At 71.9% G+C, this 213251-nt stretch carries 184 protein-coding genes, 5 tRNA genes and 3 pseudogenes (1 of these 192 running past the window's edge); 62 read left to right on the top strand and 130 right to left on the bottom strand.

The features are described from left to right. From AQJ64_RS48330 to AQJ64_RS28730, 4 genes are all read right to left on the bottom strand, one after another. The coding region (locus AQJ64_RS48330) for a flavodoxin-dependent (E)-4-hydroxy-3-methylbut-2-enyl-diphosphate synthase (protein ID WP_483316192.1) at positions 1-148 on the bottom strand (148 nt) is incomplete at its 3' end. Between the two features lie 170 nt (positions 149-318). Next, positions 319-1623 (bottom strand): M50 family metallopeptidase, encoded by a 1305-nt coding sequence (locus tag AQJ64_RS28740; protein ID WP_055634789.1) that lies wholly within the window; start codon positions 1621-1623, stop codon positions 319-321. Beyond that, positions 1620-2873 (bottom strand): 1-deoxy-D-xylulose-5-phosphate reductoisomerase, encoded by a 1254-nt coding sequence (gene dxr, locus AQJ64_RS28735; protein WP_055634788.1) that lies wholly within the window; start codon positions 2871-2873, stop codon positions 1620-1622. The genes AQJ64_RS28740 and dxr overlap by 4 nt, the downstream gene beginning before the upstream one ends. Positions 2874-3278: 405 nt before the next feature. After that, positions 3279-5216: an acyl-CoA dehydrogenase family protein gene (locus AQJ64_RS28730; RefSeq protein WP_055634791.1), complete on the bottom strand. Its 1938-nt coding sequence runs from the start codon at positions 5214-5216 to the stop codon at positions 3279-3281. A 498-nt stretch (positions 5217-5714) separates the two neighbouring features. On the opposite strand from AQJ64_RS28730, the gene AQJ64_RS28725 reads away from it, so the two are divergent. From AQJ64_RS28725 to AQJ64_RS28715, 3 genes are all read left to right on the top strand, one after another. Continuing rightward, positions 5715-6722 carry a LacI family DNA-binding transcriptional regulator gene (locus AQJ64_RS28725; RefSeq protein ID WP_055634787.1) on the top strand — a complete coding sequence of 336 codons (1008 nt, stop codon included), beginning with the start codon at positions 5715-5717 and terminating at the stop codon, positions 6720-6722. An 86-nt stretch (positions 6723-6808) separates the two neighbouring features. Beyond that, a complete protein-coding gene (locus tag AQJ64_RS28720; RefSeq protein ID WP_055634786.1) occupies positions 6809-8866 on the top strand; it encodes a glycoside hydrolase family 31 protein in 2058 nt (685 codons plus the stop codon). A gap of 101 nt (positions 8867-8967) precedes the next feature. Then, the gene (locus tag AQJ64_RS28715; protein ID WP_055634785.1) at positions 8968-10149 is read left to right on the top strand and encodes a sulfotransferase family protein; all 1182 of its coding nucleotides are present in this window, start codon (positions 8968-8970) and stop codon (positions 10147-10149) included. 33 nt (positions 10150-10182) lie between these two features. Here the strand turns inward: AQJ64_RS28715 and AQJ64_RS28710 are convergent, their stop codons facing one another. The 7 genes from AQJ64_RS28710 to AQJ64_RS28680 all read right to left on the bottom strand — a co-directional run bounded on the left by AQJ64_RS28710 (position 10183) and on the right by AQJ64_RS28680 (position 21149). Continuing rightward, a complete protein-coding gene (locus AQJ64_RS28710; RefSeq protein ID WP_055634784.1) occupies positions 10183-10896 on the bottom strand; it encodes a glycoside hydrolase family 12 protein in 714 nt (237 codons plus the stop codon). A gap of 36 nt (positions 10897-10932) precedes the next feature. Beyond that, positions 10933-13122 carry a glycosyl hydrolase family 95 catalytic domain-containing protein gene (locus AQJ64_RS28705; RefSeq protein ID WP_055634783.1) on the bottom strand — a complete coding sequence of 730 codons (2190 nt, stop codon included), beginning with the start codon at positions 13120-13122 and terminating at the stop codon, positions 10933-10935. Then, entirely contained in the window at positions 13119-15098 is a 1980-nt protein-coding gene (locus AQJ64_RS28700) for a beta-galactosidase (protein WP_055634782.1), read from the bottom strand. Before AQJ64_RS28700 ends, AQJ64_RS28705 begins: the two co-directional genes overlap by 4 nt. Continuing rightward, positions 15095-17281, bottom strand: a complete 2187-nt coding sequence (locus AQJ64_RS28695; protein WP_055634781.1) for a WD40/YVTN/BNR-like repeat-containing protein — start codon at positions 17279-17281, stop codon at positions 15095-15097. Before AQJ64_RS28695 ends, AQJ64_RS28700 begins: the two co-directional genes overlap by 4 nt. A gap of 170 nt (positions 17282-17451) precedes the next feature. Continuing rightward, positions 17452-18375 (bottom strand): carbohydrate ABC transporter permease, encoded by a 924-nt coding sequence (locus AQJ64_RS28690; protein ID WP_055634780.1) that lies wholly within the window; start codon positions 18373-18375, stop codon positions 17452-17454. After that, the gene (locus AQJ64_RS28685) at positions 18372-19418 is read right to left on the bottom strand and encodes an ABC transporter permease (protein WP_055634779.1); all 1047 of its coding nucleotides are present in this window, start codon (positions 19416-19418) and stop codon (positions 18372-18374) included. Before AQJ64_RS28685 ends, AQJ64_RS28690 begins: the two co-directional genes overlap by 4 nt. Before the next feature lie 27 nt (positions 19419-19445). Then, entirely contained in the window at positions 19446-21149 is a 1704-nt protein-coding gene (locus AQJ64_RS28680; RefSeq protein WP_055634778.1) for an extracellular solute-binding protein, read from the bottom strand. Between the two features lie 327 nt (positions 21150-21476). On the opposite strand from AQJ64_RS28680, the gene AQJ64_RS28675 reads away from it, so the two are divergent. After that, complete coding sequence (locus AQJ64_RS28675; protein ID WP_055634777.1) at positions 21477-24335, top strand: glycoside hydrolase family 3 C-terminal domain-containing protein; 2859 nt, start codon at positions 21477-21479, stop codon at positions 24333-24335. A 108-nt stretch (positions 24336-24443) separates the two neighbouring features. Here AQJ64_RS28675 and AQJ64_RS28670 read toward each other — a convergent pair whose 3' ends face one another. The 3 genes from AQJ64_RS28670 to gabT form a co-directional block, all read right to left on the bottom strand. Then, positions 24444-25889 carry an aldehyde dehydrogenase family protein gene (locus AQJ64_RS28670; RefSeq protein WP_055634776.1) on the bottom strand — a complete coding sequence of 482 codons (1446 nt, stop codon included), beginning with the start codon at positions 25887-25889 and terminating at the stop codon, positions 24444-24446. 114 nt (positions 25890-26003) lie between these two features. Then, positions 26004-26702 (bottom strand): phosphatase PAP2 family protein, encoded by a 699-nt coding sequence (locus tag AQJ64_RS28665; protein WP_059203111.1) that lies wholly within the window; start codon positions 26700-26702, stop codon positions 26004-26006. Positions 26703-27098: 396 nt separating this feature from the next. Next, complete coding sequence (gene gabT / locus AQJ64_RS28660; protein ID WP_055635017.1) at positions 27099-28433, bottom strand: 4-aminobutyrate--2-oxoglutarate transaminase; 1335 nt, start codon at positions 28431-28433, stop codon at positions 27099-27101. Positions 28434-28673: 240 nt separating this feature from the next. Between gabT and AQJ64_RS28655 the strand changes: the two genes are divergently transcribed. Both AQJ64_RS28655 and AQJ64_RS28650 read left to right on the top strand, forming a co-directional pair. Next, positions 28674-31016 (top strand): type IV secretory system conjugative DNA transfer family protein, encoded by a 2343-nt coding sequence (locus AQJ64_RS28655; RefSeq protein WP_055635016.1) that lies wholly within the window; start codon positions 28674-28676, stop codon positions 31014-31016. A 93-nt stretch (positions 31017-31109) separates the two neighbouring features. Further along, the gene (locus tag AQJ64_RS28650) at positions 31110-32717 is read left to right on the top strand and encodes a PucR family transcriptional regulator (RefSeq protein ID WP_055635015.1); all 1608 of its coding nucleotides are present in this window, start codon (positions 31110-31112) and stop codon (positions 32715-32717) included. 108 nt (positions 32718-32825) lie between these two features. Here AQJ64_RS28650 and AQJ64_RS28645 read toward each other — a convergent pair whose 3' ends face one another. The 7 genes from AQJ64_RS28645 to AQJ64_RS28615 form a co-directional block, all read right to left on the bottom strand. Continuing rightward, positions 32826-33263 carry a hypothetical protein gene (locus AQJ64_RS28645; protein WP_055635014.1) on the bottom strand — a complete coding sequence of 146 codons (438 nt, stop codon included), beginning with the start codon at positions 33261-33263 and terminating at the stop codon, positions 32826-32828. A gap of 132 nt (positions 33264-33395) precedes the next feature. Beyond that, on the bottom strand, positions 33396-34814 hold the full coding sequence (locus tag AQJ64_RS28640; protein ID WP_055635013.1) for an NAD(P)/FAD-dependent oxidoreductase: 1419 nt from the start codon (positions 34812-34814) through the stop codon (positions 33396-33398). 12 nt (positions 34815-34826) lie between these two features. Beyond that, a complete protein-coding gene (locus tag AQJ64_RS28635) occupies positions 34827-35627 on the bottom strand; it encodes an ABC transporter permease (protein ID WP_055635012.1) in 801 nt (266 codons plus the stop codon). Then, the gene (locus AQJ64_RS28630) at positions 35627-36574 is read right to left on the bottom strand and encodes an ABC transporter permease (protein ID WP_055635011.1); all 948 of its coding nucleotides are present in this window, start codon (positions 36572-36574) and stop codon (positions 35627-35629) included. The genes AQJ64_RS28635 and AQJ64_RS28630 overlap by 1 nt, the downstream gene beginning before the upstream one ends. Before the next feature lies 1 nt (position 36575). Next, positions 36576-37721 (bottom strand): ABC transporter ATP-binding protein, encoded by a 1146-nt coding sequence (locus AQJ64_RS28625; protein WP_206189744.1) that lies wholly within the window; start codon positions 37719-37721, stop codon positions 36576-36578. A gap of 5 nt (positions 37722-37726) precedes the next feature. Further along, the gene (locus AQJ64_RS28620; protein WP_055635009.1) at positions 37727-38962 is read right to left on the bottom strand and encodes an ABC transporter substrate-binding protein; all 1236 of its coding nucleotides are present in this window, start codon (positions 38960-38962) and stop codon (positions 37727-37729) included. Positions 38963-39014: 52 nt separating this feature from the next. Beyond that, a complete protein-coding gene (locus AQJ64_RS28615; RefSeq protein WP_055635008.1) occupies positions 39015-40568 on the bottom strand; it encodes a gamma-aminobutyraldehyde dehydrogenase in 1554 nt (517 codons plus the stop codon). Between the two features lie 211 nt (positions 40569-40779). Here AQJ64_RS28615 and AQJ64_RS28610 point away from each other — a divergent pair, with 211 nt between their 5' ends. Then, a complete protein-coding gene (locus AQJ64_RS28610) occupies positions 40780-41337 on the top strand; it encodes a riboflavin biosynthesis intermediates N-glycosidase (RefSeq protein WP_059203128.1) in 558 nt (185 codons plus the stop codon). 43 nt (positions 41338-41380) lie between these two features. On the opposite strand, the gene AQJ64_RS51150 is transcribed toward AQJ64_RS28610, so the two are convergent. After that, positions 41381-42286: a DUF4190 domain-containing protein gene (locus AQJ64_RS51150; protein WP_244902695.1), complete on the bottom strand. Its 906-nt coding sequence runs from the start codon at positions 42284-42286 to the stop codon at positions 41381-41383. A 265-nt stretch (positions 42287-42551) separates the two neighbouring features. Here AQJ64_RS51150 and AQJ64_RS28600 point away from each other — a divergent pair, with 265 nt between their 5' ends. Both AQJ64_RS28600 and AQJ64_RS28595 read left to right on the top strand, forming a co-directional pair. Continuing rightward, a complete protein-coding gene (locus tag AQJ64_RS28600; protein WP_398687555.1) occupies positions 42552-43658 on the top strand; it encodes an adenosine deaminase in 1107 nt (368 codons plus the stop codon). Positions 43659-43691: 33 nt separating this feature from the next. After that, positions 43692-44390, top strand: coding sequence for a glycerophosphodiester phosphodiesterase (locus AQJ64_RS28595; RefSeq protein ID WP_055638181.1), 699 nt, complete (start codon positions 43692-43694; stop codon positions 44388-44390). Here AQJ64_RS28595 and AQJ64_RS28590 read toward each other — a convergent pair. Beyond that, positions 44375-44968, bottom strand: coding sequence for an NADPH-dependent F420 reductase (locus tag AQJ64_RS28590; protein ID WP_055638180.1), 594 nt, complete (start codon positions 44966-44968; stop codon positions 44375-44377). The genes AQJ64_RS28595 and AQJ64_RS28590 overlap by 16 nt on opposite strands. A gap of 80 nt (positions 44969-45048) precedes the next feature. Here AQJ64_RS28590 and AQJ64_RS28585 point away from each other — a divergent pair, with 80 nt between their 5' ends. Beyond that, entirely contained in the window at positions 45049-45414 is a 366-nt protein-coding gene (locus AQJ64_RS28585) for a winged helix-turn-helix transcriptional regulator (RefSeq protein ID WP_055638179.1), read from the top strand. Here AQJ64_RS28585 and AQJ64_RS28580 read toward each other — a convergent pair. After that, on the bottom strand, positions 45390-47099 hold the full coding sequence (locus tag AQJ64_RS28580) for an RNA polymerase sigma factor (protein ID WP_059203110.1): 1710 nt from the start codon (positions 47097-47099) through the stop codon (positions 45390-45392). The genes AQJ64_RS28585 and AQJ64_RS28580 overlap by 25 nt on opposite strands. Positions 47100-47373: 274 nt before the next feature. On the opposite strand from AQJ64_RS28580, the gene AQJ64_RS28575 reads away from it, so the two are divergent. After that, entirely contained in the window at positions 47374-48522 is a 1149-nt protein-coding gene (locus AQJ64_RS28575) for a serine hydrolase domain-containing protein (protein ID WP_055638585.1), read from the top strand. A 248-nt stretch (positions 48523-48770) separates the two neighbouring features. Here the strand turns inward: AQJ64_RS28575 and AQJ64_RS28570 are convergent, their stop codons facing one another. Further along, positions 48771-54569, bottom strand: a complete 5799-nt coding sequence (locus AQJ64_RS28570) for a WD40 domain-containing protein (protein ID WP_059203109.1) — start codon at positions 54567-54569, stop codon at positions 48771-48773. Between the two features lie 92 nt (positions 54570-54661). On the opposite strand from AQJ64_RS28570, the gene AQJ64_RS28565 reads away from it, so the two are divergent. Continuing rightward, positions 54662-55960 (top strand): ArsB/NhaD family transporter, encoded by a 1299-nt coding sequence (locus tag AQJ64_RS28565; protein WP_240513021.1) that lies wholly within the window; start codon positions 54662-54664, stop codon positions 55958-55960. On the opposite strand, the gene AQJ64_RS28560 is transcribed toward AQJ64_RS28565, so the two are convergent. The 7 genes from AQJ64_RS28560 to AQJ64_RS28530 form a co-directional block, all read right to left on the bottom strand. Beyond that, positions 55914-56798 (bottom strand): inositol monophosphatase family protein, encoded by an 885-nt coding sequence (locus tag AQJ64_RS28560; RefSeq protein WP_059203108.1) that lies wholly within the window; start codon positions 56796-56798, stop codon positions 55914-55916. The genes AQJ64_RS28565 and AQJ64_RS28560 overlap by 47 nt on opposite strands. Further along, positions 56770-57432 (bottom strand): hypothetical protein, encoded by a 663-nt coding sequence (locus tag AQJ64_RS28555; RefSeq protein ID WP_055637827.1) that lies wholly within the window; start codon positions 57430-57432, stop codon positions 56770-56772. The genes AQJ64_RS28560 and AQJ64_RS28555 overlap by 29 nt, the downstream gene beginning before the upstream one ends. A 31-nt stretch (positions 57433-57463) precedes the next feature. Next, on the bottom strand, positions 57464-58423 hold the full coding sequence (locus AQJ64_RS28550; RefSeq protein ID WP_240512908.1) for a hypothetical protein: 960 nt from the start codon (positions 58421-58423) through the stop codon (positions 57464-57466). 77 nt (positions 58424-58500) lie between these two features. Then, positions 58501-59028, bottom strand: a complete 528-nt coding sequence (locus AQJ64_RS28545) for an RAD23 family protein (RefSeq protein ID WP_244902694.1) — start codon at positions 59026-59028, stop codon at positions 58501-58503. Next, positions 59012-59518: an RNA polymerase sigma factor gene (locus AQJ64_RS28540; RefSeq protein ID WP_059203107.1), complete on the bottom strand. Its 507-nt coding sequence runs from the start codon at positions 59516-59518 to the stop codon at positions 59012-59014. Before AQJ64_RS28540 ends, AQJ64_RS28545 begins: the two co-directional genes overlap by 17 nt. Beyond that, on the bottom strand, positions 59515-60156 hold the full coding sequence (locus tag AQJ64_RS28535; protein ID WP_059203106.1) for a class F sortase: 642 nt from the start codon (positions 60154-60156) through the stop codon (positions 59515-59517). Before AQJ64_RS28535 ends, AQJ64_RS28540 begins: the two co-directional genes overlap by 4 nt. Further along, the gene (locus tag AQJ64_RS28530; RefSeq protein WP_059203124.1) at positions 60153-60515 is read right to left on the bottom strand and encodes a hypothetical protein; all 363 of its coding nucleotides are present in this window, start codon (positions 60513-60515) and stop codon (positions 60153-60155) included. Before AQJ64_RS28530 ends, AQJ64_RS28535 begins: the two co-directional genes overlap by 4 nt. A 134-nt stretch (positions 60516-60649) precedes the next feature. Between AQJ64_RS28530 and AQJ64_RS28525 the strand changes: the two genes are divergently transcribed. Together AQJ64_RS28525 and AQJ64_RS28520 are read left to right on the top strand one after the other, a co-directional pair. Further along, positions 60650-61780, top strand: a complete 1131-nt coding sequence (locus tag AQJ64_RS28525; protein ID WP_059203105.1) for a substrate-binding domain-containing protein — start codon at positions 60650-60652, stop codon at positions 61778-61780. Positions 61781-61834: 54 nt separating this feature from the next. Next, entirely contained in the window at positions 61835-62500 is a 666-nt protein-coding gene (locus tag AQJ64_RS28520) for a YceI family protein (protein ID WP_059203104.1), read from the top strand. 33 nt (positions 62501-62533) lie between these two features. Here the strand turns inward: AQJ64_RS28520 and AQJ64_RS28515 are convergent, their stop codons facing one another. Then, positions 62534-63331: an IclR family transcriptional regulator domain-containing protein gene (locus tag AQJ64_RS28515; protein ID WP_055637453.1), complete on the bottom strand. Its 798-nt coding sequence runs from the start codon at positions 63329-63331 to the stop codon at positions 62534-62536. A gap of 199 nt (positions 63332-63530) precedes the next feature. On the opposite strand from AQJ64_RS28515, the gene AQJ64_RS28510 reads away from it, so the two are divergent. The 3 genes and pseudogenes from AQJ64_RS28510 to AQJ64_RS52475 all read left to right on the top strand — a co-directional run bounded on the left by AQJ64_RS28510 (position 63531) and on the right by AQJ64_RS52475 (position 66714). After that, a complete protein-coding gene (locus tag AQJ64_RS28510) occupies positions 63531-64610 on the top strand; it encodes a homoserine dehydrogenase (RefSeq protein WP_055637454.1) in 1080 nt (359 codons plus the stop codon). Continuing rightward, the gene (locus AQJ64_RS28505; RefSeq protein ID WP_240512884.1) at positions 64603-66027 is read left to right on the top strand and encodes an aldehyde dehydrogenase family protein; all 1425 of its coding nucleotides are present in this window, start codon (positions 64603-64605) and stop codon (positions 66025-66027) included. The genes AQJ64_RS28510 and AQJ64_RS28505 overlap by 8 nt, the downstream gene beginning before the upstream one ends. Before the next feature lie 35 nt (positions 66028-66062). Then, positions 66063-66714: pseudogene (locus AQJ64_RS52475) on the top strand (lyase family protein). Here AQJ64_RS52475 and AQJ64_RS28495 read toward each other — a convergent pair. The 5 genes from AQJ64_RS28495 to AQJ64_RS28470 form a co-directional block, all read right to left on the bottom strand. After that, positions 66695-67135: an Lrp/AsnC family transcriptional regulator gene (locus AQJ64_RS28495; protein WP_055637456.1), complete on the bottom strand. Its 441-nt coding sequence runs from the start codon at positions 67133-67135 to the stop codon at positions 66695-66697. The pseudogene AQJ64_RS52475 and the gene AQJ64_RS28495 overlap by 20 nt on opposite strands. 78 nt (positions 67136-67213) lie before the next feature. After that, positions 67214-67978, bottom strand: coding sequence for a cyclase family protein (locus tag AQJ64_RS28490; protein ID WP_055637457.1), 765 nt, complete (start codon positions 67976-67978; stop codon positions 67214-67216). Between the two features lie 15 nt (positions 67979-67993). Further along, complete coding sequence (locus AQJ64_RS28485) at positions 67994-68698, bottom strand: HAD hydrolase-like protein (RefSeq protein WP_063788839.1); 705 nt, start codon at positions 68696-68698, stop codon at positions 67994-67996. Then, on the bottom strand, positions 68695-70149 hold the full coding sequence (locus tag AQJ64_RS28480; RefSeq protein WP_059203103.1) for an amino acid permease: 1455 nt from the start codon (positions 70147-70149) through the stop codon (positions 68695-68697). The genes AQJ64_RS28485 and AQJ64_RS28480 overlap by 4 nt, the downstream gene beginning before the upstream one ends. Positions 70150-70544: 395 nt before the next feature. Then, a complete protein-coding gene (locus AQJ64_RS28470) occupies positions 70545-71030 on the bottom strand; it encodes a hypothetical protein (RefSeq protein ID WP_055636765.1) in 486 nt (161 codons plus the stop codon). 126 nt (positions 71031-71156) lie between these two features. Between AQJ64_RS28470 and AQJ64_RS28465 the strand changes: the two genes are divergently transcribed. Beyond that, positions 71157-71921, top strand: coding sequence for an IclR family transcriptional regulator (locus tag AQJ64_RS28465; protein WP_055636766.1), 765 nt, complete (start codon positions 71157-71159; stop codon positions 71919-71921). 119 nt (positions 71922-72040) lie between these two features. Here AQJ64_RS28465 and AQJ64_RS49215 read toward each other — a convergent pair whose 3' ends face one another. From AQJ64_RS49215 to AQJ64_RS28455, 3 genes are all read right to left on the bottom strand, one after another. Further along, the gene (locus tag AQJ64_RS49215) at positions 72041-72211 is read right to left on the bottom strand and encodes an NAD(P)H-binding protein (RefSeq protein WP_157881079.1); all 171 of its coding nucleotides are present in this window, start codon (positions 72209-72211) and stop codon (positions 72041-72043) included. Between the two features lie 358 nt (positions 72212-72569). Further along, positions 72570-73751 carry an ABC transporter substrate-binding protein gene (locus tag AQJ64_RS28460; RefSeq protein WP_055636767.1) on the bottom strand — a complete coding sequence of 394 codons (1182 nt, stop codon included), beginning with the start codon at positions 73749-73751 and terminating at the stop codon, positions 72570-72572. Between the two features lie 109 nt (positions 73752-73860). Further along, a complete protein-coding gene (locus AQJ64_RS28455; RefSeq protein ID WP_055636768.1) occupies positions 73861-75309 on the bottom strand; it encodes a gamma-aminobutyraldehyde dehydrogenase in 1449 nt (482 codons plus the stop codon). A gap of 166 nt (positions 75310-75475) precedes the next feature. Between AQJ64_RS28455 and AQJ64_RS28450 the strand changes: the two genes are divergently transcribed. From AQJ64_RS28450 to AQJ64_RS28420, 7 genes and pseudogenes are all read left to right on the top strand, one after another. Next, positions 75476-75991: an Lrp/AsnC family transcriptional regulator gene (locus AQJ64_RS28450; protein WP_055636769.1), complete on the top strand. Its 516-nt coding sequence runs from the start codon at positions 75476-75478 to the stop codon at positions 75989-75991. A 2-nt stretch (positions 75992-75993) separates the two neighbouring features. Further along, positions 75994-77358: an aspartate aminotransferase family protein gene (locus AQJ64_RS28445; RefSeq protein WP_055636770.1), complete on the top strand. Its 1365-nt coding sequence runs from the start codon at positions 75994-75996 to the stop codon at positions 77356-77358. Positions 77359-77553: 195 nt separating this feature from the next. Further along, positions 77554-78261, top strand: a pseudogene (locus AQJ64_RS28440) (ABC transporter ATP-binding protein); the annotation flags it as partial. A 332-nt stretch (positions 78262-78593) separates the two neighbouring features. After that, entirely contained in the window at positions 78594-79859 is a 1266-nt protein-coding gene (locus AQJ64_RS28435) for a hypothetical protein (RefSeq protein ID WP_059203101.1), read from the top strand. 142 nt (positions 79860-80001) lie between these two features. Continuing rightward, positions 80002-80421, top strand: a complete 420-nt coding sequence (locus AQJ64_RS28430; RefSeq protein WP_055633738.1) for a VOC family protein — start codon at positions 80002-80004, stop codon at positions 80419-80421. Positions 80422-80456: 35 nt separating this feature from the next. Continuing rightward, positions 80457-81584 carry an LOG family protein gene (locus AQJ64_RS28425; protein WP_055633739.1) on the top strand — a complete coding sequence of 376 codons (1128 nt, stop codon included), beginning with the start codon at positions 80457-80459 and terminating at the stop codon, positions 81582-81584. A gap of 162 nt (positions 81585-81746) precedes the next feature. Then, positions 81747-82454: an LAETG motif-containing sortase-dependent surface protein gene (locus AQJ64_RS28420; protein ID WP_055633740.1), complete on the top strand. Its 708-nt coding sequence runs from the start codon at positions 81747-81749 to the stop codon at positions 82452-82454. 131 nt (positions 82455-82585) lie between these two features. Here the strand turns inward: AQJ64_RS28420 and AQJ64_RS28415 are convergent, their stop codons facing one another. The 11 genes from AQJ64_RS28415 to rpsB form a co-directional block, all read right to left on the bottom strand. Next, positions 82586-83605 (bottom strand): ABC transporter ATP-binding protein, encoded by a 1020-nt coding sequence (locus tag AQJ64_RS28415; protein ID WP_055633741.1) that lies wholly within the window; start codon positions 83603-83605, stop codon positions 82586-82588. After that, positions 83605-85206, bottom strand: a complete 1602-nt coding sequence (locus tag AQJ64_RS28410; RefSeq protein ID WP_055633742.1) for an ABC transporter permease — start codon at positions 85204-85206, stop codon at positions 83605-83607. Before AQJ64_RS28410 ends, AQJ64_RS28415 begins: the two co-directional genes overlap by 1 nt. A gap of 47 nt (positions 85207-85253) precedes the next feature. Beyond that, entirely contained in the window at positions 85254-86327 is a 1074-nt protein-coding gene (locus tag AQJ64_RS28405) for a thiamine ABC transporter substrate-binding protein (protein ID WP_055633743.1), read from the bottom strand. 199 nt (positions 86328-86526) lie between these two features. Next, positions 86527-87633: a dual-specificity RNA methyltransferase RlmN gene (gene rlmN, locus AQJ64_RS28400; RefSeq protein ID WP_055633752.1), complete on the bottom strand. Its 1107-nt coding sequence runs from the start codon at positions 87631-87633 to the stop codon at positions 86527-86529. An 81-nt stretch (positions 87634-87714) separates the two neighbouring features. Continuing rightward, on the bottom strand, positions 87715-87876 hold the full coding sequence (locus tag AQJ64_RS28395) for a hypothetical protein (protein WP_157880913.1): 162 nt from the start codon (positions 87874-87876) through the stop codon (positions 87715-87717). Positions 87877-88043: 167 nt separating this feature from the next. Further along, positions 88044-88493, bottom strand: coding sequence for an SRPBCC family protein (locus tag AQJ64_RS28390; protein ID WP_055633753.1), 450 nt, complete (start codon positions 88491-88493; stop codon positions 88044-88046). A 160-nt stretch (positions 88494-88653) separates the two neighbouring features. Further along, complete coding sequence (locus AQJ64_RS28385) at positions 88654-89862, bottom strand: phosphatidate cytidylyltransferase (protein WP_079061994.1); 1209 nt, start codon at positions 89860-89862, stop codon at positions 88654-88656. Then, entirely contained in the window at positions 89862-90419 is a 558-nt protein-coding gene (frr, locus tag AQJ64_RS28380) for a ribosome recycling factor (protein ID WP_055633754.1), read from the bottom strand. Before frr ends, AQJ64_RS28385 begins: the two co-directional genes overlap by 1 nt. 176 nt (positions 90420-90595) lie before the next feature. After that, positions 90596-91354 carry a UMP kinase gene (gene pyrH, locus AQJ64_RS28375; RefSeq protein WP_055633746.1) on the bottom strand — a complete coding sequence of 253 codons (759 nt, stop codon included), beginning with the start codon at positions 91352-91354 and terminating at the stop codon, positions 90596-90598. A gap of 192 nt (positions 91355-91546) precedes the next feature. Next, the gene (tsf, locus tag AQJ64_RS28370; RefSeq protein WP_055633747.1) at positions 91547-92383 is read right to left on the bottom strand and encodes a translation elongation factor Ts; all 837 of its coding nucleotides are present in this window, start codon (positions 92381-92383) and stop codon (positions 91547-91549) included. 158 nt (positions 92384-92541) lie between these two features. Further along, positions 92542-93453: a 30S ribosomal protein S2 gene (gene rpsB, locus AQJ64_RS28365; RefSeq protein WP_055633748.1), complete on the bottom strand. Its 912-nt coding sequence runs from the start codon at positions 93451-93453 to the stop codon at positions 92542-92544. Between the two features lie 281 nt (positions 93454-93734). On the opposite strand from rpsB, the gene AQJ64_RS28360 reads away from it, so the two are divergent. Further along, entirely contained in the window at positions 93735-94277 is a 543-nt protein-coding gene (locus tag AQJ64_RS28360) for a M23 family metallopeptidase (protein WP_055633749.1), read from the top strand. A 54-nt stretch (positions 94278-94331) separates the two neighbouring features. Here AQJ64_RS28360 and AQJ64_RS28355 read toward each other — a convergent pair whose 3' ends face one another. From AQJ64_RS28355 to proS, 18 genes are all read right to left on the bottom strand, one after another. After that, positions 94332-94889 (bottom strand): TetR/AcrR family transcriptional regulator, encoded by a 558-nt coding sequence (locus AQJ64_RS28355; protein ID WP_055633750.1) that lies wholly within the window; start codon positions 94887-94889, stop codon positions 94332-94334. 94 nt (positions 94890-94983) lie between these two features. Next, positions 94984-95826, bottom strand: coding sequence for an RNA polymerase sigma factor WhiG (whiG, locus tag AQJ64_RS28350; protein WP_055633751.1), 843 nt, complete (start codon positions 95824-95826; stop codon positions 94984-94986). Between the two features lie 284 nt (positions 95827-96110). Continuing rightward, positions 96111-97271 carry a DNA-processing protein DprA gene (gene dprA, locus AQJ64_RS28345; protein WP_059203100.1) on the bottom strand — a complete coding sequence of 387 codons (1161 nt, stop codon included), beginning with the start codon at positions 97269-97271 and terminating at the stop codon, positions 96111-96113. Beyond that, entirely contained in the window at positions 97268-98893 is a 1626-nt protein-coding gene (locus AQJ64_RS28340) for a YifB family Mg chelatase-like AAA ATPase (RefSeq protein WP_059203099.1), read from the bottom strand. Before AQJ64_RS28340 ends, dprA begins: the two co-directional genes overlap by 4 nt. Before the next feature lies 1 nt (position 98894). Next, complete coding sequence (locus AQJ64_RS28335) at positions 98895-99257, bottom strand: YraN family protein (RefSeq protein ID WP_079061993.1); 363 nt, start codon at positions 99255-99257, stop codon at positions 98895-98897. Positions 99258-99364: 107 nt separating this feature from the next. Beyond that, positions 99365-99673: a DUF2469 domain-containing protein gene (locus AQJ64_RS28330; RefSeq protein WP_005311352.1), complete on the bottom strand. Its 309-nt coding sequence runs from the start codon at positions 99671-99673 to the stop codon at positions 99365-99367. A 56-nt stretch (positions 99674-99729) separates the two neighbouring features. Beyond that, on the bottom strand, positions 99730-100254 hold the full coding sequence (locus AQJ64_RS28325) for an NUDIX hydrolase (protein ID WP_055636748.1): 525 nt from the start codon (positions 100252-100254) through the stop codon (positions 99730-99732). Beyond that, positions 100244-101029, bottom strand: a complete 786-nt coding sequence (gene lepB, locus AQJ64_RS28320; protein WP_055636749.1) for a signal peptidase I — start codon at positions 101027-101029, stop codon at positions 100244-100246. Before lepB (AQJ64_RS28320) ends, AQJ64_RS28325 begins: the two co-directional genes overlap by 11 nt. 111 nt (positions 101030-101140) lie before the next feature. Continuing rightward, entirely contained in the window at positions 101141-102124 is a 984-nt protein-coding gene (gene lepB / locus AQJ64_RS28315; protein WP_079061992.1) for a signal peptidase I, read from the bottom strand. Next, entirely contained in the window at positions 102012-103109 is a 1098-nt protein-coding gene (lepB, locus tag AQJ64_RS28310; RefSeq protein ID WP_055636751.1) for a signal peptidase I, read from the bottom strand. Before lepB (AQJ64_RS28310) ends, lepB (AQJ64_RS28315) begins: the two co-directional genes overlap by 113 nt. Then, positions 103102-103833, bottom strand: a complete 732-nt coding sequence (gene lepB / locus AQJ64_RS28305) for a signal peptidase I (protein WP_055636752.1) — start codon at positions 103831-103833, stop codon at positions 103102-103104. Before lepB (AQJ64_RS28305) ends, lepB (AQJ64_RS28310) begins: the two co-directional genes overlap by 8 nt. Positions 103834-103912: 79 nt before the next feature. Beyond that, complete coding sequence (rplS, locus tag AQJ64_RS28300) at positions 103913-104263, bottom strand: 50S ribosomal protein L19 (protein ID WP_020128707.1); 351 nt, start codon at positions 104261-104263, stop codon at positions 103913-103915. Positions 104264-104396: 133 nt separating this feature from the next. After that, positions 104397-105230: a tRNA (guanosine(37)-N1)-methyltransferase TrmD gene (gene trmD, locus AQJ64_RS28295; protein ID WP_055636753.1), complete on the bottom strand. Its 834-nt coding sequence runs from the start codon at positions 105228-105230 to the stop codon at positions 104397-104399. Beyond that, entirely contained in the window at positions 105230-105808 is a 579-nt protein-coding gene (gene rimM / locus AQJ64_RS28290; protein ID WP_055636754.1) for a ribosome maturation factor RimM, read from the bottom strand. Before rimM ends, trmD begins: the two co-directional genes overlap by 1 nt. A gap of 95 nt (positions 105809-105903) precedes the next feature. Beyond that, entirely contained in the window at positions 105904-106143 is a 240-nt protein-coding gene (locus AQJ64_RS28285) for an RNA-binding protein (RefSeq protein ID WP_003973401.1), read from the bottom strand. Between the two features lie 2 nt (positions 106144-106145). Further along, positions 106146-106565, bottom strand: a complete 420-nt coding sequence (rpsP, locus tag AQJ64_RS28280; RefSeq protein ID WP_055636755.1) for a 30S ribosomal protein S16 — start codon at positions 106563-106565, stop codon at positions 106146-106148. A gap of 290 nt (positions 106566-106855) precedes the next feature. Then, the gene (locus tag AQJ64_RS28275; RefSeq protein WP_055636756.1) at positions 106856-107455 is read right to left on the bottom strand and encodes a hypothetical protein; all 600 of its coding nucleotides are present in this window, start codon (positions 107453-107455) and stop codon (positions 106856-106858) included. 260 nt (positions 107456-107715) lie between these two features. Next, positions 107716-109131 carry a proline--tRNA ligase gene (proS, locus tag AQJ64_RS28270; RefSeq protein WP_055636757.1) on the bottom strand — a complete coding sequence of 472 codons (1416 nt, stop codon included), beginning with the start codon at positions 109129-109131 and terminating at the stop codon, positions 107716-107718. 199 nt (positions 109132-109330) lie between these two features. On the opposite strand from proS, the gene AQJ64_RS28265 reads away from it, so the two are divergent. Beyond that, positions 109331-110185: a methyltransferase type 11 gene (locus AQJ64_RS28265; RefSeq protein ID WP_055636758.1), complete on the top strand. Its 855-nt coding sequence runs from the start codon at positions 109331-109333 to the stop codon at positions 110183-110185. 16 nt (positions 110186-110201) lie between these two features. On the opposite strand, the gene ftsH is transcribed toward AQJ64_RS28265, so the two are convergent. From ftsH to nsdA, 6 genes are all read right to left on the bottom strand, one after another. Beyond that, positions 110202-112145, bottom strand: a complete 1944-nt coding sequence (gene ftsH, locus AQJ64_RS28260) for an ATP-dependent zinc metalloprotease FtsH (protein ID WP_079061991.1) — start codon at positions 112143-112145, stop codon at positions 110202-110204. Positions 112146-112258: 113 nt separating this feature from the next. Beyond that, complete coding sequence (ffh, locus tag AQJ64_RS28255) at positions 112259-113812, bottom strand: signal recognition particle protein (RefSeq protein WP_055636760.1); 1554 nt, start codon at positions 113810-113812, stop codon at positions 112259-112261. A gap of 111 nt (positions 113813-113923) precedes the next feature. Next, positions 113924-116377 (bottom strand): [protein-PII] uridylyltransferase, encoded by a 2454-nt coding sequence (locus AQJ64_RS28250; protein ID WP_055636761.1) that lies wholly within the window; start codon positions 116375-116377, stop codon positions 113924-113926. Between the two features lie 26 nt (positions 116378-116403). Continuing rightward, positions 116404-116742 (bottom strand): P-II family nitrogen regulator, encoded by a 339-nt coding sequence (locus AQJ64_RS28245; protein ID WP_003997576.1) that lies wholly within the window; start codon positions 116740-116742, stop codon positions 116404-116406. Then, positions 116739-118073 carry an ammonium transporter gene (locus tag AQJ64_RS28240; protein WP_055636762.1) on the bottom strand — a complete coding sequence of 445 codons (1335 nt, stop codon included), beginning with the start codon at positions 118071-118073 and terminating at the stop codon, positions 116739-116741. The genes AQJ64_RS28245 and AQJ64_RS28240 overlap by 4 nt, the downstream gene beginning before the upstream one ends. Positions 118074-118408: 335 nt before the next feature. Beyond that, on the bottom strand, positions 118409-119893 hold the full coding sequence (nsdA, locus tag AQJ64_RS28235) for a transcriptional repressor NsdA (RefSeq protein ID WP_059203098.1): 1485 nt from the start codon (positions 119891-119893) through the stop codon (positions 118409-118411). 447 nt (positions 119894-120340) lie between these two features. Here nsdA and AQJ64_RS28230 point away from each other — a divergent pair, with 447 nt between their 5' ends. Then, a complete protein-coding gene (locus tag AQJ64_RS28230; RefSeq protein WP_055634538.1) occupies positions 120341-120997 on the top strand; it encodes a bifunctional DNA primase/polymerase in 657 nt (218 codons plus the stop codon). Positions 120998-121267: 270 nt separating this feature from the next. On the opposite strand, the gene ftsY is transcribed toward AQJ64_RS28230, so the two are convergent. Beyond that, the gene (ftsY, locus tag AQJ64_RS28225; protein ID WP_055637073.1) at positions 121268-122482 is read right to left on the bottom strand and encodes a signal recognition particle-docking protein FtsY; all 1215 of its coding nucleotides are present in this window, start codon (positions 122480-122482) and stop codon (positions 121268-121270) included. Between the two features lie 124 nt (positions 122483-122606). On the opposite strand from ftsY, the gene AQJ64_RS28220 reads away from it, so the two are divergent. Beyond that, positions 122607-123578 carry an LLM class flavin-dependent oxidoreductase gene (locus AQJ64_RS28220; RefSeq protein ID WP_059203097.1) on the top strand — a complete coding sequence of 324 codons (972 nt, stop codon included), beginning with the start codon at positions 122607-122609 and terminating at the stop codon, positions 123576-123578. 158 nt (positions 123579-123736) lie between these two features. On the opposite strand, the gene AQJ64_RS28215 is transcribed toward AQJ64_RS28220, so the two are convergent. From AQJ64_RS28215 to AQJ64_RS28200, 4 genes are all read right to left on the bottom strand, one after another. Beyond that, on the bottom strand, positions 123737-125152 hold the full coding sequence (locus AQJ64_RS28215; protein ID WP_059203096.1) for a sugar porter family MFS transporter: 1416 nt from the start codon (positions 125150-125152) through the stop codon (positions 123737-123739). A 155-nt stretch (positions 125153-125307) separates the two neighbouring features. Next, entirely contained in the window at positions 125308-128892 is a 3585-nt protein-coding gene (gene smc, locus AQJ64_RS28210) for a chromosome segregation protein SMC (protein ID WP_055632107.1), read from the bottom strand. A 267-nt stretch (positions 128893-129159) separates the two neighbouring features. Then, the gene (locus tag AQJ64_RS28205) at positions 129160-129363 is read right to left on the bottom strand and encodes a hypothetical protein (RefSeq protein ID WP_030793895.1); all 204 of its coding nucleotides are present in this window, start codon (positions 129361-129363) and stop codon (positions 129160-129162) included. Between the two features lie 378 nt (positions 129364-129741). Next, positions 129742-130023, bottom strand: coding sequence for an acylphosphatase (locus tag AQJ64_RS28200; RefSeq protein WP_055632106.1), 282 nt, complete (start codon positions 130021-130023; stop codon positions 129742-129744). Between the two features lie 166 nt (positions 130024-130189). On the opposite strand from AQJ64_RS28200, the gene AQJ64_RS28195 reads away from it, so the two are divergent. Next, complete coding sequence (locus AQJ64_RS28195) at positions 130190-131380, top strand: CAP domain-containing protein (RefSeq protein ID WP_055632108.1); 1191 nt, start codon at positions 130190-130192, stop codon at positions 131378-131380. Between the two features lie 31 nt (positions 131381-131411). Here AQJ64_RS28195 and AQJ64_RS28190 read toward each other — a convergent pair whose 3' ends face one another. Beyond that, a complete protein-coding gene (locus AQJ64_RS28190; RefSeq protein ID WP_055632105.1) occupies positions 131412-131999 on the bottom strand; it encodes a flavodoxin family protein in 588 nt (195 codons plus the stop codon). 105 nt (positions 132000-132104) lie between these two features. Here AQJ64_RS28190 and AQJ64_RS28185 point away from each other — a divergent pair, with 105 nt between their 5' ends. After that, the gene (locus tag AQJ64_RS28185) at positions 132105-132506 is read left to right on the top strand and encodes a winged helix-turn-helix transcriptional regulator (protein ID WP_055632104.1); all 402 of its coding nucleotides are present in this window, start codon (positions 132105-132107) and stop codon (positions 132504-132506) included. Here the strand turns inward: AQJ64_RS28185 and mutM are convergent. The 8 genes from mutM to AQJ64_RS28145 all read right to left on the bottom strand — a co-directional run bounded on the left by mutM (position 132479) and on the right by AQJ64_RS28145 (position 140708). Continuing rightward, on the bottom strand, positions 132479-133339 hold the full coding sequence (mutM, locus tag AQJ64_RS28180) for a bifunctional DNA-formamidopyrimidine glycosylase/DNA-(apurinic or apyrimidinic site) lyase (protein WP_055632103.1): 861 nt from the start codon (positions 133337-133339) through the stop codon (positions 132479-132481). The genes AQJ64_RS28185 and mutM overlap by 28 nt on opposite strands. A 71-nt stretch (positions 133340-133410) precedes the next feature. After that, positions 133411-134262: a ribonuclease III gene (gene rnc, locus AQJ64_RS28175; RefSeq protein ID WP_079061990.1), complete on the bottom strand. Its 852-nt coding sequence runs from the start codon at positions 134260-134262 to the stop codon at positions 133411-133413. 7 nt (positions 134263-134269) lie between these two features. Continuing rightward, the gene (rpmF, locus tag AQJ64_RS28170; RefSeq protein WP_003951102.1) at positions 134270-134443 is read right to left on the bottom strand and encodes a 50S ribosomal protein L32; all 174 of its coding nucleotides are present in this window, start codon (positions 134441-134443) and stop codon (positions 134270-134272) included. Between the two features lie 2 nt (positions 134444-134445). Continuing rightward, on the bottom strand, positions 134446-135096 hold the full coding sequence (locus AQJ64_RS28165; protein ID WP_055632101.1) for a YceD family protein: 651 nt from the start codon (positions 135094-135096) through the stop codon (positions 134446-134448). Positions 135097-135227: 131 nt separating this feature from the next. Then, positions 135228-136301, bottom strand: a complete 1074-nt coding sequence (locus AQJ64_RS28160; protein WP_055632100.1) for a F0F1 ATP synthase subunit B — start codon at positions 136299-136301, stop codon at positions 135228-135230. 58 nt (positions 136302-136359) lie between these two features. Further along, positions 136360-136839: a pantetheine-phosphate adenylyltransferase gene (gene coaD, locus AQJ64_RS28155; RefSeq protein ID WP_055632099.1), complete on the bottom strand. Its 480-nt coding sequence runs from the start codon at positions 136837-136839 to the stop codon at positions 136360-136362. 26 nt (positions 136840-136865) lie between these two features. After that, positions 136866-137450, bottom strand: a complete 585-nt coding sequence (rsmD, locus tag AQJ64_RS28150) for a 16S rRNA (guanine(966)-N(2))-methyltransferase RsmD (protein ID WP_055632098.1) — start codon at positions 137448-137450, stop codon at positions 136866-136868. A gap of 108 nt (positions 137451-137558) precedes the next feature. After that, the gene (locus AQJ64_RS28145) at positions 137559-140708 is read right to left on the bottom strand and encodes a helicase-related protein (protein ID WP_059203095.1); all 3150 of its coding nucleotides are present in this window, start codon (positions 140706-140708) and stop codon (positions 137559-137561) included. 167 nt (positions 140709-140875) lie between these two features. On the opposite strand from AQJ64_RS28145, the gene AQJ64_RS28140 reads away from it, so the two are divergent. Together AQJ64_RS28140 and AQJ64_RS28135 are read left to right on the top strand one after the other, a co-directional pair. After that, positions 140876-142720, top strand: coding sequence for an HSP90 family protein (locus AQJ64_RS28140; protein WP_079061988.1), 1845 nt, complete (start codon positions 140876-140878; stop codon positions 142718-142720). Next, the gene (locus AQJ64_RS28135) at positions 142717-145707 is read left to right on the top strand and encodes a hypothetical protein (RefSeq protein ID WP_055634319.1); all 2991 of its coding nucleotides are present in this window, start codon (positions 142717-142719) and stop codon (positions 145705-145707) included. Before AQJ64_RS28140 ends, AQJ64_RS28135 begins: the two co-directional genes overlap by 4 nt. A gap of 3 nt (positions 145708-145710) precedes the next feature. Here AQJ64_RS28135 and AQJ64_RS28130 read toward each other — a convergent pair whose 3' ends face one another. Next, complete coding sequence (locus AQJ64_RS28130; protein ID WP_055634320.1) at positions 145711-147390, bottom strand: DAK2 domain-containing protein; 1680 nt, start codon at positions 147388-147390, stop codon at positions 145711-145713. Positions 147391-147599: 209 nt separating this feature from the next. On the opposite strand from AQJ64_RS28130, the gene rpmB reads away from it, so the two are divergent. Further along, positions 147600-147785, top strand: coding sequence for a 50S ribosomal protein L28 (rpmB, locus tag AQJ64_RS28125; RefSeq protein ID WP_003993230.1), 186 nt, complete (start codon positions 147600-147602; stop codon positions 147783-147785). 396 nt (positions 147786-148181) lie between these two features. Continuing rightward, positions 148182-148781: pseudogene (locus tag AQJ64_RS52470) on the top strand (hypothetical protein); the annotation flags it as partial. On the opposite strand, the gene thiD reads toward AQJ64_RS52470, so the two are convergent. Together thiD and AQJ64_RS28115 are read right to left on the bottom strand one after the other, a co-directional pair. Then, positions 148738-149556 carry a bifunctional hydroxymethylpyrimidine kinase/phosphomethylpyrimidine kinase gene (thiD, locus tag AQJ64_RS28120; protein ID WP_099053970.1) on the bottom strand — a complete coding sequence of 273 codons (819 nt, stop codon included), beginning with the start codon at positions 149554-149556 and terminating at the stop codon, positions 148738-148740. The pseudogene AQJ64_RS52470 and the gene thiD sit on opposite strands and share 44 nt — an antisense overlap. Positions 149557-149558: 2 nt before the next feature. Next, entirely contained in the window at positions 149559-150527 is a 969-nt protein-coding gene (locus AQJ64_RS28115; protein WP_055634321.1) for a thiamine-phosphate kinase, read from the bottom strand. Positions 150528-150769: 242 nt separating this feature from the next. On the opposite strand from AQJ64_RS28115, the gene AQJ64_RS28110 reads away from it, so the two are divergent. Both AQJ64_RS28110 and AQJ64_RS28105 read left to right on the top strand, forming a co-directional pair. Continuing rightward, positions 150770-151003: an Lrp/AsnC family transcriptional regulator gene (locus AQJ64_RS28110; protein ID WP_030793842.1), complete on the top strand. Its 234-nt coding sequence runs from the start codon at positions 150770-150772 to the stop codon at positions 151001-151003. Positions 151004-151023: 20 nt separating this feature from the next. After that, positions 151024-151536, top strand: coding sequence for a DUF3515 domain-containing protein (locus AQJ64_RS28105; protein ID WP_055634322.1), 513 nt, complete (start codon positions 151024-151026; stop codon positions 151534-151536). Between the two features lie 2 nt (positions 151537-151538). Here AQJ64_RS28105 and AQJ64_RS28100 read toward each other — a convergent pair whose 3' ends face one another. The 3 genes from AQJ64_RS28100 to AQJ64_RS28090 are packed head-to-tail and all read right to left on the bottom strand — an operon-like array spanning position 151539 to position 154563. Beyond that, entirely contained in the window at positions 151539-152696 is a 1158-nt protein-coding gene (locus tag AQJ64_RS28100; protein WP_055634323.1) for a D-alanine--D-alanine ligase family protein, read from the bottom strand. Between the two features lie 59 nt (positions 152697-152755). Continuing rightward, positions 152756-153766 (bottom strand): NAD(P)H-dependent glycerol-3-phosphate dehydrogenase, encoded by a 1011-nt coding sequence (locus AQJ64_RS28095; protein WP_055634324.1) that lies wholly within the window; start codon positions 153764-153766, stop codon positions 152756-152758. Then, on the bottom strand, positions 153763-154563 hold the full coding sequence (locus tag AQJ64_RS28090; protein ID WP_055634325.1) for a lysophospholipid acyltransferase family protein: 801 nt from the start codon (positions 154561-154563) through the stop codon (positions 153763-153765). The genes AQJ64_RS28095 and AQJ64_RS28090 overlap by 4 nt, the downstream gene beginning before the upstream one ends. Before the next feature lie 194 nt (positions 154564-154757). Here AQJ64_RS28090 and cofC point away from each other — a divergent pair, with 194 nt between their 5' ends. Together cofC and AQJ64_RS28080 are read left to right on the top strand one after the other, a co-directional pair. Next, positions 154758-155396 (top strand): 2-phospho-L-lactate guanylyltransferase, encoded by a 639-nt coding sequence (gene cofC / locus AQJ64_RS28085; RefSeq protein ID WP_055634326.1) that lies wholly within the window; start codon positions 154758-154760, stop codon positions 155394-155396. Positions 155397-155405: 9 nt separating this feature from the next. Beyond that, entirely contained in the window at positions 155406-155609 is a 204-nt protein-coding gene (locus AQJ64_RS28080) for a hypothetical protein (protein ID WP_055634327.1), read from the top strand. Between the two features lie 87 nt (positions 155610-155696). Here the strand turns inward: AQJ64_RS28080 and AQJ64_RS28075 are convergent, their stop codons facing one another. The 4 genes from AQJ64_RS28075 to leuC all read right to left on the bottom strand — a co-directional run bounded on the left by AQJ64_RS28075 (position 155697) and on the right by leuC (position 159018). Then, a complete protein-coding gene (locus AQJ64_RS28075; protein WP_055634328.1) occupies positions 155697-156356 on the bottom strand; it encodes an HU family DNA-binding protein in 660 nt (219 codons plus the stop codon). 137 nt (positions 156357-156493) lie between these two features. Beyond that, positions 156494-156724 carry an SCO5555 family protein gene (locus AQJ64_RS28070; RefSeq protein ID WP_055634329.1) on the bottom strand — a complete coding sequence of 77 codons (231 nt, stop codon included), beginning with the start codon at positions 156722-156724 and terminating at the stop codon, positions 156494-156496. Positions 156725-156990: 266 nt separating this feature from the next. Next, entirely contained in the window at positions 156991-157584 is a 594-nt protein-coding gene (leuD, locus tag AQJ64_RS28065; RefSeq protein ID WP_055634330.1) for a 3-isopropylmalate dehydratase small subunit, read from the bottom strand. Between the two features lie 6 nt (positions 157585-157590). After that, a complete protein-coding gene (gene leuC / locus AQJ64_RS28060) occupies positions 157591-159018 on the bottom strand; it encodes a 3-isopropylmalate dehydratase large subunit (protein ID WP_055634331.1) in 1428 nt (475 codons plus the stop codon). A 189-nt stretch (positions 159019-159207) separates the two neighbouring features. On the opposite strand from leuC, the gene ndgR reads away from it, so the two are divergent. Then, on the top strand, positions 159208-159924 hold the full coding sequence (gene ndgR / locus AQJ64_RS28055) for an IclR family transcriptional regulator NdgR (RefSeq protein ID WP_055634332.1): 717 nt from the start codon (positions 159208-159210) through the stop codon (positions 159922-159924). A gap of 139 nt (positions 159925-160063) precedes the next feature. Here ndgR and AQJ64_RS28050 read toward each other — a convergent pair whose 3' ends face one another. Beyond that, positions 160064-160549, bottom strand: a complete 486-nt coding sequence (locus AQJ64_RS28050; protein ID WP_055634333.1) for a DUF4188 domain-containing protein — start codon at positions 160547-160549, stop codon at positions 160064-160066. 38 nt (positions 160550-160587) lie between these two features. On the opposite strand from AQJ64_RS28050, the gene AQJ64_RS28045 reads away from it, so the two are divergent. Continuing rightward, entirely contained in the window at positions 160588-161232 is a 645-nt protein-coding gene (locus AQJ64_RS28045) for a MerR family transcriptional regulator (protein WP_055634334.1), read from the top strand. A 51-nt stretch (positions 161233-161283) separates the two neighbouring features. On the opposite strand, the gene AQJ64_RS28040 is transcribed toward AQJ64_RS28045, so the two are convergent. From AQJ64_RS28040 to AQJ64_RS28015, 6 genes are all read right to left on the bottom strand, one after another. Next, a tRNA-Glu gene (locus AQJ64_RS28040) sits at positions 161284-161356 on the bottom strand. Between the two features lie 28 nt (positions 161357-161384). Next, positions 161385-161456, bottom strand: a tRNA-Gln gene (locus AQJ64_RS28035). 19 nt (positions 161457-161475) lie between these two features. Next, positions 161476-161548 (bottom strand) — tRNA-Glu (locus AQJ64_RS28030). A gap of 39 nt (positions 161549-161587) precedes the next feature. After that, a tRNA-Glu gene (locus tag AQJ64_RS28025) sits at positions 161588-161660 on the bottom strand. Between the two features lie 21 nt (positions 161661-161681). Next, positions 161682-161753 (bottom strand) — tRNA-Gln (locus AQJ64_RS28020). Positions 161754-161843: 90 nt separating this feature from the next. Beyond that, positions 161844-162578, bottom strand: a complete 735-nt coding sequence (locus AQJ64_RS28015) for an HAD family hydrolase (RefSeq protein WP_055634335.1) — start codon at positions 162576-162578, stop codon at positions 161844-161846. A gap of 37 nt (positions 162579-162615) precedes the next feature. Here AQJ64_RS28015 and AQJ64_RS28010 point away from each other — a divergent pair, with 37 nt between their 5' ends. After that, positions 162616-162900: a hypothetical protein gene (locus AQJ64_RS28010; protein WP_055634336.1), complete on the top strand. Its 285-nt coding sequence runs from the start codon at positions 162616-162618 to the stop codon at positions 162898-162900. Positions 162901-162963: 63 nt separating this feature from the next. On the opposite strand, the gene gltX is transcribed toward AQJ64_RS28010, so the two are convergent. From gltX to AQJ64_RS48315, 3 genes are all read right to left on the bottom strand, one after another. Continuing rightward, positions 162964-164448: a glutamate--tRNA ligase gene (gene gltX, locus AQJ64_RS28005; RefSeq protein ID WP_079061987.1), complete on the bottom strand. Its 1485-nt coding sequence runs from the start codon at positions 164446-164448 to the stop codon at positions 162964-162966. Further along, entirely contained in the window at positions 164441-165226 is a 786-nt protein-coding gene (locus tag AQJ64_RS28000; protein WP_055634338.1) for a fumarylacetoacetate hydrolase family protein, read from the bottom strand. Before AQJ64_RS28000 ends, gltX begins: the two co-directional genes overlap by 8 nt. A gap of 190 nt (positions 165227-165416) precedes the next feature. Next, a complete protein-coding gene (locus AQJ64_RS48315) occupies positions 165417-165605 on the bottom strand; it encodes a hypothetical protein (RefSeq protein WP_162252503.1) in 189 nt (62 codons plus the stop codon). A 569-nt stretch (positions 165606-166174) separates the two neighbouring features. Between AQJ64_RS48315 and AQJ64_RS27995 the strand changes: the two genes are divergently transcribed. The 8 genes from AQJ64_RS27995 to AQJ64_RS27960 all read left to right on the top strand — a co-directional run bounded on the left by AQJ64_RS27995 (position 166175) and on the right by AQJ64_RS27960 (position 176729). Then, complete coding sequence (locus AQJ64_RS27995; RefSeq protein WP_059203094.1) at positions 166175-169870, top strand: sensor histidine kinase; 3696 nt, start codon at positions 166175-166177, stop codon at positions 169868-169870. Between the two features lie 9 nt (positions 169871-169879). Continuing rightward, positions 169880-170293 (top strand): roadblock/LC7 domain-containing protein, encoded by a 414-nt coding sequence (locus AQJ64_RS27990; protein ID WP_003973453.1) that lies wholly within the window; start codon positions 169880-169882, stop codon positions 170291-170293. A gap of 112 nt (positions 170294-170405) precedes the next feature. Further along, the gene (locus AQJ64_RS27985; protein ID WP_055633953.1) at positions 170406-170804 is read left to right on the top strand and encodes a DUF742 domain-containing protein; all 399 of its coding nucleotides are present in this window, start codon (positions 170406-170408) and stop codon (positions 170802-170804) included. Next, a complete protein-coding gene (locus AQJ64_RS27980) occupies positions 170785-171360 on the top strand; it encodes a GTP-binding protein (RefSeq protein WP_030793795.1) in 576 nt (191 codons plus the stop codon). Before AQJ64_RS27985 ends, AQJ64_RS27980 begins: the two co-directional genes overlap by 20 nt. A 375-nt stretch (positions 171361-171735) precedes the next feature. Further along, positions 171736-175059 carry a sensor histidine kinase gene (locus AQJ64_RS27975; RefSeq protein ID WP_079061986.1) on the top strand — a complete coding sequence of 1108 codons (3324 nt, stop codon included), beginning with the start codon at positions 171736-171738 and terminating at the stop codon, positions 175057-175059. Between the two features lie 10 nt (positions 175060-175069). Continuing rightward, on the top strand, positions 175070-175483 hold the full coding sequence (locus AQJ64_RS27970; RefSeq protein WP_003993185.1) for a roadblock/LC7 domain-containing protein: 414 nt from the start codon (positions 175070-175072) through the stop codon (positions 175481-175483). 96 nt (positions 175484-175579) lie between these two features. Further along, on the top strand, positions 175580-176167 hold the full coding sequence (locus AQJ64_RS27965; RefSeq protein WP_055633954.1) for a DUF742 domain-containing protein: 588 nt from the start codon (positions 175580-175582) through the stop codon (positions 176165-176167). Next, positions 176148-176729, top strand: coding sequence for a GTP-binding protein (locus AQJ64_RS27960; RefSeq protein ID WP_055633955.1), 582 nt, complete (start codon positions 176148-176150; stop codon positions 176727-176729). The genes AQJ64_RS27965 and AQJ64_RS27960 overlap by 20 nt, the downstream gene beginning before the upstream one ends. Before the next feature lie 78 nt (positions 176730-176807). On the opposite strand, the gene AQJ64_RS27955 is transcribed toward AQJ64_RS27960, so the two are convergent. From AQJ64_RS27955 to AQJ64_RS27945, 3 genes are all read right to left on the bottom strand, one after another. Next, a complete protein-coding gene (locus AQJ64_RS27955) occupies positions 176808-177311 on the bottom strand; it encodes a hypothetical protein (RefSeq protein ID WP_055633956.1) in 504 nt (167 codons plus the stop codon). An 88-nt stretch (positions 177312-177399) separates the two neighbouring features. Beyond that, entirely contained in the window at positions 177400-177594 is a 195-nt protein-coding gene (locus AQJ64_RS27950) for an acyl-CoA carboxylase subunit epsilon (RefSeq protein WP_055633957.1), read from the bottom strand. 57 nt (positions 177595-177651) lie between these two features. Continuing rightward, on the bottom strand, positions 177652-179256 hold the full coding sequence (locus AQJ64_RS27945) for an acyl-CoA carboxylase subunit beta (RefSeq protein ID WP_055633958.1): 1605 nt from the start codon (positions 179254-179256) through the stop codon (positions 177652-177654). Positions 179257-179584: 328 nt separating this feature from the next. Between AQJ64_RS27945 and AQJ64_RS27940 the strand changes: the two genes are divergently transcribed. The 3 genes from AQJ64_RS27940 to AQJ64_RS27930 all read left to right on the top strand — a co-directional run bounded on the left by AQJ64_RS27940 (position 179585) and on the right by AQJ64_RS27930 (position 181932). Beyond that, the gene (locus AQJ64_RS27940; RefSeq protein ID WP_055633959.1) at positions 179585-180187 is read left to right on the top strand and encodes a YceI family protein; all 603 of its coding nucleotides are present in this window, start codon (positions 179585-179587) and stop codon (positions 180185-180187) included. Between the two features lie 103 nt (positions 180188-180290). After that, positions 180291-180929 (top strand): hypothetical protein, encoded by a 639-nt coding sequence (locus AQJ64_RS27935; RefSeq protein WP_055633960.1) that lies wholly within the window; start codon positions 180291-180293, stop codon positions 180927-180929. A 217-nt stretch (positions 180930-181146) separates the two neighbouring features. Continuing rightward, complete coding sequence (locus tag AQJ64_RS27930; RefSeq protein ID WP_055633961.1) at positions 181147-181932, top strand: S1 family peptidase; 786 nt, start codon at positions 181147-181149, stop codon at positions 181930-181932. 113 nt (positions 181933-182045) lie between these two features. Here AQJ64_RS27930 and AQJ64_RS27925 read toward each other — a convergent pair whose 3' ends face one another. Together AQJ64_RS27925 and AQJ64_RS27920 are read right to left on the bottom strand one after the other, a co-directional pair. Beyond that, positions 182046-183392 (bottom strand): hypothetical protein, encoded by a 1347-nt coding sequence (locus tag AQJ64_RS27925; RefSeq protein ID WP_055633962.1) that lies wholly within the window; start codon positions 183390-183392, stop codon positions 182046-182048. 32 nt (positions 183393-183424) lie between these two features. Beyond that, complete coding sequence (locus tag AQJ64_RS27920) at positions 183425-186427, bottom strand: glycoside hydrolase family 3 protein (protein ID WP_055633963.1); 3003 nt, start codon at positions 186425-186427, stop codon at positions 183425-183427. Positions 186428-186568: 141 nt separating this feature from the next. On the opposite strand from AQJ64_RS27920, the gene AQJ64_RS27915 reads away from it, so the two are divergent. Continuing rightward, a complete protein-coding gene (locus tag AQJ64_RS27915; protein ID WP_055633964.1) occupies positions 186569-187174 on the top strand; it encodes a GOLPH3/VPS74 family protein in 606 nt (201 codons plus the stop codon). A gap of 6 nt (positions 187175-187180) precedes the next feature. On the opposite strand, the gene cimA is transcribed toward AQJ64_RS27915, so the two are convergent. From cimA to AQJ64_RS27875, 8 genes are all read right to left on the bottom strand, one after another. Then, positions 187181-188794: a citramalate synthase gene (cimA, locus tag AQJ64_RS27910; protein WP_055633965.1), complete on the bottom strand. Its 1614-nt coding sequence runs from the start codon at positions 188792-188794 to the stop codon at positions 187181-187183. A gap of 283 nt (positions 188795-189077) precedes the next feature. Beyond that, on the bottom strand, positions 189078-189677 hold the full coding sequence (locus AQJ64_RS27905) for a TetR/AcrR family transcriptional regulator (protein ID WP_055633966.1): 600 nt from the start codon (positions 189675-189677) through the stop codon (positions 189078-189080). Next, complete coding sequence (locus tag AQJ64_RS27900; protein WP_055633967.1) at positions 189674-190171, bottom strand: hypothetical protein; 498 nt, start codon at positions 190169-190171, stop codon at positions 189674-189676. Before AQJ64_RS27900 ends, AQJ64_RS27905 begins: the two co-directional genes overlap by 4 nt. 9 nt (positions 190172-190180) lie before the next feature. Then, entirely contained in the window at positions 190181-191230 is a 1050-nt protein-coding gene (locus tag AQJ64_RS27895; RefSeq protein WP_055633968.1) for an agmatine deiminase family protein, read from the bottom strand. A 52-nt stretch (positions 191231-191282) separates the two neighbouring features. Then, entirely contained in the window at positions 191283-192995 is a 1713-nt protein-coding gene (locus AQJ64_RS27890) for an urease subunit alpha (RefSeq protein WP_059203093.1), read from the bottom strand. After that, positions 192992-193696: an urease subunit gamma gene (gene ureA, locus AQJ64_RS27885; protein WP_055633977.1), complete on the bottom strand. Its 705-nt coding sequence runs from the start codon at positions 193694-193696 to the stop codon at positions 192992-192994. Before ureA ends, AQJ64_RS27890 begins: the two co-directional genes overlap by 4 nt. A 164-nt stretch (positions 193697-193860) precedes the next feature. Next, positions 193861-194949, bottom strand: a complete 1089-nt coding sequence (locus AQJ64_RS27880; RefSeq protein WP_055633970.1) for a branched-chain amino acid aminotransferase — start codon at positions 194947-194949, stop codon at positions 193861-193863. A 247-nt stretch (positions 194950-195196) separates the two neighbouring features. Further along, the gene (locus AQJ64_RS27875; RefSeq protein WP_055633978.1) at positions 195197-196249 is read right to left on the bottom strand and encodes a 3-isopropylmalate dehydrogenase; all 1053 of its coding nucleotides are present in this window, start codon (positions 196247-196249) and stop codon (positions 195197-195199) included. A 143-nt stretch (positions 196250-196392) separates the two neighbouring features. On the opposite strand from AQJ64_RS27875, the gene AQJ64_RS27870 reads away from it, so the two are divergent. Beyond that, positions 196393-197961 carry a purple acid phosphatase family protein gene (locus tag AQJ64_RS27870; protein WP_055633971.1) on the top strand — a complete coding sequence of 523 codons (1569 nt, stop codon included), beginning with the start codon at positions 196393-196395 and terminating at the stop codon, positions 197959-197961. A 74-nt stretch (positions 197962-198035) separates the two neighbouring features. Here AQJ64_RS27870 and AQJ64_RS51810 read toward each other — a convergent pair whose 3' ends face one another. Further along, a complete protein-coding gene (locus AQJ64_RS51810) occupies positions 198036-198170 on the bottom strand; it encodes a hypothetical protein (protein WP_099053954.1) in 135 nt (44 codons plus the stop codon). A 309-nt stretch (positions 198171-198479) separates the two neighbouring features. Between AQJ64_RS51810 and AQJ64_RS27865 the strand changes: the two genes are divergently transcribed. Continuing rightward, a complete protein-coding gene (locus tag AQJ64_RS27865) occupies positions 198480-198686 on the top strand; it encodes a DUF5988 family protein (protein ID WP_055633972.1) in 207 nt (68 codons plus the stop codon). Here the strand turns inward: AQJ64_RS27865 and AQJ64_RS27860 are convergent. From AQJ64_RS27860 to AQJ64_RS27850, 3 genes are read right to left on the bottom strand one after another with little or no spacing between them, the layout of a single operon-like run. Continuing rightward, positions 198683-199528 (bottom strand): alpha/beta fold hydrolase, encoded by an 846-nt coding sequence (locus tag AQJ64_RS27860; RefSeq protein ID WP_055633973.1) that lies wholly within the window; start codon positions 199526-199528, stop codon positions 198683-198685. The genes AQJ64_RS27865 and AQJ64_RS27860 overlap by 4 nt on opposite strands. A gap of 17 nt (positions 199529-199545) precedes the next feature. Then, positions 199546-201177 carry an L-glutamate gamma-semialdehyde dehydrogenase gene (gene pruA / locus AQJ64_RS27855; RefSeq protein WP_055633974.1) on the bottom strand — a complete coding sequence of 544 codons (1632 nt, stop codon included), beginning with the start codon at positions 201175-201177 and terminating at the stop codon, positions 199546-199548. Between the two features lie 39 nt (positions 201178-201216). Then, a complete protein-coding gene (locus tag AQJ64_RS27850) occupies positions 201217-202143 on the bottom strand; it encodes a proline dehydrogenase family protein (RefSeq protein WP_055633975.1) in 927 nt (308 codons plus the stop codon). Between the two features lie 181 nt (positions 202144-202324). On the opposite strand from AQJ64_RS27850, the gene AQJ64_RS27845 reads away from it, so the two are divergent. The 5 genes from AQJ64_RS27845 to AQJ64_RS27825 all read left to right on the top strand — a co-directional run bounded on the left by AQJ64_RS27845 (position 202325) and on the right by AQJ64_RS27825 (position 208618). Continuing rightward, complete coding sequence (locus AQJ64_RS27845) at positions 202325-203674, top strand: PucR family transcriptional regulator (protein ID WP_059203092.1); 1350 nt, start codon at positions 202325-202327, stop codon at positions 203672-203674. A gap of 109 nt (positions 203675-203783) precedes the next feature. Continuing rightward, positions 203784-205277, top strand: a complete 1494-nt coding sequence (locus tag AQJ64_RS27840; RefSeq protein WP_055638970.1) for an ABC transporter substrate-binding protein — start codon at positions 203784-203786, stop codon at positions 205275-205277. Next, complete coding sequence (locus AQJ64_RS27835) at positions 205274-207004, top strand: ABC transporter permease subunit (RefSeq protein WP_059203091.1); 1731 nt, start codon at positions 205274-205276, stop codon at positions 207002-207004. Before AQJ64_RS27840 ends, AQJ64_RS27835 begins: the two co-directional genes overlap by 4 nt. Beyond that, the gene (locus AQJ64_RS27830; RefSeq protein WP_055635619.1) at positions 206994-207917 is read left to right on the top strand and encodes an ABC transporter ATP-binding protein; all 924 of its coding nucleotides are present in this window, start codon (positions 206994-206996) and stop codon (positions 207915-207917) included. The genes AQJ64_RS27835 and AQJ64_RS27830 overlap by 11 nt, the downstream gene beginning before the upstream one ends. Further along, positions 207914-208618, top strand: coding sequence for an ATP-binding cassette domain-containing protein (locus AQJ64_RS27825; RefSeq protein ID WP_055635620.1), 705 nt, complete (start codon positions 207914-207916; stop codon positions 208616-208618). The genes AQJ64_RS27830 and AQJ64_RS27825 overlap by 4 nt, the downstream gene beginning before the upstream one ends. On the opposite strand, the gene AQJ64_RS27820 is transcribed toward AQJ64_RS27825, so the two are convergent. Continuing rightward, on the bottom strand, positions 208572-209144 hold the full coding sequence (locus AQJ64_RS27820; protein ID WP_055635621.1) for a TetR/AcrR family transcriptional regulator: 573 nt from the start codon (positions 209142-209144) through the stop codon (positions 208572-208574). The two genes, AQJ64_RS27825 and AQJ64_RS27820, sit on opposite strands and share 47 nt — an antisense overlap. Positions 209145-209241: 97 nt before the next feature. On the opposite strand from AQJ64_RS27820, the gene AQJ64_RS27815 reads away from it, so the two are divergent. Further along, positions 209242-210750 carry an MFS transporter gene (locus tag AQJ64_RS27815; RefSeq protein WP_055635622.1) on the top strand — a complete coding sequence of 503 codons (1509 nt, stop codon included), beginning with the start codon at positions 209242-209244 and terminating at the stop codon, positions 210748-210750. A gap of 69 nt (positions 210751-210819) precedes the next feature. Here the strand turns inward: AQJ64_RS27815 and serA are convergent, their stop codons facing one another. Continuing rightward, a complete protein-coding gene (gene serA, locus AQJ64_RS27810) occupies positions 210820-212409 on the bottom strand; it encodes a phosphoglycerate dehydrogenase (protein ID WP_055635623.1) in 1590 nt (529 codons plus the stop codon). A gap of 275 nt (positions 212410-212684) precedes the next feature. Beyond that, positions 212685-213251: the 3' portion of a ketol-acid reductoisomerase gene (ilvC, locus tag AQJ64_RS27805; protein WP_055635624.1), read on the bottom strand. The gene runs 432 nt beyond the window's last position; only the last 567 of its 999 coding nucleotides appear in the window; its start codon lies off the right edge, out of view; the stop codon is at positions 212685-212687.

Below are 213251 nucleotides of genomic sequence, written 5' to 3'. Positions count from 1 at the left end.
TGTCCGACGTACGGGTCGTCGTCATCGACTGCACCGAGACCGGCGCGTCACCGCCCACGGCCACCGAGCCCACCTGGATCTGCCGGCTCTTCCGGCGCTCGGCAACCCTGGTCGGAACGGACGGCATGCCGAGAGAAATCGCAGTCATCTGCTGTGCAACCCCAAGTCGTGGATCAAGGTCCAGGTCCCGTCGATGGCGGGTTCCAGGCTTCGAGATTACGGCACGGGACCGGGCGGGAGCACATCGCTGCCGTCAAACCCACCCGATGGAAGACGGCCCGGGACCAAGTGTCCCGGGCCGTCACGAACTGCGGATGACTACGAGATGCGCACCGGGTTAACCACGTCCGCGATCAGTACCAGGATGGTGAAGCAGACGAAGATCCCGGCCACCACGTACGCCACCGGCATCAGCTTCGCCACGTCGAACGGGCCCGGGTCCGGGCGGCGCAGCACGCGCGCGAGGTTGCGGCGCAGCGACTCCCACAGGGCGCCCGCGATGTGCCCGCCGTCGAGCGGGAGCAGCGGGAGCATGTTGAACAGGAACAGGGAGAGGTTGAAGCCGGCGACCACGAACACGGCCATCGCCAGCTGCTGCGAGGCGGGGATGTCCAGGGTGGCGATCTCACCGGTGACGCGGGCCGCGCCGACGATGCCCATCGGGGAGTCGGGCTCGCGCGGGGCGTCGCCGAAGGTCGCGTTCCACAGGGCGGGGATCTTGCCGGGCAGGGCGACGAGGGAGTCGACCGCGTCGCCGACGTGGTCGGTCATCCAGGTCACGGAGTCGCCGAAGTCCTGCTTGACGACGCCGGTGGCCGCGCTGAAGCCGAGGAAGCCGGCCTTGACGTACTCGCCCTGGACGTAGGCGCCGCTGGAGTCCTTCTTGGCGACCTGGTTGGTGGCGATGGTGGCGTGGAGGGTGACGTCCTTGCCGCCGCGTTCGACGACGATCGCCACGGTCTTGCCCGCGCTGTCCCGGATGAGGTCGGAGAGCGTGTCCCACTTGGCGGTGGAGACGCCGTCGAAGGAGACGATCCTGTCGCCCTTCTTCAGCCCCGCCGCCTCGGCCGGGGAGGGCTTGTCGGTGCTCTTGCAGGTGTCGCGGTTCTCGCTCTGCGCGATGACACAGGGCGAGACGGAGGCGACGTTGGTGGTCTCCTGCTGGATGCCGAAGCCCATCAGCACGGTCAGGAACAGGCCGACCGCGAGGATCAGGTTCATGAACGGGCCGGCGAACATGACGATGACGCGCTTCCACGGCTTGCGCGTGTAGAACATGCGCTTCTCGTCGCCGGGCTGGAGTTCCTCGAAGGCGGCCGAGCGGGCGTCCTCGATCATGCCGCGCCAGGGCGAGGTGGAGCGGGCGGTGACCCGGCCGTCCTCACCGGGCGGGAACATGCCGATCATGCGGATGTAGCCGCCGAGCGGGATGGCCTTGATGCCGTACTCGGTGTCGCCCTTCCGGCGCGACCAGATGGTCGGGCCGAAGCCGACCATGTACTGGGGCACGCGGATGCCGAACAGCTTCGCCGTGGACAGGTGGCCCAGCTCGTGCCAGGCGATCGAGAAGAGCAGGCCCACGAAGAAGACCAGAATCCCGAGGATGAACATCAGGGTCGTCATGCACGGGCCTCCGCCGTCTGCGCCGTCAGTTCCTGTGCCCGGGCGCGCGCCCAGGTCTCCGCTTCGAGGACGTCCGACACGGTGAGTGAGGTTCCCGTGGCCGGGGTGCCGTGTTCCTCGACGACCCTCGTCACGGTCTCCATGATCCCGTTGAACGGCAGCGCGCCGGCGCGGAAGGCCTCCACGCACTCCTCGTTGGCGGCATTGAACACCGCCGGGGCCGTCCCGGCGAGCTCGCCCACGTGCCGGGCGAGGTTCACCGAGGGGAAGGCCTCGTTGTCGAGCGGGAAGAACTCCCAGGTCGACGCCGTGCTCCAGTCGAAGGCGGGCGCGGCGTCGGGGACGCGCTGCGGCCAGCCGAGGCCGATGGCGATGGGCCCGCGCATGTCGGGGGGCGTCGCCTGGGCCAGTGTCGATCCGTCCGTGAACTCAACCATCGAGTGGACATACGACTGCGGGTGCACGACCACCTCAATCCGCGAGAAGGGAATGTCGTAGAGGAGGTGGGCCTCGATGACTTCCAGCCCCTTGTTGACGAGGGTCGCGGAGTTGATCGTGATGACCGGTCCCATGGACCAGGTGGGGTGGGCGAGGGCGTCCTGGACGGTGACGTGCGCCAGCTCGGCCCTGGTGCGGCCGCGGAAGGGGCCGCCGGAGGCGGTGACGACCAGTTTGCGCACGTCGGCGCGGGTGCCGGCGGTGAGGGACTGGAAGAGGGCGGCGTGCTCGGAGTCCACCGGGATGATCTGCCCGGGCTTGGCGAGGGCCTTGACCAGCGGGCCGCCGACGATGAGCGACTCCTTGTTGGCGAGCGCGAGGGTCCGGCCCGCCTCCAGGGCGGCGAGGGTGGGTGCGAGGCCGATGGAGCCCGTGATGCCGTTGAGGACGGTGTGGCAGTCGGAGGCGGCGAGCCGCGTGGCCGCGTCCGGGCCGGCGAGGATCTCGGGGAGCGGCTCCGAGGTGCCGTACTCGGCGGCGAGCGCCTCGCGCAGGGCCGGGACGACGTCCTCGCGGGCGACCGCGACGGTCCGCACCCGCAGCCGGCGGGCCTGCTCGGCCAGGAGGGCGACCCGGCCGCCGTTGGCGGACAGGCCGGTGACCCGGAACCGGTCGGGGTTGCGCAGCACGAGGTCGACGGCCTGGGTGCCGATCGATCCGGTGGCACCGAGGATCACCACGTCCTTGGGGCCGTCGCCCGCGACGGGGTCGTAGACGAGGTGCGGGTCGGCGAGGGGGGCTGGAACGCTCATCCCCCCATTGTTGCCTGGCCCGCGATCCGTCACGCCCATGGGTCACCGGGACCGAGGGGTGTCCTGGCGGTGCCGGGCCGCTGCGGTCCGGGCGGGCGGGTGTTCCCCTCCCCGGGCGCGGGAGCCGGTCGCCGTGCTGTCGGTGTCCGCGCGGGGGCGGCCGGAGTCGGGCAGCCGTTACCGGGACGTCCTGAAGCCCGCGGGGTACGGGGACGGGATACGGGTGCTGCCGCGCACCGGGCAGCGGGCCTGGGCGGTGCCGGTGCTGTGCCGGGGCCTGGACACCGGCGGTTCCTCGGCCGCCGACGCGGCGCCGGCCGGTGCGGTGTGCGAGCACCGGATCCGGCGCCGCGGGGCACGGACGGCCGGCTGCGTGAGCAGTCGGCCGTCCGTGCCCCGCGTCCGTCACTCGATGCGGCGGTGGACGTTCTCCCGCTCGCTGGGCCCGGGGGTGGTGTCGGCGATCCACGGGCCGTCGCCGGAGGGGTCGATGACGCCCTGTTCCAGCCAGGTGTGGGCGCCCGCGAGGACGTCCTTGACGACCTTGCGGTCCGTGTCGTCGGTGTTGCTCCACAGGCGGGTGAAGAGTTCGTCGACGCGCAGCCGGGACTGGCGGCAGAAGGCGTCGGCGAGCCGGTAGGCCTCGCGGCCGTGTTCGCCGCGGGTGCGCAGCAGTTCGGCCCGGACGCAGGCCGCGCTCATCGCGAAGAGTTCCGCGCCGATGTCGACGATCCGGCCGAGGAAGCCCTGCTTGGTCTCCATCCGGCCCTGCCAGCGGGACATGGCGTAGAAGGTGGAGCGGGCGAGCTTGCGGGCATGCCGTTCGACGAACCGCAGATGCGCGGAGAGGTCGACGCCGCCGTACCTGAAGCCGGTGTACGACGACGGGAGCTGGCCCGGTCCCGCGACCAGCTTCGGGAGCCACTTGGCGTAGAAGACACCGGCGTTGGCGCCCGCCCTGGCCTTGTCCTGGAGGGACTTCTCGGGGTCGATGAGGTCGCCGGCGACGGAGAGGTGGGCGTCGACGGCCTCGCGGGCGATGAGGAGATGCATGATCTCCGTGGAGCCCTCGAAGATGCGGTTGATGCGCAGGTCGCGCAGGAGTTGTTCGGCGGGGACCGCGCGCTCGCCGCGGGCCCTGAGCGAGTCGGCCGTCTCGAAGCCGCGGCCGCCGCGGATCTGGATGAGTTCGTCGGCCATCCGCCAGCCCATCTCGGAGGCGAAGAGCTTGGCCAGGGCGCCCTCGATGCGGATGTCGTTGCGGTCCTCGTCGGCCATCTGGGAGGACAGGTCGAGCACGGCCTCCAGGGCGAAGGTGGTGGCCGCGATGAAGCTGATCTTCGCGCCGACCGCCTCGTGGCTCGCGATCGGCTTGCCCCACTGCTCGCGGGCCGTCGACCACTCGCGGGCGATCTTCAGCGACCACTTGCCGGCCGCGACGCAGGACGCGGGCAGGGAGAGCCGGCCGGTGTTGAGGGTGGTGAGGGCGATCTTCAGGCCGGCGCCCTCGGGGCCGATGCGGTTGGCGGCGGGGACCCGGACCTGGTGGAAACGGGTGACGCCGTTCTCGATGCCGCGCAGGCCCATGAACGCGTTGCGGTTCTCCACGGTGATGCCGGGCGAGTCGCTCTCCACGACGAAGGCGGAGATGCCGCCGGGATGGCCTTCGCTCTTCGGGACGCGCGCCATGACCACCAGCAGGTCGGCGACCACGCCGTTCGTCGTCCACAGTTTGACGCCGTCGAGGACGTAGTCGTCCCCGTCGGGTACCGCGCCGGTGGCGAGGCGGGCCGGGTCGGAGCCGACGTCCGGCTCGGTGAGCAGGAAGGCGCTGACGGCGGTGGTGGCGCAGCGCGGCAGGAAGGCCTGCTTCTGCTCGGGGGTGCCGAACATCTTCAGCGGCTGCGGGACGCCGATCGACTGGTGGGCCGACAGCAGGACGCCGACGGCGGGGCTGGCCGAGCCGACCAGGGCCAGCGCCTTGTTGTAGTACACCTGGGTGAGGCCGAGGCCGCCGTACTTGGGGTCGATCTTCATGCCGAGGGCGCCGAGTTCCTTGAGGCCGTTGATCACCTCGTCGGGGATCCGGGCCTCGCGCTCGATCAGCGCCCCGTCGATCTTCGTCTCGCAGAACGCGCGGAGCTTGGTGAGGAACTGCTCGCCGCGCCGGACGGCCTCGTCGGTGGGGAGCGGATGAGGATGGATCAGATCGAGGCGGAACCGGCCCAGGAACAGTTCCTTGGCGAAGCTGGGCTTGCGCCAGTCCTGTTCCCGGGCGGCCTCCGCCACCTGGCGTGCCTCACGTTCGGTGACGGTGGGTTTCTTCAGGGGTGGTGCGGACATGAGGCTCACCTCGCCGCGAATCGGGATCATGGACCACATCGGTTACCGATGGGTGCTACTCGATCGTTGGTACCCGATCCGGGACGACCCCGCCACCCTTCGCGTGCCCGTCGGGGTCCGGATCGGCCGATGGTGACCGCGGAGGACGTGGTGTCCGGACGGCCGGTCGGCTTGCGCCGGACGAGTGCCCGGGTGAAGTCGTCGGGGTCGAGCGCGGCCGGCCGCAGCCGGTGCCCGGCGGGCCCGCGCCGGCGGCCAGTGCCTCCGGGGCGACTCCGTCAACGAGCGCGACGGTGCCGAAGGCCGTGCACTCCCTGGTGAGCGCTTGCACGTGGTAGGCAGAGCGCATCTTCTCCATGATTCCGACACCACTCGCTGTCGAAGCGCTTCGACATCCTATGGACACCCACCTCCGCTGGGGCTACTGTCGAACCACCCTCACCCACTCTTGTTCACACTGCGCACTGTCGAAGCGCTTCACAAAGCTTGGAGAGCTGGATGGTCACCCTCGCCGAGGTCGCCCAGCACGCCGGAGTCTCGGCGAGCACGGTGAGCTATGTCCTCAGTGGCAAGCGGTCCATCTCCACGACCACCCGGCAGCGGGTCGAGCAGAGCATCCGCGAGCTGGGCTACCACCCGAACGCGGGCGCCCGGGCGCTGGCCAGCAGCAGGTCGAACATCATCGCGCTGATGATCCCGCTGCGCACCGACATGTACGTGCCGGTGATGATGGAGATCGCCATCGCGGTGGCCACCACGGCCCGCACCCACGGCTACGACGTGCTGCTGCTCACCGGCGAGGAGGGCCCCGACGCGGTGCGCCGGGTCACCGGCAGCGGGCTCGCCGACGCCATGATCCTGATGGACGTCCAGCTCGACGACGAACGGCTGCCGCTGCTGCGGCACACGGACCAGCCCTCGGTGCTGATCGGACTGCCGGCCGACACCTCCGGCCTGACCTGCGTCGACCTCGACTTCACGGCGACCGGCGCGCTGTGCGTGGAGCATCTCGCCTCCCTCGGCCACCGCGACATCGCTGTCATCGGCGAGGCGCCCGCGGTGTACGAGCGGCACACCGGCTTCGCCGAGCGCACGCTCGACGGACTGCGCTCCCGCGCCCGGGAGACGGGTGTACGGCTGCTGCACCGCCCCTGTGAGGGCGGGTACGACGCGATGGCCGTGACCCTCGCCCGGATCCTCGACGAACGCCCGGGCACGACCGGGTTCGTCGTGCAGAACGAGTCGGCGGTCGAACCCCTGCTCGCGCTGCTGCGCCAGCAGGGCCGGGCCGTCCCCGAGGACGTCTCCGTGGTCGCGATCTGCCCCGAGCAGGTCGCCGTCCAGGCCTCGGTGCGGCTGACCTCGGTCGCCATCCCCGCCCAGGAGATGGGCCGGCACGCCGTGGAACGTCTCATGGCCAAGCTCGACAGCCGGGGGACGGACGAAGTCGTGCTGATCGAACCCGAGTTGACGGTCCGGGCGAGCACCGGCCCGGCCGCTCACTGAGGTTTTCCCCGCTCTTCCCTCTCGCTGGTGTGCCACGCCAGGGCACCCCCATGTCCGCACTCCTCCAGGAGCACAGGAGCCCCCACGTGAATCAGCCTGCCGAAAACCAGACCAGTCACGGCGCGGTCAGCCTCGCGCAGTCCTCCCCCACCGTCGGCACCTTCCGCGAGCGGGACGGCGCGCTGGAGTGGAGCGGCCGTCAGGAGACCCTCCGGATCGAGCCGTGGGGGCCGGACGCGGTCCGGGTCCGCGCCCGGCTCGGCGGTCCCGTGCTCGACGGACTGCCGGGCGCGCTGCTGGACACGGCGCCGCCGACGCCGTACACGATCAAGACCGAGGACGGACGGGGGGTGCTGACCGTCGGCGGGCTCACCGTCGAGGTGGACGCCGAGGGTCTGATCCGCTTTCTGCGCACCGACGACGGCGGTGAGGTGCTGGCGGAGGAGCGCGCGCACTTCTGGTGGCCCGGCTCGCGGCACTACACGGCCGTCGGCAACGGTCACCACCGGCTGGAGCAGCGGTTCGCCGCGTACGAGGACGAGAAGCTGTACGGGCTCGGCCAGCACCAGCACGGGCGGTTCGACCAGAAGGGCCTGGTCCTGGACCTGGTCCAGCGCAACGCCGAGGTCGGCATCCCGGTGCTGTCGTCCAGCCGCGGCTACACCCTGCTGTGGAACAACCCGGCGATCGGCCGGGTGGAGCTGGCCGGGAACGGCACCCGCTGGGTGGCCGACTCCGCCCGGCAGATCGACTACTGGATCACGGCGGGCACCCCGGCCGACGGGCAGCGCCGCTACAGCGCGGTGACGGGCCGCACGCCGATGCTCCCGGAGTGGGCGGCGGGCTTCTGGCAGTGCAAGCTGCGCTACCGCACCCAGGACGAACTCCTCGCCGTGGCCCGCGAGTACAGGCGCCGGGGCCTGCCGATCTCGGCGATCGTCTGCGACTTCTTCCACTGGACGCACCTCGGCGACTGGAAGTTCGACCTGCGGGAGTGGCCCGACCCTGCCGCCATGGTCCGGGAGTTGGCGGAGCTCGGCATCAAGCTGGTGGTCAGCGTGTGGCCTTCGGTGTCGCCGCTGAGCGAGAACCACCCGGTGATGGAGCAGCGCGGTCACTTCATCGGCACCCAGTACGGACCGCTGGCGCACGCCGACTGGCCGGACAAGGAGGTCGCCTCCACGGTCCAGGTGGCCTTCTACGACGCGACGAACCCCGAGGCCCGGGAGTTCGTGTGGTCACGCGTCCGGGACAACTACCTCGCCCCGTACGGGATCACGGCCTTCTGGCTGGACGCCTGCGAGCCGGAGCTGAAGCCGGGCTTCCAGGAGAACCTGCGCTACTGGGCGGGCCCGGGCCTGGAGGTCGGCAACCTCTACCCGGCGGAGAACGCCCGCACCTTCTACGAGGGCCTGCGCGCCGAGGGCGAGGAGGTCGTCACCCTCAACCGCTCGGCGTGGGCCGGCAGTCAGCGCTGGGGCGCGGCCCTGTGGTCGGGTGACATCGGCACCGACTTCCCGACCCTGCGCCGGCAGATCGCGGCCGGCCTCAACACCGCGCTGTCGGGCATCCCGTGGTGGAACACGGACATCGGCGGCTTCCACGGCGGCGACCCGGACGACCCGGCGTACCGGGAGGTGATGGTCCGCTGGTTCCAGTTCGGCACGCTGTCCCCGCTGATGCGGCTGCACGGCTTCCGCGACCCGGGCATGCCGCTCGGCCCGGACATGACCGGCGGCCCGAACGAGGTGTGGTCGTACGGCGAGGAGGCGGGCGCGGTCCTGGGGAAGTACCTGCGGCTGCGCGAGCGGCTGAAGCCGTACGTCCTCGACGTCATGCGGGAGGCCCACGAGGAGGGGCTGCCGCCGATGCGTCCGCTGTTCCTGGAGTTCCCCGACGACCCGGCGGCCTGGTCGGTCGACGACTCCTACCTGTTCGGCCGGGACCTGCTGGTCGCACCGGTGCTGGAGGCGGGAGCCAGGGAGCGGACTGCGTACCTTCCGGCGGGGGCGCGCTGGACGGACGCGTGGACGGGTGAGGCGTACGAGGGCGGCAGGTCGGTGACGGTCGACGCGCCGCTGGACCGGATCCCGCTGTTCCTGCGGGACGGGGCCCGGCTGCCGGTGGCCGAATCATCGTCGTAACGCCCGAACACCCTTGTGGCAAAAGGGAGTTGGTGGGGTAGAGGGCTGGCATCCAGCTGGCTTTCCGCTGCCCCACCAGCGCCACGAAAGGGTGTTGCCCCATGTCCGCGCCTCCCCTCGCCCTCTCCCTCGCCAACCAGCTCCTGCGGCCGGGGTTCGCCTCCCGCCGCAGCCCCGACCGGGTCTTCGACCGGCTGGCCGCCTCGGCCGGGCCGGTGGACGCGGTGTTCTCCGCCGAGTTCCGGTTCCTGCTGCGCAGCTGGGCCCGGGACGAGCACCTCACCCCGGTCGGCTGGTGGTCGGCCCAGGGCCATGTGCGCCGGCACCTCGCCAACCGCGCCCGGGTCCGGCGGCTGATCGCCGACCATCCGCGGATCGTCCGGGAGCCGGTCGAGCGGCCCGTGTTCGTGGTCGGCCTGCCGCGCACCGCGACCACCCTCACCCACGGCGTGCTGTCCCTCTCCGAACAGCACCGATGTCCCCGCCTCTGGGAGCTGCTCACCCCGGATCTGGAGGGGACCGAGCGGCAGCGGAAGCGGGCGGTGGCGGCGGCGCGCGGGCTGGTCGGGGCGATCAACCTGCTCTCCCCGCGCTACCGCGACATCCACCCGATGGCCGCCGAGAGCCCCGAGGAGTGCACCTTCGCCCTCCCGCACACGATCATGCCGCTGTCCCAGGCCCGTATCCCCGCGTACCGGGAACGGCACTACGAGCGGGACTTCCGGCCCGACTACGCCTACCTCAAGCAGATCTACCAGGTCCTCCAGTACGGCCGTCCGCGCCGCCGCTGGGTGCTGAAGTCGCCGCTGCACACCGAGAACCTCGACGCGCTGCTGTCGGTGTTCCCCGACGCGACGATCGTGTGGACCCACCGTGATCCGGCCGCCGTGGTGCCCTCGTTCTGCAGTCTGATCGAGCACGGCATGGCGATCACCCTGCGCCCGCTGGACCTGCACGACCTCGGCAGGACCTGGCTGGAGCTGCTGAGCCGCTCGATGACCCGGGGTCTCGCCGCCCGCGCCGTGATCCCCCGCGAGGCGCTGATCGACGTGCCCTACTCCTGGCTGGGCTCCGACCCGGCGGCGGGCGCACCCAAGCTCTACGACGCGATCGGCGCGCGCTGGACCGACGCCGACGCGGCCCGGCTGCCCCAGGTCGCGGCCCGTCCGAAGGGCACCCGGCCGCACCGCTACGACCTGGCCCGCTACGGACTGACCCGGGCCGACGTCGACACCGCGTTCGCCGGCTACAACGCGCTGCGGGCCGAGGTCGACCGGGCGTGAGAGCCCCGGCGCCGGCCCCGGCCCGCCGGTCCGTCAGCTGCTGCTGACGGTCAGGTTGTTGGTGGCGAAGTCGAGGCCGCCCGAGGACGAGGTGATCTCGTACCCGAACTGCACGTCACCGATGGTCTCGTTGCCGAACCAGCCCTTGGTGTCCTTGATCCACTTCAGGATCGGCAGGATGTTCACGGTGCCGGACGACGAGTCCGAGGTGCGCAGGAACGAGAACACCTCGTTCGCGCCGTTGGTGCCCTTGTAGACGGTCCAGGTGTGGCCGCCGAGGGTGACGTTGCCCTGGGAGGTGCCGAGGGGGCCGACGGCGCCGTTGTAGTTGACCCAGAGCATGATCTCGTAGTCGTAGTCCGTGTCCCAGATGTCGTACGACGTGTTGTACGCGCCGGACGAGGGGACCGTGACGTTGTAGCTGCTGGAGAGCGAGCCGAGGGAGGTGATCGACTTGTTGATCACCTTCTTGGAGTTGGGGTAGGACTTGATGCCGCCGGTGTTGGGGTGGTTGGCCCAGACTCCCCAGTTGGTGCCGGAGTTGGCCCAGACGCACTGGCTGCCGGCGCCGGAGCCCCAGATGTTGTTGTAGAGCGTGTAGCCGTTCAGGCTGGTGTTGCCCCACTGGTCGCAGGAGCTCCAGACGGCGGCCGAGGCCGGGGCGGAGGCGAGACCGACGGTCGCGCCGAGGGCCAGGGTGGGGGCGATCAGGGCCTTGACGACCCTGCCGAGCGTGCGTGTTGCCATGGTGTCCCTTCCATGGGTGGGGGGAGGTGCGGGGAGTTACCACGTCCCCGTGGTGAGGACGTGTTCTTCGCCGGCGACGAGGTCGAGCGGCTTGGTGTCGTCGGCGGAGGTCCGGACGTCGATGCGGAGGGTGCGGGTGGGCCTGAGGACCGCCGTGGCGCCCTCGGGCCCCCAGGCGAGGTCGAGTTCGGCGCCGAACCGGGTGCGCAGGCCCCGCACCTCGCCCGCCGGGAGCGCGGCCGGCCGGGCGGGGAACAGCACCAGCCGGTCGGGGGTGGAGTGCACGAGGGCCTCGATCAGCACGGCGGGCAGGGTGTGCGCGGCGTCCGCGTTGTAGACGTCGCGGTGGGGGTAGTGGGCGCTCATCAGCGAGGCGTGGAAGAAGTCGCCGTCCAGGACCCGGTCGAGGGCGTGGCCGACGCGGTGGCCGTCGCGCAGCCGGGCCGCGATCAGGGCGTGGTGGAGGTGGCCGTGCGCGGAGTCGTTCTCGGCGCCGCGCAGTGCGAGCGCGCGGTGGGCGGCGGCCGCGAGCTCCGGGGTGTCGTACGGGGTGATCTCGTCGAGCGGCCAGACGCCGTAGAGATGGCTGAGGTGGCGGTGGTCGTAGGAGTCGTCGAGGCCGGGTCTCGCCCATTCGGCGAGAGCGCCGTCGGCGTTGACCCGGTGCGGGGGGAGGCGGTCGGCCAGGGCGCGCCACCGGTCGGCGTCCGCCGGGTGGTGGTCGGCCGCGGTGAGCAGCGCGTGCCGGGCGGCCGAGAGGTCCATGGCCGCGTCGACGGCGCCCCAGCTCGCGTTGGCGGGCCGGTTCTCCGGGGAGTAGGAGGGGACGACGACGAGATGCCCGTCGGGGTCGTCCGGGTCGGTGCGGGTGAGGAAGTCCTCGTAGAAACGGGCGACCTCGGCGAGGGCGGCGGCGGTGCGCGGGTCGCGGACACCCCGGGTCTCGTCGTGGTCGACGAGGGGCTTGAGCAGCCAGTCGGCACCGGCCGTCCACAGGTGCAGCGGGTACTCACGGCTGAAGTGGTACGTCAGCCCGGACTCGCCGTCGGTGTGGGCGGGCGCGACCGCGCCCCGGGCGCCGAAGACCGCGCGGGCGTTCTCCCGCCAGTCGTCGAGCTGGCGATGGATCAGGGAGGCCAGGGCGGCGGTGACTTCGGGAAGGGCGGCGGTCGCGGCGGAGGCGGTCTGGAGGTTGAGGTTGGCGTCGTTGGTGAACGCGCCGGACCAGGCGGTGTCCCAGTCGCCGGTCCACAGCCCCGTCAGGCGCGGCGGGTTGAGGCCGGAGGAGGACAGCAGGTGATAGCGGCCGGCCGCGAAGAGGCGCTCCAGGAGGGCCGTACTGCGGGGGCGTTTGAGCAGCTCGGAGCCGGGGAGGGCGCGTTCGTCGGGGTCGGCGCGCAGATCGAGGGCGACCCGTTCGTAGGCGGTGCGGTGCAGGGCGAGATGGCGGTCGAGGAGATCCTCGTAGGAGTCCGGGAGGGCGGCCAGGGCGCGCTGCTCCGCGGTGACGTCGAGGTCGCCGGTGTGGCGGCGCACCCGGGTGAGCAGGAGGACGGACGCGGCGCCGGTGATCCGCACCCCGGGGAGGGTGAGGGAGGCGCTGCCGCCGGTGACGGCGACGAGGGTCACCCCGGTGTACGCGCGGTCGCTGCCGGGGTAGCGGGCGCGCAGGGTGAGCAGGGCGCCGTCCGGGGTGAGGGCCTCGCCGTGGCCGACGGCGAGGTCGGCGGGGGCGCCGGGGAGGCGGTGGTCGAGGGAGATGTCCAGGTCGGGGGTGGTGATGTGCTGGACGATCACGTCGTCGGCGCGGGAGACGAAGACCCTGCTGGTCCACTCCCCGCAGGTGGCGGTGGTCTCGCCGGTCGTGAAGTCGACGGTGCGGCGGTAGCGGTGCGGTTCGGCCGGGGTGGCCCGGCGCAGTCGGATCTGGAAGGCGGGGTGGAAGGGCTGGACCCACTGCAGGGGGCGGTGGTCGGTGAACGATTCCGCCGCCGTGAGATCACCGGCGAGCAACCGGTCCTGGAGGGCCGGGAGTCCGGCGGCCAGCTCGGGCGGGCGGGCGTGTTCGGCGCCGTTGGGGCGGACCAGGGTGTGATGGGTGACGATGACCCGGTCGTCGTTCGGGTCGCCGAACGCGAGGGTGCCGTGGTGACCGTTGCCGCTGAGGAAGGCGTCCTCCCAGCGGGCGGCGGGGGTCGGCTCCCAGGAGCCGTGCGTGACCGTCATGACCGCAACACCATCACGCCGTACCGGTCCAGGAAAACCCGATCGGTGATCTTGTCCCCGGTGAGCAGGTCGGTGTGGGTGCCCGGGACGTCGACGGTGACCGGCTCGCGGCGGTGGTTGAGGAGGAACAGCAGCTCACCGCGGCGTACGGCCTCGACCCGGTCCGGGAGCCCGGCGAGGACCGGGCGGACCCCGGCCCCGGCGGCGATGCGGGCCGTCAGCGCGCGCAGGGCGTCGGGCTCGGGGAGGGTGGAGACGTACCAGGCGCGGTCGCGGCGCAGGACGGCGGGGAAGCCGTCGAGTTCACCGCCGCCGTAGCGGGCCTCGACCGCGTCGGGCTCGGCCTCCAGCTCCTCCGACCACAGGGTCCCGAGGAAGCCGTCGCACACGACGGTCTCCCCCGGTTCCAGCGGCCACCACTCGTGCAGGACGCGGATGCCGAACAGCTCGCGCAGCCGGGGGTCCATGCCGCCGGGGCGGATCCGGTCGTCCTCGTCGGCGACACCGGTGAGGAAGCCGCAGACCAGGGTGCCGCCGGCCCGGACGAAGGCGAGGAGGTTGCCGACGGCCGCGTCCGTCAGCGCGTACAGCTGGGGCACGACCACGAGCCGGTAGCGGCCGAGGTCGTGCGCGGGGTGCGCGAAGTCGGTGGCGAACCCGGCCTCCCACAGGGCGCGGTGCCAGGCGTGCAGGACGGCGGGATGGTCGACGTGGGCGGAGGGGCGGCCCTCCTGGGCGGAGGCCCACCAGGCGTGCCAGTCGTGGAGGATGGCGATGTCGGCGTGGAGGGGGCTGCCGGTCACCGCGGGGCCGATCGCGGCGAGTTCGGCGCCGAGCCGCTTGACCTCCTGGAAGGTGCGGCCCCGCTCCCCCGCGTGACCGAGCATGCCGGAGTGGAACTTCTCGGCGCCCTGGCGGGACTGGCGCCACTGGAAGTAGCAGACGGCGTCGGCGCCCCGGGCGACGGCCTGGAAGGACCACAGACGGTTGAGGCCGCGCGGTTTGGGATGGTTCACCCCGCGCCAGTTGACGGGGCCGGCCGCCTGTTCCATCAGCATCCAGGGGCCGCGCGCCTGGGAGCGGGTGAGGTCCTGGACGAGGGCGCCGTGCTGCGGGCCGAGCGGGTCCCTCGGGTCGGGGTAGAGGTCGACGGAGACGACGTCCTCCTCCTCGGCCCAGCGCCAGGCGTCCTGGCCGGGGAACAGCGGCATGAAGTTGGTGGTGACCGGGATGTGCGGGGTGTGCCGGGCGACGATGTCCCGCTCGGCGGTGTAACACTCCAGGAGCATGTCGGAGGTGAAGCGCCGGAAGTCCAGCACCTGGGCGGGGTTCTTCAGATAGTGCGGGGTGCGCGGCGGCAGGATGCCGTCCCAGCTGTCGTAGCCCTGGCTCCAGAAGGCGGTGCCCCAGGCGGTGTTGAGGGCGTCGAGGGCGCCGTACTTCGCGCGCAGCCAGCGGCGGAAACGGGCGGCGGCCTCGTCGCCGAAGTCGGCCGTGCAGTACTCGTTGTTGATGTGCCACATGGTCAGGGCGGGATGGCCGGCGTAGCGGGCGGCGAGGGCCTCGGTGATGGCCGCGGCGTGGCCTCGGTAGGCGGCGCTGGAGTGGGAGAAGTGCTGCCGGCCGCCCCACCACTCGGTCCGGCCGTCCTCGGTGACGGGCAGCGAGTCCGGGTGGAGCCGGCCGAGCCAGGGCGGCGGGGAGGAGGTGGGGGTGGCGAGGACGACCCCGACGCCGTGCTCGTGCAGAAGGTCCATGAGCCGGTCCAGCCAGCCGAACTCCCGTGCCCCCGGCTCTGGTTCGAGCTTCGCCCAGGAGAAGACGCCGACGGTGACGGCGGTGACGCCGGCCTCGCGCATCAGCCGGGCGTCCTCGGGCCAGGTCTCCTCGGGCCACTGCTCGGGGTTGTAGTCGCCGCCGAAGAGGATGCGGCCCCGGGTGGCGTCGGCGAGGGTCGGCCTGCGGCCCGTGCTCATCGGACGGGCTCCCCGTACTGGATGCCGCGCCCGTTGGTGGCGAGGTAGACGCGGCCGTACACCCGCGGATCGCCGACGATGATCTCGCCGGTCCAGCCCCACTGGTGCCGGTCGTCGTTGATGCGCACCCAGCTCTTCGCGCCGTCGTCGGAGCGGTAGACGGCGGTGATCGCCTCCGTCGAGCCGACCTGGTAGATCGCCGGGTAGTCGGCACCGGGGGCGGCCTTGCCGAAGCCGAGGGTGTACGAGGCCCAGCAGCTGGCCACCTTGGCGAACGTGGCGCCGCCGTCGGTGGACCGGTAGAGCCCGTTCCACTTGGTGCAGAGCCAGAGGTCGCCGGACCGGCCCGGGGCCGCGACCAGCTTGAACTGGCTGTCACCGGCCGGCAGCCCGGTCGCACGGACCGTGAACGAGCGGCCACTGTCAGTGCTGGCGCGTACGTTTCCCTTGTCGGAGTCGTACGCGTAGAACAGCGTCGGGTCGGCCGGGTCGGCGACCGGCGTGGCGCCGTTCGGGAAGGAGGAGACCTCGGACCAGGTCGTGCCGTGGTCCGTGGAGCGGTGAGCCGGGTACTTCGTGCCGTCCCAGTGCACGAAGGACCACAGCAGCACACTGCCGTCGGCGTTGGCGGCGATCGGCCCCGGAGCGTCCTTGGCGATGGCGGGCTGTCCCTCGAAGGGCGCCCAGGTCCGCCCGCCGTCGGTCGAGTACGCGCCGTTGCCGTGGTCGCCCCACCCGCTGCGGACCACGTACGACGGCCTGGCCGCGGCCTGCGCGAGTCCCGTCGCCGACCCGGACACGGGGTTCGTCGCCATGCCGCGCGACGGAGACGCGGTGAGCCGCTCGTGGTACATCACGCCGATGTCCCGGGAGCCGCTCAGCAGGTGTGCCTCCCCGGCCGGGGGCGACACCAGCTGGACCACGGACGTCTCCTCCAGGCCGCGGATCTGCGGCGCCCAGTGCCTGAGGTCGCGGGTGCCGTAGAGGGTGGCGCCGGTGCCGTAGACGACGTGCTTCGAGTCGTACGGGTCGACGGCGACGGCCTGGATCCACCAGCCGAACTTCGGCCGGTCCTCGCCCCACTTCAGGAAGGGAGTCTCGGACACGTCGAACACGGCGGCGTCCTTGAGGGACGTCCAGCTGCGACCGCCGTCGGTCGTGCGGTACAGGGTGTCGACCGCGGCCCAGCGGTTGTTGGTGGAGACGACGAGGGTGCCGGGGCGGCGGGCGTCCACGGCGACGCCCCCGTAGCCGAAGGTGTCGCCGCCGCCCGGCCGGACCGGCGTGACCTCGGTCCAGGTGCCGGTCGTCGTCGCCAGCTTGTGCACGCTGCCGTCGGACTGGCCGTTGGGGCCGGGCGCGTCGGCGTACGTCACGTACAGCTCGCGGGTGTGGCAGTCGTACGCGGCGCGGATCGGGACCTTGGCGGACGTGCCGGCCGGCTGCCCGGGGACGGCTTCCCAGGTGCTGCCGTCGGTGGTGCGGTAGAGGTTCACGGACCCGGCGGTGCCGTCGGAGTCGCCCCAGCCCACGTAGAGGGTGCGGCCGGCCGCGACCAGGAGGGTCACGCCCTGGCCGGCGGCGGTCGGGGTGCCGGGGAAGCCGGTGACGGCTGCCCAGCTCGCGCCCCGGTCACCGGACCTGAGCAGCCCGTCGTGCCGGGTGCCCAGCCACAGGGTGTCGCTGTCCCTCGGGTCCACCAGCAGCCGCTCCCCCGCGCCCCGGCCGTCCTCGTTGGCGCCGAGCTTCACGGTGAGGTCGGTGCGGGTCCAGGTGGCGCCGCGGTCGTCGGAGCGCAGGAGCGCGCCGTTGCCGGCCCAGGACTGGGCGTAGGTGCCGAGGGCCAGGTAGAGGCGCTCCGGGTGGACGGGGTCCACGGCGAGGGCCTCCACCCCGAGGAGGTTCCAGTCGTCCCAGCCGAGGTGGTCGGTCAGGGGGGTCCAGCGGGCGGCGCGGTCGTCCCATCTGTACGCCCCGCCGATGTCGGTGCGGGCGTAGGCGAGGCCGCGGACGGCGGGGTGGAAGAGGACGCCGGTGACGAAGCCGGTGCCGCCCATGACGGCGTTGCGCCAGCGGTAGGGGGGCGTGCCTTCGGTGACCGCATGGGCCTGCACCGCGGGGAGGGCGGTGAGCGCGGCGGCGGCTGCGGTGCCGGCGAGGACGGTGCGGCGGGTGACGTGCATGGGGGTACCTCGCAGGGGGTGGGAGAGATGGACCTGGGTTGCCGGGAACCGAAGGTGGGTCACGCAGCCCGGCGCTGACGGGGTGCCGCCGCGATGCAGCGGGCGTGACTGCGCCCACCGAGGGGCGCGGGGAACGGCGCGATCAGCCCCCACGCACCCGCACCCGGGGCTCAGCCCTTGACCGCCCCCGTCAGCATCCCCTTCTTGAAGTGCTTCTGGACGAACGGGGACAGGACAGCCACCGGCAGCAACGCCATCACCATCACCGCCATCTGCACGGCCAGCCCCGACAGCTCACCGGTCTTGATGGCCTGCCCCGGCCCCACCGGCGCCTCCTGCTTCTGCACGAGCTGGATCATGACGTTCTGGAGCGGCATCATGTCCTGGTCGTTGAGGTACAGCGAGGCGTTGAACCAGGCGCTCCAGTACCCGACCGCGTAGAACAGGGTGATGACCGCCAGCACCGCCCGCGACAGCGGCATGACGATCTGCCAGAGGATCCGGAATTCCCCGGCCCCGTCGATCCGCGCGCTGTCGATCAGTTCCTGCGAGATGCCCATGAAGAAGCCCCGCAGGACGAGGATGTTGAAGACGCTGACCGCGCCGGGCAGGATCAGCGCGAGGTAGGTGTCGGTCAGGCCGAGCGACTGCACCAGGAGATACGTCGGGATCAGACCGGCGCTGAAGAACATCGTGGCCAGCAGGACCAGCAGCAGCCAGCGGTGTCCCAGTGAGCCCGACCGGGAGAGGCCGTAGGCGCACAGGACGGACACCGTCATCGAGAACAGCGTGCCGACCAGGGTGATGAGGACGCTGATCACCGCGGCCCGTGTCACCTGCCCGCCGCTCAGCAGCTCCCGGTAGGCGACGAAGGTGACGCCCTTGGGGATCATCACCAGTCCGCCCGCCTGATCGATGGTCCGGCGGGAGGAGAGGCTGGTGACGACGACGATCCAGATCGGGAAGAGGATCCCGAGGCAGGCCAGCGCGAGGACCAGCCCCTTGCCCGCCACCCCGGCCCTGCTGGGCTCCTCCTCCCAGGCCGGCCGGGGCGGAGCGGACCAGGGACGGGACTTCTCGAGCACCGTGCTCATTTCTTGTACACCCCCTGCTCGCCCATGAGATGGGCCACCTTGTTCGCGGCGAGGACCAGCCCGAGGCTGACGACGCCCTTGACGAGCCCGGCGGCGGCCGCGTAGCCGAAGTCCTGGTTGCGCACGCCGTTCCACCAGACGAAGGTGTCGAGGACCTCCGAGGCACCTGGTCCCACGGAGTCGCGCTGGAGCAGGATCTGTTCGAAGCCCACGGTCAGCGCGTCACCGACGCGCAGCACCAGCAGCAGTGCGATCACCGGGCGCAGGGCCGGGAGCGTCACGTGCCACATACGGCGCCAGCGCCCGGCGCCGTCCATCGCGGCGGCCTCGTACAGGTCGGTCGGGACGGAGGACAGCGCGGCGAGGAACACGATGATCCCCCAGCCGGCGTCCTTCCACACGCTCTGCGCGGTGATCAGGTACTTGAAGGTCTCGGGGTCGGTCATGATGTCGAGGCCGTCGTAGCCGTGCTGGCGCAGCAGCTGGGAGAGGATGCCCGCGCCGCCGAACAGCTGCTGGAACACCGCGATGACCAGCACCCACGAGAAGAAGTGCGGCAGGTACAGGATCGCCTGCGAGACCGCCCGTACCCGCGGCCTGACCACGCTGTTGATGAGCAGCGCGAGCAGGATGGGGATCGGGAAGTACAGCACCAGTTGCAGGAAGAACAGCACGAGGGTGTTGGTGACCGCGTCCCAGAACGCCGAGTCCTCGAAGATGCGCTGGAAGTTCTCCAGGCCCACCCAGGGGCTGTGCAGCATGGAGACGATGCCGTTGTCGCTGATGTACGGGTCGTAGTCCTGGAACGCGACGATGTTGCCCAGGATCGGCACGTAGTTGAAGAGCAGGACCAGCGCGAGGGCCGGCAGGGTCATCAGGAGCAGGACACGGTCGCGTCTGAACCTGAGGCGCAGGCCCAGCTTCCCCGAGGGCCCGCTCGGCGCGCCGTCATCGGGGCCGGTGGCGCCGCCGGACGCCACCGGGGGCTTGTCCTTCTCGTCTGCTGCCCCGGCCCCGCTCCGAGGCACCGTGCTGTGGGACACGGCCGTTCTCCTTGCCTCGATGCCGGGTCAGCTCGCCGCCGAACCGTTCTCGTCGAGAATCTTCTGGTACCAGTCGCGGAGCTGGTCGCCGCCCTTGCTCTTCCAGTCGGAGACGGCCTGCTGCATGTCGCCGATCTTCTTGCGGCCGCGGATGATGTCGTCCTCGAGCTGCTCGAAGTCGCTGGAGAGGTTGGCCCAGCGGGAGGGCTCGGTGATCTGCATGCCGTAGAAGGAGGACTTCTTGGTGTGGGCGCCGACCTTCTGCTGCCACTCGACCTGCCCCCTCGCGACCTCGGGGAAGTCGGGGTGGGCGAGGGTGGAGGCGGGGCTGGCGATCATCACGTAGGCGTTGAGGACGTCGAGGTTGCCCTGGTCGGTCTTGACCGGGACGCCGTCCTTGAGGGTGTAGTGGGTGCCCTCCACGCCGTAGTTGGTCATCATGTACTCCTTGGTGCCGTACGGCGCCGCGGTGACGTTCGCGACGGCGAGCACGTCCTGGATGACCGACTTGGACGCCTTCTTGTTGACGAAGGCGAAGATGCCCGCCGGGTTCTTGGCCCAGAAGGTGGGGGTGCCGCCGTCGTGGGCGAAGAGGTCCATGCCCCAGACCTCGAAGTCGGGGTTCTGGGCGGCCTGTTCGGCGGTGCGGCTGTACCACTGGGAGATGTCGTTGTTGTAGATGAGGAACTCGCCGGCCGCGAACTTGGGGCCCGGGTCGGTGGCGCTGCTCTTGCCGAGCTTGGCGTCGGGGTGCACGAGTTCGTCGGCGAACAGCTTGCGCGTCCACTCGATCGCTTCCAGGTACTCCTGGGTCTCCATGCGGTTGATCAGCTTGCCGTCGACGAGGTTCCACATGAGGCCCTTCTCGTCGCCGGGCAGCACGCCGAAGATGTTCCAGGCGGTCCACTTCATGTCGAGACAGGCCCACCGCTTGGCCTTGGCGTTGGTGATCTCCTTGGCCAGGGCGTGGAACTCGTCGGCGGTGGTGGGGACTTCGTACCCCTCCTTGTCGAAGATGTCCTTACGGTAGAGCGGGACGATGTTGGAGACGTACGCCGACGGCATCGGCAGTCCGCGCAGCTTGCCGCCGAAGATGGAGCGCTGCCAGGCGTCCGTGGGGATCGCGGCGAGGTTCGGGTACTCCTTGACGGCGTCGCCGGAGAGGTGGGGCCCGAGGTCGGCGAACTTGCTGATGATCGCGCTGGGTATCCGGCCGTTCATGTTCCAGCCGGGGACGACGACCACGTCCGGTACGTCGCTGGAGGCGAGGACCGCGCCGAGCTTCTGCTCGTAGGTGTTGCCGTCCTGGTTCTGCCAGACGACGTCGACGCCGATGAGGTCGTTCATCCCCGTGTAGTAGGCGTTGTCGGCCTTCGGCGGGGAGCCCCAGAACGGCGACATGACGGTGACCTTGCCGCCCTTGCCGAGCTTCTTCGGCACCGAGGTCTTCAGGCCGGCCATGTCGAGCTCGCTCGTGAAGCCGATCGAGGAGCCGTTCCTGGCCGGGATGTCCGGCGTCACCACGTTGGACGCCACGTACGTGGGCAGGATCTTCTTGGCGTCCTTGCCGGAGGTGGTGCCGTCGCGCGAGCCGCTGTCCGAGCCGCCGCAGGCGGAGAGCAGCGGCATCCCTCCCGCCACCGCTGCGGTGGCGACCGCCGTGGAGGCGAGGAAGCTTCGCCGGCTCGGGCCGGAGGAGCCGGTGGAAGCGGAAGCGGCGTTCGGCGTCATTGCGTCAACCCTTCATGGCGCACCAGGACACCCGGCGGTGGCCGTCGGCTGCGGTGTCTCGAGTGGAACTGGCTGAGCTGAAGCGGGTCCCCCGACCACTGTCACGTAGATTTTCAGTCGAAGCGCTTCGATGTTGCTGCGAGGTTAAGTGAACACCGGGGGGTGCACAAGGGTCGCTCCCAACATTCCTCCGAGGTATCAGAGGTGACCTGTTCTTATGCCCTGCTTGAAATAAGCGTGAGGTCCCCTTGACACCCAGCGGTGCGTCGAATGAGCATCGAAGCGCTTCGAAAGCGACTCCCCGCTCCAGCGCAAAGGGATCCCCACGTGACCGCACCCACGCCGCCCACGCCGCCTTTCCGCGATCCGCATCTGCCGTTCGCGAAGCGCATCGACGATCTGCTGGCGCGCCTCACCCTGGACGAGAAGGTCGCCTTCCTGCACCAGTTCGGGCCCGCCGTGGAGCGGCTCGGCGTCGCCGCGTTCCGCACCGGCCAGGAGGCCCTGCACGGCGTGGCGTGGATGGGACCGGCCACGGTGTTCCCGCAGGCCGTCGGACTGGGCGCGACCTGGAACACGGATCTCGTACGACGGGTCGGCGAGGCGGTGTCCAAGGAGGCGCGGGCGATGCGCGCCCGGGACGACCGCGTGGGCCTGAACGTCTGGTCCCCCACGGTCAACCTGCTGCGCCACCCGCTGTGGGGCCGTAACGAGGAGGGCTACTCCGAGGACCCCAGGCTGACCTCGGCGATCGCCACCGCGTACACCCGCGGGCTGCGCGGCGACCATCCGACGTACTGGCGCACGGCCCCGGTCCTCAAGCACTGGCTGGCCCACAACAACGAGACGGGCCGGGACGTCACCTCCTCCTCGGTCCGCCCGCGCGTGCTGCACGAATACGATCTGCGGGCCTTCAAGGAGACCGTCGAGGCGGGCGCGGTGGCCGGGGTGATGCCGGCGTACAACCTGGTCAACGGCCGCCCCAACCATGTCTCCCCGTATCTGCGCGAGGAGCTGCGCACCTGGACGGACGAGGAGCTGCTGGTCTGCTCGGACGCGGGCGCGCCCTCCAACCTGGTCGACTCCGAGCACTACTTCGACACCCACGAGGAGGCGACGGCGGCCGCGCTCCAGGCCGGCGTGGACAGCTTCACCGACCACGGCACCGACAGCTCGACGATCGTCGCCCGGATCCGGGGGGCGCTGGAGCGGGGCCTGCTGTCGGAGGCGGACCTCGACACCGCGATCCGCCGGCAGCTCTCGGTGCGTTTGCGGCTGGGCGAGTTCGACCCGCACCACGACCCGCACGCGGGCACCGGGGAGTTCGACACGCCGGCCCATCGCGAGCTCGCCCGGGAGGCCGCCGAACAGGCGATCGTCCTGCTGCGCAACGACGGGGTGCTGCCGCTGGCGGCCGACACCCGGATCGCGGTCGTGGGTCTGCTCGCCGACGAGTGCAAGCTCGACTGGTACAGCGGCACCCTGATCCACCGCTCCACCCCGCTGGAGGGGCTGTACGAGCGGTTCGGAGCGGAGCGCGTGGAGTTCGCGGAGGGCGTGGACCGCGTCCTGCTGAAGACCTCCGCGGGAACGTTGCTGAAGGTCCCCGCCTCGCCCGAGGCCGCCGACGGGGTGCGCGGCGCCGAGGGCGCCCTGGACCCGGCGCTGCTCGCGGGCCGCACCGACCTGCCGCCGCTGACCGCGGACGGCACCGGCACGGAACTCGCGCTCGTCGACTGGGGCGAGGGGGTGCTGACCCTGCGCGCTCCCGACGGCCGGTATCTCTCGGTCGCCGAGGACGGCCTTCTGCGCGCCTCCGCCGACCAGCCGGGCGGCTGGATCGTGCAGGAGACGTTCCGGCTGGAGCCCCACGCGAACGGTCACCTCCTGCGGCACCTGGGAACGGATCGCCCTGTGTGTGTCGCCGCCGACGGCGTCCGGGTTGCCGGGGACGGCACCGAGGCCGAGGTCTTCGAGGTGGTCGTCGTCGAGCGCGGCGAGGACGCGGTGGCCCGGGTCGCGGACCGGGCGGACGTCGTCGTGGTCGTGGCGGGCAACGACCCGCACATCAACGGCCGCGAGACCGAGGACCGCACGACCCTGGCCCTCCCCGCCCACCAGGAGCGCATCCTGGCGGCCGCCCGGGCCTCCGGCGTCCGTACGGTGCTGGCGCTGGTGTCGGCGTACCCGTACGCCGTGGAGCCGGGCCGGCTGGGCGCGGTGCTGTGGACGGCCCACGGCGGACAGGCCGGCGGCACCGCCCTCGCCCGCGTCCTGGCCGGTGATGTCTCCCCCGCCGGCCGCCTCCCCCAGACCTGGTACGCCGACGACGCCGATCTCCCCGATCTGCTGGACTACGACGTGATCGGCTCCCGCCAGACCTATCTGTACTTCGAGGGCAGGCCGCTCTTCCCCTTCGGGCACGGGCTGTCGTACGCCTCCTTCTCCTACGCCGACCTGACGGTGGAGTTGGACGACAGCGCCGAAGGCGACGGCCGGGCGCGGATCGCCTTCACGGTCACCAACACCGGCGACATGACGGCCGACGAGGTCGCCCAGCTCTACACCCGGGCCGTGGACCCGTCGGTCACCCGGCCGCGCCGGGAGCTGCTCGACCACCGCCGGATCACGCTCGCGCCCGGTGCCACGGCGGCCGTGTCCTTCGACGTCCCGCTGTCCGCGTTCGCGTTCTGGGACGTGGCACGGCGTGGCCGGCGGGTGGAGCCGGGGCCGTACGACCTGCTGATCGGCGGCTCCAGCGAGGACGTCCGGCTGCGCGGGACGATCGTGCTCGGCGGCGAGGCGGCCGTCGCCCGCCCGGCCCGCCGGCACGGGGTCCCGGCCGCCGACTTCGACGAGCAGAGCGGTACCGAGATCGTCGATCTGACCAGGGTGGCGGGTGACGCGGTGACGCCCGTCGGCGGGGGCGCGGGCGAACTGGTCTACCGGGCCTGCGACTTCGGGACCGGGACGACGGGGGTGACAGTGACGGTGGCCGGGGAGGGCACGGTCGAGCTGTCGCTGGGCGGCGCGGGGTCCACCGCCACGCTGGCGCTGGGGACACCCACTCCGGGGCCGTACGACTACGTCACCGTCGAGGCGCCCTTCGCCGCCGACGGCGTGCACGACCTGCACCTCAGACTGCGCGGCCCGCTGCGGCTCGCGCACGTCGGCTTCTCCGGTTGAGGGTCCGGACCAGGCCGACGGCAGGAAGGGGTCCGGCACCGGAAGGCATCGGCGCCGGACCCCTTCGGGGAGCCTATATGAAAATGGTTCTCATTAGCTAGGGGACTGCTACAGCGCGAGGCCCGTCAGGACCAGGACGCGCTCGTAGGTGTAGTCGTCCATCGCGAACTTCACGCCCTCGCGGCCGACGCCGGACTGCTTGGCGCCGCCGTACGGCATCTGGTCGGCGCGGTAGGAGGGGACGTCGCCGATGACCACGCCGCCGACCTCCAGCGCACGGTGGGCGCGGAAGGCGGCCTGGAGGTCGTGGGTGAACACGCCCGCCTGGAGGCCGTACTTGGAGGAGTTGACCGCCGCGAAGGCCTCGGCCTCGCCGTCCACCTTCTGCACGGTGAGGACCGGCCCGAAGACCTCCTCGCGGGCGATCCTGGTGTCGGCCGGTACGTCGGTGAGGACGGTCGGCGCGTAGGAGGCGCCGTCGCGCTTGCCGCCGGCGAGGAGGGAGGCGCCCGCGGCGACGGCCTCGTCCACCCAGGTCTCCACGCGCTTGGCCGCGTCCTCGCTCACCAGCGGGCCGACGTCGGTGGTGGCGTCGGAGGGGTCGCCGGTGACCTGGGCCTCCACGGCCGCGACGATCCGCGGGAGGAGACGGTCGTGGACGGAGGCGTCGGCGATGACCCGCTGCACCGAGATGCAGGACTGGCCGCCCTGGTAGTTGGAGAAGGTGGCGATCCGGGTCGCGGCCCAGTCGAGGTCGGCGTCGGAGGCGTAGTCGCCGAGGACGACCGCGGCGCCGTTGCCGCCCAGCTCCAGGGTGCAGTGCTTGCGCGGCACCGAGTCCATGATCGCGTAGCCGACCTTCTCCGAGCCGGTGAAGGAGATGACCGGCAGCCGCTCGTCCTGCACGAGGGCGGGCATGCGGTCGTTGGAGACCGGCAGGATCGACCAGGACCCGGCGGGCAGGTCCGTCTCGGCGAGCAGATCACCGATGATCAGGCCGGACAGCGGGGTCGCGGGGGCCGGCTTGAGAATGATCGGCGCACCGGCCGCGATCGCCGGGGCGACCTTGTGGGCGCACAGGTTCAGCGGGAAGTTGAACGGCGCGATGCCGAGCACGACGCCCTTCGGGAAGCGGCGGGTGAGCGCGAGCCGGCCCTGGCCGCCGAGGTCGGTGTCGAGGCGCTGGGCCTCACCGCTGTTGAAGCGCCGGGCCTCCTCCGCCGCGAACCGGAACACGGAGACGGCACGGCCGACCTCGCCCCGGGCCCACTTGATCGGCTTGCCGTTCTCGGCGGAGATCAGCTGCGCGATCTCCTCGGTGCGCTCGGCGAGCCGCTTGCTGACGTGGTCGAGGGCGGCGGCGCGCACATGGGCGGGGGTGGCGGCGTACTCCTCGCGCACGGCGTACGCGGCGGCCACGGCCTCCTCGATCTGGGCGTCCGTCGGCACGCTGACCTTGGCGACGAGCCGTCCGTCCCACGGGGAGGTGACGTCGAAGCTGTCCTCACCGGTGGCCTGGCGTCCGGCGAGCCAGAAGGCGTGGGTGGAAGTCATAGTGGCGTTCCCGGCCCTTCCGCATGGGGGTGTGCTGTGGTGTGCGTGGTCCACGGTAGGCGGGACGGGACACGGGAGCGCTTGTCCGAGTCGTACGGGTCGACGGTCGGCGCACTACGGTTTGGCGCGGTCGGGGCGGGTCGTCGCGCGCAGGCAGAGTCCGAGGGCGCCGAGCAGCACCGTGCACAGGCACCAGCTCGCCATCACGTCCAGCGGCCAGTGGTAGCCGTGCCGGACCAGCCCGTAGGAGACGGCGAGGACGAGCAGGCCGGCCGTGGCGACCGCCAGCCGCCGGGCCAGGGCCGTCAGCAGCCACGGCAGCAGGATCATCGCCGCGGAACCGTAGGCGACGGCCGCTGTGGCCGTGTGCCCGGACGGGTAGTAGCCGGTGGCGGGCGGCACGGCGGGCGTGCCGGGGCGCGCGGTCCAGTCCTTCAGGGGTACGACGATCAGCGGCACCAGGGTCAGCAGGACCAGGGCGGCGACGGGCGGCAGCCACCAGCGCCGGCGGCCCACCCACTGCCCGTGCAGGGCCACGTACACCGCCACGAGCACCAGGACGGGCACCGCCACCTGCACGTTCCCCAGGTCGGACAGCAGCTCGGAGAAGCGGTCCGGATGGATCAGGGCGCGGCTGAGACGGGCGTCGAGGGTGAGGAGGGGGCCCTCGGCCATCACCTGCCAGGTGATCAGGGTGAAGAGGAGGGCGGGGAGGGCGAGGAGGGAGACCTGCCTGCCGGGGGCCCGTTTCGGGGTGGAGGCGGGTGCCGCGGGACTGCGGTCCTCGGTCTGCTGGTGGGGGCTGGTGGGCATGGGGTACAGCCTCTCAGCACGAACCGCTGCGGGCTGCGAAGCGCTGCGTCGACCAGCGAAAAGGAGGTCGGCCACCTCGGAACAGGGGGGATGGTTCCGAGGTGGCCGTCCGGATCGGGGTGCCGGCCGCCCCGGGGGGTTTGGGGCGGGCGACCGTCCGATCGGTGAGGAGATTCGGAGCCGGAGGCTCCTGTTGTGTGCGCGAGGGCACGACCAGGTCGAAGCTGGGGAGGCCCCGGCCTGGGGTTCGCCCGCAGTCACCTGCGGGCGGGTGTATCTCTCATCTGAGGAGAACGTACGGCAGTGACGGGCGGTACGACAGCCGGATGCGCGTTACGCCATGCTCCCCGCACACCTTCTTCACACGGCCTGCCGTCCCTGGGGAACGGCTGTGCGTCAGAGGCCGGCCAGGCCCTGCTCGATGATGTCGAGGCCCTCGTTCAGCAGGTCCTCGCCGATGACCAGCGGGGGCAGGAAGCGCAGCACGTTGCCGTAGGTGCCACAGGTCAGGACCAGCAGGCCCTCCTGGTGGCAGGCCTTGGCGAGCGCGGCCGTGGCCTGCGGGTCGGGCTCCTTCGTCGTCCGGTCCTTGACGAGCTCGATGGCGATCATCGCGCCGCGACCGCGGATGTCACCGATGACCTCGTACTTCTCGGCCATGGCCGACAGCCGGGCCTTCATCGTCGACTCGATCGCCTTCGCCCTGGCGTTGAGGTCGAGCTCCTTCATCGTCTCGATGGAGCCGAGCGCGCCCGCGCAGGCGACCGGGTTGCCGCCGTAGGTGCCGCCCAGGCCGCCCGCGTGCGCGGCGTCCATGATCTCGGCGCGGCCGGTCACGGCGGCGAGCGGCAGACCGCCCGCGATGCCCTTGGCCGTGGTGATCAGGTCCGGGACGATGCCCTCGTCCTCGCAGGCGAACCACTGGCCGGTGCGGCAGAAGCCGGACTGGATCTCGTCGGCGACGAAGACGATGCCGTTGTCGGCGGCGAACTGGCGGATCGCCGGCAGGAAGCCCTTCGCCGGCTCGATGAAACCGCCCTCGCCGAGGACCGGCTCGATGATGATCGCGGCCACGTTGTCGGGGCCGACCTGCTTGGTGATCTGGTCGATGGCCTGCGCGGCGGCCTCGGGGCCGGCGTTCTCCGGGCCGGTCGGCCAGCGGTAGCCGTAGGCGACGGGGACGCGGTAGACCTCGGGCGCGAAGGGGCCGAAGCCGTGCTTGTACGGCATGTTCTTCGCCGTCAGCGCCATGGTGAGGTTGGTGCGGCCGTGGTAGCCGTGGTCGAAGACGACGACCGCCTGGCGCTTGGTGTACACACGGGCGATCTTGACGGCGTTCTCGACGGCCTCGGCACCGCTGTTGAAGAGGGCCGACTTCTTGGCGTGGTCACCGGGGGTCAGCTCGGCCAGCGCCTCGGCGACCTCCACATAGCCCTCGTACGGGGTCACCATGAAACAGGTGTGGGTGAAGTCGGCGAGCTGCGCGGACGCGCGGCGTACGACGGCCTCGGCGGAGGCGCCGACGCTGGTCACGGCGATGCCGGAGCCGAAGTCGATCAGCCGGTTGCCGTCGACGTCCTCGATGATGCCGCCGCCCGCGCGCGCGGTGAAGACCGGCAGCACGGAGCCGACGCCCTGAGCGACCGCGGCGAGGCGGCGGGACTGCAACTCCTGCGACTTCGGGCCGGGGATGGCGGTGACGATCCGGCGCTCCTGCGGAAGGGCGGTCATGACGGGCTCCTGGGGGTCTTCTTCTGTTTCCTTTGTTTCCTTTCTCGCAGGCTAGGACGGGGAACGGGGGGTCGGCATGCTCCATGTGGGCGTTGTCGGCGGGGCCGGTTGTCCGCCGTGGACAGTGACGGGTGGGCGGCGATCCGTGCGGCCCGGCCCCGTATGCGGTGAACTCCCCTTGCGGGGGCGTTAGATTGACCGCTGACGGTGGACGGACCGGCTGGTCAGGGGGCAAGGGCGATGGACAGCGACGGGATGCGGGACGCGCGCGGTACGCATGCGAATCCTGTGCCGCGCCCGGCGGGGCCTCCGGCGGTGCCGCCGCGACCCGCGGCCCCGCCGCCCGCATCGGCCGTGGGGAGCTGGCTGGACGAGCCCCGCCCGGCCGCGAAGCCCGGCATCTGGCGGTTCGGGTACCGGCCGCCGAAGGGTGACCGGGCGGTGGAGCGGCTGGCGCCGGTGACGGTGATCGGGATGCTGGTGCCGCTGGTGGTGGCGCTGGTGCTGTGGTCGCTGTGGCGGCGCGGCAGCCTGCCGTACCAGTTCACGCTGCTGCGGCTGTTCACGCCGGGCGACTGGTGGTGGGGCGGCACGATCGCCTCGCCGAAGACCAACGAGGGCGCCGAGGCCCGGGTGGTCTACGACGGCGTCTTCCTCGCGGTCCTCCTGTTCTCCATGGGCCGGCTGGGCGGCTGGCCGGAGGCGCTGCGGCACTTCGTGGGCCGCCGTCCGCAGCCCGTCCGCGCCCTGCTCGCCCTGCTCTGCGCGCTGGCCGCCCTCAGCTTCGTGTTCCCCGGTGCCTTCGGGGTCGGCTGGGACGCGCTGCCGGTCGTCGACCCGCTGTTCTCACTGATCGTCCTGATCAGCGGGAGCTACGAACTGTTCGCCTCCGTCCTGTTCACGGACACCCTGTACGCGGTCATCACCCTGCTCGTGGTGTGGCCGTTCGCCCGGGCCGGCGGCTGGTGGCCGTATCTGAAGGAACGACTCGCCACCCGGGGGAACCCGAAGACCGCCGCGCCCGCCGCCCGGCGGCCCCCCGCCCAGTGGCCCGAGCTGCGGGACGCCGGGCAGACCGAGGCCGCCGAGCTGCTGACCGGCGAGGTGGCCGCCGGGCGGATGAACGACGTGGACTGCGCGCGGGTGCGGCGGGCGTGGACGGTGGGGGTGCCGGAGTTCCGGGAGACCGTGCTGCGGCAGGGCGGGGCCGCCTGGGCCCACCCCTCCGGCGCCCGTGACCTGCCCCGCCGCGCCGCCCGTCACGATCTGCTCGCCGGTCAGGTGCGCATCGGCCGCTGGGTGGCCGCCGAGCGTGCCCCGGCCGCCTACCACGACGCGGGCGCCGCGCTCGGCCCGGACGTGCTGGGCACCTCGCTGCTGGCGGTCGGCCCGTCCGGCTCGGGCAAGACCCGCACGCTGGTCGAGCCGCTGACGGAGGCCCTGGCGCTCCAGGCGCTGACCGGCGGCTGCGCGGTCGTCGCGGTCTCCTCCCCCGGCGGCGGCCCGCTCGGCGCCGACTCCTCCTACGACGTGATCGTCCGGATCGGCGACCCGTCCTCGGTGCACGACCTGGACCCGTACGCCGAGTCCGACGACCCCGACGAGGCGGCCGGGATCCTCGCCGAGGCGCTGGTCGGCGACCTGGACACGGTGGGCGGGCAGAGCGCGGCGACCGCGCTCGCCCAGCTGCTGGGCCCCTACCGGGCCGCGCACGGCCGTTTCCCGGCCCTGGCCGACCTGCGCGAACTCCTCGAGGGCGAGCCGGGTGCGCTGGGCGCGCTGCGGGCGGCGGTGGCCGGGGACGAGGTGATGCGCCGGGAGCTGGAGGCGCGGATCCGTCAGACGGGGACACCGGGTGACCCGGGCCGCGCCCTGGCCGACCGGCTCGCGCTGCTGAACCGGCCCGTCTTCGCCGGGTTCTTCGGCGGCGGGGGCGACGACGGCCACCGCGCGTTCTCGCTGCGCGCCGTCGCCCACCATCCGCTGCGGGTCCGCGTCGACCTGCCCGAGCGGGGCCACGAGGAGGCGGGCCGGCTGATCACCCGGCTGCTCCTCGCCCAGTTCCAGGCCGTCGTACGGGAGGGGCGGCGGGCGCACTTCGCCTGTCTGGTCCTCGACGACGCGACGGGCACGGTGACCGCCGGCTCGGTGCGCCGGATCCAGCGGCTGCGCTCGCAGAACGCGGGCGTGGTCCTCGCCCTGCGCTCGGTGGCGGACGTGCCGGAGGCCCTGCACGGGCCGCTGTACGGGGCGGTGGGCTGCCGGATGGCGTTCTCCGGGATCACCACCTGGGACGGCGGCCGGTTCGCGCAGACCTGGGGAACCGAGTGGGTGGAGACCACGGAGGTCGCCAAGCACACCGTCTTCGCCGACCAGCCGATGACCCGGGCCATCCACGCGCTGCGCAAGCTGGTGACCGGCAGGGCGGTGACCACCGACGCGGTGACCGTGCGCCAGGTCGAGCGGGAGCGCTGGTCGGCGTCCCAGCTGGCGCACGAGGTGCCGCCGGGCCACGCGGTGCTGTCCCTGACGAGCGTCGCGGGCGAGCACACGCCTCCGCTGCTGGTGGATCTGAGGGGCTGAAGGGGCGTACGGGGACCTCGCCGGTGAGGCAGAATCGGCACAGGCCGTTCCTACGCGGCGGCCAAAGGATCATCCTCCCCGACTGAAGGCCCCATGCCTCCCACGCTCGCCTCGCTCGTCCACCACTCCGCGCTGAAGCTGACCGTGCGGGCGGGCGGGGACCGGCTGGACGTGCCGGTGCGCTGGGCGCATGTCAGCGAGCTCGCGGACCCCGTGCCGTACATGGAGGGCGGGGAGCTGCTGCTGATCACCGCGCTGAAGCTGGACGCGGAGGACCCCGAGGCCATGCGGCGCTATGTGAAGCGCCTGGCCGGCGCCGGGGTGGTCGGGCTCGGCTTCGCGGTCGGCGTCACCTACGACGAGGTCCCGGAAGCGCTCGTCGACGCGGCCGAGCAGGAGGGCCTGCCGCTGCTGGAGGTGCCGCGCCGGACCCCGTTCCTCGCGATCAGCAAGGCGGTGTCGGCGGCCATCGCGGCCGATCAGTACCGGGCGGTGACGGCCGGGTTCGCCGCGCAGCGGGAGCTGACGAAACAGGCGCTGACGGACGGCCCGGAGGGGCTGCTGACCGCGCTCGCCGCGCAGGTCGACGGCTGGGCGGCGCTCTACGACGCCTCGGGCGCCGTCGTCGCCGCCGCACCGGAGTGGGCGGGCCGGCGGGCCGCGCGGCTCACGGCGGACGTGGAGCGGCTGCGCGAGCGCCCGGCGCCCGCCTCGGCGGTGGTCGGCGGGGCGGGTCCGGCCGAGGACGGCGGGAGCGCCGAGAACACCGACCGGGTCGAGCTGCACACCCTGGGCACCGGCCGCCGCCCGCGATCGGCGCTCGCCGTCGGCACGGCGGCCGCCCTCGGCACGGCGGAGCGGTACGCCGTCCACTCGGCGATCGCCCTGCTCACCCTCACGACGGAACGCTCCCGCCCCCTCCAGGCGGCCGAGCAGCGGATCGGCACGGCGGTGCTGCGGATGCTCCTGGCGGGCGAGCCGGACCACGCCCGGGCGGTCGCCGGGGAACTGTACGGCGCGCTGCTGGACGCCCCGTTCCGGGTGGTCGTGGCGGAACCCGCGCCCGCCGGGGCCGAGGCGGACGGGGACCCCCTCGGCGGCCTCACCGAGGTGGTCGAGTCCGCCGCCGCCCGGTCCGGCGAGGCCGTGCTGGTGGTGCCCGAGGGCGAGCGGCTGGTGGTGCTGGCGGCGGACGGGGGCGGCGCGGTCGCGGCGGTCGCCCGGTGCGCGGCGGCGCTGGAGGCGGCCCGCGCGAACGGCGAGGAACGCGCGGACGAGGAACTGGTCGTCGGCCTGTCGGCGCCCGCCGGTCCGATCGCGGCGGCAGCGGCGTACCGGCAGGCCGAGCAGGCGCTGTCGGTGGCCCGGCGCCGGGGCCGGATCCTCGTCGAGCACGAGCAGCTGGCGGCGGGGTCGGTGCTGCCGCTGCTCGCGGACGACGCGGTGAAGGCGTTCGCGGACGGTCTGCTGCGGGCGCTGCACGAGCACGACGCGACCGGCCGCGGCGACCTCGTGGCCTCCCTGCGGGCCTGGCTGTCCCGGCACGGGCAGTGGGACGCGGCGGCGGCCGACCTGGGTGTCCACCGGCATACGCTGCGCTACCGGATGCGTCGGGTCGAGGAGATCCTCGGTCGCTCTCTCGACGATCCGGATGTGCGGATGGAGTTGTGGCTGGCGTTGAAGGCCACGTCCGGGGAGTGAGGGGCTGCCCATGCCGGTTTTTCGGCTGCGGCGCCGTCGTGGCTGGTCGCGCCCACGCGGCGGAGCCGCATATCGATACAGCCCCGCGCCCCTGAAAAACTCAACAGCCTAAAAGCCACCTGCCGCCGCCTCGTGCATGGCCAGTTCCAGCAGCGCCGGGTCCGTCAGGGTGCCGGTGCCGTCCGGGGGGATCAGCCAGCGGACGGTGCCGGAGGAGTGGCCCGGGTGGGGGACGACGATCCAGGTGCCGGCGCCGGCCGTGCGGATGCCGGTGCCGAGCCAGTTGGCGGCCGTGCCGGGCGGTACGAAGAAGCCCATGCGGTCGTCCCCGAAGTCGACCAGCACCGGTCCGGGCCGGTCGAGGATGCGGGTGAGCACATCGAGCGTGGGGTAGCCGAGTCCGCCCGGCAGGATGAGTACGTCCCAGGCCCTGCCCGCCGGCAGCAGCGCGACCCCCAGGGGGCCTCGCTCCCACTCCCAGCGGCAGGCCTCGGGATCCGGTGCGACGGATGCCAGCCACTCGGCCGCCGACTTCGCCCCAGTCATGAGAAGACCTCCCTCTCTCGCCTCTCTCGTCGACGCGGTCGCGTCACGGGGGAGAGGGAGGTCCTGGCCTGGCATTACGCGGGTTCTTGCCACCCGTTGGAGTGAACCAGGTCACAGCCGCGGAGGACGGGGTCAGCTGTCGAAGCCGAGGCCCAGCCGGTCCATGGTCCGCAGCCACAGGTTGCGCCGCCCGCCGTGCGCGTCGGCCCGGGCCAGCGACCACTTGGTGAGGGCGATGCCGGTCCAGGCGAACGGTTCGGGCGGGAAGGGCAGCGGCTTCTTGCGGACCATCTCCAGCCGGGTCCGCTCGGTGTCCTCCCCCGCGAGCAGGTCCAGCATCACCTCGGCGCCGAAGCGGGTGGCCCCGACGCCCAGGCCCGTGTACCCGGCGGCGTAGGCGACCTTCCCGTGGTGGGCCGTGCCGAAGAACGCGGAGAAACGGGAACAGGTGTCGATCGCGCCGCCCCAGGCGTGGGTGAAGCGGACGCCCTCCAGCTGCGGGAAGCAGGTGAAGAAGTGTCCGGCGAGCTTGGCGTACGTCTCCGGCCGGTCGTCGTACTCGGCGCGCACCCGGCCGCCGTACGGGTAGATCGCGTCGTACCCGCCCCACAGGATCCGGTTGTCGGCGGACAGCCGGAAGTAGTGGAACTGGTTGGCGGAGTCGCCGAGGCCCTGCCGGTTCTTCCAGCCGATCCCGCCGAGCTGCCCGGCGGTGAGCGGTTCGGTCATCAGGGCGTAGTCGTAGACCGGGACGGTGTACGCCCGGACCCGCTTGACCAGGCTGGGGAAGATGTTGGTGCCGAGGGCGACCTGCCGGGCGCGGACCCGGCCGTACGGTGTGCGGACGGTCATCCCGGCCCCGTAGGCCTTCAGGTCCAGGGCGGGCGTGTGCTCGTACACGCGGACGCCGAGGCGGACGCACGCCTGCTTCAGGCCCCAGGCCAGTTTGGCGGGGTGGAGCATGGCCACGCCCCGCCGGTCGTACAGGCCCGCCTCGAAGGTGGGTGAGGCGACCTGTTCGCGGACCTGGTCGGCGTCGAGGAACTCCAGGCCGTCGGCGAGGCCCTTGCGTTCGAGTTCCTCGTACCAGTCGCGCAGTTCCCACGCCTGGTACGTCTCGGTGGCGACGTCGATCTCGCCGGTGCGTTCGAAGTCGCAGTCGATGCCGTGCCGGGCGATCGCCGCCTCGATCTCGTCGAGGTTGCGCGCGCCCAGCTCCTGAAGGGTCCGGATCTCGTCGGGCCAGCGGGCGAGCCCGTTGGGCAGCCCGTGGGTGAGGGAGGCCGCGCAGAAGCCTCCGTTGCGGCCCGAGGCGGCCCAGCCCACCTCGCGTCCCTCCAGCAGCACCACGTCCCGCCGGGGATCGCGCTCCTTGGCGACGAGCGCGGTCCACAGCCCGCTGTAGCCGCCGCCGACGACCAGCAGGTCGCAGCTGTCGGCGCCGGTGAGCGCGGGCTCGGGGTGGGGCTTGCCGGGGTCTTCCAGCCAGTACGGCGACGGCTGGGCGTCGGAAAGAGAAGTGATCCACCGGTTCATGGCGCTCGGGGCCATGATGTCAACTCCCTACGCTTTTTGTCGGTTGCGGCGGTTGCCGATGACCATCGAGGTCAGGACGAGCAGGACGGCGATGAGGAACATGGCCGTACCGATGACGTTGATCTGGACGGGCGTGCCGCGCTGGGCCGAACCCCAGACGAACATGGGGAAGGTGACCGTCGAGCCCGCGTTGAAGTTGGTGATGATGAAATCGTCGAAGGAGAGCGCGAAGGCGAGCATCGCGCCGGCGGCGATCCCGGGGGCCGCGATGGGCAGCGTGACGCGCAGGAAGGTCTGCGCCGGTCCGGCGTAGAGGTCCTGGGCGGCCTGTTCGAGGCGCGGGTCCATGGACAGGACGCGTGCCTTGACGGCGACCACCACGAAGCTGAGGCAGAACATGATGTGCGCGATCAGGATCGTCCAGAAACCGAGCTGTGCGCCCAGGTTCAGGAACAGGGTGAGCAGCGAGGCGGCCATGACGACCTCGGGCATCGCCATCGGCAGGAAGATCAGCGAGTTGACGGAGCCCCGCGCGCGGAAGCGGTAGCGGACCAGCGCGAAGGCGATCATCGTGCCGAGCAGGGTGGCGCCGATGGTCGCCCAGATCGCGATCTGGAGGCTGATCGACAGCGAGTCGCACATGCCGGCGACGCCGCAGGGGTCCTTCCAGGCGTCGGTGGAGAACTGCTGCCATTCGTAGTTGAAGCGTCCCTTCGGTTTGTTGAAGGAGAACACCGTGACGACGACGTTGGGCAGCAGGAGATAGCCGAGGGTCAGCAGTCCCGCGATGACGACGAGATGGCGCTTGAGCCAGTTGACGACAGGCATTAGACGAGATCCTCCGTCCCCGCTCGGCGGATGTAGAGGGTGACCATGAGGAGGATCGCGGCCATCAGGATGAAGGAGAGGGCCGCCGCGGTCGGATAGTCCAGCACGCGCAGGAACTGTGTCTGGATGACGTTTCCGATCATGCGGGTGTCGGTGGAGCCGAGGAGTTCGGCGTTGACGTAGTCGCCGGCCGCCGGGATGAAGGTGAGCAGCGTGCCGGAGACGACTCCGGGCATCGACAGCGGGAAGGTCACCTTGCGGAAGGTGGTGAGCGGGGTGGCGTACAGGTCGCCGGCCGCCTCGTGCAGCCGTACGTCGATGCGTTCCAGCGAGGTGTAGAGCGGCAGGATCATGAACGGCAGGAAGTTGTACGTCAGTCCGCAGACCACCGCGAGCGGGGTGGCGAGGACTCTGTCGCCGGAGGTCCAGCCGAGCCAGTCGGTGACGTCGAGGACGTGCACGGTGTTGAGGAACGACACGACCGGGCCGCTGTCCGCGAGGATCGTCTTCCAGGCGAGGGTGCGGATCAGGAAGCTGGTGAAGAACGGCGCGATCACCAGGACCATGATCAGGTTCCGCCAGCGTCCCGCGCGGAAGGCGATGAGGTAGGCGAGCGGGTAGCCGAGGACCAGGCACAGGACGGTCGCGGCGGTCGCGTAGAGGACCGAGCGGAGGAACTGCGGCCAGTACTCGCTCAGCGCGTCCCAGTAGGTCGCCAGGTGCCAGGTGACCTTGTAGCCCTCCTCCAGGGAGCCCGTCTGCACGGACGTGGAGGCCTGGTAGATCATCGGCAGCGCGAAGAACACGACCAGCCAGAGCAGGCCGGGCAGGAGCAGCCAGTACGGCGTCAGCCGGCCCCGCTTGCGCGGCGGCTTCTTCTCGGGTGCCGACGGGGCCGGCGGCGAGGCGGGCGGGGGCGGCGGGGGTGCCTCGGTGAGCGTGGCCATCTCAGACCGCCGCCTGTTCGTCGATGCCGGCGTCGATGTCCTGGGCGGCGTCCAGACCGAAGGTGTGGACGGGGCTCCAGTGCAGGACGACGTCGGCGCCGGGGGTCAGACGGGGGTCCCGCTCGATGTTCTGGGCGTAGACCTCGAACTCGGGGCAGACCTGGCTGTCGATGACGTACTGGGTGGAGACGCCGATGAACGAGGAGTGGGCGATCCTCCCGGTGATGCGGTTGCGGCCCTCGGGGATCTCGCCCGCGTCGTCGGCGTGGGTGAGGGAGATCTTCTCCGGGCGGACGCCGACCAGGACCTTGCCGCCCGCCGTCGTGGGCGCCGAACATCGCGCCTCGGGCAGGACGAGCTTGCCGCCGCCCGCCCGCAGCACGATGTCGTCGCCGTTCTTGGTGTCGACCTCGGCCTCGATGAGGTTGGAGGTGCCGAGGAAGTTGGCGACGAACGTGGTCTGCGGGTTCTCGTAGAGGTCGGTGGGCGAGCCGAGCTGCTCGACGCGGCCCGCGTTCATCACGGCGACCGTGTCGGCCATCGTCATGGCCTCCTCCTGGTCGTGCGTGACGTGCACGAAGGTGATGCCGACCTCGGTCTGGATGCGCTTGAGCTCCAGCTGCATCTGGCGGCGCAGCTTGAGGTCGAGCGCGCCGAGGGGCTCGTCGAGGAGGAGCACCTTGGGGTGGTTGATGAGGGCGCGGGCGACGGCGACGCGCTGCTGCTGGCCGCCGGAGAGCTGGTGGGGCTTCTTGCGGGCCTGCTCGCCGAGCTGGACCAGTTCCAGCATGTCCTCGACCTGCTTCTTCACGGACTTGATGCCGCGTCGGCGCAGTCCGAAGGCGACGTTCTCGAAGATGTCGAGGTGCGGGAAGAGGGCGTAGGACTGGAAGACGGTGTTCACCGGGCGCTTGTACGGCGGCAGGGCGGTGACGTCCTGGTCGCCGAGGTGGACGGTGCCGGAGGAGGGTTCCTCCAGCCCGGCGATCATGCGCAGGGTGGTGGTCTTGCCGCAGCCGGAGGCGCCGAGCAGGGCGAAGAACGAGCCCTGCGGGACGGTCAGGTCGAGCGGGTGCACGGCGGTGAAGGCGCCGTAGGTCTTGCCGATGCCGGAGAGGCGGACGTCGCCGCTGCTGTCCGTTGTCATGATCGTCACGCCCCTGTGAGCTTCGCGAACTTCTGCTGATAGGCCGTCTCTTCCTTCGAGCTCAGGGAGCGGAAGGCGTGGGACTTGGCCTGCGTGGCCTTGTCGGGAAGGATCAGCGGGTTGTCCGCCGCCGACTTGTCGATCTTGGCGAGGTACGGCCCCACGTCCGCGACCGGACTGACGTAGTTGATGTACGCGGCGAGTTCGGCGGCCGGCCCGGGCTCGTAGTAGTAGTCGATGAGCCGCTCGGCGTTCGTCTTGTGGCGCGCCTTGTTGGGGATCAGCATGTTGTCGGTCGACGTCATGTAGCCGCTGTCCGGGATGATGTAGGCGACGTCCGGGTTGTCGGCCTGGAGCTGCACGATGTCGCCGCCCCAGGCGACACAGGCCGCCAGGTCGCCCTTGCTGAGGTCGGACGTGTAGTCGTTGCCGGTGAAGCGGCGGATCTGGCCCTTGTCGACGGCCTTCTGGAGCCGGGCGATGACCGCGTCGTAGTCGTCGTCGGTGAACTTCGCCGGGTCCAGGCCCATGTCGAGCATGGTCATGCCGACGGTGTCGCGCATCTCGGTCAGCAGGCCGACCCGGCCCTTGAGCGCCGGGTTGTCGAGCAGGTCGGAGACCGACTTCACCTCGACGCCGTCGAGGGCCTTCTTGTTGAAGGCGACGACCGTCGAGATGCCCTGCCAGGGGTAGGAGTAGGCGCGGCCGGGGTCCCAGTCGGGCCTGCGGAACTGCTCCGAGAGGTTGGCGAAGGCGTGTGGCAGGTTGGACGCGTCCAGTTTCTGGACGTATCCGAGCCGGATCATGCGGGCGGCCAGCCAGTCGGTGAGGACGATGAGGTCGCGTCCGGTGTCCTGGCCGGCGGCGAGCTGCGGCTGGATCTTGCCGAAGAACTCGTCGTTGTCGTTGATGTCCTCGGTGTACTTGACCGAGATGCCGGTCCGTTTGCGGAACGCGTCCAGCGTCGGACGGTGTTTCCCGCTGTCGTCGACGTCGATGTACTCGGGCCAGTTGGAGAAGTTGACGACCTTCTCCTGCTCGGAGTAGTCGTCGGCGGAGACGCCGCCCTGGCTCTTGCCGGCCGCGGGGATGCCGCAGGCGCTCAGCGCCCCGACGCCGCCCACCGCGAGCGCGCCGCCCATCAGTGACCGGCGGGTCATGGCCGCCCGGCCACTGCGGAGACTGCGCCGCACGGCGGCCAGTTCGACCGGGGTCGGACGGTCGGGCTCGTACTGCCTCATGCGCTTGATGCCCTTTCGGGAAGCCGGCCGCGGCGGGCGGCCGGGGCTGTGACTATCGGTCCCCGAAGATCGTGCGGTGCCAGGGCTTCCGGGCCACCGCCGTGTTATCGAACATAACGTGCTTGATCTGTGTGTACTCGTCGAACGAATACGCTGACATGTCCTTGCCGAAGCCGGAGGCCTTGTAGCCGCCGTGCGGCATCTCGCTGATGATCGGGATGTGGTCGTTGATCCACACGCATCCGGCCTTGATCTCGCGTGTCGCGCGGTTGGCCCGGAACACGTCCCGGGTCCACGCGGAGGCGGCGAGCCCGTACGGGGTGTCGTTGGCGAGCCGGATGCCCTCGTCGTCGGTGTCGAACGGCAGGACGACCAGCACCGGGCCGAAGATCTCGGACTGGACGACCTCGCTGTCCTGGGCGGCGTCCGCGACGAGCGTGGGACGGTAGTACGCGCCGTCCTTCAGCTCCCCCTGGTCGCCCTGCGGGGCCTCGCCGCCGGTCACCACACGCGCGTAGGCACGCGCCCGCTCCACGATCGCGGCGACGCGGTCGCGCTGGACGCGGGAGACGAGCGGGCCGATGTCCGTGCCGGGCGCGAACGGGTCGCCGACCCGGACGTCCGCCATGAGGGCGGCGGTCGCCTCGACGAACGCCTCGTAGAGGGGCCGCTGCACGTACGCGCGCGTGGCGGCCGTGCAGTCCTGGCCGGTGTTGATGAGCGCGCCCGCGACGGCGCCGTGGACGGCGGCCTCCGGGTCGGCGTCGTCGAAGACCACGAAGGGCGCCTTGCCGCCGAGCTCCAGATGGAGGCGCTTGACGGTGGCGGTGGCGATCTCGGCGACGCGCTTGCCGACGGCGGTGGAGCCGGTGAAGGAGGTCATGGCCACGTCGGGGTGGCCCACGAGGTGCTCGCCGGCCTCCTTCCCCGTCCCCGTGACGATGTTGATCACACCGTCGGGGAGGCCCGCGTCGGTCGCCGCCTGCGCGAAGAGCAGTGAGGTCAGCGGGGTCAGCTCGGCGGGCTTCAGGACGATCGTGTTGCCCGCGGCGATCGCCGGGAGGATCTTCCAGGCGGCCATCTGGAGGGGGTAGTTCCAGGGGGCGATGGAGCCGACGACACCGATGGGCTCACGGCGGACGTACGAGGTGTGGTCGCCGGAGTACTCCCCGGCGGCCTGCCCCTGGAGGTGGCGGGCGGCGCCCGCGAAGAAGGCCGTGTTGTCGATCGTCCCCGGCACGTCGAACTCGCGCGTCAGCTTCAGCGGCTTGCCGCACTGGAGCGACTCGGCACGGGCGAATTCCTCGGCCCGGTCGGCGAGGACGGCGGCGAGGCGGTGCAGGGCGTCCGAGCGCTCGCCGGGCGTGGCGCCCGACCAGCCGGGGAAGGCCGCGCGGGCGGCGGCGACGGCCGCGTCCACGTCGGCGGCGGAGGCCAGCTCGTACGTGTACACCTCCTCGCCGGTGGCCGGGTCGATCACGGCGTGGGTGCGGCCCGAGGTGCCCCGGGTGAAGCGGCCCGCGATGTATTGAGCGCCGTCCGCGAAACGTTCCCGCGCGGGGAACCTGTCGGTGGTGTCCGGGGTGGCGGTGCCCGGGTTCTGCATGTCGCTCTCCTCCGCCTTCGCCCCGCCTTGCGCGGGGGCCGGTGGCGTAGCTCCAGCCTGATTTGAGTGCCGATCCTGACAGAGCTATGCCACTCCAACAAGTGATTCCGTTGTTGCCTTTTGGTTACGCGACGGAATCTGTCGACCAGGTGTCGAGTCGGGACGGAAAAGGCGGGACGCACTGTCAGTGGTGCCTGCCATGCTGGCGTGCATGGAGACGATCGATGGCCTGGACACCCTGGTCAGGGAGGTCCGGGCGGGGGCGAGGATCAAGTACCTGCACTTCTGGGGACACCGGCCGCGGCCGGACGGGCGGCTGGGTTCGAGCTGTCTGAGCCAGTGGTGGCCGTCACCCTTCGTGAGGGACGGGGTGACCTATGCGACGGCCGAGCACTGGATGATGGCGGAGAAGGCCCGTCTGTTCGGTGACGCGGAGGCGGAGCGGCGGGCACTGGCCGCCTCGCACCCGTCCCAGGCGAAGAAGGCGGGCCGGCTGGTGCGCGGCTTCGACGAGGCGACCTGGCAGCGCGAGCGGTTCCGGATCGTCGTCGAGGGCAGCGTCAACAAGTTCCGCTCCGCACCTGAGCTGACCGGCTTCCTGCTCGGCACCGGCGACCGCGTCCTCGTGGAGGCGAGCCCCGTGGACCGCGTCTGGGGCATCGGCCTGACGGCCGACGACGAGGCGGCGGCCGACCCGGAACGCTGGCGGGGACCGAACCTGCTCGGCTTCGCGCTGATGGCGGCGCGGAGGCGGTTGCGGGAGGAGTGAGCGGTGAGGGGTGACGGGCCGGTGGGCCTCCGGCGGGCGCGCCCTAGACCGGGATCATGAAGGCCAGGGTGCCCAGGCCCGCTCCGAGGATGATGCCGGCGATGCCCAGGATGATGCCGGCCAGGGCCTGGCCCGGGTTGGTGGCCTCGCCCCGGCTCGCCTTGCGGCGGCCGATCGCGCCGAAGATCACGCCGAGGATGCCGACGACGATCGCCACCGGCCACAGGCAGAAGATCACGGCCGAGGTGATGCCCAGCACCATCCCGGTGACGCCGATGCCGTTGCTCTCGACGGGGGGCACGCCCGGCCAGTGGTAGCCGACCTGGGCCGGGGAGGGGTGGCCGTAGGCCCCGGGGTAGCCGTACGGCACCTGGCCGGGGCCGTCCGGGGAGATCGGCGGCGGGGGCACCGCACCGGTGGGGGCGAGGGGCGGCGGGACGGGCCCCGGCGGCGGACCGGCCGCCGGCGTGGCCGGATCCGGCGGCGGGAAGGAGGCGAAGGCACCGTCAGGCTGCGGGGAAACGGGGGCGGCCCAGAGCTGCGGGGCGGCGCCGTTCACCGAGGTGAAGGCGCTCCCCGAGGTCCGGGCCATCACCTCGGCCGCCGAGGGCCCGGACGGCGGCGGGGGCTCGTGCGACACCACCGTGTGGCCGGGGCCCGCCTCGGCGTCGTCAGCGGGGAGAGGGGGCAGGGGCGAGGGGTCGGGGGCGGAGCCCTCCGCCAGCGGCACCTCGACCGACCGCACCTCGACCGACCGCACCTCCTCCGACCGCACCTCCTCCGACCGCACCTCCTCCGACGGCATCCCGTCCGCCCGGGTCCGCTCCGGTCCCTTGTCCAGCGGCACCCCGAAAGTCGCGCCCCCGTGACCGGCCCGCTCGGCGGAGGCAGGTGCCGGCCATGTGTCGCGACCGGCGTCACCGGCCGAAGTCGGCGCGTCGTCGGACATGCACGGGATCCCCTCTGTCGAACGTTCCGTCATGCTACGGCCCGAGCCACCGCCCCGAGGGCCCGGCCGGAAAGCCGGCAGGCCACCGCCCACGCACCCCATGCCCGTCGCCCCGGCCCGGTCGCCCTTCCCCCGCCCTCCCCCGCCCTCCCCCGCACTCGGCCGCACTCCCCGCCTACGATGATCCTGACTCACCGATCAGCCGATCACCCGCGTCCCGTCCGGCCCCTCTCACGGCCGGGGACGCCGTCCCGGGGAGGACCCCTTGACCGACCGCCTCGACGCCTCCGCCGCAGCCGCCGCGTCCGGCACCCCCACCGGCCCCACCGCGCACGCCGGGGCCCGCGATCTGCACGCGTTCATCGCCGGGCTGCCCAAGGCCGAACTGCACGTCCACCACGTCGGCTCCGCCTCCCCCCGGATCGTCGCCGAACTGGCCGCCCGGCACCCCGACTCCACGGTGCCCACCGACCCCGAGGCCCTGGCCGACTACTTCACCTTCACGGACTTCGCCCACTTCATCGACGTGTACCTGTCCGTCGTGGACCTCATCCGCACCCCGGAGGACGTCCGGCTGCTGACGTACGAGGTGGCCCGGGACCTGGCCCGCCAGCAGGTGCGGTACGCCGAGCTGACCATCACGCCGTACTCCTCGACCCGGCGCGGCATCGACGAGCGGGCCTTCATGGACGCGATCGAGGACGCCCGCAAGGCGGCCGAGGCGGAGTTCGGGACGGTGCTGCGGTGGTGCTTCGACATTCCCGGTGAGGCGGGGCTGGAGTCCGCCGAGGTGACCGCGCGGCTGGCCACCGACGACCGGGTGCGGCCGGAGGGGCTGATCTCCTTCGGTCTCGGCGGGCCCGAGATCGGCGTACCGCGCCCGCAGTTCAAGCCCTACTTCGACCGGGCGATCGCCGCGGGCCTCCGGTCCGTGCCGCACGCCGGTGAGACGACCGGCCCGGAGACCGTGTGGGACGCGCTCACCCACCTGCGCGCCGAGCGCATCGGGCACGGCACCAGCTCGGCCCGGGACGAGAAGCTCCTCGCGCACCTCGCCGAGCACCGCATCGCGCTGGAGGTGTGCCCCACCTCCAACATCGCCACGCGCGCGGTGCGCACCCTCGACGATCACCCGGTCAAGGAGTTCGTGCGGGCCGGTGTCCTGGTCACGATCAACTCCGACGACCCGCCGATGTTCGGCACCGACCTGAACAACGAGTACGCCGTCGCCGCCCGGCTGCTGGGCCTCGACGAGCGGGGCGTGGCGGACCTCGCGAAGAACGCGGTCGAGGCGTCCTTCCTGGACGCGCCCGGCAAGGCGCGCATCGACGCCGAGATCGACACGTACACCGCCGCGTGGCTGTCCGCCTGAACCGCGGACATCCGCCCCGGACACAATGGGCCCATGCAGACGCTGACTGCCGTGGCCCATCGCGGCGCCCCCTACCGCTTCCGTGAGAACACGCTCGGCTCACTGCGTGCCGCGCTCGCCCTGGGCGCGGACGCCGTCGAGTTCGACGTACGCCTCACCCGGGACGGTGTGCCCGTGCTGCTGCACGACGAGACGCTGAAGCGGCTGTGGGCGCTGGACCGGCCGCTGCGGTCGCTGTCGGCGGCCGAGGTGCGCGGGCTGACGGACGGCGGGGTGCCCACCCTCGCGGAGGCGCTCGCGGCGACCGGGGACGGCCGGGTGATGATCGATCTGCCGGGGACCCGGGACGTACGGCAGGCGCGGCGGGTCGTGGACGCCGTGCGCGAGGCGGGGGCGGCCGACCGCGCCTACTACTGTGCGGGCGCCGAGGAGATGCTCGCCGTCCGCGCGGCCGACCCGGCCGCCGAGATCGCCCTGACCCGCACCAGTCTGGCGCCCACGCGCCCGGTCCTGCTCGACGCGGTCAAGCCGCGCTGGCTGAACTACCGTTTCTCCCTCGTCGACCGGGCCCTGGCCGACCGCGTCCACCGCGGCGGCCACCTGCTCTCCGTGTGGACCCCGGACACCCGCCGCTCGATGCGCCGGCTGATCGCCCTGGGCGTCGACTCGATCACCACCAATCGCATCGACGTCCTGACCGCCCTCAGGGACGCCCGTCAGCCCATGGCGTAGGCCGGCGGCGGCGAGATCGCCTGGGCGTCCGCGCCCTCGCCCAGCCAGAGCCGGATCAGCAGCGCCGCCGTCGCCTCCAGCAGTCCGGCCCGGTCGAGGCCGCCCGCGTCCAGCGGTACGCAGCCCAGGTCGCGCACGAGGCGCCGTACGACGGACAGGGCCGCCTCCTCGTCCCCGCACAGCGGGACCGCGAGGGGGCGGCCGTCGAAGACGGGCGGGGTCAGGCGCCAGACGCCGACGTGGCAGAGGTTGAAGCCCTTCACCACGTGGGCGTCCGGCGCGGCGGCCGCGATGCGTTCGGCGGCCGCCGGGCCGCCGGCGGTGAGCAGGCCGAAGTCGGGGCCCACCGGGTTGGTGCAGTCGATCAGCACCCGGCCGCGCAGCACGTCGGCGAGCCCGCCGGCCACGTCCACCGCGGCCTCGTAGGGCACGGCGAGCAGCACGGCGTCCGCGCCGTGCTCCGCCGCCCGGCGCAGTCCTCCCGGGCGGCCGCCGGTCACCACCTCGTGCCCGGCCCGCCGCCACTGTGTGCCGAGCGCGTCCGCCATGCCGCCCGTGCCGAGAATTCCCACGCGCATGAAGCCTCCTCCGGTGCGAGCCCCTGCTGTCGCAGGGATCCGGTACGACAGTAGGAAGCCGCTGGGGCACCATTCGGTACGTGACCGCCGACCAGGACTTCCTCGCCGACTGCCGGACCCGGCTCGCCTTCGACCTCGTCGCCCACACCTGGGACCCGGTGGTGGTCTGGGCCCTGAAGGACGGCCCGAGGCGCCCCACCGAACTGCTCGCGCACATCGGCGGCATCAGCCAGAAGGTGCTGACCGGGACGCTGCGCCGGCTGGAGTTCAACGGGCTGGTGGCGCGGCGGTCCTACGGCGGGTCGCCGCCCCGGGTCGAGTACGCGCTCACCGGCCTGGGGCGGACGCTGCTCGCCCCGATCGAGGCGTTCGGCGCCTGGGCGCACGACCACGGCGACGAGGTGCTGGACGCGCAGGACCGCTACGCCGGGACGCGCGAGGCCTGAGGGACCGTCGCCGGGTCGGCCGGGGTGTCCCGGGTGACGTACTGCGGGACCGGGGTGTCGTCGCCGCCGGTGTCGCGGACCAGTCCGTAGCGCCCCGCGCCCGCGGGCGGGCCGGTGAGGATGTCCTTCTCCACGGCGTCCCAGGTGCTGGGGAAGACGCTCACGCCGTAGTCGGCGCCGCGTTCGTTCACGGTGAGGGTGACGCTGCCGTCGACGTAGAAGTACTCGTTCTGCCACATCTGCTGGGTGCCGGCGGGCAGGACGGCGTAGCCGGTGGCGGCGCTGCCCATGCCGGTGGCGGTGGTGTCGGTGGCGCTCGTCGGGTCGTCCATGCGGCGGCCGCCGCCCGAGGCCACGTGGAACAGCCTGCCCTCGAGGCCGGTCCAGGCGGGCGGGACCAGGCTGCCGGCCCGGTACTGCGGCGAGATCTGCCAGCGCACCAGGACATAGCCCTGTCCGCTGAGGGTGACCGCGTCCCCGCGGTGGTTCATGACGGCGTGCGCGCCGCCGGTGCTGGTGATGCCGGACTCGGGCCGGTGCGGCAGGGCGCCGGGCGGGGTGTCGGGGTCCGGCGCGGTGTCCACGGCGTCGACGACACTGCCGTACACCGCCTTCTTCTTCGTCGCGGACGGGGACGGGGACGGCGAGGGGGACGCCGACGGCGAGGCGGCCGGGGCGGGCGGGCGCGGCGGCTCGGCGGTGGTGCTCGCCGCCGTGGGGACGGCGGCGGTGCGCGGGGGCGGGTCGTCGGGCGTCTGTACGGCGACGTAGACGCCGCCCGCCGCGAGGGTGGCGCCGGCCGTCATCGCGACGGCGGGCTTGGTGAGCGCGCCCAGCACCTTCGCGGACCAGCCGACGGAGGCGGAGCCCGCCGCGGCCACCGCGCTCTTGCCGCCGAGGCCGAGGGAGAGCGTGAAGCCGACCGGGACGGGGACCAGCGCGATGCCGACGAGCAGCCGTTCCGCCGGTACGACGTTCTCGCGGGTGTCCCCGCAGTAGCCGCAGCCCCTGATGTGCCGGGCGAGGCGTTTGCGCCAGACCGAGTCGGGGCGGCCGCTGAAGCGGGCGGTCACCTCGCGCAGGTCGGGGCAGGCTCCGTCGAGGGCGCGCACGATGCCCCGGGAGACCTCCAGGCGTTCCTTCACCCGCTGGACGCGTACGGCGGCGTGCTGCCGGCTGATGCCGACGGCGGCGGCGAGTTCACGGCGGGTGAGTTCACCGGCGACCTCCAGCCACCACAGGGACAGCAGCTGCCGGTCCTCGTCGTCGAGCCACCGCACCGCCTCCGCGACCTCACGCCGCTGGCCCTCCAGCTGGAGCCTGAGCACGGTGAGTTCGGCGAAGTCGGCGGCTCCCTCGGGGGCCGTGCTCTCGTCGAGGCGGGTGGCGGTCCTGCGGCGCGCCCGGTCGCGGATCTGGCGCATGGCGATGGCCACCAGCCAGGAGCGGAAGCTGTCGGGGTCGCGCAGGGAGCCGAGGTTGCCGACGGCGCGCAGCATGGTCTCCTGGACGACGTCGTCGACGTCGGCGTGGCCGTTCAGGGCCCGGCCGACGATGTTGTAGACCAGCGGCAGCCAGCCCGCGACCAGTTCGTCCAGCGCCTGCCGGTCACCGGCCTGCGCGGCGGTGATGGTGGCCCGCCAGTGCCGACCGGCCTCGGCACCGGCGTCGGCGTACGTCCTCATGCCCGCACCCTCTCAGCCGGGACCCCGCTGTTGGCAAGGTCGGAGATCACACCGAGGGGACGGCCGAACCGGCGACGGGATAACACTTTTTTCGGCACCCCTAGGGGTCGACCCCCCACGCCACCCCCACAACTCCCCTATTCCTAAAGGCAGTTGCTCCGGGTGCGGTCAGGGGCGGGTGCCCTCCCCGGTGAGGATCCGGTTCCGTGCGCCCCGCCGGAGGATCATCACGAACCCTCCGGTCACCAGCCCCTTTCCTCCTTGGAGTCCCCGCATGCGCGCTCGTCGCCGCACGACCGTCCTCGCCGCCTCCCTCGCGCTGGCCCTCGCGGCGGCCGGACCGCTGGCCGCCGCCCCCGTCTTCGCCGCACCCTCGGCCCGGCCGGCGAGCACGCTCGACGAACAGGCCCTCGCCGCCGCGGTCTCCGGCCTCCCCGACGCCGACGCGACCGCCGCCCTCGTCCGGGTCGGCGGCACGGACGGCACCTGGCGCGGCAGCGCGGGCGTGCACGACCTGGAGAGCGGCACGGCGGCGGACCCGGACGGCCGGTTCCGGGCCGGGTCGACGACGAAGGTGGTGACGGCGGCGGCGGTGCTGCGGCTGGCGGCCGAGGGGAAGGTCGATCTGGACCGGTCGATCCAGCGCTATCTGCCGGGCCTGCTCGGCAGGCAGTTCCGGCCGGTCACGGTACGGCAGCTGCTCAACCACACCAGCGGCATCCCGGCCGGGGACGGCCTCGGCGAGACCTTCGAGGAGGTGTACGCGCACCGTTTCGACACCCTCACCCCGCAGCAGGTGGCGGCGTCGGCGGGGGCGAAGCAGCCCGAGTTCTGCCCGGGGAGGAAGCAGCACTACCTCAACATCAACTACACGTTCCTCGGGCTGCTGATCGAGAAGGTGACCGGGCGGTCGTACGCCTCCGAGGCGACGCGGCTGGTGCTGGCGCCGGCCGGGATGCGGGACACCTACTTCCCCGGTACCGATCCGCGTATCCTCGGCCCGCACAACCTCGGCTACCAGGCGGTGGAGAAGGCCGACGGGACGACGGAGTTCCTGGACGTCACCGAGTGGAACCAGGCGGACCGGTTCGCGGCCGGGGACATGATCTCCACGACCGCCGACCTGGAGCGGCTGCTCACCGCCCTCTTCAAGGGCCGGATCGTGCCCGAGCCGCAGCTCCGGGAGATGTTCACGGTCCCGGCGGACATCCCCGGCGCCGCCTACAGCGCGGGGCTCACACGGTACGAACTCGGCGGGCGGGTCTACTGGTTCAAGTCGGGCGGCCGCTACGGCTCCAGCGCGGCGATCGCCGCCACCCGTGACCTCGGCCGCACCCTCGTCTACTCGGTCAACTCGACGGACGCGAAGAGCGAGGACGCCAACCCGGTCGTCGGCCGGATCATCATGGCCGCGCTCTCCTAGTGCCGCGGCAGGCAACGTCTGCCCGTCAAGGAGCGGCGTCCGGTGCGTGCTCTCGGCGTGCCGGCCGGAAGTCCTCGTACTGGACGTACTTGGGCTTTCGGTCGGTGCGGCGAGAGTGCGTGCCGGGCGTCGCGACGGGGCGAACGTTGCCTGCCGCGGCACTAGCCCCCACCGCCTCTTCCTGGGCTTCCGGGCGGACGGGACCGTGCACACGGCGGCCTTCACCGTGCGCACCACGCACCAGGGCTCTACCTCAGCGGATCCTCCGGCGCCACGTTCCGCACCCCCGGCAGATGCCCGTCCAGCTCCCCCGGCTCGAAGCGGCACATGCCGACCGCGTGCCAGAACTCGCCGGTGACGTCCCCCTCGTACTTGTAGCCGCCGGAGGGCGCCAGCGCGGCCCAGCCGCCGGGCAGACCGACCAGGGTGGCGCGCAGGGCCGCCGGGCCGTCGGCCGGGACCTCCCACAGCCGGACCGTGCCGTCCTCGCCGCCGCTGGCCAGCAGGGAGCCGTCGGGGCTGAAGGCGACCGCCAGGACACGTCCGGTGTGGCCGCTCAGCGCGGCCTTCGCGCGCCCGGTGTGGGCGTCCCACAGGCGGACCGTGCGGTCGTCGCCGGCCGTCGCGAGGAGCGGGCGCAACGGGTGCGCGGCGGCCGTCCACAGCTTGCCGGTGTGGGCCGACAGCCGGTGCACGGCCACCCCGTCCCGCCAGATCACGGCGTCCCCGTCCCAGGAGGCACTGGCGAGCCAGGAGCCGTCGGTGGCGAAGGCCACCGCGTACACCCGGTCGGTGTGGCCGTCGAGGACGGCGGTGACCCGCTGCTCGTCCAGATGCCAGACGCGCACCCGGCGGTCGTCGCAGCCGGTGGCGAGGACCTGCCCGTCGGGCCGGAAGGCGATGGAGCGGACCCGGCCGAAGTGCTCCCCGATGGTGACGACATGGGCGCCGGTGGCCCGGTACCAGAGGCGGACGGTGTCGTCGTCGTTGGCGGTGGCGAGGAGGTCGCCGTCGGGGCTGAACGCCTCGGCCCAGACGTGGTCGGTCTCCACGTCCATCTCGCGCTGGTACTCGCCCGTCGAGGCGTTCCACAGATACATGTCGCCGTCGCTGCTCGCGGTGGCGAGGAGGCTGCCGCCCGGGCTGAACACGGCCGAGACCAGGCGGTCGCTCTGGCCGGTCAGCTCCCGCAGCCGCTGCCCGGTGCCGGAGTCCCACAGCCGGATCACGCCGTCGTTGCCGCCCGCCGCCAGTATCGAGCCGTCGGAGCTGAAGGAGAGCGTGCCGATCCGCCGCCCGTGGCCGCGCAGGATGCGCCGGCCCTGGCTGGTGGCGGGGTCGTGGAGCCGGACGACCCCGTCGTTGCCGCCGGTCACGAGAAGGGCGCCGGTGTCCGGGGCGGGGGCGTCGCCGTGCGGGCGGAACTTGCAGACCCAGACCGAGCCGCGGTGCTCGGCGGGCTGCCGGGTGAGCGGCACCGCCACCGGGTCGGCGTCGGGCTCGACCCGCCAGAGCCGGACCACGCCCTGGCTGTCCCCGGCGGCGAGCAGGGTGCCGTCCGGGGAGAAGAGCACCTGGTAGACGGCGCCCCGGCAGCCGCCGAGCAGTCCGGCGCCCCTCCCCTCGACCAGGTCCCACAGCCGTACCTCCCCCTCGGTGTCGCCGCTCACCAGGTAGCGGCCGCCGGGGTGGAAGTCGAGGGTGTAGACGCGGCCGGTGTGCCCGCTGAACTCGTGCCGCAGGCCGCGGTCGGCGGCGTTCCAGATCCGGACCGTGCCGTTGTGCCGCTCGTCGCCGCGGTCGCCGGTGGCCAGCAGGGTGCCGTCCGGGCTGTACCGCGCCCGGTACACCGCGCTCTGGTGGCCCGGGAGTTCCCCGATCCACCGCCCGGTCGCGAGGTCCCACAGCCGTACGGAGGTGGAGGCGTCCCCGGTGACCAGGGTGGCGCCGCCCGGGTCGAAGGCCACGGTGTAGACGGGTGCGGAGTGGCCGGGCAGCCGGTGCAGCGGGGTGCCCGAGGCGGTGTCCCAGACGGTGACCACGCCCTCGGCGTCCCCGGTGGCCAGCAGGGAGCCGCCGGCGTCCAGGGCGACGGGCCACACCCCGCGCGGATGGATGTCCAGCAGATGCAGACAGCGCCCGGAGACCGGGTCCCACAGGCGCACGGTCCCGTCGGCGCTGCCGGTGGCGAGGACCCGCTCACGGAACTTGACGGCGTAGACGCGGTCGGTGTGGCCCTCCAGGGTGCGCAGGGCGGTGCCGGTGGCGGCGTCGCAGACCAGCACCCCGCCGTCCTCGGCGCCCACGGCGAGGAGTTCGCCGTCGGGGCTGTAGGAGATCGGTTCGGGCAGCCGGCTGGTGCGCATGTCGAAGCCGTAGGGCACGCCCACCGCGGAGGGCCGGAAGCCGGAGTCGACGGCCATGCCGGGGGCCAGGGCGGCGGCGGCCAGTTCGGGCGCGCGCAGCAGCCGCGGGTCGGTGGTGGCGGCGACCAGGGCGGCGCGCTGCCAGCGGCCGCGCTCGACCCGGGCGCCGGTGAGGTCGGTGCGGATCAGCCGGGCCCGGCGCAGGTCGGCGCCGCGCAGATCGGCGTCGGAGAGATCGGCGCCGTCGAGCCGGGCGCCGGTCAGCCGGGCGTCGCGCAGGACCGCGCCGGCCAGGTTGGCGCCGACCAGCCGGGCGTCGGTGAGGTCGGCGCGGGTGAGGTCGACGCCGGAGAAGTCGCGGTAGGAGAGGTCCTCCCCGGCGAGCGCGGCCCCGCGCAGATCGGTGTGGGCGGGCACCCGCAGCCGGGAGAGGATCTTCACCGCGTTGGCGCGGGCCACCTCGTCCTCGTCGCCGTCGAGGGTGCGCTCGGCCCACTCCTGGCAGGCGCGGTGGTCGGCGAGGTCGCACAGGAACTCCACGGCGAGCTGGCTGAGCCGGCGCCGGGCGAGCAGGGCACTGTCCCCGCCGACGAGGCGGTTCGCGCACTCCCGGGCGATGAGCCACTCCACGACCGAGCCGTGGATGAACCGGAACACCCCGTCCTCGCTGCGCACCAGCAGACTGCCGGAGCCGACGGCGTGCGCGGCCTGTCCCGGGGAGAGCCGGCTGGCGGCGAGTCCGGTGAGGGTCTCGGCCACATCGGTCAGCTCGTCGAGCCGCAGCGACTCCTGTCCGGTCTGCCACAGTCTCAGGGCGAGTGCGGTGACCGCGGCCCAGAGCTGGTCGATGCCGAGTCCGGGGGCGCGGCCGGGACCGCCCGTGGCGCGCTGCTCCTCGAAGGTCAGCCAGGCGGTGAGGACCTCCTGGTAGAGCCCGGCGGGGCTGAGGGCGCGGCCGGCTCCGGCGACCGCGCGCAGTTGGTCGTCGTCGAGGTCGGCGACGAAGCCGAGGAGGCGGGGGTTGCGGCACAGGGCGAGCAGATCGGGGATGGCGTCGAGCAGCCGGACCCGGCGGTCGGCGGCGCGCTCGTCGCCGTCGTAGCGGTTGACCAGGTAGGCGCGGATCTGCTGCGGGGTGAACTCCTGGACGGCGAGGACACGGCGGTGCGGGAGCATGCCGACCCGCTCGCCGAGGGCGGTGAGGACCTGGCCCTGGGAGCGGAAGTGCTGGGTGCGGCTGCTGACGACGATCTTGGCGCTGTCCACGGCCGAGTCCAGCAGCACCTGGAGGCGTTCGGCGGCCCGGTCGTAGGTGACGCGGGTGACGAGTTCGTCGAAGCCGTCGAAGAGCAGCACGATCCGGCCCTGCTGGAGCATGTAGCGGAAGGCCCGCAGGTCGATGTTGTCGACGCCGTGCGCGGCGAGGTGGGCGGCGACCAGCCCCTCGAAGGAGTAGGCGCGGTCGAGGGCGTTCAGCTCCACCAGGAGCGGGACGAGGTGCGGCAGTTCGGCGGGGACACGGCGGGCCAGCTCGCGCAGCGCGAACGTCTTGCCGTGGCCGAAGTCGCCGAGCAGCAACAGGAAGCGGCCCTGGTCGGAGTCGAGGAGGCGGAGCATGGCGTCGACCAGTCCGTCCCGGTCCTCGGCGTCGAGCCGCTCGATCTCGCGGTACCGCTGCGGGAGGTACATGCCCGGGGGGTAGCGGGGGTCGGTGCGCAGGCGTTCGCTCTGGGCGCCGACGTAGGCGCGCAGGTCGAGCAGACCCTGGAACTCGGTGAAGCTGCGCACCCGGACGCCTCTGCGGCGGGCCAGGTCTCTGAGCTCACGGGCGGGCGGGGGTCCGTCGTGGACGAGTTCGGCCTCGGTCTCGGAGTCGGCGGCGTGCACCAGGGCGACGACCCGGTCGACGTCCTGGGCGGTGGGGGTGCCGGTGTGGACGGCGACGCGCTGCTGGCGGACGAAGCCCGACTGGGTCCAGGTGACGAGGAGCTGGGGCACGGGTCCGTCGACCGGGCGGATCTGGGCGCCCTCGTGCCGGGTGCGGCAGACCTCGGCGACCCGGGCGAGCAGCACCTCGGCCGGGGACTGCACGGCGCGGGGCTCGGGGTCGGGGGCGCGGGCCGCCTCCGGATCGGGGGCGGTGGGGTCGGCGGGGCCGAAGGCGCGGTGGGCGCGGCGCCATTCGACCCGGTCCTGCCGGGGTTCGCCGGGGCCGGGCCAGGTCGCGAGTCCGTCGCGGCCGATGCGCAGCAGCTGGTGCCGGGCGGGTCCGGCGTTGCCCAGCAGGGGCAGTTCGCCGGTGGTGGTGGTCAGCAGCGGGCGGGCGCCGGGTCCGGCCGGGCCGTGCAGCAGCAGATGGAGGCGGGGTGCGGTGAGGCGGGCGAGGACGTCGGTGTCGCGCAGCGGGCCGGAGCCGTTGCGGGCGGCGGTGCGCAGGACGCCCTGCGGGGTGGTGCCGGGGGCGTGGCGCAGGGCGCCGATCCGCAGCCAGCCGGCCTGTTCGTACGGCCGGAGGGCCTGGGCGAACCAGGCGGCCTGCTCGCGGCCGACCATGCCGTACTGGTCGTCCAGCCGGTGGCTGTACGCCATGGAGGAGTTGAGGCCGGCGACGACGGTGTGCAGTTCGGGTACCGGGAACAGGGTCCAGGGCTGGTCGCTGTCGAAGACGACGTCGAGCCCTTGGTAGAGCTCCCGGAAGACGCGGGCGAAGTGCCTCCACTTGGGCCAGTAGGGCGGCCGGGGCGGCATCTCGTCGGCCTCGCAGGTGCTGAAGTAGGCGCGGCAGGCGGCCTGGTTGACGTCGTGGCCGCCGGGGACGAGGGCGACGCGGTGCGGTTCGAGGCCGAGCAGGGCGCGCAGTCCGGTGAGGAAGGCGAGCGCCTGGTCGAACTCGCGGGGGCTGCCGGAGGCGGTGAGGTCGCCGGTGACGACCAGCAGGTCCGGGGAGGGTGCCCCGGTGTCGGTGAGCTCGACGAGGTCGCCCCAGATCGCCGCCTGGAGTTCGGCCGGGTCCTGGCCGCGCCCGAAGACCGGTCCGGCCAGGTGCAGCACGGTGACCGCCTCGCGGACCGCCGGGTCGGCACCGGTGCGGGGGTAGGCGGGCGGGGCCGGGGGCCGGCGCCGGCCGGCCCAGCCGAGGCCGCCGAGCGGCCGGCCCGGCGGGGGTGCGACCGGCACGGCCGGCGCGGGCGGCACGGGCTGTCCCTCGCCGGGGTAGCCGGGCCGCAGACTGGGGCGGGCCCGTCCGTCGAGGGCCTGCCGGACCCGGGTGAGCAGCAGTTCGCGGGCGGTGGCCGGATCCGTCACCGGGACGAGGTCGACGTAGGTGATGGTGGCGAGCAGCCCCTCGACGGGGATGTCCTCGACGCGGACGGTGATCAGCCGCCGCTCGGGCATGTCCGGGTCGGCGCGCAGGGCGGCCTGCCACTCCATCCGGCCGTACCTCGACCGCTCGTAGTTCCGGGAGAGGACGGCGATGACGGCCGCGGACTCGCTCACCCCCCGGTCCATGAAGTCCACGAAGTTCGTGCCCGGCACGAAGTCCCAGGCCTGGAGGACGGTGCGGTAGCCGGCCTCCTCCAGGGTCCAGGCGATCCAGGACGCCCAGCGCTCGTCGGCGGGCGAGTAACTGACGAAGAAGTCCAACGGCCCGGTGTTCCCGCTCATCTGACGGTCCCCCATATATTCATGATGCAATGGACGAGCGTCGTTTTGGACTGATTTCGCGCCAACCACCTGGTCACGTGGGAGCACATCTGTGCGACCCTTCCCCCGTGTCTGTCTTACGGCGTCTGCATGTACTGGACCGGGTGGCGATCGGTCTGCTCGCGGCCGGCCTGCTCTGCGTGGCCTCGGGGTTGCTGCCGGCGGCCGACGCGGGGGACGCGATGCGCCGGATCGCCCCGCTGCTGGCGTTCCTCGGCACGGTGATCGTGCTGGCCGAACTGACCAGCAGGGCCGAGGTGTTCGACGTGGTGGCGGCGAGGGTGGCCCGGGCGGGCCGGGGCAGTTACCCCCTCCTCTTCCTCCTCTGCGTGGCCTTCGCCTCGGTCACGACGATCTCGCTCAACCTGGACACCACGGCGGTGCTCCTGACGCCCGTGATGCTGGCGCTGGCCGGCCGGGTCGGCATCGCGGCGGTGCCGCTGGCGATGACGACGGTGTGGCTGGCCAACACGGCGAGCCTGCTGCTGCCCGTCTCCAATCTGACGAACCTGCTGGCCGCGGACCGGGTGGCGCTGTCCCCGCTGGGCCTCGCCGGCCGGATGTGGGCCCCGCAGCTGGCGGCGATCGCCGTGACGATGGCCTGCCTGTGGGGCTTCTTCTGGCGCCGGGACAGGCGTGCACCGGCGGCGAAGGGCCGCCCGGGCGACGGCCCCGGGGCGGCCCGCGCGGAGGAACTGCGCACCGGCGCGGGGCGGGCTCAGGCGTCGCGGGCATCCGGGCCGGGGCGCGTCGACCGGTATGTGCCGCCCGGGGTGCACCGGCCCGCCGACCCCGTCGTGTTCCGGGCCTGTGCGCTGGCCTGCGGGGGTTTTCTGCTGGCCATCCTGGTCGCGGACGTGGAGCTGTGGGTGGCGTCGGCGACGGCCGCCGCAGTGGCCGTGGTGGCGTTCTCGGCGCGGGAGCGGAAGGCGCTGCGCTGGTCGCTGGTGCCGTGGCGGCTGCTGGTGATGGTGCCCGGGATGTTCCTGGTGGTGGAGACGGTCAACGCCCACGGTCTGCACGCGCTGCTGTCGTCGGCGGTCGGCCACGACGGTGGCGTCCTGGGTCTGTTCCGCGCGGCGGCGGTCGGCGCCGGGCTGTCGAACGTCCTCAACAACCTGCCCGTCTATCTGGCCGGCGAGGGCGCGGTCCCGGTGGGCAACCACGACCAGCTCCTCGCCCTGCTGATCGGCACCAACGCGGGTCCGGTGATCACCCCGTGGGCCTCCCTGGCGACCCTGCTCTGGTACGAGCGGTGCGTCGCGTACGGCGTACGGGTGCCGGTGGCCCGGCTGATGGGCACGGGCGCGGTGCTGGCGGTCAGCGCGGTCGCGGCGTCGGTGACAGCGCTGGCGCTGACGCGGTAGCCGCGCCGGTGGTGGCCACCAGGTCCAGCAGCCGGGGCAGCAGTTCGGGGCGGGCGGCGACGAAGGAGCGGTCGGTGTCGGGTCCGGTGAAGGACGCCGGGAAGTCGCGGCCGTCCAGGTGGCGCAGGGTCACCCCGGCCTCGCGGGCGAGCAGGGCACCGGCCGGGAGGTCGATCGCCTCGGCGCGGTAGCCGACGAAGCCGTCGATGTCGCCGCGGGCGAGCATGGCCCAGGCGGCCAGGGGCGCCCAGAGCTGGAGCAGCCGTCGGGAGCGCAGTTCCAGGGTGTGGCGCAGGGTGCGGGCGGTGGGGTCGTCGCGGCGGACCGCGTGCCCCTGGGTCCAGGCGAGGAGGGGTCCGGCGGGGCCGGCCGGGCGGGGGGCGGGGGTGAGCCGGCCGGCCGGGCCGTGGGTGCCGGCGCCGTGCACGGCCGACCAGGTCCGGCCGGTGAGCGGCTCGTGCACCACCCCGACCACCGGCAGCGCGTCGACGCACAGCGCGATCCCGACGACGTAGACGGGCAGCCCGATCACCACGTTGTTGCTGCCGTCGAGGGGGTCCACGAGCCAGGTCCGGCTGCCTCCGTCCCCGGCCGCCGCGGCTCCCGTCTCCTCCGCGAGGATCCGGTCATGGGGGAAGTCCTCGCGGATCCGGTCCACCACCAGGCGTTCGGCCAGCAGGTCGAGATCGGTGACGACATCGCCGCTCCCGCCCTTGGGGCGGGCCGCGAAGCCGTCCGGGAAGCGGGAGCGCAGCAGGGCGCCCGCGGCCTCGGCGGCCGCCACCGCCGTACGGCACTCCGGGTCGAGGTCAGCCGACGGACGGGGGTTCGGGCTCATGGATCCTCCTGAGCACGGCCTGGGCGATCCGGGCGGTCTGGGCCGCGTCGCACATCCTGCGGACCACCCGGTGCCCCGGGGCCCGCAGCGGGCCCAGGGAGAGGTCCGCCCGGCCGGGCAGTGTCCGTCCCAGCACCAGGGTGGCGGTCGGACGGCCGTCCGGTACCACGGTGGTGTGGAACTCACCCGCCGGAAGGGCGTAGGTCTGGCCCCGGGAGCTGGTCTGGCCGGGGCCCGGCACACAGCGCACCAGCCGTCTGGTGGGCCGCAGTTCGTCCACGCCGGTGGGGCGGCTGAGCACCTCGAAGACCCGGTGGGTGGGGTCCGCGGCCTCCTCGGCCACCCCCATCCGCCGGTTGTCCAGCCGGCCGTACAGCACGGTGCTGATCAGGTCCCAGCTGTGCGAGTGCACCTGGTGGTCGGTCAGGATCGGGTCCGTCGGTCCGAAGACATGGACGCAGACGCCGTCGGCTCCGTCCCGCAGGACGGGCAGACAGACGAACCCCAGTGGATGGCGCACCGCGCGCAGCACGCGGTGGCCGGTCACGACCTGTCGCAGTTCCGATGCGGCGTGCCGCACCAGCTCGGCGGACTCACCCCGCCGGGCGGCCCGTTCCAGGGCCGGGTAGTCCATGGTCTCCCCCCAGGGCCGGAGTCGGACGCGCTCAGCTGCGGTAGGGGTCCTCGGCGTGCAGTGCCTTGTCGACGACCTCGCCGACGTCACGGTCGGTGAAGTGGGTCGGCAGGGGCACCCCGAGCCGGTCCATCAGGCGTCTGACCTCGTCGACGGTGGGCTCGTCGCTCAGCTCGGTCGCCTCCCGCAGATCGAGCTTGACGCCCTGCTCGCGGCTCTGGTGCAACTCGGTGACGTAGTAGTCGTACAGGGGCCGGTCCCGGTCCACGCAGAGGCTGACGCGGCGCGGGTCGTCCTGGGTGATGATCAGACAGGTGTCGGAGAGGTCGAAGCGCAGTGCCGGGGCCACGGAGCTCAGGTGCACGTCGATCTCCAGGGTGTCCAGCCGCTGCCGGTGCCAGACGGCGGCCAGGACGGTGGCGTACGACTCCTTGCGGGTGCGTTCGGTGGTCCAGCCGCCGGCGGTGTCGTGGCCGAAGGTGCGCCGGAAGCGGGCGTAGGCCTCGCAGACCCGGTCGTCGGCCGGGTTGACGATGTCGATCTTCATGCTGAGGGCGCGGCGCTGCCGCTGGGCCTCCAGGACGCACTGGGGCAGGGTGACGGCCCGCAGATAGGTGCCGGTGCCGCCCTTGAACACCCAGCGGGCGGTGGAGCGGCGGGCCTGTTCGTGGGCGAGGGTCACCTCGGGTCCGGCCAGGGAGCGCACCATGGCCAGGTCCTCGATCGCCCGGCCGGTCGCGGCGGTGGCGGCCCGGATGTCGGCCATCCGCCGTCGGCGCTCGGTCAGCGAGCCGAACACGAGGGCGGCCAGCACGAGCAGGATGGATCCGGTGACGACGTTGTTGTCCCGGTCGAAGGCCTGGCCGGTGATGTCCAGCAGCCCGACGGTCAGGGCGACCCCGATGGCGACGACCCCGTCCGCGTTGCGGACGGCCCAGGCGATCGAGTCCTCCAGCCGGCGTCCCGGCGGCTGCGGTTGGCTGCGCGACACGTCCCCCACCCTCCCCCGACGGCGACTTCCAGGGTAGGAGCAGTGAGGGGGTCACGGCTACGGCGTGTGAATCGGCCTCAACGGCGCGTACTCGACGCCGAGGGCGTGCTGGAGGGCGCCTCCGCGGCGGTGGAGCGGGCGGTGCCGGGGGCAGTGGTGGGGGCGTCGCGGACCCCGCCGGTGTCGGAGGTGCGGGACGCCTTGGAGGCGGTGGGGGTGCCCGGCCGCTCGGTCGGCGAGGTGTCCGGGGCGACGGAGGGGACCGGGCTGGCCGAAGGGTCCGGTCCGGTGGAGGGGTCCGGTCCGGTGGAGGGGCTGCTCGCCGGGGCCGGGGCGAGCGGGACGGTGGGGCGGGCGGGCGCGTCGTGCGGGGTCAGCCGCAGCGGCAGCAGTACGGCGAGCGCGGCGACGGCGCAGGTGGCGGCGACCCCGGCGGTGGTACGCAGCAGCCGGCGGCGGGAGGCGCCCCGGCGGATCTCCTCGTAGCGGCCGGGCGGTGGGACGAGATGGCCGGCGGCGGGGCGCAGGATGACGGTGAGCGGGTCGTCGGGGTCGGGGCGGTCGAGGTCCGGGCCGTCGTCGAAGTCGTCAGCGGGTGTGATCAAGGCTTCTCCTCAAGTGGGCGCGGAGCAGTTCGCGGGCCGCGTGCAGGTCGGCCTTGACGGTTCCTTCCTTGCGCCCGGTCAGCACGGACACCTCCCGGATCGGCATGTCAGCGTAGTAGTGCAGCATGATCGGCACGCGCAGCCGGTCCGGCAGCGACTGCACGAGCAGCCGGACCGAGGGGTCGTCCGGTTCGGCGGGCGGGCGCACGGCGGCCTCGGCGGTGGCCCGGCGCACGGCCCGGCGTTCGCGTTCCAGCTTGCGCCAGTGGTCGCGGACCAGGTTGGCGGCGGTGACGTAGAGGAAGCCCTGGGGTTCCGCGACGGACGTCCAGCGGGCCCAGAGCCGGGTGAAGGCCTCCGAGGCGATCTCGTGGGCGGTCCCGTCGTCGTCGACGAGCCGGCGGCACCAGCCGGCGAGGCGGGGGTAGAGGGCGGCGAACAGGTCGGACGCCGCCCTCTCGCGCTCCCGGGAGCGGGCGGGCCGTTTCAACGTTCTCCCGCGGAGATGGTGGTGGAGTCGGAGGTCAGCGCGGCGAAGACGATCACGTTGTCGCGGTAGCCGTCCCCGCTGCGGGGACCGCCGCACGTGATGAGACGCAACTCCGGCCGGTCCACGTTCCCGTAGACGTCCTCGGTCGGGAAGTCCGCCTTGTCGACGGTCCGTACCTCGGTGACGGCGAACGCGGCCGTCGTGCCGTTCCCCAGGCGCGCCGCGATCCGGTCGCCCCGGCGCAGCCGGTCGAGGTGCCGGAAGACACCGTCGCCGTACTCGCCGACGGTGACATGGCCGAGGATCACCGACGGCCCGGTCTGTCCCGGTGTCGGCGAGTGCCCGTACCAGCCCGCCCGGTCGTGCGCCTCGACCGGCGGCACCTCCACCGTGCCGTCGGCCCGCAGTCCCAGCCGCAGCAGCGGGGTGTCGACCCCGATGGCCGGGATCCGCAGCGCGACCGGCACCGAGCGCGCGAGGGGGCGCGCGGCCTGTGCGGTGCGGGTCGGGGCGGGGGCCGAGGGCGTGCCGGGGGCGGCGGAGGCCCCGTCGGTGGTGCGGTCGGCCGGACCGCCGCAGCCCGTCAGCAGGACGGTGAGGGCCGCGGCGGCCAGGGCGCGCCTGGAGAGCGGGCTCATGCGCCGTTCGCCCTCCGGCGCCGTACGACGAGGAAGCCCGCGCCGGCCGCGGCGAACGCGGCGGCGGCCGCACCGCCGCCGATCAGCGTGCCGTGGCCCTCGGAGTCCTCCCCGACACCGGTGTCGGCGGCGCCCCTCGGCACGACGCCGACCTGACTGGGCACGGCGGAGGGGGCCTTGGTAGCTTCCCGGGCGTCACCGGCGTCACCGGCGTCCTCGGTCGCCGAGGGGACGGGGCTGGCCTCGGTCACCGCGGGGCTGCTGGGGACGGCGGACGGCGCCGTGTCGGCGAAGGCCGGGGCCGCGCCCGCCAGGAGGGCGGTGCCGACGGCCAGGGCGGCGAGGCCCGTTCGGGACATGAGTCGCATCTGTCGCTCTCTTTCGTCAGTGCGTGGACGGAACATGCGCAGAGACGAGGCGGCCCGGACCCAGGTTGTAAAGAACTGGCAAAGCGAGAAATGCTGTCTCCTTCCGACGGATGAGAGGGACGTTGATGAACGCACGTTCGGTACGCGGTGCGGTGGCGGTCGCCGCCTCCCTGTGCGCGCTGGTCGCGCTCTCCGCGTGCACCGTCCGGCCCGACGCCGGTGCCGAGGACGTGAGCGGCGCGCCCGCGCAGGCGAGGAACCTGAAGGTCGGCTGGTCCACGACCTCGCTGACCACCGCGTGGATGAGCCAGACGCTGACGACGCTCCAGGGGGACGTCGACCGGCTGAGATCGGCGGGCAAGGTGGGCTCGTTCCAGGCCTTCGACGCGGGCGACGACACCACGCTCCAGATCGCGCAGATCCGCGCCATGATCCGGCAGACGTACGACGTGATCCTGGTCGACGCCGGTTCGCCGACCGCGCTCGACCCGGTGCTGGAGGAGGCCGTCGCCGCCGGGATCACCGTGGTCGCCTTCGACTCGCTGCCGACCAGCCCCGTGGTCCTCAAGGTCGGCACCGACCAGTGGGCCTGGGGATCGATGCTGGCCGACTGGCTGGTGGACGCACTCGACGGCCGGGGCGACATCATCGCCATGACCGGCCCCGCCGGGACCACGGGCCGCGACGACCGGTGGGCGGGGGCCGCCGCCGTCTTCGCCCGCCACCCCGGGATCAGGGTCGTCGAGACCGTGCACAGCGCGAACTCCGTGGACCCCGCCGCCAGGGCCTTCGCCTCGGCGTACGCGAGGCACCCGGACGTCCGGGGTGTCTTCTCGCCGGGCGGGACGCTGTCGGCGGCCGTGCTGCGGACCCTCGTCGAGGAGGACGACAGGCTCGTCCCGGTCACCGGCGAGAACTACAACGGCTTTCTGAAGCTGTGGCGGAGCAAGCAGGCGGAAGGATTCTCCGCCCTGGCCACGGCCCAGCCCGCCTATCTCTCGGTGATCGCCCTGGAGGCGGCCGTCGCCCAGCGCGAGGGGGTCAAGGTGCCCGCGGCCATCGACGTCCCGCTCCTCGAGATCACCGACGACAACCTCGCCCGGTACGCCGAGCCCGGCGCGCCCGACGACACCTATCCGGTCGACGCCCTCCCGCAGGCCCGGATCGACCAGCTGATCGGCAGACCGGCGGGGCCGGGCCAGGGGCGAGCCGGGGTGGGTTGGGGGTGGGCCGAGGGGGTCGTGGCGAACGTGTAAGCGTTTTCTGAAGCATCTTGCGACGGTCTCCACCGTGCCGTAAGCACGTGCATCATGAACCTGTTCAACCGTGCTGCGTCCCGGCGCCGCCCGGAACCCCCCACATTCCCCCGACTCCCTTACCAGCCAACGCCGTTCACTCCGGACGGCGGGCCGGCGCCCGACCCCCGGCTGGCCGCGCTGACCGGCGAGTGGATGATCGACCCGGCGCACAGCCGGATCGGTTTCTCCGTACGCCACGCCCTGGTGACGACCGTGCGCGGCGCCTTCACCGAGTACCGCAGCCGCCTCTGGTTCGACGGGCGCGACCCGGCCCGCTCCCGCGCGGAGATCGTGCTGTCCACGGCGTCCGTCGAGACCGGTGTGCAGCAGCGCGACGCCCATCTGACCGGGCGTGACTTCCTGGACGCCACGGCCCATCCGCGGATGCGCTTCGTCAGTACGGCGGTACGGCTGACGGACGCCGACGTCTACCGCATGACCGGCGACCTCACCATCAAGGGCACCACCGGCCCCGTCGAGCTGGAGCTGACCTATCTCGGTCATGTCGTCGACGCCTTCGGGGACGAGCGGGTCGGCTTCGACGGCACGACCACCATCAACCGGTCCGAGTGGGGTCTGACGTACAACCAGCGGCTGGCCGAGGGCGGCGCGATGGTGAGCGAGAAGGTGCGGCTCCAGTTCGACATCGCCGCCCTCCGCACGATCCCCGGCGACTGAGGGACGTAAAAGGACCTAGTGCCGCGGCAGGCACTAGAGGAAGTCGGACCGGGCCAGCGTGTCGGCCGCCGCCGTGAGTTCCGCGTGGATCGCGCGCTCGCGCGGCAGCAGGTCCTGCTGTCGGCCGACCACGGACACCGCGGCCCGGATGTGTCCGCCGGCGTCCCGCACGGGCACGGCGTACTCGGTGACGCCGTGCTCGAACTCGCCGTGGGCCGCGACGACCCCCCGCACCCGGTCGCGGTCGCCCGCGGCGACGAGTTCGGCGACCGAGCGGGCGGCGTTGGGGCCGCCGACGCCGATCAGCTCGTAGTCGTCGAGGAGCGCGGTGAGTTCCTCGACGCTGTGGTCGAGGAGGAGCGCGCGGCCGGCGCCGGTGCACCAGCACGGGGTGACGAGACTCGCGCGGCCGAGCCAGTCCGGGGCGGTGCCCGCGGCGGACTCGGACCGCAGCAGCCGTACCTGCACCCCGTCGCGGACCGAGAGCCGCGCGCCGGCCCCGTGCGCGACCGCGATCCGGCGCAGGACGGGACGGCTGCGGCGCAGCAGCCCCGGGTGCAGGGACGCGGCCACCGCGAAGAACGACTCGCCGGCCCGCAGCGTCGCGTCCTCGCGGCGCTCGAGGAAGCCCTTGTCGCAGAGGTCCTGGGTGGTGCGGGAGGCCCTGCTGCGCTCGACGCCGACCTCGTCGGCGAGCCGGCTGACGTTGAAGCCGCTCCGGCCGGACGTCTCCCGGTCCAGCACCGTGCTCACCATCCGCAGGGCCATGCGCAGGGAGGAGGCCGTGGTCGGGCCCGGGGGCCGACCGGGCGCGGGGCCGTTCGTCGTCACCTCGGCACTATAGCCAGCCGCCCCAGCCCCGCGACCGGCATCGGGCCGCAGGACGAACGCCCTGCGCCCCGAGCACATCGACAGCCTTGCGCGGCGGATCGGCAGGGCCGCACTGACGCGCCGCGGCCCGAGGCTGAGCGTGTTCCCGCCGGCGGCCCGACGCCGGCGGACACGAGAGGGAGAGGAAGGTGAGGTCCCGATGGCCCGTTACGACATCGCGCTCATCGGATTCGGCGGGGTGAACCGTGCGCTCGCCGAGCTGATCGCCGCACGTGGAGACGGACTGGAGGCCGAACTCGGCTTCGCCCTGCGGGTGGTGGCCATCACCGATCTGCGGGCCGGATCGCTGGTCCGGACCGACGGCGACGGCATCGCGCTGGCCCCGCTGCTCGCGGTCGCCCCGGACGGGCTGGACTTCTCCGGCATGCCCGGAGGCAGCCCGGAGCCGCGCAACGAGTGGGTGATCCGCGAGGTGCCCGCCGACATCGTGGCGGAGGCCACCTTCACCAACCCCACGGACGGCGAGCCCGCCCTGTCCCATGTGCGCTGGGCGATCGAGGCCGGCAAACACGTGTGCACCACCAACAAGGGGCCCGTCGCGCTGCACGGCCCGGCCCTGAAGGAGCTGGCGCGGCAGGCCGGGGTGTCCTTCGAGTTCGAGGGGACGGTGATGTCGGGGACGCCGGTCCTGCGCACCGCGCGCCGGATGTTCGGCGGCCTGGCCGTGAACGGCTTCGAGGGCATCATGAACGGCACCTCCAACTACGTCCTCGGCCGTCTGGAGTCCGGTCTGTCCTTCGCGGACGCCGTCGCCGAGGCCCAGACCCTGGGGTACGCCGAGGCCGACCCGACGGCCGACGTCGAGGGCTACGACGTCCAGCTCAAGGTCATGATCCTCGCGAACGAGGTGCTCGGCGCCGAGCTCACCCGCGCCGACGTGCCCTGCACCGGTATCTCCGCCCTGACCGCCGAGGACGTCCGGCGGGCCGCCTCCGAGGGGCTGCGCTGGAAGCTGGTCGGTTCCGCCGAGCGGCACGCCGACGGCACGGTCGTCGCCCGGGTCGCGCCGGTCGCGCTGCCCGCCGAGCACCCGCTGGCCGGGGTCTCGGGCCCCACCAACGCCCTCGCCTTCCACACCGACCTGCTGGGCACCGTCACGGTCGGCGGCCCCGGCGCCGGCCGCACCGAGACGGCGTACGCCCTGCTCTCGGACGTCATCGGCATCCACCACCGGGCCGTCTCCGGCACCGGGATCCTTCAGGAGGCCCGCCGTGGCTGAGACCACCATGTACTCCGTGCCGCTGCCGGTCGGCGAGGGCATGTCCCCCGTGCGCAGCCCCTACGACGGCGAGACCATCGGCTCGGTCTGCCTCACCGCGGCCGACGCCGTGGACGAGGTCCTGCGGCGGGCCCGGACGGGCCGCACGACGGCCCGGTCGCTGTCCCGCGCCGCCCGGGCCTCCGTGCTCGACGGCGCGGCCCGGCTGATCGAGGAGCGTGCCGAGTCGTTCGCGCGGCTGATCGTCTCCGAGGCCGGCAAGACGATCACCCAGGCCCGCAAGGAGACGGGGCGCGCGGTGAACACCCTGCGGCTGTCGGCGGCCGAGGCGCGGCGCAACGCCGGTGAGGTCGTGCCGTTCGACGCGTACGCGGGGTCGGAGGGCCGCACGGGCTGGTTCACCCGGGAGCCGCTCGGGATCATCGCGGCCGTCACGCCGTACAACGACCCGCTGAACCTGGTCGCGCACAAGCTCGGGCCGGCGATCGCGGGCGGCAACGCGGTGGTGCTGAAACCGTCCCTGCTCACCCCGCTGTCCGCGCTGCGGCTGGTCGACACGCTGGTGGAGGCCGGGCTGCCGGAGGAGGTGGTGACCGTCGTCAACGGCGGCGCCGAGCTGGGGGCGGCCCTGGTCGCCGCGCCGGATGTGCGCATGGTGTCGTTCACCGGCGGTTTCCGCACCGGCGAGGCCATCGCGCGCTCGGCCGGGCTGAAGAAGCTCGCCATGGACCTGGGCGGCAACGCGCCGGTCGTCGTGCTGGCCGACGCCGACCTGGACGCGGCCGTGGAGGCCTGTGTGTCCGGGGCGTTCTGGGCGGCCGGGCAGAACTGCATCGGCACCCAGCGGATCCTGGTCGAGCGGGGCGTCTACGAGGCCTTCCGGGACGCCTTCGTCGCCCGGACCCGGCTGCTGCGCACCGGTGACCCGGCGGACGAGCGCACCGATGTCGGCCCCCTGATCAGCGAGCGGGCGGCGGCCGCCGCCGAGGCCACGGTCGCCGCGGCGCTGGCCGGCGGGGCGCGGCTGCTGTGCGGGCACGAGCGGGACGGTGCCCTGTACCCGCCGACCGTGCTGGAGGACGTGCCGGGCACGGCGGCCGTCTGGCGGGACGAGGCGTTCGCGCCCGTCGTCGTGCTCCAGGCCGTCGACTCCCTCGAGGAGGCGATCGAGCGGGCGAACGAGATCGACTTCAGCCTGCACGCGGGGATCTTCACCTCGTCCCTGGACCGGGCCATGGCGGCCGCCCGCCGGCTGGAGGCGGGCGGCGTGATGGTCAACGACTCCTCCGACTACCGCTTCGACGCGATGCCGTTCGGCGGCTTCAAGTACGGCAGCATGGGCCGCGAGGGCGTGCGCTTCGCCTACGAGGAGATGACCCAGCCGAAGGTCGTCTGCCTCAACGGGGCCGGCACGTAAGCGGTTTCCGTGTCGAGCATGACGCGCTCGGGGAGGTGCGCGTGCCGGCCGAGGCGTACTGGGGCGCGCACACCGCCCGCGCCCTGGAGAACTTCCGGGTCAGCGGGGTGCCCGTCGCCGCGCACCCCCACCTCGTCCGCGCCCTGGCCCTGGTGAAGCACGCGGCGGCCCTGGCCAACGGCGAGCTGGGCGTCCTCACGCCGCCCAAGGTGGAGGCCGTCTCCGCGGCCTGCCGGGCGATCGCGGAGGGCCGGCACCACGAGCAGTTCCCGGTGGACGTCGTCCAGGGCGGCGCGGGCACCAGCACCAAAAGTCCACCAACGACACCTACCCCACGGCCCTGAGGATCGCGGTCGCCGCCTCGCTGGGCGAACTGCGCACCGAACTCACCCTGCTCTCGGGGGCGTTCGCCGCGAAGGGCGAGGAGTTCGCGACCGTCGTCAAGGTCGGGCGCACCCAGTTGCAGGACGCGGTGCCGATGACCCCGGGCGGGAGTTCGCCGCGTTCGGCGTGCCCCTCGCCGAGGACGTCGAGCGGATCGGCGAGACGCTGCCGCTGCCGGCCGAGACCAGCCTCGGCGCGACCGCGATCGGCACCGGCATCGCCGCCGAACCGGGCTACGCGGAAGCCGTCGTACGGCATCTGCGGGCACTGACCGGCATGCCGCTCACACCTGCCGCCGGCTGACCACCCGGGACAGCGCCAGCGCTGTCACCGTGTCCCGTACACCGGGCATCTGGGCGATCTGTTCCCAGATGCCCTGTACGCGTTCCAGGGAGGCGGCCTCCACGCTGACCAGCAGGTCGAACTGGCCGCTGAGGACGTCGCAGGAGACCACCTCGGGGATGCGCCGGAGCGCGGCGAGGACGTCTCCGCCGCGCATCCGGTCCTGGCGGTAGACCAGGACGTGCGCGGTCACCGTCCCGCGGTCCGGGCCGTCCGACCGGCGGACGATCGTGTAGCCGCAGATGTGCCCCTGCCGTTCCAGCCGCTCGACGCGCTGGCGCACGGCGTTGCGGGAGAGACTCACCCGCTGGCCCAGTTCGGCGTGGGAGATACGGGCGTTGCGGGTGAGTTCGCTGATGATCTGCTCGTCGATGGTGTCCATGGTGATGTCGTCTCCTGACGGGCGAAAGCTCCGGCGGCCGGATCACCACGGCCGCCGGAGCTGGTGTGTGGAGGAGCCTCAGTCCGCTTGGTGCAGGGCGAAGACGCGGGCCGGGAAGCCCGAACCGCCCTGCGGCTTGGGCCAGGTGGCGACGATCAGCGCGCCGGCCTCGGGCACCCGGTCGAGGTGGGCCATCAGCTCGATCTGCCAGCGGTCCCGCTCCAGGACATAACTCTCCAGGCTGAAGTCACCGGCCGAGGTGGCGAGGCCCGGGTCGGTGTCGGTCTGCTCATGGCCGATCGCGGTGACCCCGGCCTCCTCGAAGAGGTACCGCAGGACCTCGGCCGACCAGCCGGGGTAGTGGCTGACGCCCTGCTCGTCCTTGTTGGCCATCGCGGCCGGGTCGGGCCAGCGCCGGCCCCAGCCGGTGCGCAGCGCCACGAACGCCCCTTCCGGGATGCGTCCGTTGCGCGCCTCCCAGGCCGCCACGTCCTCCAGGGCCGGTACGGCGTCCGGGTCGGCGGCGACGCGCTCGGTGATGTCGAGGACGACCAGGGGCAGGATCATCTCGTCGACGGGTATCTCGTCGAGCGGGCGGGCCCCGGCCACGAAGTGCACGGGCGGGTCGACATGGGTGCCCCACTGGCCGACGATCGTGTACAGGTGCACGTTGAAGCCGTCACCGCGGGACATGTCGAAGGGCATCTCGCGCTTCTCGTCCGGGAACGCGGGGAAGTGCGGCTGGCCCGGGTGGAAGGCGTGGGTGAGGTCCGTCCTGACCGTCTTCGCGATCAGGTCCCGGTGCAGGGCCCACAGCGGGGGCTCGGTGGTGGTGAAGGTCATGGCTGCTCGTCCTCTTTACTCGGCGGGGTCGTTGGCGACGGGGTCGTTGGCGACGGGGTCGTTCGTGGCGCTGTCCAGCAGGTCGATCAGGTGGGCCGGCACGGTGACGGAGGCGACCGCGCCGGCCGACTCCGCGGGGCCGCCGTACCCCCACCGCACATGCACGGCGGGGATCCCCTCGGCGGCGGCGCTCTCGATGTCGTAGGCGCGGTCGCCGACCATGAGCGGCCGGCGGACGTCCGCGCCGCGCGCCCGCAGCCGGGCCAGGCACTCGCGGATGACCCGCCGCTTCGTCGTACGGCCGGCCGCCTCGGAGACCCCGCAGACGGCCTGGAGCCGGGGCGCGAGGCCGAACCGGCGGGTCATCAGCTCGGCCTGGTCCTCCACCTTGGAGGTCGCGACGCCCATCGGGAGCCCGCGCCGGGCGAGCGCGTCGAGCAGGTCGGGGATCCCGGCGTACGGCGTGGCGGCCGACGCCCCGTTGCGGGCGTACTCGGCGCGGTAGGCCGTGAGGGCCGCGCGTGCGGTGGGCTCGTCGAGGCCGACCACGTTCCGGAAGCTGTCGTACATCGGCGGGCCGACCAGGGCGCGCAGGGCGCTCGCGTCGGGGACCGGGGCCCCGACGGACCGCAGCGCGTGGGCCGCGCTCGCGATCACGCCGGGGGCGGAGTCCAGGAGGGTGCCGTCGAGGTCGAGGAGCAGACAGGTGGGCGGCTTCACGCGGTGGCCCCCGAGGTGCGGTGCCGGCCGAACCGCAGCCAGTGGTAGAGGTAGCAGCCCGCCACGAACGGGACGCCGAAGTACAGCGCCGTGGCCTGGGCCGGGTCCAGCGCGATGCCGATCAGCGAGGCCAGGCACAGGGTGAGGGCGAGGAGCGGGACGACCGGGTGGAACGGGGTGCGGTAGGCGAGGGTCCGCAGGTCGCCGCCGCCGCGCAGGAACGCCCGGCGGTGCATGAGCTGGGAGGCGGCGATGGACATCCACACGCCGACCGCGGCGAACCCGGCGATCGACACCAGGACGAGGTAGACCGTCTCCGGCGCGGTCACACTGCTCACCAGGGAGGCCAGGCCGCCGAGCATGCTGAGCGAGAGGGCGATCAGCGGGATGCCGCGGCGGCTGAGCCTGCGCAGCGCCTGCGGGGCCTGCTTCTCTTCCGCGAGGGAGAACAGCATGCGGGCGCAGGAGTACAGACCGCTGTTGCCGGCCGAGAGCAGCGCCGTGATGATCACGAAGTTCATGACGTCGGCGGCGTAGGGGATGCCGACGGAGGAGAAGACGGTGACGAAGGGGCTCTCGTCCAGTCCGACCGTGTCGTACGGGATGGTGGCGGCGATCACCGTGATCGCGCCGACGAAGAAGACCAGCAGCCGGACGACGGTGACCCGCAGCGCCTTGGGGACGGCGGTGGCCGGGTCCTCGGTCTCGCCGGCGGCGACGCCGATCAGTTCGGAGCCGGAGAAGGCGTAGAAGGCGGCCAGCACGGTGACGAGGACGCCCGAGAAGCCGTTCGGGAACAGGCCGTCCGGGGTGTGGAAGTTCTCCAGGAGGAAGGGGTGGGAGCCGTCCGAGGCCATCGGGTGGAAGCCGAGCAGGGCCGCGCCGCCGAGCACGATGAGGGCGACCACGGCGACCACCTTCACCAGGGAGAACCAGTACTCGGTCTCGCCGAAGACCCGGGCCGAGAAGGCGTTCACCGCGAAGACGACGGCGGCGAAGACCACGCACCACACCCAGACGCCGACGGAGGGGAACCAGCGCTGCATCAGCAGCCCGCACGCGGTGAACTCGGAGCCGAGGGCGACGGCCCAGGTCAGCCAGTAGAGCCAGGCGGTGGTGAAGCCGGTGGCGGGGCCGATCGAGCGGGAGGCGTAGATGTGGAAGGCGCCCGAGACGGGGTAGACGACGGCGAGTTCACCGAGGCAGGCCATCACCAGCCAGACGACGAAGGCACCCACCAGATAGGCGAGGACGGCACCGAGCGGGCCGGCCTGGGAGACGGTGAACCCGGAGCTGAGGAAGAGCCCGGAGCCGATGACACCGCCCATCGCGATCATCACGAGATGCCGGGAGCGCATCGTGCGGCGCAGACCGTCGGAGGGCGGCTGGGCAGCGGAGTCGGAGTCGGCGGCGGCGGCCGGAGGGTTCTCCGGTACGGCTGAGACGGACATGGAGGTCTCCTCTGGGGAGCGGGGACGGGGATGCGGGTGGGTGTGGGGGGTGATCGGCAGGTCATGGCTGGGGGGTGGGGCCACTTTCGACGGGGGTGGGGCCGCGGTTGGCGGGGGGGAGAGAGAGGAGGCCGTGGTCGGCGGGAGGGGGGAGGAGGCCGTGGTCGGCGGGGTGAGGCCCGGGATCGCGGGGCGGGCGGCCGGGTGGGCGCGGTGGGTGGGCCCGTGGTGAGGGCGGTTCCGGCCGCTCCGGTGCGACTGTCGGACCTGCGGAGCCTGCGGGGTCTGCGGAGCCTGCGGGGTCTGCGGAGCCTGCGGGGTCTGCGGAGCCTGCGGGGTCTGCGGGGTCTGCGGGGTCTGCGGGGTTGCAGGGCTTGCGGAGCCTGCGGGGTCGGTCAGGCCGGGGTGACGAGGTCCAGGGGGGCGGACAGTTCGATGACCGGGATCTCCCAGGGGTGGGCGTCGATGAGGCGGGCGAGGATCCGGGACAGCGCGTCCTCGTCCGTCGCGGCGTCGACGTACGTGGTCACGGCGAGGGTCGAGGAGAGGAAACGTCCGCCGACCGAGCCGAGGGCGGGCCGGGCGCCGGGCCGGACGGTGAAGCCCTCCGCGCCCAGGGCGACCTCGAAGACATCGCCGTAGACCCCGAAGTCCCCCAGCTCGGGCGAGGTCTCCAGGACCCGCAGCAACGAGGCGAAGGACTCGTCCGAGCGCAGGACGTCGAGGTCGCCCCGCGCACACGCGGCCAGCGTCGCCGTTCCAACCGGCCAGTAGACCTTGACCGTCCGGACCGTCCGGCGCCGGACGCCCCCGCGGGCCTCGCCCCGGGCGGACCCCCGGGCCGGTCCGGCGGATTCCGGAGTGATCGTCGTCGTAGCCATGCGTATGCGTCCCTCGGTGTTCGGCGGCGGCTGATGCAAGGATGCTAAGCGTGCATTAAATGCACGGCAAGATGCAGATGCTGCACGATTCATGATCTCGAGGGACGGTGACGGTACAGTGCGCACGTGGACTCGACCGTGGTGAAGGGCCTGGAGGCGCTGTCGGCACTCGCCCGGGGAACGGCCGAGGGTCTACGGCACGGCTCCGCCGCGTCCGTCGCGGAACTGGCCCGCCGGATGGGCCGCGACCGCAGCCAGCTCTCCCGTACCGTCACCGCGATGACCGCGGAGGAGTTCGTCACCCGGGACGACGTCTCGGGGGGCGTCACCCCGCACTGGCGGCTCTACGCGGCGGCCCGCGACCTCACCGCACACCGGTTGCGCACCGACGGGCTCACCGCGCTGGAGGGCATGGCCACCGAGACCGGCGAGAGCTGCTACCTGGGTGTCCTGGTCGGCGACACCACCGTGACCGTCGCCGAACGGGTGCCCCCGGGCAGCCGGCAGCTCGGCTCGTGGATCGGCCGCCCCTACCCGGCCTACTGCAGCGACTGCGGACAGGCACTGCTGAGCGACGCCGACGACGACGAGGTCGCCGCGGTCTTCGCCCGCACCGAGTTCACACCCCACGGCCCGAGGACCCCCACCGGCCTGGACGACTTCCTGCGCCGGCTGGCCGTGACCCGGGAGCGCGGCTACTCGATCGTCGACGAGGAGGCCGAACCGGGCCTGTACTCGGTCGCCGTGCCGGTCCGCGACTTCACCGACGAGATCGTCGCCGCCGTGCAGGTCGTCGGACCGCGCCACCGTCTGGAACCCAGGACGCAGGAGTGCGTGGCGGCCGCCCTGCGCTGGGGCCGCCGGCTGGAGACGGCGCTGCGCGGCGCCTGAGCGCGGCCGGCTTCCGGAAATCTCCCAGCCCGTGCACCACCCCGCCACCGGCGCCGATCGGGCCCGCGTCGCCCTGGGCGGCTCCGCCGAGGTCGACGCCGCCGTTCAACTGGGCCGGATCATCTCCGCCTGCCCGTCGGCAGGCCGTCGCCCACGCTGTGCGTGCCCTTGACGGGGTCGTTGGTCAGCCGGGCCGGGAGGACGATGGTCCAGTCCAGCCCGCTGGAGCGGATGCTCTCGTCGACGGGGCCGCGGTGAACAGCTCCTGCCGGCTTCCCGGCGCTGGGCACTGGATCGACCACAACAGGCCGCCCGTTCCCGACACCGGCACGCCGCGGGGAGACCTCCCGGCTCACCTGGTGAGCCAGTCCGACACGCGGGTTCCGGAGATCAGGGCCGTGTTCGGATCGCGATGCGGCGGGCCGGCCGAGGAGCCTGCCGCTCGATCCCGTCGGCCTCGCACTCACGCAGACCCATGAGGTGGTGCCCCCGGCGTGATCGAGGAGATCCTGGACACCCTCGTCCTGCCTCTCGTCGCCCCGCGCGACTGAGTCGACGTTGGCGTACCGGAAGTCGATCGGCGTGTGGTCGCGAAGAAGCTGCCCCCTCGAACCGACGCCCACGGCGTCACGGTGACCCGCCGCGCGGTCACAGCCCCACGATCGCGTTCCAGCTCCGGGTGAACTCCAGCCGTTCCGTGGAGGTGATGTCGCGGGCGACGGCGAGGCGGGCGCGCATCTCCTTGTCGGGGAAGATCAGGGGGTTGCCGGCGAGGGCGGCCGTCTCCTCGTCGTCGGAGTCGGCGAGGACCGCCTGGGCGGCGGGGACGGGGCAGACGTAGTTGACCCAGGCCGCGAGTTCGGCGGCGGCCTCGGGCTCGTAGTAGTAGTCGACGAGCCGCTCGGCGTTGCTCTTGTGGCGGGCGAGGTCGGGGATCATCAGGGAGTCCGACCACAGCTCGCCGCCCTCCTCGGGGACGACGAAACGGATGTCGGGGTTGTCCGCCTGGAGCTGGATGACATCGCCGGAGTACGCCTGGCAGGCCAGGACGTCACCGCTGACCAGGTCCTTGGTGTAGTCGTTGCCGGTGAAGCGGCGGATCTGGCCGTTCCCGACCTGCTTCTCCACCTGCTCGCACACGGTGCGGAAGTCGTCGGCCGTCCACCGGGTGATGTCGACGCCGTTGCCCTGCATCAGCAGCGCGAAGGCCTCGTCCAGCCCGGAGAGCAGGGTGACCCGGCCCTTGAGGTCGCTCGCCCACAGGTCGGAGACGGCGCGTATGTCGCGGCCGAGCCTGCGCCGGTCGTAGGCGATGCCGGTGATGCCCGACTGGTAGGGCACGGTGTACGTGCGGCCCGGGTCGAAGGCGGGGGAACGCAGCAGCGGGTCCAGGTACTCGGCCACGTTCGGCTGGCGGTCGCGGTCCATCTCCTGGACCCAGCCCAGCCGTACGAACCGCGCGCACATCCAGTCGCTGATGACGATCAGGTCCCGGCCGGTCTGCTGATGGTTCATCAGCGAGGGGCTGATCTTGCCGAAGAACTCGTCGTTGTCGTTGATCTCCTCGACGTAGTCGACGGATATCCCGGTGCGCTCGGTGAAGGCGTCCAGGGTCGGCCGGTCCGTCGGGTCGTCGTCGTCCGTGTCGATGTACAACGGCCAGTTCGCCCAGGTCAGTTGCCTGTCACTGGCGGACACATCGACCCCGGCCCGCTCACCGGGCCGCACATAGGCGGCCCGCACCCCACAGCCGGCGAGGGCACCGAGCCCGGTGGTCCCGGCTACGGCACGGAGAAGGGAACGGCGGGGCAGCGAGAAGGTGTCGGGCAAGAAGGGCTCCAAAGAAGCATGCGGTACGGTCCCCGCGCCCAGGGGCGCGGGGACCTGCGCGACCGGCCACAACGGGCCCGCGGACGACAGACGGCCATCCCCCGGAGCGCTACGCCTCCAGCGACGTCATCACGTGCTTGATGCGCGTGTAGTCGTCGAAGCCGTACGCCGAAAGGTCCTTGCCGTAGCCGGACTTCTTGAAGCCGCCGTGCGGCATCTCCGCGACCAGCGGGATGTGGGTGTTGATCCACACGCAGCCGAAGTCGAGCTTCTTGGACATGCGCATCGCCCGGCCGTGGTCCTTGGTCCACACCGAGGAGGCGAGGGCGTACTCGACGCCGTTGGCCCACTCGACCGCCTGCTCCTCGTCCGAGAAGGACTGGACGGTGATGACCGGGCCGAAGACCTCCTTCTGGATGATCTCGTCGTCCTGCTTGAGCCCGGAGACCACGGTCGGGGCGTAGAAGTAGCCCTTGTCGCCGACCTGGTGGCCGCCGGCCTCGACCTTGGCGTGGGCGGGGAGACGCTCGATGAAGCCGGTGACCTGCTTCAGCTGGTTCGGGTTGTTCAGCGGGCCGTACAGGACGTCCTCGTCGTCCGGCTGCCCGGTCTTCGTCTCGGCCGCGGCCTTGGCGAGCGCGGCGACGAACTCGTCGTGGATCGACTCCTGGACGAGGACGCGGGTGGCCGCCGTACAGTCCTGGCCGGCGTTGAAGAAGCCCGCCACGGAGATGTCCTCGACGGCCTTCGGGATGTCGGTGTCCTCGAAGACGACGACCGGCGCCTTGCCGCCCAGCTCCAGGTGGACGCGCTTGACGTCCTTGGCCGCCGACTCGGCGACCGACATGCCGGCGCGCACCGAGCCGGTGATGGAGGCCATCGCCGGGATGGGGTGCTCGACCATCAGCCGGCCGGTGTCACGGTCGCCCGTGACGACGTTGAAGACGCCCTTGGGCAGGATCGAGCCGAGGATCTCGGCGATCAGGACCGTGGAGGCGGGAGTGGTGTCCGAGGGCTTCAGGACGACCGTGTTGCCGGCCGCGATCGCCGGGGCGAACTTCCACACGGCCATCATCATCGGGTAGTTCCACGGCGCGACCTGGGCACAGACGCCGACCGGCTCACGGCGGACGATCGAGGTCATCCCGTCCATGTACTCGCCCGCGCTGCGGCCCTCCAGCATCCGGGCCGCGCCCGCGAAGAAGCGGATCTGGTCGACCATCGGCGGGATCTCCTCGGAGCGGGTCAGCCCGACCGGCTTGCCCGTGTTCTCCACCTCGGCCGCGATCAGTTCCTCGGCGCGCTCCTCGAAGGCGTCCGCGATCTTCAGCAGGGCCTTCTGCCGCTCGGACGGGGTGGTGTCCCGCCAGCCCGGGAAGGCCGCGGCGGCGGCCGCCATCGCGGCGTCCACGTCCGCGGCACCGGACAGCGGCGCGGTCGCGTACGCCTCGCCCGTCGCCGGGTTGACCACCTCGGTGGTCCGTCCGTCGGCGGCGTCCCGGAACTCACCGGCGATGTAGTTCCGTAGGGTGCGCAGCTGACGCAGCTCGGTGCTCACTGACCGGCCCTCCAGTTTCGGGTGTCCATTGGCTGAGACACCCACAGTAATCCGCGCGCCCACGTTTTCAACACCCCCGATCGCGCGATGACTGCGGAATCCGCAGATCTCAGTAGCGTAAACAACGAATTTCATCGCCATGGCCTTGCGGAACTGTCGAGACGTCGTGCACAGTGAGGCCGTGGCCAGTCGAAGCGCAGAGCACAGGGACTCCCGCGAGTCCAGGAACGGCACCCCTCACCTGGATGCCGTCAGCCTCGCCATCATCGAACAGCTCCAGGAGGACGGCCGCCGGCCGTACGCCGCGATCGGCAAGGCCGTCGGCCTGTCCGAGGCGGCCGTGCGCCAGCGCGTGCAGAAGCTGCTCGACCAGGGCGTGATGCAGATCGTCGCCGTCACGGACCCGCTCACCGTGGGCTTCCGCCGGCAGGCGATGGTCGGGATCAACGTCGAGGGCGACGTGGAGTCCATAGCCGAGGCGCTCACCGACATGCCCGAGGTCGAGTACGTGGTGATGACCGCGGGCTCGTTCGACATCCTCGCCGAGATCGTCTGCGAGGACGACGACCACCTGCTGGACGTCATCAACAAACGCATCCGTGCCCTGCCCGGCGTGCGCTCCACCGAGAGCTTCGTCTACCTGAAGCTGAAGAAGCAGACCTACATGTGGGGAACCCGATAACCGTGACCGAGAAGGACCTCAGCCGCACCGCGTACGACCACCTGTGGATGCACTTCACCCGCATGTCCTCGTACGAGCACTCGCCCGTCCCGACGATCGTCCGGGGCGAGGGCACCCACATCTACGACGACAAGGGCAAGCGCTACCTGGACGGTCTCGCCGGCCTGTTCGTGGTCCAGGCCGGCCACGGCCGCACGGAGCTGGCGGAGACCGCCTTCAAGCAGGCGCAGGAGCTCGCGTTCTTCCCGGTGTGGTCCTACGCCCACCCCAAGGCCGTCGAGCTGGCGGAGCGCCTCGCCGACCACGCGCCGGGCGACCTGAACAAGGTCTTCTTCACCACGGGCGGCGGCGAGGCCGTCGAGACCGCGTGGAAGCTGGCCAAGCAGTACTTCAAGCTCACGGGCAAGCCGACCAAGCACAAGGTCATCTCCCGCGCGGTCGCCTATCACGGCACCCCGCAGGGCGCCCTGTCCATCACCGGCCTGCCGGCCCTCAAGGCGCCCTTCGAGCCGCTCGTGCCCGGCGCCCACAAGGTTCCTAACACCAACATCTACCGCGCCCCGATCTTCGGTGACGACCCCGAGGCCTTCGGCCGCTGGGCCGCCGACCAGATCGAGCAGCAGATCCTCTTCGAGGGCCCGGACACCGTCGCCGCGGTCTTCCTGGAGCCGGTCCAGAACGCGGGCGGCTGCTTCCCGCCCCCGCCGGGCTACTTCCAGCGGGTCCGCGAGATCTGCGACCGCCACGACGTCCTGCTCGTCTCCGACGAGGTCATCTGCGCCTTCGGCCGACTGGGCACGATGTTCGCCTGCGACAAGTTCGGCTACGTACCGGACATGATCACCTGCGCCAAGGGCATGACCTCCGGGTACTCCCCCATCGGCGCGTGCATCATCTCCGACCGGCTCGCCGAGCCGTTCTACAAGGGTGACAACACGTTCCTGCACGGCTACACCTTCGGCGGCCACCCGGTGTCGGCGGCGGTCGGCCTCGCCAACCTCGACCTGTTCGAGCGCGAGGGGCTGAACCAGCACGTCCTCGACAACGAGTCCGCGTTCCGCGCCACCCTGGAGAAGCTGCACGACCTGCCGATCGTCGGCGACGTCCGCGGCAACGGCTTCTTCTACGGCATCGAGCTGGTCAAGGACAAGGCGACCAAGGAGTCCTTCGACGAGGCCGAGACCGAGCGCGTCCTGTACGGCTTCCTCTCCAAGGCCCTCTTCGAGAACGGTCTGTACTGCCGTGCCGACGACCGCGGCGACCCGGTCGTCCAGCTCGCCCCGCCGCTGATCTCCAACCAGGAGACCTTCGACGAGATCGAGCAGATCCTGCGCGCCACGCTGACGGAGGCCTGGACGAAGCTGTGATCAACTGACCCTGTGATCAACACCGGCCCCGGTGTCCGCCGTGCGAGTGAGAAACGGCGCACCGGGGCCGTGTGCTGTCCCCAAGCCCGCCGCGACCTCCTTAGCGTGCTCGTGACCGATCGGCCCTGCCTTCGTTCCCCCGGACGGGGGATGCGCAGGGAACTCAGGGATCTGAACGAACCGAGGTGTACGCCCATGGAGGCCCCGCCGGACAACGACGTGCTCTGGGCACGCTCGCTGCACTTCACGCACCGCGACGGATCACCGGCACTCGGCGGAGTCTCGCTGGGCGTCCGGGAGGGCGAGATCCTCGCCGTCAGCGGGCCGCGCGGCAGCGGCAAGACGACCCTGCTGCACTGCCTGTCCGGCCTGGTGCCCGCCCAGCGGGGCGAGGTCTGGTTCAACAGCGTCCCCGTGCACACCATGGGCCCGATGGCCCGCGAACGACTGCGCCGCGACCGCTTCGGCTGGATCGACCCGGCCCCGGTGCTCGTCCCCGAACTGAACGTCTGGGAGAACGCGGCCCTCCCCCTGATGCTGCGCGGCACCAGCCGCCGCCGCGCCAAGGCCGCCGCGCTGGAGTGGCTGGAGCGCCTCGACGTCGGCGACAAGTCCCGCAGCCGGCCGCACGAGCTGACCCAGGCGGAACGCCAGCGCGTCTGCATCACCCGCGCGCTCGCCCCCGCCCCCTCCATCCTCTTCGCGGACGAACCGACGGCCCCGCTCCACCGCTCCGACCGCGCCCACGTCCTGCGCACCCTCACCACCGCGGCCCGCTCCCACGGCATCACGGTCGTCCTCGCCACCCACGACCCGGAGACCGCCGCCCTGGCCGACCGCCGCGTAACCCTCCTGGACGGCCGCCAGGTCACCACCCTCCACCTCCCCCCGCCCCCGGACACCCCCGCACACGCAGGCCCCGAGCCCCGGCGAACGACGGGGGGCCGGAGGATTCGGGACGACCGGGCAGCCCGGACGGACCAGGCGGAGGGGGCGGGCCGGGCAGAGCGGGAAGGCCGGGGCGAGCCCGTGAGCCGGGGCGAGGCAGCGGGTGCCGGTGAGCCGGAACCCGGGACGGAGCCGGACGGCCGCAGGTCGACACCGACCGGCCCGGATGAACCGCAACGTCCGGCACATGGGCGCGGCGAACAGAACGGCCCGGATGAACCGGAACGTCCGGCGGATGGGCCTGGGGCGTCGGACGGCCGGGGTGAGGCGGAAGGACGGGGGGCCGCGTGCTCGCTCTCCGTCTGACCCGCAGCGCGCATCCCGCCGTACAGGCGCGCCGCCTCCTGGTCGCGGCGGCCTCGGCGGCCACCGGCTTCCTCCTGCTGTCCACCCTCGGCCACGCCCTGGCCCACCCCGAGGCCTCCGCGGGCTCCCTGCTCCGCCTCGCCTGGTGCACGGTCCCCCTGGCCACCACCGTCCACCTCGCCCTCGCGGTCGCCCGCACCGACCCCGGCACCCGCCCCCGCCCCGGTCTGGCGGCCATCGGCCTGGGCCCGGCCCGTCTGATGGCCGTCTCGGCGACCACGACGGCCCTGTCGACCCTGCTCGGCTCGATGCTGGCCCTCCTTCTCTTCCTCCACCTGCGCGGCGACCTCACCGGCATGCCCTTCGACGGAGCGGCGACCGACTTCCTGGCCGCGGACCACCCCCTGCCGCTGCCGGCGGCGCTCACCCTGCTCTCCCTGGTCCCGGCCACGGCCTCCGTCGCGGTGGCCGTGAGCCTCTGCCCCAGAGACACCCTCGTGGCAGCCCGCTCGGCCGCCGGATTCCTCGCCGCTCGCCCCTCCCGTCAGCCTGCGGGCAGCCGTACCCCCGGGGCGGCGCAGGACAGCGCGCCCCACCCCCCGGCCCCCACCGACGGCACCGAAGAACCCCCCGACCACCTGCCCGACCCCACCGCCCTCCCCTGGGGCGCCGCCCTCCTGGCCACCGGCCTCGCCGTGGAGGGCTACGCCAGCCGTACCTCCACCGCCGCCGCCCTCCCCCTCCCCACCGGCCTCCCCACCGCCCCCACCGCGGTCCTCCTCGGCTGGACCCTCACGGCGATCGGCCTGGCCCTCGCCGGCCCCGGCCTCACCCACCTCTGCGGCCGCCTCCTCCAGACCGCCCGCCCCGGCGCCCTCCGCCTCCTCGCGGGCCGTGGCCTGATGCAGGAGGCCGCCCGCATCGGCCGCCCCCTGGGCGTGGTCTGCGCGGTGGCCTCGGGCGCGTACGCGGTGGCCGCCCTGTACGACCCCGCCGACCCCTCCTCCGGCCCCCTCACCACCCTCGGCGCCGCGGTCGTGGCGTGCTGCACGGTCGCCACGCTCCTGACGACCGCCGTCGAGGCGAGGCAGGCCCGCGCCGACACCACGGCCGCCCTGCTCCGTCTCGGCGCCCCCAGCAAGACCCTGCGCATCGCCGCCGCCCTGCGCACCGGCGCGCTCCTGAGCCTCTTCGTCCCCCTGACCCTGATGGTGGCGGAGCTGGCCTCCCTCCCCCTGGCCCACTGAGCACGCCGTACCTCCCTCGTACGAAAAAACATCGCGCCACGGCGATGAGTTCCGCGCGACCCCCCGGTCTACCCCACCGAACAGCACGCAACGGGACGCGCACACCGCGCACACCGCACCCACCCCTCGATGGGAGAGACCGATGACCGCCCCCGCCCACCAGCAGATGATCTTCGTCAACCTGCCCGTGACCGACCTCGACGCCTCGAAGAAGTTCTTCACCGAGCTGGGCTACTCGCTCAACCCCCAGTTCAGCGACGACAACGCGGCCTCGGTGGTCATCAGCGACACGATCGTCGCGATGCTGCTCACCAAGCCGTTCTACGCGACCTTCACCAAGAAGGAGATCGCGGACGCCACGAAGACCAGCGAAGTCCTCGTCGCGCTGAGCTCCGAGAGCCGCGAGAAGGTCGACGAGCTGGTCGACCGCGCGCTCGCCCTCGGCGCCACCCCCAGCGGCCAGACGCAGGACATGGGCTTCATGTACGGCCGTTCCTTCGACGACCTCGACGGGCACACCTGGGAGATCGTCTGGATGGACCCGGCGGCCGTCGAGGGCTGAGCCCGCGGCCGCACGGCAGTGCCTAGCATGGGCGGGTGCATCCGACGACACCCGCCCAGCCGTTCGACGGTTCCCACGATCGTGAGATCGAGTCCCTCGCCGAATTCGACGAGGTGGTCCGCGACTTCGGCACCCTCTCCCACTTCCGTTTCCAGTCCGTCGACCTGACGGACCGTACGGACGTCCTGCTCGCGCTCGACACCTCGGCCGCCCTGTTCCTGGGCTGCCCGATGACCCCGGACGCGGCGGCCAAGGCCCGTGCCTCGGGCGCCCTGGTCTTCCCTCCTGTGCCGGGCCTGTCCTTCGACCCGTACCGCGGCTTCGTCTACACCCCCGACGAGCTGTTCGCCTCCCTCGACGAGGGGTACGAGGCGACCCCCGACGCCCGTACCTACGCCTGGTTCCAGCAGACCAAGTCCGACGGCGACATCTTCGGCTCGATGCTCCGCTCGCTCCACGACGACGCGGTCTCCGACGCCCTCGACGAACTCCTCGTCGGCGCCCGGGTGGTGGGCGTGATGGGCGGACACGCGATGGCGCGCGGCACGGAGGCGTACGCCGGTGCGGCCCGCCTCGGCCGTGAACTCGCCCGCGAAGGGCTCATGGTGGCCACCGGCGGCGGCCCCGGCGCGATGGAGGCGGCGAACCTCGGCGCCTACGCCGCCCCGTTCGACGGCGCGATGCTCACCGACGCCCTGCGGCTGCTCGCCAAGGCGCCGAGGTTCACGCCCTCGGTCACCGACTGGGCCCGGGCCGCCTTCGAGGTGCGCGCCACCTGGCCCGGCGGCGGCCCCTCGGTGGGCATACCGACCTGGTTCTACGGCCATGAGCCGCCGAACCCGTTCGCCGCGCACCTCGCCAAGTACTTCTCCAACGCCACCCGCGAGGACGGCCTGCTGGCCCGCTGCAACGCCGGTGTGGTCTTCCTGCCGGGCGCCGCCGGGACCGTACAGGAGATCTTCGACAACGCGACGCCCAACTACTACGAGTCGCGCGGCGAGCCGACGCCGATGGTGCTGGTGGACCGGGAGCACTGGACCGAACGGCTGCCGGCCTGGCCGTTGTTGTGTTCACTCGCCCGGGAGCGGTCGATGGAGTCCCGTATCGCCCTCGTTGACCGGATCGAGGAGGCTCCGGCGGCCTTGAAACGTCTCGCAGGTTAATAAGCGGGCAAAGCCAACCGCTGGGAGCCCTCCCCGCATTGACACTTCTTATGGAACGCTTATAGATCTGTGTGTCTGCTGGGGATGGTGACGCACTCGGCATCACCGGGGGCGCCATCTCCCCCTCCACCCCCCGCAGCTGCGCTTCCCCTAAGGACAAACGTGTCCCTTTCTCACCGTAACGCCGCCCGTTCGGTGCGTTTCCTCGGTGTCACCGCCGCCTCCGCCGCCCTCGCGCTCAGCGCCGCCGGCAGTGCCCTGGCCTGCGAGATAGGTGACTTCTCCGCCGCTGCCGGCTGTGACGGCACGAAGGGCGTCATCACCGTCACCGACAAGGACGCCTCGGGCGTGCCCGCCCTCGTCACCGTCTTCCTGGAGAACAACGGCGCCGACCTCCGCCAGGTCGGCGAGCAGACGGTCGAGGGCTCCAAGAAGGGCGCCGTCATCACCTTCGCCGAGGACTGGGCGCCCAACGCGGTGTACCGGATCCACATCAAGGCCACCAAGAAGGAGAAGGTCCTCGTCGACGAGGACATCGCGGGCAACCTGACCACCCCGGCCGAGGCCTGCAAGACGGACGACGACACCACCTCGCCGTCCCCGAGCGCCTCCGAGTCGGAGTCCCAGGCGCCGTCGAGCACCCCGTCCACCCCGGCCGACACGGCCGCCCCGAGCCCCTCGGACTCGTCGGACGACAGCACCGTGCCCTCCGCGAACAACGCCCCCTCGCCCGCGGCCCAGGAGTCCAACCTCGCCGAGACCGGTGCCTCCAACACCGGCCTGATCGCCGGCATCGCCGCCCTGTTCGTCGTCATCGGCGGCGGCGCGGTCTTCTTCGGCATGCGCCGCCGCGGCTCCAGCAACCGCTGACGCCCCGACACCACCCCTGTGGCCCGCCCTTCCACCCGGAAGGCGGGCCGCCGCCTTCTCATCCGGTGGACACCTCATCCGGTGGACACCCGGCGGGTGGCCGATGGGCACCCGGCCAACGGCCCGGCCTCTCAGGCCAGCACCGCCGTCTCCGCCACGTCGAAGGTCGCTCCGACCGTGTCCCCGGCCTCCGGCGCGTCCCGCAGCGCGCACGCCGCCTCCAGACGGGGCGCGCCCTCCGGCTGGAGGTGTACGGCGACATGGGTGCCCTTGAAGGTACGGGCGGCGACCGTGCAGCGCAGGCCCTCGTCGGCGGGGACGAGACGGACTCCGGCGGGGCGGACGAGGAGCGTGCGCGGGCCCTGCGGGGAGCCCTCCGGCACCGGCACCTTGCCCCAGGGCGTGACCGCGACCTCGCCCGTGACGTTCGCCTCCACGACGTTCTCGAAACCGAGGAACCGCGCGACGAACGCGTCCGCCGGCCGCTGCCACACCTCAAGAGGCGTACCGGACTGGGCGATCCGCCCGTCCCGCATCACCACCACCCGGTCGGCGAGCCCGAACGCCTCGCCCTGGTCGTGGGTGACCGCGAGGACGGTGGTGCCCAAACGGCCGAAGAGTTCCCGGAGTTCCACCACCAGCCGCTCCCGCAGCGAGCGGTCCAGCTGGCCCAGCGGCTCGTCCAGCATCAGCAGCCGGGGGCGGGGCGCGAGGGCCCGGGCGAGCGCGACGCGCTGCTGTTCGCCGCCGGAGAGCGCGGCGACCGCCCGGCGGGCGGCCCCCGGGAGACCGACCAGGTCGAGCAACTCCCGTACGCGTTCCTGCTGTTCCTTCCGTGACGCGCCATGCATGCGCAGCCCGAACGCCACATTGCCGCCGACGTCCCGCTGCGGGAACAGCTGATGGTCCTGGAACATCAGCCCCAGCTCCCGCTTGTGCGCGGGCCTCCCCGTCTGGTCGCGCCCGTCGAGCAGCACCCGGCCCGAGTCGAGCGGCTGGAGCCCGGCGACCGCCCGCAGCAGCGTCGACTTGCCGCTCCCGCTCGGCCCCAGCACACACACCACCTCGTGCTCGCCGACCTCCAGGTCCACGCCGTCGAGCACCGCCCGCCCGCCGAACCGCACGGTGGCCGCCTCAAGTCCCAGCAGCATCAGAACTCCCCCGTCCGGTCGGTCCGCAGCCGCTCCAGCACCAGCAGGGCCACCGCGCACACCAGCATCAGAATCGTCGACAGGGCCATCGCCTGCCCGTAGTTGAGCTCACCGGCCCGCCCCAGCAGCCGCGCCACCGCCACCGGCAGCGTCGGACGGTCCGGCCGCGCGACGAACACGGTCGCCCCGAACTCCCCCAGCGACACCGCGAACGCGAACCCGGCCGCGACCAGCAGCGCCCGCCGTACCATCGGCAGGTCCACCTCCCGCCACACCCGCCACGGCGAGGCCCCCAGCACCGCCGCCGCCTCCCGCAGCCGCTGGTCCACCGCCCGCAGCACGGGCAGCATGGTCCGTACGACGAAGGGGACCCCGACCAGTGCCTGGGCGAGCGGTACGAGGATCCAGCTCGCGCGCAGATCCAGCGGGGGTTCGTCCAGCGTGATCAGGAACCCGAAGCCGACGGTCACCGCCGACACGCCCAGCGGCAGCATCAGCAGCGCGTCGAAGCCCCGTACCAGCCGGCCCGCGTCGGGCCGGGTGAGCGCCGCCGCGGCCAGCCCGCCGATCACCACCGCGATCGCGGTCGCGACGACGGCGTACTCCAGCGAGTTGCCGATCGCCTCGATCGGCGGCACCAGGAAGACATGGCCGTCGTCGCCGGTCAGCGCCCGGTAGTAGGCGAAGTCCGGTGCGTCCAGGGACCGCTGCACCAGCACGGCCAGCGGCAGCACGAGCAGCAGCGCGATGCTCGCGAGCACCCCGGCCAGCAGTGCCCACTGCCCGGCCCCGCGCGGCCGCCGGGCGGTCAGCCCCGCGTCCACCAGCCGCAGGGCGGTCTCCCGCCGCCGTACCGTCCAGGCGTGGACGACGAGAATCGCGCCGACCGCCAGGAACTGCACGATCGTCAGGACGGCCGCCGTGGACAGGTCGAAGATCTCGGAGGTCTGCCGGTAGATCTCCACCTCCAGGGTGGAGAAGGTGGGCCCGCCGAGGATCTGGACCACACCGAACGAGGTGAAGGTGAACAGGAAGACCATCAGCGCGGCGGCGGCCACGGCCGGTCCGAGCGCGGGCAGGGTCACCGTGCGCCAGGCCCGCAGCCGGGACGCGCCCAGCATCCGCGCGGCCTCCTCCTGCCGGGGGTCGAGCTGCGCCCACAGCCCGCCGACGGTCCGTACGACGACGGCGTAGTTGAAGAACACGTGCGCCAGCAGGATCGCCCACACGGTCGTGTCCAGCCGTACGCCCCACAGCTCGTCCAGCAGACCGCCGCGCCCGACGAGTGCGAGGAACGCGCTGCCGACGACCACCGTCGGCAGCACGAACGGCACCGTCACCACGGCCCGCAGCACCTGCTTGCCCGGGAAGTCCAGACGCGCGAAGACATACGCGCCCGGCAGCGCCACCACCAGGGTGAGCACGGTGGAGACGACCGCCTGCCAGGTGGTGAACCACAGGACGTGCCGGATGTCGGACTGGCCGAGGACGTCGGCCACCCGCCCGAACTGCCACCTCCCGTCGACCTTCAGCCCGCGGGTGACGATCGCGGCGACGGGATAGGCGAAGAAGAGCCCGAGGAACGCGACGGGCAGGGCCATCAGCCCGAGCCGCGCCGCGCTCCCGGAAGGCCTTCGGGCCGCCTCGGTCACTTCAGTACGAGCGAGGTCCACGTCTTGACCCACTGGTCGCGGTTCTGGGCGATCTTCGCCGGGTCCATGGTCTCGGGGGCCTTGGCGGCGGGCCCGTACTCGGTGAACTCGGCGGGCACGCTCGCGCCGTCGATCACCGGGTAGACGAACATGTTGAGCGGCATGTCCTCCTGGAACTCCTTGGAGATCAGGAAGTCGATGAGCGCCTTGCCGCCCGCGCCGTTCTTCGCGTTGCTCAGCAGCCCCGCGAACTCGATCTGCCGGAAGCAGGTCCCGGTGGCGACCCCGGTCGGGGCGGTGCTGGGCTTGGGGTCGCCGTAGATCACCTCGGCGGGCGGGGAGGAGGCGTACGACACGACGAGCGGGCGGTCGGCCCCGGCCTTCTTGCCGCCGGCGGACCCCGAGAACTCCTCGTTGTACGCCTGCTCCCAGCCGTCGACCACCTTCACGCCGTTGGCCCGGAGCTTCTTCCAGTAGCCCGCCCAGCCGTCGTCCCCGTACTTCGCCGCGGTACCGAGCAGGAACCCGAGACCGGGCGAGGAGGTGGAGGCGTTCTCGGTGACGAGGAGGTTCTTGTACGCCGGCTTGATCAGGTCGTCGTACGAGGTGGGCGGGGTCAGCTTGTGGTCGGCGAAGTACTTCTTGTCGTAGTTGACGCAGATGTCGCCGTAGTCGATGGGCGTGACCCGGTGCTTGCCGGAGTCCAGCTGGTACGCGCTGCCGACCCGGTCGAGCCCCTTCGCCCGGTACGACTGGAAGAGACCGTTGTCGAGGGCGCGCGACAGCAGGGTGTTGTCGACGCCGAAGAAGACGTCCCCCTGCGGGTTGTCCTTGGTCAGGACGGCCTTGTTGACGGCCTGGCCCGCGTCGCCGTCCGTCAGGACCTTGACCTTGTACCCGGACTGCTTCTCGAAGTCGGCGAGCACGCTCTTGGAGACGGCCCACGAGTCGTGGCTGACGAGGGTGACGGTCTTGGTGTCCGACGCGCTCCCGGCGTCGGAAGACCCGCACGCGGACAGCGTGACGAGCCCGAGGCCGACCGTCGCCGCCACGAAGGTCTTGATGTGCACTGGATGTCCTCCTGGGGTTGGCCAGGAAGAACGCGGCCCTGCCCGGGGACGCCGGGCAGGGCACAACAGCTTGAGCGATGACCGAACTTCCTACCCAGAATGACCTGGGCGAGGTTCAGAGGGTCTGCGGCCCGATTGCCGCACTCTCAGCGCTGTGGCGCTCCCCTGTCGGAATATGAAGATATGACGTGGCCAGATTTTACCGCTCGGTGGCCGCCAGCTGACCACAGGCTCCGTCAATCTCCTGGCCACGGGTGTCCCGTACGGTGACCGGCACCCCGTGCGCCGCGATGGCCTCGACGAACGCCTTCTCGTCCTCGGGCCGGGAGGCCGTCCACTTCGAGCCCGGGGTCGGGTTCAGCGGGATGAGATTGACGTGCACGGGCTTGCCGCGGAGCAGCCGCCCGAGCCGGTCCCCACGCCAGGCCTGATCGTTGATGTCCCTGATCAGCGCGTACTCGATGGACAGCCGCCGCCCGGACTTCTCGACGTAGTCGAAGCCCGCGTCGAGCACCTCCCGCACCTTCCACCGCGTGTTCACGGGGACGAGGGTGTCGCGCAGCTCGTCGTCCGGTGCGTGCAGCGAGATCGCCAGCCGGCACTTGAAGCCCTCGTCGGCGAACCGGTGGATGGCGGGCACGAGCCCGACCGTCGAGACGGTGATCCCCCGCTGCGACAGCCCGAGCCCGTCCGGAGCGGGATCGGTGAGCGCCCGAATGGCGGTCACGACCCGCTTGTAGTTGGCGAGCGGCTCGCCCATCCCCATGAAGACGATGTTGGACAGCCGCGCCGGCCCGCCCGGGACGTCCCCGTCCCTGAGCGCCCGCATCCCGTCCACGATCTGGTGCACGATCTCGGCGCTGGACAGGTTCCGGTCGAGCCCGGCCTGCCCGGTGGCGCAGAACGGGCAGTTCATGCCACACCCCGCCTGCGAGCTGATGCACATGGTCACCCGGTCCGGGTACCGCATCAGCACCGACTCGACGAGCGTGCCGTCGAACAGCCGCCACAGCGTCTTGCGGGTGGTGCCCTCGTCGGTCGACAGATGCCGTACGACGGTCATCAGCTCGGGCAGCAGCGCCTCCCGCAGCTTCTCCCGCGCACCGGCGGGGATGTCGGTCCACTCCACGGGGTCGTGCGCGTACCGCGCGAAGTAGTGCTGCGAGAGCTGCTTGGCGCGGAACGGCTTCTCACCGATCTCCGCGACGGCGTCCTTCCGCTCCGCAGGCGAAAGATCGGCAAGATGCCGCGGCGGCTTCTTGGCTCCGCGCGGCGCGACAAAAGTAAGTTCTCCGGGCTTAGGCATGGCCATACCAGTGTCGCAGATCGAATCCGGTGCCTCGGGCGCCGGACGGGGCGCCGGGCGCCGGGCAGCCCGTCCACCGTGCTACGACCGCTCCCGGCGATCCCGGCCGCGCCGCCAGGCGCCGCACAGGGCCAGCAGGACCCGGACGCACAGGATCATGCCGACGGTGCCCGCGAACACGCGGGGCCACCAGGACCAGCCCATCACTCCGAACGCCCCGGCCAGCAGAAGCGGGGGGATCAAGGCGAAGAACAGAACGGTCTTGACGGGATCCGGCCCCCAGGACCACCTCGCCCCCGGCCACCCGGGACGTCCTTCGTCGCGCACGCGACAAACGTAGCGCCCGGGCGGTCATGGCCGGGGAATGCCCTGGTCAAGAGGCGTCCCTGGACGGGCCGCCCGCGGCCGGTCTACGCGGTCTCGTGCTCCAGCCGGTCCTTCAAAAGCCGTTCGTTGAGCGGCAGCTCCTTGCGGACCTGGGGGCGGACGAGCAGGGGGAGGAGGACCTTTCCCATGCCCTTGCCCTCGAAGTCGAGTTCCATGGTCACGCGGGAGCGGCGGCCCTCGTCGAGAGGGGTGATCTCGCCGTGGACGTGGCCGCGGACGGGACCGTCGACGCCTTGCAGACCCCAGGCGTGCGGGGGGTCGTACTCGGTGTACTCCATGGTCATCGGGATCTCCCGACGGCCCACGTGCCGGGTGATGCGCAGCCGGGAGCCGACCTGGATCGGCCCGGGGTCGAGTTGCTCGGCCGACACCGCGCTCGCCTGCCATTCGGGCAGATGCGACGGGTCGATGAGATACGCCCACACATCGTCGGGGGTGCGGTCCACGTCGATCGATTCACGGAAGCCGGACATGACGCCCATCCCCTTTCGTGACGATTCCAAGGAAGAGGAATCTTTAGGGACTTCCAGGATGAATCGTCCCACTGTGCCACCGGTCGGGTAAAGGCGGCGGGCCCCCGTTCTGGTCGTTCGGAACGGGGGCCCGTCGGCAGGGTGGAGATGCCGCCGCAGGTCAGCCGGAGCCCACGAACAGCACGAGCAGCAGCCAGACGACCGGAGCGGTCGGCAGCAGCGAGTCCAGACGGTCCATGATGCCGCCGTGGCCCGGCAGCAGCGTGCCCATGTCCTTGATGCCCAGGTCCCGCTTGATCATGGACTCGCCGAGGTCGCCGAGCGTGGCGCTGGCCGCGACCGCGAGACCCAGCAGCAGACCCTGCCACCAGCTGCCGCCGTCGATCAGGAACTGCATGCACAGCGCGCCCACGACCATCGCGAACGACACCGCGCCCAGCAGTCCCTCGCGGGTCTTGCCGGGGCTGATGCGCGGGGCGAGCTTGTGCTTGCCGAAGCGCCAGCCGACGGCGTACGCACCGGTGTCGCTGACGACCGTGAGCAGCAGGAACGTCAGCACCCGCCGCGGTCCGTCGTCGGCGGTGAGCATCAGGGCGACGAAGGTGGCCAGGAAGGGGACGTAGAACGCCGCGAAGACGCCGGCCGTGACGTCCTTGAGGTAGCCCTCGGGCGGTTCCGTCATCCGCCAGACCAGGACCGCGAGCGCGGTCAGGGCCATGGCGACCCAGGCGCCCTCGGTCCCCCGGACGTACCCGGCGACGACCATCGCGGCGCCGCCGAGCGCCAGTGGCACCAGCGGCGCCTTGATCTCCTTGCGCTCCTGCAGCCTGCTGGTCAGCTCCCACAGACCCACGACGACCGCGACCGCTATCACGCCCACGAACACGGCCTTGACGATGAACAGCGAGACGACGATCAGCGCACCGAGCCCGACCCCGACTCCTATGGCCGCACCCAGGTCTCGGCCCGCGCTCTTCTTCTGCGGTGCGGGCGCGGGCTGCGGGGCTGCGGGCATGGGCTCCGGATTCTGCGGCACCGCCGCATAGGGCGGTGCCGACGGGGTCTCTTGGCGGAACGTCTCCGCACCGAAGGACGCCTGGTCGGGCGCCATGGGGCGGTACGCCTCGTCGCGGAACGAGGGGCCGCCCCGCCGGGCGGCCCCCGGGTCGTCATCCTGGTTTCCGCCGTGCGCGGGTACGTCGGGGACGATGGGCATGGGGCGAGTCTGCTGCGCCTCAGGCGCATCGTACGTGGGACCCGCCGGGGCGGCCCCCTGGACAGGCCCCTGGTAGGCACCCTGGTCGGTGGGCCCCCAGTACCCGGCCTGTGTCCCGGCTGGTGGCGGAGAGCCCCAGGAAGAGTCGTTCATCAGACCTCGAGCAGCTCCGCTTCCTTGTGCTTGAGGAGCTCGTCCACCTGAGCGACGTACTTCGCGGTGGTGTCGTCGAGCTCCTTCTCCGCACGGCGGCCCTCGTCCTCGCCGACCTCGCCGTCCTTGACGAGCTTGTCGATCGCGTCCTTGGCCTTGCGGCGCACGGAACGGATGGACACCCGGGAGTCCTCGGCCTTGCCCTTGGCGACCTTGATGTAGTCCCGGCGGCGCTCCTCGGTGAGCTCGGGGAACACCACCCGGATGATGTTGCCGTCGTTGCTGGGGTTGACGCCCAGGTCGGAGTCGCGGATGGCCTGCTCGATGTTGCGCAGCGCCGTCTTGTCGAACGGGGTCACGACCGCCATGCGCGGCTCCGGCACGGAGAACGAAGCCAACTGGTTGATCGGCGTCAGCGCGCCGTAGTAGTCGGCCACGATCTTGTTGAACATCGCCGGGTGCGCACGGCCGGTGCGGATCGCGGCGAAGTCCTCCTTGGCGACCACGACGGCCTTCTCCATCTTCTCCTCGGCCTCGAGGAGGGTCTCTTCGATCACCACTTGCTCCTGCGTGTCTTGAGTAAGGCCCGGCTGCGGTTCACTGTCGGTGGCGGCGGCCGGCTGCGTCGCGTCTTCTTCCCGCACGGTTCCCGTCCGGCAGGACATTGTCCATCCTCCGACCAGGGTCCGTCCCCCGGTCAGGTGTTGTCGTACGAACCCGGGGATTTTCCCGGTCAGCCCCGGCTGTTCTGCTCACCCACCAGCGTGCCGATCTTCTCACCCTTGACGGCTCGGGCGATATTGCCCTCCGCCAGAAGCTCGAAGACGAGGATGGGGAGCTTGTTGTCGCGGCACAGCGTGATGGCGGTGGCGTCGGCGACCTTGAGCTCGCGCGTGATGACCTCGCCGTAGCCGAGGGCGTCGAACTTGACGGCCGCGGGGTTGGTCTTGGGGTCGGAGTCGTAGACGCCGTCCACCCCGTTCTTGCCCATGAGCAGCGCCTGGGCGTCGATCTCCAGGGCGCGCTGGGCGGCGGTGGTGTCGGTGGAGAAGTACGGCATGCCCATGCCGGCGCCGAAGATGACCACGCGGCCCTTCTCCAGGTGGCGCACGGCCCGCAGCGGGATGTACGGCTCGGCGACCTGCCCCATGGTGATGGCGGTCTGCACGCGGCTGTCGATGCCCTCCTTCTCCAGGAAGTCCTGGAGGGCGAGGCAGTTCATGACCGTGCCGAGCATGCCCATGTAGTCCGAGCGGGCCCGGTCCATGCCGCGCTGCTGGAGCTCGGCGCCGCGGAAGAAGTTGCCGCCGCCGATGACGACGGCGATCTCGGCGCCGTCCCGCACCACGGCCGCGATCTCACGGGCGATCTTGTGCACCACGTCGGGGTCCACGCCCAGGCCCCCACCGCCGGAGAATGCCTCACCGGACAGCTTCAGCAGAAACCGGCCGTGTACTTTGCCGTCGTCGCTCTTCTGGGCCTTGGTGGTCATGGGAGATCCCGCCTCTTTCACGTGGTGCACATACAAAGAAGGCCATTGCCGGTGGGGTGTCGTTGGCAACCCGTGCGCGGCAATGGCCTCCTCGTCAGATCTGCTGTCGTCCGTCACGCACGCGCGCGTGACGGCGTACCGGGACGACTGCCTACGACCCTATAGGGACCGGGCGTCCGTCGCGGTACGGACTCAGATGCCGACCTTGATGCGCGAGAAGCGCTTCAGGGTGACACCGGCCTCGTCCAGGACCTTCTGGACGGACTTCTTGTTGTCGAGCGCGTACGGCTGACCGAGCAGCGTCGCGTCCTTGAAGAAGCCGTTGAGGCGACCCTCGACGATCTTGGCGATCGCGGCCTCGGGCTTGCCCTCGGCGCGGGTGGTCTCCTCGGCGATACGGCGCTCGGACTCGACGACCTCGGCCGGCACGTCCTCCTTGGCCAGGTACTTCGGCGCGAAGGCGGCGATGTGCTGGGCGACGCCGCGGGCGACCTCGGCGTTCGGCTTGTCCAGCTCGACGAGGACACCGATCTGCGGCGGCAGGTCGGGCATCGTGCGGTGCAGGTACGCGGTGACGAAGCCGTCGTTGAACTGCGCGAAGCGGTCCAGGACGATCTTCTCGCCGAGGTTGGCGTTGGCCTCGTCCACGTACGCCTGGACGGTCTTGCCGGCCTCGATCTCGGAGGCGAGGAGCGCCTGGAGGTCGGCCGGGGAGGTCGCGGCGACGTGCTCGGCGATGGCCTTGGCGACGCTCTGGAACTTCTCGCCCTTGGCGACGAAGTCCGTCTCGCACTTCAGCTCGACCAGGACACCGGAGGCGTTGTCGTCGGCGATGATCGCGACCACGGCGCCGTTCTCGGCGGAGCGGCCCTCGCGCTTGGCGACGCCCTTCTGGCCCTTGATACGGAGCGCCTCGACGGCCTTCTCGACGTTGCCCTCGGCCTCGTCCAGCGCCTTCTTGCAGTCCATCATGCCGGCGCCGGTGAGCTCACGGAGCTTCTTGACGTCAGCGGCGGTGTAGTTCGCCATGAGTCTGTGAATCTTTCTCGAAGTCTGGAAGATCGAAGATCTGCACGGTCTGGGAACTCCAGTGGGCGGTAGCTCTCCGACTCCGTGCCGACCTACGGGTGAACGGCGGGGGCGGACTTGATGTCGCCGCCCCCGCCGTCAACCGTGACGCTGGACGGTCAGGCCTGCTCGGCGTCCGCGGCCGGAGCCTCGGCGGGAGCCTCAGCAGCCTCGGCGGCCGGAGCCTCGGCAGCGGGGGCCTCGGCAGCGGGGGCCTCGGCGGCCGGGGCCTCAGCGGCCGGAGCCTCGTCGGCCTTCTTCTCGCCCTCGAGCAGGTCGCGCTCCCACTCGGCGAGCGGCTCGCCCGCGGCCTTCTCGCCCTTGTCGCCGGTGGCGACGCCGGAGCGGGCGATGAGGCCCTCGGCGACGGCGTCGGCGATCACACGGGTGAGCAGGGTGACGGAGCGGATCGCGTCGTCGTTGCCCGGGATCTTGTAGTCGACCTCGTCGGGGTCGCAGTTCGTGTCGAGGATGGCGACGACCGGGATGTTCAGCTTCCGGGCCTCGCCGACCGCGATGTGCTCCTTCTTGGTGTCCACGATCCAGACGGCGCTGGGAACCTTGGACATCTCACGGATACCACCGAGGGTCTTCTCCAGCTTGGCCTTCTCGCGCGAGAGCACGAGAAGCTCCTTCTTGGTCAGACCGGACGCGGCGACGTCCTCGAAGTCGATCTGCTCGAGCTCCTTGAGGCGCTGCAGACGCTTGTAGACGGTCGAGAAGTTGGTGAGCATGCCGCCCAGCCAGCGCTGGTTGACGTAGGGCATGCCGACGCGGGTGGCCTGCTCGGCGATGGCCTCCTGCGCCTGCTTCTTCGTGCCGACGAACATGACCGTGCCGCCGTGGGCGACGGTCTCCTTGACGAACTCGAAGGCGCGGTCGATGTACGACAGCGACTGGAGCAGGTCGATGATGTAGATGCCGTTGCGCTCGGTGAAGATGAAGCGCTTCATCTTCGGGTTCCAGCGACGGGTCTGGTGACCGAAGTGGACGCCGCTCTCCAGCAGCTCCCGCATCGTGACGACGGCCATGGCCGTTCTCCTTGGGTTTCTCGGTTGTGCCGCAGGGGCCGGACGGCTCCCGCGCCTGACGCCCGCGGTGCGCCGAGCCACGAAGGACCGAGGGGCGCGGATACCGGAGGACCGACCTGGGCCGGGCTCCCGATACCGGGGCGTGCGAAGTCGACCCGGTGACCCGGATCGCCAGAAGAAGTGTACGGGACCGGCGGGGCGCCGGGTGACGCCGCTCTCCACAACCGGCGGTTCGTCCACAGGCCCGGCCGTGATCGGCGCGAGCGCGGGACGGTTCTCCCATGAAAGCGCTGCGCCGCACCGGTCCGCTGCTGCTCCTGCTGCTCACCCTGACGACGACCCTGGCCTGGGCGGATCCTCCCCCCACGCCCCCCGAGCCGCCGCCGCGGGTCCCGCCTCTCGCCCGGACCTGGCCGGTGGGCACCCGCCCGCCGGTGTCCCGCGGCTGGGAACCTCCGGCGACGCCCTACGGCCGCGGCCACCGCGGGGTCGACCTGGTGGCCGCCCCCGGCACACCGGTGCGAGCGGTGGCGGCGGGCCGGGTGGCATACGCCGGCCGGGTGGCGGGACGGGGCGTGCTGTCCGTGGCGCTGACGGGCACGGACCTCGGAACGACCTACGAGCCGGTACGCCCCCTGGTACGCGAGGGCGCCGAAGTGACCCCCGGCGAGGTGGTCGCCGAGCTGGAACCCACGGGGTCCCACTGCCCGTCGGCCTGCCTGCACTGGGGACTGCGGCGCGGCAGGACCTATCTGAACCCGCTGGACCTGCTGCCCGGGTGGCTCCTGCGCAGGGGCCCGTCCCGCCTGCTTCCCCTTGCGTGACCCCCTGACCTCCCGCGTGTTCCCGCGTGACTCCGGGCGAGCCTCGGCCGGAACTCAGCCGCAGACGCCCCGCAGGACCATCCGCACGGCGGCCTCGGTGATCGCCTCCGGCGCCTCCGCCGCGCCCAGCTCGATCCTGCGCACAGCGGAGTCCACGACCCCCTGCACCAGCATCGCCGCCAGCCGGGGCTCCGCATGCCCCATCTCCGCCAGCGCCTCCACGATCATGGCGACCAGCCCGCCGTGCGCGGCCCGGATCTTCTCCCGGGCGCCGGCGTCCAGTTCGCTGGCCGAGATCGCCACCACGGCCCGGTGCCGCCGGTCCCCGACCAGCGCCAACTGCCGCCGCACATACGCCTCGACCTGGGCCCGGGGCCCGTCGGCCGCGGCCATCGCCGCCTCGACCTCCGCCGCCCACACGGGGAAGTCGACCTCGCACAGCTCCTCGACCACGGCCGCCCGCGAGCGGAAGTACTCGTACACGGACGAGCGCGCGAGCCCCGTCCGCTCGGCGAGGGCGGGGAAGGTCAGCGCCTCCGTCCCGCCCTCGGACAACAGGGAGCGTGCCGCGTCCAGCAGGGCGGCACGCTGCATCGACCGGTGCTCGGCCACGGAGGCCGCTCGAATCCTTGGCACGTCGACCACTTTACGGACGCTCCACGCCGTACGGGAGTGACTGCGCCCGCTCGGCCGCCTCCGGATCCGGTCAGCGACCGAAGCTCGCCAGTTTCGCGCGCAGCTGGAGCACCGACTTGGTGTGGATCTGGCTGACCCGGCTCTCGGTCACCCCGAGCACGTTCCCGATCTCGGCGAGGGTCAGGCCCTCGTAGTAGTAGAGCGTGACGACGGTCTTCTCCCGGTCGGGCAGGGTGTTGATCGCCCTGGCCAGGAACCGTCGCAGCTCGCGGTCCTCGGCCACCTCCACGGGGTTGTCCGCGGCGGTGTCCTCCAGGGTGTCCATGAAGCTGAGCCCGTCGCCGCCCTCGTCGCCGACGTGCAGCAGTTCCTCCAGGGCGACCACGTTGGCGAGCGAGAGCTGGCTGAAGACCGCGTGGAGCTCGTCGACGCCGATGCCCATCTCGGCGGCCACCTCGCACTCCGTCGGGGTCCGCCGCAGCCGGGCCTCCAGCGTCGCGTACGCCCGCTCGACGTTGCGCGCCTTCTGCCGTACCGACCGGGGGATCCAGTCGAGCGCCCGCAGCTCGTCGATCATGGCGCCCCGGATACGGGTGATCGCGTACGTCTCGAACTTGATCTCCCGGTCGAGGTCGAACTTCTCGATCGCGTCGATCAGCCCGAAGACCCCCGAGGAGACGAAGTCGGCCTGTTCCACGTTGGGCGGCAGACCGACGCTCACCCGGCCGGCCACGTACTTCACCAGCGGCGAGTAGTGCAGGATCAGCTGCTCCCGCAGCCGCTCGTCCCCCGTCGCCTTGTACGACCGCCACAGCTCGTCGAGCGTCGAGGGAGCGGGCGGCCGCACGCTGCCACCGTCGCGGGCGGCTGGGGGGACCGCCGCCCGGTCGGACCCGGAGGTGTGCTGGGGCATTCGTCGCCTTGTGCCGTTCTGCCGTGAAGTACGTGGAGTCGGGGGTACCTGGGTGTCCTGCTGGTCTGAAGTCGCTCTGCTGCCGTTCTGTACCGGAATCCTCGTGAGCGTAGCGTGACTGGAGTGTCGCGGTGCGCGAAGGGCGTGTCCACGCTTGTACGCAGATACGTTCCGCTGACCGCACCACCGGGTCGCGACGATCGCGCTGGGTGACCGCGGCGGGGTGCCAACTACGGGAAATCCCAAGGCCTTCGGCGTTCCCCCGGACGGCCGAACACGCTCGGTCAGCACGGCCCGGGACCCCCTCGAACGGAGACGATCGCCTGGCGTGTCAACTTCCAGCCGTCGCCGTGTCGTTCGACGTAACCAAGTGCTCTAAGTTCGTACAGTCTCGCGATCGCGTCGTCCGGGGTGGTCCCGGCGCCGCGGGCGATCTCCTCGGCGCGGGCCGGGCTGCGGGCGGGGAGCGCCGCGAGGACGCGGCGGGCGTCGGGTTCCAGGAGGTCGCGCGGGAGTACCGGGCCGCGCCGGGCCGGGGCGAGTTCGCCCATGTCACCGACGAGTTCGACGACCTCCGCGGCGTCGGTGACCAGTTCGGCCTCGCCGCGCAGCAGTTCGTGCACCCCGGCGGACAGTCCGCTGGTGGCGGGGCCGGGGACGCCCATGGTGTGCCGGCCGAGCCGCAGGGCCGCCCGTGCGGTGACGAGGGAGCCGCTGCGGTGGGCGGCCTCCACGACCACGGTGCCCCGGGTGAGCGCGGCGATCACCCTGTTGCGCAGGACGAATCTGCTGGGCGTGGGATGGTCCCCCGGTGGCAGCTCCCCCACGACCAGTCCCTGCGCGGCGATCCGGTTGATCAGCTCGGTGTGGCCGCGCGGGTAGGGCCGGTCGACCCCGCAGGCCAGGACGGCGACGGTGGCGCCGCCGGCGCCGAGGGCGCCCCGGTGGGCGGCGCCGTCCACGCCGTAGGCGCCGCCGGAGACGACCACCCAGCCGCGCTCGGCGAGGCCGGCGGCGAGGGTGGTGGCCATGTGGGCGCCGTACTCGGTGCAGGCGCGGGCGCCGACCACGGCGACCGAGCGCAGGCCCCACATCCGCAGGCTGGGCCGGCCCCGCACCCACAACCCGAACGGGCGGGCGTCCCCGAGGTCGTCCAGGGTGCCGGGCCACTCCGCGTCCCCGGGGCACAGGAACCGCACCCCGGCGGCCTCGGCCACCGTCAGATCCCGCTCCGGCTCGGCCGCCGCGGCCCGCGCCCTGAGCCCTTCCCACCGCCGCGCGCTCACCCCGGCCGGCGGCTCCCGGTCCTCCCGCAGCCCCCGCACCACCTCCGCACACCCCCGCTCCCGCACCCACCGCCCCCCGGCCTCGTCGCCGGGCTCGAACACCCGGCAGAGAAAGACCCGGGCGAGCCGGCCGGAGTCCGGCTCTCCGGTGCGGTTCACGTCAGGGCCCCGATTGCCATCGGCACACCCCGCGGGACCCCGGTCCGCAGTTGCAGGGCGAGGGCGACGTCGGTGGCGTCGGGCCGGTCGTGGCCGACGAGGTCGGCGACGGTCCAGGCGACCCGCAGGACGCGATCGAGCCCGCGCGCGGTGAGCACGCCCCGCTCCAGGTTGCGCTCGGCCTCGTCCATCGCGCCGGACCTCGCCTGCCAGCGGCTGCGCAGCTCGCGTCCCGGCACCTCGCTGTTGGTCCGCCAGGGGGTGTCGACGAGCCGGGCGGCCGCCCGCTCACGCGCGGCCCGCACCCGGTCGGCGACCGTCGCCGTGGACTCGCCTCCGGGACCGCGGTGAGCGAGCTCGTGCCGGCCGACGGGATCCACCTCGACCCGCAGGTCGACCCGGTCGAGGAGCGGTCCGGAGAGCCGGGCCTGGTAGCGGCGGATCGCCGAGGGCGGGCACTCGCACAGGGTGTCGCGCTGCGAGAAGCGGCCGCAGGGGCAGGGGTTGGCGGCGAGCACCATCAGGAACCGCGCCGGGAAGCGCACCACGCCCGCACTGCGGGCGATCACGACATGGCCCGCTTCCAGGGGCTGGCGCAGGGCGTCGAGGGTCTGTGTGCTGAATTCCGGGGCCTCGTCCAGGAAGAGCACGCCCCGATGGGCGAGTGAGACAGCGCCGGGACGGGCGATACCCGGCCCCCCGCCGACCAGCGACTGCATCGTGGCCGAGTGGTGCGGGGCGCAGTACGGGGCCGCGTCGATCAGCGGCTTGCCCGGGGGCAGGAGCCCGGCGATCGAGTGGACCGCCGTGACCTCCAGGGAATCCTCCCTGGTCAGCCCGGGCAGGACGGCCGGCAGCCGCTCCGCGAGCATGGTCTTGCCCGCCCCCGGCGGCCCCTCGAGGAAGAGGTGGTGACCGCCGGCCGCGGCGACTTCCACCGCGGTCCGTGCCGAGCGCTGGCCCACCACGTCGGCGAGATCGTGCCCCTGGTCGTGGTGGGCCGCGCCGAGGCTGTGCATGCCGGTGGCCGCGCCCGTGCCGGGCATGCGCAGACCGGCGAGGAGGGGATCCGGGCGGCCCAGGTCGTCCGGTTCCTCCTCGGGCACGGGTTCGTCCGCGAGGACCGCGATGAGCTGGCGCAGGCTGCGCACCCCGAGCACGGAGACACCCGGCACCAGCGAGGCCTCGGCCGCGGCGCACTCGGGGACGACGACCTGTTCGTAGCCCGCTTCCGCCGCGGCCAGCACGGCGGGCAGGATCCCCCGGACCGGGCGGACCCGGCCGTCCAGCCCGAGCTCCCCGATCATCACGATGTCGGCGAGGACCCGGGGGTCGATCCGCTCCGACGCGCCCAGCACCGCGCAGGCGACGGCCAGGTCGAAGCCGCTGCCGGCCTTCGGCACCGACGCCGGGCTGAGTCCGACGGTGAGTTTCTTCTGCGGCCACTCGGCGCCGGAGTTCACCACCGCCGCCCGCACCCGGTCCCGGCTCTCCGTCAGGCTCTTGTCCGGCAGGCCCACCAGGGTGAATGCCGCCACCCCGGGCTCCAGGTCCGCCTGGACCTCGACGACGACGCCCTCGACGCCCACCAGCGCCACCGAACACGTACGCGCGAACCCCATCTCAGGCCACCCCCCGCACATGCTCGACGACGGGGGCTCCGCGGTCCGGGAGCAGGACTCCCACCAGATCGATACGGACGCCACCGGGCGGTGCGCCGCCATGGGTCTGGATCCAGCGCTCCGCGAGGTCCCTCAGCCGCCCGGCCTTCTGCGGGGTCACCGCGGCCATCGGGTGCTCGTAACGGCTGCCCTTGCGGGTCTTCACCTCGCAGACGACGAGGACGTCCCCGTCGTGGGCGACGATGTCGATCTCGCCCGTCCTGCCGCAGCGCCAGTTGCGCTCCACGATCGTCATACCGGCCTCGGACAGCCGCCGCGCGGCCACGTCCTCGCCGTACTCGCCCATCGCACGTCGTGCGTTCATGCAGGCACCACCTCCGGCGCCCACACTCACGCACCCGCCCCACAGAAGTGGATCTTGGTGGATGAGTCACCGCTTGTGGACAACTCCGTCACCCACAAGCGGGCACCTCAGCTGCCCGGCAGCTCCAAGTCGCTCTTGTTCAGCTCCTCGATGTTCACGTCCTTGAACGTGAGCACCCGCACCTGCTTCACGAACCGGGCCGGCCGGTACATGTCCCACACCCAGGCGTCGGCCATCGAGACCTCGAAGAACACCTCGCCCTGGACCGAATGCACCTGCATCTCGTAGTCGTTGGTCAGATAGAACCGTCGCTCGGTCTCGATCACGTATTTGAACAGACCGACGACATCGCGGTACTCCCGGTAGAGCTTCAGCTCCATCTCGGTCTCGTACTTCTCGAGGTCCTCGGCGCTCATGGCATGTTCCCCTTCAGCCGTGCGATCCCCCCATTGTGCGCCAGTCCCGCGCGCCCCTAGACGATTTCCGTGTCGAGGGTTACAGGTCTGGCCGGGGGACCTTCGTCCAGCAGCCTGCCCAGCAGTTCGGCGAGTCTGATCGGATACACCGTCTCATGCGCCCGGCCCAGTTCCTGACACGTCCACCAGCGCGCTCCGGCGACACTGCGCCGCTCCAGCTCGGTCAGGGCCGTGGGCCGGGTCGTCGTCACCGTCGTACGGGCCAGGTAGTACCACTCGTCCTGGTCCCAGCGGCGGCCGGCGAACGGGAAGGAACAGGTCCGCCGCCACAGCACCGGGCCGAGTTCGACCTCGGTGATGCCGGTCTCCTCGGCGAGTTCCCGCAGGGCGGCCTGCTCACGGGTCTCGTCGCCCTCCACCCCGCCGCCGGGTGTGAACCACCAGTCGTCGGCGGGATCGTCCGGTTCATGACCGTGCAGGAGCAGGATGCGGTCCCGGGGGTCGAGGAGCACGACCCGGGCGACCTTGCGCAGCCCGGCCCCGGGGGCGTCCTGCGCCCCCTGAGTCGTCTCAGCGGGCACCGGCCGGCTCCGGCTGGGGGCGGCGCGGGCGGCGGGCCGAGATCCGTTTGGCGATCGGGCCGTACGCGGCGCCGCCGAAGATCAGCACGGTGCCGCCGACGATCATCCACAGGATCGTCCGCAGCGGACCGGGCCGGGAGAGGGTGCCGAGCGCCTCGAAGCCCGTGGGGCTCTTGAGCATGCCCTTCCAGGGGTAGACGACGGCGTCCACCCGGGCCTCGACCGCGCTGCGCGCCACCGTGCCCTGGGCCGCGTCCGTGAGGTGGGCGGTGGAGTCCAGGGAGCCCTGCCGCTCGTCACCGAGCAGGAAGAGCCGGCCCTCGGGGACCTTCACGGTCGGGAAGTCCTGGATCTCGGCCAGGCTGCCCTCGGGCAGATACGGTTCCTCGATCTGCTTGCCGTTGACGGTCAGCTTGCCCTCGGTGCAGCAGGCGACGGTGTCGCCGCCGACCGCGACCACGCGCTTGACCACGAGCGCGTTGCTGACCCACTCCTTGTCGCTGAACACGACGACGTCACCGCGGCGCACCTCGTCGCCGTCCACCTTCTGGGCCAGCACCCGCGAGCCGCCCTCGATCGTGGGGCTCATGGAACTGGTGGGCACGGTGTAGGGCCGGTAGACCAGGGCCGCCCAGCCGAAACCGCCCAGGAACAGCGCGAGGCCCAGCGCGACGACCAGGCCGGACAGACGCTGTCCGGTCCGGCTGCCCACCGGGCCACTGCTGGTGCCACCGCCGCTGCGCGGGGCCGTACGTGTCGTGCTCTCGCCGCCCATGGGTCCGCACCCTACCCGGCGGTACCGAACCGGGTCAGCCCTTCTTCCCCAGACTTCCCCGGCCATGGTCACAAGCTTGGGAAAGGGTTTACGGACGGAGCGGTGCGAACGTCAGCCGTTCTCGGAGTCCGCCGTCGCGCGTCGGCGGCGCCACAGGACCACCGGGACCGCGCCGACGAGCGCGAGGCCCTCCGGGGCGACCGTCAGGGCCGCTGAGGCCGCCGACTGGTCGTTCAGACCGGACTGGTCGAAGGTGTCGGGAACCGGCAGCGTGCCCCAGCGGGTGATCGGCCAGGCCTTGACGATGGCGCGGCCGACGACCTGGTCGACGGGCACCATGCCGTGGTTCTTGTCCGACTGGTTGTAGCGGGAGTCCCGCGAGTTCTGCCGGTGGTCGCCCATGACCCAGACGTAGCCCTTGGGGACCTTCACCGTGAACTGGCCGCCCTGGTCGTCCTGGCTGCACGGGGTGTTCCCCGGGTAGACGTACGGCTCGTCCAGCGCCTTGCCGTTGACCTTCAGGGGGCCCGTGCCCTTGCAGGAGACGGTGTCGCCGCCGACGCCGATGACCCGCTTGATCAGGTCCTTCTCCTCCGCGGACGGCATCAGGCCGATCCAGCTGAGGAAGGTCTGCACGGCGTTCGGCTCGGTCGTCGCCTCGCCCGCCAGCCAGTTGTCCGGGTCGTGGAAGACCACGACCTCGCCGCGCTCGGGCTCGGAGCCGAACCAGGGGGTCAGCTTGTCGACGAGAACCCGGTCGCCCACCCGGAGGGTGTTCTCCATCGACGCGGACGGGATCGAGAACGCCTGCACCAGGAAGGTCTTGATGATCAGCGCGAGGACGAGCGCGATCAGGATCAGGATCGGCAGCTCCTTCCAGAAGGAGCGCGGCTTCTTCGCGTTCGGGGTCCGGTCGCCCGGACCGTCGCCGCCGCCCCGGGGGGGCTCGTCCGCCGGTGGGCCCTCGCCGCCCGCCGCCGGGTCATTCCCGGAGGTCACGGCGCCGTCCCCAGCCGGGTCGGCAGTGTCCACGGGACGTCCGCGGTGCTCCTCGCCTTCGTGCCCGGACCGTGCGCCAACCGCCACATCCCCCACGCCAACTCCTCACTCCGTGCCGCCGCCTGCCCCATGCTCGGCGCAGGCCCACCACTCCCATAACGAGCGGGAGTTCCGCAGGGGTCGGGAGCTGTTGGATCGTTCCGTTCGGATCGTCCTGGGCAACCCTATGCGACAGCCGGTCGGCGGAAGCCGTCGTGGCGGCCGAGCCGGTGACGGAAGAGAAAGTTTGCGGTTCCTTGAGACGGACCCAGTGTCCGAACGGCCAGGCGATCACCATGGCCCGGCCGACCACCTCGTCCTCGGCGACCGTGCCGCCGTAGTCCGTGTTCTGGTGGGAGCGGGAGTCGGCGGAGTTGGCCCGGTGGTCGCCCATCACCCAGAGCCGGCCCTGGGGCACGGTGATGTCGAACGCGGCGTCGGAGGGGTTGTTCCCGGGGTAGAGATAGCTTCCCTCTTCCAGGGGAACGCCGTTGACGGTGACTCGCCCTTCCGTGTCACAGCACTTGACGTGGTCGCCGCCCACGCCGACGACCCGCTTGATGAGGTCCTTCTCGTTGTCGGACGGCAGCAGACCGATGAAGGTGAGCCCTTCCTTGACCTGCTTGACGACGACGGGGTCCTCCTTCTTCGTCGTGGTCGTCTCGTCGTTGAGCCAGCCGCCGGGATCCTTGAAGACGACCACGTCCCCGCGCTGCGGCTTGGAACCGAACCACGGGGTGAACTTGTCCACCAGGACGCGGTCGCCGATGCGGATCGTCTGTTCCATCGATCCCGAGGGGATCACGAAGGCCTGCACCAGGAAGGTCTTCAGGACCAGCGCTATCAGGACGGCCACCCCGACCAGCAGCGGTACCTCGCGGACGGCTGACCGCCTGCGCTTGCGCTTGACCTTGCGCTGGAGTTTGCGCCGTTCCGCGCGCGTGCGGCCGCCGGACGGGCTGGAGGCGCGCCGGGCGCCGGTGGGCAGGAGCTGGTCCGCGGGCGAGGTGGGGATGCCGCGGGGTTTGCCTCGGTTACCCATGGGCACCCACCGCCGTCGGTGTGCCGCTCGCCCCCTGGGCTCTCGCGGCGGGCACGCGCGCGTAGGCGCTCGGGCGGGACAGCCGGGTGAGATGACCGTACGGCCAGACGATCCAGTCGGCGCGGCCGATCACCCGGTCCACGGGGATCATGCCGCCGCCCGGTGAGCCCAGGTGGTCGCGGGAGTCGCTGGAGGCGCCGCGGTGGTCGCCGAGGACGAACAGGGTGCCCTCGGGAACCTCGACGTCGAAGTCCACCGTGGACGGGCTGTCGCCTGGATACAGGAACGACGTCTCGTCGACCGACCGGCCGTTCACCCGGATCCTCCCCTCCTTGTCGCAGCAGACCACGTGGTCTCCGCCTACCCCCACGACGCGTTTGACGTAGTCGGAGTTCCCGAAGTACTCGGTGCCGTCGAACACGACGACGTCGCCGCGCTGCGGCCCGGCACCGAAACGGTACGCCAACCTATTTACGAGAACGCGGTCGCCGATCCTCAATCCGTTTTCCATGGATCCGCTGGGAATCTGGAATGGTTGGACCACGAAAGCGTTGAGGAGCAGCAAAAACACCAGGCAGATCAGCAGGGTGAGGCTGATGCGGCCACCCGGCAGCCACTCGGCGATCCGGGCCGTCAACGAGAAACGCGACCGTCCCTCCACGGTCCCCTGAGCGGGGCGGGAGGAGCGGTCGCGCTCCGTCGTCGGCTGAGCTTCGGTGTCCATCGGGGTCAGATGCTATCCGGCCCCTCTGTGGATCACCCGGGTGCGCTCAGTGGATCACCAGTGGATCCACCGTGCGGGCTCAGTTGTCGCGCTTCTCCTTGATCTTCGCGGCCTTGCCGCGCAGCTCACGGAGGTAGTACAGCTTGGCGCGACGGACGTCACCGCGGGTGACGAGCTCGATCTTCTCGACGATCGGGGTGTGCACCGGGAACGTGCGCTCGACGCCGACGGAGAACGAGACCTTGCGGACCGTGAAGGTCTCGCGGACACCGGCGCCCTGGCGGCGGATGACGACGCCCTTGAACTGCTGCACACGAGAGCGGTTGCCCTCGATGACGCGGACGTGGACGTTGACGGTGTCGCCCGGGCGGAAGGCCGGGACGTCGCTGCGCAGCGACGCGGCGTCGACGGAGTCGAGCAGGTGAGACATTTTGTCTGCTTTCTTCGCCAATGCCACAGGTCATCAGCGGGAGATGGTTTCCGTAAGGTCTGCAGGCGGCGTCAGGGCGGGCGTCGTGTCCCCCTGTGGCAGGGGCGCACGCCGGACGGCGCACAACAGCGGTCTATTGTTCCATGGCCTCGGGCCTGCGCCAAAATCGGCCGTACGGCTCGCCCTCGGGGTCGGGGGCCCAGCCCAGGATGGAGAGCATCTCGCGGTCCTTCTTGTCGAAGGCCGTGGGCGCGCAGCGCTCGATCAGGTCGGGCCGGTGGGCCGTCGTACGGCGCAGGGCCTCGTCGCGGCGCCAGCGGGCTATCTTCCCGTGGTGGCCGCTGAGCAGCACGTCCGGGATCTCCCGGTCGCGCCAGACGGGCGGCTTGGTGTAGACGGGGCCCTCCAGGAGGCTGGCCATGGCGCCGGGGGCGAAGGAGTCGTCGCGGTGGGACTCGGCGTTGCCGAGCACCCCGGGCAGCAGCCGGGCCACGGCCTCGGTGATCACGAGGACGGCCGCCTCGCCGCCGGCGAGGACGTAGTCGCCGATGGAGACCTCGTACACGGGGACGCGGGTGGCGTACTCGTCGACGACCCGCCGGTCGATGCCCTCGTAGCGGGCCGGGGTGAAGATCAGCCAGGGCCGCTCGGAGAGTTCGACGGCGAGCTCCTGGGTGAAGGGGCGGCCGCTGGGGGTGGGGACGACGATCGCGGGGAGCGTCGAGCCGGTCTCGTAGCCGTCGGCGAGGATCGTGTCCAGGGCGTCGCCCCAGGGTTCGGTCTTCATGACCATGCCGGGCCCGCCGCCGTACGGGGTGTCGTCGACGGTGTTGTGCCGGTCGTGGGTCCACTCCCGCAGGTCGTGCACCCGTACGTCGAGCCGGCCACGCGCGCGTGCCTTGCCGACGAGGGAGACGTTCAGCGGGTCGAGGTACTCGGGGAAGATCGTGACGACGTCGAGGCGCATTACGACTCGTCCCCCGCGGAGGCGTCGTCCCGGGCGGAGGCGTCGTCCCCGGCGGAGGCGATCTCGGCGCGGTCGTCGATCAGACCGGGCGGCGGGGCGATGACGGCCCGCTGCTCCTCCAGGTCGATCTCGACGACGATCTCCGAGACGAACGGGATCATCGCCTCGGTGCCGTCCGGGCGTTCGACGATGAAGAGGTCCTGGGAGGGCAGGTGCGAGATCTCGGTGATACGGCCGACCTCGGTGCCGTCCTCGGTGACCACGTCGAGGTCGATCAGCTGGTGGTCGTAGTACTCGTCCTCTTCCTCCGGCAGCTGCTCCGGGTCGATCTCGGCGATCAGGAGCGTGTTGCGCAGGGCCTCGGCGCCGTTGCGGTCACGGACGCCCTCGAAGCGCAGGAGGAGCCGGCCGCTGTGCACCCGGCCGGTCTCGATGGTGAGCGGTCCCGCGGCGGCGGGATCGGTGGCGAGTACGGCGCCGGGCGCGAGCCTGAGTTCCGGCTCGTCGGTGCGGACCTCGACGGTGACCTCGCCCTTGATGCCATGGGCGCGGCCGACGCGAGCGACTACCAGCTGCACTGTGCTTGTTCTCCTGTCATGCAACCACTGTCATACAACTACGGGCCGGGGACGGCCCCATGGCCCTCCCCGGCCCGAGCCGGTGCTGCGATACGTCAGCGGACGTGATCCACGTCGACCAGGTCGACACGGACTCCGCGGCCGCCGATGGCGCCCACGACGGTGCGCAGAGCGCGTGCGGTGCGGCCGTTGCGGCCGATCACCTTGCCGAGGTCGTCCGGGTGGACCCGGACCTCGAGAACGCGCCCGCGGCGCAGGTTGCGCGAGGCGACCTGCACATCGTCAGGGTTGTCGACGATGCCCTTCACGAGGTGCTCGAGAGCCTCCTCGAGCATGCTCAGGCCTCGGTCGACTCGGACTCAGCGGTGGCCTCGTCCTTCTTCTCGGCCTTCTTCTTCTGGGTGATCGCCTCACCCTTGCCCTCGTCGTCGCCGCCAAGGGCCTCGAACGAGGGGCGCGCCTTCTTGGGCGCGGCCACCAGCAGCGGAGCCGGGGCGGGCTCGCCCTTGAACTTCTGCCAGTCGCCGGTCTTCTTCAGGATGGCGAGCACGGGCTCGGTCGGCTGCGCGCCGACACCCAGCCAGTACGCGACGCGGTCCGCGTCGACCTCGATGATCGACGGGTTGTACGTCGGCTGGTACTTGCCGATCTCCTCGATCGCACGGCCGTCACGGCGGGTGCGGGAGTCGGCGATGACGATGCGGTAGTGAGGCGAACGGATCTTGCCCAGACGCTTCAGCTTGATCTTGACTGCCACGGGAGTGGACTCTCCTGGTTTTGACGTGGTTGGGCACGGCGAGAGAGCCGCGTGGGGTTGCGGTACCCGAGTGCCCGATGGACGCGTCAGCCGGAGGAGAGAGGGGTCCTGTGCGGCTGTCGAGTACAGCTAGCCATTGTGCCACACCCCACGGGTCACCCCGCGCCGAGGGTGTGCGCGGGCATGCCTCGGGAGCGCCCGGCGCTCGGCGGGGAGCCCTTGGAACCACGGCTCCCCGCACCACGCTGAACCGGCAGCCACGAGATGCCGGTGCATGACCGTCGTACGGCTTACGCGGCGCCCGCGATCTCGGGGATGCGGAACGGCTTGCCACAGCCGCCGCACACGATCGGGGCCTGGGCCAGCACCGACGGGACCACCCGGACGTTGCGACCGCAGTCGCAGACCGCCTTGACCCGGACGCCGCCGCCGGAGGAGCCGTGGCGGGCGGCGGGGCCGCGGAAGGTGCGGGTGGTGCTGTCGGCGGAGGTGGCCGCCGTGTGGGCCTTGAGGGCCCGCTGGAGGCGCTCGATGGTCGGACGGTAGCGCCGCTTGGCCTCGGGGTTGAGCGTGACCAGCGAGAAACCGCTGCTGGGGTGCGGTTCCTCGGGGTGGTCCAGGCCCAGCTCCTCGGCGATGGCGAGGAATCTGCGGTTGTGGTAGCGGCCGGCGCGGGAGGTGTCGCGAACGCCGCGGGCGGCGGCGACGCCATGGACTGCCTCATGGAGCAGTCGCTCGAAGGAGAGCTCGTGACCGCAGGCGGACGACGACTCCCCGATCAGGGACTCTGGCGCGGCAAGGTCCGGCAGCTCGGGGTGGTACCGCTGAATGTCGGCCCACGCCTGTGCCAGCTCTGCGGCGAGAACAGGTGGTGTCTGTGTCGTGCTCACGTAATGACAACGAGCGGGGGTGCCGCTGTGTTCCTATTCCGGGGCATCCCAAATAATTTGCACGTACCCGTCAGTTGCCGCTGATGCGTGGAGACGAGGGCGGGTGCGCTGATCTGCGGAGAAGCCGCACAGCTCATCCCAAGGTGGTGCGTAGTTCGCCGTACGCCCCGGCGCGTAGCCCCTGTCCGCGCGCTGGGGAACAGGTGTACGGCGGGGCACAAGGGGCGTTTCGGTCGCTCTGCCCGCCGGAGCGCGCCGTCTCAGTAGGCGCGCGCGACGACCGCGACGTTACCGGGCGCGTCCTCGGTGTCCGGCACCGACCCGTCCTCGGCGACCAGACACCGTACGGTCACGGCGTGCTCGGCGAGAGCGGCCTCGCCCTCCGCGCCGAGGACCGCCCAGGGGATGCGCGCCCAGCGGCCGGCCGTGGCCGCCTCGACGGCCTCCCCCACCGTGGCCACCTCCACCGTGCGCGCCTCGCGCCGCTGGAGGGACTGCGTCAGCAGCAGCGCCTGGTCCTCCTCCAGCACGGACGGCAGCAGCTGTACGAGGCTGTCGACGGCCACCGGCTCCTTGCCTCCCGGGATGCGGCGGGCCAGCATCGCCGTGCCGTTCTCCAGGTCGCGCGGCCCGATCTCGACGCGGACCGGCACGCCCTTCAGCTCCCAGTCGACCGCGCGCCGCCCGAAGGGCACGTCGGTGCGGTCGTCGACATGCACCCGGATCCCGGCCGCCTTCAGCCGGTCGCCCAGCTCGCGGACCTTGGCCAGAACCGCCTCGTCGCCCTTGATCGCGAGGACCACGGCCTGGATCTGCGCCAGCCGGGGCGGCACCCGCAGCCCGTCGTCGTCGCCGTGCATCATCACCAGGGCGCCGATCATGCGGGTCGTCGAGCCCCAGGACGTCTGCCAGACCAGTTCCTGCGTGCCGTCCTTCGACAGGTACGTGGTCTGGAACGCCCTGGCGAAGTTCTGCCCGAGTTCATGGCTGGTGGCCATCTGGAGGGCCTTGCCGTCGCCCATCATCCCTTCGAGGGTGAGGGTGTTGACGGCTCCGGCGAACCGCTCCCGGGTGGTCTTGCAGCCGGCCACCACGTCCATCGCGAGGACGTTCACCATGAAGTCCTCGTAGACCCGCCGGTGGATGTGCGCGGCGAAGTCGCGGGCGTCCTCGTAGGTGGCGTGCGCGGTGTGTCCCTCCTGCCAGAGGAACTCGGTCGTCCGCAGGAACAGCCGGGGGCGCAGCTCCCAACGCACGACATTGGCCCACTGGTTGATGAGCAGGGGCAGGTCGCGGTAGCTCTGCACCCACTTCGAGAAGGAGGCGTTGATGATCATCTCGGAGGTGGGGCGGACCACCGCCGGCTCCTCCAGCTCCTTGCCGCCGCCGTGGGTGACCACCGCCAGCTCCGGGGCGAAACCCTCGACGTGGTCGGCCTCGCGGGTGAGGTACGACTGCGGGATCAGCAGCGGGAAGTACGCGTTCTGGGTGCCCGTCTCCTTGATGCGGGCGTCCATCTCGGCCTGCATCCGCTCCCACAGCCCGTACCCGTACGGTCGGATGACCATGGTGCCGCGCACCGGACCGTTGTCGGCCAGTTCGGCCTTGTTGATCAGATCCTGGTACCACCGGGGGAAGTCGTCCGCCCGCGGCGTGAGAACGGGTGCCTTGGCCATGACGCGATGCTACGGGCCCACGTTGCCGGAATGTGAATTCTCGCCACTCCTCCCGCGAGTCCTCAAGCGGGGCCCCGAGACCCCTGGACGCGGCCGCAGAGGGGGAGTTACCTGGCATACGGGGGAAGTGCGAGCGCACTGCACGGGGGTCACCTGATCGGTACTGCGGCAAATTCTCGGCGGAATGGGGCGCTTATTCATGACACCTGTGCTCGTGCGGCAGCACCTTCCGACCGCGGGGCCGGTGCCCCGCACGGACCTGGGTGCACGCGCGCGTGACTGGTCCGAGATCCAGGAACGGATGCTGGTTCCGCTCTACGAGGCCGTCTACGAGCGGCTGGAAGTGGGCCCCGGCACCCGGCTGCTCGGCCTCGGCTGCGGCTCCGGGCTCGCCCTGCTGATGGCGGCGTCGAGAGGCGCGGCCCTCACCGGTGCCGAGCCCTGCTCCCCCGAGCGCCTCGCCCTCGCGCGCGAGCGTCTGCTGCCTCCGGCCGGGGAGGCGCACCCCGGGGAGGCACGCGCGCCAGGAGACGTCCGGCTGACCGGCCGGTCCCCCGAGAACGCGGCCGGCGCGGAGACGCCCGGGTACAACCTGGTGACCGCCTTCGAACCGATCGGCGCTGTCGCGGGTGACGCGGAGGCGCTGGTCGGGCTGCTCACGGCGGCGGTCCCGCTCAGCGAGCGGGGGGCGCCCGTGGTGCTCGTCGGCTGGGGCCCGCCGGAGCGCTGCGCCACCTGGGACGTCCTGCGCGCCGTGGCCGGACCGGACGCCCGGCTGCGGCCCGCTCTGCGGGACGACCTGGAGGAGGTGGCCGAGCGGGCGGGCCTCAGGCCGGACGGATCCGGGCGGGTGGCCTGCCCCTTCGGGTATGCCGGGGTGGACAGCGCCGTCAAGGGCCTGCTGTCCACGGGCCTGTTCGACGCGGCGGTCGCGGCGACCGACCGGGAACAGGTCGGCAAGGAGCTGACGGAGGCGCTGCACCCCTACCGCCGGCGGGACGGCACGGTGTGGATGCCGAACGTGTTCCGGTACCTGATCGCCCGTACGCCCTGACGCGGGGGCCCGGGAATCAGTCCTCCTCCTTGCGGAGCCGGGTGATCCCCGCGATGCGGTAGGCGTCGGCCTCCTCCAGGGTCTCGTGCTCCAGCAGCGCCTCGGCGAGGGCGTCCAGCTGGCCGCGGTGGTCGCGGAGTTTGCGCAGCGCCTCCTCGTAGCACTCGTCGACGATCCGGCGCATCTCGTCGTCGATGACGTCGAGGGTGGCGGGGGCGGCGGCGAGGCCGTACGCCTGCTGGGCGTCGCTGGGCAGGGCGGACAGCCGGCCGACCCGGTCGCTCATGCCCCAGCGGGCGACCATCCCGCGCGCGATGTTGGTGACCTGTTCGAGGTCGTTCTCGGCGCCGGTCGTGACGACCCCGTAGATCACCTCCTCGGCCGCCATCCCGCCGAGGGCGCCGATGATGCGGCCGCGCAGATACTGCTCGGAGTGCGCGTACCGCTCGACCTCCGGGGTCGACATGGTCACGCCGAGGGCGCGGCCGCGCGGCACGATGGTGACCTTGCGGACGGGGTCGGCGCCCGGCTGGAGCATGCCGAGGAGGGCGTGGCCGCTCTCGTGGTAGGCGGTGCGGCGGCGGTCCTCCTCCGGCATCACGAGGGTGCGCTCGGCTCCGAGCTGCACCTTCTCCAGGGCTTCCGACAGGTGCGACGGGGTGACCTGGCTCTGTTTGCGCTTGACGGCGAGCAGGGCGGCCTCGTTGGCGAGATTGGCCAGATCCGCCCCTGTCATGCCCGGGGTGGTGCGGGCCACCTGGGTCAGGTCCACGTCCGGGGCGAGCGGGATCCCGCGGGTGTGGATGCGCAGGATCGCCTCGCGTCCGCCGCGGTCCGGCGGGGAGACGTTGACCACCCGGTCGAAGCGGCCGGGCCGGGTGAGCGCGGGGTCCAGGATGTCGGCGCGGTTGGTGGCCGCGATGACGATCACGCCCTCGGAGCCGGAGAAGCCGTCCATCTCGGTGAGGATCTGGTTCAGTGTCTGCTCGCGCTCGTCGTGACCGCTCACCGACGCGCCCCCGCTGCGGACCCGGCCGATGGTGTCGATCTCGTCGATGAAGATGATCGACGGTGCCACCTTGCGGGCCTCGGCGAACAGCTCCCGGACCCGGGAGGCGCCGACGCCGACGATCATCTCGATGAACTCGGAGGCGGAGGCCGAGAAGAACGGCACCCCCGCCTCGCCGGCCACCGCGCGGGCCAGCAGGGTCTTGCCGGTGCCGGGCGAGCCCGCGAGCAGCACCCCGCGCGGCATCTTGGCGCCCATCCTGCGGTAGGCGTCGGGGTGTTCCAGGAAGTCGACGACGTCGTCCAGTTCGCCCTTGACCTCGTCGATGCCGGCCACGTCGGCGAAGGTCGTGCGCTGGGTTCCGGGCCGCAGCTCGACCGGCTTGGGCGGCGCCTTGCGCCCCAGCATGCCGCCGGCTCCGCCGAGGCCCCCGGCGAACCTCCGGGCGAAGAAGACCCACACCGCGACCAGCAGCACGATCGGGATCAGTGAGATCAGCAGGTTGGAGAGCAGACTGCGCTGCTGCACGACCGGCCGGGCGGTGACCGTGACGTCGTGGCTGCTCAGGTTCTGCCAGAGGTCGTCGTCCGCGAAGGCGGGGCGCTGTGTCTTGAACCGGGTGTAGGTGCCGTCGTCGTCGGGGTTGTCCCGGGCGTTCTTCAGCTGGCCCTGGATCGCGTCGCCCTTGGAGTAGATCTTCGCGACGTTGCCCTCGTCGACCTGCTTGCTGAACTCGGTGTAGGAGATGGTCGGCTCGTTGCCCTGGCCGAGGTAGTTCAGTCCGACGTAGACGATCAGGAAGACGATCACCGCGGTGACGGCGAGGCCCCACCAGCGGCCCCGGGGTCGTCTGCCACCGGATCCGCCGGGGGGCGGTGTTCCGTCGTCCGGGGTGCCCTCGGAGCGCCATGGCTGGTCGGGGGCCCTGCGCGGCGGAGCGGCATTGCTCATATCTGGACGTTACGGCAGACACCGGGCCTCGGCATGCGCTGAGGGCGCCCTCCTCGGCGGAGGGCGCCCTCAGTGACGTATCGCTTACGGCGTCGGCGGGGAGGTTACCCGCGTCAGCCCATGAACTTCTTGAACTCGTCCGGCAGCTCGAAGTCCTGGGCGCCCTGCTGCGGCACCCCGAACGCGTTGCCGCCCTGGGCCTGGGCCTCGCGGCGCTGCGCCGCCTCCAGCTCCTGCTGCCGGCGCTTCATCGGGTTGCCGGAGCGCTGCTTGCCCTTGGCCTGCTTCGGCTGCTTCTTCTGCCGGCCGGGGCCGCCGCCCATGCCCGGGATCCCCGGCATGCCGGGCATGCCGCCGCCCTGGGCCATGCGGGACATCATCTTGCGGGCCTCGAAGAACCGCTCGACCAGGCCCTTGACCGCGCTGACCTCGACACCGGAGCCCTTGGCGATACGGGCGCGGCGCGAGCCGTTGATGATCGTGGGGTCCTGGCGCTCGGCCGGGGTCATCGACTTGATGATCGCGCCGACGCGGTCGACCTCGCGCTCGTCGAGGTTGTTGATCTGGTCCTTGATCTGCCCCATGCCGGGCAGCATGCCGAGCAGCTTGCTGATGCTGCCCATCTTCCTGACCTGCTCCATCTGGGACAGGAAGTCGTCCAGGGTGAAGTCCTGGCCCTTCTTCGACGCCAGCTTGGAGGCCATCTTCTCGGCCTCTTCCTGACTGAACGTCTTCTCCGCCTGCTCGATCAGGGTGAGCAGGTCACCCATGTCGAGGATGCGGGAGGCCATCCGGTCCGGGTGGAAGGCGTCGAAGTCGTCGAGCTTCTCACCGTTGGACGCGAACATGATCGGCTTGCCGGTGATCTGCCGGATCGACAGGGCCGCACCGCCGCGGGCGTCGCCGTCGAGCTTGGAGAGCACCACGCCGTCGAAGCCGACGCCGTCGCGGAAGGCCTCGGCGGTGTTGACGGCGTCCTGACCGATCATCGCGTCGACGACGAAGAGGATCTCGTCGGGCGAGACGGCGTCGCGGATGTCCGCGGCCTGCTGCATCAGCTCCTGGTCGATGCCGAGGCGGCCGGCGGTGTCCACGATCACGATGTCGTGGACCTTGGCCTTCGCGAACTCGATGGAGTCCTTGGCGACCTGGACCGGGTCGCCCACGCCGTTGCCCGGCTGGGGCGCGTAGACGGCCACGCCCGCGCGCTCGGCGACGACGCTGAGCTGGTTCACGGCGTTGGGGCGCTGGAGGTCGCAGGCGACGAGCAGCGGCGAGTGGCCCTGCTCCTTCAGCCAGCGGCCGAGCTTGCCCGCGAGGGTGGTCTTGCCGGCGCCCTGGAGACCGGCCAGCATGATCACGGTGGGCGGCTGCTTGGCGAAGCGCAGCCGTCGGGTCTCCCCGCCGAGGATCGTGACGAGTTCCTCGTTGACGATCTTCAGGATCTGGTGGGCGGGGTTCTTCAGCGCCTGCGAGACAGTGGCCCCGAGCGCCCGCTCCTTGACGTTCTTGATGAACGAACGGACGACAGGGAGGGCCACGTCGGCCTCGAGGAGGGCGATGCGGATCTCGCGCGCGGTGGCGTCGATGTCCGCCTCGGAGAGCCGTCCCTTGCCGCGCAGGTTCTTGAAAGTCGCTGAGAGGCGATCGGAGAGAGTATCGAACACGGCGGCGTCGGTCCTCGGGGTCGGGGGCGGTACGAGCGTCTTCAAGGGTATCCCGGCGAGGCAAGACCGGGTCACGGTCGTCACCGGACCCGGTCCCGCCCGTCGTCGGGCTCAGCCCCGCAGGGTCTCCTCCAGTTTGCGGGACACGGCCGCCGCCTCGTCGCCCGGCAGCGGCGCCCCCTGCGCGCCGGTGACGTAGAAGGCGTCCACGGCGTTCGCGCCCAGGGTGCTGACGTGCATGCTCCGCACCCGTACGCCCGCGTCCTCCAGGGCCGCCCCGATCCGGAACAGCAGCCCCGGCGCGTCCTGGGCGCGGACCTCGATGACCGTGGCGTGCCGGGAGGCCGCCGGGGCGACCGTCACGCGCGGCGGGGGCGCGACCACGCCCCGGCGCCGGGGGTAGGCCGCGTCGCGCTCGGCGAGCCGTCCGGCGATGTCCAGGGAGCCGTCGAGGGCGCGCACGAGGTCGGCACGCAGCCGGGCGGCCTGGGGCAGCGAGCCGTACTCGGCGGCGACCCGCCAGTTCAGCAGCACGACGGAGCCCTCGACGCCGTCCGGCAGGTCCAGGGAGCGCAGCTCGGCGGTGCGCACGGTCAGCCGGTGCACGGCGAGCACGCCGGCCACCGCGGGCAGCACGCCCTCCTGGTCCGGTACGGCGATGAGCAGCTCCACGCCGAGCGGCTCGGGGTCGCCGGGGGGCTGCTCCCCCGCGTCGGCCGGCGGCTCGGTCTGGGCCCGCAGGGCCAGCACGGGGCTGCCGGTGGCGACCGCCTCGATGGCGAGCCGTTCCTGTTCGGCGGTGGGCGCGGCGGTGTCCGGCTCCTCGGGCTGGTCCCCGGCGAGGACCGCCCCGACCCGCTTGACCAGGTCCGCCACGAGCGAACCCCGCCAGGAGGACCAGGCGGCGGGCCCGGTGGCCAGCGCGTCCGCCTCGGTGAGCGCGTGCAGCAGTTCGAGCGTGCTCTGCGAGCCGACGGCGTCGGCGACCGCGCGGACCGTGGCCGGGTCCTCCAGGTCGCGCCGGGTCGCCGTCTCGACGAGCAGCAGGTGGTGCCGTACCAGGCAGGAGAGCACCGCCACGTCCGCGCGGTCGAAGCCGATGCGGGCGGCGACGTCCTTGACGATGATCTCGCCCGCGACCGAGTGGTCGCCGGGCCAGCCCTTGCCGATGTCGTGCAGCAGCGCGGAGACCAGGAGGAGGTCGGGGCGGCTGACGCGGCGGGTGAACTCGGAGGCGCGGACGGCGGTCTCGATGAGGTGCCGGTCGACGGTCCAGATGTGTACGGCGTTGCGCTGCGGCCGGCAGCGCACCCGCTCCCAGTCGGGCAGCAGCCGGGTGATCAGTCCCTCGGCCTCCAGCGCCTCCCAGACCTCCACGGTGGGCCGGCCGGAGCCGAGCAGGGTGACCAGCTGTTCGCGGGCCTCGGCCGGCCAGGGGGTCGGCAGGGCCCGCACGGTGGCGGCGAGGCGCCGTACGGCGTGCAGGGAGAGCGGGAGGCCGGCCTGGGCGGCGGCGGCCGCGGCGCGCAGCGGCAGCACGGGGTCGCGTTCGGGGCGGGCGGCGCGGGCGAGCACCACCTCGCCGTCCTGCTCCACGACGCCCTCGGCGAGCGGGGACCGCTCGGGGGCGGGCTTTCCGCCGCCGAGCATGGCGCGCAGCCGCGGCCGTACGGCGCGCGAGCGCAGCACGCGCGCCACTTCGCGCCAGGTGACGTCGCTGGCGTACGCGATGACGCGCGCGGCCTCGTAGACCTGGCGCAGGAGGGTGTCGGCGTCGAGGAGGCCCAGTCCGGCGGCGACCTGGTCCTGCTCCTGGAGGGCGAGACGGTCGGTGGCGCGGCCGGTGGCCAGGTGGAGGGCGTCGCGGACGTCGAGGAGGCGGCGGCGGGCGTCGTCGAGGCCCTCGCGGGGTGCGTCGGCGAGCCAGGAGGCGGCGACGGCGCGCAGGGCGGTGGCGTCCCTGAGGCCGCCGCGGGCCTCCTTGAGGTCGGGTTCCAGGAGGTACTGGAGCTCGCCCTGGCGTTCGGCGCGCTCGGCGCAGAGTTCCTGGAGCTCGGGCAGGCGTTTGGGGGCCTGGTTGCGCCAGTCGGCGAGGACGGTCGTCCTCAGCGCGGACGTCAGGGTCAGGTCGCCGGCGAGGTGGCGGGCGTCGAGGAGACCGAGGTTGACCTTCAGATCCTCCCCGGCGGTCTTGCGGGCCTCGGCGGGGGTGCGCACCGAGTGGTCGAGGGCGAGGCCGAGGTCCCAGACCGGGTACCAGAGGCGGTCGGCGAGGGAGGCGACGGCCTTGGGGTCGCCGCCGTCGTGCAGGAGCAGCAGGTCGAGGTCGCTGCGCGGGGAGAGCTCGCCGCGGCCGTAGCCGCCGACGGCGACCAGGGAGACGCCGCGCAGTCCTTCGGCCGCGGCGGTGAACAGTCCGGCCAGCCAGTCGTCCGTGAGCGTGGAGAGGGCGGCACGGCGCGGCGGCCCGGACCGCGCCTCCTCGGTGAGGAGGCGCAGCCGGGCCGCCGCATAGCCGCTGGGTCCCGAGTCCTCTGTTTCGTTTCGCACATCCGTGCCCGTCACCCAGCGACTCCTGTTCTGTTCTGCGGTCAGAGCGCGTCCGGACCGCGCTCGCCGGTGCGGACCCGTACGGCCGTCTCGACCGGGAGGGACCAGACCTTGCCGTCACCGATCTTGCCGGTGCGGGCCGCCTTGACGATGACGTCGATCAGCTGCTCGGCGTCGTCGTCCTCGGCCAGTACCTCGATGCGGATCTTGGGGACCAGGTCGACCGTGTACTCGGCGCCGCGGTAGACCTCGGTGTGTCCCCGCTGACGACCGTAGCCGCTCGCCTCGGTGACCGTCAGTCCGTGCACGCCGAAGGCCTGGAGGGCTTCCTTGATCTCGTCGAGCCGGTGGGGCTTGACGACGGCGGTGATGAGCTTCATGCGTCCACCTTCTTGCTGCTCGCGGCACCGACGGCGGCCGGCGCTGCGGTCCGGGCGGCGCCACCACCGGCACCACTGAAGTCGTAGGCGGTCTCGGCGTGCTCGGCCTGGTCGATGCCGGAGATCTCCTCGTCCTCGTCGACCCGCATGCCGATGGTCTTGTCAAGGAGGAAGGCGAGCACCGCGGAGGCGATCAGGGAGTAGGCGAGGACGGCGAAGACACCGGCGCACTGCTTCCAGAACTGGTCCATGCCGCCGCCGTAGAAGAGGCCCTTGACGTCGGACTGGCCCTTGCCGCTGGCGAAGAAGCCGATCAGCAGGGAGCCGATGACACCGCCGACCATGTGGACACCGACGACGTCGAGCGAGTCGTCGTAGCCGAACTTGTACTTCAGGCCGACGGCCGCGGCGCAGGCGACACCGGCGATGGCGCCGACGGCGATCGCGCCGATCGGGGTGACCGCACCACCGGACGGGGTGATGGCGACCAGACCGGCGACCGCGCCGGAGGCGGCGCCCAGCGTGGTGAACGCGCCGTGGGCGATCTTCTCGTAGGCGAGCCAGGCGAGCATGGCGGCGGCGGTGGCGATCTGCGTGTTGACGAACATCAGGGAGCCGACGCCGTCGTCGTTGCCGAGCCACGAACCGGCGTTGAAGCCGAACCAGCCGAACCACAGCAGACCGGCGCCGAGCATGACCAGCGGGAGGCTGTGCGGGCGCATCGGGTCCTTCTTGAAGCCGACGCGCTTGCCGATCACCAGGATCACGCCGAGCGCCGCGGCACCCGCGTTGATGTGGACCGCCGTACCACCGGCGAAGTCGATCACACCGAGGTCGAAGGCCCAGCCTCCGGTGCCCCAGACCCAGTGGGCGACCGGGAAGTACACGACCGTGGCCCACAGCACCACGAAGATCGACCAGGCGGAGAACTTCACGCGGTCGGCGATGGCACCGCTGATCAGGGCGGGCGTGATGATGGCGAACATCATCTGGAAGACCGCGAAGGCGAAGACCGGGATCGTGTACCCGGACCAGATGTCGGCCTTGTCGATGCCGGCCCATCCGACGAAGTCGGACTCCCAGCCGATCAGCGAGCCGTGGTCCGTACCGAACGCCATGGAGAAGCCGTACAGCACCCACAGGATCGTGACGATGCCCATGCTGATGAAGCTCATCATCAACATGTTGAGGGTGCTCTTGACCCGGACCATGCCTCCGTAGAAGAAGGCCAGTCCCGGGGTCATGATCAGCACCAGGGCGGAACAGATGAGCATGAAACCTGTGTTGGCCACAGACAGCTTGTCTGCGGCAAGCGTGATGGCTGGTGCCATCGGCGTCTCCTCGTCGTAGTACGGCCCCGTGCGGGCGAAGCCAGAGCGGAAAAAGAGGGGTGGGCCGGTTATGCGCCATGAGATTGACGCAGCGCGGTTTCGGTGGAAGCCCCTCGTTGTTTCGCCGCCGTGACGAAGGCGCCTGGTGCGTTACGCGTCGGTGAACTGGCTGATGTTCGCCGAGTGGATCGTTATGGTGGCGCAACCTTCCTTCGGGGAAGGAAACCGGCCGCGGACGGCCTTCCGATGACCTGGCATGGGGGAGCCGAGTCGGGCACTTCGGGAAGGCCGGCCGCGGCCGGGGTTCATGGGGTTTCGCGCAGTGGAGCGGGGTGTCAGACGGCCTCGGCCGTCTCCGGCAGCTCCATGGCGAGCCGCTCGGTGAGGTCGACGACCTCGGTCAGGTCGCCGAACTCGCGGACGGCACTGTCGACGGTCTTTCGAATACGAGTGTTGACACGCTCGGAGCGGACCTTCTTGGCCTCCTGCATGGCCTGTGCGGCCAGGGTGGCGCTCTGCTCGGGCTCCTGGCGCAGCAGGTGGACGGTGGCCATGCCGATGAGGTTCAGCACGTACGACCGCTTGTGGTCGGTGTCGTCCGCGAACAGCCGCACGGCCTTCCGCATCAGGGGTTCGGCGAGGGAGGCGTAGGCGGGGCTGCGGCCGGCGACATAGGCGAGGTCGCGGAAGGAGTGGCTGTTCTCGCCGTACAGCTCGGCCTCGGAGAAGAAGCGGATCCAGTCGGGGTCCGGCTCGTCCCAGTCGTCGGCGTCGGCGAAGGTGTCCTCGGCCATCCGCACGGCCCGTTTGCAGCGGCCCGGCTGCCCCATGTTGGCGTAGGCGCGGGCCTCCATCGCATACAGCATGGACTGGGTGCGCGGGCTCGCGCAGTCCCGGCTGCCGTACTGCGCGAGGTGGATCAGCTCCAGCGCGTCCTCGGGCCGTCCCAGGTGGATCATCTGGCGGCTCATGCTGGACAGGATGTACGAGCCGAGCGGCCGGTCGCCGGCCTCCTTGGCGGCGTGCAGGGCGAGCACGAAGTACTTCTGGGCGGTCGGCTGGAGCCCCACGTCGTAGCTCATCCAGCCGGCGAGTTCGGCCAGCTCGGCGGCGACCTTGAACAGCTTGCGGGAGGTCGCCTCGGGCTGGGGTTCCTGGAGGAGGTCGGTCACCTCGTGGAGCTGGCCGACGACGGCCTTGCGGCGCAGTCCGCCGCCGCACTGGGCGTCCCACTGCCGGAACATCACCGTGGTGGACTCCAGCAGGTCCAGCTCGGGCCGGGAGAGCCGGCCGCGGGCCCGGCTGGTGGGCACGGACTCCGGTTCCGCGAGCGGGGAGGGCGGGGTGGGGACGAGCCAGCGCTGCATCGGCTCGATCAGGGACGGGCCCGCGGACAGCGCCAGCGAGGTTCCGAGGAAGCCGCGCCGCGCCAGCATCAGGTCGCTGCGCGAGAACTCGCTGAGCAGGGCCACCGCCTGCGGACCCGTCCAGGGCAGGTCGACGCCGGTCGCGGAGGGTGCCTGGCGGGTGGCGCGCAGACCGAGGTCCTCGACCGAGACGACACAGCCGAACCGCTCGGAGAACAGCTCGGACAGGATCCTGGGGATGGGCTCGCGGGGGTTCTCGCCGTCCAGCCAGCGGCGCACGCGTGACGTGTCCGTGGAGATGTGGTTGGCGCCCAACTGGCGTGCACGACGGTTGACTTGCCGGGCCAGCTCGCCCTTCGACCAGCCGCTGCGCACGAACCAGGAGGTGAGCAGCTCGTTCGGGCGCTTGTCCGCATGCGAAGCGCCGCTCCCGCTTCCGTCGTTGCCGCTCACTGGAACGCCCCCATCCCTGAGACCACTTGTCACTGAGTGCGCCAAGCCTTATCAGAATGCCGGTAAATACGGCCCCTCGTCCGGTAGTTGTCACCCTTCGAACGGAAAGTCGACTTGCCTCCGGCATACCCACAAACGCATGTGCCTCCAGGACCCGCACACTCAAAGTAATCCTACGATCACGGACCCAGCCACGAGGATCCCGGAAACGCCACCATTCGCCACCCCTTCGAATGAACTACCGATGGCCCGTAGGCGATTCACTTGACACAGGACGGGTGGGGGTGAGCGGAGGGAAGCACTCAGGGGCGCGCGTCGCCGACCACACCACCCGGCGTGCTTCCGGACGCCGTCTGCAACAGGCGGCCGACGGGCAGCGAAAGTACGCAGAGTTACGACATGCGACCGTTACGTAACCACCGGCGCGGCACACCCGTTGGAGGGGGCATGGGCTTCACGATCGGCGGCATCCGCGAGATCCGCTCCGGCGCGCGCAGGCGCGGTCGCTCGTCCGAGTGCACCGCCGTCGCCGAGTTCACAGGACTGTGGGGCTGGGACGTCGTACCGGGCGCCCGGGCCGCGGCCGGCGTCTGCTCCTGCGGCCGCCCCGGCTGCCGCGCACCCGGCGCCCACCCCCTGGAGTTCGCGGCCCGGGTCCCGGCCGGCGCCACCCTCGACGACGTGACGCGGACCTGGGCGGAGTTCCCGGGCGCCGCGGTGATGCTGCCGGTCGGGCGCGCCTTCGACGTGATCGAGGTCGCCGGGCCCGCCGGGCGCCGGGCCCTGGTCAGACTGGAGCGCATGGGCCTGCCCCTCGGTCCGGTCACCGCCACCCCCGAGGGCCGCACCCAGTTCTTCGTCGCCCCCGGGGCCGCCGCCGAGCTGACCGGCCTCCTCTACCGCATGGGCTGGGACGACCCGGCCGCCCTCGATCTGCGCGGCCTCGGCCCGGGTACGTACGTCACGGCCCCGCCCTCCGACCGCGGCGGCCTCGGCCCGGTCCACTGGCTGCGCCCACCGGCCCTGGACTCGGCCACCCGGCCCCCGGAGGCCCGGCTGCTGCTGGGGACCCTGGCGTACGTGGCGCACCGCTCCCGCGCCTAGTGCCGCGGCAGGCAACGTCTGCCCGTCAAGGAGCGGCGTCCGGTGCGTGCTCTCGGCGTGCCGGCCGGAAGTCCTCGTACTGGACGTGCTTTCGGCCGGTGCGGCGAGAGTGCGTACCGGGCGTCGCGACGGGGCGAACGTCGCCTGCCGCGGCACTAGCGCCCCCTCCCGGCCGGTACACAGCGAAGCGCCCGCTCCCACTGCACCTGGGGGCGGGCGCTTCTCGCCGGTCCCGGATCCGGGACCACGGGGCGCTTCGCTAAGAGCGGGTCATTCTCCGATGAGGGCGTCAACGAACGCCTCCGGCTCGAACGGCGCCAGGTCGTCCGCGCCCTCGCCGAGACCGACGAGCTTGACGGGCACGCCCAGCTCGCGCTGGACGGCGACGACGATGCCGCCCTTGGCGGTGCCGTCGAGCTTGGTCAGCACGATGCCGGTGATGTCGACGACCTCGGCGAAGACCCGGGCCTGGACCAGGCCGTTCTGCCCGGTGGTGGCGTCGAGGACGAGCAGCACCTCGTCCAGCGGGGCGTGCTTCTCCACGACGCGCTTGACCTTGCCGAGCTCGTCCATGAGCCCGGTCTTGGTGTGCAGCCGCCCGGCGGTGTCGATGAGCACCACGTCGACGCCCATCTCCTTGCCCTCCTTCACCGCGTCGAAGGCGACGGAGGCGGGGTCGCCGGCCTCGGGTCCGCGCACGGTGTGGGCGCCGACCCGCTCGCCCCAGGTCTGGAGCTGGTCGGCTGCGGCGGCGCGGAAGGTGTCGGCGGCGCCGAGGACGACCGTACGGCCGTCGGCGACGAGCACCCGGGCGAGCTTGCCGGTGGTGGTGGTCTTGCCGGTGCCGTTGACGCCGACGACCATCACGATGCCGGGCTTGCGGTCCTCGGGCTCGGTCTTCACCGTGCGGTCGACGTCGGTGCCGACCAGCTTGAGCAGCTCTTCGCGCAGCAGGGCGCGCAGCTCCTCGGGGGTCCGGGTGCCGAGCACCTTCACCCGCTCGCGCAACCGGTCCACCAGCTCCTGCGTGGGCAGGACGCCGACGTCGGCGGTGAGCAGGGTGTCCTCGATCTCCTCCCAGGTGTCGTCGTCGAGGTGCTCGCGCGAGAGCAGCGTGAGCAGCCCCTTGCCGAGGGCGTTCTGGGAGCGGGAGAGACGGGCGCGCAGGCGTACGAGACGCCCCGCGGTGGGCTCCGGGATCTCGATCTCCGGAGCCTCGGCCAAGAGGTCGGCGGGCGGTTCCTCGACCGCGACCCCGGCCGGGCCGCCGTCGGGAAGATCCACCTCCTCGATCGTGCGGCGCGGTTCGTCGCGCGGCGTCTCGGCCTCGTCGCCGACGTGCGGCTCGGCCGGAGGCGCGGTGATGTCGGGCGCGGCGGGGGGCGGCGGGGGCAGCGGCTTCTTGCGCCGGCTGCCGACGACGAGCCCGCCGAGCACCGCGAGCACGACCACGGCGATGACTACAGCAAGGATGACGGTTTCCATAACCCGTCCAGTATCCATCCCTCCCCGGGCGGCGGCCCGGCTCCCCGGGGCGGGTGTCTCGCACCCCTGGCCACCTGACGAAGCGTCAGCTACGGTCCCTCCACATCCGCCGAAGGGGGTCCCCATGCCCGTCACCGTCGTCCGTTTCAACCTCGTCGCGCCCGGCGCCTCCCCCGCCGAGCTGGGCGCCCGGTACCGGGCCGCGCTGGAGATGGCCGCGTACGCCGACGAGCACGGGGTGACCACCGTGCAGACGGAGGAGCACCACGGCGTCGAGAACAACTGGCTGCCGTCGCCGTTCGTCTTCGCGGGGGCGGTGCTGGGGGCGACCCGGCGGCTGGCGGTCACGGTGTCGGCGGTGATCGGCCCGCTGCACGACCCGCTGCGGCTGGCCGAGGACATCGCGGTCCTGGACCTGCTCAGCGGCGGCCGGCTGCTCACGGTCGCCGGGATCGGCTACCGGCGCGAGGAGTACGACCGCGCGGGCGTCGACTGGAAGCGGCGCGGCCGGCTCCAGGACGAGCTGCTGGAGACCGTGCTGAAGGCGTGGACCGGCGAGGAGTTCGAGTACCGGGGCCGTACGGTACGGGTCACCCCGCGCCCGGGGTCCGATCCGCACCCCCTGCTGCTGGTCGGCGGCTCCTCGAAGGCCGCCGCCCGCCGGGCCGCCCGGCTCGGCCTGCCGTTCTTCCCGAGCGCGCACCTGCCGGAGCTGGAGACGTACTACAAGGAGCGGCTCGTGGAGTACGGGACGCAGGGCTGGACGATGATGCCGGGCGCCGAGACGCCGCTGCTCCATCTCGCCGAGGACCCGGACCGGGCCTGGGCCGAGTACGGCCGCCACTTCCTCCACGAGGCCCGGACCTACGCCTCCTGGCAGTCCGGCGAGATCCGCTCGGCGGTGCGTTCGGGAGCGACGACGGTCGAGGAGCTGCGCGCGGAGGGCGTCTACCGGATCCTCACTCCGGACGCGTGCGTGGCCCAGGGCCTCGACAACCTCGTCCTGCATCCACTGGCGGGCGGGATGCCGCTGGAGGAGGGGTGGCGGAGTCTGCGGCTGCTCGCGGAGCGGGTGCTTCCGGCACTGGAGGGCTGAGCCGGCCGGGGTGACCGCGCCGGGCGGACGACCGCGTGCGCCGGACGGACGGTACGCCGCCGCCCCCGGTCCGGGGTGGCCGGAACGGGGGCGGCGGTCGGGTTCGGGGAGAGGGGCGGCGGGGTGTGAGCCCTTCCCCCCGGGCTTGTGGAGGGCGGTCAGCCCATCTCCTCCAGGGCCTTGCCCTTCGTCTCCTTGACGTACCTGAGGACGAACGGGACCGAGAGGGCGGCGCAGGCCGTGTAGATGACGTAGGTGAGGGAGAGGTTCCAGTCGGCGAGGGACGGGAAGCTCGCGGTGATGGCCCAGTTCGCGATCCACTGCGCGGAGGCGGCCACGCCCAGGGCGGCGGCGCGGATCTTGTTGGGGAACATCTCGCCGAGCATGACCCAGACGACCACGCCCCAGGACAGGGCGAAGAAGAGGACGAAGACATGGGCGGCGACCAGGGCGGTCCAGCCCTGGGCGGCCGGGAGCTTGCCGTCGACGAGGTCGTAGGAGAAGGCCCAGGCCTCCAGCGCGAGACCGATCACCATGCCGACCGAGCCGATGATCGCGAGCGGGCGGCGGCCGATGCGGTCCACGAAGATCATCGCGATGACGGTGCCGACGATGTTGATGATCGAGGTGGTGAAGGAGTAGAAGAACGACTCCGCCGGATCGACGCCGACCGACTGCCACAGCGTCGAGGAGTAGTAGAAGGCGACGTTGATGCCGACGAACTGCTGGAAGACGGAGAGGCCGATACCGATCCAGACGATCGGCTTGAAGAAGAAGCCGCCGCCGAGCAGGTCCTTGAAGGTGGAGCGGTGCTCACTGGTCATGGCGTGCTCGATCTCGGCGACCCGGGCGTCGAGATCACCGCTCTCGCCCTCGACCTCGGCGAGGATCTCCCGGGCCCGCTCCCGCTTGCCGACGGAGATCAGGAAGCGCGGGGACTCGGGGATGGCGAAGGAGAGCATGCCGTAGAGGACGGCCGGGACGACCATCACGCCGAGCATGACCTGCCAGGCCTCCAGGCCCATCAGCCGTCCGCGCTGGTCGCCGCCGGCCGCGTTCAGCAGACCCCAGTTGACCAGCTGCGAGACGGCGATGCCGATGACGATCGCGGCCTGCTGGAACGAGCCGAGCCGGCCGCGGTAGGCGGGCGGGGCGACCTCGGCGATGTAGGCGGGGCCGATGACGGAGGCCATGCCGATGGCGAAGCCGCCGACGACCCGCCACAGGGCGAAGTCCCACAGGGAGAAGGGCAGCGCCGAGCCGACGGCGCTGACGGTGAACAGCGCGGCGGCGATCTGCATGACCCGGATACGGCCGATGCGGTCGGCGATCCGGCCGGCGGTCGCGGCACCGATGGCGCAGCCGATCAGGGCGATGGCGATGACCTGGGCGAGGGCGGCGGAGCCGATGTCGTAGCGGTCCCGGATGGCCTCGACGGCGCCGTTGATCACGGAGCTGTCGTACCCGAAGAGGAATCCGCCCATCGCCGCTGCCGCCGCGATGAAGATGACGTGCCCGAGATGATCGGGAGGAGCCGTCACGGCTCCTGACTTCTGTGCCTGCGCTGTGCTCACATTCCACTCCCTCGTGGTCCCCCAGATAGGTGGTACCTGAAGGTAAATCCAACGTTGCCGAGACTATGCCTTCAAGTCTCAAAATCAAACGTGGGAAATTGTGAGATCACAGACACACGAGAGGCACATGTGTTCACCTCTTGAACTCAAAGGCCTCAGCGCAACCGCTGGCTGATCACCTTCGACACCCCGTCGCCCTGCATGGACACGCCGTACAGCGCGTCGGCGACCTCCATGGTGCGCTTCTGGTGGGTGATCACGATCAGCTGCGAGGACTCCTGGAGCTCCTGCATGATGCGGATCAGCCGCTGGAGGTTGGTGTCGTCGAGGGCGGCCTCGACCTCGTCCATGACGTAGAACGGGCTGGGCCGGGCCTTGAAGATCGACACCAGCATGGCGACGGCCGTCAGCGACCGCTCCCCGCCGGAGAGCAGGCTGAGCCGCTTGACCTTCTTGCCCGGCGGCCGGGCCTCCACGTCCACGCCCGTGGTGAGCATGTTGTCGGGATCGGTCAGGATCAGCCGCCCCTCCCCGCCCGGGAAGAGCCGGCTGAAGACACCCTCGAACTCCCGGGCCGTGTCCCGGAACGCCTCGGTGAAGACCTGCTCGACCCGCTCGTCGACCTCCTTCACCACCTGAAGCAGATCGGCACGGGTCTTCTTCAGGTCCTCCAGCTGCTCGCTGAGGAACTTGTGGCGCTCCTCCAGCGCGGCGAACTCCTCCAGCGCCAGCGGGTTGACCTTGCCGAGCTGCTGGTACGCCCGCTCCGCCGCCTTCAGCCGCTTCTCCTGTTCGGCACGGCGGAACGGCACCGGCTGGTTGCGGGGGTGCTCGGGGTCCTCGGGCAGCACCTCGCCCTCGGCCGGCGGCGACGGCGGTACGAGCTGATGGGGCCCGTACTCGGCGACGAGCCCCTCGGGCTCCACACCCAGCTCCTCCAGCGCCTTGGTCTCCAGCTGCTCGATCCGCATCCGCTTCTCGGCGCCGAGCACCTCACCGCGGTGGACCGAGTCGGTCAGCTTGTCCAGTTCGGCCTTGAGATCGCGCCCGGCGGTGCGGGCGGCGGCCAGCTCCTGCTCACGGCGCGCCTTCGCGGCCTCGGCCGCGGCCCGCTCGGCCTGCGCCCGGCCGAGGGACACCTCGACATGCGCGAGCAGCTGGCGGGTGGCCGAGGCGACGGCCTCCGCGACGGCGGCCTCGTGGCGCAGCCGGGCCCGCCGCTGTTCGGCACGCGCGCGTGCCTCGCGTTCCGCGCGGGCGGCCCGGTCGAGCGAGTCGGCCCGGCCGGCCAGTCCCTTCACCCGCTCCTCGTGCGTACGGACCTGGAGCCGCGCCTCCATCTCGGTCTGGCGGGCATTGGCCCCGTCGGCGGCGAGGCGGTCGCGCACCGAGGTGTCGGGCTCCTCCTCCACGGGCATCTCCTCGGCCACGGCCAGCCGTTCGGCGAGTACCTCGGCCTCCTCCAGCGCACGGTCGAGCGCGTCCTGCGCGCGGGCGGCTGCCGCCGTGGACCGCTCGGCCTCGCCGGCCGCGCCCCGTGCCTGCCCTGCCAGCCGGCCCAGTTGCTGGGCCACGGCCGACTTCTCCCGGTCGGCGGCCCGGCGCCGCTCCGCCAGCTCCTCCACCTGCGCGGCGCACTCCTTGCGCTGTGCGCCGGCCTCTTGCTGGGCCTCGGTGAGTTCCGCGCAGCGCACGGCCAGCTCTTCCAGCTGTGCGGCCGCCTCGTCCACCGAGGCCTGTACTTCCAGCAGGCTGGGGGCGCCGGCGGAACCGCCGTGGGCGAAGTGGGCGCCGAGGAGGTCGCCTTCGGCGGTGACCGCGGTCAGTTCGGGGTGCCGGTATACGAGATCCTCGGCGGCTTCCAGGGTGTCGACCACGACGACGTTGTGGAGGAGACGGCGTACGGCGGGCATCAGGTCGGCGGGGGCGCGGACGAAATCGGCTGCGTGCGGACGTGGGGCGTCCGCGGCTTCGTCGTGGCTGGTCGCGCAGTTCCCCGCGCCCCCATGGGGCGCGTCCGGTGAACCGGCGAGCAGCAGTGCCGCCCGGCCCGCGTCCTGCTTGCGCAGCAGACGGAGGGCCTCGGCCGCCGCGGCCGGGGTCGTCACCGCGATCGCGTCCGCCGCCGCTCCGAAAGCTGCCGCCAGCGGGACCTCGTAACCCGGCGTCACCGTCAGCAGTTCGGCGGCCGGGCCCAGCAGGCCGGTGAGGCGGTCCTTCGCGCCGAGCAGGGCACCCGTGCCGTCCTTGCGGCGCAGACCCAGCGCCAGCGCCTCGTGGCGGGCCTTGGTCGCCGCGCGTTCGCGTTCCGCCGTGGTGGCCGCCTCGCGGGCCGCGGTGAGGGCGGCCTCGGCCTCGGTGAGCTGCCGTTTCGCGGCGTCGTGCTGCTCGGCGAGTTGGGCGTCGCCCGCGTCGAGGCCGTCGACCTCGGCCTGCAAGGTCTCGTACTCCTCCTGTGCCGCGAACGCCCGCTCCTGGGCCTCGTCCCTCGCCGCTGCCAGGCGGTCGATCTCGGCCTGGGCCGAGGCGGCGCGTGAACGGGCGGCGTTGACCTGGCCGTTCAGCCGGGCCAGGCCCTCGCGGCGGTCGGCGATGGCGCGGGCGACGTCCTTCAGCCGCCGTTCCTCGACGGTGAGTTCGCGTTCCAGGTCGGCGCGGTGGGCGACGGTGTCGTCGAGGGCGTGCTGGGCCGCTTCGAGGGCGGCCTCCAGCTCGGCCTCCTGTTCCCGGACGCGGGCGGCCTCGCGCTCCATGTCCTCGGGATCGCGGCCGCGCCGCTCCTCGGGGGGTGCGGAGGTGGCGCTCTTCACGCGGGCGTCGGCGAGGGAGACCGTGCCGCGGACGCGTTCGGCGAGCTGGGAGAGCTCGTACCAGGTCTGCTGGGCGCGCTGGAGGCGCGGGGAGAGCCGGCGGACCTCGTCCTCCAGGAGCGCCTCGCGCTGGAGGGCCTTGCGCAGTTCCTGCTCGGCGGCCTCCTTGCGTTCCTTGAGCGCGGCCTCGTCGGCCACCTCCGCCCGGAGGGCGTCCCGCATCCGGACGAGATCGTCGGCGAGCAGACGGAGCCGGGCGTCCCGCAGGTCCGCCTGGATCACGGCGGCCCGGCGGGCGACCGCCGCCTGACGGCCCAGGGGTTTGAGCTGGCGGCGCAGTTCGTCGGTGAGGTCCTGCACGCGCGCGAGGTTGGCCTGCATCGCGTCGAGCTTGCGGAGCGCCTTCTCCTTGCGCTTGCGGTGCTTGAGGACGCCCGCCGCCTCCTCGATGAAGGCGCGGCGGCCCATGGGGTCGGCGTGCAGGACGGAGTCGAGCTGGCCCTGGCCGACGATGACGTGCATCTCGCGGCCGATGCCGGAGTCGGAGAGGAGGTCCTGGATGTCGAGGAGGCGGCAGGTGTCGCCGTTGATCTGGTACTCGCTGCCGCCGTTGCGGAACATGATCCGCGTGATGGTGACCTCGGCGTACTCGATGGGCAGGGCCCCGTCGGAGTTGTCGATGGTCAGGGACACCTCGGCGCGGCCCAGCGGGGGACGGCCGGTGGTGCCGGCGAAGATGACGTCCTCCATCTTGCCGCCGCGCAGCGACTTGGCGCCCTGTTCGCCCATCACCCAGCTCAGGGCGTCGACGACGTTGGACTTGCCCGAGCCGTTGGGCCCCACGACGCACGTGATCCCCGGTTCGAACCGGAGCGTGGTCGCGGATGCGAACGACTTGAACCCCCGGAGGGTCAGGGCCTTGAGGTGCACGGCGCTGGACTCTACCTTCCGGGGGTGTCTCACTCCATGAACGCCCGGCGACCCCGCGGTTTCACCCATGAACGCACAGGGCACACCACACGTTAAGAAGACCGAGGGGGCGGGGCGCTGGACGGACGGGGACGGGCACCAGAGGCGCGGGGGAAAGAAAGAAGGGACGCCGAGGCGTCCCTTGCAACTTCTGACAACTTAGCGGTCCGACGCGGTTGAGACGAGTCGCCCGACCACTGCGTGTGCTGTCGTGGAGCGGTGCAGCGATCAGGTGAGCGCAGGCTCCGCCTGGTGTGCGTCGATGCTCTCCATGAACCTGTCGTGAGAAGCGGCAGCCGTGAGAGCGTCGTTCTCGGCCTGGATTCGTCCGAGCTCGGATTCCAGGTCCTGGACGCGCTGCTGGAGCCGTCGCATCTCGGCGAGGAGTCGCGGGTCGGAGCCGCCGACGTAACCGAGAAGCGCCTTTGCCATGATGGATGGTCCTCCACACTGAGTGACCGACCGAAGCGGTGTGGGTCGTGAGGGATTCGCACCCGCGGTCTTGGCTAGATCTTGTTCGTGGTGCCGTTCATCCATGCCAAACAGCTAGGTGCGCGGGGTGCTTTCAGCGTCTCACCAAAAAGTTTGACGGTCAACACGATCACGCCCCGTATTGGCGGGCAACCCACCGGAGCGCGGCCGGAACGGCGGCGCTGCGACGGACGCGGGGCCCTTGGGACGTGGCGATCATCCTTGCGTGCGGAGCATGCCATCGCAAGCGATTCTTGGCAACCACCTGCTCCTTTCCGTCCGGGGCACATGCCGGTGGCACATCCCTCGCCTTTCCGGCGGCGTCCCGGCGCGGGGTGGTCAGCGGATCGCGAAGCCGTCGTAGCCGCCGCGGGGTGTGTCCCATATCTCGGTGACTCCGTCCACGCGTCCGGGCGTGTCGTCACCCGTCAGCCAGTCCAGCAGGCCGTCACAGCCCTCTCTGGCCCCCTCGGCGACCACCTGGACCCGGCCGTCGGCCAGATTGAGAGCAAAACCACTCAGCCCGCCGATCTCCAGCGCCTTCGCCCGTGTGAACCAGCGGAATCCCACGCCCTGGACGTGTCCACGTACCCAGGCGACCAGTCGCACATCCTCGCTCATGGGTGCAACCTAACCGGGCAATGTCTCTCGGGGCACTTCCTCCCCTGGCGCCATGCGGTACCGTCCCGACCCAATGATTCTCATATGAAACTCACTCGATCGAGTGAGACGGGTTCGCCCAAGATCGTATGAGACGGGTTGACCGATGGACGAGGAAGGCAAGGGCATGGGACGCCACCGACGCTCCGCCGCCGGCCGCGCCGCCACGGGCCGCGCCACGGGGGTCACGGAGACGCACGGCTCGTACACGGACGGCTATGACCCGCGGTACTCGTACGCGGACGGCCCCGACACGCTCGGCATCGCGCCGTACCTGAACCCGGAGGCGTACGCCGACACCGTCGCGAGAAGCAGGGAGTACCTGTACGCGACGGAGGAGGGGTACGGCACCGGCTTCGCGGCCGACGACTTCCGGCCCGACGGCTTCACGCCCGACGATTTCACGCCCGACGGCTTCAGGACCGACGGCTTCCGGACCGACGGCTTCCGGCCCGACGGTGGCGGGCGGGGCGGGGCGGGCCGCCGCCGCAAGAGGAAGGCGGCCACCCCGGTCAAGGCGGGTCTGCTCGGCGTCTCCGCCGCGGTCGCCCTCGGCACGGTAGCGGTGGCCACCGGCGTGGTGCCCGGCCTGGAGAACTACCGGCTCGGCGGCGGCACCGGTCCCGGCGACAATGTGCAGGCCGCCGATACCCCCGGCAACTCCAACGCCGAGCAGGGCGGCACCGCCGGCTCCGCCGAGACCGGCCGCGCCGGCACCTCGACCAGCCGTGACGCGGGGCGCTCCGCCTCGGCCTCGACCTCGACCTCGACCTCGCCCACTGCGTCGGCCTCGAAGTCCTCGGCCTCGGCCTCGCCGAGCAGGACGGCCGAGAAGAAGCCCGAGGTCACTCCCTCGGAGGAGCCGGCGACCTCGGCCTCGAAGGCGAAGGCGGTCACCAAGGCGCCCCAGAAGTCCGAGTCCGCCGTGACGGTCTCGGCCGAGGCGCAGGCCGCGGCCGAGGTGCTCGCACTCGTCAACGAGGAGCGGGCCAAGGTCGGCTGCAGCGCCCTCTCCGCGAACAGCGCGCTGTCGGAGCTGGCCGAGAAGTTCAGCGACGACATGGCCGCGCGGGGCTTCTTCGACCACACCGACCCCGACGGAAAGACCCCGTGGGACCGGGCCGAGGCGGCCGGCATATCCAGCCTGGGCGGCGAGAACATAGCCCGGGGCCAGGCCGACGCGGCCGCCGTCATGGAGGCCTGGATGAACAGCCCCGGCCACAAGGCGAACATACTGAACTGCGACTTCAAGACGCTGGGCGTCGGCGTCCACTTCGGGTCCGGCGGCCCCTGGTGGACCCAGGACTTCGGGTACTAGACCCGCGCCCACCAGAGCCACGCAGAAACGATCATGCAGCCTGGGCCCGGCCGGCCAGGAAGACCGTCGCGGTCTCGGCGACCCGCCGGCCCAGGTGCTCCGCCGTCGCCACGTCGGCCTTGTGGACGGCCTCCGCACCCTCGTCGACGTTGGTCTGCGCGGCCGCGCCGAGGAACACGCCGAGGCGGTTGAGGTCGTGCTCGGAGGAGGTGCTGCTGTTCCAGCCGGGCAGCAGACCGAGGTTGACCCAGTGCATACCGAGCTGCGCGGCCAGGATCTGGAAGAACTGCAGGGTGTGCAGCTTGTCGCCGCTCTTGGAGCCGGAGTTGGTGAAGCCGGCGGCGAGCTTGTCCTTCCAAGCCTGGGTGGCCCAGCGCGCGGAGGTGGCTTCCGCGAAGACGTGAAAGGCGCCGGACGCGGTGCCCATGTAGGTCGGCGAGCCGAACACGATGGCGTCCGAGCCGTCGAGCAGGGTCCACTGCTCCTCGGTGATCTCGTCGACCTTGATCAGATGCACCTCGGCACCCGCCTCGACGGCACCGGTGCGGACCGCTTCGGCGAGGACGGCGGTGTGGCCGTAACCGGAGTGGTAGGCGACGGACACCACGGGCTTGGACATGGGAACTCCTCGAAAGGGCAGCTCAGAGACAGTGACCAAAGGAAAGCACTAACTCCTGGTTAGTGCAACCTGTTGGTTAGCGCTGCCTTCGCGTACGCTGCTGTCATGACCAGCACCCAGGAACGCGCGGAGGACCTGGACCTCCCGTACGACGTGTTCGCCAAGGCCTGCCCCTCGCGCGGCACGCTGGAGCACGTCACGGGCCGCTGGGGCGGCCTGACGCTCGGGGCACTGCACGAGGGATCGCTGCGGTTCAACGAACTGCGCCGCCGGATCGACGGCGTGAGCGAGAAGATGCTGTCCCAGACGCTGCACGCGCTGGAGCGCGACGGGCTGGTGCACCGCGACGCCCGGCCGACCAACCCGCCGCGCGTGGACTACGAACTGACCCCGCTCGGCCGCGAGGTCGCCGAGCGGCTGCTGGCCCTCATCCACTGTGTGGAGGGCCGGATGGACGACGTACTGGCGGCCCGGGAGCGCTACGACGGGACGCGCGGCACCTTCTGACACTTCGGACAGAAGTAGCTGGACCGGTTCATCCACGGGCGCCGGCGCATCGGCGTGCCGCACCGCTTGCAGGGCAGACCCTCACGCCCGTACGCGTCCAGGGAGCGGTCGAAGTAGCCCGACTCCCCGTTGACGTTGACGTACAGGCTGTCGAAGCTGGTGCCGCCGACGGACAGGGCCGCGTTCATCACGTCCCGGACGTGTCCGAGGAGTTCCAGGGTGCGGGGCCGGGTGAAGCCGCTCGTCGGGCGGTCGTAGTGCAGACGCGAGCGCCACAGGGCCTCGTCCGCGTAGATGTTGCCGACGCCGCTGATCAGCGACTGGTCGAGCAGGGCCCGTTTGATCGTGGTCCGCCTGCGGCGCAGGGCGTGGTGGAAGGCCTCGTCGTCGAACAGCGGATCGAGGGGGTCGCGGGCGATGTGCCCGATGACGTCGGGCAGTCCGTCGGGGGTGGTGTCGTGCAGCGAGAGGCCGCCGAAGGTGCGCTGGTCGACGAAGCGGAGCTCGGTGGCGAGCGCGTCGGCGAAACGGACGCGGACGCGCAGGTGCTTCTCGTCGGGTGACCCCTGCGGCTGGACCAGCAGCTGGCCGCTCATCCCGAGGTGGGCGAGGATCGCCTGGCCGGTGTCCTCCAGCGGCAGCCAGAGGTACTTCCCGCGACGGCTGGGGATGCCGATGCGATGGCCCTCGAGCCGGTGCGTGAAGTCGTCGGCACCGGCCGGATGACGGCGTACGGCACGCGGGTGCAGCACCTCGGCGTCGGCGACCGTGCGATGGGCGACCCATCGCTCCAGACCGCGCCGGACGACCTCGACCTCGGGCAACTCGGGCATGGCGATCCCCCGGATGTGCGGCGCCCGCCCCTCGGGTGTCGAGGGACGGGCGCCGTACTGTCGTGTTCCTATCAGGCGGAGGCGGACTCGGAGTCCGCGCCGGTGTCGGCCTCGACGGCTGCCGCGGCCTGGGCCGCCTTCGCCGCCTTGGCGCGCTCGTCCGCCGCGGCCCGGATGGACCGCCAGGCGGACTCGGCGGCCTGCTGCTCCGCCTCCTTCTTGCTGCGGCCGGTGCCGGTGCCGTACGAGACGCCTCCGACGCGGGCGGCAGCAGTGAAGGTCTTCTCGTGGTCGGGGCCGGTCTCCGTGACCAGGTACTCGGGCACGCCGAGCCCTTCGGTCGCGGTGAGCTCCTGGAGACTGGTCTTCCAGTCCAGGCCGGCACCGAGGTTCGAGGACTTCTCGATGAGCGGGTCGAACAGGCGGTGCACCAGTTCGGAGGCCGCGTCGAGGCCCTGATCGAGATAGACCGCGCCGATCACCGCTTCGAGGGTGTCGGCGAGGATGGACGCCTTGTCCCGGCCGCCCGTGCCCTCTTCACCCCGGCCGAGCCGGATGAAGGAGCCCAGGTCGAGGCCACGACCGACCTCCGCCAGCGCACGCGAGTTGACCACCGCGGCCCGGAGCTTGGCCAGCTGGCCCTCGGGCAGATCGGGGTGGGTGCGGTACAGCGTGTCCGTGACAACGAGGCCGAGCACGGAGTCCCCGAGGAACTCCAGCCGCTCGTTCGTCGGCAGACCGCCGTTCTCGTACGCGTAGGAACGGTGGGTCAGCGCACGCACCAGAAGGGCGGACTCGAGCTGATAGCCGAGCCGCCCTTCCAGAAGCGTGTGGGACGAGGCCGTGTTGTCCGCCTTTTTCTTGGCGGTGGAATCCGCCTTGGCGTCTTCCGCCTTCTTGGGGCTAGACACGGAGCCTCTCACCAGCCGCTCAGACCTCGAGGACCTGGCGCTTGTTGTAGGTGCCGCAAGACGGGCACGCGATGTGCTGCTGCTTGGGCTCGTGGCAGCGCTCGCACGCAACCAGGGTGGGGACCGCAGCCTTCCACTGCGACCGGCGGTGGCGCGTGTTGCTGCGCGACATCTTCCGCTTCGGAACAGCCACGGCTACTTCTCCTGCTTCTCGTCGACGCCCGCTTCCGCTTCGGCGCCGCTCATCTCGTCCTTCTCGCCGTCTCCGAGTGAACCGGCGAGTCCCTGCAGTGCCGCCCAACGGATGTCGGTGGCGTCGTGGTGGTGGTCCGGGTCGTCCGCCAGCCGGGCTCCGCACTCGGAGCACAGACCGGGACAGTCGTCCTGGCACACCGGCTGCATCGGCAGTGCGAGCACCGCCGCATCGCGCAGCACGGGTTCGAGGTCGAACATGCCGTCCTCGAGGAAGAGCCTGTCCTCGTCGTCCTCAGCGTCGTCGACCGGTTCCGCCTTCACGCGGCCACGGTCGTCGGCGTCGGGGTACGAGAACATCTCCTGGAAGTCCGCTTCGAGAGCGAGCTCGAGCGGCTCCAGACACCTTACGCACTCCCCCTCGGCCCGTGCACGGGCGGTGCCCGTGACGAGCACCCCTTCCATGACCGACTCGAGGCGGAGTTCGAGCTCCACCGGGGCGCCTTCCGGCACTCCGATGACTCCCTGGATACCGAGGTCCTTGGGGGCGTCGACCGAGCGGGCCAGCCGCTGCAGCGCGCCGGGACGCCGACCCAGCTCGTGCGTGTCGAACACGAGGGGGTTGCGGTGGTCGAGGCGTGCGTTGGGGGCCATTCCTGCTTTCGATCTTCCGAACTCTGAGGGCCGCCGCCCTTCGGTGTTGCGGGCAGCGGAGATCGCGGGCGTACTCGCGACCGAAGAGCCAGGATACTGGAGCTTTCGCCCACAGCCCAATCCGGGTGGCTCTAGAGCCCGCGGCCCTGCTCGTAGGCGCGCAGCTGCTCCGGCGTGATCATGCCCGTGTCGAAGAGGCTGGTCTCGTCGAGGGCGTAGGACTGCTGGGGCTGCTGGGGCTGCTGCGTCTGCTGGGGCTGCTGGTGCGGGTCGTAGGCGGTCTGCTGGGCGTCGTAGCCCTGGTAGGACGCCACCGCGTAGGGGTCCGCCTGCTGGTAGCCGTACGGGTCCTGCTGGGCGTACGTCTGGTCGTAGCCGTACTGGTCCTGCTGCTGGTAGGCGTAGGCGACCGGCTGTTCCTCGTACGACGGCTGCGGCGCCCGCGGTCCGACCGCGGCCGGGGCCGCGTTGTCCTGCTCGGCGAGGGCCGCGAGGTCGGCGAGGTAGTCGGCGTCGGAGGAGTGCTGGAAGGTCGTGTGGTCGTCGGCGAGGGCGCCGAGGTCGTCGGAGGCGATCCGGCCGTGCAGCTTCAGCCGGCCCTTGCCGACGGCTTCCAGCGTCTTGGTGAGGACGGCCTCGAAGGCACCCAGCTTGGTGTCGACGTAGGCGTCGGCGTCCCGGCGCAGGGTCTCGGGGTCGTGGCTGCGCTCGGGGGCGTCGTCCTCCTCCGGGTCCCCGTACCCCTGCTCGTCCAGCCCGGGGCCGGTGCCCAGGAGCTTCTCGCGGCCCCGGCCGACCGAGCCGATGGTCTTGGTGAGGACGACCTCGAAGTTGGCGAGCTTGGAGTCGACGTAGTCGTCGGCCTCCGCGCGGACCTCCTCGGCCTCGCGGCGGGCCTCGGCGAGGATCCGGTCGGCCTCGGCCTGGGAGCGGCGGGCGATCTCGGTGTCGGAGATCAGCGAGCCGCGCTCGACATGCGCGGTGGAGATGATCCGGTCGGCCTCCTGGCGGGCCTGCTCGACCATCTGGTCGCGGTCGCCGATCAGCTCCTGGGCCTGGGCGAGCGAGTCGGGCAGGGCCGCGCGCACCTCTTCCAGCAGGGCGAGCAGCTCGGCGCGGTTGACCACGCACGAGGCCGACATGGGCATCGACCGGGCACTGGAGACCGCCGTGACGATCTCGTCGAGCTTCTTCTGTACGTCCACCGGGTGCTCGCCACTCTCTACAGCTGTGTTGGAGACGGACGGGACGACTGTAGCCCCATCAGTCCTTGCGCAGGCGCTCGTTGAGGGCCTCGAGGACGAGCGGCGGGACCAGGTGGGAGACGTCGCCGCCCCAGGTGGCCACCTCCTTGACCAGGGAGGAGGACAGGAAGCTGTAGGTGGGGTTGGTCGGTACGAAGAGCGTCTCGACCCCGGACAGCCCGTTGTTCATCTGGGCCATCTGGAGCTCGTAGTCGAAGTCGCTGACCGCGCGCAGGCCCTTGACGATGGCGGGGATGTCGCGCTGCTTGCAGAAGTCGACGAGCAGGCCGTGGAAGGCCTCGACCCGTACGTTGCCGTACTCGGCGGTGACCTGACGGATCAGGTCGAGTCGCTCGTCGACCTCGAAGAGGCCCTTCTTCGACTTGTTGATCATGACCGCGACATAGACCTCGTCATAGAGACGGGAGGCGCGGGAAATGATGTCGAGGTGTCCGTTGGTGATCGGGTCGAACGACCCGGGACAGACGGCGCGGCGCACTTGTGATCCCTCGCTCTCCGGTCCGGTCATCGTGCGTCTTCGCACGTAGAGGCGGCGCGACCGTACCAAAACGTTCCCTCGCCGTAACGACGGGCCCGGAGCGCTTCGAAACCGTCCGGCCAGCCGAACTCACCGCCTCTGGTGCTGCGCTCCACGGTGACGAGCGCCTCGGGCGCGAGCCAGCCCTCAGAGCGGAGTGTGAGGAGAATCTCGCGAAGATCGTCGTCCGTGACGGCGTAGGGCGGGTCCAGGAAGACGAGGTCGTACGGAGCCGCCGGCGCCGTCTGGATGACCTGCTGGGCCTTGCCCGCGCGGACCTCGGCGCCGGGCAGGGCGAGGTTTCTCACGTTCTCGCGGATGACCCGGGCCGCTCGGGCGTCGGCCTCGACGAGGAGGGTGTGGCTCGCGCCCCGGGAGAGGGCCTCCAGGCCCACGGCCCCTGATCCGGCGTAGAGGTCGAGAACCCGTTCGCCGTCGAGGGGGCCGCCGAGGAGGGACTGCCAGGTGGAGAAGAGGCCTTCGCGTGCGCGGTCGGAGGTGGGACGGGTTCCGGTGCCTGGCGGTACTGCAAGGCGACGTCCGCCGGCTGCGCCGGCGATCACGCGGGTCATCTTCGGTCCTTGGTCGTGGGCGGCTTTTCGGTTCAGTGTGGCTGGTCGCGCCCGCGCGGCGGTAGCCGCATATCGTATGCAGCCCCGCGCCCCCGGGTGGGCAGCACCTCAGCCCTTGTCCAGGTACTGCTCCCTCTCCTCGTCCAGCAGGGCGTCCAGGGCGGTGCGCAGGCCGGGAAGTCCCGTCAGTTCGGGGTCGGCGGTGACCACGGCGACCGCCTCCTCCCTCGCCTCCGCGATGACCTCCTCGTCCTCGATCACGGCGAGGACCCGCAGGGAGGTGCGGGCGCCGGACTGGGCCTGGCCGAGGACATCGCCCTCGCGGCGCTGTTCGAGGTCGAGTCGGGAGAGTTCGAAGCCGTCGAGGGTGGAGGCGACGGCGTTCAGACGCTGGCGGGCGGCGCTGGCCTCGGGCATCTCGGTGACCAGGAGGCAGAGACCGGCGGCGGAGCCCCGGCCGACGCGGCCGCGGAGCTGGTGGAGCTGGGAGACGCCGAAACGGTCGGCGTCCATGATCACCATGGCGGTGGCGTTCGGGACGTTGACGCCGACCTCGATGACGGTCGTGGCGACCAGGACATGGGTGTCCCCGGCGGCGAAGCGGCGCATGACCGCGTCCTTGTCGTCGGGGGGCATACGGCCGTGGAGGACCTCGACCCGGAGGCCGTGCAGAGGGCCCTTGGAGAGGTGGTCGGCCACGTCCAGGACGGCCAGCGGGGGGCGCTTCTCGGCCTCGTCCGCCGCGGACTTCCCGGCCTTCTTCGGGTCCTCCTCCTCGTCTCCGATGCGGGGGCAGACGACGTACGCCTGGTGGCCGTTCTGCACCTCCTCGCGGACCCGTTCCCAGGCGCGGGCCAGGAAGTGGGGCTTGTCGGCGGCGGGGACCACATGGCTGGCGATGGGTGAGCGGCCGGCCGGGAGCTGGTCGAGGACGGAGGTCTCCAGGTCGCCGAAGACGGTCATCGCGACCGTGCGCGGGATGGGGGTGGCCGTCATGACGAGCAGGTGCGGGGGCTGCTTGCCCTTGCCGCGCAGGGCGTCGCGCTGCTCGACGCCGAAGCGGTGCTGTTCGTCGACGACCACCAGGCCCAGGTCGTGGAACTGGACCTTGTCCTCGATCAGCGCATGGGTGCCGATGACGATGCCGGCCTCGCCGGTGACGAGGTCGAGCAGGGCCTGGCGACGGCCGGCGGCGCCCATGGAGCCGGTCAGCAGCACCACCTTGGTCGCCTGCTCGGCACCGCCCAGCATGCCGCCCTCGGCCAGCTCGCCCATCATCTCCACGATCGAGCGGTGGTGCTGCTGGGCGAGCACCTCGGTGGGCGCCAGCATGGCGGCCTGTCCCCCGGCGTCGACGACGGCGAGCATGGCGCGCAGGGCCACCATCGTGTTGTGGGTCACCGTGAAGTTGTCGGTGACGTAGGCATGGCTCGGGTGGGCGACGCTGATGCATTGGACCGGTTTGCGTCCCACGTGTTCGACGGCTCGGATTCCGCGCCGGAAGGTGTGGTGCTTCGGTCGTGGCCGTACGCGTTCCGCCTTACGGGTGAGCCTGAAGGGGACGTACGCGTCGGGTAGCGCCACCGAGACGTCGAAGGCTGCTTTCTCGGGAAGAATTCGGGCCCGCCCTCCCAGTGAGCGCACAAGCCAGGCGACATCCTCCGCGAGCCTGAGCGAGTCTGAACAAAGCGAAATGCTCGAGCCGTCCGCTTGTACGGTTCCGCCGGTGTCCAGTAGTCCTTGCAGCAGGGCAAGCCGGTTCTTGGCCGAGGTGTTCTTGAACTCGTCCGGGACGAATTTTCCGTGCGACGTCACACCCCACAGCCCCAGATCGCGCAATGTCCGGATCAGAGGGTTGCGGGTGCCTGCGGGGGTCACCGCTGTTGCCGCAGCATCACGGATCTCCTCGTCCACGGTCGACAGGCGCAGGCCGTGGCGGAATGAGCCGTCGCCGAGCAGGAGGCCGAGCAGGTAGGGATCAAGAGGCAGGTCGGCATCGCCTCCCAGATCGACCGGCGTGGCTACCGGCAGGTACCACTTCGACGATCCGTTGGCCTTGAACGTGTCGAGACGAATCTCCCGGGTCGTCATGACTCTGGGGGGCCGGCCACGGTGCCAGCCGCGACTCGTTCCGACGATCCAGAGATGCTCGTCGTCGCATTCGACGGAGCTTCCGTCGGAAAGGACCAGGCGCCAGACCTCACGTTCTCCCTGTGGGAAGACGCCGTCGACGAGCGCGATCTCTCCGTCCGGCACGACGACTTCATCGCCCACCTCCATGTCCCCCATGCGACGGAACCCGCTGGGTGTGAGCACCAGCGAGTCGAGGGGCTGGGCCTTGCCCGAACCGACCTCGCCCTGGAGGAGGCGGTGCATCGGGTGGGCGGTGGCGAGGTCGTCGAAGATCTCCTTGGAGACCTTCCGCTGGCCCTCCGTGAGGGTGAAGGGGAGGCGGTCGTCGAAGGCGGTGAGGAGGCCGTCGGGGGACGGCCGGCGGGGGACGGCGGGGAGTTGGGCGTCGGCGTGGCGGCGGCGGGCCAGGGCGACCTGGAGGACGAAGGCCTCGTCCCACTTGAGGCGGGCCCGGGCGTCGGCGATGTCGGCCTTGGTGTGGGGGCGGTGGATCTTGAGGAGGGCCTCGGGGAGGGTGAGCAGGCCGCGGCCCTCGCGCAGGCCGGTCGGGAGGGGGTCGACGGCCTCCTGGGCGCTGGGCAGGACGGTCTGGATCGCCTTGCCGATCTTCCAGGACTCCAGTTTGGCCGTCGCCGGGTAGAGCGGGATCAGGGCGCCCGCCCAGGTCTCCACCGTCTCGTCGCCTTCTCCGCGCAGCAATTCGTACGCCGGATGTGCCAGTTGGAGGCGGCGGTTGAAGACGGAGACCTTGCCGGCGAACATCGCGCGGGTGCCGGGCAGGAGGTCCTTGTGGGGTTTGTGGACGCCGTTGCCGAAGAAGACCAGCTGGACTCGGCCACTGCCGTCGGTGATGGTGACTTCCAGCCGCTGCCCCTTGCCGCGGGGTGCCTTGGCGGAGGCGAAGGAGAGCAGCCGGGCGTCGGCGACCATGGCGACCACCGTGACGTGCTCGTCCATGGGGAGGTCGGCCAGGTGGGTGAGCTGGCCGCGCTCCTCGTATCTGCGGGGATAGTGGTGCAGGAGGTCGCCGACGGTGTGCAGGCCTAGGTGTTCGGCCATCACCTTCGCGGTCGGTGGGCCGAGCACCTTTTTCAGTGGTTCTTCGAGTGCGGGCACGAGATCCATTGCACACCACGCCACCGACATTGCTCGATACGTGTCCTGAAACACCTGGTCAGACGGCTCGTTCGGGCTCTAGGATGACGCGCCTCCGGCCATCATCCGCGGTCACCGCCCCACCGGGACCGCCCGACCCCGCGCCGTGCTCGTCCCCACTTCGCGGCGCTGCAGCGATGGACTCCCAGACCTCACAGTCATCCCAGGCATCACCGTCACCTCATACGTTCCAGGTCGACCTGCGTGGTCTGGTGGACCTGCTGTCCCATCACCTCTACTCCAGCCCCAAGGTCTATCTGCGGGAACTGCTGCAGAACGCCGTGGACGCCATCACCGCCCGGCGGGCCGAGGAGCCCGGTGCCCCGGCGCGGGTCAGGCTGTACGCCTCGGGCGGGACCCTGCGGGTGGAGGACTCCGGCGTCGGGCTCACCGAGGCCGACGTGCACGACCTGCTGGCGACCATCGGGCGCAGCTCCAAGCGGGCGGAGGGCCTCCAGGAGGCGCGGTCCGACTTCCTCGGGCAGTTCGGCATCGGACTGCTGGCCTGTTTCGTGGTCGCCGAGCGGATCCGGGTGGTCAGCCGCAGTGCCCGTACGCCCGCCGCGCCGCCGGTGGAGTGGACGGCGCGCGACGACGGTTCGTACACCGTGCGGACCCTGCCGCACGACGAGCGGCCCGAGCCGGGCACCACCGTGCACCTGGTGGCGCGCGCCGGGGCCGGGGAGTGGCTCACCGAGGAGCGCGTGCTGAAACTGGCGCGGGACTTCGGCTCGCTGCTGCCCTACGACGTCCGGGTGGGCGAGGAGGCGGTCACCGATCTGCCGGCGCCCTGGGACCGGCCGTACCCCTCCCCCGCGAACCGGCGGGTGGCGCTGGCCCGGCACTGCCACCGGTTGTTCGGGTTCACGCCGTTGGACACGATCGAGCTGGACGTGCCGCTGGCGGGGATCCGCGGGGTGGCGTACGTGCTGCCGGCGGCCGTGAGTCCCGCCCAGCGGGCCACGCACCGGGTGCACCTGAAGGGCATGCTGCTGACCGAACGGGCCGAACAGCTGCTGCCCGACTGGGCGTTCTTCGTGCGCTGTGTCCTGGACACGGACAGTCTGCGGCCGACGGCCTCGCGCGAGGCGCTGTACGAGGACGAGACGCTGGCCGCCGTACGGGAGGCGCTCGGGGAGCGGATCCGGTCGTGGCTGACGGGGCTCGCGGCGGGTGATCCGGAGCGGCTCTCGGCCTTCCTGGCCGTGCACCACCTGGGCGTGAAGTCGCTGGCGCGGCACGACACGGAGATGCTGCGGACCATGCTGCCGTGGCTGCCGTTCGAGACGAGCGACGGGCAGCTGTCGCTGGAGGAGTTTGCGCAGCGGCACCCGGTGGTGCACTTCACGCGGACGGTGGAGGAGTACCGGCAGGTCGCGCCGATCGCGGCCGCGCAGGGCGTCGGGGTGGTCAACGGCGGTTACACGTACGACAGCGAGCTGGTCGAGGCGCTGCCGTCGGTGCGGCCGGGGACGGTGGTCGCCGAGCTGGACGCGGACACCGTGACGGCGCATCTGGACGCGGTGGACCCGGCGGAGGAGCTGGCGCTGGCGGGGTTCCTGGCGGCCGCGCGGGCGAAGCTGGACCCGCTGGGCTGTGACGTCGTCCTGCGGGCCTTCCATCCGCTGTCCGTGCCCGCGCTGCACCTGGACGACCGGGGGGCGCGGCACGAGCAGGCGCGGGCGGAGGCCGAGGCGCAGGCCGACGACCTGTGGGCGGGCATCCTGGGCTCGCTGCGCGGCGGCGCCCCGCGCGCGCGTCTGGTGCTGAACCATCTCAACCCGCTGATCCGGCGGATCAGTTCGCTGCGGGAGGCGGAACTGATCGGCACCGCCACGGAGTCCCTGTACGGGCAGGCGCTGCTGATGGCGCAGCGGCCGCTCAGGCCCGCGGACTCGGCCTTGCTGAACCGGGCGTTCATCGGCCTTCTGGAATGGGCCACGCACGGGGAGTCCGCACACGGGGAGGACGACCACCGATGAGTGAGATCAGGGACTTCGACGCGCTCCGCCGGGCGATGGCGGAGAACGGTGAGCGGCCGGAGGGTCCGGCCCGCAACGCGCGCGCGGAGCAGTTGCTGGCCGAGGCCGAGAGGCTGAACATCCCGCTGGCGGTGATCGAGGCACTCGGGCACCAGCTGAAGGTCTACAACTACAGCTCCGAGAAGGACAAGATGTTCGTCCCGTTCGCGCGGCTGCTGCGCCTGTGGGACGAGCGGCCCGGGGACTTCGACGACTACGAGACGCATTCCCTGCACTGGGTCTTCAAGTGGATGTCGGCCGGCATGCTCGACCAGCCGCATGTGCCGTTGGCGTCGGTGGAGAAGTGGCTGGGCGAGATGGAGCACCGCTACCGGCTCGCCGGGCACTCGGAGCGTGCGGTGCGCAGCGCCGAGTTCAGTGTGGCCGCGCATGTGGGGGACGTCCCGCGCGCGGAGCGGGCGTTCGCCGCCTGGCTGGCCGCGGACCGGGACGCGATGGCGGACTGCCACGCGTGCGAGCTGCACGGCCAGGGCTGGTGGCAGGCGGAGCGGGGCCGGGACGAGGAGGCGCTGCGGCTGTGGGCGCCGGTCCTGGAGGGCGAGTACGCGTGTGCGCACGAGCCGCACACGGTCCTGGCCTCGTCGCTGGTGCCGCTGCTGCGGCTGGGGCGGCTGGAGGAGGCGCGCGCCCACCATCTGCGGGGCTTCCGGCTGGTGCGGCCGATGGAGAGCATGCGGGGCGCGTACGCCGACCACGTCGAGTTCTGTGCGCTGACCGGGAACGAGGCGCGGGGGCTGGAGCTGCTCGCGGAGCGGCCGGCGTACTTCACGGACGACGGGCATCCGCGCAGCAAGCTGGAGTTCCTGAGTGTCGTGGTGCTGCTGACGGAGCGGCTGTCGGGGCTCGGTCTGGGCGGGCAGCGGGTGCCCGGTCCGGCCGGGCGGGAGTGGACGGCCGGGGAACTGGCCGCCCACGCGCGCGCGGAGGCCCTCGCGCTGGCGGCGCGGTTCGACGAGCGCAACGGCACGGAGTACGTCAGTGACCGGGCCCGCGCGCGGATGGCGCAGCGTCCGCTGGTGGAGCGGTTGCCGCTCGGGGTGCGTGCGGTGCGTCCGGCCGCGGTGGGCGCGCCGGTGCCGGCCGTGGCGGCGGAGCCGGCGGGGTCCGAGCTGCCGGACCTGCTCGCCGAGGCCCGGCGGCTGTCGGACACGCTGCGGCCGCAGGCCGTGGAGGCGTGGGCGGCGGTCGCGCGGGCGGCCGAGGGCGCGCAGGGCGCGGCGGGGGGCGCGCTGGACGCGCGCGACCGTGCGGAGATCGCCGAGCACGAGGCGATCGCGCTGGGCCCGCAGGGTGCGGAAACGTTCGAGCGGGCCGCCGAGCTGTACGCGGAGGCGGACGACCCCGGGGAGTCGCTGGCGGCACGCGCGCGGGGGGCGTACGTCCGTGCGCTCGCCGGTGAGGACGTCGGCAAGGCGCTCGCGGCGGTGGCCGGCCCGTACGACGACGTGCTCGCGCTGTACGCCGAGGGCGGCACCCAGGTGCGGCAGGCGGCGGGGGTGCTGATGGCGCGGGCGCGGATCCTGATGCGGCGGGTCCACGAGGCGGACGGGCCGATGGCGGAGACGGTTCTGGGGGAGGCGGAGGCGGCCGTACGGGAGCTGCTCGCGCTGGTCGAGGGCCGGACCGGGGACGACGTACGGCTGACCGCGCGGCTCGCCGAGGGGCACGCGATGCTCGGGGAACTCGCCACCCACTCCGGGGACGTCGAGGCGGGCGCGCAGTTGTTCGCACGGGCCGCCGCGGAGTTCACCGGGGCGGGGCTGCCGTGGTTCGCCTGCGAGTACGAGGCCCGGCTGGCGGGTCTCGCGCACCATCTGGGCGACATGGCGGAGGCGGAGCGGGCGCTGCGGGCGGCCCTGGAGCACGGCGGGCCCGTTCTGGAGCCGGTCGGGCGGGCCCAGCTGCATCTTCAGCTCGCCGAGGTCGTCGGGGAGCGGGGGCAGGCGGCGGAGGCCGCCGAGCACGCCCTGGAGGCGGCGCACTGGGCCGACGAGGCGGGCGAGGGCCCGACGTTCGGTGCGTGGGCGCGGCACCAGCTCGGCGGGTATCTGGTCCGGCTGGGCCGCTGGGCGGAGGCCGCGGAGGTGCTGGAGTCGGCGCTGGCCGATCTGCGGGAGGAGACGCACGGCGACGGGGCGGTCGTCCAGACGCAGTGGTGGCTGGGCGACTGCCTGAGCGAGCTGGGCGAGCACCGGGACGCCGCCGAGCGCCGGCTCCAGGCCGCCGAGATCGCCCGGCACTGGCCCGAGCAGCACGATCACGCGACCCTCGCCCATCTGGCCGCCGAGTCCCTCGGCCAGGCGGGACTGCACGAGGAGGCGGACCGGGCGTACGCGCGCGCGGGTGAGCTGTGGCGCGCTCTGGGCAATGTGCACGGGCTGGTGCGTTCGCTGCGCGCCCGTGCGTGGCTGGCGCTGCGGACCGAGGACGGGACGGAGGGGGCGCGGGCGCTGATGGCCGGCGCGGTGGAGGAGTGCGTGGACGCGCTCGCCGTGACGGAGGACGACGAGGAGGCGCGGCTGCGGCTGGTCGCCGAACTCGGGCACACCCACCGCCAGTTCGGGGACCTGCTGGCCCGCTCGGCCGCCGAGGACGCCGACGACGACTCGATCCGGGGCGCCCTGGAGGAGGCGTTGTCGCAGATGGCGGAGGCGGTCGCGGTGTTCGTCGCGCTGGACGGCGACGCGCTGCACGCGCGGACCGGCGCCGAGCTGGCCGCGGGCTGGCTGGAGACCGACCTGGGGCGGCCGGCCCGGGCGGCGGCACGCGCGCGTGCGGTGCTGCGGGCCTATGCGGAGGCGTACGGCGACGAGACCGGGAACGAGGGCGAGGGAGAGGGCGACGACGGGACGGTGGCGGGCCGGCGGGCCGAGGCGGAGCAGTTGTTGCAGGTGGCGTTGGAGCAGCCCGACGAGTCCGGCGCGTAGCGGCTACTCGACGCCGATCAGCAGCAGCGCACCCTGCCGTCCGCCGCGGTACACGACCGTGTCGACGGCGAGGTACGCCTCCCGCACCCGCGTCTCCAGGTGTTCGGCGATGCCCTCGGGGGCGTCGTCGCCGAGCACCAGGGTGACCAGCTCGCCGCCCGCCGAGAGCATGCGGTCCAGGGTGGACTCGGCGGTGGCGGTGACGTCGGCGCCGATGACGGCGACGTCGCCGTCGATGAGCCCGAGGACGTCACCGGCCTGGCAGATGCCGGCCATGGTCCACGACTGGCGCTCGGCGACGGCGACCTCGGCGTAGCGGGTGGCGCCGGCCGCGGAGGTCATGGAGACGACGTCCTCGTCGAAGCGGCGGTCCGCCTCGTGCACGGCGAGCGCGGCGATGCCCTGGACGGCGGAGCGGGTGGGGATCAGGGCCACCCGGATGCCTTCCGAGCGGGCCTGTTCGGCGGCCGCGGCGGCGGTGTGGCGCAGATCGGCGTCGTTGGGCAGCAGGACGACCTCGCGCGCGTGGGCCCGCCGCACGGCCTCCACCAGCTCCCCGCTGGCGGGCGGCTCCCCTGGGCGGGCGAGGACGGTGGTCGCGCCGGCCTCGGTGTACAGCCCGGCCAGGCCCTCGCCGGGCACGACGGCGACGACGGCCCGCTGGACGCGCTCGCGGACCGGGCGTTCGCCCCCGCGCGCGTGGGCGTCGCCGGCGCCGAAGTGGGTGATCCGGATCCGGTACGGCCGTCCGGCCTCGACGCCCGCCTCGACGGCGGCGCCCGCGTCGTCCACGTGGACGTGGACGTTCCACAGGCCGTCGCCGCCGACCACGACGAGGGAGTCCCCGAGGGCGTCCAGCCGCTGCCGCAGGCGGGCGACGGCCGGGTCCGCGGCCTCCAGGAGATAGATCACCTCGAAGGCGGGCCCGTCCGCGCCGCCCGGTGTGTCGGCGCAGTCCGCGGTGCCCGGCCCCGAACCGGCCGCCCCGCGCGCGTGCACCGCGCCCCCGGAGAACACCGGTGCCTCTCCGGTGAACGTCTCCACCAGCGCCGCGAGGACGGCGACCAGCCCCCGCCCGCCGGCGTCGACCACCCCGGCGTGTTCCAGGACGGCCAGCTGGGCCGGGGTCGCGGCCAGGGCGGCGCACGCCCCCCGGTAGGCGGCGCGGGCGACGGTCCCGCAGTCGCCCTCGGTGCCCGCGGCCGCGTCGGCGGCGGCCGAGGCGACCGACAGGACCGTGCCCTCGACGGGGTGGGCGACGGCCTGGCGGGCGGAGTCGGCGGCGTGCCGCAGGGCCAGCCGCAGCCCGTCCCCGTCGGTGTGAGAGGTCTCACCCTCGTCGGCGAGGACCTGGGCCATGCCGCGCAGGAGCTGGGCGAGGATCGTCCCCGAGTTCCCGCGCGCGCCTATGAGCGCGCCGTGCGCCATCGCGTGGGCGGCGTCGGCGAGGGACGGGCTGCGCACGGCCGCCGGAGCGGTCTCGTACCCCGCGAACACGGCCTCCACGGCGGTCGTGGCGGACTCGACGGTCAGATAGAGGTTGGTGCCGGTGTCGCCGTCCGCGACGGGGTAGACGTTGATCGCGTCGATCTCCTCGCGCGCGCGGCCCAGCGCCGTGAGCGCGAGCGAGCACCAGGTGCGCACCGCGAGAGCATCGAAGAATGTCTGCGGCACCTGCGCCACCTGCGCCTCCCTGAGCTGCTGGACTGCACGCAGCGTAGAGCAGCCGTGGTAGTTTCGTTCTACTGGCGCAGTCGTTGTATGCTGCTCCGGTTGCCCGATCCGATCGGGCCATTCTCCTGGCTACGCCACTCAGATCTCTGATCCTGCGATCTCGATCCCGGCATGCCGGGATCCAACCGTAAGTGCATCTGAAGTCTTTGGAGTGACCCGTGGCTGCCAACTGCGACGTCTGCGGCAAGGGGCCGGGCTTCGGCAACAACATCTCGCACTCGCACCGCCGTACGTCTCGCCGCTGGAACCCGAACATCCAGCGTGTGCGTACCGTGGTCGGCGGGACGCCGAAGCGCGTGAACGCTTGCACCTCGTGCATCAAGGCCGGCAAGGTCTCGCGCTGACGCACTGCTGAGTGCGCGGCCACTGCTGGTTCGCTGCAACGAGCCGGTCCACCTCGTGTGGGCCGGCTTTTTGCTGTGCCCGCGCTTTTGACTGTGCCCGCGCCTTTTGCTGTACCTGACAACCGCGCCGGTTCCGCGCTGCGGGAATCCCTCCCACGGCTCCGAGCCACCCGCCGGGATCGAGGCCACCGCCACCGGTCACCGGTCACCGGATCACCGCGGCGCCGGACGCCGCGGCGGATCCGGCGCTCGGCGGCGGGCCGGAACCGGTGGCGGAGGTGCGGCCGCTGCTGGCGGCGCAGCCGCTGAGCGAGCGGCCGTACGGGCTGCTGATGCGGGCGCCGCACGCGGACGGGCGGCCGGGCGGAGGCCCTCGCGGTCCACGAGGACGCCCGGCGCACCCTCGCGGACGAAGTCGGCGCCGACCCCTCCTCCGCGCCGTCCGCGCTGCACCTGGCGCCGCTCCGGGGCGCGCCGGGCCCGAGCGGCCCCGGCCGCCGGTCCAGCTCACCCGGTTGCCGGGCCGACCGTCATGATCGGCAACTACGACGGGGCCCCGACCGCGCGGGCGCGCCGCCGGTCTTCCGGTCCGAGCCGCTGTCGTACGACCGCCGGGACCTCGCGGCGCAGAAGCGGATCCTCGCCGAGCGGCACGCGGGCATGGGCCCGGCCGGGGCGCGGCCGTGCTCGAGGCGCTGGAAGGGCCGACGGGCTCTGCTGCGACGCGATCACGCAGATCCACATCGACCGGGTCGCGGTCGTCGGGGCGCATGTACCGGCCGGGGAACGCGCCCTGGCGGGCGGGGACCACCGTACGGCGTTCGCGCCGGCCCGTTCTTCGCACCGGCCACCGAGCGGCGGATCCGCGGCCGGGACCGGATGTACCGGCTGCTCGCCTCCCGCCCGATGGCGGCCTTCTTCCGGCGGATCGCCGAGAAGTCGGCGACGAACCTCAGGCTCCCGGCGTACCCGGAGCCTCAGGGGTACGCCGGGTGAGGGCCCAGGCGTGGTCGACGGGGCCGATCCCGCCGCCGAGCGCGAAGCCGGCGGCGATCGCCCCGGTGACGTACTCCTTGGCCGCCGTCACGGCCTCCGGCACGGACCGGCCGTGTGCGAGGTGCGAGGCGATCGCGGACGCGAGGGTGCAGCCCGTGCCGTGCGTGTGCCGGTTGTCGTGGCGCGGCGCGCGCAGCCAGTGCTCCTCGGTGCCGTCGGTCAGCAAGTCCACCGCGTCGCCCGGCAGATGGCCGCCCTTGATCAGCACCCAGCGCGGTCCGTACGCCAGGACGGCCGCCGCGGCCTCCCGCAGCCGCTCCTCCGACTCGACCCGTACGCCGGTGAGTTGGGCGACCTCGTCGAGGTTCGGCGTGGCGACGGTCGCCACCGGGAGCAGCCGGGTCCGTACGGAGTCCAGGGCGGAGGCGGCCAGCAGGGGGTCCCCGTGCTTGGAGACGCCCACCGGGTCCACGACGGCCGGGGCGTCGGTGTCCGCGATCAAGGCGGCCACGGTCTCGACGAGTTCGGCGGAGGCGAGCATGCCGGTCTTCACGGCCTGGACGCCGATGTCGTCCACGACACTGCGGTACTGGGCGCGCACCGCCTCGGCGGGCAGCTCCCAGGCGCCCTGCACGCCCAGGGAGTTCTGGGCGGTGACCACGGTGAGGACGCTCATCCCGTGCACGCCGAGCGCGAGCATGGTCTTCAGGTCGGCCTGGATGCCGGCGCCGCCGCCGGAGTCGGAGCCGGCCACCGTCAGGACGCGGGGTCTCACCCTCACGCCCCCTCTATGTCCCCGAAGTGGTCCCAGCCGCCCTGCCGGGTCCAGGGCGCCCCGTCGACGGTCACCTGGGGCAGCGCGGAGGGGTTGAGGACCTCTCCGATGACCTTCCAGCGGGCGGGCAGCTTCACGTCCGGCGGGAAGGTCGCCACGATCGCGTGGTCCTCTCCCCCGGTCAGCACCCACTGGATGGGGTCCACGCCGACGGCCGACCCGATGTCGTTCATCTGGGTGGGGATGTCGATGGCGCCGGAGCGGATGTCGATGCGGACCTTGCTGGCCTCGGCGATGTGCCCGAGGTCGGCGATCAGTCCGTCGCTGACGTCGCACATCGCGGTCGCGCCGAGGGAGGCCGCGGCCGGGCCCGCGTGGTACGGCGGCTCGGGGCGGCGGTGGGCCTCGACGAAGGCCCGCGGCGAGCGGAAACCGCGGGAGAGGACCGCGTACCCGGCGGCGGACCAGCCGAGCCAGCCGGTCACCGCGACGAGGTCGCCGGGCTGGGCGCCCGCCCGGGTGACCGGCTCCTGGTTGCGCAGATCGCCGAGCGCGGTGATCGACACCATGATCGTGTCGCCCCGTACGACATCGCCGCCGACCACGGAGGCACCGGCCACCTGGCACTCGTCGCGGATGCCGTCCATCAGCTCGCTCGGCCAGGTCACCGGCAGTTCGGCGGGCACGACGAGGCCGAGCAGCAGCGCGGTCGGCACCGCGCCCATGGCGGCGATGTCGGCCAGGTTCTGGGCGGCGGCCTTGCGGCCGACGTCGTAGGCGGTGGACCAGTCACGGCGGAAGTGCCGGCCCTCCAGCAGGATGTCGGTGCTGGCCACGACCCGGCGATCGGGCGCGGCCACCACCGCGGCGTCGTCGCCGGGGCCGACCCGCACCGCCGAGGTGGTGGTGAGACGGGAGGTGAGCTCCCTGATGAGCCCGAACTCCCCGAGCTCACCAACAGTGCCCTTCATTACCCTTTCGCCCCTTCTGTCCCTGTCCGTGCCCGGTCGCGCAGCACCAGTGTCCTCGATACGGTCGAGGGGGCCGACACGGCCCGCCCGACCGGGACGGCCGACGTGACCGTCAACCTCTGCCGTCCCTGCACCCCGGCACGGCGGCCGTGCGTCCCGCGGGTCTCCCCGTGGCACGCGGCGACGCGATACCGTGGCGTTCCTTTTCCCCACATGATCCTCGTGGCCGCCCTGGAGGTTCCGTGGTACAGGCGTACATCCTGATCCAGACCGAGGTCGGCAAAGCGTCGACCGTCGCCGAGGAGATCAGCAAGATTCCTGGGGTCGTCCAGGCCGAGGACGTGACGGGTCCGTACGACGTGATCGTGCGGGCCCAGGCCGACACGGTGGACGACCTCGGCCGCTTGGTGGTCGCCAAGGTCCAGCAGGTGGACGGGATCACCCGCACCCTGACCTGTCCGGTCGTGCATCTGTAGCCCCCGTCTACCCTTGGCCGGTGAACCTTTTCCGTCACCGGCCCAGTGGTCTGCCCGCCCGCCTGCCCGCCCTCGTTCTGCTCTGCGCCGCCGTGGGCTGCTCCTCGGCAGACGACAGCGCGTCGGCGGCGGTTCCCCGTCCCGCGACGAAGGCCGCGAAGCTGTGCCGGAACCTGGACGAGGCACTGCCCTCGAAGGTGGACGGTCGTGGCCGCCGGGATCCCGAGCCCGCCTCCGCGCTGACCGCGGGCTGGGGAGACCCGGCGATCATACTGCGCTGCGGTGTGGAACGGCCGCCGAAGATGGTGGATCCGAAGGTGGCCCAGGGCCAGGACGCGGACGCGGTGGCCGGGGGCGTGAACGGGGTCGACTGGCTGATGGAGAAACGGGAGGGCGGGGGGTACCGGTTCACCACCGCCGGCCGGCTCGCCTATGTCGAGGTGAGCGTGCCGGAGGGGACGGACAGTTCGTCGGTGCTGATCGACCTGGCGCCCGCCATCAAGAAGGCGATCCCCGAGGGGATCGCCGACTAGAACTACCGCAGTCCCGTGGACCTGCGAAGTGCCGCCTGGATCAGCCTGTCCACCAGTTCCTCGTAGCCGATGCCCGTCGCCTGCCACATCGCCGGGTACATCGAGATCGGGGTGAAGCCGGGCATGGTGTTGATCTCGTTGATGACGAAGTCGCCCTCCTCCGTGAGGAAGAAGTCCGCGCGGACCAGGCCCTCGCAGGAGGCCGCCTCGAAGGCGTCCACGGCGAGCCCGCGGACCTCGGCCGTCTCCTCGGGGGTGAGCGGCGCGGGAACGATCCCGGGGGTGGAGTCGATGTACTTCGCCTCGAAGTCGTAGTACGCGTGCGCGTCCGGCGGCGGGATCTCCGCCGGGACGGAGGCCCGCGGGCCGTCCTCGAACTCCAGGACGCCGCACTCGATCTCACGGCCCCGTACGGCCGCCTCGATCAGGATCTTCGGGTCGTGCCGCTGGGCCTCGGCGATCGCCTCGTCCAGGCCGGACAGGTCGTCGACCTTGGTGATGCCGATCGACGAACCCGCGCGCGCGGGCTTCACGAACAGCGGCCAGCCGTGCTCGCCGGCGAAGTCCACGATCTTCTTGCGGGCGGCGGACTCGTCCCGCTCCCACTCGCGCGGCCGGATCACCACGTAGGGGCCGACCTTGAGCCCGAAGGAGGTGAACACCCGCTTCATGTACTCCTTGTCCTGGCCGACGGCCGAGGCGAGCACGCCCGAGCCGACGTACGGGACGCCGGAGAGCTCCAGCAGGCCCTGGAGGGTGCCGTCCTCGCCGTACGGGCCGTGCAGGACGGGGAAGACGACGTCGACCTCGCCGAGCGCCTTGGGCACCGATCCCGGCTCGCTGTAGACGACTTCGCGGTTGGCGGGGTCGACGGGGAGCACCACGCCGCCCTCCTGCGACTCGGCGAGCGCCTCGATGTCCGGCGTACGGCGGTCGGTGATCGCCATGCGCTCGGGGTCGTCGGCGATGAGGGCCCAGCGCCCGTCCCGGGTGATGCCGATCGGCAGGACCTCGTACTTGGTCCGGTCGATGGCCTTCAGGACGGCGCCGGCGGTGACCACGGAGATCCCGTGTTCGGAGCTGCGGCCACCGGACACGACGGCCACCCGCGGCTTGCGCGACGGCCGCTCGGGGTTCTGGGGGAGGTTCTCGGTGCTCATATCGGCATGAGAGTACCCGGTGGTAGGGCCGGGAGTCAGCGTCCACCCGCCGGGTTCGCTCAGCGTCGTTCGGGCTTCGCGCTGCGCGACATCAGCTCCTTCAGCGCGACGACCGGCGGCTTGCCCTCGTGGACGATGTCCACGACCGTCTCGGTGATGGGCATGTCGACACCGTGCCGACGGGCCAGATCCGCCACCGACTCGCAGGACTTGACGCCCTCGGCGGTCTGCTTGGTGACCGCGATGGTCTCCTGGAGGGTCATGCCCTTGCCGAGGTTGGTGCCGAAGGTGTGGTTGCGCGACAGCGGCGAGGAACAGGTCGCCACCAGGTCACCGAGGCCCGCGAGTCCGGAGAAGGTGAGCGGGTCGGCGCCCATCGCCAGGCCGAGGCGGGTGGTCTCGGCGAGCCCGCGGGTGATGAGGGAGCCCTTGGCGTTGTCGCCGAGCCCCATGCCGTCCGCGATGCCGACGGCCAGACCGATGACGTTCTTCACCGCGCCGCCCAGTTCGCAGCCGACCACGTCGGTGTTGGTGTACGGGCGGAAGTACGGCGTGTGGCAGGCGGTCTGGAGCTTCTGGGCGACGTCTTCGTCGGTGCAGGCGACCACGGACGCGGCCGGCATGCGGGAGGCGATCTCGCGGGCCAGGTTGGGCCCGGTGACCACGGCGACGCGGTCCCGGCCGACCTTCGCGACGTCCTCGATGACCTCGCTCATCCGCATGGTCGTCCCGAGTTCGACGCCCTTCATGAGGGAGACGAGGACGGTGCGGGGGGCGAGCAGCGGGGTCCACTCGGCGAGGTTGGCGCGCAGGGTCTGGGAGGGGATCGCGAGGACGGTGAAGTCGGCGCCGCGGGCGGCCTCGGCCGCGTCGGCGGTGGCGCGGAGGTTCTCGGGGAGTTCGACGCCGGGCAGGTAGTCCGGGTTGGTCCGGGTGGAGTTGACCGCGTCCGCGAGCTCCGGGCGGCGCGACCACAGCGTCACCTCGCAGCCCGCGTCGGCGAGGACCGTGCCGAAGGCGGTCCCCCAGGATCCGGTGCCGAAGACGGCCGCCTTGACGGGCTTGCTCACTTGCTGTTCTCCCCCTCGTGACTGGGCTGCGCACCGGCCTGGGCACCGGTCTGCACGCCGGTCTCCGCCTCGGTGCGGCGCCGCTGCTCGATCCGCTCCTGACGCGGATCGTAGGGCGTCTCGGGCGCCTTCTCGCCGCGGATCTCCTCCAGCTGGCGGGTGACGGCGGCCATGATGACCTCGGTGGCCTCCTTGAGGATCTCCGTGGTCATCTCCTGCCCGTAGAACCGCGAGAGGTCCACGGGCGGGCCCGCGAGCACATGGTGGGTCTTGCGCGGGAAGAGGTGCGGCCTGCTGCTGTACGGCGGCAGCAGCTCGTTGACGCCCCACTGGGCGACGGGGATCACGGGGCACTTGGTCTGGAGGGCGACCCGCGCGGCGCCGGTCTTGGCCGTCATGGGCCACAGGTCCGGGTCGCGGGTGATGGTGCCCTCGGGGTAGAAGGCGACGCACTCGCCGCGCTCCACCGCGTCGATCGCGGCCCGGAAGGCGCTGAGCGCGTCCGTGGACTCGCGGTAGACCGGGATCTGCCCCGTGCCGCGCATCGCGGCGCCGACGAATCCCTTCCTGAAAAGCCCGCTCTTCGCCAGGAATCGCGGCACCCGTCCGGTGTTGTACTGGTAGTGCGCGTAGGCGAAGGGGTCGACGTGGGAATTGTGGTTCACGGCGGTGATGAATCCACCCGCGGCCGGAATGTGCTCCATTCCACGCCAGTCCCGCTTGATCAGAACCACCAGCCAGGGTTTGCAGAGGACCGCTGCGAAGCGGTACCAGAAGCCGATTCTGCGGCGGGGCACGCGGACACCTTCCCTCTGGGACTTCTCTCGGTACTTCTCTCAGTACGTCGCTCTGGGCTTCTCTTCGGAAGCCTGTGAGCCGCACAAGTGTCACCCCAGGCCGCCGGTCTGTCGAGAACACCGTACGCCCGACGCGTCGGCGTGCCGATGGGCCGGGTGACAATGGCCGCGACAGGAGAGGGGACGGTACGCCGGTGCAGTGGACCTTGGTCATACCCCTGAAGCCCTTGGCGCTGGCCAAGAGCAGGCTCGCCGACACGGCCGGGGACGAGTTGCGCCCGGGGCTGGCCCTCGCCTTCGCCGAGGACACGGTGGCGGCGGCGCTGGCCTGCGCGGCAGTACGGGATGTGGCGGTCGTCACGGACGATCAGCCGGCGGGGCACGCGCTGGCCGCCCTGGGGGCCCGGATCGTGCCCGACGAGCCCCGCACCGGCCTGAACGCGGCGCTCGCGCACGGTGCCGCCTTCGTACGGCGACTGCGTCCCGAAACACCTCTCGCGGCACTCAACGCGGATCTTCCCGCACTGCGCCCGGGGGAATTGACCCGGGTTCTGGATGCGGCGGCGGAATTCCCGCGCGCATTTCTCGCCGATGCGGCGGGAATCGGCACCACTCTGCTGGCCGTCTCGGCCGACCGTGAATTGCTCCCGGCATTCGGCACGGATTCCCGCGCCCACCATCGCGCATCGGGCGCCGAGGAACTCCGGCTCACCTCGGTCGATTCGGTACGCCAGGACGTGGACACCGGCGAGGATCTGCGCGCGGCACTGGCGCTCGGAGTGGGCCCGCGGACGGCCGCCGCGGCGGCGCGGCTGCTCGGTATCGGGCAGTAGGCTCGACCCATGCAGGCGACCGCATACACGTACGACCCCGACACACGCAGCGGACAGGTGCTGCTGGACGACGGCACCCCGTTGCCCTTCGACGCGCCGGCGTTCGACGCGGGCGGGCTGCGGCTGCTGCGGCCGGGCCAGCGGGTGCGGATCGAGGTGGAGGGGCCGAAGGACGGCCCGCGGATCACCCTGGTGACGCTCCAGACCTTCTAGACCTTCTGAAGGCCCTGAACACGCCGCGGGCCGGGCTCCGTGAGGGAGTCCGGCCCGGCGCGTGAGTGCCCTTGCTGCTGTCGGTGCCTACGACTGGCGGGCGGTGGCCTTCTTGGCGGTGGTGGTCTTGCGCGCGGTCGACTTCTTGGCCGGGGCCTTCTTGGCGGTGGCCTTCTTCGCCGGGGTGGTCTTCTTCGCGACGGCCGACTTGGCGGTGGTGGTCTTCTTGGCGGCCGCCGCCGTCTTCGCCGCGGTGGTCGTCTTCTTCGCCGCGGCGGTGGTCTTCTTGGCCGCGGCGGTGGTCTTCTTGGCGGCCGCCGCCGTCTTCTTCGCCGCGGCGGTGGTCTTCTTGGCGGCGGCCTTGGTGGTGGCCTTCTTCGCCGCGGCCTTCTTGACCGTGGCGGAGGCGCCGCCGGTGAGGCTGCCCTTGGGGGCCTTCTTGACGGCGACCTCGCCGCCGCGCGGCAGCTTCTTGGAGCCGCTCACCAGGTCCTTGAAGCCCTGGCCTGCGCGGAAGCGCGGCACGGACGTCTTCTTGACCCGAACCCGCTCGCCCGTCTGGGGGTTGCGAGCGTAGCGGGCCGGCCGGTCGACCTTCTCGAACGAACCGAAGCCGGTGACCGAGACCCGGTCCCCCGCGACGGTCGCGCGGACGATGGCGTCCAGGACCGCGTCGACCGCGTCGGCGGCCTGCTGGCGGCCGCCCAGCTTGTCGGCAATCGCTTCTACGAGCTGCGCCTTGTTCACGTCTTCCCCTTCGGAGACCTCGCCAGAACGAAAGTGTTCAAGCTTTTTCGCACGTTAGGCAGATATATACCGCAAATCAAACACGAAACGGGCTAATCACCCTTGTGCCGCAACGAACTCGGCTGTTCCGGAGGCGATCAACGCTCCTCTTCGGGCATTCGCCCCTCGTCGAGGTCCGTCATGAACCGCTCCAGACGCCTTGTCGCATCGGCGAGATCGTGCTTGGCCGCGGCCGTAATGACCAGCAGCTTCCGGGTCAGCGCCATCCGTACGCCCTCCGGGACTTGCAGTGCGCGCACTCTTGTGTGCGCTTCCTTGAGCTGGTTCGCGACCGCCGTATAGAGCTCGAGTTGGCCGTCGTGTTCCATGCACAGATTGTGCCATCTGGGGCGAGTTGTCGCCCGCCCAGGGGGCAACTGCCCCCTCGAACGGCCCTCACGGCGCCCGCGGAAGCCGCGTCCCCAGAGGGCGCGTACCCCGGCAACCACGGCTCTAACGTGGGAAGTTGGCAGGAACTGCGAAGGTTCGAAAGCCGCCCCGGGCCCAGACACGGCTGTACCCCCGATCGGACCGATCGGGGGTACAGGAGGGGTGTTGGGCTGGCCGAAACTCGACTTGCCCCGGGGGCTCCGGATCAGACCTGGAGCGTCCTCGGCTTGTAGGACGGGCGCTTGGCCTCGTACGCGGCGATGTCCTGCTCGTTCTGGAGGGTGATGGAGATGTCGTCCAGGCCGTTCAGCAGCCGCCAGCGGGAGTTCTCGTCCAGCTCGAAGGAGGCCGTGATGCCCTCGGCGCGCACCTCACGGTTCTCCAGGTCGACGGTGATCTCGGCCTGCGGGTCGTTCTCCGAGAGCTCCTGGAGCGCCTCCACGATCTTCTGGTCCAGGACCACCGTGAGCAGGCCGTTCTTCAGCGAGTTACCGCGGAAGATGTCGGCGAAGCGGGAGGAGATCACGGTCTTGAAGCCGTAGTTCTGGAGCGCCCAGACGGCGTGCTCACGGGAGGAGCCGGTGCCGAAGTCGGGGCCGGCGACCAGCACGGTCGCGCCCTGCCGCTCGGGCTGGTTGAGGATGAAGGACCCATCCTTGCGCCAGGCCTCGAACAGCCCGTCCTCGAACCCGTCCCGCGTGACCTTCTTGAGCCAGTGAGCCGGGATGATCTGGTCGGTGTCGACGTTGGAGCGGCGCAGCGGGACGGCCCGGCCGGTGTGCGAGGTGAATGCTTCCATGACTGATCAGACTCCAGCGGGCGCGGGGGTGTCGGCGGACAGGTCGGCCGGGGAGGCCAGGTGGCCCAGGACGGCCGTGGCGGCCGCGACCTGCGGCGACACCAGGTGCGTACGACCGCCCTTGCCCTGCCGGCCCTCGAAGTTGCGGTTGGAGGTGGAGGCGGAGCGCTCGCCGGGGGCCAGCTGGTCGGGGTTCATGCCCAGGCACATCGAGCAGCCCGCGTGCCGCCATTCGGCGCCGGCCTCCTTGAAGACCACGTCCAGGCCCTCGGAGACGGCCTGCAGACCGACCCGGGCGGAGCCGGGGACGACCAGCATCCGTACGCCGTCGGCGACTTTGCGGCCCTTCACGAGCTCGGCGGCGGCGCGCAGGTCCTCGATGCGGCCGTTGGTGCAGGAACCTACGAAGACGGTGTCCACCTTGATGGAGCGCAGCGGCTGTCCGGCCTCCAACCCCATGTACTCCAGGGCCTTTTCGGCGGCGAGGCGCTCCGAGGCGTCTTCGTACGAAGCCGGGTCGGGGACGTCCGCCGAAAGCGGCGCGCCCTGGCCCGGGTTGGTGCCCCAGGTGACGAACGGCGAGAGAGCGGCGGCGTCGATGACGACCTCGGCGTCGAAGACCGCGTCCTCGTCCGTCTTCAGCGTCTTCCAGTACGCGACGGCGGCGTCCCAGTCCTCGCCCTCGGGGGCGTGCGGGCGGCCCTTGAGGTAGTCGAAGGTGGTCTGGTCGGGGGCGATCATGCCCGCGCGGGCGCCGGCCTCGATCGACATGTTGCAGATGGTCATCCGGGCCTCCATCGAGAGCTTCTCGATGGCGGAGCCGCGGTATTCCAGGACATAGCCCTGGCCGCCGCCGGTGCCGATCTTCGCGATGATCGCCAGGATCAGGTCCTTGGCGGTGACGCCGTCGGGCAGCTCGCCGTCGACCGTGATCGCCATGGTCTTGGGGCGGACCAGCGGCAGCGTCTGGGTGGCCAGCACATGCTCGACCTGGGAGGTGCCGATGCCGAACGCCAGGCCGCCGAAGGCGCCGTGCGTGGAGGTGTGGGAGTCGCCGCAGACGACGGTCATGCCCGGCTGGGTCAGACCGAGCTGCGGGCCCACGACGTGGACGACGCCCTGCTCGACGTCACCGAGCGGGTGCAGCCGCACGCCGAACTCGGCGGCGTTCTTGCGCAGCGTCTCCAACTGGACCCGGGAGACCGGGTCGGCGATCGGCTTGTCGATGTCGAGGGTCGGGGTGTTGTGGTCCTCGGTCGCGATGGTGAGGTCGAGTCGGCGCACCTGGCGACCGCTCTTCCGCAGTCCGTCGAAGGCCTGGGGGCTGGTCACCTCGTGCAGCAGGTGCAGATCGATGAAGAGGAGGTCGGGCTCGCCCTCGGCGCGCCGGACGACATGGTCGTCCCAGACCTTCTCCGCGAGTGTCCTACCCATCGCTTTCCCTCCGGCCGGCAATGACGCACCGGCCCAACTAGAGATCTTGTGGAGGCGACGCCCTCGGGCCCCTGTTCCCGGGCACCCGCCGCCAGGCCCGTCGGTCTTCGGGCCGCCATGCCTCCAGGGTTGCGCGTCTCACGGAAAAATGAACTTGCGTTTCACAGAGTGAGACGGGAATATCGTTTCATGGACAACAGTAGCGGCGTGGGCGTTCTGGACAAGGCAGCCCTTGTCCTGAGCGCCCTGGAGTCCGGTCCGGCCACCCTCGCGGGGCTGGTCGCGGCCACCGGACTCGCACGACCCACGGCCCACCGGCTGGCCGTGGCATTGGAACACCACCGTATGGTGGCGCGCGACATGCAGGGCCGTTTCATCCTCGGTCCGCGTCTCGCGGAGCTGGCCGCGGCGGCCGGCGAGGACCGCCTCCTCGCGACCGCGGGCCCGGTGCTCACCCACCTGCGTGACGTGACCGGCGAGAGCGCCCAGCTCTACCGCCGCCAGGGCGACATGCGCATCTGCGTCGCCGCGGCGGAACGCCTGTCCGGCCTCCGGGACACGGTCCCGGTCGGCTCCACGCTCACGATGAAGGCGGGTTCCTCGGCGCAGATCCTGATGGCCTGGGAGGAGCCGGAGCGCCTCCACCGCGGTCTCCAGGGCGCCCGCTTCACCGCGACGGCCCTGTCGGGCGTCCGCCGCCGCGGCTGGGCCCAGTCCATCGGTGAGCGCGAGCCGGGCGTCGCGTCCGTCTCCGCCCCCGTCCGCGGCCCCTCCAACCGCGTCGTGGCCGCCGTCTCGGTCTCCGGCCCGATCGAGCGCCTGACCCGCCACCCCGGCCGGATGCACGCCCAGGCGATCATCGACGCGGCGGCCCGCCTGTCGGAGGCACTGCGCAGGACAGGCTGAAGCCCGGAGGAAAAGGGCGGCCTCAACGCCGCGGCAGCCCTTTCCCGACGGCACGGACGCCCGCCTGAAGGGGCGCGGGGAACTGCGCGACCACCCCCCACGCACCCGTACCCGCCGTACGACCACGCACCCCGAACGGCTAGGCGCGCCAGGCGAACCGGTCCTTGGCGAACCGCCCGCGCGCAGCCAACGGCACCTGCCCATGCGCCGCGGCCAGCCCGAACGCCGGCATGTCCCCGTAAACCGCCTCGTACGCCCCCTGCGGCACGACATACGCCTCGTGCCAGATCCCGACGTGGCCCCGCACCTTCCCGCCCTTCTCCAGGCGGTTGATCTTCGCCCACGCCGTGTGGTGGAACGCGTCGGTCGCGCTCGCGTAGGCATACAGCTTCTCCTTGGACTCCCAGTCCTGGACGACGTAGTACGTCCGCGGCGAGGCCGTGAGCAGCACCCGCCAGAGCAACCCCCGTTCCGGCTCCCGCTTCAGCTCCGCGAGCATCCTGAACATGGCCGACATGACCGGCACCCACTGGTGCACGGCCCAGAAGTGGTTGACCCGCATCCCGATGAGCAGGACGACCACGTCACCCTGCGCGTCCGCGGTGGTTCGGCTGGCTCCCGACATGCTTGGATAGTGGCGCTGACCAAGGAGGCGCGCAAGGGATGCGACTGGCCGAGCTGAGCAGACACAGCGGGGTCTCGACGGCGACGATCAAGTACTACCTCCGCGAAGGCCTGTTGCCGCCCGGCCGCCAGATCAACGCCACGACCGCCGAGTACGACGAGGAGCATCTGCGCCGGCTGCGGCTGGTGCGGGCGATGATCCAGGTGGGCCGGATCCCGGTGGCCACGGTCCGGGAGGTCCTCGGGCACGTCGACGACGACTCCCTAGGCCGTACGATCCGGCTCGGCGCGGCCCTGTGGGCGCTCCCCCAGGTCCCGGAGCCGGACACGGAGGACGCGCACGTACGGGCCGCCCGGCAGGAGGCGGACGCACTGCTGCGCACGCTGGGCTGGACGAACGCCCGGCTGCTGACCACGATCTCCCCGGCGTACCGCTCGCTGGTGGTGTCGGTGGCCGCGCTGCGCCGCCTCGGTTACGACTGGGACGCCGAACTGCTCATGTCGTACGCGGAGTTGATGCATCGGGCGGCCGTGCTGGACCTGGACTTCGTGGAGACGCGGGAGTCGGAGGCGGAGCGGATCGAGACGGCGGTGCTGGGGGCGGTCCTGGTCGAGCCGATGCTCCAGGCGCTGCACCGGCTGGCCCAGGAGGAGGAGTCGGCGCGGCGGTACGGCTTCGAGTGAGGCCGGACATGCGGAAGGCCCCTCGCCTGAGCGAGGGGCCTTCCGGTCAGGTACCCCCGACCGGATTCGAACCGGCGCTACCGCCTTGAGAGGGCGGCGTGCTAGGCCGCTACACAACGGGGGCATGGACACTGCGTTTCCGCAGGTCCGAGCTGGTCTACCTGGACTCGAACCAAGACTAACTGAACCAGAATCAGTCGTGCTGCCAATTACACCATAGACCAATGTGGTTTAGACCAGTCGTACCCCCGACCGGATTCGAACCGGCGCTACCGCCTTGAGAGGGCGGCGTGCTAGGCCGCTACACAACGGGGGCCCTAGCAGTTCCGAAGTGATCCTGCGTGATCGGAACCAGTACCCCCGACCGGATTCGAACCGGCGCTACCGCCTTGAGAGGGCGGCGTGCTAGGCCGCTACACAACGGGGGCGTTGCAGATGAGCTCTGCGAGCTGGCCTACCTGGACTCGAACCAAGACTAACTGAACCAGAATCAGTCGTGCTGCCAATTACACCATAGGCCACTGGAACGCAAGCCCCGGAGGGGATCTTGTTCTAGTTTGCGCTTCGGGTTTCCGGCCTTCAGGCCCGCTCCCCTCGGCGCAGGAAGAACATTACCCGAAGGTGGACGGGGCTCCAAAACGGGTATCCGCGCCGAGGATCGCGGGGAGTTCGGCGAGGGTGGCGATCCGGTGCCGGCCGGGTGGCACCTCGACGGTCGCCGTACCGCCGTACCGATCGATCCACACCGACAGCAGGCCGGCGTCGGCGGCGCCCCGTCCGTCGATCTCCGGGTGGTCACCGACGTACGCCACTTGGTGCGGGGCCAGTTCCAGGGCGTCGCAGGCGGCCAGGAAGGCGGCGGCCTCCGGCTTGGACACGCCCAGCTCCGCGGCGCACAGGATGGTCTCGAACCGGTCGTGCACGCCGAGGACGCGCAGCTTGTGGTCCTGGACGTGGATGCTGGAGTTGGAGAGCACCGCGTGGCGGTGGCTGGCGGCGAGCGCGTCCAGCGCGGGCAGGACGTCGGGGAACAGCGCCCAGGCCGCCTCGTAGTGCGTGAGGTAGCTGCGGAACCAGTCGTCGGCCTCGGCGTCGGTCAGCTCCGGCCGGTCCAGGAAGACCCGCACCCGGTCCCGCCGCTGCCCCTCGAAGGTGATCTCCCCCGCCGAGAACCGCGCCCACTGCCGATCGGTGACCTCCCGCCAGCGGTCGAGCGCCCGCTCCGCCGTCCCGTACCCCTCCAGCAGCCCCTCGGCCACCAGATGCCCCCGCATGCCCTCCCGGTCCGCGGTCGTGTAATCGAAAAGCGTGTCGTCCACGTCCCAGACCACGGCGCGAATGCTCATGGCTCCGACGGTATCGCGGGCTGGCACACTGAGGAGCATGAGCGAGTACCGAGTCCAGTTCACCGTCGAAGCCCGCGCGGCCTACGACGGCCTGCCCGGCGAGCGTCGAGCCCACTTGGACAAGGCCGTACGGATACTGGCGCGTGACCCCTTCCGCAAGGTTGCGACCGCGCAGCTCGGGCCCGACGAGCACCTGCGCAAGGCCTATGTGGCCCCCGGCGTGATGCTGGAGTACATGGTCGCCGGCGCCGTCATGGTCGTCGTCGTCCTGGAGATCTTCGACGAGTTCGCCTATCTGATCGACGAGAACGACGCCGTCTGACACGGACGCGTGAGGGGCGGCACCCGGAATGACCGGGTGCCGCCCCTCAGATGTGCCCGCGGTCTACGCCGCCAGCTTCGCCAGCGCCGCGTCGATCCGCGTCAGCGTCCTCTCCTTGCCCAGGATCTCCAGGGACTCGAAGAGCGGGAGGCCGACGGTGCGGCCGGTGACGGCGACACGGACCGGGGCCTGGGCCTTGCCGAGCTTGAGGCCGTGGGCCTCGCCGGCGGCCAGGACGGCCTCCTTCAGCGACTCCGCCGAGGTCCAGTCGGCCGACTCCAGCTTCTCGCGGGCGGTGGCGAGGAGGGCGTCCGAGCCCTCCTTCATCGCCTTCGTCCACGAGGCCTCGTCGGTGACCGGCTCCGCGAGGAAGAGGAAGTCGACGTTGTCGGTGATCTCGGAGAGCACCTTGAGGCGGGTCTGCGCGTGCGGGGCGATCGCCTCCCACTTCGCCTCGTCGAAGTCCTCCGGGGCCCAGGGCGCGAACGGCGCCTTCAGCCAGGGGGCGCAGCGCTCCGTGAAGTCCTTCACGTCGAGCATGCGGATGTGGTCGGCGTTGATCGCCTCGCACTTCTTCAGGTCGAAGCGCGCCGGGTTGGGGTTGACGTCCGCGATCTCGAAGGCCGCGATCATCTCGTCCAGCGTGAAGATGTCCTGGTCGGCGGAGAGGGACCAGCCGAGCAGCGAGAGGTAGTTGAGCAGGCCCTCGGGGAGGAACCCGCGCTCCCGGTAGAGGTTGAGGGACGACTCGGGGTCGCGCTTGGACAGCTTCTTGTTGCCCTCGCCCATGACGTAGGGGAGGTGGCCGAAGGAGGGGGTCTCCTTGGCGACGCCCAGTTCGATCAGCGCCTTGTACAGGGCGATCTGGCGCGGGGTGGAGGAGAGCAGGTCCTCGCCGCGCAGGACGTGGGTGATCTCCATCAGGGCGTCGTCGACCGGGTTGACCAGGGTGTAGAGCGGGGCGCCGTTGGCGCGGACGATGCCGTAGTCGGGCACGTTCTCCGCGGTGAAGGTCAGCTCGCCGCGGACCAGGTCGGTGAAGGTGATCGTCTCGTCGGGCATCCGGAAGCGGACGATCGGCGCGCGGCCCTGGGCCTGGTACTCCTCGACCTGCGCCTCGGTGAGGTCGCGGCAGTGGCCGTCGTAGCCGGAGGGCTTCCCGGCGGCGCGGGCGGCCTCGCGGCGGCTGTCCAGCTCCTCCTGGGAGCAGTAGCAGCGGTAGGCGTGGCCGGCGTCCAGGAGCTTCCGGGCGACGTCGGCGTAGATGTCCATGCGCTGCGACTGGCGGTACGGCGCGTGCGGGCCGCCGATCTCGGGGCCCTCGTCCCAGTCGAAGCCCAGCCAGCGCAGCGAGTCGAGCAGCTGGTCGTAGGACTCCTCGGAGTCGCGGGCCGCGTCGGTGTCCTCGATGCGGAAGACCAGCGTGCCCCGGTGGTGCTTGGCGAACGCCCAGTTGAACAGGGCGGTGCGGACCAGGCCCACATGGGGGTTACCGGTGGGGGAAGGACAGAAACGTACGCGGACGGGTGAGCCGGGTGCGCTAGCCACGCTTGACAACCTTGTTGGTGAGAGTGCCGATGCCTTCGATGGTGACGGCGACCTCGTCGCCGACAGCCAGGGGGCCGACCCCTGCCGGGGTGCCCGTGAGGATCACGTCGCCGGGGAGCAGCGTCATGGCCTCGGTGATGTTGACGATCAGATCCTCGATGGAGTGGATCATCTCGCTGGTGCGGCCGAGCTGGCGCTGCTGGCCGTCGACCGTGAGCTGGATCGTGAGGTCGGACGCGGTGGCGAGGTCCAGGTCCGTCTCCACCCAGGGGCCGAGCGGGCAGGAGGTGTCGAAGCCCTTGGCCCGCGCCCACTGCTTCTCGCGCCGCTGGACGTCCCGTGCGGTGACGTCGTTGGCGCAGGTGTAGCCGAAGATCACGTCCGCCACGCGTTCGCGCGGGACCTCGCGGCACATCCGGCCGATGACGACCGCGAGCTCGGCCTCGTGGTGCAGTTCCTCGGAGAACGGCGGGTACTGGATGTCGTCCCCGGAGCCGATCACCGAGGTGGAGGGCTTGAAGAAGGCGAACGGGGCGTCCGGCACCTCGTTGCCCAGTTCGCGCGCGTGCTCGGCGTAGTTGCGGCCGAAGGCCACCACCTTGTTGGGCAGGACGGGCGGGAGCAGCCGGACCTTGCTCAGCGGCACCTTGGTGCCGGAGAGCTCGAAATCCGCGAACGGGATGCCCTTGATGATGTCGAGGACGAGCTCGTCCGGCTTGTCGCCCTCGACCGCGCCGAAGGCGACGTTGCCGTCGATGGAGAACCTGGCGATGCGCACGGGTTGGTTGGCCCCTTGCCTGAAGACGGAGACTGAGCTGGCTGGAGTGTGACGCTCCAGGCTAACGCGGAAGGGCGCCCCCGGCCGGGGACGCCCTTGACATCCGTTGCGGCCGCCTTGAGCATTCGGCGGCCGGTGCGCGTATCACTCCGCGGAGATCGTGAAGATCTCGTGGATCCCTGCGGGGGATCTACTCCGCGACGGAGGCCGCGACCGGGGCCTCCATGAGGATGGTGCGCTTGGGGTTGGCGGTCTGGGCCGGCAGGTCGACGGCGTGCTCCGGCTGGACCGGGAGCTGCAGTTCGTCGGCGCCCGCGAGGTGCGCCAGCGTCGTGCGTCGCGGGTTGGCGATCTTGTGGAACATCGTCGTCGTCTTCACTGTTGTACGTGGCCCTGTCTGCTCGTGGTGCCGGGTTGTCGGATATGCCATCCCTGTAAAGCGTCAGGCTAAACACGCGATTCCCGGGTAACTCGTGAAGGCAGCATGATCACTGTGTGAGTTTGCTCACGAATCAATGATCAAAGCGGTCAAACCATGCCGCCAATCGATCGCTCGGAAACGGACATTGACCCCCTGAAGCACCCATTCCGCTCCTGATCATGGCGACTGGGACACCTGCCGGGCCTTGGCGTTTCGCGCCCTTACGCCCGCTTTATACGGGAACCTTTTCTACGTCCCGTAACGTTCCCCTCACGCGCTGTCACGCATGTCACAGCCCGGCCAACACACCTTGTTGGAGATCCGGCACTGTGCTGGAATCTCACGGACCGCCGCTGGATCGAGCCGGCGCACCGGGGCGCGACAGCGCCGTAGTGGCGGTTGGGAGGGGGAGCCAGCGCCGGTCACTCACGACCGTTCGAGGGACGTAATTCAGGGCGTCCTTCAATACGCCGACACCGCCCTTCCGTTCATCCGGAGGGGCGCCTGGTCCAGAGGTTGCGACGCTAGTGCAGGGACGTTTCAAGAGGGATGGCAGTGCTTCGGCGGAGCCGGAGCCGCACGGCGGGACTGCCCCCAGCAATGGCAGCTCCTCGCTCCAGCACGCCCAGAACCCGGGCCCGAACCCGTCCGGCGACGGCGGTGAGCGCCCCGGGCGCCCCGGCGCCTCCGCGTCGCCGAGCCCCCTTCCCCCGACTCCGACGATCAAGCCGCCGGCCGGCCCCACCGGGCCCGGCCCCCGCGTGGCCCTGCGCAACTGGCGCATCTCCACGCGTCTCGTGGCACTGCTGACCCTCCCGGTGGTCGCGGCCACCACCCTGGGCGCGCTGCGTATCAACGAGTCCATGGACGACATCCAGCAGCTCGACAACATGCGGCTGCTGACGGACATGACCAAGCAGGCGACCGAGCTCTCCGTCGCCCTCCAGGAGGAGCGCGACCGCTCGGCCGGCCCGATGACGCACGGCACCAAGGCGACCGACTTCGGGATCAAGGGCTACCGGACCAAGACGGACCGGGCCGTGACCGCCTTCCAGGACGCCTCCGAGGAGATCAACACCGCCTCCAAGGACGGCAACCTCCAGGGCGTCCGCGACAGCCTCATCGGTCTGCTCTCCGACCTGGCGAACCTCCAGAAGATCCGCTCCACGGCGTACGCGGAGAAGGGCAACGCCTCCCAGACGGTCGACGCCTACCACCAGCTCATCACGAGCCTGCTCGACCTCTCGCAGGACATGGCCCAGGCCACCAGCAACCCGGAGATGATCCAGCGCACGCGTGCGCTGGCCGCCTTCTCCAACGCCAAGGAGTACGCCTCGGTCCAGCGCGCCGTCCTCGCGGCCGCGCTGCCGGCGAACAACACGACGTACGGCGAGCTCTCCAACAACGAGCGGCAGTACGCCGACGCCGCCTTCGACAACGAGGCCTCCGAACTCGCGAGTTTCCGCAGCATCTACGGCGACGACGGCGCCGAGGAGCTGCTGAAGCCCATCGAGCAGGGCAACCCGGTCATCGAGGAGTCCGACACCTACGCCTCGCGTGCGTTCGCCTCCGCCTCCGGTCTGACCTCGCAGGACCAGCGGTCGTACCAGGACTGGATCGACGACTCGTCGACCAAGATCCGCCAGATGAACAACATCGAGCACACGCTGCTCGAGGACATGGAACAGAAGGCCCGTGAGCTGCGCTCCGAGTCCGAGCGGGACGCCATCATCAACGGTGCCCTCATCCTGCTCGTCCTCGGTGTGTCGCTGGTCGGCGCCTTCGTCGTCGCCCGGTCCATGATCCGCTCGCTGCGCCGCCTCCAGGAGACCGCCACCAAGGTCGCCCAGGACCGTCTGCCCGAGCTGGTCAAGCAGCTGTCCGAGTCCGACCCGCAGGACGTCGACACGTCCGTGGAGTCGGTCGGTGTGCACTCCCGGGACGAGATCGGCCAGGTGGCCGCGGCCTTCGACGACGTGCACCGCGAGGCGGTCCGCCTCGCCGCCGAGCAGGCCCTTCTGCGGGGCAACGTCAACGCGATGTTCACCAACCTCTCGCGCCGCTCCCAGGGCCTCATCCAGCGTCAGCTCTCGCTCATCTCCGAACTGGAGTCCCGCGAGGCCGACCCGGACCAGCTGTCCTCGCTCTTCAAGCTCGACCACCTCGCCACCCGTATGCGCCGTAACGGTGAGAACCTCCTGGTCCTCGCGGGTGAAGAGCCCGGCCGCCGCTGGACCCGCCCGGTCCCGCTGGTCGACGTCCTGCGCGCCGCCGCCTCCGAGGTGGAGCAGTACGAGCGCATCGAACTGGCCTCCGTGCCGTCCACCGAAGTGGCCGGCCGGGTCGTCAACGACCTCGTGCACCTGCTCGCCGAGCTGCTGGAGAACGCCACCTCGTTCTCCTCGCCGCAGACCAAGGTCAAGGTCACCGGTCACGCCCTGCCCGACGGCCGGGTGCTGATCGAGATCCACGACACCGGTATCGGTCTGTCCCCCGAGGACCTCGCCGCGATCAACGAGCGGCTCGCCTCGCCGCCCACCGTGGACGTCTCGGTCTCCCGCCGCATGGGTCTCTTCGTGGTCGGTCGTCTGTCGCAGCGGCACGGCATCCGCATCCAGCTGCGCCCGTCCGACTCCGGTGGTACGACCGCGCTGGTCATGCTGCCCGTGGACGTCGCCCAAGGCGGCAAGAAGCCCCAGCCCAAGCCCGGTCAGGGCGGCTCCGCCGGCGGTCCCGCCGCCGCGCAGGCCGCCGCGGGCGCGGCCGCCGCGCGTCGCCAGGGCGGCGGCCCGCAGGGCGGTGCGCTCGGCGCCGGTGCCCCGGGCGGGGGCGGTGCCCTCGGCGCGGGTCCCGGCTCCGCTCCCGGTGCAGGCGGCCGCCTCGCCGCCGGCCAGGGTCCCCGGGCCGCGCTGCCCGGCCGCGACGGCGGTGGCCGTCCCGGCGGCCAGCCCCCGCGCGGACCGCAGTCCCCCGTCCCGCCCCAGCAGGACCGTCCGGCCCCGGCCGGTGCGGGCGCCGGCTTCGGCGGTCAGGCGCCGGGTGCGCAGCAGGGTCTGCAGAACTCCGGTGTGAACGGCCAGAACCAGGACTTCTTCGGTGGCGGGCGTCCGCCGCAGCGCAAGAACAACCCCGAGCCGCGTGGCCGTCAGCCGCAGCTCCCGCCGCGCGGCGGCCCGCGCGCCGAGCTGCCCGGCGGCAACCCGCAGCCGCGGGTGACCAGCTGGGGCGACGAGAACGCCCAGCCGCCGGTGCCGCGCACCCCGCTGGACGCCCCGCGCGGCCACGAGGAGCCGGACGTCGCGCAGACCTCGCGGATGCCGCGCATCGACGACCGCCAGGGCCCGGCCGACTTCGGCCGCGGTACGGGCGGCCTGCAGAGCACGAGCCAGTTCCCCGCCGTCGGTTCCGCCGGTCCCCAGGACACGGGCCAGTTCCAGCGCCCGGGCGGCGCCGACCGTGACGACAACGGGTTCACCCGTTCCGACGTCTTCGGCACCCCGGGCGGGCAGAACACCCCGGCGAACCCGAACCCGTTCGCTCCGCAGGCGTACGACAACGGCTCCACCGGCCAGTTCGCCGCGCCCGGCTACGACGGTTCCGGCACGGGCCAGCACGCGCTGCCCGGCCGCCAGGACATGACGTCCACGGGACAGTTCGAGCGCCCCCAGATCAACGGCACCAACGGCTACGGCTCGCCGCGGCCGCAGGTTCCGCCGCGGCCCGCCCACCGTCCCGAGCCGGAGGCCCTGCCGCCGGCCTCGGGTCCGGGCGACGGCCGCACCCCGCTGTACGACACGCTGGAGACCAACTGGTTCCACGGCGGTCCGCAGGCGGGCGGTCAGGATCAGGGTCAGGCTCCCGCGCCGCAGGCGCCGCAGCAGCAGGCTCCGGCCGCACCCCAGCGGCCCGCGGCCGGCGGCCCCTCGACCTCCTCGTGGCGTACCTCGCCGAACGACGAACTCGTCCGGCAGGCCGAGCGCGTCCGGCAGCCCGCCGCAGGCGGGGTCACCACCTCCGGTCTGCCGCGCCGGGTGCCCCGGGCGAACCTCGTCCCGGGCACCGCACAGCAGCAACAGCACCAAACCGGTCCGCAGGTCTCGCGTGCGCCTGACGACGTACGCGGACGGCTGACCAATCTTCGTCGGGGCATCGCGCAGGGTCGTCAGGCCGGCAACGGTCAGACCGGCAGTTTCCCGAGCCCCACTCACCCGCAGGAGCGTTAGTTGAGTCAGATGAGCCAGGCGGCACAGAATCTGAACTGGTTGATCACCAACTTCGTGGACAACACCCCCGGGGTGTCCCACACCGTCGTCGTGTCCGCCGACGGGCTCCTGCTCGCGATGTCCGAGGGCTTCCCGCGCGACCGTGCCGACCAGCTGGCGGCGGTCGCCTCGGGGCTCACCTCGCTCACGGCCGGTGCCTCCCGGATCTTCGAGGGCGGCAACGTGGCCCAGACGGTCGTCGAGATGGAGAGAGGGTTCCTCTTCCTCATGTCCGTCTCGGACGGCTCGTCCCTGGCCGTGCTCGCGCACCCGGAGTGCGACATCGGCCTCGTCGGCTACGAGATGGCGCTCCTTGTCGACCGCGCGGGCGCGGTCCTCACCCCAGACCTGCGCGCCGAGCTCCAGGGCAGTTTGCTCCACTGACCTGCCCCGGCACCACCCGCCTCACGAAATCACCGTCCGGCCGACACAATCCCCCCACCGGCCTCGACGGACGGCACGACTGACCGAGAATGCTGTCCCGCCCGGAGGATCCATGACCCCGCCCCCCGCCCATCATGATCCGTACGCGGAGCCGTACGGGGATGAGGGCGACCAGCCGCTGGTGCGTCCGTACGCGATGACCGGCGGCCGGACCCGGCCGCGCTACCAGCTCGCCATCGAGGCGCTGATCAGCACCACGGCCGACCCGGCAGCACTGATGGGGCTGCTCCCGGAGCACCAGCGCATCTGCCACCTGTGCCGCGAGGTGAAGTCGGTCGCCGAGGTCTCGGCGCTGCTGGCCATGCCGCTGGGTGTGGCCCGGATCCTGGTGGCGGACCTCGCCGAGGCCGGTCTGGTGGCCATCCACCAGCCGGGCGGCGACGAGAACAACGGCGGCGCTCCGGACGTGACGCTGCTCGAAAGGGTGCTCAGTGGACTTCGCAAGCTCTGACGGGGGCCGGGCCACCACTTCCGCGAAGATCGTGGTGGCGGGTGGCTTCGGCGTGGGCAAGACCACGTTCGTGGGAGCCGTCTCCGAGATCAACCCGCTGCGTACCGAGGCCGTCATGACGTCCGCGTCGGCGGGCATCGACGACCTCACCCACACCGGGGACAAGACCACCACCACGGTGGCCATGGACTTCGGACGTATCACCCTCGACCAGGACCTGATCCTGTACCTGTTCGGCACGCCCGGCCAGGACCGCTTCTGGTTCATGTGGGACGACCTGGTGCGCGGCGCGATCGGGGCGGTCGTGCTGGTGGACACCCGTCGTCTCGCCGACTGCTTCCCCGCGGTCGACTACTTCGAGAACAGCGGCCTGCCGTTCGTCGTCGCCCTCAACGGCTTCGACGGGCAGCAGCCGTACCAGCCCGAAGAGGTGCGCGAGGCGCTCCAGATCGGTCCGGACACCCCGATCATCACCACGGACGCCCGGCACCGCTCGGACGCCAAGTCGGCGCTCATCACGCTGGTCGAGCACGCGCTCATGGCGCGCTTGCGGTAACTTTCAAGTTCCCAGTGCTTCTACGGCACTTGTCGTAGACGCTTCGGAGCCGGCTGTGGCCTTTGACACGGCCGGCTCCGGTGTTCATAACGTTTCGGCAGAGGAATCGGGTGGTACCGACACGCGACGCGGTCACTTGGTCTCGCTGTGCGCACGAAGGCCCCGTCTTTTGACGGGGCTCGCTCTTTTTGACCGTTTTATGTGGGGCTTACATCACTTCGAACCGGCACTTCTCCATGTTTGGAATCGCGCAGGGCGTCGTGCTGGAATGCCTGAACTGCCCAATAGTCAATGACGTACTGATGGTCGATGGCTGACCGGGCTCTGAGACACTGCGGCACGGAAGGTGCCGACCGCCGAGAGGTTGTTGGTCGAGTGAGGCGAAGCAAGAAAAGTCCCGAGCCTGCGGCCCGGGGCAACTTCACGCCGCCGCCGCGCGGAGCGGCGCCCGCCCCTGTCCCCGGCTCGGAGCCGACGGCCGCACCCCCGAAGAGCGGTGGTCGTCTGTCCCCGCGCAACTGGCGGGTGCCGACGAGGCTGAACGCGATCCTGCTCATACCCGTGCTGGTCGGCCTGGTCATGGGCGGCTTCCAGGTGAAGGGCTCGATCGACACCTGGCAGGAGGCGCGGGACGCCGAGAAGGTCGCCAAGATCGTGGCCGCCGCCGGTGAGTACGCCCAGGCTCTCCTCAACGAGCGGGACGTCTCGGCGGAGCCGCTGCTGGAGAACAAGAAGGACTCCCCGATCGTCAAGCAGGCCCGCGCCGTCACCGATGAGAAGGCTGCCGCCTTCCACCAGGAGACCGTCGGGATGCCGGACAAGGACGGCCTCAAGCGCCGCCTGAACCTGGTGGAAGAGGCCGAGCCGACGCTGACGAAGATCCGCGCGGCCGCCTACGGCAAGGCGATGGACCCGGTGAAGACCGAGGAGGGCTACGTCGCCGTCGAGCACCTGCTCGTGGAGTTCTCCAACGAACTCGGCCTCGGCACCGGCAACATCACCGCGTACGGCCGTTCGGTGTACGCGCTCGCCCTCGGCAAGGGCGCCGAGTCGCTGCAGCGCGCGATCGGCATGCACCTGCTGGTCCGGCCCAGCCCCGACGAGAAGGTCTACCGGCAGCAGGTCACCGCCTTCACCTCGTACGCCTACCTCGAGGGCATCGCCCTGCAGGAGTACGTCTCCGGTGGCACTCCCCAGGACGAGGCGCGGCTCACCGAGGTCATGAAGGAGAAGCAGGCCGAGGGCGAGAAGGCCGCGGCCGACGCCAAGGCCAAGACGGAGGCCGCGGGCCAGACGTACACCGCGCCGCCGTCGATGACCGACATGATCACGCGAATCGGCAGCGGCCAGCTGACAACCGCCCAGCTCGCCGCCCAGGGCATCACCGCCAAGTCGTGGATGGCCGCGGCGACCCTGAAGTTCGAGGGCTACAACCAGGTCGAGACCGAGATGATCAACCGCGCGGTGGACGAAGCCGGGCAGATCGCCTCCGACGCCCAGCGCGACGCGATCATCAACGCCTCGATCGTCATCATCGCCCTGCTGGCCGCGTTCATCATCGCCTCGCTCATGGCCCGCCAGATGAGCACCTCGATGCGCCAGCTGCGCAACGCCGCCTTCGGCATCGCCGAGCAGCGGCTGCCGATGCTGGTCGACCAGCTCTCGCGTACCGACCCCGGCCGGGTGGACACCAGGGTCCAGCCCATCCCCATCAACACCAGGGACGAGATCGGCGAAGTCGCCCGCGCCTTCGACCAGGTCCACCGCGAGGCCGTCCGGCTCGCCGCCGAGCAGGCCCTGCTGCGGGGCAACATCAACGCGATCTTCACCAACCTCTCGCGCCGCAACCAGTCGCTGATCGAGGGCCAGCTGACCCTGATCACCGACCTGGAGAACAACGAGGCCGACCCGGACCAGCTGGAGAACCTCTTCCGCCTGGACCACCTCGCGACCCGCATGCGCCGCAACGGCGAGAACCTCCTCGTCCTCGCCGGCGAGGAGCCCGGCCGCCGCTGGGACCAGCCGGTCCCGCTGGTCGACGTGCTGCGCGCCGCCTCCTCCGAGGTGGAGCAGTACGAGCGCATCGAGCTGTCCGGGGTCCCGGAGGCCGAGATCCACGGCCGTGCCGTGACCGACCTCGTGCACCTGCTCGCCGAGCTGCTGGAGAACGCGACGACGTTCTCCTCCCCGCAGACCAAGGTCCGCGTCACCGCGACCCGTCTCCCCGACGGCCGCGTCATGATCGAGATCCATGACAAGGGCATCGGTCTGACCGCCGAGGACTTCGCGGACATCAACCACAAGCTGGCCAACCCGCCGACCGTGGACGCCGCGATCTCCCAGCGCATGGGCCTCTTCGTGGTCGGCCGGCTGTCCGACCGGCACGGCATCCGGGTCCAGCTGCGTCCCTCGGGCGAGCAGGCCGGCACCACCTCGCTGGTCATGCTCCCGGACGCCATCACCCACGGTGGCGGCGGCGAGCAGCCCGAGCGCGACGAGTTCACCGTCTCGCAGATCATCCCGGAGCAGCACCAGCAGCAGCAGCTCCCGGGCGAGGACTTCAACACCGGCCTGCCGATGCGCACGGCCGCCGAACTCGGCTTCGACGACAGCCGCTACGAGGTCCCCGACGACCTGCGCGACCTGGACCCGGTGGGCCGCTCGCTGATGCGCGAGGAGCGCAAGGCCGCCCTGGAGTCCCAGGCCGGTCACCCGCAGCAGACCCAGGAGATCCCCGCCTTCGCGGAGGGCTTCGACGGCACCCCGCAGCAGCCCGTGTACGACAACGGCTTCGACGCGGCCCCGACGGGCTACGACAGCAGCCAGACGGCGTTCGTGGACCAGCCGGGGGCGTACGAGGGCGCGAACGGCCAGAGCGGCCGTACGGCGTACGAGGAGCAGCAGCAGGCGCCGTACGAGGAGCAGCGGCGGCCTGCGTACGACGAGCAGTACTTCGCGCCGAGCGACGGAATGCCGCAGGGCGAGTCCTTCACCGCCCCCGGTGGGGTGCCGCAGAGCAACGGCTTCTCGCCCAACGGCGGTTACCCCGACCCGGCGTATGCGGAGCCGGCCCAGGAGGAGCGCGCACCGTCGCACGCCACCGCGGCCGACGGCTACCCGACGTACGAGGAGAAGTCCTACCAGGACGACTGGCCGCAGCAGTCCGGTTACCAGAACGGCTACCCGGACCAGTACGCTCCGGAAGCGGAATCCACGCAGGCCGCTGACGCGAGTGAGCAGGACCGCGTAGGCTTCGAGCGTCCGGGACCGGCCCCCTCCGCCGTCCACGAGCTGACCGACGCCGGGCTTCCCCGCCGCGGATCCACCGCGGCGAACGGTTCGAACGGCGCCGCACGGCCCGTGAGCACGGAAGCGCCGGCCTCCACTTCGGAGAGCAACGGCGACAGCGCCTGGCGTTCGGCGAACGACGCGCGCTGGCAGCAGGCCTCGCAGCTCCGGAAGCCCAAGGCAGGCGGGGTCACCTCGTCCGGTCTGCCGCGGCGTGTACCCAAGGCCAACCTGGTCGAGGGCACCGCCGAGAGCACCCCTCAGGGAGGCCCACAGGTCTCCCGCGCTCCGGAGGACGTCCGAGGCAGGTTGAGCAACCTGCGTCGGGGCGTCCAGCGCGGACGCAACGCAGGCAGTGAAACGAACGGCCAGGGCTTCGGTCCTGACAGCACCTACAACCAGGAGCGTTAGTGTGAGCCCGATGAGCCAGGCGGCACAGAACCTGAACTGGTTGATCACCAACTTCGTGGACAACACCCCGGGGGTGTCCCACACGGTGGTGGTCTCCGCCGACGGACTCCTTCTGGCGATGTCCGAAGGCTTCCCCCGCGACCGCGCCGACCAGCTCGCGGCCGTCGCATCCGGTCTGACGTCCCTGACCGCGGGCGCCTCCCGGATCTTCGAGGGCGGCGCCGTGAACCAGACGGTTGTGGAGATGGAACGGGGATTCCTGTTCATCATGTCCGTATCGGACGGTTCCTCGCTCGCGGTACTCGCGCACCCGGAGGCGGACATCGGCCTCATTGGGTACGAGATGGCCCTTCTGGTGGACCGTGCGGGTACGGTCCTGACGCCCGATCTTCGTGCGGAGCTCCAAGGGAGCCTTCTCAACTAACAGTCGGACGGTGCGTTTTGGCGTCCCGAGGCCGTAGGGTTTCGGGACGCGGCTCCATAGTGATGGGTGCCCGGCGCAGTCGGAGGAGGAGAGAAAGTGGCAACACCCCCAGGCGGTTCGAATACGGGTAATTGGTCGTACGGTCCTCCCCAGGGCCCGGGCGACGGTTCCCACAACCCGAACCGTTACAACTTCCCCTCCGCACCGAGCCAGCAGCGGCCGTACGCACCCCAGAGCCCTCAGGGCCCCGGGCCGTCGCCGTACGACCAGCCGCAGGCGCCGCGCATCCAGCCCGTGCAGCCGCAGCGCCGCACCCCCGAGCCGGCGCCCGCCGGGGCGTCGAACAACCCCCTGGTGCGTCCGTACGCCATGACCGGCGGCCGGACGCGCCCGCGCTACCAGCTCGCCATCGAGGCGCTGGTGCACACCACTGCGCAGCCGCACCAGATGCAGGGCCAGTTGCCCGAGCATCAGCGGATCTGCAATCTGTGCCGTGAGATCAAGTCGGTGGCCGAGATCTCGGCCCTCCTGACCATCCCTCTCGGCGTGGCCAGGATCCTCGTCGCCGACTTGGCGGAGGCGGGACTGGTCGCCATCCATCAGCCCGGCGGCGACGAGAGCGCCGGCGGCCAGCCAGACGTGACACTGCTCGAAAGGGTGCTCAGTGGACTTCGCAAGCTCTAGCGGCGGTCCTTCCCGCTCCACCACCTCGGCGAAGATCGTGGTGGCGGGTGGCTTCGGCGTGGGCAAGACCACGTTCGTCGGGGCCGTCTCGGAGATCAACCCGCTGCGTACCGAGGCCGTCATGACGTCCGCGTCGGCGGGCATCGACGATCTCACCCACACCGGGGACAAGACCACCACCACGGTGGCCATGGACTTCGGACGTATCACCCTGGACCAGGACCTGATCCTGTACCTGTTCGGCACGCCCGGCCAGGACCGCTTCTGGTTCATGTGGGACGACCTGGTGCGCGGCGCCATCGGCGCGATCGTCCTGGTGGACACCCGTCGTCTCGCCGACTGCTTCCCCGCGGTCGACTACTTCGAGAACAGCGGCCTGCCGTTCGTGATCGCCCTCAACGGCTTCGACGGCAACCAGCCGTACAACCCCGAAGAGGTCCGCGAGGCGCTCCAGATCGGCCCGGACGCCCCGATCATCACCACGGACGCCCGGCACCGCTCGGACGCCAAGTCGGCGCTCATCACGCTCGTGGAGCACGCGCTGATGGCCCGCCTGCGGTAGATCTCCGACATGAGAACGGCCCCTGCCCTCCCCGAGGGAGCGCAGGGGCCGTTCTCATGCGTACGTCCGGGAGGGGTCTCAGCCGGCGGCCCTCAGGAGCGCCTGCACGGAGCCCATCCCGTATTTGTCCTCGGTGCTGGAGAGCGCGGCGACCTCCAGCAGCAGCGGGCGGATGTCGACCCCGGCCCGCCGTGCCTGGGCACACAGGTCGTGCAGGGTGAGCAGTTCGTCGCGGGTGTCGTGGCCCTGGTCCCGGGCGGACAGGTGCAGCAGCTCCTGCCGGAACCCCTCGGCGGTGTGCGCGTACGGCAGGTGCGTGGCCCAGCGGAACGAGGAGCACCGCTCCAGCAGCGCGCGTACGGCGTCCCGGTCCTCGTCGTCCCCGTGCTCGTACCGGGCGAGCAGCTCGCGCAGCGCGGCCTCGGCGTCCGCCCGGACGCCCGCCTCGTCCAGCGGCCGGGGCCGCTCACGCATCCGGGTCTCCCAGTCGGGGTCGGTGGTGTCCACCGGTCGCTGGGCGATCGGCCTCAGCAGGGCGTCGATCCGCGCCACCCGGTCCACGAGATCCGTCGGCAGGCCCATGGTCCCTCCCTGGACGTGTGCACGGAGAAGGGCCCCTCTTTCGGCAGAGGGGCCCTTCTTCACGTACGAACGGCTGGAGCGGCGCAGCCTACCGCCAGCTGTGCGGGGCGCGGAAGCCGTTCTCGCGCTCCAGGCGGCGCCAGCCGGCCTTGCGGTGGGGACGGTGGGCCTGGGTGGGCTCGGAGGTGCGGGCGGCGGCGCGGGCCAGCAGGATCGCCGTGATGGCGGCGACTTCCTCGGGCTCGGCATGGCCCTTCTCGACGCGAATGTCGGGAGTGTTCATGGGTGTCAGTCTCCGTGAGAGAGGTTTCCGCAGAGGTATCGGGGAGAGTCCGCCGGGTTACTGCGGGGGGTTGCCGTGCTTGCGCGACGGCAGGTCGGCGTGCTTGGACTGGAGCATCGCGAGCGACTTGACGAGGATCTCGCGGGTCTCGGCGGGGTCGATGACGTCGTCGACCAGGCCGCGCTCGGCCGCGTAGTACGGGTGCATCAGCTCGGACTTGTACTCCTTGACCATGCGGGCCCGCATGGCCTCGGGGTCCTCGGCCTCGGCGATCTGACGCCGGAAGATGACGTTGGCGGCGCCCTCGGCACCCATCACGGCGATCTCGTTGGTGGGCCAGGCGTAGGTGAGGTCGGCGCCGATGGACTGGCTGTCCATGACGATGTACGCCCCGCCGTAGGCCTTGCGCAGGATGAGCGAGATCCGGGGCACGGTCGCGTTGCAGTAGGCGTACAGCAGCTTCGCGCCGTGGCGGATGATTCCACCGTGCTCCTGGTCGACGCCCGGGAGGAAGCCGGGGACGTCCAGAAGGGTGAGGATCGGGATGTTGAACGCGTCGCACATCTGCACGAAGCGGGCGGCCTTCTCCGAGGCCTCGATGTCCAGCACGCCGGCCAGGGACTGGGGCTGGTTGGCGACGATGCCGACGGCCTGGCCGTCGAGGCGGGCCAGCGCGCAGATGATGTTGCGGGCCCAGCGCTCGTGGACCTCGAGGTACTCGCCGTCGTCGACGATCTCCTCGATGACCTTGGTCATGTCGTAGGGCCGGTTGCCGTCGGCCGGGACCAGGTCGAGCAGCACGTCGCCGCGCCGGTCCGCCGGGTCGGTGGTGGCGACGCGCGGCGGGTTCTCGCGGTTGTTCTGCGGCAGCAGCGACAGGAGGTAGCGGACCTCCGCGATGCAGGTCTCCTCGTCGTCGTAGGCGAAGTGGCACACACCGGAGGTCTCGGCGTGCACGTCCGCGCCGCCGAGGCCGTTCTGGGTGATCTCCTCGCCGGTGACCGCCTTGACGACGTCCGGGCCGGTGATGAACATCTGCGAGGTCTCACGGACCATGAACACGAAGTCCGTCAGGGCGGGGCTGTAGGCCGCGCCGCCCGCACAGGGACCGAGCATCACCGAGATCTGCGGGATGACACCCGAGGCCTTGGTGTTGCGCTGGAAGATGCCGCCGTAGCCGGCGAGCGCGGAGACGCCCTCCTGGATCCGGGCGCCGGCGCCGTCGTTGAGCGACACCAGCGGCGCACCGGCCGCGATGGCCATGTCCATGATCTTGTGGATCTTCGTGGCGTGGGCCTCGCCCAGGGCGCCGCCGAAGATCCGGAAGTCATGGGCGTAGACGAAGACCGTACGGCCCTCCACCGTGCCCCAGCCGGTGATCACACCGTCCGTGTACGGCTTCTTCGTCTCCAGACCGAAACCGCTCGCCCGGTGCCGGCGCAGCTGCTCGACCTCCTGGAAGGAACCCGGGTCCACCAGCAGCTCGATCCGCTCCCGCGCGGTCAGCTTGCCCTTGGCGTGCTGCGCCTGGGTCGCCTTCTCGCTCGGGCCGGCCAGCGCCTGCGCGCGGATCCCGTGCAGCTCGGCCACACGCCCGCGAGCGTCCGTGGGCTCCGAGGGCACCGCGTCCGGTTCGCCCGTCGTCTCTTCCAAAACGGTCATGTAGCGACCTTACGAAGCCCACCAAGGAAAGCGAGACGTCGACTCCGTACAGTCCTCGGAGCGTTTTCCTGGTAGCACCGAACAGAACCATGGGGGTATGCAGGCGTTCTGACTGCTCAGGAGGCTTGTGGCTTGTGGAGGTCACACAAAGGCGGAGGATGAGACACCGTTCACATCCGGGCCCGCGGCGCGCCGTGGGGCATCCGCCGTCGGAGTGACGCGGCGAGCCTCATGGGGTGCGGGCCGGAATAGGCCGGGGGTCTCCTCCGTTAATGTGGTTGAATATTGAACAGAAGAGCGATCTTCTCGTCCCCTCAGGAGGCACGTCATGGGCATCTTCAGCCGCAAGGACACCGGCGAGAGCACCGCCGACGCCACGGTGACGCCGGACCTCGCCGCGGTCACCGGCGACTACTCGATCGACCCGGCACACTCCACGATCGGCTTCGTCGCCCGGCACGCGATGGTCACGAACGTCAAGGGCAAGTTCAACGACTTCACCGGGTCCCTGCACCTGGACGGCACCGACCCGTCGCGGTCCACCGCCTCCCTCGACGTGAAGATGGAGAGCATCGACACCGGGTCCGCCGACCGTGACGGCCACCTGAAGAGCGCGGACTTCTTCAAGACCGACGAGTTCCCGGCCATGACCTTCCGCTCCACCTCCGCCGAGGCGCTGGGCGGCGACGACTACCGGATCACCGGCGATCTGAGCATCCTCGGCGTGACGAAGCCGATCACGATCGACCTGGAGTTCAACGGCTCCGCCAAGGACCCGTTCGGCAACGAGCGCGCCGGCTTCGAGGGCAAGGCCGAGATCCTGCGCTCCGAGTGGGGCCTGACCTGGAACGCGGCGCTGGAGACCGGGGGCGTCCTGGTCTCGGACAAGATCAAGCTGAACTTCGACATCTCGGCGATCAAGAACGCGTGACCCGACGTCCGAGGTAGGGCAGAAAACCTCAGAAAGCAGCAGATGGCGGCCGGAAGCGGAATGCTCCCGGCCGCCATCTGTGAGCTGTGCCACAGTCGCGGTCATGAGCACCAGGACCGGACCCCAGCACTACCCGGGCGCACACCGCGACCACTGGTACCAGAGCACGTTCGGCGGTGACCGGATGGAGGTCAACGCCGTCGTTCTCCACACCACCGAGGGCCGTTCGCTGCCCGACTACCAGGGCGGCGCGAACGCGCCGAACCTCACGGCCGTGCCGGACTTCGGCGCCAAGCGGCTGCGGTGGTACCAGCACTTCGACATCGACGTCTCCTCGCGCGCGCTGGTCAATCTGCGCGGCGGGGTGGAGACGAACACCCTGAACGTCTGCCAGGTGGAACTCGTCGGCACCTGCGACCCCGAGCGCCACACCAAGTGGGGGACGGGCGAACCGGCGCACATCTACTGGCCCCAGGCGCCCGAGTGGGCACTGCGGGGCGTGGCGCGGTACCTGGCGTGGATGCACATCCACCACGACGTGCCGCTGCGCGGGCCGGCGCTGTGGCCGCCGTACCCGAGGTCCTCCGGGAACGGGGGCGGTCAGCGGATGAGCTTCCAGCGGTGGAACGCGTTCCGGGGAGTGTGCGGGCACATGCACGTACCGGAGAACACCCATGGCGATCCCGGAGCGATCGACTTCGAACAACTCCTGGACTACGCCAAGTCGGCAGCACAGGACTGACCGCGCCCCACGGACCCCACCGGCGGCCGCCGGCCGAGCGACGGCGGCCGCCGAGGTGCGGGCGGGTGGCCGAATCGGGGCCCTTGTGCGGGAGGTCGGCGGATTCCCATAATCCTGGGAATGGATTTGACCTGACCATGCCAGCGCATGGGTGTTTCTTTGCCTCGATGTATGACATGGGCACGTCAGACACCGAACCCCCCACGGAGGCAGCACCATGAAGAAGCTCCTCACCGCCCTCAAGAGACTCGCGGCCGTCGGCGCCGCCGCGCTCGCCGTCGCGAGCCTTCAGCCCGTGTCGGCCGCGCAGGCCGCCCCCTCCCCCGTCATCGGCGGAACCCGTGCCGCGCAGGGCGAGTTCCCGTTCATGGTCCGGCTCTCGATGGGCTGCGGCGGCGCGCTCTACACCCAGCAGATCGTGCTGACCGCCGCCCACTGCGTCAGCGGCACCGGCGCCAACACGAGCATCACCGCCACCGCCGGCGTGGTGGACCTCCAGTCCACCACCGGCCGGGTCCAGGTGCGGTCGACGTACGTCTACCGGGCCCCCGGCTACAACGGCAACGGCAAGGACTGGGCGCTGATCAAGCTCGCCCAGCCCATCAACCTGCCGACGCTGAAGATCGCCACGACCACGCAGTACAACACCGGCACCTTCACCGTCGCCGGCTGGGGCGCCGCCGTCGAGGGCGGGGCCCAGCAGCGCTACCTGCTCAAGGCCACGGTGCCGTTCATCAGCGACGCCACCTGCCGCGCGTACGGCGGCAGCTACAGCGGGCTGGTCGCGAGCGACGAGATCTGCGCCGGCTACGCCTCCGGCGGCGTCGACACCTGTCAGGGCGACTCCGGCGGCCCGATGTTCCGCCGGGACTCCGCGAACGAGTGGGTCCAGGTCGGCATCGTGAGCTGGGGCATCGGCTGCGCCCGGCCCAACGCGCCCGGTGTCTACTCCGAGGTGTCCACGTTCGCCTCGGCGATCGCCTCGGCGGCTGCCTCGCTCTAGCGGTCGCGCTTCGGGTGCGGGTGCGTGCGGGCTGGTCGGTCAGTTCCCCGCACCCCTGGGGGCGCTGCCTTCGGCGCGCCCCCCTCGCCCCCCCTTCTCAGGGGCTTCCCTTCTCAGAAGCCGCCGCCGAAGTCGCCGCCGCCTCCGAAGTCTCCCCCTCCGCCGAAGTCGCCGCCGCCCCCGCCGAAGTCGCCCGGGTCGAAGTCGGCGCCGGAGACGTCGCCGCCCTCGTAGCCGCCGAAGTCGCCGTATCCCGAGCCGAAGTCGCTCGCGTAGGACGGGGTGGCCATCAGGCCGCCGAGCATGGTGCCGACGAGCAGGCCGGGCAGCAGGCCGCCGCCGAAGTAGCCGCCGGCCCAGGGGCCGTAGGCGGGGCCGGCCTCCCAGTAGGGGCGGCGCCCGTGGTCGCTGTCCACCTCGCGGATCACCGGATCGCGGCCGTCGGCCAGCCGGGTGGCGTCCGCCGCGCAGACCGGCACCTCGCGCGGCGCGCCGCCGGGCGGGGTCCAGTCGGCGTCGGTGGTGGAGGGACCGTGGCGGGGGTCGAAGAAGCACGGCGGCCGGCGCTCGGGCAGGGGCCGCCGCTCACGCCGGGCGGCCAGCTGGGCGAGGGAGAAGCGGCCGTCCTCCAGGGCCTGGGTGACGGCCCGCACGTCCTCCGGTCTGTCCGCCGCGGCCATCGCCGACTTCGCCTGGTCGTAGGCGTCCAGCGCGCGTTCGTAGTCGGCGCGCATCGCGTCGTCGGCGCCCGGCTCGGCCGGGTGGAAGTCCAGGCGGTCCAGTTCCTCGCCGAAGGCGGTGATGTCCTCGTCGACCACCACCCGCAGCTTCTCCAGCGCCGCCCGCCGCTCCTCCTCGTGCCGGCTGCGGTTGCGCCGGACCAGGGTGTAGGCACCCGCGCCGCCCGCGACGAGGACCACCCCGGCGGTGACCAGACCGGCCGTGGAGATCCCGCCCCCGCCGCCGGAGGAGCCCCAGCTCGCGGGCGCCGAGCCGCGCATGGTCGGCAGGGCCCGGTCGGTGAAGTCGCCGAGCTGGGTGGCGGCGTCGGGCTCGTCCTGGACGCTGGTCACCAGGTTCCCCACGGCCGTGCGGGACAGCACGGCCGAGTCGGCGCGGGCGTCGAAGCGGTCGCCGAGGCGGATCGCGTACAGGCCGGTGACACCGGTGGCCGTGCGCAGGTCGGTGAAGAGCCGGGCGGTCGGGTAGCCGGCCGGGAGGACGGCGACGAACAGGGGTTTGTCCGCGTCCTCGATCCGCCGCCGCAGGGCGTCCGCGTCCGCCGAGGAGAGCTGGGCGGACGCGGCCGGGTCGACGTAGACGGGGCTCTCGCGCAGGGCGTCGGCGATCCTCGACACACTGGTCTCGGCCGCCGCCCGCGGTGCGAGCACGGTGAGGAGGGCCAGTGCCAGCGCCGCCAGCAGCACGGCAAGGCTTCGGGGCCGTACGACACCCTTCATATCTCGAAACTACCCGAAGCCTCCCAAACGGGTCACCCGGCGCGATAGGCCTCGATCAGCTTGCGCACCGCCCGGGCGTACCGCCCGGTCAGCAGTAGATGGTCGGCCTCGGCGAACGGTTTCGCCGAGGCGGCCGTGATCCGGTCGGCGATGCGCCGCTCGACGATCCGGCGGGCCTGCTCGACGGCGCTGCGGCCCGCCTGGGCGGTGTGCGCCCGCCCCGCCGCGTCCGCCAGCCGGTACAGGGCGGCGAGTCCGCCCCCGGGGGTCTTCGTCAGGGTCGTCAGACCCCAGCCGTACGGGTACTGCGGGTCGTACACCGGGTCGCCGACGTTGATCGGGAGCTGGGCCTCCGAGCGGGGCCAGGTCACCGGGAGCCGGCCGGTGAAGGGCCGGCGGCCGTAGAGGACGTCGGCCACGCCGTCGCCCTCCGTGCCCGGCAGCCAGGAGGCGACCAGGGCGTCGATCGGGCCGAGCCGGTCGCCGATCAGCTGGGGGCGCCCGGAGACGATCAGCACCGCGCACTTCATGGCCGCGCACACCCTGTCCACGGCCGCCCGGTCGGCGGGGCTCAGCTCCAGGTCGTTGCCGTTGCCGACGTCGCCGACGCCCTCGGCGTAGGGGGTCTCGCCGACGACGACCACACCGACGTCGTAGCCGGTCAGGGGTGCGGAGGCGTCCTTGGAGTACGTCACCGGGGCGCCCGTCCGCCGTATCCCCTCCAGGATCGTCGTGCCGGGGGTGGTGTTCCCGGAGGCTCCCTGCCAGGTGACCGTCCAGCCGCCGGTCTGGTTGCCGATGTCGTCGGCGTTCGATCCGGCGACGTACACCTTCTGCGTCTTCTTCAGGGGCAGCAGACCGCCGGAGTTCTTCAGCAGCACCTGCGACTCGGCGGCGGCCCGGCGGGCCACGGCCCGGTGGGCGGCGGAGCCGATGTCCGCGGCGCCACTGGTGTCGGCGTACGGGCGTTCGAAGAGGCCGAGGCGGATCTTCTGGGTGAGGATGCGGGAGACGGCGTCGTCGATCCGCCGCTCGGCGATCCGGCCCGCCGTCACCTCGTCGGTCAGCGTCCGGGTGAAGTCCTGGTAGGCGTACGGGACCATGATCATGTCCAGGCCGGCGTTGACCGACGTGCGGACGTCCGAGGCGTAGTCGCCGGGGAGCTGGTCGATGGCCGCCCAGTCGCTGATGACGAACCCGTCGAAGCCCATCCGGCCCTTCAGCACACCGTTGATCATGTCGGCGCGGGCGTGCATCTTCACCGGGCCCTGCCCGTCCCCCGCGATGTCGAGGGAGGAGTAGGAGGGCATGACCGTGCCGACACCGCGGTCGACCGCTTCCCGGTACGGCGCGAGATGGACGGCCTCCAGCTGCTTCCGGGTGACCTCGGTGACGCCCTGGTCGATGGTGTAGCTGCCGGTGGTGGAGGAGCCGTAGGTGGTGCCGCCGTCGCCGACGAAGTGCTTGGCGGTGGCGAGGACCTTGTCGTCGTCCTTCAAGTCCCGTCCGTCCGGGGCGCCCTGGAGGCCCTGGATCACCGTCTCCATGGACTCCACCAGCGCCGGGTCCTCACCGAAGGACTCGTAGGAGCGGCCCCAGCGTTCGTCGCGGGTGACGCACAGGCAGGGGGCGAAGTCCCAGGGGACACCGGTGGCGCGGACCTCGGCGGCGGTCACCTCTCCGGTGCGGTGGGCGAGTTGGGGATCCCGCGTCGCTCCGATGCCGATGTTGTGCGGCATGACCGTGGCGCCGACGAGGTTGTTGTGGCCGTGCACGGCGTCCACCCCGTAGATCAGCGGGATCTGGAACCTCGTGGCCCGCGTCCGGAGCTGGAAGGCGTCGATCATCTTCGCCCAGGCCTCGGGGGTGTTGGGCGTGGGCGTCGAGCCGCCGCCGGACAGCAGCGAGCCGAGGTCGTACGCGGCGATGTCGCCCGGCGCGGTCAGCGCGCCGCGCTCGGCCTGGGTCATCTGACCGGCCTTCTCCGCCAGGGACATCCGGGAGAGCAGATCGGCGACGCGCCGCTTCACCGGCAACTTGCTGTTCAGATACGGCAGTCCGTGCGCGTCGATCACGACCTGCGGGGTCTCGGCGGGGGCCTTGGCACCGGTGACCGTCAGGGTCAGGGGGATGGTCTCGGCGGCTTCGGCGGCCCGGTCCCGCAGGGTCGGGATCCGGACCGTGCGGGAGGTCCCGGAGGGGGTGCCCGCGGGGAAGGTGAGGGTGCCGGTGACCGGGGTGTAGTCCCGGCCGGGCTCGGCGGTGCCGTCGGCCGTCCCGTAGGTCACCGTCACGGGCTCGTCGACCGGTGCGGCACCGGTGGTGGCGAGGGTGACCCGGACCGTGGCCGCGCCGCCCTCGGCGACGGGGTACACGGCCGCGTCGGTGGTGACGGAGGCGCGCAGGGACTGGTCGGCGCGGCCGTAGAGCTCGACGCCGTCCATGGCGAAGTCGCCGCCGGCGCCGGTGGGGAGGGTGACCGCGTACCCCCACATCTGCGTCAGTCCGAGGACGTGGTCGATGCCGCCGACCGGCTGGTAGTCGGTGCGGTACCGGAAGTCGGCGAAGGGGATCTCGATGCGCTTCCAGCCGGTGAAGTCGTCGGTGAAGGACGTCGTCCACAGTTCGGAGGCCTCACCGTGGGCGCCGCCGTCCTTGATCTCGAAGGCGATCCTGCGGCCGTCGCCGTGTCCCTGCCACCAGAACCGGATGCCCTGGTGGGCGGACCAGTCGTGGGCGGGTCCGGTGGCGGCGTAGTCGTGGGTGAAGCCGCCCCAGCCGCTGATGTCGTAGTCGCCGGTGAGGACCCGCTCGCCCTCGGGGGCGTCGGCGCGGTCGGCCAGCCGGAGCGCGGGCGGGTCGTCGGCGTCGCTGCCCCAGGTGAAGATGCCCTCGGCGGGCTGGGACGCGAAGGGGACCTCGCCCTCGAAGCGGTCGACGGGGGTCGGGGCGGGGTCGGCGGCGGCACGGACGGCGGTCGGGGACAGCAGCGCGGCGAACAGTGCAGTGGAGACGAGCAGGGCGGTTCTCGGCATGGACCTTCCCTCGGCTCTCGGATTCACTCAGGACTTAGATCACGCCGTGAGTTAACTAACGGCCCGCAGGCCCGTCAAGAGGTGTTCTCGCCCCGGGCCGGGGACGGGGGGATCATGGGGGCAACCGACCTGGAGTCCGCCATGACCACTGCGCGCGATCTGCTGATCGTCTCCCTCGACGTCCCGTCCGCCCGGCCCGTCGAGCGGGGCGACCTCTCCCTGGCCCTCGCGGGGGCCGAGCTGGCCGACCTGCTCGCCGCCGAGGCGGTCACGCTGGACGACGACCGCATCGTGCCCGGGCTGCCGCCGGCCACGGACGACCGGCTGCTGGCCGAGGCCGGTGCGGCCCTCGTCCGGCAGCCGCCGCACGAGTCGGTCGAGGACTGGCTGTGGCGCCGCGGGGACGGGCTCGCCCAGACCTACGCCAACGAACTGGAGACGGAGGAGCGGGCCGGCCGGCCCCGGTACCGGCTGCTGGCGCCGAGGAACGGCCGCGAGGTCGCCGCGGAGGCGCCGGACCGGGCCCGCGCGACCGAGCGCTGGACCTCCCGCGAGCCCGTCCTCGCCTCGCTCGCCGCCGCTCTGGGCATCCCCGAGGGAGCGGCGGACGAGCCGCCGGTCCCGGCGGACGAGGCGGTGGTGACCGTGCTCGCGGCGGTCAACGGCGCGCTGACGGAGCTGGAGGCCGTACGGCAGCGGCGGCGCGTCGAGGACGCGGCCTTCGACAACGTGTGGCGGGGGTTCTGACGCCGGTCACTCGGCCGGCTGGACTCCGGCCTTCAGCAGGCCGTACGTGTAGGCGTCCTCCAGGGCCTGCCAGGAGGCCGCGATGACGTTCTCCGCGACGCCGACCGTGGACCACTCGCCGGTCCCGTCGGCCGTGGAGATCAGGACGCGGGTGGTGGACTCGGTGCCGTGGACGCCCTCGAGGATACGGACCTTGTAGTCGACCAGGTCGAGCTTGGCGAGCTGGGGGTAGATCTTCTCCAGCCCGACCCGCAGGGCCCGGTCGAGGGCGTTCACCGGGCCGTTGCCCTCGGCGGTGGCGACGATCCGCTCGCCCTTGGCCCACAGCTTGACGGTGGCCTCGTTGGCGTGGGTGCCGTCGGGGCGGTCCTCGACGATGGCCCGCCAGGACTCCACCTCGAAGTAGCGCAGCGGCTTGCCGCCCTGGACCTCGGTGCGCAGCAGCAGCTCGAAGGACGCGTCGGCCGCTTCGTACGTGTAGCCCTTGAGCTCGCGCTCCTTGACCCGCTCCACGACCCGGCCGACCAGCTCGCGGTCGCCGCCGAGGTCGACGCCGAGTTCCTTGCCCTTGAGCTCGACCGAGGCCCGGCCGGCCATGTCGGAGACCAGCATGCGCATGGTGTTGCCGACCAGCTCGGGGTCGATGTGCTGGTACAGGTCCGGGTCGACCTTGATGGCGGAGGCGTGCAGTCCGGCCTTGTGGGCGAAGGCGGAGACGCCGACGTAGGGCTGGTGGGTGGAGGGGGTGAGGTTGACGACCTCGGCGATGGCGTGCGAGATCCGGGTCATCTCGCGCAGCCGGCCCTCGGGGAGGACCTTCTTGCCGTACTTCAGTTCCAGGGCGGCGACGACCGGGAAGAGGTTGGCGTTGCCGACGCGCTCGCCGTAGCCGTTCGCCGTGCACTGGACGTGGGTGGCGCCGGCGTCCACGGCGGCGAGGGTGTTGGCGACCGCGCAGCCGGTGTCGTCCTGGGCGTGGATGCCGAGCCGGGCGCCGGTGTCGGCGAGCACGGTGGAGACGACCGCCTGGACCTGGGCGGGGAGCATGCCGCCGTTGGTGTCACAGAGGATGACGACGTCGGCGCCGGCCTCCGAGGCCGCCCGGACGACCGCCTTCGCGTACTCGGGGTTGGCGCGGTAGCCGTCGAAGAAGTGCTCGCAGTCGACGAAGACCCGGCGGCCCTGCTCGCGCAGGAAGGAGACGGTGTCGCGGACCATCTCCAGGTTCTCGTCCAGGGTGGTGCGCAGGGCCAGCTCGACATGCCGGTCGTGGGACTTGGCGACCAGGGTGATGACCCCGGCCCCGGAGTCCAGGAGCGCCTTGACCTGCGGGTCCTCGGAGGCCTTGGCGCCCGCGCGGCGGGTCGCGCCGAAGGCGACCAGCTGGGCGTGCTTGAAGTCGATCTCCTGCTGGGCGCGGGCGAAGAACTCGGTGTCGCGGGGGTTGGCGCCGGGCCAGCCGCCCTCGATGAAGCCGACGCCGAAGTCGTCCAGGTGCCGTGCGATCGCGAGCTTGTCGGCGACGGTGAGGTTGATGCCCTCCCGCTGGGCGCCGTCGCGCAGAGTGGTGTCGAAGACGTGGAACGAGTCGTCGAGCTCGCTGGTTGCCGTCTCGGTCATGGTCTCAAGGCTCCTGTTGTGGATCTTCGGTCTTACCGGAATGACCGGCTCCACCGTCCCCATGGTCCCTCGTGCGCTCGCTCCCGGCTGTGGGTGGGCCAGAAAAGCGAAAAACCTCTCGCGGGTGCGAGAGGTCTGCGCGCGGGTCGAGGACGACGGTGGCCACCCGTACCTGGTCGTACGTGGCGGTCACTGCGGACCGGCGCGCCTGCTGCCAATAATCATGGCGAACGAGAACACGGGGGCAGTCTGGCACAAGCCGGACCGCCATGAGCCGGGCGTCTCAGGATGCGGGAAGCGAGGCGTCCAGGAACTCGCGCACATGCGCCAGCACCTGCTGCCGGTCCGTGCCGCGCAGTCCGATCGCCACATGGATGGAGAAACCGTCCAGCAGCGCCCGCAGCCGGGCCGCGTACCGGTCGGGGTCGACCGGGCGGAACTCGCCGCGGGACACCCCTTCCGCGAGCACGGCCACGAGGTCGCGGTGCCAGGCCCCCTCGATGGCGGCCTGCCGGTCGCGGGCGGTGTCGTCGGCGTTCTGCGAGCGGTTCCAGACCTCCAGCCAGAGCGTCCAGTGCGGATCGCGGTGCCCGTCGGGGACGTACAGGTCGACATAGGCGTCGAGCCGCTCGCGGGCGCCCGCGGGCCCGGTCAGCAGCCGCGCCCGCTCTGCACCCAGCCGGCCCTCGCTCCACTCCAGGGTCTGCAGCAGCAGCTCGTCCTTGGAGTGGAAGTAGTAGAGCAGATGCCCACTGCTCATCCCGACCTCACGGCCGAGCCCGGCCATGGTGAGCTTCTCCAGCCCGCGTTCGGCGATCATCTCCATGGCCGCGGTGAGGATCCGCTCACGCGGCGGGGCCGGGGTGCGGCGGGCGGAGCTCATACGGGGGTCACCCGCACGGCGTCGGGCAGGAAGTGGAACTCGTACGGGACGTAACAGTCGCTGAACAGGGTCCCGACCACCGCGCCGCAGGCCCCGCACACCTGGTTGGGGCCCTCCTGCCCGGGTGCGCCACAGCAGCCGGACTCCGACGACTCGGGGTTGCGGGCCAGTCGCCCAGCGGTGTCCTCGGGGTGCGTCACCAAGGTGTCGCGCGGCCCGGCCGACATCAGGCACCCGTCGCCGTCGGGGTCCGACATGCACAGCCCCGGGATCGCCGCCCCGGTCCATTCCGGATCCGGATGCGGCACGAACGGCGCCCCGGACGGTTCCGGGTCCACCGCGTAGGCGCCCCGCGGCACGGTCGACGGGGCGTGCCGCGAGCCGTCCGGATTCTTCAGCCCCTCGTAGACCGGACGCCGGGGCAGTTCGGGCAGCCGCAGCAGCGGCTCGGTGAGTCGATGGCCGCAGGCCGTGCAGCACAGCAGTACGTTCACGCGTACGTTCTACCCGACCCGGGGCTTCGGCTGCTGCTGGGTGATGCAGTGGATGCCGCCGCCGCCCGCGAAGATCGTGCGGGCGTCGACCAGGGTGACCGCGCGGTCGGGGAAGAGGCGGCGGAAGATGTCGGCGGCGAGGGCGTCGCGGGGGTCGTCGAAGGCGCAGAGGACGACCCCGCCGTTGCAGAGGTAGTGGTTGATGTAGGAGTAGTCGGCCCAGTGGCCGTCGGCCTCCAGGACGGTGGGGGCGGGGACGTCGACGACCTCCAGGCGGCGGCCCCGGGCGTCGGTCGCGGCGCGGAGGATGCCGATGACCTCCTCGGCGACCTCGTGGTCGGGGTGGGCCGGGTCGGGCTGGCGGTGCGCCACGACCACGCCGGGGGCGGCGAAGGCGGCGACGATGTCGACGTGGCCGAGGGTGCCGTAGCCGTGCGGGGGGTAGTCGCCGGTCAGGCCGCGCGGCAGCCAGATCGCCTTGCGGGTGCCGAGCATGGCGTGGACCTCGGCCTCGGCCTCCTCGCGGGTCCAGCCGGGGTTGCGTTCCGGGCCGAGCTGGACGGTCTCCGTGAGCAGGACCGTCCCCTCGCCGTCGACATGGATCGCGCCGCCCTCGTTGACCAGCCGCGAGGCGTACGTGCGCGCCCCCGCGAGGTCGGCGACGTGCGCGGCGATCTTCGCGTCGTGTTCCCAGCGGGCCCAGTGCTGGGCGCCCCAGCCGTTGAACGTCCAGTCGACGGCGGCGAGTCCACCGCGGTCGTCGGTCAGGAACGTGGGGCCGATGTCACGCATCCAGGCGTCGTCGAGGTCGCGTTCGACGAGGTCCACCTCGGGGCCGAGGAGCGCGGCGGCCGCCGCGGACTGTCCCGGTCCGCACACCACCGTGACCGGTTCGAAGCGGCGGACCGTACGGGCGACCGGCGCCCAGGCGGAGCGGGCGGCGGCGAGTTCCCCGTCGTCGGCGAAGGTGTCGTTGGGGCCCGGCCAGGCCATCCAGGTGCGTTCGTGCGGGGTCCACTCGGCGGGCATGCGGAAGCCGTCGGCGGCGGGTGTGGTCATGTCCGGTGTCCTTGGGAAAGGGGTCTTGTCGGAAGAATCGGGAGGAGGGGTCTCAGAGGAAGTACAGGCGGTTGAGGGAGACGGACTCGGCCGGTGCGCAGTGCAGGGGCTCGCCGTCGAGGGTGACCAGGCCGGTGCGCCGGTCCACGTCGACCGCTCCGGTACGGGAGTTGAGGCGCAGGTCGGCCGGGCCGATCCCGCGGGTGCCGCGGACGGCGACCCGGCGGCGGCGGGTCGGCATCCGGTCGTGGCCCTGGTCCAGGGCGGCCTGCGCGACGAAGGCCACGGAGAGGTCGGCGGGGGTCGCGCCGTACGCCCCGAACTGCGGCCCCAGGACGAGGGGTTCGCAGTCGTCGGTGGCCGCGTTCGGGTCGCCCGTCACGCCGTACGCCGGGAAGCCGGCCTTGAGGACGAGCTGCGGCTTGGCGCCGAAGTACTCCGGGCGCCACAGCACGATGTCGGCGAGCTTGCCGACCTCGATCGAGCCGACCTCGTGCGCGAGGCCGTGCGCGATGGCCGGGTTGATGGTCAGCTTGGCGATGTACCGCAGGACGCGCTCGTTGTCGTGCCCGTCGTCCGGGCCGCCGAACTCGGCCTTCATCTTCCCGGCCATGGCGAAGGTCCGGCGGACCGTCTCCCCCGCCCGGCCCATGCCCTGGGCGTCGGAGGAGGTGATGCCGATCGCGCCCAGGTCGTGCAGGACGTCCTCGGCGCCCATGGTTCCGGCGCGGATGCGGTCGCGGGCCATGGCCGCGTCGCCGGGCAGGTCGGTCTTGAGGTCGTGGACGGAGACGATCATGCCGTAGTGCTCGGCGACGGCGTCCCGGCCGAAGGGGAGCGTGGGGTTGGTCGAGGAGCCGATGACGTTCGGGACGCCGGCCATCTTCAGCACGTTGGGGACGTGTCCGCCGCCGCAGCCCTCGATGTGGAAGGCATGGATGGTCCGGCCCTCCAGCACCCTGAGGGTGTCCTCGACGGAGAGGCACTCGTTCAGGCCGTCGCTGTGCAGGGCGACCTGGACGTCGTGCTCCTCGGCGACGCGCAGGGCCGTGTCCAGCGCCCTGGTGTGGGCGCCCATGTCCTCGTGCACCTTGAATCCGGAGGCGCCGCCCTCGGCCAGCGCCTCCACCAGGGGCGCCGCGTGGGAGGACGAACCCCGGCCCAGGAAGCCGATGTTGACCGGCCAGGCGTCGAACGCGCCGAACGCGTGCCGCAGCGCCCAGGGCGAGTTGACGCCGACGCCCCATACCGGCCCGAACTCCTGCCCGATGACCGTGGTGACGCCGGAGGCCAGCGAGGCCTCCATGATCCGCGGCGACAGCAGATGGACATGGGTGTCGACGGCCCCGGCGGTGGCGATCAGCCCCTCGCCGGAGACGATGGAGGTCCCGGTGCCGACGACCACGTCGACCCCGTCGAGGGTGTCGGGGTTCCCGGCCCGCCCGATGGCGTGGATCCGGCCCTCGCGGATGCCGAGGGACACCTTGCGGACGCCGAGGACGGCGTCGATCACCACGACGTTGCTGATCACGACGTCACAGGTGTCGCGGACGGCGGCGGCCTTCAGATGCAGTCCGTCGCGGGCGGTCTTGCCGAAGCCGGCCAGGAACTCGTCGCCGGGGCGCTGGGAGTCGGACTCCACCCGGACGACGAGTCCCGAGTCGCCGAGGCGGACCCGGTCGCCGGCGCGGGGGCCGTGGGTGGCGGCGTACTCGTACGGGGTGAGGCGGCGGGCCTCGGCGGGGTGGCCTCCGGGGCGGCTCATCGCGCGTCCTCCCGCGCCGGGCTCTCCGGTACGCCGAGGTAGCCGCAGGCGGCGGCGCGGCGCAGCGCCTCCTCGCGGGCGCCGGGCGCGTCCAGCGGTCCGTCGACGAGACCGGCGAAGCCGATGGCGACGCGGGCGCCGCCGATCGGCAGGAGGCCGATCTCCAGCGTCTCTCCCGGCCCGAACCGCACCGAGGAGCCCGCGGGCACGGCCGGCCGCATGCCGTAGGCGGCCGTACGGTCGAAGGCGAGCCGCGGGTTGGCCTCGAAGAAGTGGAAGTGGGAGGTGACGGAGACGGGCACGTCGGCGGTGTTGGTCACGGTCAGCCGGACGGTCGCCCCGGGCTCCTGGTGCGCGGGGCCGGGCAGCAGGGCGCCGGGGGCGCGGTCGCCGAGTCCGCCGCCGATCGGGTCGCAGACCACCGCGAGCCGGGAGCCGTCGTCGAAGACGGCTTCGACGTGCACCTCGGTGACGATGTCCGCCACGCCCGGCAGTACGTCGTCCGGGCCGAGCACCGAGCGGGCGCGCTCGATCGCCTCGGCCAGCCGCAGCCCGTCCCGGGCCGCCTCGCAGACGGTGTCCGCGACGAGCGCGGTCGCCTCGGGCACGTTGAGCCGCAGCCCGCGTGCCCTTCTGGCCCGGGCCAGCTCGGCGGCGCCGAAGAGCAGCAGGCGGTCGCGTTCGGTGGGGGTGAGTCGCACGGTGACCTCCGATGGTTCGAGCGTCACTCTAAGCTGCTCAGCATGAAGATCGTAAGACTTCCGTACGACTGGTTCGAGTGACGCTCCATACGGGGTGATCCCCGAAAGACGCGGCAGGGCCGCCCCCGGATGTCGGGAGCGGCCCCGGGCAGGGATGCGGTGGCTCAGCCCAGCGGGTGCATCCAGCCGTGCCGGTCCTCGGCCGTGCCGCGCTGGATGTCCAGCAGTGCCTGGCGGAGCTTCAGGGTGACCTCGCCGGGCTCGCCGCCCGACTGCCGCCACTCGGCGCCGGTGCGCTTGACCGTGCCGACCGGGGTGATCACGGCGGCGGTGCCGCAGGCGAAGACCTCGGTCAGGGTGCCGTTCTCCGAGTCGCGCTGCCACTGGTCGACGGAGACCCGGCCCTCCTCGGCCTCGTAGCCGAGGTCGCGGGCGACGGTGAGCAGGGAGTCACGGGTGACGCCCTCCAGGATGGAGCCGGTCAGCGACGGCGTGATGATCTTGTTGCCGTAGACGAAGTAGAGGTTCATGCCGCCGAGCTCCTCGACCCAGGTGCGCTCGACCGCGTCGAGGTAGCAGACCTGGGCGCAGCCCTGCGCGGCGGCCTCGGCCTGGGCGAGCAGGGAGGCGGCGTAGTTGCCGCCGGTCTTGGCGTCGCCCATGCCGCCGGGGACGGCGCGGACATGGTCCTCGGAGACCCAGATGGAGACGGGCTTCACGCCGCCCGGGAAGTAGGCGCCGGCCGGGGAGGCGATGACCAGGAACAGGTACTCGTTGGCCGGCTTCACGCCCAGCCCGACCTCGGTCGCGATCATGAAGGGGCGCAGGTAGAGGGACTCCTCGCCACCGTGCGCGGGCACCCAGTCCTTGTCCTGGGCGACCAGGACGTCACAGGCCTCGATGAAGGTCTCGACCGGCAGCTCGGGCATGGCCAGCCGGCGGGCGGAGGCCTGGAAGCGCAGGGCGTTCTTGTCCGGGCGGAAGGTGGCGACGGAGCCGTCGGGGCGGCGATAGGCCTTGAGGCCCTCGAAGATCTCCTGGGCGTAGTGCAGGACGTTGGTCGCCGGGTCGAGCGGGATCGGCGCGTACGGGACGAGCTGGCCGTCGTGCCAGCCGCGGCCCTCGGTCCACTTGATCGTCACCATGTGGTCGGTGAAGTGGCGGCCGAACCCGGGGTTCGCCAGGACCGCCTCGCGCTCGGCGGCGGCGGTGGGGCTGGCGGAGGGCTTGAGCTCGATCGTGGGCGTCGTCATGAGTGGTTGTCCTTCACCGGTTGTAGTGACGGGCCGCGCTCACGCCCGTACGGCCGGTGGCCAGTAGTAGGACGTCCGAGCATTGCCTCATTCCGCGGCTCCGCGTTCGATTATCGCAAGCGGGGCGGCGGGAAGAAAACGGCGTGAATGCGACCCGGGGCTGATGGTTTCACCCGGCGGGGACATGTGGAAGCCGCCGGGTGCGGATGCGACCCGGCGGCTTCGAAGATCTCGAGTGGCGGCGGGGTCAGCCGGCTACTCGTACGGACAGCGCGTCGCCGATCTCGGACGTGCTGCGGGCGGGCTTGCCGGTGCGCTCCGCGAGGTCGGCGGAGACGGCCTCGTCGATGCGCGCGGCCTCGGTCTCGTAGCCGAGGTGGCGCAGCAGGAGGGCGACGGACAGGACCGTGGCGGTGGGGTCGGCCTTGCCCTGGCCGGCGATGTCGGGGGCCGAGCCGTGGACGGGCTCGAACATCGACGGGAACTCACCGGAGGGGTTGATGTTGCCGGAGGCCGCGACGCCGATGCCGCCGGAGACGGCCGCGGCGAGGTCGGTGATGATGTCGCCGAAGAGGTTGTCGGTGACGATGACGTCGAACCGGCCCGGGTCGGTGACCAGGTAGATCGTGGCCGCGTCGACGTGGATGTAGTCGGTGCCGACCTCGGGGAACTCCGCGGCGACCTTGGTGAAGATGTTCGTCCACAGGTGACCGGCGAAGGTCAGCACGTTGTTCTTGTGGACGAGGGTGAGCTTCTTGCGGGGGCGGGCCTGGGCCCGCGCGAAGGCGTCCCGCACGACACGCTCGACACCGAAGGCGGTGTTCACCGAGACCTCGGTGGCGACCTCGTGCTCGGTGCCCTTGCGGATGGTGCCGCCGTTGCCGGTGTACGGGCCCTCGGTGCCCTCGCGGACCACGACGAAGTCGATGGCCGGCTGGCCCTTGAGAGGGGTGTCGACGCCGGGCAGCAGCTTCGAGGGCCGCAGGTTGACGTGGTGGTCGAAGGCGAAGCGGAGCTTGAGCAGGAAGCCGCGCTCCAGGACGCCGGAGGGGACCGACGGGTCGCCGATCGCGCCGAGCAGGATCGCGTCGTGCCGCTTGAGCGCGTCGAGGTCGGCGTCGGTGAGGGTCTCACCGGTGTCGTGGTAGCGCTTGGCGCCGAAGTCGTACTCCTTGGTCTCCAGCTTCACATCCTGCGGAAGGACGGCGGAGAGGACCTTCAGACCTTCGGCCACGACCTCCTGGCCGATGCCGTCACCGGGGATCACTGCGAGATTGAGGGTGCGAGAACTTGCCGACATGCGCAGCACCGTACTCCTTGTCCCATGGAATGACACGCCGGGTCCGCCATACGGACAGCCGTGGAGAGGACGGCGTACTCCGGTCGCCCCGCGTTCACCCGTACGCAGGACGCCCGTTGGGCCGGTCGGGAAACTTCTCGGGCATGGAGACACCGGACGTGGGCATTCCGCCGCGGCTCGCCCGCGGGATGAGTATGGCGGAGCAGTACGAGTATCTGCGCACGAAGCTCATCCGGCGCCGCACCCTGGTGTCGGCGGGGGCGGTGGCGGCGGGCGGGCTGCTGACCGGCTGCGGGGACGACTCCCCCGGCCCGAAGGCATCGGCGACCCCCGCACCGTCCGCACCGGGCTCCACCGAGCGCTCCTCGGCCGTCCCCTTCGGCCGCCATCTCTCCTTCGGCGCGGACCCGCGCACCGGGATGCGGATCTCCTGGCAGGTCCCCGCCGCCGTGCGTGCGCCGTACGTCCGGATCGGCACCCGCCCCGACGACCTCGGCGGCACGGTGGAGGCCGAGGTGCGCGCGCTGCACACGCCGGGCGTGGAGGGCGTGCGCAAGGCGCTCGACCAGTACTACGTGCACGCCTCGGTGACCGATCTGCTGCCCGGGACGACGTACTACTACGGCGTCGGCCACGACGGCTTCGACCCGGCGGACGCGGAGCACCGCGCCACGATCACCTCGTTCCGTACGGCACCGGCGGGCGCCGGGCGGTTCGTGTTCACCGCGTTCGGCGACCAGGGCGTGGGCCGGTCGGCCGCCGCGATCGACCGGCTGCTGCTGAAGGCGGCCCCCGCCTTCCACCTGCACGCGGGCGACATCTGCTACGCCGACGGCACCGGCAAGGGCGAGAAGAGCGACGGCTACGACCCCACCGCGTGGGACGCGTTCCTGAAGCAGAACGAGCCGGTGGCGCGGTCGGTGCCGTGGATGGTGACGACCGGCAACCACGACATGGAGGCCTGGTACTCCCCCGACGGCTACGGCGGCCAGCTCGCCCGCTTCTTTCTCCCGGACACCGGCTTCGACCCGCGCACCGCCCCGGGCGTGTACACGTTCACGTACGGCAACGTGGGCGTGGTGGCGCTGGACGCGAACGACGTGTCGTACGAGATCCCCGCGAACCAGGGGTACACCCAGGGCCGTCAGACGGCATGGCTGAAGCGGACCCTGGCCGCCCTGCGGACGTCGTCGGACGTCGACTTCGTCGTCGTCTTCTTCCACCACTGCGCCTACTCGACCTCGGCGCACGCCTCGGACGGCGGGGTGCGCGCGGAGTGGCTGCCGCTGTTCGACCGGTACCGGGTGGACCTGGTGGTCAACGGGCACAACCACGTCTACGAGCGGACCGACGCCCTGAAGGGCGGACGGGTGGGCCGGACCGTCCCGGTCGGCGGGTCCGTGGACCCGGCGCGGGACGGGACGGTGTACGTCACGGCGGGCGGCGGCGGCCGTGATCTGTACGGCTTCCCGGCGGACGCGCCGGAGAGCTACGAGGGGCGGGTCCGCGACCGCGACGCGGTGGACACCTTCCACTGGACGCGCTCGCGCGAGAACGCGGCGGAGACCGTGGAGTGGTCACGGGTGCGCTACCGGGGCTTCTCGTTCCTGTCGGTGGAGGCGACCGGCGGGCCCTCGGCGCGGCTGACGGTGTCGGCGCTGGCGGAGGACGGCCGGCGCATCGACCGGTTCGAGGTGCGGCGCGGGGCCTGAAGTCCCGTTCAGGACCCGCGCCGCACCCCGTGCGGGTGCGGCTCCCGGACTGCGGGGTGCGACCGGCTAGCAGGTCACAGGTGGCCGGTCTCGCCGCCGTTGTCCCGGCGGTCGAGGGCGCGCTGGAGGGCGGCGGCGGCCTGCTTGCGGTCGGACTCGCTCGTACGCGAGGTGTGACGGACTCGGCGGCGGACGGTCGTCTCGGCCATGGGGAATCGACTCCTTCGAAGGACCAGGGAGTGCGGAAGGGGGTACGAGACGCCGGGGCGGGGAGCTGCGGGCCGCAGGGGTTGCCTGCGCGGGGCCCGGCTCACGACCGCCCTTCGCTTGATCGAGCGAGACGTTCGGCTCCTACAAAGTTAAGCGAGGAGCGCGCCGCTGTCTGCACAAGTACTCGGACTTCCTACTATCTGAGACGGCGGATCGAGTCACACCTGCCTGACCTGCGGTGATCGCCCAGACGGCTGATCCTGGGCGGGGGACGCACACCCGGTCGCGGCACCGGGAACGGTCAGGTCATGAGTGACGACACCAAGGCACTGCTGGAGGGCGGTCCGGACGACCTCCCCGAGCGGATCGTCCCCCTCACCACACCGGGAGCGGACCTGAAGATCGAGCTGCGGAGCGGTTACGAACACTTCAGACCCACGGCCCGCCACGCGGACACCCCGCAGGGCAGGCTCCCGGTGTACGAGTGGTGGGAGCGCACGGAGATGCCGGGCTAGCGCAGCGCCGAGGCCACGGCTGCCCGGAAGCCGTCGGGGTCCTCGACCCACGGCAGATGGCCCGCGCCCGGGAAGGTCACCCGGCGTACCCGCGGCAGGGCCCGCTCCAGTGAGTCCACCGCCGACCGGGGCCGGATGTCCTCGGCGCCGTCGACGATCAGCACCGGCACGTCGAGGGCCGCGCAGGCGGCGCGCAGTGCCGGGGTGCCCCAGATCCGGCGCCGCTCCTGGTTGAGGGCCTTGTTGCAGTCGCCGTTGACCCCGAACCACGGGTCGGCCGCGCGGCCGGCGAGGTCAAGGGCGCGGTCGCGGTCCTCGTACTCGACGGACCACTGGAGGACGGCGCGCTCCCGGGCCTCGGCCGGCGTGAGCGCCGTACGGTCCGACAGTTCCCGCCAGCGGGCGAGGCGTTCGGGTGTCTCGCCGAAGCGGGCGAGGAGGTTCTCGCGGTAGGCCGGGTGCCAGTCGGCGTCGGGCCCGATGCCCGTGCCGCTGACGTACACCAGCGTGCTCACCCGTTCCGGGTGGGCGAGGGTGTAGGCCAGGGCGAGCTGGGCGCCCCAGGAGTGGCCGAGCAGGGCGGTGCGGCCGAGGCCGAAGTGGCGTCGTACGGCGTCCAGGTCGGCCACGGACCGGTCGGTGGTCCACGGTCCGTCGCACCGCTGCGAGCGGCCGCAGCCGCGCTGGTCCCAGCGGATCACGGTGGCGGCGTCGGCGAGCAGCGCCGCCACGTCGCCGAACATGTCCCACAGACCGGGTCCGCCGTGGCACAGGACGAGCGGCGCGCCCCTGCCGGACGCGCTCGCCCACAGTCGTACTCCGTCGTCGGTGCGCGGGGTCATCCCCCCATGGTGCGCGGTCAGCCCATGTGCGGGTAGGTGTGGTCGGTCGGGGCGACCAGGGTCTCCTTGATGGCGCGGGTCAGCGTCCAGCGGGTGAGGTTCTGCGGGGCGCCGGCCTTGTCGTTGGTGCCGGAGGCGCGGCCGCCGCCGAAGGGCTGCTGGCCGACGACGGCGCCGGTCGACTTGTCGTTGATGTAGAAGTTGCCGGCCGCGTAGCGCAGCTTCTCCATGGTGTACGCGGTCGCCGCGCGGTCGCCGGAGACGACCGAGCCGGTCAGGGCGTAGTCGGACACCGACTCCATCTGGGTGAGCATCTCGTCGTACCGGTCGTCCTCGTAGACGTGGACGGCGAGGAAGGGGCCGAAGTACTCGGTGCGGAACACCTCGTTCTCGGGGTCGCCGCACTCGACGACGGTCGGGCGGACGAAGTACCCGACCGAGTCGTCGTAGGTGCCGCCGGCGACGATCGTGCAGGACGGGTCGGCCTGGGCGCGGTCGATGGCGGCCTTGTTCCTGGCGAAGGCGCGCTCGTCGATGACGGCGCCGAGGAAGTGCGACAGGTCGGTGACGTCACCCATGGTGAGCTGGTCGACCTCGGCGGCGAACTCCTCCTTGAAGCCGGAGTTCCAGATCGAGGCGGGGATGTAGGCGCGGGAGGTCGCGGAGCACTTCTGGCCCTGGTACTCGAAGGCGCCGCGGGTGAGGGCGGTCTTCAGGACCGCGCGGTCGGCGCTCGGGTGGGCGACGACGAAGTCCTTGCCGCCGGTCTCGCCGACCAGACGCGGGTAGGAGCGGTACTTCTCGATGTTGGCGCCGACCGTCTTCCACAGGTACTGGAAGGTCTTCGTCGAGCCGGTGAAGTGGATGCCGGCCAGGTCGCGGTGGGCGAGGGCGACCTCGGAGACGGCGATGCCGTCACCGGTGACGAGGTTGATGACGCCCTTGGGCAGCCCGGCCTCCTCCAGCAGCCGCATGAGCAGTACGGCGGCATGGGTCTGGGTCGGCGACGGCTTCCAGACGACGACATTGCCCATGAGGGCGGGGGCGGTGGGCAGGTTGCCCGCGATCGCGCTGAAGTTGAACGGCGTGATCGCGTAGACGAAGCCCTCCAGCGGGCGGTGGTCGAGGCGGTTCCACACGCCCGGGGAGTTGGCCGGGGGCTGCTCGGCCAGGATCTGCCGGGCGTAGTGGACGTTGAAGCGCCAGAAGTCGACCAGCTCGCAGGGGGTGTCGATCTCGGCCTGCTGCACGGTCTTGGACTGGCCGAGCATGGTGGAGGCGGCGATGGTCTCGCGCCAGGGCCCGGCGAGCAGTTCGGCGGCGCGCAGGATGATCGCGGCGCGGTCGTCGAAGGACATCGCGCGCCAGCCGGGCGCGGCGGCGAGGGCCGCGTCGACGGCGTCCTGCGCGTCCGCCCGGGTGGCGTTGCGGTAGGTGCCGATCACGGCCCGGTGGTTGTGCGGCTGGACCACCTCGAACGCGTCACCGCCGCCCATCCGCCTCTCTCCGCCGATGGTGCAGGGCAGGTCGATCGGGTTGTCGGCCAGTTCCTTGAGCCTGGCCTCCAGCCGGGCCCGCTCGGGCGAGCCGGGGGCGTAGCCGCGCACCGGCTCGTTGACGGGGGTGGGGACCTGGGTCACAGCGTCCATGAGATCCGTAACTCCTTGTACGTGAGCGGGTGTCGGGGCTCAGCCCCGGGTGAGCATGCTGCGGGCGAAGAAGCGCAGGTTCGCCGGCTTCTCCGCGAGCCGGCGCATGAAGTAGCCGTACCAGTCGGTGCCGTAGGCGGTGTAGACGCGCATGCGGTGGCCCTCGGCGGCGAGCCGCAGGTGTTCGTCGCCGCGGATGCCGTACAGCATCTGGAACTCGTACTCGTCGGGCTTGCGGCCGGCCTTGCGGGCGAGTTCCTGGGCGATGGAGATCAGCCGCGGGTCGTGGGACCCGACCATCGGATATCCCGCCCCGTCCATCAGCGTCCGCAGGATCCGGACGTACGCCTTGTCGATCTCGTGCTTCTGCTGGTACGCGACCTCGGCGGGCTCCCGGTAGGCGCCCTTGACCAGCCGTACCCGGCTGCCGCTCGCGGCGAGGCGGCGGGCGTCGGCCCCGGTGCGGAAGAGGTAGGCCTGGATCACACAGCCGGTCTGCGGGAAGTCCTTCCGCAGTTCGTCGTGGATCGCGAACATCGAGTCGAGGGTGGTGTGGTCCTCGGCGTCGAGGGTGACGGTGGTGCCGATGGCGGCGGCGGCCTCGACGACCGGGCGGACGTTGGCGAGCGCCAGTGCGTGGCCGCCGGGCAGGGACTGGCCGAACATCGACAGCTTGACGGACATCTCGACGCGCTCACCGAGGTCGAGCGCGCGGAGGCGGTCGACCAGGGCGAGATAGGCGTCGCGGGCGGCGGCGGCCTGCTCGGGGGTGGTGATGTCCTCGCCGACGACGTCCATCGTCAGTTCCAGACCCTTGGCGGTGAGCTCCTCGACGACCGGCACGATGTCGTCGACGGTCTCCCCCGGGATGAAGCGGTCGACGACCTGCCTGGTCACGGGGGCCGCCGAGATCAGGCGTCGCATCCGGTCGCTGCGCGACGCGGCGAGAATCACGGGACCCAGCACGGGGCACCTCCACATACCAACCCATACGAGGCCGATACCCGACGATCCGGGAACGGCACGGAGAACCACCGTGAAAGTTAAGGATCCCTCCGATCGTCGGCCATCGACAGCTGTCACGCATCCGTGCCGCAGATCTCAGACAGATGGATGAAGGCCTGCGGGACTGAGGGAGAATGCCCAGGTGACCGCCGAATACCAAGGTGACTACCAGGACCTGGTCGATGAGATCTCGGAGCTGCTGGGCGTCCCCGCGACCCTGGAGAACCGGGACTTCGAGCTGATCGCGTTCGGCGCGTACGACAGCGAGGACGAGCTGGACGCGTCCGCGCTGGACCCGGTGCGGGCCCGCTCGATCCTGACCCGGCGGTCGACGGCGGCCGTGCGCACCTGGTTCGAGGGCTTCGGCATCACCCGCGCCACCGGCCCGGTCCGGATCCCGCCGACCCCGGAGGCGGGCGTGCACCGGGGCCGGATCTGTCTTCCCGTACGGCATCGGGGGGTCGTCCTCGGTTACGTCTGGCTCCTCGCCGACGATCCCGGCCCCGCCGAGACACAGCTGGCGGCGGCGATGGAGGTGACCGTGCGGATCGGCGCGCTGCTCGCGGACGAGGCCCAGCACGGGGCCGACCTCACCCGGGAACTGCGGGCCGTCCTGACGGCCGAGCCGGGCTGGCCGCACGACGCGGCCCTGGCGGAACTCCGCACCGCCCTCGGCACCCGCGCGGACGTCCCGCACACCCTGATCTGCGTGGCCCCCTGGCCGGCCACCACCCCCGACGACGCCCCGTCCCTGCGCACCCTCCCGGGCGCCACCGCCCTCTGCACGGCCCCCTGGGGCCCGACGACGCACTGTCTGGCCGTCCTGGTACGCCTCCGCACCCCGGACGTCCTGACCCCGGCGACCTCGGTGGCGGGGCGGCTGCTGGAGTGGGCGGGGAACGCGGGCGGGCGGGGCGGGGACGACGGAGGCGGGACGGCGAGCGGCGCCGGTGCGACGGGCAGCGGGACGGCAGGGCGGACCGGCGGCTCGGGAAGCGGGACGGCGGGGCGGGCCGGCGGCGGACGCGGGGCGGTGGGACGGGCCGGTGGCCCGGCGGGCGGGGACGCCGGTGGTGGTGGGGTCGTGGCCGGGGTCGCGGTGGGGCGGGTGGGGTTGGGGGAGCTCGGCGGGGCCTGGGGGGAGGCGGTGGGGGCGGCGCGGGCGGCACTGGGCGAGGCGCGGCTCGGGCCGGTGGCCCGGTGGGCGGAGATCGGGCCGTACAGGTTGCTGACCTCGCTGCCCCGGGACACCGCCCACGACCGCGCCGTACGCCCGCTGCTCACCCCCGCCCACCACGAACTCGCCCGCACCGCCGAGGTCTTCCTCGACTGCGCGGGCCAGGCGAGCCGCACGGCGGCCCGGCTCGGCATCCACCGCCAGACCCTGTACTACCGGCTGTCCCGCGTGGAGCAGCTGACGGGCCTGGACCTGGCCGACGGGGAGGACCGGCTGCTGCTGCACATGACGCTGAAGGCGGCCCGGCTGCCCTGAGGGGCACGCGTTGCCGGGCGAGGGCGATCACCCAAACTATTGAAAACGATTATCATCATGCTAGGGTCGGCACACTCGTCCTTGACCACCCCTTTACCCGGAGGGCCCCGTGCGCCTGCCCGCCCGCCGCCTGCTCCCCCTCACGGCCCTCACGGCCGCCTCCACCCTGCTCACCGGCTGTTTCACCGGCGACGGCACCGCGTCGGCGGGCGCCGAGGGCACCCGCGTACGGGTCGCGATGATGCAGCCGCCGCGTTCCGGGCTGTCACCGCTGTCCGACGACGCCTTCAAGCTCTCGCGCTGGTCCACCGCCGAGACCCTCGTGAAACTCGACGCGGAGGGCGACGCCGAGCCCGCGCTCGCCACCTCCTGGCGGCAGAACGGCCGTACCTGGACCTTCGAGATACGCGACGGCGTGACCTTCCACGACGGGACCCGACTGGACGCCGACGCCGTGGTCCGCTCGCTCACGCGGGCCGCGACCGCCGCCCCCAAGCCCCGCATCCTGGACGGCGTCGACCTCACGGCGAAGGCCGCGGGCGCCCGCACGGTCACCGTCACCACCGCCGCCGAGGACCCCCTGGTCCCGCAGCGGCTCAGCTCGCCGCAGCTGTCGATCCTCGCGGCACGGGCGTACGACGGCAGGACGGTGAACCCGGTCGGCGCCGGCACCGGCCCCTTCGAACTGACCCAGGTGAACGGCACCTCCTCCGCCACCCTCGACCGCTACGACGCCTACTGGGGCGGCCGGGCCAAGGCCCCCGGGATCGACGTCAGGTTCGTGCCGGACGGCACCGCCCGCGCGGCGGCACTGCGCAGCGGCGAGGCCGACATCGTCGAGGCGGTCCCCGTCTCGCAGGCCGCCCTGCTCGACGCGGACCTCGTCACCGAGGTGCCGATGCCCCGCACCAACACCCTGTACCTCAACACCGCGAAGGGCGCCTTCGAGGACGCCGGCCTGCGCGCCGCCGCCCGGGAGGCCGTGGACGCCGCGTCGATCGTGAAGGGCGTGTACGAGGGGCGCGCGGACCTCGCCGAGGGACTGCTCGGACCCGCGCTGCCGTGGGCGGCCGGGCTGCGCGAGCCCGTGACCCGCGCGAAGGCCGGGAACCCGGCCGGCCGCTCGATCACCCTCGGCACCTTCACCGACCGAGCCGAACTCCCCGAGGTGGCCGCGGCCCTCCAGCAGCAGCTCCAGAAGGCCGGGTTCACGGTCAGGCTGGAGGTGCGCGAGTACGCCGCCATCGAGGCGGACGCGCTGTCCGGCGCCTTCGACGCGTTCCTGCTCTCCCGGGCCACCGTGCTGGACTCCGGCGACCCGGCCGCCTACCTCTACAGCGACTTCGCCTCGGACGGCTCCTTCAACCTCTCCCGGTTCACCGACCGTTCCGTGGACGCGGCCCTGCGGAAGGCGGGCGCGACACCCACCGGCGACGCCCGCCGCCGGGCCGTGATCGCCGCCGAGGCCGCCGTCCTCGCCGCCGACGCCGCCGTACCCCTGCTGCACGAGCGGGTGATCCAGGGCGACGCGCCCGGGGTGGTCGGCGCCGCGCACGACCCGCGCGAGCGGGAGCTGGTCACCGCCGCCACGTACGTCGAGTGAGGGCCGCCGCGACCCGGTCGGCCGGTCTCCTCGCGGTCCTCGCCGCCGTGGGCCTGCTGCCCTGGCTCTCCGGCCGCGACCCCGCGCTGACCGTGCTGCGCGCCCGCTCCGCCGAACAGGAACCGACGCGGGAGGCCCTGGACGCCGTCCGCCGCGACCTCGGCCTCGACGCGGGGCCCCTTGCCCTCCTGGGGAGGTGGGCCGCCGGTCTCGGGCGCGGCGACCTCGGCGCCTCCTGGGTGTCGGGCACCGAGGTGCTGCCCTCCGTGCTGGCCGGGCTCAGGGTGTCGCTCGCGCTGATGGGCGCGGCCCTGGCCGTCGCGCTGCTGCTGACCGTCGTCCTCGTCGTGCCGGTGCTGGTGCGGGGGCGGGCCTCGGCCGGGGCGGGCGCCGCGATGCTGGCCGCCGTACCGGAATTCCTGCTGGCCACGGCAGGGCTGCTGGTGTGCGGGGTGTGGCTGGGGTGGCTGCCGACGTCCGGATGGGCCGGGCCGGAGCATCTGGTCCTGCCCGCCGTCGCACTGGGCGTCCCGGCCGGCGGGCTGCTCGGCCGGCTGGTCGCGGACGCGCTGCCCGCCGTGCTGGACGAGCGGTGGGTGGAGCTGTGGCGGGGCGCGGGGGTGAGCCGGGCGCGGATCCGTGCCGCCGCGCTCCAGCGCGTACTCCCGCCGCTGGTACCGCAGTTCGGGATGGTGGCCGTGGGGCTCACCGGGGGCGCGGTCGCCGTGGAGACCGTGTTCGCCGTGCCCGGCATCGGGCGTACGGCCCTGGGCGCGGCCAAGTCGCAGGACCTGCCGCTGCTCCAGGGCGCGGTGCTGGCCCTGCTGCTGCTCGGCCTGCTCACGGGCGCGGCGGCGGCGCTCGTCCGGCGCCGGCTGCTGGGCCCGGCGCTGCGGGACGCGTCCCTCGCGCTCCCCGCGCCCCGGCCGGTGCGCACCCACCCGGCGGTCCCCGGCGTCCTCGCGGCGGTCCTGCTGACGGCGATCGGCTGGGGCCTGTCGCGCGACCCGTACACCGTGCGCACCGCCGCCCGGCTGGCCCCGCCCTCCTGGGCGCACCCGCTCGGCACCGACGGCCTCGGCCGGGACGTGCTGGCCCGCCTGGGACACGGCGCCGCGGCCACCGTCGGCACGGCCGCGGCCGTGTGTCTGCTCAGCCTGGCCGTGTCGCTGGCGCTGGGCTTCCTGCCCGCGGTCGCGGCGGGCGCGGCGGACATCGCCAACGCGCTGCCCCCGGTGATCGTCGGCATCCTGGTCGCGGCGGCGGCCGGCCCCGGCACGGGCGGTGCCGCCCTCGCGGTCGCCCTGGTCTCCTGGCCCCCGCTGGCCGCACACGCGGCGGCGCTGGTGCAGGAGGTGCGGGCGTCGGCGTACCTGACCGCCCAACGGGCCATCGGCGCACCCCCGTGGTGGATCCTGACCCGGCACGTCCTGCCCTCGGTGGCGGCGCCGGTGGCCCGGCACGCGCTGCTCCGGCTGCCCGGCATCGCGCTCGCGCTGGCCTCGCTGGGCTTCCTCGGTCTCGGCGCCCGGCCGCCGGCGCCGGAGTGGGGTCTGCTCCTGGACGAGTCCCGCGCCTATGTGGAACGCGCCCCGTGGGCGGCCCTGGCCCCGGCGGTCGCCCTCGCCCTGCTGGCCGGACTGGCGGTGTCGGGGGCGTCGTACGCGCAACGGCCGAGGACGGGAACGAAGGCAAGGACGAGGAGGATGAGCGGAGTTGGAGCCTGAGGTGGTGCTGTCGGTGCGGGATCTGCGGGTCGGGTTCGGCGGGGTGGAGGCGGTGCGCGGGGTGTCCTTCGAGGTGCGGGCGGGCGAGGTGTGCGCCCTGGTGGGCGAGTCGGGCGCGGGCAAGAGCCTGACCGCGCGGGCGCTGCTCGGCATGCTGCCGAGGGAGGCGACGGTTTCCGGCACGGTCCGCCCGGACCTCTCCGGCGCGCGGGGCCGCCGGATCGCACTGGTCCCCCAGGACGCGCTCTCCGCGCTGTCCCCCGTCCACCGGGTGGGCGACCAGCTCGCCGCCGCCGTACGGTCGGTACGGCGCGTGGGCCGGCGGGAGGCCCGGGAGCTCGCGGCCGCCGCCCTGGACCGGGTCGGCATCCCCGGCACGGCCCGCTCCTACCCGCACGAACTCTCCGGCGGTATGCGGCAGCGGGCGGTGATCGCGATGGCGACCGTCAATGAACCCGATGTCCTGGTCGCCGACGAACCGACCACCGCCCTGGACGCCGACCGCCGGGAGCGGGTGCTCGGGCTCCTCGCCGCGCGGCGGGAGTCACGGGGCACCGCACTCGTGCTGGTCACCCACGACATGGACGCGGTACGGCGGTATGCGCACCGGGCGCTGGTGATGTACGCGGGCCGTGTGGTGGAGGCGGGCCCGGCGCGGGAGGTGCTGGCGCGTCCCCGGTCGCCGTACATGGCGGGCCTGCTGGCGTCCCTGCCCCGGCCGGACGGCCCCCGCCGGCTGTACGCGCTGCCCGGGGCGCCCCCCGTACCGGGCGCGCTGCCACCGGGCTGCGCGTTCGCGCCGCGCTGCCCCCGGGCCGCTCAGGTGTGCCATCGCGGGGAACCGCCCGAACGGGAGCTGGACGGCCGCCTGGTCGCCTGCCACCACCCCGATCCGGCCGGGGAGCCGGGATGAGCGAGCCACTGCTGGAGGTCCGTGACCTCGTCGTCCGCCACGGCGCAACCACCGCCGTCGACCATGTCTCCTTCTCCCTCGCACCGGGCGAGACCCTCGCGCTGAACGGCCCCTCGGGCTGCGGCAAGTCCTCGACCGCGCTCGCGGTGCTGCAACTGCGCCGCCCGGACGGGGGCCAAGTCCGCTTCGAAGGGCGTGAGTTGACGACCCTGACCGAGCGCGAACTGCGTCCGCTGCGGCCGCGTCTGCAACCGGTCTTCCAGGACCCGTACGGCTCCCTCAGCCCCCGGCAGCGGATCCGGGACGCGGTGGCGGAACCGCTGCGCCTGCGCGGCCGGCGGCCGACGCCCGGGCAGGTGGCCGCACTCCTCGAGCGGGTCGGCCTGGACCCGTCGTACGGCGACCGCCGACCACGTGAACTCTCCGGCGGCCAGTGCCAACGCGTCGGCATCGCCCGGGCGTTGGCCGGTGAACCGCGCCTGCTGGTGCTGGACGAACCGGTGTCGGCGCTCGACCCGTCGGTCCGGGCGGGCGTGCTGAACCTGCTGGCCGACCTCCGGGACGAGCGGGGACTCGGCTACCTCTTCATCTGCCACGACCGGGACGTCGTACGGCACTTCGCGGACCGGGTGGTGGAACTGCGGGAGGGCCGGGTCACGTCCGAGTGGCGCCCTCGACGATCTGCCGCAGCCCCTCGGTGAGGACCTCCCCGTCGGGCGCGGTCTTCGGGTCGAAGGTCCACTGCGAGATCAGGCCCGACATCAGGGTCATGTAGAAGCGGCCGAGGGTGTCCGCGGTCTCGTCGGACACCTCCTCCTCCGGCACGCCCGTCATCAGCGAGACCAGGCCCCGGCCGCCCTCACGCTGGGCACGGGACAACTGGTCGCGGACCTCGGGCAGTTGGTCGCCCATCGCGATGATCTCCACACCGAGCCGCCACATCGCGCCGGACTCGCGCATGCTGTCGACGATGTGCGACCACACCTCGCGGAACCGCTCCAGCGAGCCGGGCGCACCGGCGATCCCCCCGCCGCCGTCGAAGGACATCTCCTCCACCAGGGCGATGTAGGCCTGCGCGAGCAGGGCGTCCTTCGAGCCGTAGTGGTAGCCGATGGAGGCGAGGTTGGTCCCCGACTCCTTGACGATGTCGCGCGCGGTGGTGCGCGCGAACCCCTTCGCCAGCAGGCAGCGCTTGGCGCCTTCCAGCAGATCCTCACGGTGTCCCATGGGCACCAGCGTACCGCCGATCCATACGGGCGTCCTAGACGAACGATTTATACGAGCGTTCTAGACATCCGTTTAATACGCCCGTACAGTTCCCCGCATGACCAACTCCGCGAACTCGACGTGCACCACCGTGAACCCGGCCGGCCGGCGCGCCGGCCGCCGTGAATGGACCGCGCTCGGCGTGCTGATGCTTCCGCTGCTGCTGGTCTCGATGGACGTCTCGGTCCTCTACTTCGCGATCCCGGCGATCAACGCGGACCTGGAGCCCAGCGGCACCCAGCAGCTGTGGATCTTCGACATCTACGCGTTCGTCCTGGCCGGCCTGCTGATGACGATGGGCTCGCTCGGCGACCGCATCGGCCGCCGCAGGCTCCTGCTCGCCGGCGCCACCGCCTTCGGCGCGGCCTCCCTGCTCGCGGCCTACGCGGACAGCGCCGAGACCCTGATCGCCGCCCGTGCGCTCCTCGGCGTCGGCGGGGCGACCCTGATGCCGTCGACGATGGCCCTGATCCGCACGATGTTCACCGATCCGGCGCAGCGCGCGAAGGCGATCGGCCTGTGGTCGGGGGTCATGACGGCCGGTGTGGCGCTCGGCTCCGTGATGAGCGGGATCCTCGTCGAGTACTTCTGGTGGGGCTCGGTCTTCCTGGTCAACCTGCCCGCGATGGCCCTGCTGCTGGTCCTCGGCCCGGTCCTGCTGCCCGAGTCGAAGGACCCGCGCCCCGGCCGCTTCGACCGGCCGAGCGTCCCGCTGTCGATGGCCGCCGTGCTCCCCGTCGTCTACGGCCTGAAGGGGATCCCCTCCGAGGGCTGGCACGCGCAGTACGTCGTCTCGATCACCGTCGGCCTGCTCTTCGCCGCCCTCTTCGTCCACCGTCAGCGCACCACCGCCGACCCGATGATCCCCCCGGCCCTGTTCCGCGGCCCCGGCTTCGCCCCCGCGGTCGTCCTGAACCTCGTCTCCTCGTTCGGGATGATGGGCTCGGCCTTCTTCACCACGCAGTACCTCCAGTCGGTGCTCGGCAAGAGCGCGCTGGAGGCGGCCCTGTGGGCGCTGCTGCCGTCGGTGCCGATCGGCATGGCCGCCCCGCTGGCGACCGCCCTGGTCCACAAGGGCGTCGCCCGGGCCTACGTCGTGACGGCGGGCTTCGCGATCGCCGCGGCCGGCTACGCCCTGCTCGCCCTCGCCGGCCCCGACTCGATGTGGCTCGTGCTGGCCGCCTGCGGGGTCCTCGCCTCCGGGATCGTCATGGTCATCTCCCAGCTGACGGACCTGGCGATGGGCGCGGCCCCGGCCGAGCGGGCCGGCTCCGCCTCCTCCCTGCTGGAGACCGGCGCCGAGTTCGGCGGCGCCCTCGGCATGGCGGTCCTCGGCTCCATCGGCACGGCGATCTACCGCCATGAGATCCCGTCCTCGGCGCCCGCCCCGGCCCGGGAGACCCTGGGCGGTGCGCTGGCGGTCGCCGACCGGGTCCCCGGACTGGCCGCGGCGGCCCGGGAGGCGTTCACCAGCGGGATGCAGGGCGCGGCGATCGCCGGGGCGGTGCTGCTGGCGGGGGCGGCGGTGGCGGCTGCGGCGACCCTGCGGCGGATCCACGTGAAGTGACGAGCACACGCGAACACCGGACGGGCTGCCTCAGCCCGTCCGGCGTTCGCGTGTGAGGACTACCTGCCTCTAGACCAGGTTCACCGCACGGGCCGACGTCGCGCCGATCTCCGTGGCGACCTCGGTCAGGACGGCGGCCGGGACCGTGTCGTCGACGGTCAGGACGGCCAGCGCCTCGCCGCCCGCCGCCGCACGGGCGACCTGCATACCGGCGATGTTGATGCCCGCCTCGCCGAAGATCCGGCCGACGGTGCCGACGACACCGGGACGGTCCTCGTACTTGAGGACGACCATGTGGTCGGCGAGGGCCAGGTCGACGTCGTAGTCGCCGACCGCGACGATCTTCTGGAGGTGCTTCGGACCGGCCAGGGTGCCGGAGACCGACACCTCCTCGCCGTCCGAGAGCGTGCCGCGCACCGTCACCACGTTGCGGTGGTCGGCCGACTCGGAGCTGGTGGTGAGGCGCACCTCGACCCCGCGCTCCTGGGCGAACAGCGGGGCGTTGACGTAGGAGACCGTCTCGTCGACGACGTCCTCGAAGACACCCTTGAGGGCGGACAGCTCCAGCACCTTCACATCGTGCTGGGTGATCTCGCCGTAGACCTCGACGTCGAGGCGGGCCGCGACCTCGCCGGCGAGCGCGGTGAAGATCCGGCCGAGGCGCTCGGCGAGCGGCAGACCCGGCTTGACGTCCTCGGCGATGACCCCGCCCTGCACGTTCACCGCGTCCGGCACGAGCTCGCCGGCGAGGGCGAGGCGCACCGAGCGGGCGACGGCGATACCGGCCTTCTCCTGGGCCTCGTCGGTGGAGGCGCCGAGGTGCGGGGTGGAGACGACCTGGTCGAACTCGAACAGCGGGGAGTCCGTACAGGGCTCCTTCGCGTACACGTCGAGGCCGGCACCGGCGACCCGGCCCTCCTTGAGGGCGGAGTACAGGGCCTGCTCGTCGACGATCCCGCCGCGCGCGGCGTTGACGATCCGCACGGTCGGCTTGACCTTGCGCAGCGCCTCGTCGCCGATCAGACCGACCGTCTCGGGGGTCTTCGGCAGGTGGACGGTGATGAAGTCGGAGACCTCCAGCAGCTCGTCCAGCGACAGCACCTTGACGCCCATCTGCGCGGCGCGGGCGGGCTGGATGTAGGGGTCGTACGCGACGACCTTCATGCCGAAGGCGGACATCCGCTGGGCGACGAGCGCGCCGATCCGGCCGAGGCCGACCACGCCGAGGGTCTTCTCGGCCAGCTCCACGCCGGTGTACTTGCTGCGCTTCCACTCGCCGTTCTTCAGCGCGGCGTTGGCCTGCGGGATGTGGCGGGCGCTGGCGAGGAGGAGACCGCAGGCCAGTTCGGCGGCGGTCACGATGTTGGAGGTGGGGGCGTTGACGACCATCACGCCGGCCTTGGTGGCGGCGGAGACGTCGACGTTGTCGAGGCCGACGCCGGCGCGGGCGACGACCTTCAGCTTGTGCGCGGCGGCGATCGCCTCGGCGTCGACCTTCGTCGCCGAGCGGATCAGGATCGCGTCGACGTCGGCGATCGCAGGGAGCAGTTCGGCTCGGTCCGCTCCGTTGCAGTGCCGGATCTCGAAGTCCGGGCCAAGTGCGTCCACGGTCGCGGGCGACAGCTCTTCAGCGATGAGTACGACGGGTTTCGAGCTCACGTGAGTCCTCACAAGTCCAAAGCATGCGGACGGCCGTCCCGACGGCCGCAGGCGGAGGAGGGGCTAGCCGCGTGGAAGACGCACGACGCTGTGGGCCTGAACGCGTATATAGGCAGCAGTGTAGTGCTGCGACGGAGGTCGCCTCACGCCTCCGCGGAAGGATCACCCGGACGCGGTGGTAAAAATCAGCCCCTCCGGCGTTTGAGGAGCGGGGTCCGGGGCGGAGCTCCGCGACGGCACCGCGGATCGGCGGCACCGTCGCGGAGCGTTTCCGCCTACGCCTCCTCGTTCACCCAGCTCATCAGCTTGCGGAGCTGCTTGCCGGTCGTCTCCAGCAGGTGCTCGGAGTCGGCCGTCTTGTACTCGTTGTACTTCTTCAGACCGCCGTGGTACTCGTCCATCCAGTTCTGGGCGAAGGTGCCGTCCTGGATCTCGGCGAGGACCTGCTTCATCTCGGCCTTGGTGGCGTCGGTGATGATGCGCGGGCCGGTGATGTAGTCGCCCCACTCGGCGGTCTCGGAGACGCTCCAGCGCATCTTCTCCAGGCCGCCCTCGTACATGAGGTCCACGATCAGCTTCAGCTCGTGCAGGCACTCGAAGTAGGCGATCTCCGGCTGGTAGCCGGCCTCGACCAGGGTCTCGAAGCCCGCCTTGACCAGGGCCGAGGTGCCACCGCACAGCACGGCCTGCTCACCGAACAGGTCGGTCTCGGTCTCCTCGGTGAAGGTGGTCTTGATGACGCCGGCGCGGGTGCCGCCGATGCCCTTGGCGTAGGACAGGGCCAGCGCGAAGGCGTTACCGGTGGCGTCCTGCTCGACCGCGGCGATCGCGGGGACGCCGCG

Origin of the sequence: Streptomyces griseoruber (genome assembly GCF_001514205.1) — a bacterium.
In the GTDB taxonomy this organism is placed as follows: Bacteria; Actinomycetota; Actinomycetes; order Streptomycetales; family Streptomycetaceae; genus Streptomyces; species Streptomyces griseoruber.
This window is presented reverse-complemented; position numbering and strand designations above follow the sequence as displayed.

Bases quoted from the DNA above. Each gene is read 5' to 3' on its own strand.
- AQJ64_RS28595 (WP_055638181.1), top strand. From the start codon at position 43,692: ATGCAGACGCTGACTGCCGTGGCCCATCGCGGCGCCCCCTACCGCTTC.
- AQJ64_RS27940 (WP_055633959.1), top strand. From the start codon at position 179,585: ATGGGCATCTTCAGCCGCAAGGACACCGGCGAGAGCACCGCCGACGCC.
- AQJ64_RS51810 (WP_099053954.1), bottom strand. From the start codon at position 198,170: ATGGCCGAGACGACCGTCCGCCGCCGAGTCCGTCACACCTCGCGTACG.
- AQJ64_RS28115 (WP_055634321.1), bottom strand. From the start codon at position 150,527: ATGAAGGGCACTGTTGGTGAGCTCGGGGAGTTCGGGCTCATCAGGGAG.
- proS (WP_055636757.1), bottom strand. From the start codon at position 109,131: ATGGCCAAGGCACCCGTTCTCACGCCGCGGGCGGACGACTTCCCCCGG.
- AQJ64_RS28100 (WP_055634323.1), bottom strand. From the start codon at position 152,696: ATGAGCACCGAGAACCTCCCCCAGAACCCCGAGCGGCCGTCGCGCAAG.
- AQJ64_RS28620 (WP_055635009.1), bottom strand. From the start codon at position 38,962: ATGAGGCAGTACGAGCCCGACCGTCCGACCCCGGTCGAACTGGCCGCC.
- AQJ64_RS28190 (WP_055632105.1), bottom strand. From the start codon at position 131,999: ATGTCCAAGCCCGTGGTGTCCGTCGCCTACCACTCCGGTTACGGCCAC.
- AQJ64_RS28285 (WP_003973401.1), bottom strand. From the start codon at position 106,143: ATGCTCGAGGAGGCTCTCGAGCACCTCGTGAAGGGCATCGTCGACAAC.
- AQJ64_RS28145 (WP_059203095.1), bottom strand. From the start codon at position 140,708: ATGGATCTCGTGCCCGCACTCGAAGAACCACTGAAAAAGGTGCTCGGC.
- pruA (WP_055633974.1), bottom strand. From the start codon at position 201,177: ATGGACGCTGTGACCCAGGTCCCCACCCCCGTCAACGAGCCGGTGCGC.
- ftsY (WP_055637073.1), bottom strand. From the start codon at position 122,482: ATGGAAACCGTCATCCTTGCTGTAGTCATCGCCGTGGTCGTGCTCGCG.
- AQJ64_RS28335 (WP_079061993.1), bottom strand. From the start codon at position 99,257: ATGAACGCACGACGTGCGATGGGCGAGTACGGCGAGGACGTGGCCGCG.
- pyrH (WP_055633746.1), bottom strand. From the start codon at position 91,354: ATGACCACCAAGGCCCAGAAGAGCGACGACGGCAAAGTACACGGCCGG.
- AQJ64_RS28200 (WP_055632106.1), bottom strand. From the start codon at position 130,023: ATGAGCGAGGATGTGCGACTGGTCGCCTGGGTACGTGGACACGTCCAG.
- AQJ64_RS27825 (WP_055635620.1), top strand. From the start codon at position 207,914: ATGAGCGAGCCACTGCTGGAGGTCCGTGACCTCGTCGTCCGCCACGGC.
- mutM (WP_055632103.1), bottom strand. From the start codon at position 133,339: ATGCCCGAGTTGCCCGAGGTCGAGGTCGTCCGGCGCGGTCTGGAGCGA.
- AQJ64_RS28555 (WP_055637827.1), bottom strand. From the start codon at position 57,432: ATGGACTACCCGGCCCTGGAACGGGCCGCCCGGCGGGGTGAGTCCGCC.
- AQJ64_RS27925 (WP_055633962.1), bottom strand. From the start codon at position 183,392: ATGAAGGGTGTCGTACGGCCCCGAAGCCTTGCCGTGCTGCTGGCGGCG.
- trmD (WP_055636753.1), bottom strand. From the start codon at position 105,230: ATGCGCCTCGACGTCGTCACGATCTTCCCCGAGTACCTCGACCCGCTG.
- AQJ64_RS28015 (WP_055634335.1), bottom strand. From the start codon at position 162,578: ATGAGCATTCGCGCCGTGGTCTGGGACGTGGACGACACGCTTTTCGAT.
- AQJ64_RS28385 (WP_079061994.1), bottom strand. From the start codon at position 89,862: ATGAACGACTCTTCCTGGGGCTCTCCGCCACCAGCCGGGACACAGGCC.
- AQJ64_RS28080 (WP_055634327.1), top strand. From the start codon at position 155,406: ATGCAGGCGACCGCATACACGTACGACCCCGACACACGCAGCGGACAG.
- AQJ64_RS28480 (WP_059203103.1), bottom strand. From the start codon at position 70,149: ATGTCCGTCTCAGCCGTACCGGAGAACCCTCCGGCCGCCGCCGCCGAC.
- AQJ64_RS28655 (WP_055635016.1), top strand. From the start codon at position 28,674: ATGGACAGCGACGGGATGCGGGACGCGCGCGGTACGCATGCGAATCCT.
- AQJ64_RS27945 (WP_055633958.1), bottom strand. From the start codon at position 179,256: ATGACCGTTTTGGAAGAGACGACGGGCGAACCGGACGCGGTGCCCTCG.
- leuC (WP_055634331.1), bottom strand. From the start codon at position 159,018: ATGGGTAGGACACTCGCGGAGAAGGTCTGGGACGACCATGTCGTCCGG.
- AQJ64_RS28645 (WP_055635014.1), bottom strand. From the start codon at position 33,263: ATGACTGGGGCGAAGTCGGCGGCCGAGTGGCTGGCATCCGTCGCACCG.
- AQJ64_RS28690 (WP_055634780.1), bottom strand. From the start codon at position 18,375: ATGAGCACGGTGCTCGAGAAGTCCCGTCCCTGGTCCGCTCCGCCCCGG.
- AQJ64_RS28070 (WP_055634329.1), bottom strand. From the start codon at position 156,724: ATGGAACACGACGGCCAACTCGAGCTCTATACGGCGGTCGCGAACCAG.
- AQJ64_RS28525 (WP_059203105.1), top strand. From the start codon at position 60,650: ATGAACGCACGTTCGGTACGCGGTGCGGTGGCGGTCGCCGCCTCCCTG.
- AQJ64_RS28045 (WP_055634334.1), top strand. From the start codon at position 160,588: ATGCGACTGGCCGAGCTGAGCAGACACAGCGGGGTCTCGACGGCGACG.
- AQJ64_RS27915 (WP_055633964.1), top strand. From the start codon at position 186,569: ATGACCACTGCGCGCGATCTGCTGATCGTCTCCCTCGACGTCCCGTCC.
- AQJ64_RS27875 (WP_055633978.1), bottom strand. From the start codon at position 196,249: ATGTCGGCAAGTTCTCGCACCCTCAATCTCGCAGTGATCCCCGGTGAC.
- AQJ64_RS28390 (WP_055633753.1), bottom strand. From the start codon at position 88,493: ATGTCCGGCTTCCGTGAATCGATCGACGTGGACCGCACCCCCGACGAT.
- AQJ64_RS28510 (WP_055637454.1), top strand. From the start codon at position 63,531: ATGGCCCGTTACGACATCGCGCTCATCGGATTCGGCGGGGTGAACCGT.
- AQJ64_RS28740 (WP_055634789.1), bottom strand. From the start codon at position 1,623: ATGACGACCCTGATGTTCATCCTCGGGATTCTGGTCTTCTTCGTGGGC.
- AQJ64_RS28470 (WP_055636765.1), bottom strand. From the start codon at position 71,030: ATGGCTACGACGACGATCACTCCGGAATCCGCCGGACCGGCCCGGGGG.
- AQJ64_RS28710 (WP_055634784.1), bottom strand. From the start codon at position 10,896: ATGGCAACACGCACGCTCGGCAGGGTCGTCAAGGCCCTGATCGCCCCC.
- AQJ64_RS28340 (WP_059203099.1), bottom strand. From the start codon at position 98,893: ATGGGGTTCGCGCGTACGTGTTCGGTGGCGCTGGTGGGCGTCGAGGGC.
- AQJ64_RS27865 (WP_055633972.1), top strand. From the start codon at position 198,480: ATGAGTGACGACACCAAGGCACTGCTGGAGGGCGGTCCGGACGACCTC.
- AQJ64_RS28580 (WP_059203110.1), bottom strand. From the start codon at position 47,099: ATGAGGACGTACGCCGACGCCGGTGCCGAGGCCGGTCGGCACTGGCGG.
- AQJ64_RS28615 (WP_055635008.1), bottom strand. From the start codon at position 40,568: ATGCAGAACCCGGGCACCGCCACCCCGGACACCACCGACAGGTTCCCC.
- whiG (WP_055633751.1), bottom strand. From the start codon at position 95,826: ATGCCCCAGCACACCTCCGGGTCCGACCGGGCGGCGGTCCCCCCAGCC.
- AQJ64_RS27950 (WP_055633957.1), bottom strand. From the start codon at position 177,594: ATGAACACTCCCGACATTCGCGTCGAGAAGGGCCATGCCGAGCCCGAG.
- cimA (WP_055633965.1), bottom strand. From the start codon at position 188,794: ATGACCGAGACGGCAACCAGCGAGCTCGACGACTCGTTCCACGTCTTC.
- AQJ64_RS28535 (WP_059203106.1), bottom strand. From the start codon at position 60,156: ATGAGCCCGCTCTCCAGGCGCGCCCTGGCCGCCGCGGCCCTCACCGTC.
- AQJ64_RS28575 (WP_055638585.1), top strand. From the start codon at position 47,374: ATGCGCGCTCGTCGCCGCACGACCGTCCTCGCCGCCTCCCTCGCGCTG.
- AQJ64_RS28135 (WP_055634319.1), top strand. From the start codon at position 142,717: ATGAGTGAGATCAGGGACTTCGACGCGCTCCGCCGGGCGATGGCGGAG.
- AQJ64_RS28635 (WP_055635012.1), bottom strand. From the start codon at position 35,627: ATGCCTGTCGTCAACTGGCTCAAGCGCCATCTCGTCGTCATCGCGGGA.
- AQJ64_RS27935 (WP_055633960.1), top strand. From the start codon at position 180,291: ATGAGCACCAGGACCGGACCCCAGCACTACCCGGGCGCACACCGCGAC.
- rsmD (WP_055632098.1), bottom strand. From the start codon at position 137,450: ATGACCCGCGTGATCGCCGGCGCAGCCGGCGGACGTCGCCTTGCAGTA.
- AQJ64_RS28715 (WP_055634785.1), top strand. From the start codon at position 8,968: ATGTCCGCGCCTCCCCTCGCCCTCTCCCTCGCCAACCAGCTCCTGCGG.
- AQJ64_RS28665 (WP_059203111.1), bottom strand. From the start codon at position 26,702: ATGCCCACCAGCCCCCACCAGCAGACCGAGGACCGCAGTCCCGCGGCA.
- AQJ64_RS28010 (WP_055634336.1), top strand. From the start codon at position 162,616: ATGAGCGAGTACCGAGTCCAGTTCACCGTCGAAGCCCGCGCGGCCTAC.
- AQJ64_RS27815 (WP_055635622.1), top strand. From the start codon at position 209,242: ATGACCAACTCCGCGAACTCGACGTGCACCACCGTGAACCCGGCCGGC.
- AQJ64_RS28495 (WP_055637456.1), bottom strand. From the start codon at position 67,135: ATGGACACCATCGACGAGCAGATCATCAGCGAACTCACCCGCAACGCC.
- leuD (WP_055634330.1), bottom strand. From the start codon at position 157,584: ATGGAAGCATTCACCTCGCACACCGGCCGGGCCGTCCCGCTGCGCCGC.
- AQJ64_RS27820 (WP_055635621.1), bottom strand. From the start codon at position 209,144: ATGGGACACCGTGAGGATCTGCTGGAAGGCGCCAAGCGCTGCCTGCTG.
- AQJ64_RS28590 (WP_055638180.1), bottom strand. From the start codon at position 44,968: ATGCGCGTGGGAATTCTCGGCACGGGCGGCATGGCGGACGCGCTCGGC.
- AQJ64_RS27930 (WP_055633961.1), top strand. From the start codon at position 181,147: ATGAAGAAGCTCCTCACCGCCCTCAAGAGACTCGCGGCCGTCGGCGCC.
- AQJ64_RS27990 (WP_003973453.1), top strand. From the start codon at position 169,880: ATGAGCCAGGCGGCACAGAATCTGAACTGGTTGATCACCAACTTCGTG.
- AQJ64_RS28410 (WP_055633742.1), bottom strand. From the start codon at position 85,206: ATGGCCCTGCCCGTCGCGTTCCTCGGGCTCTTCTTCGCCTATCCCGTC.
- AQJ64_RS28230 (WP_055634538.1), top strand. From the start codon at position 120,341: ATGGGCTTCACGATCGGCGGCATCCGCGAGATCCGCTCCGGCGCGCGC.
- AQJ64_RS28670 (WP_055634776.1), bottom strand. From the start codon at position 25,889: ATGACTTCCACCCACGCCTTCTGGCTCGCCGGACGCCAGGCCACCGGT.
- lepB (WP_055636751.1), bottom strand. From the start codon at position 103,109: ATGGGTAACCGAGGCAAACCCCGCGGCATCCCCACCTCGCCCGCGGAC.
- AQJ64_RS28165 (WP_055632101.1), bottom strand. From the start codon at position 135,096: ATGGCCCCCAACGCACGCCTCGACCACCGCAACCCCCTCGTGTTCGAC.
- AQJ64_RS28360 (WP_055633749.1), top strand. From the start codon at position 93,735: ATGAAAGCGCTGCGCCGCACCGGTCCGCTGCTGCTCCTGCTGCTCACC.
- rplS (WP_020128707.1), bottom strand. From the start codon at position 104,263: ATGTCTCACCTGCTCGACTCCGTCGACGCCGCGTCGCTGCGCAGCGAC.
- AQJ64_RS28640 (WP_055635013.1), bottom strand. From the start codon at position 34,814: ATGGCCCCGAGCGCCATGAACCGGTGGATCACTTCTCTTTCCGACGCC.
- AQJ64_RS27905 (WP_055633966.1), bottom strand. From the start codon at position 189,677: ATGAGCTCCGCCCGCCGCACCCCGGCCCCGCCGCGTGAGCGGATCCTC.
- AQJ64_RS28560 (WP_059203108.1), bottom strand. From the start codon at position 56,798: ATGAGCCCGAACCCCCGTCCGTCGGCTGACCTCGACCCGGAGTGCCGT.
- AQJ64_RS28265 (WP_055636758.1), top strand. From the start codon at position 109,331: ATGACACCTGTGCTCGTGCGGCAGCACCTTCCGACCGCGGGGCCGGTG.
- tsf (WP_055633747.1), bottom strand. From the start codon at position 92,383: ATGGCGAACTACACCGCCGCTGACGTCAAGAAGCTCCGTGAGCTCACC.
- AQJ64_RS28245 (WP_003997576.1), bottom strand. From the start codon at position 116,742: ATGAAGCTCATCACCGCCGTCGTCAAGCCCCACCGGCTCGACGAGATC.
- AQJ64_RS28330 (WP_005311352.1), bottom strand. From the start codon at position 99,673: ATGAGCGCCGAGGACCTCGAGAAGTACGAGACCGAGATGGAGCTGAAG.
- AQJ64_RS27895 (WP_055633968.1), bottom strand. From the start codon at position 191,230: ATGACCACACCCGCCGCCGACGGCTTCCGCATGCCCGCCGAGTGGACC.
- AQJ64_RS28530 (WP_059203124.1), bottom strand. From the start codon at position 60,515: ATGTCCCGAACGGGCCTCGCCGCCCTGGCCGTCGGCACCGCCCTCCTG.
- lepB (WP_055636752.1), bottom strand. From the start codon at position 103,833: ATGGACACCGAAGCTCAGCCGACGACGGAGCGCGACCGCTCCTCCCGC.
- AQJ64_RS27880 (WP_055633970.1), bottom strand. From the start codon at position 194,949: ATGACGACGCCCACGATCGAGCTCAAGCCCTCCGCCAGCCCCACCGCC.
- AQJ64_RS28205 (WP_030793895.1), bottom strand. From the start codon at position 129,363: ATGGCAAAGGCGCTTCTCGGTTACGTCGGCGGCTCCGACCCGCGACTC.
- AQJ64_RS28415 (WP_055633741.1), bottom strand. From the start codon at position 83,605: ATGCTGCTGGGACTTGAGGCGGCCACCGTGCGGTTCGGCGGGCGGGCG.
- AQJ64_RS28695 (WP_055634781.1), bottom strand. From the start codon at position 17,281: ATGCACGTCACCCGCCGCACCGTCCTCGCCGGCACCGCAGCCGCCGCC.
- lepB (WP_055636749.1), bottom strand. From the start codon at position 101,029: ATGGGCGGCGAGAGCACGACACGTACGGCCCCGCGCAGCGGCGGTGGC.
- AQJ64_RS28570 (WP_059203109.1), bottom strand. From the start codon at position 54,569: ATGGGGGACCGTCAGATGAGCGGGAACACCGGGCCGTTGGACTTCTTC.
- AQJ64_RS27870 (WP_055633971.1), top strand. From the start codon at position 196,393: ATGGAGACACCGGACGTGGGCATTCCGCCGCGGCTCGCCCGCGGGATG.
- AQJ64_RS28430 (WP_055633738.1), top strand. From the start codon at position 80,002: ATGACCGCCCCCGCCCACCAGCAGATGATCTTCGTCAACCTGCCCGTG.
- AQJ64_RS27860 (WP_055633973.1), bottom strand. From the start codon at position 199,528: ATGACCCCGCGCACCGACGACGGAGTACGACTGTGGGCGAGCGCGTCC.
- AQJ64_RS51150 (WP_244902695.1), bottom strand. From the start codon at position 42,286: ATGTCCGACGACGCGCCGACTTCGGCCGGTGACGCCGGTCGCGACACA.
- AQJ64_RS28625 (WP_206189744.1), bottom strand. From the start codon at position 37,721: ATGACAACGGACAGCAGCGGCGACGTCCGCCTCTCCGGCATCGGCAAG.
- ndgR (WP_055634332.1), top strand. From the start codon at position 159,208: ATGGACAACAGTAGCGGCGTGGGCGTTCTGGACAAGGCAGCCCTTGTC.
- rlmN (WP_055633752.1), bottom strand. From the start codon at position 87,633: ATGCCTAAGCCCGGAGAACTTACTTTTGTCGCGCCGCGCGGAGCCAAG.
- AQJ64_RS28705 (WP_055634783.1), bottom strand. From the start codon at position 13,122: ATGACGGTCACGCACGGCTCCTGGGAGCCGACCCCCGCCGCCCGCTGG.
- AQJ64_RS28050 (WP_055634333.1), bottom strand. From the start codon at position 160,549: ATGTCGGGAGCCAGCCGAACCACCGCGGACGCGCAGGGTGACGTGGTC.
- AQJ64_RS27890 (WP_059203093.1), bottom strand. From the start codon at position 192,995: ATGAGCCGCCCCGGAGGCCACCCCGCCGAGGCCCGCCGCCTCACCCCG.
- AQJ64_RS28240 (WP_055636762.1), bottom strand. From the start codon at position 118,073: ATGGCACCAGCCATCACGCTTGCCGCAGACAAGCTGTCTGTGGCCAAC.
- AQJ64_RS28650 (WP_055635015.1), top strand. From the start codon at position 31,110: ATGCCTCCCACGCTCGCCTCGCTCGTCCACCACTCCGCGCTGAAGCTG.
- AQJ64_RS28195 (WP_055632108.1), top strand. From the start codon at position 130,190: ATGGGACGCCACCGACGCTCCGCCGCCGGCCGCGCCGCCACGGGCCGC.
- AQJ64_RS28680 (WP_055634778.1), bottom strand. From the start codon at position 21,149: ATGACGCCGAACGCCGCTTCCGCTTCCACCGGCTCCTCCGGCCCGAGC.
- AQJ64_RS28630 (WP_055635011.1), bottom strand. From the start codon at position 36,574: ATGGCCACGCTCACCGAGGCACCCCCGCCGCCCCCGCCCGCCTCGCCG.
- AQJ64_RS28185 (WP_055632104.1), top strand. From the start codon at position 132,105: ATGACCAGCACCCAGGAACGCGCGGAGGACCTGGACCTCCCGTACGAC.
- AQJ64_RS27970 (WP_003993185.1), top strand. From the start codon at position 175,070: ATGAGCCAGGCGGCACAGAACCTGAACTGGTTGATCACCAACTTCGTG.
- ftsH (WP_079061991.1), bottom strand. From the start codon at position 112,145: ATGAGCAATGCCGCTCCGCCGCGCAGGGCCCCCGACCAGCCATGGCGC.
- AQJ64_RS27955 (WP_055633956.1), bottom strand. From the start codon at position 177,311: ATGGGCCTGCCGACGGATCTCGTGGACCGGGTGGCGCGGATCGACGCC.
- gabT (WP_055635017.1), bottom strand. From the start codon at position 28,433: ATGACCGCCCTTCCGCAGGAGCGCCGGATCGTCACCGCCATCCCCGGC.
- rpsB (WP_055633748.1), bottom strand. From the start codon at position 93,453: ATGGCCGTCGTCACGATGCGGGAGCTGCTGGAGAGCGGCGTCCACTTC.
- AQJ64_RS28490 (WP_055637457.1), bottom strand. From the start codon at position 67,978: ATGACCTTCACCACCACCGAGCCCCCGCTGTGGGCCCTGCACCGGGAC.
- AQJ64_RS27920 (WP_055633963.1), bottom strand. From the start codon at position 186,427: ATGCCGAGAACCGCCCTGCTCGTCTCCACTGCACTGTTCGCCGCGCTG.
- AQJ64_RS28730 (WP_055634791.1), bottom strand. From the start codon at position 5,216: ATGTCCGCACCACCCCTGAAGAAACCCACCGTCACCGAACGTGAGGCA.
- AQJ64_RS28700 (WP_055634782.1), bottom strand. From the start codon at position 15,098: ATGAGCACGGGCCGCAGGCCGACCCTCGCCGACGCCACCCGGGGCCGC.
- AQJ64_RS28610 (WP_059203128.1), top strand. From the start codon at position 40,780: ATGGAGACGATCGATGGCCTGGACACCCTGGTCAGGGAGGTCCGGGCG.
- AQJ64_RS28520 (WP_059203104.1), top strand. From the start codon at position 61,835: ATGAACCTGTTCAACCGTGCTGCGTCCCGGCGCCGCCCGGAACCCCCC.
- dxr (WP_055634788.1), bottom strand. From the start codon at position 2,873: ATGAGCGTTCCAGCCCCCCTCGCCGACCCGCACCTCGTCTACGACCCC.
- AQJ64_RS28725 (WP_055634787.1), top strand. From the start codon at position 5,715: ATGGTCACCCTCGCCGAGGTCGCCCAGCACGCCGGAGTCTCGGCGAGC.
- AQJ64_RS28220 (WP_059203097.1), top strand. From the start codon at position 122,607: ATGCCCGTCACCGTCGTCCGTTTCAACCTCGTCGCGCCCGGCGCCTCC.
- AQJ64_RS28140 (WP_079061988.1), top strand. From the start codon at position 140,876: ATGGACTCCCAGACCTCACAGTCATCCCAGGCATCACCGTCACCTCAT.
- AQJ64_RS27985 (WP_055633953.1), top strand. From the start codon at position 170,406: ATGACCCCGCCCCCCGCCCATCATGATCCGTACGCGGAGCCGTACGGG.